Raw genomic sequence first — 230686 nt, forward strand, 5'->3', positions numbered from 1 at the left:
GGTGGCGTGCCCCTTCCGCGGAATCGATTCCGACCCGCAGGGAGACGATGCGGGCGATGGATATCAGTCGGCCGGCCATGGCGGGGGTCACCCACAGGGGATAGGCGATGAAGATCTCACGCACCTCGTCGACGGCGGCGAAGACCTCGGCCTCACCGACGGTGGCGACGGTCAATCCTGCTGCGCCGTGCGCGATCTGGCGTCGGGCGATCTCCACACACTTGTGGGTCTTGGCATGGGGGCGGACCAGGACCCCGGCGTCACGGGCACGGTCGGCGACCCGCGCCAGGTTGGCCTCGAGACGCTCATCGTCGACGACGAGGAAGGGCGTGCCGGTCACTCCGGTCACTCGTCGCCTCCTATCGTGGCTCGACCGGTTTCCCCATCGCAGCCGCCGACTCGCCGAACATCAGATACTCCTGATGCAGGATACGGGTCGTCAATCGTGGTGTGATCCGGTGCCCGATCTCGGCGAGGGTACCCAGTGGTGAATTGATCCGCCGTGGCCGGCGGAGGATTCCGTCGAGCACGCGACTGGCGGCCTTGTCGACATTCCATGTGCCCGGCTGATTGTCGTAGGCCTCGGTGGGCGCGATCATCCGGGTCTGTACCAGGGGCAGCCGCACATTGGTGAATGTCACGTGATCGGACAGGGTTTCGGTGCCCGTCACATCGCTGAACGCCTCCAGCGCCGCCTTGGACGCGGCGTACGCGCCAAAGCGTGGCCCGTGTGACTGCACCGCGATCGAGGTCACGTTCACCACGTGCCCGGTCTGGCGCTCCACCATGTGCGGCAGCAACCCCAGGATCAGGTTGACCGCGGCGAAGTAGTTCACGGCCATCACGCGGTGATAGTCGTGGCTGCGGTCGACCGAGTTGAGGGTGGCCCGGCGGATCGACCGGCCGGCGTTGTTCACCAGGATGTCCACGTGATCATGTTCGGCGAGAACGGATTTGATGAGGGTACTCACCGCCTCCTCGTCGGTGATGTCGCACTGGTAGGCGAACACGCGGCCGGGCGGGATGCCCTTCTTGCTGGCCGTCGCATTGAGCTCGGCAGCCGTGGCGGTGAGGTCGTCGGCGTTGCGGGCCACGATGAAGACGTTGGCGCCACGTGCCACACACATGCGGGCGGTCGCCTTGCCGATGCCGGTGGAGCCGCCGGTGATGAGGATGTTCTTGCCCACCAGCGGACCACGGCGATCAGGCCGTCGATTGCGACTGCGATCGAGGTGGCGGGCCCAGTACTCCCACAGTCGGGGGCCGTACTCCTCGAGGTCGGGCAGGGTGATGCCGTGATCGGCCAGGACGGCCACGGTGTGATCGGCGCGGAAGTCGACGGGCAGCGACATGGTGTCGAGGACGGCGGGCGGTACACCCTGCTGGGCGGCGATCAGGTTCCGGCCCACCCGCAGCGGCCCGATCGCCGACAGGGTGAGTGCAGGCTCCATCAGGCGATGGGGGAGAGCGTCGAATCCCTTGGGGGCGTTGAAGCCAGGCGCGATGGCGTTGTACATGTCGGTGATCGTGCGGCGTCGGGGATCGCTGAGATGGAAGACGAGTCCGCTCCGGTCCGGATCGACGTCGAGCAGCGCGACGATGGCGTGCGCGACGTAGTCGACCGGCACCATGTTGATCGTCCCGAGGTCGGGCATCGGAATACGCAGCGCCGAAGGCAGTTTCCCGAGCGCGGCGAGTTGTCCGAAGAAGTAGTATGGACCGTCGATCTTGTCCATCTCGCCGGTGCGGGAGTCACCGACCACCACCGATGGCCGATACACCCGCCACCGCAACCCCTCTCGTTCGCGGATGACGCGTTCGGCCTCGAACTTGGTGCGGTGATAGGGCGACGGAAAACCCTGCCCGGTGTCGAAATCGTCCTCGGTGTAGACGCCGCGGTGATCGCCCGCGACCGCGATCGACGACACGTGATGGCACAACGCATCTCGGGCGACGGCGAAGTCGGCGACGTGCGCGGTGCCCGCCACATTGGCGGTCTGCTGGGCATCGGCGTCGGCGGCCATGTCGTAGATGGCGGCGAGGTGGACGACGTGATGGATGTCGGGCAGATCGGCGGTGTCGAGCCCCAGTCCGGGGACAGTGATGTCGCCGACGACGGGGGTGACCCGATCGGCGTCCGGCAGACATGCCAGCATCTCGGTGAACCGCGACAACGAACCTTCGCGGACCAGAGCATGGACGGTGGCGGAGCGGTCCACGGTCAGCAGACGCTCGATGACCCGGCGGCCGATGAAGCCGTTGCCGCCGGTGATGAAGTAGTTCCGCATGTGCTGTGTGTCCTGGTTGATTCGGGAACAAGATTTCTGCAACTCAGAGTGACACTTACATTGCCGGACGGCAACGTCTACACGCTAATCGGCTGCGCGCGAATCCGCTGTCACCACGACCCACGCTAAACACTCCGCCGACGATGGCCGTGGCTCGACCGCAGTCCGTCACGTCACGGAATGTCCGTCCGCGGACTATCGGCGGGGGTGGCCACTGATGGCTGTCTGGATCTGTTCGCGCAGGATGTCACCGTGACCGGCGTGTCGGGCGTACTCGGCGATCATCGCCAGGAGGGTCCATCGCATACTGACCAGGCCCTCGCGGGGTTGGCGTTTAGTGTCGTCGAGGCCGAAGCGGGCTGCGATCTCCCGTGAGCGGGCGCTGGCGCCTTCGAACTCGGCGATGACGTCATTCAGGGTCTCGTCGTCGGCCACGGTGAAAGTGCCTTCGTCGCGACGCGAGTAGCCATCGCACTCCACCTCGTCGAGTCCTGCCCAGAAACGCTGAAACCAGATCCTTTCAGCGGCCGCGGCATGCTTGATCAACGAGATGGGGGTGGTCAGCGAGGGCACAAGATGGAGGCGGACGGTCGCGTCCGGTAGCCCTCGTGCGGACTCGATGAGTTCACGGCGGTTGTGGTCGAGCATGGCGTCCAACATGGATCGCTCGGACGGGTGGGGTCTCAATGGTGGTGCGACGGCCGACGATCGCGGGCAGGGCGCTGTCTGCGGAATCGTGACCCGACAGACGAGTGTCGTATCGAAATCATGTTCGATAGACTGGTCGGCGTGGGATGGGATCAGGGACCACCGACGTGGTCGGAGCTGGAGCGGGTGCTCTCGGGCCGGGCGCCGGGTGCGGGGCGTCCCGGCGAGGCCTTCGGTCCCGGTGACAACACCGGCGACGGCAGCGACAGTCCGGCCTGGTCGCGCAAGCGTGGGGCCTTCCGGCCCGATCCGGTCCGGCCCGAACCGTCGTCAGTACCCTACGCCGAACTGCATGCGCACAGCGCCTACAGCTTCCTCGACGGCGCGTCGATGCCGGAGGAGATGGTCACCGAGGCCCAGCGGCTGGATCTGCGGGCATTGTCCATCACCGACCACGACGGCTTCTACGGCATCGTCCGATTTGCCGAGGCGGCAAGGGAATTCGGGATGCCGACGGTGTTCGGATCGGAGTTGTCGCTGGCTCATGACGTGGCGCGCACCGGCCACAACGATCCGCCGGGGGAGCATCTGCTGGTCCTCGCCCGCGACAGCGAGGGCTATCGGCGATTGTCGCGAACCATCGCCGACGCGCACATGGTGGCCGGGGAGAAGGGGCTGCTGCGCTACGAACGGGAGTCGCTGTCGTCGGCGGCCGGCGGTCATTGGCTGATCCTCACCGGCTGCCGTAAGGGGGCGGTGCGCCGGGCGTTGGACCGCGGGGGAGCCTCGGCGGCCGAGGTGGCGCTGCGCGACCTGGTGGATCGGTTCGGTCGTGACGACGTGGCGGTCGAGCTGACCGCCTCGGGGCTGCCCGATGACGACGACCGCAACGCGGCACTGGCCGGGGTGGCGCGGCTCGTCGGGGTTGCGACGGTGGCCACCACCGGCGCGCATTTCGCCGGGCCCCGACGGCGCCGGCTCGCGATGGCGATGGCAGCCGTACGGGCACGCACCGACATCGATACCATCGCCGGCTGGATGCCGGGCGTTGCCGGGGCGCATCTGTGCAGCGGCGACGAGATGGCCCGTCTGCTGCCCGCACATCGCGACGCCATCGACAATGCGGTACAGCTGGCCGCCGACTGCGCCTTCGAACTGGGACTGATCGCCCCGCAGCTCCCGCCGTTCGACGTGCCCGACGGGCACACCGAGATCACCTGGCTGCGGGAGCTGACGATGACCCGGGCCCGACGCCGCTACGGCACTCCCGCGCAGCATCCGCAGGCCTACCGGCAGATCGAGCACGAGCTGGCGATCGTCGAGACGCTCAATTTCCCCGGTTACTTCCTGGTGGTCGCCGACATCGTCGACTTCTGCAAGGCCAACGACATCCTGTGTCAGGGCCGGGGGAGTGCGGCCAATTCGGCGGTTTGCTACGCGCTGGGGATCACCAACGTCGACCCGGTGGCCAACAAGTTGCTTTTCGAGCGGTTCCTCTCCCCGGAACGCGACGGCCCACCCGACATCGACGTGGACATCGAATCCGATCGACGTGAGGAGGCCATCCAGTACGTGTACCGGCGTTACGGGCGTGACTACAGCGCCCAGGTGGCCAACGTCATCACCTATCGAGGCCGCTCGGCGGTCCGCGACATGGCCCGGGCACTCGGCTACGGCACCGGTCAACAGGACGCCTGGAGCCGTCTGCCCGACGAGGCGCCACCGGAGGTCGCCGACCTGGCCGGTGAGATCCTCGGCATGCCAAGACATCTGGGCATCCATTCCGGTGGCATGGTGATCTGCGACCGTCCCATCGCCGACGTGTGTCCCACCGAATGGGCGCGGATGGAGAATCGGAGCGTTCTGCAGTGGGACAAAGACGACTGTGCCGCAATCGGTCTGGTGAAGTTCGACCTGCTCGGGCTGGGAATGCTCTCGGCGCTGCACTATGCGATCGACCTGGTCGCCGAACACAAGGGCCTGCATGTCGACCTTGCCGAGCTTGATCTGAGTGAGCCGGCAGTCTACGAAATGCTGTGCCGCGCAGACTCTGTGGGGGTGTTCCAGGTGGAGTCCCGGGCGCAGATGGCCACCCTGCCGCGGTTGCGGCCGCGGAAATTCTACGACCTGGTGGTGGAGGTGGCCCTGATCCGCCCCGGCCCCATCCAGGGTGGGTCGGTGCATCCCTACATCCGGCGGCGCCACGGTCAGGAGAAGCCGACCGTCGAACACCCGTCGATGCACAAGGCGCTCGAACGCACCCTCGGCGTGCCGCTGTTCCAGGAGCAGCTCATGCAGCTGGCCGTCGACGTCGCCGGCTTCGATGCCGCCGGTGCCGATCAGCTGCGTCGGGCGATGGGGTCCAAGCGATCACCGGAGCGGATGGAGCGGCTCCGTCAACGCTTCTACGACGGCATGCGGGATCTGCACGGCATCACCGGCGAGGTCGCCGACCGCATCTTCGAGAAGATGTCGGCCTTCGCGAATTTCGGTTTCCCGGAAAGTCATTCGCAGAGCTTCGCCTCGCTCGTCTTCTACTCGTCATGGTTCAAGCTGCATCACCCGGCGGCGTTCTGTGCGGCACTGCTGCGCGCTCAGCCGATGGGGTTCTACTCACCGCAGTCGCTGGTGGCCGATGCCCGCCGGCACGGGGTGCGGGTACACCGGCCCGACATCAACGTCTCGTTGCCGCATGCCACGCTGGAAAATGAGGGACTCGAGGTCCGGTTGGGTCTGGACGGGGTGCGCGGCGTGGGAACCGAGGTGGCCGAACGCATCGTGGAGCGCCGCGACGCCGACGGTCCCTACCGCGACATCACCGATGTGTCGCGCCGGGCCGGCCTGACCACCCGGGAGTTGGAAGGTCTGGCCGGGGCCGGTGCCTTCGATGTCTTCGGGGTGAGCAGACGACAGGCGTTGTGGGAGGCGGGGGCCGCGGCGACGGTACGCGACGATCAACTGCCGTTGGCCTCGGCGGCCACCACGCCGACGCTGCCTGGTCTCTCCGACGTCGAACTGGCCGCCACCGACGCGTGGGCGACGGGCATCACCCCGACGTCGTATCCGACCCAATTCCTGCGTCCGCGGCTGCGCGCGATGGGAGTGCTTGCGGCCGAGACGCTATTGTCGGTACCAGACGGTTCCCGGGTCGTCGTCGGTGGTGCGGTGACGCACCGGCAGCGACCGGCGACGGCGTCGGGAGTCACGTTCATCAACCTCGAAGACGAGACCGGGATGGTCAACGTGGTGTGTTCGGTGGGTCTGTGGTCGAAGTATCGGGCGCTGGCGCATTCGGCGTCGGCGCTGATCGTCCGCGGCCGGGTGCAAAATGCCGAGGGGGCGGTGACCGTGGTGGCAGATCGTTTGCAGCGCATGGATCTTCGGGTGGGGACGCGATCAAGGGACTGGCACTGAACTCGGCAGGAGAGGCGAACATGCCACAACAGGTGGTGGTGACGGTGAAACCGAACAGCCGCAAGGGACCGCTCGTGGAGACCGGGCCGGACGGCACCGTCACGATCTACGTCCGCGAACCGGCCACCGAGGGCCGGGCCAACAAGGCTGTCGCCGAACTGCTCGCCAAACATCTCGGTGTCCCCAAGAGCAAAGTCGCTCTCGTCGGCGGGGCCACCGCGCGCACCAAACGTTTCCGCGTCGGGTGAACGGGCACAGAGCGCCGATCTAGACAGCCCCGCCGAATCCCTGCTGCCGCCACGCCTCGTAGACGGCGATACTCGCCGCGTTGGCGAGATTGTGCGAGCGGCGCCCGGCCAGCATGGGAATGCGCACGCGATCGGTGATCTCGGGTTCGGCGAGTACGTCGTCGGGCAATCCGGTCGGTTCGGGCCCGAACAGAAGGACGTCACCCGGCGCATAGTCGACGTCGGTGTGGAAACGTTCGGCATGAGCGGTGAACGCGAAGACCCGCTCGGGTTTGAGGGTGGTCCACGCGGTCACCAGGTTGGGATGCACCGTCACCGTGGCCATCTCGTGGTAGTCGAGACCCGCGCGTTTGACCTGGGCGTCGGACATGGAGAACCCCAGCGGCTCGATGAGATGGAGTTCACAGCCGGTGTTGGCGGCCAACCTGATCGCGTTGCCGGTGTTCGGCGGGATGCACGGCTGATAGAACATGATGCGGAACATGATGCGCTCAGGGTAGCGCGCAACGCGCAGTGGCCCCGCCGACATATCGGCGGGGCCACAGAGCGGGAACCGGCTGGGACGGCTACGTCAGGCTCACTGCCAGACCCAGGTCCAGCGGCGGCTGCGCGGATCGTAGCGGCGCACCCGGCGCCGACGACGGGTCGGCTGGCCGTGGCCCTGGCCCGGGCGGTTGTTGTTGTTCTGGCGCTGCTGCGGAATCGGCATCGATGCCCCTTCTCGTTGGTGAGTTCCGTGTTCGGATCTCGCTGACATCAACAACTTTGCGCTGCGCGGCTGCGAGGGACTTCGATGTCAACTGGGAGGTCGCTGGACGTGTCGAGAACTGTTGCGGCTCAGAGGTCCAGGGCTGTGTTGGCCCCGCAGAGCACGATGCACAGCGTCGAATCAGGCTGGGGCCGAACCTGTCCCGTTGTGACCGCGGCCACTGCCGCGGCGGTGCCGTGTTCGGTGATAATGCGCTGATCACGCCAGAGATCGGCACGTGCCGCGAGGATGTCGTCGTCGCCGACGACCACGCTGCGCACCTCGGATCGTCCGGCGACGAGTCCCCAGCAGATCTCGCCGAGCTGGGTGGCGCCGAGCGAATCCGACGCCACGCTGTCGAGGGCCACCGGTACCGGCCGGCCGGCATCGATGGCCTGACGCAGACAGGAGGCGCCGACGGGTTCGGCACCGACCAACCGGTCACCCGGCCGCAACGCGGCGGTGAGACCGCCTAGCAGACCGCCCCCGCCGACACAGACGACGGTGGTGAGCGGACCGTCGACGTCCTCGGCGAGTTCGAGGCCGATGGTGCCGGCGCCGGCCACGACGTCAGGCAGGTCGTAGGCGTGCAGGGCGAGCGCACCGCGCTCCTGTGCCAGCCCGAGCGCCGCCTGCGCGGCGTGTGCGTACCGGTCGCCGACGAGGTGCACCTGGGCGCCGAGTGAGCGCAGTACGTTCACCTTCACCTCTGGCGCGGTCGTCGGGACGACGACGGTGCACGCGGTACCCACCAGTTGCGCCGCCCACGCCGCGCCGATGGCCGCGTTGCCGCCGGAGGCGACGAGCACACCTGCCTCGGTCAACCGGCCGTCGCGCTGCGCATGCACGATGGCATTCAGGCTGCCACGTACCTTGAAACAGCCGCCGAACTGCAGGTACTCCAACTTGAACACCACGTCGACCGGCCCGTTGACGGTGCTCAGTTGCGATCGCAGGATCGGGGTCCGACGCAGCCGACCGTCGATCCGGGCACGAGCCGCCGACACCGCCGCACCATCCACCCTCACCCGACCCAGACTAGTTCTGCCCCCGGAGTGGAAGAATGGCCCGCGTGACAGCGATACGACTCGATGGCAAGACCACCCGCGACGAGATCTTTGCCGATCTGTCCGAACGTGTCGACAAGCTCCGCGCTGCCGGCGTGGTCCCCGGGCTGGGGACGGTCCTCGTCGGCGACGACCCGGGCTCGCGCTCCTATGTGAAGGGCAAACACGCCGACTGCGCGCGGATCGGTGTGGAATCCATCCGCAAGGACCTCCCCGCAGATGCGAGCACCGACGACCTCAACGCGGCGATCGACGAGCTGAACGCCGACCCCGCGTGTACGGGCTACATCGTCCAGCTCCCGCTGCCGCGCCACCTCGACGAGAACGCCGCCCTCGAGCGCATCCACCCGGACAAGGACGCCGACGGACTGCACCCGATCAATCTCGGCCGGCTGGTCCTCGGCAAGGAGTCGACGCTGCCATGTACCCCCCGCGGCGTCCTCCACCTGTTGCGCCGCTATGACATCCCGATCGCCGGGGCACGGGTGACCGTGGTCGGACGCGGCGTCACCATCGGCCGCCCGATCGGCCTACTGCTCACCCGCCGCAGCGAGAACGCGACGGTCACCCTGTGCCATACCGGCACCCGCGACCTGCCCGCCGAGGTGAGCCGGGCCGACATCGTCGTCGCGGCCGCCGGCGTGGGACATCTCATCACCGGCGACATGGTGAAGCCGGGGGCGGCGGTCGTCGACGTCGGGGTCAGCCGCGACGAAAACGGCAAACTCATGGGCGACGTTCACCCCGACGTCTGGGAGGTCGCCGGGCATGTGTCACCCAATCCCGGCGGCGTAGGACCGCTGACCCGTGCCTTCCTGCTGGTCAACGTGGTGGAGCGAGCCGAGGCGATGCTGGCGGCGCAGGGCTCGGACGTGGGCGCCGGAGAAGGGGGACGGTGAGCGCGCGGACCGACCCCCGTGTCGAGCAGCTTCGGCACGCTCGGCGCATCCGGTCCTACCTCGTGCAGATCCCGTACCTGCTGGTGATGGCCGGAGTGGTTGCTGCGGCACTGCTCGTCCTCTTCGACCGATGGCGACGCGGGTCCTTCGTGTTCGGGACCGCGCTGCTGGTGGGTGCGGTACTGCGGGCCTGCATCCCGTCATCACGTGCCGGATTGCTGCAAGTCCGGGGCAAATTCTTCGATGTCGTGGCGATGGCAAGTGTGGGCGTTCTCATGCTCTGGCTGGCCACGTCGATCGACTCTTTGGGCACAGATTGATTACAATAGAGACCTGAGCGTGACCTAGGGGTGAAGTTCATCGCCCCGACCAGGCATTTCCGCGCGTGTCGCCATGAGCGCACGAACCATCAGGGGAGCAGTATCACTTCGACAGAGAGCCGAGACCCGAGCACGGTCGGCCAATCGACGTCGATGGGGGTGTCCGCGGGCGGTGGCATGATCCACTTCGTCCTGCTCACCCGCGACGACGTGGGTCGCAACGTGGTCGATTCACGGGTGATCGACGTCGACGAGAGTGATGGCCTCGACACCGCCGGGCGCGTCAACGCCGGCATCGACCTGATGCTGACCGCGGCCCGCGAGGAGGGCCTGCGAGTGGGGCCCATCGGGGTGACCGCACGCACCGGCGGTCAGCGTCGTCGACTGCGGTCGCGCGGCAGCGGACCCAAACGGCAGATCCGGTTGGTCTCTGAGGAGGAGGCCACCGTCGCGTATCTGCGCGAGACCGGGCAGATCGATCGGTTCGGCTCGGTCGTGGTGGTCGACGCGGGCGACACCGGCATGTCGTTCTACACCGTCGAACCTGCGAGTGGCCGCATCAGCGACATGGAGCGGTCCGACGCCATGAGCGGTCGGCAACTCGACAAGGAACTCGCCGAGGCGATGGTGGTCAACGACCTGGGGGCCGACGCTCCACGAGGCCGACTGCGCCGCAGCGCGTTGCTCGGAGCGTGCCGCACTGCGAAGGAGGAGATCGACTACACCGCAGCGGATCCCGGGGCATCGGCGGTCACGCTGGCAGCCGGGTCTGGTCGATTGGCGCTGACCGCGGCGGCGGTGGAGGCGGCAGCCGCGCCGATGGTGTCGCGCGCCCGGAAGGCCTTGCACCACTACGTTTCCGATGTGTCGACTCGCGGTGACGCCCCCGAGGCGGTGGTCCTCGTCGGCGGGCTGGCCAACATCCCGGTGACCCGGGGGATCGTCGGCGATCTGACACTGGAGGTCGTGGGACCGCAATCGCCCGAGTTGGTACCGGCGACCGGTGCGGCTCTCCTCGCTCATCAGAGTCGGGTCGGCGCAACACGATTGGCATTCATCGGCGGCAAGCGAGACCGGGAGTGGCTGTCCACGACGCCGTTGGCGGTCGCGGCCGCGATCATCGCGGCCACGTTGATGACCATCTACGCCGTGAGTTCCTCACTCACGGGACGGCAAGTGCCCGAACCTGTTCCGCCGCCGTCGCCGACCGTGGTGCACACGACATCGGCTGCGACGTCGATGATCGCCACCACCACGACCGAACGGACGCTGTCGGCGGTCCCGCTGCCGACGACAGATCTTCCCGATCCGCCGGCAACCACTCCGGATCAGAACTGGAATCAGACGCCCGGGTGGGCCACCACGGAACTTCCGCAGACCACGTCGCAGTCGACGACGACGCGGACGCTTTCGCCATTCCCGTTGCCTTCGTTGCCCTTTGGCGACGGCAGCACTCCGAGCCTGCCACCGAATCTGGTGCCGCCGGGCCTCTTGCCGTCGACCACCCAGGTACCTCCGCCGCCCCCGGTGACGCCACAGCGACAGACGCCGAACACAACTCGGACACCGTCCGTCGCGCCGGAGTCCCCCGGTACACGGACACCGAGGACCACCCCGGCGCGCTGAACCGGAGCCGCACCGCTCACGGGCTCAGGCCCGTGCGAGCGCCACCGTCTGCTTCAGCAGGTCGCTGATGGCGTCGAACTCGGTGAGGAACCCGTCATGGCCCTTGTCCGACCGCAGTACCTTGAGGCCGCCCACGCAGTTGCCCAGTTCTTCGGCGATCTCGACCTGTAACCGCAACGGGTACAACCGATCCGAGTCGATACCACCGACAATGGTGGGTACCCGGCACGAGTTGAGGGCGGCCTTGACACCACCGCGCCCGCGTCCGACGTCGTGGTGGTTGAGTACTTCGCTGAGCACCACGTAGCTGCCGGGATCAAAGCGTTCCTTGAGCTTCTCGGCCTGATGCTCGAGGTAGCTCTGCATCGCATAGCGGCCGCCGGCGAGCGGATTCTCCTCGCCCTGTGGGGCGTTGGCGAACCGCTCGTCGAGCTCGATTTCGCTGCGATAGGTCAGATGCGCGATACGCCGGGCGATTCCCATGCCGGTCAACGGGATTCGGCCGGTGCCGTGATAGTCGCCGCCACACCAGTCGGGGTCGGCCTTGATGGCCGCGATCTGGGTTGTCTGCGTGCCGATCTGATCGGCGGTGGCCCGCGCTCCGACGGCCAGCACGAGTGCGCTGCGCACCCGATCCGGATATTCGATCGCCCACTCCAGTGCGCGTGCACCGCCCATCGAGCCGCCGAGTACCGCACCGACGCTGCGGATGCCCAGTCGGTCCATCAGCGCGACTTCGGCGCGCACCTGGTCGAGGACGGAGATCTGCGGGAAGCGCGAACCCCACGGACGGCCGTCGGCGTCCAGAGACGTCGGACCGGTGGAACCGCCACATCCGCCGAGGACGTTGGCCGAGATCACGCACCACTCGTCGGTGTCGATGGCGCAGCCCGGCCCGATCAGTCCATCCCACCAGCCGGGCGCCGCGTTGTGCTCGTCGGCGGGTCCGGTGACGTGGGAGTTACCGGTGAGAGCGTGCAGGGTGAGGATGACGTTGTCGCGGGACGGCGACAACGTCCCCCAGCGCTGGAACGCCAGGGTGACGTTGTCGATCCGCTCACCGTTGTCCAGCGGTATCGAACCGATCGGCATGCTCATCAGCTGCCCGTCCGGGGTGTGTTCCCAGTCGGGCTGATCAGCCTGTTCCGTTGGCCGGTCGATACTCACCGACACCGCTGCCTCACTCCTCTCGTCGAGCTGCGCCTACTTGGCGGCAGCGAATCCTGTTTCGAGATCGGCGAGGATGTCGTCGATGCCTTCGATGCCCACTGCCAGCCGGACCAGACCCGGGGTGACACCCGCGGCGAGCTGCTCTTCGGGGACGAGCTGGCTGTGGGTGGTGGAGGCCGGGTGGATGACCAGCGACCGGACGTCACCGATGTTGGCGACGTGGCTGTGCAGGGTCAGCGCGTCCACGAACCGCTTGCCCGCGTCGACGCCACCGGCGATCTCGAACGAGACGATCGCACCCTGGCCCTTCGGCAGCAATTTCTGGCCACGGTCGTACCATTGCGAGCTGGTCAGACCGGCGTACGCCACCGACTCCACCTGGGCGTGGTCGTTGAGGAATTGCGCGACGCGCTGGGCGTTGGCGACATGCCGCTCGACACGCAGACTCAGAGTCTCGAGCCCCTGGGCGAGCAGGAATGCGTTGAACGGCGAGATCGCCGCGCCGGTGTCACGCAGCCACTGCACGCGCGCCTTGAGCGCGTAGGCCGGTGCGCCGAGATCGGCGAACACCGCGCCGTGGTAGCTGGGGTCGGGGGTGGTGAAGCCGGGGAAGAGGTCCTTGCCGTCCCGCTGCCCGCGCCAGTCGAAGGTGCCGCCGTCGACGATGACACCGCCGATCGCGGTGCCGTGGCCGCCGATGTACTTGGTGGCCGAGTGCACCACGATGTCGGCGCCGTGCTTCAGCGGGTTGAGTAGGTACGGCGTCGCAACCGTGTTGTCCACGATGAGCGGCAGACCGTTGCGGTGCGCCACCTCGGCGATGCCGGGCACGTCGAGGATCTCGTTGTTCGGGTTGGAGATCGTCTCGCCGTAGAGCGCGCGCGTGTTGTCCTTGATCGCGGCCTGCCAGGAGTCGAGATCCTCCGGATCGTCGACGAAGCTGACCTCGACGCCAAGCTTGGGCAGTGTGTAGTGGAAGAGGTTGAAGGTGCCGCCGTACAGGCGGGGGCTGGAGACCACATGTCCGCCCGCCTCGACGATGTTGAGGATCGCGTAGGTCTCGGCCGCCTGACCCGACGCCAGCAGCAGCGCCGCGACGCCACCCTCGAGTGCGGCGATCCGCTGCTCGACGGCGTCCTGCGTGGGGTTCATGATGCGCGTGTAGATGTTGCCCGGCTCGGCCAGCCCGAACAGATTGGCGGCATGCTGCGTGTCATTGAAGGTGTACGACGTGGTCTGATAGATCGGCAGTGCACGTGCATTGGTCGCCGCGTCGGCGGACTGTCCTACGTGAATCTGCTTGGTTTCGAAGCTCCACGAGTCGGCTGGATTCTGGCCTTCGGTGGCTGCGTCAGACATGGCAGAGTGATCTCTTTCTACGGTCGGCAGGACTCTGGGCCCTGTTTGGGGTCCGACCTTCGGACCCGCGCTTGCCGGGGTTCTGCACGAACCCACAACCCGGTCATCACCCGGAGCACCCCACCGCGGTTGGAGGGTTGCCGATCAGCGAGCCGGGGCTTGACGCTGATGCTCATGACCTGGCGTCAAGGATATAACACGCCTCGCTGCGCCCGTGAACCCTCTCGATCGGACTGGATGCAAAGGCCATCCGGCTTGCGAGTCGTGTAGTCCGACCGGGTGAAATCTGACGCAGGGATCGACGAAAACCCAGGTCATGCGACACGTTCCGGTGAATGTGCTGTGAGGTTCGTGATCGTGCACTTAGGATTCTCTCAGCCCCGCGTGATCAGAGCTTCCTCCCCTTCGGTTCTGAGGCCTCGGGTTGGACGAAAGACTGAAACAAATGTCCTATCGGCTCGCCATGCCATCCGATTCTTCCGAGTCATCTTTCTCCGGGTCGCACCGCTTCGCGGTTGCGCTGATCGCGATCCTGTCGTCCTTCGCGGTGGTCATCGCCTATTGCTTGCCCGGGGTGATCGGGGAGGCGCGGGCGGATGCAAACTGTGCTGCTGGCGGTGCAGTGGTCATCGTTGCGGGCACCAATGATCCCGATGCCAGCGACATGATCGGCGTCAAACAGCGATATGAGGGGACTGGTCCAGCGCATAACAACGGAAACGCCAAGGGCGACTACGACATCATCTATGTCGACTACCCGACGACTCTCTGGCCTATGGGGGCAGTCGGATACGACGACGATGTCGCGAGGGGTACGGCGGCGACGAAGTCGGCGATCGCTGGTTATCAGTCGTCGTGCCCGGGAAGTCCGGTCAAGGTGGTGGGCTATTCGCAGGGTGCGCGAGTGGCGGGCGACGTATTGTCGGACATCGGGAACGATCGTGACGACAAGGACATTGTTGCCACTGATAAGAATGGTGATCCACTCCTGGACGAAAACGGTGATCCAGTCATCGTCGACGACGTCAGCAGTGACGGCCTCTCTGGCGAGCTCTACTCCGATCCCCGCCAGAACGGCGACAAGACCGGCCGCGGGATCGAGCAGTCACTGATCGGGGTGATTCCCGGACTGACCATGACCGGCCCTCGTGAAGGCGGATTCGGCGACATCCCGGTGACCTCGGTGTGTGCCGAGGGTGATCCGATCTGCGATCTTCCCGACCCCCTGTATGACCCGATCGGAGCGCTCGACGGCCTCGTCGGATACTTCACCAAACACGGCTACTACCCGTTCCACATGTATCAGGATCCCGCGAGCTGGACGAATAAGACTTGCACGACGAGCGGTTCGACCACGACGTGTGAGATCAAGCAGTCCTCGGCCATCGTCGGTTTGCTTCGTCAGGGTGCAACAGCCATCGGCCTCGACGGCGCACTGATCCCGGACTTCATCGCCAACCGCCCCACGATTGGCCTGCCGTTCGGCATCGAACTCGCCAAACTCCAGCCCGCGATCCGACTCGTGTCAGATCTGCTGCCCCCGCTGCCCAAGCTCGGCTACGGCGGCTATCTGCCGGACGTGTTCGTCTTCCAGAAGATCATCGAGGGCATCGTGAAGTTGGCCCCCGACCAGTTCAAGACCGGTGTCAAAGAGCTCGCGGCGAGTGTGAAGAGCATTGTCCTGATGCCGGTGAACTTCGTGAAGTACTGGGCGGGTCAGATCGTCACCGCGGGCCCGACGATCACCTCGGGTGTCACCCCGTTCTCGACCACCGAGGTGGCCGGTGACGATCCCGACCCGGCCGAGACGGCGAGCTTGCGGAAGGCGGTCACAGTCCTTTCCGCCGATCAGGGGACCGCCGACGAATCGGCCTCGTCGAGCAACGATGCGGTCGTCGTGAGCAGCACCGTCGACGATGTCGCCGACAACAATGCTGACAACGGACAGGGCGACAACGGACAGGGCAGCACTATCCAGGACGTCCCCAAGATGAAGCAGCCCGAGAAGCAAGTGGTCAAACCGATCCCCGGCAGCGATGAGTCCGGCGACGGCAACGGTGGCGACGGCTCCGGAACCGGCCAGCAGGACCAGAACGGTGGCGGCAGCACCGGCGACACCGAGAACACCGAGGACAGCACGACGACCACGGACAACGGCGCCGACGACTCGACATCGAATTCCGAAACCTCGAAGTCCGGCACCTCGAAGTCCGGCACCTCGAAGTCCGGCACCTCGAATTCCACCAGCGACAGTTCGAACTCGTCCGACAACGGCTCCGGCAACAGCGGCTCCGGCAACGGCGACAGCGACGACTGAGTGCCATGCCATCACTGCCGGGGAATCGGAGGCGGGTCGCGGTAACGGTCGTTGCCGCGTTCGTCGTCGCTGCAGTGGCCTCGTTCCTGATGACGGCTGAAGCGCAGGCGCGACCCGGTAACGCCTGTGCGGGACGCGGACTCGTCGTGGTGGTGAACGGCACCAACGACGATCCGCCGCCGGACACCACACCGGCCATGCAGCGATACCTTCGGCAGGGCTACCGAGCGTTCACGCTGCAGTACCCGGCCACGGTGTGGCCGCTGGGTTCATCCACGTACGACGACAACGTGCGACTGGCAGAGCCACGTCTGGCGCAGCTCATCGACTGGCACACGTGGGCATGCCCACAACAGCCTCTCGCGCTGGTCGGCTTCTCGCAGGGAGCACGGATCATCGGTGATGTGGTATCCGCCATCGGCAACGGACGCGAACTCCAGACCGCCCGAGGCATGCGTCGAGTCTCGGTGCCCGCCAACAAGATCCGGGTGGAGCTCTACGCCGACCCCCGTCGTGACCGGGTTGCCGGGCAGCGTGGTGCCGGCATCGAGACACTGTTTCCCGACTACCGCGTGTATCCCGGTCTCACGATGACCGGTTCGCGGGTTGGCGGCTTCGGGTCACTCGCACACCGGGTGGTGGAGGTCTGCATCATCGGCGACCCGATCTGCGACTCCGTGCGCCCCGACGACGCCGGACTCATTCCCGCGCTCATCGACGGAGTGTTCCGCTTCAGCATGCGCCACACCCACTACGGACCGGAGGTCGGCCAGCCGATGGCTGACGATCCGTGGCGACACGCGACCAACGGCACCTGGATGGTGGAACCGCCGCCGTTCTGAGCAGGTGTGAACGAACTCACCCGGCGGCGCGGGAATCGTGCTCGGGGAGTGCTCGTTGGCTCCTGTCATGTCGTCGATCGCCTCCGCACAGGACCTGACCGCCCCGCCCGCGGAGGCCGGTGCCCCGTCGTCGGTGCGGCGCTGGGCGATTCTGGCGCTTGCGCTCGGCGGATTCGGGATCGGGACCACCGAGTTCGTGGCGATGGGTCTGTTGCCCAACATCGCGTCGTCGCTCGCGGTCAGTGAGCCGACAGCCGGGCACGTCATCTCCGCCTACGCGCTCGGTGTGGTGGTGGGGGCACCACTGATCGCGGCCCTGACCGCGCGGATGTCACGCCGCACCCTGCTGATCGGTCTCATGGTCGCGTTCACCGTCGGCAACCTGGCGACCGTGCTCGCACCCAACTACGGGCTGCTCATCGCTGCCCGGTTCATCGCCGGACTGCCGCACGGCGCCTACTTCGGTGTCGCCGCTCTGGTGGCAGCCCACCTCGCCGGACCCCGACATCGCGCCAAGGCGGTCGGCCAGGTGATGCTCGGTCTGTCGGTCGCCAACGTCTTCGGCGTACCCGCCGCCACGTGGCTGGGGGAGAGCTTCGGCTGGCGCAGTGCCTTCGCGATCGTCGTCGTCATCGGGCTGGCGACACTGGTCGCCCTGGTGCGCAGTCTGCCCTCGCTCGCCGACATGACGGTGACCAACCCGATGACCGAACTGGGCGCCCTGCGACGCGGGCAGGTGTGGTTCACCCTGCTGATCGGCATCGTCGGATTCGGTGGGATGTTTGCGTTCTACACCTACCTGAACTCGACGCTCACCTCGCTGAGCGGACTGTCGGTGTCGGTGGTGCCGTTTGCGCTGATGCTCTTCGGCACCGGCATGATCGTGGGCAACATCATCGGGGGCGCGGCCGCCGACCGCAACGTGACCCTGAGCATCCTCGGTGGGCTGGTGATGACCGCGGTCGCACTCGGTCTGTTCGCAGCATTCGCGCAGAACCCTTGGGCCGCACTGGTGTTGACGTTTGTCGTCGGCGTCTCGGCGACGGCGATGATCCCGGCCCTGCAGACACGCCTGATGGATGTGGCCGACGATGCGCAGACCCTGGCGGCGGCACTCAACCACTCCGCACTCAACATCGCCAACGCGGCGGGCGCTTATCTCGGCGGGGTCGTGGTAGGCGCCGGGCTCGGGTACCGCTCACCGTCGGCGCTGGGTGTCATCCTGGCCGGTGCCGGCATGGTGGTGCTCGGACTGGCGGTCCTCACCGCCCGCCGCGCCAAGAACGCTCAGCCCACATCCGGCGGCGTCGAGACCGACTTGGAGAGGTAGAGCGGTTCGCCGAGCCGCTCGAGCAGTTCGAGTTGCGTCTCGAGGTAGTCGATGTGGTGTTCCTCGTCCTTGAGGATCTCCTCGAAGAGCTTGGCGCTGGTGACGTCACCCTTGTCGCGGCACATCGCGATACCGGGCTTGAGGCGGTTGACCACCTCCACCTCGATCGCCAGATCCGACTCGAACTGTTCCTTGAGTGTCTGCCCGATCCGCAGCGGCAGCAGCTTCTGGTAGTTGGGGAGTCCTTCGAGGAAAAGGATTCGGTCGGTGAGGATCTCGGCGTGCGTCATCTCCTCGATGGATTCGGCACGGGTTTTGGACGCCAGTTCCGTCAGGCCCCAGTTGGCCTGCATCTTGGCGTGCAGAAAGTACTGGTTGATCGCGGTCAGTTCGCTGGTGAGCTGCTCGTTGAGCAGTGCAATGACCTCATCGTCTCCACGCATGACAGCCTCCGTTCGCCCAAGGGTGTAGCGAACGTAACACGACGAAAGCCTTCACGCCGAGTAACGCGTGAAGGGACGAAAACCGTTGTGCCGTATTGAGGTTAGGCTGCGCTAGTGGTGGACATCCTTTCGCCGAGGATCGCGTTCAGCTTGTCGATGCACGTCCCGCATCCCTCGCCCGCACCGCACCGCTCGCCGATGGCGTCGGCGGTGAAAGCGCCGTCATCGACGTGCTGATGGACCTCGTCAACGGTGACGGCGCGGCAAATGCAGACGAACATGAAACTCACCTCTGTGCTGGATTAGGACAGGATTACATAAACCCACCCGTTCGCACAAGGCTTGCCTTACCTACTCATGCCCGCCAAGTGGTCCCGTCGGTGGGCATCCGTAGTGTGAACTCCCGTGTCGCTCACGATTTCCACCATCAACGTCAACGGCATCCGCGCAGCGATGAAGCAGCGGTCGGAGGCCAACCGGGGATTGTCCGCCTGGCTGGACGACGTCAGACCCGACGTCGTGCTGCTCCAGGAGATCCGCGCCGGGCGAGAGCAGGCACAGGAGGCGCTCGCGCCAGTCCTCGACGACGGGTGGCACCTGGTGATGAGCGAGTCGGTGATCAAAGGTCACGCCGGCGTCGGGGTCCTGAGCCGGGTGGAACCCAGCGCGGTGCGCGTCGGCTTCGGCAGCGACGAGTTCGACGCGACCGGTCGCTATCTCGAAGCCGACTTCGACACCCCGCTCGGCGCGCTCACCGCGGCCAGCCTGTACCTGCCCAAGGGTGCCGCGCAGACCGACGAACCCAAGGACATCGCCAAGCACGATGAGAAGATCCGGTTCATGACCGCCTTCGCCGAGCATCTGCGCGGACTGGTGCGCCGACGCCGCCATGTGGTGGTGGGTGGCGACTGGAACATCGCCCATGCCGAGGCCGACATCAAGAACTGGAAGGGCAACCGTAAGAGTCCGGGTTTCCTTCCGCACGAACGGGATTGGGTAGGTGAGCAGCTCGCGGGCGGTTGGCGTGATGTGGTCCGCGAACAGTATCCCGACGACGACGGTCCGTACTCGTGGTGGTCATGGCGAGGCAAGGCCTTCGACAACGACGCCGGATGGCGCATCGACTATCAGCTGACCAACCGGTCGCTGGCGCAGCGCGCCGTCAAGGCCACCGTCGACCGGGCTCCCGCCTACGATCTGCGTTGGTCGGATCATGCACCGGTCACCGTGAAATTCCAGTGACATCGTTTGAGAGACTGGACGCATGACCAGCGATTCCCCGTCCGCGACCGCGGAGACCACCCCGCGGCGGGTGCTCTCCGGCATCCAGCCGACCAGTGATTCCTTCCACCTCGGCAACTATCTGGGCGCCGTGCGGCAATGGGTCGAGTTGCAGGAGGATTTCGACACCTTCTACTTCATCCCCGACATGCACGCGATCACCGTGCCGCACGACCCGGCGCAACTGCGTGAGCGCACCCGCGTCAGTGTCGCCCAGTTGCTCGCGGTCGGCGTCGATCCGTCCCGCGCAACCATCTACGTGCAGTCACATGTTCCCGAGATCGCGCAGCTGACGTGGGTCCTGTCGTGTATCACCGGCTTCGGTGAGGCCGGCCGGATGACGCAGTTCAAGGACAAATCCGCCAAGCAGGGTGTCGACGCGGCCGGTGTCGGTCTGTTCACGTACCCGATCCTGATGGCCGCCGACATTCTCGCGTTTCAGGTCGACCGGGTGCCGGTGGGTGAGGATCAGCGGCAGCATCTCGAGCTGACCCGTGACCTGGCGCAGCGCTTCAACAAGCGATTCGGCAAGGCGTTCCGCGTACCGGAGGCGTTCATCGTCAAAGAGTTCGCCAAGATCTACGACCTGCAGAACCCGACTGCCAAGATGAGCAAATCCGCCGACACCGACAAGGGTCTGATCAATCTGCTCGACGATCCCAAGCGGTCGGCCAAGAAGATCCGCTCGGCGGTCACCGACACCGGCACGGAGATCCTGTTCGACCGAGAGACCAAACCCGGCGTCAGCAACCTGCTCACCATCCAGTCGGCGCTGTCGGGGGTCGGCATCGACGATCTGGTCGCCAAGTACGCGGGCAAGGGGTACGGCGAGCTCAAGGTGGAGACCGCCGAGGTCCTCACCGAGTTCGTCACGCCGTTGCGCGGTCGCGTGGCGGCCTACCTCGACGATCCCGCCCACCTCGACGAGATCCTTGCCCAGGGCGCGGCCCGCGCCCGGGAGGTCGCTTCCGCGACGCTTGCCGACGTCTATGACAAAGTGGGGTTCTTGGCACCGGCTGCGCGGTGATCGTGCCAGGGTGAAGGCGTGCCACGGCGACCGTGGGGAGTCGGGTGGACCCGCGCAGTCGACGGCAGCACCGACGAGGAAGGCAGCACCGATGACGTCCGCGAACTCGGCCCCGCAGTCCGAGGCCTCCCCGGCATCCGAGAAATACCTGCAGGCCGGCCACGCCGTTCCCGACCCGTCCGAGGAGTCCAAGCCGTCGCTGGTCGACAAGGGCAAGGCGGCGTTCGCGCAGGCGCGTGAGCGCTGGCCGTGGATCAACCATCTCGTGGCCACCGTCGAGCGATACAACGATCGGCGCGGCAATGTCTACGCCGCCGGCATCAGCTTCAACGGCATCCTCGCGATCGTGCCGATCATCATGGTCGGTTTCGCGATAGCGGCATTTGTCCTCGCGAGCCGGCCCGAACTACTCGACGAGCTCAAGAACGCCATCGTCGACGCCATGCCGGGCCAAGCCGGAGACCAACTCGGTGATGTGATCGACTCGGCCATCGACTCGCGAGCCACCGTCGGCCTCATCGGGCTCTTCGGTGCGGCTTTCACCGGTATCGGCTGGATCTCCGGGGTTCGCGTGGCATTCACCGAGATGTATGGCGGCAGGGTGGATCGCAACCCGGTCATGTCCAAGGTGTGGGACCTGGTGACATTCGTTCTGCTGGGCGTGGCCTTCGCCGCCACGATGGCGCTGACTGCGCTGGGCAACAGCGGTCTGACCACCAAGCTGCTCTCGTGGGTGAGCCTCGACGACGCGTCGTGGGCGCCCGTGGTCGTGCGCGTCGTGTCCATCCTGATCTCGGTCTTCGCCTCCTGGCTGCTGTTCACCTTCGTGCTCGCGCGACTTCCGTTGGTGCCGTTGCCGTTTGTCAATGCGATGAAGGCGGGCCTGGCCACCGCCATCGCCTTCGAAATCGTGAAATCCCTCGGCGGGCTCTACCTCAAGTCGGTTCTCAGCAGTCCGGCGGGCATCGCCTTCGGACCGATCCTGGGCCTCATGGTCTTCGCCTACCTCGCTTCGCGCATCGTGCTCTACGCATCGGCGTGGTGTGCCACCGACCCGATCAACGCCGCGTATCAGGTCGAGGAGGAGGACGAGCGGCTCCGACCCGTGGTCCTCGCGCCGACCACTCAGGTCAGTCCCGTCCCCCGGCCGGGCGTGGTCGTCGGGGCGATCGGGGTGGGTGCGGCGGCCAGCGCCGTCCTCGGATGGATGATGCGCCGCAGGTGAATCCGGCGGCCGTCGGCGCCGGCGGCTACCGCTTCTTGGCGCCGAGGAACCGCAGGCCCAATAGAAGCAGACACACCGCGACGAGAGAGGCGACGAGGCCGATCAGAATCTGCAGCGACGTCGAACTCGCCGAATCCGACGACGGCCCGGCGCGCTGGGTGACGTCCGGGTGCGCCGGCGTCGTCGTCGCTGCGGCGGACGGTGTCGGGTCCACGAGTGAACCGACCGAGACGGTGCGTGCGGACCGGAATCCGTAGTCGAACATGGATTTCGCCTGATCCCAGTACATGTCGCCGGCCACCGACAGCCCGTACATCTGCACGACCATGATGGTGCGCCCGTCGCGATGTACCGCGCCGACAAAGGTCTTCAGTGCGTCGTCGGTGTAACCGGTCTTGCCGCCGATCATGCCCGGATAGTCTTCTAGCAGAAGGTGATTGGACGTATACATGTCGTAGGCCGGATGGGGTTTGTCGCCGGGGACGTCGGCGCGGGGCGGATAGTCGGGGAAACGGAAGGTGCGCAAGCCGATCAGCTCGCGGAAGGTGTTGTCCCGCAAAGCGGCACGGAAGAACAGCGCCATGTCGTAGGGGGACGTCGACATCCCGGCTGCGTCGAGGCCGGACGGGCTGGCCGCCCGGGTGTCGTGCGCGCCGAGAGAGGCCGCCAACTCGTTCATCTTCGCCAGCGTGGCCTCGGTGCCACCGAGCGACCGGGACAGCGCATTCGCACAGTCGTTACCCGAGACCATGAGCAGGCCGGTGAGCAGATCGCGGGTCGTGTAGTGCCCGCCCGGCCCCATCCCGCAGGAGTCGCCTTCGGTACTCCAGTCCTCGACGGTCGGTTCCACGACGTCGTCGAGGTGAAGGTCCCGCAGCGCCACGAGGGCGAGCAGAACCTTGATGGTGGACGCCGGACGATACCGGCCGTGCGGGTCCTTGGCAGCGATGACGTGGCCGCTGTCGACGTCGGCGATCAGCCACGCCGCCGAGGTCAGTCGCTGCGGAATCGGGCCCGCGGACGGGTCGGCGATCACTCCGCAGCCGCTGAGCGCAGCGCCACCGACCGGCGGCGTGGGCACCGGTAGCGGGGTGGGCGTGGTGGAACCGGGGGAGACAACCTCGGACGCGTCGACAGCAGGCGGAGTGTGGACCCGGTGCGGGCAGTGATCGGTGACTGGCGTCGGGGGAGCGGCGGCTGCCGGCGCGGCCCCCGTCACCACCAGCGCGGCCAGACCGCATGCGGTCAGCACGCGCAGCATCTGATGCCGCCACCCCGGTTTCACGACTCCGCACGTTACCAGCGCCCGGCGCGCAGATGCGGTCGACGACAGCGGCGGTCGGAGGCCGGGGTTTTGTGCCCACAGGATGGTGCGTGGGGCGGTCAGAGCAGAGCGTGAGCCTCGCCGAGAACCTGCCGGAGGATCTGCTCGATCTCGTCGAACTCGGCCTGCCCGGCGATCAGGGGCGGAGCCAGCTGGACGACGGGGTCGCCCCGGTCGTCCGCGCGACAGTACAGTCCGGCGTCGAACAGCGCCCCGGACAGGAATCCGCGCAGAATCCGTTCCGACTCGGCGTCGGAGAAGCACTCCTTGGTGGTCTTGTCCTTGACGAGCTCGATGGCGTGGAAGAAGCCCTCGCCGCGGACGTCGCCGACGATGGGCAGGTCATGGAGTTTCTGCAGGGTCGCGCGGAACGCGGGTGCGGTGGCCTTGACGTGGTCGTTGAGGCCCTCACGTTCGAAGATGTCGAGATTGGCCAGGGCGACGGCTGCGGATACCGGGTGACCGCCGAAGGTGTAACCGTGCGGGAACGACGTCGTCCCGTCGTTGAACGGTTCGAAGAGTCTGTCCGAAGCGATCATCGCGCCGATCGGTGAGTAGCCCGACGTCATGCCTTTCGCGCAGGTGATGATGTCGGGCACGTATCCGAAGTCGTCGCAGGCGAGCATGGAACCGATGCGGCCGAAGGCGCAGATCACCTCGTCAGAGACCAACAGGACGTCGTACTCGTCGCAAATCTCGCGCACCCGGTCGAAGTAGCCCGGCGGGGGCGGAAAGCAGCCGCCGGCGTTCTGCACCGGTTCCAGGAAGACCGCGGCGACGGTGTCGGGTCCCTCGAACTCGATGGCTTCCGCTATACGGTCGGCGGCCCACCTGCCGAACTTCTTCGGGTCTGTCGACATGTCGTCGGGCGCGCGATACAGGTTGGTGTTGGGCACCCGGAACGCACCCGGGGTGAGCGGCTCGAAGGGTTGTTTGAGGGCCGGTACGCCGGTGATCGCCAATGCGCCCTGCGGCGTGCCGTGGTAGGCGACCGCCCGGGAGATCACCTTGTGTTTCCCGGGTTTCCCGGTCAGCTTGAAGTACTGCTTGGCCAGTTTCCACGCCGACTCCACCGCTTCGCCGCCGCCGGTGGTGAAGAAGACGCGGTTGAGGTCACCGGGTGCGTAGGCCGCGAGCCGCTCGGCGAGTTCGATCGCCGGTGGGGTGGCATAGGACCAGAGCGGAAAGAATGCCAGTTCTTTGGCCTGTCGTGCGGCGGCCTGCGCCAGCTCGTCACGGCCGTGTCCGACCTGCACGACGAAGAGCCCCGACAGGCCGTCGAGGTAGCTGCGCCCGGTGTCGTCGAAGATGCGGACACCGTCGCCGCGGGTGATGACCGGCGGGCGAATCCCGTTGCCGTGGCGGGCGAAATGGCCCCACAGGTGCGCTGCACTGCGCGCGCCGAGGGTGGGCTGGTCGGTTGGGGTCATCGTGCACCTCACTCGTGTCGTCCTTGACAGTAGTGTGTCCGGGCCGATCGTCACCGGCGGTTGCGCGCCACCAGATCGAGCCAGCGGCGCATCACCGCATGTGCCATCGGCACGGTGGTCACCTCGGCCTGCGCGGCGTCGTGGGGGAACCGGTCGGTGGCGTCGCGTCCGATGGTCGCGGTCACCGCGGCGTGGGACTCCGCATGGGAGAGCCACGTGCGCACCATCGCCTCGCCGGCCTCGGCGTGGAACTGTACGCCGTAGCTGCGGCCGAACCGGAACACCTGATGACGACACTGAACGGAGGAGGCCAGCAACTCCGCGCCGTCGGGGAGTGCGAAGGTGTCGAAATGTCATTGCACCGTGACGAATTCGGGATTCGGCAGGCCACCCCAGACCGGGTCGGCCCGGCCGGGCTCGTTCAGTGCGACCCGTCGGACCCCGAGTTCGGGTGAGGGCGCCCGGATCACGTCGGCTCCCAGCGCGGCGGCCAGCAGTTGTGAGCCGAGGCAGACACCCCAGACCGGGATGTCGAGCCTGATTGCCGCGGTGAGGAAGTCGATCTCCTCGGCGAGCCACGGCAACCGATCAGCATCACCGACTCCCATGGCGCCGCCCATCGCGACAATCGCGTCGATACCGGCGATCTCGTCGGGGAGTGGGTCCCGCCAGACGCGGACGGTGTGCACCTCGGCGAGTTCATCGAGAACGGCCGAATATGCGCCGGGCGGCTCGGTTTCGGCATGGCGCAGCTCGAGCACACGCAGGCGGGCCGTCGAGGAGTCGGAGAAGGCAGCGGGCACAGCATGACGTTAGCGGTGGCGGGGCGTCGGCGCAGTGTGTGTGGGTGGCTCGGTGGAGCCGTCGCAGTACACGGTCGCGAACTTCCCGCGGGTTGTCTTCTCCACGATCCGGTGCTCGTTCACCCAGATCTCGCAGCGCGCGTAGTTGCCCGTCGACTGGAACATCACGTCGAGGTGCGGATCACGAATCGCGTTGGTGTACACCATCGTTCCCGTCCACAGTCGCGACTTCTGGTCTTGCCGTGGCAGTGGTAGGTCGGTTTGGGTCTGCATCCGGTTGTGTGCGTCGAACCAGGTGGCCGCGCTGTTGTACTGACGGTCGGAGGTCAACGCGATCGTGATGCGGTCGCCGGGCTTCGGCTCGGCGGGTGCGGCATGCGCGGGTGTGGTGTGCATGGCGGCCGGCACGAGCAGTGTGCCGACGAGGACGGACACGATCGAGGTGATGATGCGAGACATCGGAGCTCCCTGGGTCGGATGCGGGACGCAAACTTGGACGCAGTGCGGCCCGATCCGGTTCCCTCGAATTCACCCGGCATCGAGTTATCCACAGCAGCAATATCATTCGGTTGTCGACGGCGTCGGTGGTCCACACTGGGTGGGCGTGACAAAGGAGGAGTCGTACCATGACAACGGTGACGACCGAGACGTGGACCCTGCCGAGTGGCCGCGGTCTGACGTGCGCCGACCTGGACTCGGTACCCGATGACGGCTGGCGTTACGAACTCATCGACGGCGTCCTCATCGTGAGCCCGGCACCGCGACTCGTCCATCAGCGCGTGGTGGCTGGGATGTACCGTGCGCTACACGCCGCGTGTCCGCCTGGCCTCGAGGTCTTGTTCGCGCCTCTCGACGTCGTCCTGGCCGAGGACACCAAGCTCCAGCCCGATCTCCTCGTCGCGCCACCGACCTCGTTCACCGACGCCAACCTGCCCGGCGCGCCGGTCCTGGCCGTCGAAGTCCTGTCGAAGTCCACCCGGGGCGTCGACCTGCTGTTGAAGAAGGACCGTCTGCAGCGCGCCGGATGCGCCCACTACTGGGTCATCGACCCGGACGAGCCGTCGATCCTCGCGTGGGCACTCGTCGACGGGATGTACCGGGAGGTGGCGCGCGCCACCGCCGAGCAGACCTTCGGGGTCACCGAGCCGTTCGCCGTCACGCTCGTCCCGGCGTCGCTGACAGCCTGACGGCACAGTCCGCTACGACGAAGGCCCGCACCAGGTTCGGTGCGGGCCTTCGGCGGGCTGCAGAGAGAAGATCGTGGATCAGCGGGAGAACATGAGCGCCCGCTTGACCTCCTGGATGGCCTGCGTGACCTGGATGCCACGCGGGCAGGCGTCGGTGCAGTTGAAGGTGGTGCGGCACCGCCACACGCCGTCGACGTCGTTGAGGATGTCGAGACGTTCCACCGCACCCTCGTCGCGGCTGTCGAAGATGAAGCGATGTGCGTTGACGATCGCGGCCGGACCGAAGTAGCTGCCCTCGTTCCAGAACACCGGGCAGCTCGTGGTGCAGCAGGCACAGAGGATGCACTTGGTGGTGTCGTCGAAACGCGCACGGTCGGTAGCGGATTGGATGCGCTCACGCGTCGGCTCGTTGCCGCTTGTGATGAGGAACGGCTTGATCGCCCGGTAGGCGTCGAAGAACGGCTCCATGTTGACCACGAGATCCTTCTCCACCGGCAGACCCTTGATGGGTTCGATGGTGATGGTGATCTCTTTGCTCTTGTCCTTGGGGAGCATGTCCTTCATCAGCAGCTTGCATGCCAGCCGGTTGACGCCGTTGACCCGCATCGCATCCGAACCGCACACTCCGTGCGCGCAGCTGCGCCGGAAGGTGAGGGTGCCGTCGAGGTAGCCCTTCACGTACAGGAGCAGGTTGAGCAGGCGGTCGGTCGGCAGGGCCGGCACGCGGAAGCTCTCGTAGCCCTGGGCATCGGGATCCTCCGGGTTGAAGCGGAAGATCTTCAGGGTCACCATGGTGGCCTCGTCGGGCACCTCTGGCAGTGGCGGCTCGTCGGAGATGGGAGCCGGCTTGTCCATGATCGAGGTCATCAGTACTTACGCTCCATCGGCTCGTATCGGGTCTGCACCACGGGCTTGTAGTCCAGCTCGATGTCGGAGAGCAGGTCGGTTCCCTTCTTGTAGGCCATCGTGTGGCGCATGTAGTTCACGTCGTCGCGGTTGGGGTAGTCCTCGCGCGCGTGCCCGCCGCGGGATTCCTTGCGGTTGAGTGCGCCGACGACGGTGACCTCGGCCATCTCCAGCAAGAAGCCCAGCTCGATGGCTTCGAGCAGGTCGGAGTTGAACCGCTTGCCCTTGTCGTGCACCCGCACGTGCGCGTAACGCTCCTTGAATCCGTGGATGTCCTTGAGCGCCTGCTTGAGGGTCTCCTCGGTACGGAACACCGATGCGTTGGCGTCCATCGACGCCTGCAGTTCGGTGCGGATGTCGGCGACGCGCTCGTGGCCGTGTTCGGAGAGCATGTCGCCGATCCAGCCGTCGACCATCTCGGTCGGATTCTCCGGCAGCTCCACGAACTCGGCGCTGTTGGCGTACTCGGCGGCGGCGATCCCCGCGCGGCGTCCGAACACGTTGATGTCCAGCAGCGAGTTGGTGCCCAGCCGGTTGGCGCCATGCACCGACACGCACGCGCACTCGCCCGCGGCGAACAGGCCGTGGACCACCTCGTCGTTGTTGCGCAGCACCTGGCCCTCGATGTTGGTCGGGATGCCGCCCATCACGTAGTGGCAGGTCGGGAAGACCGGCACGTACTCGGTCACCGGGTCCACGCCGAGGTAGGTGCGGGAGAACTCGGTGATGTCGGGGAGTTTCTCGTTGAGCACGTCCTCACCGAGGTGGGTGACGTCGATGTAGACGTAGTCCTTGTTGGGGCCGGCGCCACGTCCCTCGAGCACCTCGAGCACCATCGACCGGGCGACGATGTCGCGCGGCGCGAGGTCCTTGATGGTGGGCGCATAGCGTTCCATGAAGCGTTCGCCGTCGACGTTGCGCAGGATGCCGCCCTCACCGCGGACCGCCTCGGAGATGAGGATGCCCAGGCCGGCCAGGCCGGTCGGATGGAACTGGTGGAACTCCATGTCCTCCAAGGGAAGTCCCTTGCGGAAGATGATGCCCATGCCGTCACCGGTGAGGGTGTGCGCGTTGGACGTCGTCTTGTACATGCGTCCCGATCCGCCGGTGGCGAACACGATCGACTTGGCATGGAAGACGTGGATCTCGCCGGTCGCCAACTCGTAGGCGACAACACCGGTGGCCACCAGCTCGCCCTCGGCGTTCTCACCCAGGCAGATGTCGAGGGCGTAGAACTCGTTGAAGAACTCGACGTCGTGCTTGACGCAGTTCTGATACAGCGTCTGCAGGATCATGTGGCCGGTGCGGTCGGCGGCGTAGCAGGCGCGTCGGACGGGAGCCTTGCCGTGGTCACGGGTGTGCCCACCGAATCGGCGCTGGTCGATCTTGCCCTCGGGGGTGCGGTTGAACGGCAAACCCATCTTCTCGAGGTCGAGAACCGCGTCGATGGCCTCCTTGGCCATGATCTCGGCGGCGTCCTGGTCGACGATGTAGTCGCCTCCCTTGACCGTGTCGAAGGTGTGCCACTCCCAGTTGTCCTCCTCGACGTTGGCCAGCGCGGCACACATGCCGCCCTGCGCCGCGCCGGTGTGGCTGCGCGTGGGGTAGAGCTTGGTGAGAACGGCGGTGCGGGCGCGGGGCGCGGCCTCGATGGCAGCGCGCATGCCGGCGCCGCCTGCACCGACGATGACGACGTCGTAGCGGTGTTCCTGCATGTGTTCTTCAGTCTCCTTAGTCGGCGTCGACCGCGCCGATGGTGAGGATCGCGTAGGTGCCGAGAACGAGGATGAGGATCATCGACACCCCGAGCAGGACGTTGAGCCAGAAGCGGGTCGAGTCCTTGCGGGAATAGTCGGCGATCACCGTCCGCACTCCGTTACCGCCGTGCAACTGGGCCAGCCAGAGCATCGAGAGGTCCCAGATCTGCCAGAACGGCGAGCTCCAGCGTTCGAGCACGAATGCCGCGTCGATGCGGTGCACCCCCTGGCTGTCCCACGCCAACATGATGAACATGTGGCCGATGGTGAGGATGATGAGGGCGAGGCCGGAGAAGCGCATGAACATCCATGCGTTCTTCTCGAAGTTGCCGCCCTTGGACTTGCGCGGCGAACGCGGATTGTCGAGGCTGGCCGGCCGATCGTAATCGGTGCCCAGCGTCTTGGCGAGGTGCTGCGTGGCTTCCGGGGCGCTCATCAGTGGTCTCCGAACGAGTGGGTGATCAGGATCTGCAACAGGCGGACCGTGGCAGCTCCGAAGACGATGACGAAGAGCGTGAGGATCGCCCACAGCATCTGACGCTGGTACTTGGGTCCCTTCGACCAGAAGTCGATCAGGATGATGCGCAGTCCGTTGAATGCGTGGAAGAGCACGCAGGCGACCAGGCCGATCTCCATGAGCCCGACGATGGGCGTCTTGTAGGTGGCGATGATCTCGTCGTACTGATTGGGATCAACGCGGATGACCGCGGTGTCCAGCACGTGGACGAAGAGGAAGAAGAATATGGTGACACCGGTGATCCGGTGCAATACCCAGGACCACATACCGGGGTTGCCGCGGTAGAGAGATCGTCTGCGCACCGGTTCCGGTGCGACTTCGGTGGCGGGGGTGCTCATCGGGAAAGTGGCCTCCAACATCGTCGATGGACGCGCCGAATCGGCATGCTCCGATTCGACGAAGGACCCATGTCAAAAGACTCTAAACCCATGGTGTCACCGGTGGTAAATTGCCCGAACCGATTTGGGCGACAAGAGATTCCGACTTAGGTTTGCCTTACCAAGGGTGTTCTCGTAGCGAAAGTCACACCCACCGAGCAGTCTCTGATCAACCAGGAGGAACGCGTGCGCACCGAAATTGACTGGAATGTACTGCGGCACAACGCAAATAAGATGATCGAGCGGGCCTACGCGCCCTACTCGCGGTTTCCGGTCGGTGCGGCCGCTATCACCGACGACGGTCGGTACGTAGTTGGTTGCAATGTGGAAAATGTCTCATACGGCCTGGGTATCTGCGCCGAGGTCGCGCTGGTCGCGCAGCTGGTCACGGGCGGGTCGTCGCGGCTGGTGGCGGTCAGTGTCTGCGACAGCCGCGGCTCGGTCCTGATGCCCTGCGGGCGATGCCGGCAGGTCCTCTACGAGCACGGTGGTGGCGAGTTGCTGGTGGATCACCGCGACGGCCCGAGGACACTGGCGGCACTGCTGCCCGACGCCTTCGGGCCCGACGACCTCGAGTCGGTCCGATGATCCGTGACGACGAGGTCATCCACGCCGTCTCGGTCATCGCAGCCAAACGCGACGCACACGAGCTCAGCGATGCCCAGATCTCCTGGGTGATCGATGCGTACACCCGCGGTGAGGTGGCCGCCGAGCAGATGTCGTCGTTGCTGATGGCCATCGTGCTGCGCGGGATGGGTCGGCGCGAGATCGCGTCCTGGACGCGGGCGATGATCGACAGTGGCCGCCGGGTCGACCTGTCCGGCCTGCGTCGCGACGGCCGGCCCCTGGTGACCGTCGACAAGCACTCGACGGGCGGGGTGGGTGACAAGATCACCCTTCCGCTCACCCCGCTGGTTGCGTCCTTCGGGGTCGCGGTGCCGCAGCTGTCCGGCCGGGGACTCGGCCACACCGGCGGCACACTGGACAAACTCGAGGCCATCCCCGGGTGGCGGTCCGATCTGTCCGGCGACGAGATGGTCGCCCAGCTCGAAGGCGTGGGGGCCGTGGTGTGCGCGGCCGGCGCCGATCTGGCTCCCGCCGACCGCATGCTCTACGCGCTGCGCGATGTGACCGGCACCGTCGAATCCATCCCGCTCATCGCCAGTTCGATCATGAGCAAGAAGATCGCCGAGGGAACCGGCGCGCTGGTGCTGGACGTGAAGTTCGGGGCGGGGGCCTTTCTGCCCGACGTCGAGGACGCGCGCAGCCTCGCCGAGACGATGGTGGAGCTCGGTACGGATGCCGGAGTGCGGACAAGTGCCTTGCTCACCGACATGAACACGCCGTTGGGCCGAGCCGTCGGGAACGCGGTCGAGGTCGCCGAATCGCTGAAGGTGCTCGACGGTGGTGGCCCGGCCGACGTGGTGGAGCTGACGCTGGCGCTGGCCCGCGAGATGCTCGACGCGGCCGGTCTGTCTGCGGCCGATCCGGCCGAGCATCTGGCCAACGGGCGAGCCATGGATTCCTGGCGCGCCATGATCGCCGCGCAGGGCGGTGACCCGGACGGGTCACTCCCGATTGCGCGGCACCAGGAGGTCGTTACCGCACCGGCCGAGGGCGTCATCGTGTCGATGGACGCGCGGGCCGTCGGCGATGCGGCCTGGCGGCTCGGTGCCGGCCGGTCCCGGCCAGGTGAGTCGGTCCAGGCGGAGGCGGGTGTGATCATCCACGCCAAACCGGGCGATCGGGTGCGGACGGGCGACGCGCTGTTCACCCTGCACACCCAGACGCCGGAACGGGTGGCCGGTGCCCGGTCGGCGCTCGTCGATGCCGTCGTGGTCGGCACGGACCGCGAGGTCACCCCCGGGCCGCGCGTGCTCGATAGGGTGACGGCATGAGGACGCTGGATCTCGCGAACATCTCCCTGGCCCCCAAGGTCCTGCTCCACGACCACCTCGACGGCGGGCTGCGCCCGGCAACCGTGCTCGAACTCGCCGAGCAGAGCGGCTACGAGGGCCTGCCCGCACACGACGTCGACAGTCTGGCCCGCTGGTTCCGCGAAGCGGCTGATTCCGGTTCGCTGGAGCGTTATCTGGAAACCTTCGCGCACACCGTCGGCGTGATGCAGACCGTCGACGCACTCGAACGGGTCGCCCGGGAATGCGTCGCCGACCTCGCGGCCGACGGCGTCGTCTACGCCGAGATCCGCTACGCACCCGAGCAGCACCTGCAGCAGGGGCTGACCCTCGCCGAGGTGGTCGAGGCGGTACTGCGCGGTTTTGCCGACGGGGAGGCCGAGGCCGCCGCGGCGGGCAAGCCCATCACGGTCCGCTGCCTGGTCACCGCGATGCGCCACGCCGCACGGTCCCGCGAGATCGCCGAACTCGCCGTGCGCTACCGCCGCCGCGGGGTGGTGGGCTTCGACATCGCCGGTGCCGAGGCGGGCCACCCGCCGACCCGCCACCTCGACGCCTTCGAGTACATGCGGGCCAACAACGCGCCCTTCACCATTCACGCCGGCGAGGCCTTCGGGTTGCCGTCCATCCACGAGGCGATCGGCTTCTGCGGCACCGACCGCCTCGGCCACGGCGTGCGGGTCATCGACGACATCGAACTCCCCGACGGGACCGACCTGGCCGCCGACTCCTTCGCGGGCGCAACGCTCGGTGACATCGCGAACATCGTGCGGGACAAGCGGATTCCGCTAGAGCTGTGTCCGAGCTCCAACGTGCAGACCGGTGCTGTCGCCTCCATCGCCGAGCATCCGTTCAACATTCTTGCGCGCCTTCGATTCCGGGTCACCGTCAACACCGACAACCGACTGATGAGCGACACCACGATGAGCAACGAGTTCCTGCAACTGTCCCGCCAATTCGGTTACGGCTGGGCCGATTTCGAACGATTCACGGTGAATGCGATGAAGTCGGCGTTCATCCACTTCGACGAACGGCTCGCGTTCATCGACGACGTGATCAAACCCGGGTACGCGGTACTGATCGGCTGACCGCCGGTCAGCCCTTCTTCTCCAGCCGGTCCTCGAAGTCGTGCTCGAGTGCCCGCCAGGCCTCGGCCTCGTTGTCGAAGGGTGCGCTCGGAGCCATCCGCTTGGGGTCGGGGTTGACGGCGTAGTCGACGAACCAGCCCAGCGGCGTGGTGGAGGCGAGGGCTTCGCCGACCGAGTCGTCGCCAGCGTAATCGGCTGCGTCGGTGAACAATTCGACGGCGAGGTCGAGCTGGGTGCGGTCCATGCGGCGGGGGCCGTCGGCGATGTCGTCGGCCAGACCCGGTAGCACGTAGGTGTTGTCGGCGATGACGTCGTACTCGAGCGAACCGTCGGTGGCGCCGCTGCGGACGTCTTCAAAGGTCGACAGATCGGCGAGGTCATGCGAATTGTTGGTGGCCAGGAAACGGGTCAGTGACCGGGGCGAGCTGAACACGAAGATCTTGCCCTTGGCGCCGAGGAACACCGGCTCGTCGCCGAGGTAGCACCGCAGAGTCAGGTATTCGCCTGCGCCGGTGGTGATCCGGATGGGATCGATGCCCACGGATGCCCAGAAGTCGTCTTCGTCGTCGACGTCCTCATCGTCCTCGTCGTCGAGGTCATCCTCGTCAGCGTCCTCTTCGTCGGAGTCATCGTCCTCGGATTCGTCATCGGACGTGCCGGCGGCGACGTCGACGATCTCGATGTCGTCGTCGGCAGGTTCGTCCTCGTCCTCGGCAGACGCTGCGGCCTCGAGTTCGGCCTCGGCCGCGGCGACAGCGTCCTTGTCGACATCGGGAGTCGTGATGACCTCGTCGATCGCGTCGAGGACGTCATCCCAGTGCTTGGCGATGAGCCGGCCGATGCGGACCCACAGGTCGGTGCCCTCGCGGCCGTCGAAGTTGCGGGTGCCGGTGGTGACCGCGCCGAGGATCGGGTTGCCGTTGAAGAACTTCGTGACCGGGGTCAGTTCGCAGACCTCGCCGAGGATGCGCACGATTTCCAGCGCGTCCTCGAGTTCGGCGATGACCTCCGGGGTGGGGTCCTCGGCGGCGAGCTCGGGCACACCGACGAGGTCATAGGAATGGCGTTCGTCGGGCACCAGTTCGTCGGCCTGCAGCCCGACGACCGTGGACCAGGCCGGATGGTCGGCGAGATCGTTCTCGTCGTCGTTGCGGATGAAGGCGGCGAGCTCGGCGACGCCGGGAAGCACGTAGAGATCCTCGTCCAGACCGAGGAAGGCCTCCCACTCGTCGTCGCCGTCGCGCCAGCGCGGTGCCCACAGTGTGAAGCTGTTTCCGTCGGTGAGTCCCAGCTCAATCGGGACGATGTCTCCGGCCATGAGGACACAGCCTAGCGATTGGATCTGTGAACTCGGGGAGTGGGTTCACAAGAACCCGACGAATGACGGCTCCTCGTCGCCTCCCGGTCACCTCGTGCTCACCGCGGTCGATAGAACCCCTCGAACGCCTGGTCCAGATTGGAGGTCCGCACCGAGGACACCTGGACCGGATTCCCGGCTTCCACCATCTGATTATTACCGATGTACATCGCAACGTGACCGGACCACACCGCGAGGTCGCCGGGTTGCAGATCGGCCTGGGACACACGAAATCCGGCGGTGTCCTGATCCTGGGCCAGACGCGGCAATTCGAGTCCGGCCTGCCGGTAGGCCCACTGGGTCAGGCCGCTGCAGTCGAAGCCGTTGGGTGTGGTGCCACCCCAGACGTAGGGGACGCCGCGCTGCGACAGTGCCGCCCGGACCGCCTTGGCCGCGCGTTCGTTGGGCGCATAGGCGGTCGAACCGTCGGGCAGGGTGATCGGGATCCGGCCGTCGGCGGTTCTGGGTGCGCCATCCGGGCGGTGACCGGCCGTGGTCACCGCAGCGGGCGCGCCCCGTTTGGACAGGGCCATCATCTTGGCGGTGTCGCCCTGCAGTTCGTGCTGGGTTCGGCCGACCACCTGCAGGCCACGGCTCACATGATCGATGGCCACCGGCACGATCATGCCCAGCCCGGCCGGCGTGAACAGCTGTGGTCCGAGTGCGGTGGCGGCCCGCTCGAACGAATCGAGCAGCGAATTCAGTTGGGTGGCCGCCACCTTGACGCGCGTACTGGCATGCTCGACGAGCTGCGCGAATTCGGTCCCGTCGTCGGCGAGCACGGTGGTGCTCCGGTGGGTGGCGTCCGCGGCCTCGCGTGCGCCGTCGACCCCTCGGCCGTGCCAGCCGGCGGTGACGTCACGGACGGAGGTCTCTGACCTTTCGCGGGTGTGCTGCAGATTGGTGGCGCTCGTGCGGACCTGCTCGGCCGGATTGCCGGGTGGGAGGTCACCGGTTCCCAGCGCGGTGATGAGCAGGCGCAGTGGTGCGATGAGCAGTTCGACGGTGAGCATCAGGCCATCCGCTCCTCGGTGGTGTTGGTGGTGCGCTCGTCACGTGCGGTCAGATCGCGGGCGCAGTCGCAGTCACGGGTGGTGTAGGTGGCATCGGCACGGTCGGTGTCGGTCGCCAACGCGTGGTGGCGCTGCGCGGTGGTCTCGAGATTCTGTGTGTACAACTCGAGGACGTGCAGGACGGCGCTGAGGAACTCGGCGCCGATCATGCCGAAGGTGATCGCGAGATCGATGGCGGCGCTGCGTTGCCGGGCCGCGTCGGCGTCGGTGTCGGTCGCGGCCGCGCGCTGGGCGGTGGCGAAGGATCGCAGGGTGGGTGAGTCGGTTGTCAGCTGGGTCATGGGATTTTGACGCAGCGGAGCCCTGGTCGGTTCCCAGCGGCCCGGAGCCGGGCGATTTATGGTGTTCGCCATGGAATGTCTCATCGTCGACCATCCGCTTGCCGCGGCGCGGCTGACCACCATGCGCGACGAGACGACCGGCAATGCCGGGTTCCGGGCCGCGCTGTCGGATCTGACCCAGATGCTCGTCTACGAGGCACTTGCCGGGGCACCCGCCGCCGAGGTCGCCATCCGCACACCGCTCACCGAGTTCACCGGTTCGCGGCTCGCCGCACCGCCACTGCTGGTGCCGGTGCTGCGGGCCGGGCTCGGCATGGTCGAGCAGGCGCATGCGATGGTGCCCGAGGCGCACGTCGGATTCGTCGGTGTGGCCCGCGACGAGGCGACCGCGCAGCCGGTGCCGTATCTGGAATCGCTGCCCGACGATCTGTCGGCGACCCCGGTGTTCGTCCTCGATCCGATGCTCGCGACCGGCGGGTCGATGCTGCACACCATCGAGCTGCTGGTTGCCCGCGGCGCCACCGACATCACCGCGGTGTGTGTCGTCGCAGCTCCCGAAGGAGTTGCCGCGCTGGAGAAGTCGGGTCACCCGGTGCGGCTGGTGGTGGCTGCCGTCGACCAGGGACTCGACGAGGTCTCCTATATCGTGCCCGGCCTCGGTGACGCCGGAGACCGTCAGTTCGGGCCGCGCTGAGCGGGCTCGGAGACCGCCGACCAGCGGCCCGCCCGTCGTCGGACACTCACCGGATGGTCGAACGACGTGCTGATCGTCGCCGAGGTCAGCGCGTCGTCGACCGGTCCCGCGGCGACCACCCGCCCGTCGCGTAGCAGCATTGCGTGGGTGGTGCTCGCGGGCAGGTCCTCGAGGTGGTGGGTCACCAGTACCGTCGCCAGATCGGTGACGTCGGAACGCAACTGGTCGATGCCGCCGAGGAGCTTCTCCCGCGCCGCGAGGTCGAGTCCGGTCGCCGGCTCGTCGAGCAGCAGCAGTGCCGGGGCCGGCATCAGGGCTCGCGCGATCAGCGTTCGGCCGCGTTCGCCCTGACTCATCACCGGCCACACCGAATCACGCCGGTCGGTCATGCCGAGCAGGGCCAGCAGGTCGTCGGCGCGCGCGTGCTCGTCGGCGTCGTAGGTGTGGCGCCGGTCGAGTTCGGGGGTGTTGGTCAGCCCGGTCAGGACCACCTGATGCGCCGTCAACGGCACGTCGATGCGCCAGCGGGGGTCGACATGTCCGATGTGCGTGCGCAATTCACGCATATCGACGCGACCGAGGCGACGGCCGAGGACGTCGACGGTGCCGCGGGTCGGGTGCTCGCGGGCACCGAGCATCGCCATCAGCGTCGTTTTGCCGGCGCCGTTGGGCCCGAGCAGCGCCCAGTGCTCACCGGGATGGACCTCCAGGGACACGTCGTCGAGGATGAGCCGGCCCGCGCGCACCACATCGATGTGTTCGGCACGCAGGACCGGGGCGGGCGTATCGGTCACGAAGCACTCCAGTAGGCGATCATCGCCTCGTCGGCGATCACCGAGCCGCCGTCGGTGATGACCAGCCGGCTCGATGAGATGGTGTAGACGATCGATCCGTTCCGGGCGACGAAGGTATCGCCCGAGCGCGTCGGATAGCCGATCTCGATTCCGCCCTCGGGGGCGAGTCCTTTGTAGTACCACCGCCCGGTCTGGGTGCCCACCTGGCAGATGACCATGCGGGACCGGTCGGTCTGACCGGCCATGACGACTGGATCCTCGGGTGCGTTGCACCGCGGGCCGGCGACGAAACCGGATGCGTCCGTACCGGGGATCGTCGGAGCCTGCCGGTCCGGGGTGCTGGTCGTGGTGGTCTGCGTGGTGGTCGGCACGGTCACGGTGGACGTGCCGTCGTCGGAGCGGCCGGTGACGGTGCTGGTGATCGTCGACTGCGAGGATGTGGTGGTTGCCGAGTCGCTGTCGTCGTCGCCGGGAATGAACAGCAGTGCGGCGGCGACCCCGGCGACGAGGATCAGCACGCCCGCGACGATGGCCACCAGCACCGGGGGCGACGACCACGGCGAACGTTCCGGCGGTGGCGGGTACGGGCTGGGCGGCGGGTACCCTCCTGGCGGATACGACATGTGCTCGGCGCCTTCCTGTTCGGCCCGGCGTGGCCGGCGGCGGTGGTCTTGATTATCTCTTCGCGGCGGGTGGCGTCGGCGTCACAGCGCACCCGTCGGTCGATCGGACGATCACAGCTCGCCGATGATCTCGGCGAGCAGCTCACCCATCCGCGTCGCCGACGCGCGGCCCACGTCGAGAACCTCGGCGTGACTGAGAGGTTCACCGGTCATCCCCGCGGCCAGGTTGGTCACCAGACTCACGCCGAGCACGTCGAGGCCCGCGGCGCGGGCGGCGATGGTCTCGTGGACGGTCGACATGCCGACGAGGTCGGCGCCGAGCGTGCGCAGCATCCGGATCTCGGCGGGTGTCTCGTAGTGCGGGCCGGGCAGACCCGCGTACACACCGTCGGCGAGGCCGGGGTCGATACGGCGCGCGATGTCGCGCAATCGCGGCGAGTAGGCGTCCACGAGGTCGACGAACTGCGCGCCGACCAGCGGTGACCGCGCCGTCAGGTTGAGGTGATCGGCGATCAGCACGGGTTGCCCGACGGTCATGTCGTCGCGCAGGCCGCCGGCGGCGTTGGTCAGCACGATCGTGCCGACGCCGGTGGCGGCGGCGGTCCGCACCGGGTGAACGACACGCGCAAGATGATGGCCCTCGTAGGCGTGGATGCGCCCGAGCAGGATCAGAACCCGACGATCGCCGATCCGTACCGAATGGATCATCCCACCGTGGCCGGCGGCCCGCGGCGGTGTGAAACCGGGGATCGAGGACATCGGGATGGACCGCACGGGGCGGCCGAAGGCCTCGGCCGCCGGTGCCCACCCGGAACCGAGGACGACGGCGACGTCATGGGCGGCCGCATCGGTTTCGGCAGCGATGGTGGCGGCCGCTGCCAGAGCTGCGGCATCGGCGTCGGCAGTGGGATCCATGAGGCAACAGTAAGTCGTCCCGACGGCCTGGCCGCGACCGGATCGGTCCAGGCGATATGGTTTCACGCATGCCATATCTGAACGCGAACGGTGACGTCATCGAGCTGCACCTCGGCGCGCAAGGGGCAGAACTCGACGAGTCCAATCCGGAGAATCGGTTCCGGCTGACCTGGCTTGATGCCCTCGAGAAGTTGCTCTCCGAGGTCTCCGACGCCGGCAAACCGGTGGTCATCACCGCCACCGGAAAGTATTTCAGCAACGGCCTCGACACCGATCACGTCTTCGCCAACCCGGCGCAGTTGCCCGCCTACCTCGACCGCGTTCATGCCCTGTACACGACGGTGTTGACGCTGCCGGTGCCCACCGTCGCCGCGATCAACGGGCACGCCTTCGGCGCAGGGGCGATGCTGGCGTTGTGCGCCGACCATCGCGTCATGCGCACCGAACGCGGTTTCTGGTCGCTGCCCGAGGCGGCGCTGACCATGCCGTTCACGCGCGGCATGGCCAGCCTGGTGCGTACCCGCATCCCGGACGCGGCAGCGACCGAGGCGATGCTCACCAGCCGTCGCTATGGTGCTGACGACGCGGTGGCCGCGGGCATCGTCGATGAGTCCGCGGACGTGGACGGACTGCTCGCCCGGGCCGGCGAGATCGCAAGCGCGCGTGCGGCAGTGGCCGGCCCGAACCTCGCACTCATCAAGCGCGGTCTGCGGGCGCCGCTGCTCGAGGATCTCGCTGTCCCGACCCCGAAATCGCTGCTGTGAACGCCGATCCGATTGACGCCTGGCTCGACGCGCACACCGCCGATCTCGTCGGATGGCGGCGAGCGATCCACGCCCATCCGGAACTGTCGCGGCAAGAGGTCCGGACCACCGAACTGGTGATGACCGAGCTGCAGGCGGCCGGGCTCGACCCGCGTCGGCTACCGCTCGGCACCGGCGTCGTGTGCGATATCGGCCCGGACACCGAACCGCGCATCGGCCTGCGCGCCGACATGGATGCGTTACCGATCACCGAACACACCGGACTGCCGTTCACCTCGACCGTGGACGGGGTATCGCACTCGTGCGGGCATGACGCGCACACCGCGATTCTCATCGGTGTCGGCAGACTGCTCGCCGAGGCCGGGCCGCTGCCGGTGGGTGTGCGACTGATCTTCCAGGCGGCCGAGGAGGTCATGCCCGGTGGTGCGCTCGACGCCATCGACGCCGGCGTCACCCATGGGCTGAGCCGGATCTTCGCACTGCACTGCGATCCGCGGCTGCCGGTCGGCACCGTTGGGCTGCGCGAGGGTGCGCTGACCTCCGCCGCCGACCACATCGACGTGCAGTTGCGTTCACCCGGCGGCCACACCTCGCGACCGCATCTGACCGGTGACCTGGTCTATGCGATGGGCACCATCATCACCGGGTTGCCGGGAATTCTGTCGCGTCGGGTCGATCCACGGTCGGGGACGGTCATGGTGTGGGGTGCGGCCAATGCGGGCAGCGCCCCCAACGCGATTCCGCAGGAGGGTCGTCTGCGCGGAACCGTGCGCACCGGCGAGCACGGCACCTGGGCGCAACTCGAACCGCTGGTGCGCAGCATCGTCGGCGAGCTCGTCGCGCCGCTCGGCGTGCAGTACGACCTCGCGTACTTCCGGGGCGTGCCGCCGGTGGTCAACGACGAAGCCGCGGTGGCGATGCTGGAGAGTTCGGTGTCGGCGATCGGGCCGAGCGCGGTGGCCGACACCCCGCAGTCGGCGGGCGGGGAAGATTTCTCGTGGTATCTCGAACACGTGCCGGGCGCGATGGGCCGGCTGGGTGTGTGGTCGGGGATGGGCCGGCACGCCGACCTGCATTCACCCGACTTCGACATCGACGAGCGCGCGCTGGTCGTCGGGGTTCGTGCGCTCGCCGGCCTGATCGTCGGGCCGGCGACTGCCCTGACCGCCGGCTGAGGCTGTTCTCAGGGTTCGATGGGGCCGGGACCGGGTCCCACGTTGCGGGATTCGCGCAGCCGGAGATCCTGTACGTATTCCGCGGGGGCACCGGCGATCTCTGCGGCTTCGGCCATCACGCCGAGGTAGCGGGCCGACGGCAGACCGCCTTCGAAGGCGTCGAGCACGTACAACCAGGCCAGGACGGGTCCGTCGGCGGTGTCCACGCGGGCGCGCACCTTGCGGTGGATGCCCAGTTCGGAACCCTCCCAGCGGTCGAGATTGTCGGCATCCTCCATCGGCACGTCGTAGAGCACGACGAAGACGCGCGCGTCCGGGTTGTCGCGGTCCTCGGTCACCGTGGCCAGTGACCCCTCCCAACCGATGTCCCCGCCGCCGAAGGTGAGGCGCCAGCCTTTCAGCCATCCCGTCCCCGCCATCGGCGAATGCGGCGCGCGTTCTGCCATCTGTTCGGGGTGCATATTGCTGCCGTAGGCTGCGTATATAGGCATTGTCGCCTCTGACCTGCGCTTTCTCGACGGGGTGGCGTGGGTGCTGATCTCAAACCCGCCACGTTGACCCGGGCCACGACGATCGTATTACGCCGCCGCGTCACGCACCGCAGTCGCATCGTCTCGCTTCCTCCCGGATCCTGCCTGTGCCGGGTCGGGGGCATACCCTGGTTACCGCGCACCCCCGGTAATCGAGTGCGAGCGACAGCCCGTCACGTGCTCGGACCGACCGCGGGACCTCGACGGCTCGGAACAGGAGTGACAGTGACCAAGATCGTCATCATCGGCGGTGGACCAGCGGGTTACGAGGCGGCCCTCGCGGCCGCCGCTTACGGAGCGGATACCACGGTGATCGATTCGGACGGTATCGGCGGCGCATGTGTGTTGTGGGATTGCGTGCCGTCGAAGACCTTCATCGCGTCCACCGGCATTCGCACCGAGGTGCGACGGGCCGTCGACCTCGGGATCAACCTGAGCACCGACGACGCGCTGGTCACCCTGCCGCAGATCCACCAGCGGGTGCGCGATCTGGCCTTCGCGCAGTCCGCCGACATCCGCTCCCGCCTCATCAGCGAAGGGGTGACGCTGGTGTCGGGCAGCGCACAGCTCGAACCGACCCAGGTGGGCGTGTCGACGCACCGCGTGCTGGCGACCCTGTCCGACGGGACCACCCAGAGCTTCGACGGTGACGTCGTACTCATCGCCACCGGTGCGTCGCCGCGCATTCTGCCGGGTGCGCAGCCCGACGGGGAGCGCATCCTGACCTGGCGTCAGCTCTACGACCTCGAGGATCTGCCCGAGCATCTCATCGTGATCGGGTCGGGCGTGACCGGCGCCGAATTCGTGCATGCCTACACCGAACTCGGCGTGAAGGTCACGCTGATCTCCAGCCGTGACCGCGTGCTGCCGCACGAAGACGAGGACGCCGCGCTGGTTCTTGAGGAGGCACTCGCCGAGCGCGGCGTGGAACTCGTGAAGCACGCCCGCGCGGACAAGGTTGAGCGACAGGGGGATTCGGTGACCGCCCATCTCGCCGACGGCAGCACCGTGACCGGCTCACACGTCCTGATGACGGTGGGTTCGGTCCCCAACACGACGGATCTCGGGCTTGATCGTGCCGGGGTGGAGACCGACAAGGGCGGCTACATCCGCGTCGATCGGGTGTCGCGAACGTCGGTGACCGGCATCTACGCCGCCGGCGACTGCACCGGCCTGTTCCCGCTCGCCTCGGTGGCCGCCATGCAGGGCCGCATCGCGATGTACCACGCACTCGGTGAGGGCGTCAGCCCCATCAAGCTGAAAACCGTTGCGTCGGCGATCTTCACGCGTCCCGAGATCGCGACCGTCGGCGTGTCGCAGAAGGCCATCGACGCCGGTGAATACCCCGCACGCACAGTGATGCTGCCGTTGGCGACCAATCCGCGCGCCAAGATGAGCGGTCTGCGACGAGGCTTCGTCAAGATCTTCTGCCGGCCCGCGACGGGCGTCGTCATCGGCGGGGTCGTGGTGGCGCCCAACGCCTCCGAACTCATCTTGCCCATTGCGCTTGCGGTGCAGAACAAGCTCACCGTCGGCGATCTCGCGCAGACCTTCTCGGTGTACCCGTCGCTGTCGGGGTCGGTGACCGAGGCGGCGCGGCAGTTGGTGCGGCACGACGATCTGGACTGAGCGGAGACTCGTCGACGGGCAGTGAGCACCCGCGACGCCCAGGTTGTGCACAGGGCTCAGGTCTCCTGCCGAATTCGTCTCCGCCGCGGTAATCTCCTCCAGAGCCGCGCCGGGCGTGAGCGGTCCAGGGGAATGGGGGTGTGGTGGACGAGTCACATGGCGGTGCCAAGGCTGCGGGCGCGCCGAGCGACGCGCCTGGTGAACGGACTGAGTGGGGCTCGATGAGCATCGCAGAGGTCCTCAACAAGCTCGGGACGATGGGCGGCGGACGTGCTAGCGGCGACGCTGAGGCGCTACGCAGTGCTCCTATTGTGGCCGGTGAGGTCGCAGGATCGCTGAAGACTGCCTTCGGTTCAGATCCGATGAGAGGGCTGGCGGCCAGCGAGAGCGAACTGACTGGACAGACCCTGGCGGCCGGCATCGAGGCTGAGGCACTACGCGGAGCGAAAGTCATACAGGCACTCTCGCAAGCAGACGAGGTGGTTCTTCAAACAAAGGCGCTCGATCCCGAGTTCCGCCGGCTGCAGGCGGATGTCCAAGACAATCCTGAGAATGCGGCGACCGCGAGGGCAGCGGTGTCCTCGGCAATGGTCAGCACCTACACCACTCCGATGATTGCGGCTCAGTCCGAGCTTCCCGAGCAGGAGAGCGACCTGACGTCGAGCCAACTACTGACCACGCCATTGGGAGGGGGACCCACCGGAACCGCTGGATCGAGTACTGACAATTCCGCATCACGCCAATCCGCGAACACCACAGACGCCGGCGACCTGGGCCCGAACGGCCCCAACGGCGGGCCCCCACCGTCGGGTACCACAACATCGAACAAGAACGCGGCCAATCGAACGACGCCCACTTCCACTAACTCTCCGAACACGACAACGCCCACGCGCAACGCCGCCAACACCACAGATGATCCGAACGGGCTACGACGCGGAGGACTGGGAGCGCCCGTCAACCGCACGACGAATACGCCCAATCCCGGCCGACCGAACGGAACTCCGGAGGGCCCCGGAAAACTTGGGGCACGGCCCGGCGGAGACCCGCACGCAACACCAGGAGTGCCTGGCGTGCCCGGTCCCCAGGGAACGGTGGTACCGCCGGGACTTGCATCGCCGGCGACGTCCACGTCGACCGGAAACGCCTCGACGCCCTCCGGCAACGGCACTCCCGCCGGTGCGCCGCGTTCGGGCACGCCGGGCGTTCCGCCGGCTGGGGGTGGTGGTCGACACCGCGCGGATGACAAGAAGCACACCCCGGCCATCTACATGCACAGTGAGCAGAACGGCCGCGACATCGTCGGGGACATGCCGTTGGTCGGGCCGCCGGTGCTGGGTGATTGGGTGCCGCGTGCCGCGCCGGTCCCGGAGGCCGACCCCGTACCGGCCACTACGCCGGACCGCTCGGATGCGGATACGACGGTGGAGGTGCCCGACCAGGTTCCGGCGCCCGGCTCCGGGAAAGTCGCTGAGCCGCGCGATGCCTGAGCGTAGGTGAGGTCGGGATGCATCGAGTGGACCGGTTGCCCGGCGGAGTTGCTGGACTGATCAACTCCATTCCCGACGGTGATATCCCGCGCTGCCTGGGATTGCTGACAGCCTCGGTCATCGACGTCGCCGACGTGTACTCGGCCGAGATCGCGGAGGCGATGACGCAGTGGCGTGAGCGGGGCACCGCGTCGGAACGCTCGCGCGCACATCTGCGGTCCGTCGTGGCCCGATACGACTTGGAGGCCTTCGTCAAACAGCGCCAAGGCGACCTGGACAAGCAGCGTGAGAGCTTCCGTCGGGCCCGTGCCGTGGAGTGTCTCGCGACGGTTGTCGAAGGCTCAGGTCAGGAACCGCGGACGGTGTTGCGTGAGTCGGTCTATGACGCGGTGGCCGCGATGGGTGGCACGGGTGGTGTTGTGGGGATTCTGGCGGACTTCGTGGTGTGAGTCTGGTTCGTCCACAGATCGGCCGGTGACCGATGAAATGCAGCCCGTGCCGAGGTAGTGTCTCAGCATTCCGACATATCGGCTGCCGGCCGAGCCTGGACAGGGGGTGATCGCGTTGAGCGACGGCGTGGATCTCGGCGACTACGGGTTACGTCTTCCCGGCTACAAGGCACCTGACTCAACGGTTCCGTTCGGAGCGAGGGTTCCGCTCGACTCGAAAGACCCGGGTGCCGTGGTCCGGTCTTCGACGGTCGACTGGGAAGCGCGGGCACGGGTGGCGGAAGCGGGGGCGGAGCGTTTGCAGGGGGCATAGCTATGCTCGCCCAAGCGATCCCGAACAACTACTTTGGTGACTGTGTCGAAGGTCAGCAGATGTATCTTCGGGCCAAATCAGCGGTGGAGGCGTGGCAGAGAACGCTTGTCGCGCATAGAAACGCGCTTGTGGTGCTGGCTACGAGTTACTCCCGGGCCGCGGAAGATATAGTTGCAGCCGACAATACGGCGAGCTCGGACATTCTTACGTGACTATTCGGGGTTCTGCAGGAACTGTTTGTGCGAAAGCATTCCTGATTGCTGCCTTTGTCTCAATAGTGGTCTCTGGATGTGAAACTTCAGGGTCAGCGGTCAGTGAGAGCAGGGAAAGCACTGCAGAGAAGGCTGCAAGCCCTGACTTAGCTCATTTTCGTCTGTTTCGCGGTTTGCGGGGCTGTGACCTGGGGTGTTGGGTTCGGAGGTGGACACTAACCGGCGGTGCTTAGGCTGGTCATGTGGCGTTCGTGCGGACGGTGAAGACGAAGTCGGGGGCAACGGCTGTCCAGATTGTGTACTCGAATCGTGGTGGGGCGCGCAGGATCGAGCACATCGGATCTGGTCATGACGAACAGGAGGTCGCCGCGTTGAAAGCGGCGGCTGCTGCGCGGCTGTCGCAGGGGCAGCAGCAACTGGACCTGGGGATCGCCGCCGTCGATGGGGCTGGGCCACTACCGATCACCAGTTCGCGGATGGCGGTGCTGGTCGATGCGTTGCTGAGAATCTATGACGAACTCGGATTCACCGAGAAGACGTACGGCGACAACGTGTTTCGTGATCTCGTACTGGCCAGGATCATCGAGCCGACGAGCAAACTCGATTCGCTGCGGGTCCTGGATGAAGCGGGAGTGAATGCACCGTCGTATGCGACGGTCACCCGCCACCTGCGCATGTTTGCCGAGCCGCGGTGGCAGCGTGAGCTGTCGCGGGCGTGCGCCGAGCACGCCCGCCTCGGGCCGGCGACGCTGTGTTTGTATGACGTGACGACCCTGTACTTCGAGACCGACAAGGCCGACGGGTTTCGCGAACCGGGGTTCTCCAAGGAACGGCGCCTGGAACCGCAGATCACGGTCGGGTTGTTGACCGACGTGTCGGGGTTTCCGTTGATGATGGAAGCGTTCGAAGGAAACCGGGCCGAGACATTGACGATGATGCCGACGCTGACCGCCTTCATGACCGCCCACAAGCTCACCGATGTGACCGTGGTGGCCGATGCCGGCATGATCTCGACGGACAATATGAAAGCCATCGAGGATGCCGATCTGACGTTCATTCTGGGGGAGAAGATCCCGACGGTCCCCTATCTGATCAGCAAGTGGCACAAAGACAATCCCGGATCGACACCGCCGGACGGGTTGACCTTGACCCAACGCAAACCGGCGAACTCGAAGACCAGCTACCGCAGGGACCGGGTGGTGTACTACCGCTACAGTGCTGATCGTGCCCGACGCAGCCTGCGGGGCATCACCGAGCAGTTGGAGAGGGCGGAAAAGGCTGTGGCAGGCAAGATCCCGGTCAAACGTAACCGGTTCGTCACCCTGACCGGCGCGGACAAGAGTGTCAACACTGCGTTGGCTAAGAAGGCCAAGACCCTCGCGGGATGGAAGGCGTATGCGACGAACATCGACTCTCCAACACCGGATTTCGTGATCGGCTCGTACCACCAGCTGTGGCGCATCGAGAAGAGCTTCCGCATGTCGAAATCTGATCTGGCCGCCCGCCCGATCTTCCACCACCTCGAGGGATCGATCCGGGCGCACCTGACGATCGTGTTCGCCGCACTCGCGATCACCCGGATCGTCGAAGCCCGCACCGGATGGTCGATCAAGAAGTTCGTCACCACCGCACGCCGCTACCGCACCATCGAGATCCAAGCCGCCGGTCAGACCGTCACCGCCGCAGATCCGCTCCCCGACGACCTGGCTCAGGCTCTGCGCGACCTCGCCCCAGACGTGGACACTAATTTGAGCTAAGTCAGGTCTCAATAGTGGTCTCTGGATGTGAAACTTCAGGGTCAGCGGTCAGTGAGAGCAGGGAAAGCACTGCAGAGAAGGCTGCAAGCCAGTCGTATTCAGAGGTGCGGCAAGTCGATGACGCTGGTCGACGGTTGCCGTTCAAGACATATTTTCCAGATCGATGGAGCACTAATAATGACGGTACTGATTATGAACCGTGCACAGCCATCCAGAATGAACTACTCGAAAGGCTGAATCTCGATCCGGGTTCCGTAAAAGATGTTGCGGTGGCCAACCATCAGACGGCGAGGGGTTGTCAGTGGGGTTACCGGAATCAGGCTTTTGCCCAAGTCTCCCAACATGTGGGCAACATGAACGGCGGAGTAACCGGAATCGCCCAATACAAGACGCGCAACCGCGATTTTCGTTGGTTTCCGGATCAAGGAATTGGGGGTCGGACTGTGGGAGTATTCACTTCAAGTGTTGATACTTGTGACACGATCCTCGAATCCGGGACGGCTTTTGTCTTTACCGACGTCATACTTGGAACTACGGGTGACGACGTCTCCGAAAACTGCCGTCGTGCCCTGGCTTTCACCCGCGCGACCATCGATTTGATTCCGCGGTAGGACCGATCGAGTCCAGTTGGAGAATGTGGGTGCTGCAGCACACACATTCTCCAACTGGACTCGATGTCTCCGTGGCGCGAATGCTCGTGCTGGGCTTGGCCTTCGCTAATAACGTCCCTCGCGCGTCAGGGACCGAAGGGGCCGGGAGCCGCCCGTCAGGCCAAGTCGAAACTGTGCTCGACTGCGCGGTTCCATTCGCTATACAACCGGTCGCGTTCCGCGGAATCGATGGTGGGTTCCCAGCGTTTGTCCTCGGCCCAGTTGGCGCGGATCTCGTCCTCGCTGTCCCAGTAGCCGACGGCCAGGCCGGCAGCGTAGGCGGCGCCGAGTGCGGTGGTCTCGTTGACGACCGGGCGGACGACGGGGACGTCGAGGATGTCGGCCTGGAACTGCATGAGGAGGTCGTTGACGACCATCCCGCCGTCGACCTTGAGGGTCGACAGTTCCACACCGGAATCCGCTTGCATGGCCTCGATGACCTCGCGGGTCTGAAAAGCGCTGGCCTCCAGGGCGGCTCGGGCGATATGTCCCTTGTTGACAAAGCGGGTCAGGCCGACGATGACGCCGCGGGCGTCGGAACGCCACCGGGGGGCGAACAGTCCGGAGAACGCCGGCACGAAGTAGGCGCCGCCGTTGTCGTGGACCTGTGCGGCCAACTCCTCGATGTCGCTGGCGTGCGGAAAGAGTCCCAGGTTGTCGCGGAGCCATTGCACCAGGGAGCCGGTGACGGCGATGGATCCTTCGAGGGCGTAGCGCGCCGGTTGGTCGCCGATTCGGTAACAGACCGTGGTGAGCAGGCCGTGATCGCTGAACACCGGCTCTGTTCCGGTGTTGAGCAACAAGAAGTTTCCGGTGCCGTAGGTGTTCTTGGCCTCGCCGGGTTCCAGGCAGGCCTGCCCGAAGGTCGCCGCCTGCTGGTCGCCCAGAATCCCGGCGAGTGGTACCCCGGGTAGCGATCCGTGCTCGCGCAGCGGTCCGTAAACCTCTGCGGAACTGTGGATTTCGGGCAGCATGGCCACCGGGACGCCGAAGGCGTCGCACAGTGCCTCGTCCCACGACAGGGTGCGCAGATCCATCAGCATGGTGCGCGAGGCATTGGTGACATCGGTGATGTGCAGACCGCCGTCGCGACCACCGGTCATGTTCCAGGCGATCCAGGAATCCATTGTGCCGAAGCATAATTCGCCGTTCTCGGCACGCTCGCGCGATCCGTCGACGTGGTCGAGGATCCACCGTGCCTTGGGGCCGGCGAAGTACGTCGACAGCGGCAGACCGGTCTGGTCGCGGTAGCGGCCGGGCCCGTCGTCGCCGGCGAGCTCGCGGCACAGGTCCCCGGTGCGGGTGTCCTGCCAGACGATGGCATTGTGGATCGGCTCACCGGTTTCGCGGTCCCAGATCACCGTCGTCTCGCGCTGATTGGTCAGGCCGCATGCCGCGATGTCGCCGTATTTGAGATCGGCCGATGCCAGCGCGGCAGCCGCGACGCGGCGCGTATTGCGCCAGATCTCCATCGCATCGTGCTCCACCCAGCCGGCCCGGGGGAAGATCTGCTCGTGTTCGATCTGCTCGGAACTGACGACGCGCCCGCCACGGTCGAAAACCATCGCCCTGGTCGACGTGGTGCCCTGATCGATCGCGGCCACATAGGTCTCTGAGCTGCTCACGCGGCCAGTGTCGCACGCGCGGCTGCGCCACCACTGCAATCCACGCGAGATCCACTACGCTCGATGATCATGACCCCCGAGTTCAACCCGGATCGACCCGCGGATATGGGCCCGTTGTACCGGCAGGAGGCGTGGCGGCGGCTTGGCGCGGAGCAGTTCGACATCGTCGTCATCGGCGGTGGCGTGGTCGGCGTCGGCGCTGCTCTGGACGCCGCGACCCGCGGATTGCGGGTGGCGCTCGTCGAGGCCCGCGACATCGCGTCGGGCACATCGAGCCGGTCGTCGAAGATGTTCCACGGCGGCCTGCGTTACCTCGAGCAGCTCGAGTTCGGCCTGGTGCGGGAGGCGCTGCGCGAGCGGGAACTGTCGCTGCGACTCCTCGCGCCGCACCTGGTCAAGCCGCTGCCGTTCCTCTATCCGCTGACCCAGCGTGTCTGGGAGCGGCCCTACGTCGCGGCCGGCATCTTCCTCTACGACCGGATGGGCGGCGCCAAGTCGGTGCCCGGACAGCAACATGTCACCCGGTCGGGCGCGCTGCGCGTCGCACCCGCGCTCAAGCGGGATTCCCTCATCGGCGGTATCCGCTACTACGACACCGTCGTCGACGACGCGCGCCACAGCCTGACCGTCGCACGTACGGCCGCGAACTACGGTGCCGTGATCCGCACCTCCACCCAGGTCGTCGGCTTCCTGCGGGAATCCGATCGAGTGCTCGGGGTGCGGGTGCGCGACACCGAGAACGGCGAGATCACCGAGGTGCGCGGTCATTGCGTCATCAATGCTGCCGGCGTGTGGACCGACGAGGTGCAGGCGCTGTCCAAGCAGCGCGGCCATTTCAAGGTCCGCGCCTCCAAGGGTGTGCACATCGTGGTCCCACGCGACCGGATCGTCAGCGAGACCGCGATCATCCTGCGTACCGAGAAGTCGGTGCTGTTCGTGATCCCGTGGGAGACCCACTGGATCATCGGCACCACCGACACCGACTGGAACCTCGACCTCGCCCACCCGGCGGCCACCCGCGCCGACATCGACTACATCCTCGAACGCGTCAACGAGGTGCTGGTCACCCAACTCACCCACGACGACATCGAAGGCGTCTACGCGGGGCTGCGCCCCTTGCTCGCCGGGGAGGACGACCAGACCTCCAAGCTGTCGCGTGAGCATGCGGTGGCCACCGTCGCGCCTGGCCTGGTGTCGATCGCCGGCGGCAAGTACACCACCTACCGGGTGATGGCCTCCGACGCCGTCGACGCCTGTAACGACTTCATCCCCACTCGCGTCGCACCGTCGATCACCGAGCGGGTGCCGCTCCTCGGCGCCGACGGCTACTTTGCACTGATCAACCAGTGTGAGCACCTCGGACAACGGTATGGCCTGCACCCGTACCGAATCCGGCGTCTGCTCAACCGCTACGGGTCGCTCATCGACGACGTTCTCTACTATGCGCAGGACGATCCGTCGCTGCTGCAGCCGATTGCCGCGGCACCGCAATACCTGCGTGTGGAGGTGGTGTATGCGGCGGTCGACGAAGCCGCCCTGCACCTCGAAGACGTGCTGGCCCGACGCACCCGCATCGCCATCGAGTACTCCCATCGTGGGGTCGACTGCGCCGACGAGGTTGCCGGACTACTGGCACCCATCCTCGGCTGGGGGCCCGAGGAGATCGCGTTCGAGATCGACACGTACCGCGCGCGGGTCGAGGCGGAGATCGCCTCGCAGCGTCAGCCCGACGACGAGTCCGCGGACGCGTTGCGGGTGGCCGCACCCGAGGCGCGGCCGGAGATCCTGGAGCCGGTTCCCGTCCCCGACTGAGGGTTCAGTCCTCGCCGGTGTATCGCTCGGGTTCGGGGCCGAAGGTGAACTCACGTCCGGTGATCTCGTCGGCGGAGATCTCGACGTAGTTGTACTTGAGCGTGGGCAGCCAGGTGCGCAACGGGAGCGTGTCGGCGGCCTCGATCTCACGGTGGGATTCGAGAACTCGGGCGGTACCCTTCACGACGACGCTCCAACCACCGTCGGCGTCGTGGTCGTCGGTCTCGAATGCCACATGCGAATTCGCGGTCAGCTCATAGAGTTTGGTTCCCTGAGCGGTCCGGAAGATGATTCGGCGATCGCTGCACAGGTAGTTCACCGGATAGATGTCGGGCTGACCGTCGTAGCTCAGGGCGATGCGGCCGAGTTCGGCCTGTCCCAGTCGATTCCAGGCTTCGTCGGCGCTCAGTTCCTTGATCGGGTTGTCCACCATGGTCCTCGTCCTTCGTCAGCCCCGTCGGTCCTCCCGTCACTCACCAGTGTCGTCGCCCGCCGCCGGCTATGCCAGGGTATTTGGTCATCTCTGGTGCCCGATGAACGTGTTCACCTGCACGATCGACGGATTTGCCCGCACGGTCAACGCTGGCAGGTGGGGCAGAAGTAGATGACGCGTTCGGTACCCTCGTCGCCCAAAAAGCCCCGCTCGATCAGGGTGGCGCAGCGGCGACAGAGCTGACCGCGCCGACCATAGACCCAGGTGCGCGCGTTCGGGGCGGTCTGCCCGGTGGTGGAGCGGGCGGTGCGGGTTCGGTTGTTCCACAGCAGTTTACGGCTTGTCTCGACCATCCCTGGTACGTCGACGTCGGCGACGGGGGTGGTGGGCAGCACCCCGCGCAGGTAGCAGATCTCGCACCGGAAGACGTTGCCGACGCCGGCCATCAGCCGCTGATCGAGCAGTGCAAGCCCGATCGCCTCCGCCGGTCTGGCCCGGATACGCCGGATGGCCTCCTCGGCATCCCAGTCGTCCCCGAGAAGGTCGGGGCCCAAATAGGACAGCGCGGCGTCGGGATCGTCGAGCAGGTCGAGTATTCCCAGTTCGAAGCCGACAGCCTCGTAGGTGCTGGTGCGCAATACGATCCGGGCATGGTGGCCGGGTCGTCGCCACCGTGCGCCGACGCGGTGGACATGCCAGGCGCCCTCCATCTTGAGATGCGAGTGGATGCTGGGCGCCCGATTGCCCTGCGGATCGGCGAGGTCGATCAGTAGGTGCTTGCCCCGGGAGCGCACGCCGGTGACCGTGTGCCCGGCGAAGTCGACGGTCGCGTAGCGGGGCACTCGGAACTGGCAGTACGTCAGGACCTGACCGGCCAGGGCGCGCCGGAGCCGGTCGGCCGCCGCGTAGACGGTGTCGCCCTCAGGCATGGAGGCCGTACCGCAGGCGCACACCGCGCGGGGTGGTGGCGAACCCCGCGTCGACGAGCACCGGTGCCATCTCGGAGCCGAGCACCGGCCGCGAATCCACCTGATCGATCGTCAGCCGGGACAGCCGCCCGGCGCGCACGGCGTCGGCGAGAGCGCCTGCGGCGGTGCGTAACCGATCGGCGTCCGAGCTGAAGGTGAGAACCGTCTTACCCCCACGTTCGACGAACAGCACCGGCTCGCCGGCGAGCAACACGACGAGGGCACCCGCTTTGCGGCCCGGGCGGTGCCCGGAGTCCTCAGCGCTTGTCTCGGGCCAATCGAGAACTGCGCCATAGGGATTGGCCGGGTCGGTGGCCGCCAGCACAACAGCCGGGGCAGCGCTGTCCGCGTCGACGGCATGGCGGCGTAACTCGTCGACGGTGGTCGGCCGGGCGAACTGGGCGCCCCCGAGCCCGTCGACGTAGTAGCCACGACGGACCACGCCGCTGTCCTCGAAGACGCTGAGCGCCTTGTAGACCCGCGCGAACCCACCGGGTACACCCTCGGTGGCCACCGAACCCCGCGTCACCACTCCGTAGCGGACCAGAAGTTGTTCGCACAGCGCCTGGGTGGCGGCGGTCGGATCGAGATCATCGCGGGCCAGCAGGAACCAGCGACCGGTCGTCGTCGGTGACGACGGCCGGCCGGTCGCGTGCTCGCTGAGAAAACGTGTCGAAAGACGTTGCGGCCGAATGCGAGGGGCGCGTGCGCGACCGCGGTGGGCAGGCGTCGGACGGGAACCGGCGCCGCGTCCCACCGATCGACGATCGGGCCGCAGCAGCGCACGTACCGCGGCGAAGGAGTCGTTGGCGACCTGCCCGGCCCACACCAGATCCCACAGGGCCGACTCGATGTCGGCTGTCGATGGCACCGCTGCGCCGGCCGCCGACAGGGTTTCCGAGGCCGCATCGGTGAGCTGGGCGAAACGCAACGCGCCACCCGGGGTGAGCACCGCCAGCAGCGCGGCGTGGATGGCGGTCAGGTCGATCTCGTCGGGCGGTTCGAGAGTGACCGGGAGCAGATCGGCAGGATGGAACGCGATCTGACCGTCGGCACCGCCGATCCGGCCGTGACCCGACCACACCACCTCGCCCGAGGAGAGCAGTTCATCGAGCATGGCGGGGGAGTAGTCGGCGACGCGGGCCGGCAGGATCAGTGACTCCCACGCCGACGCCGGCAGCGGATAGCCGGCGAGCTGGTCGAGCACCGTGGCGACCCCGTCGACGCCGCTCAGTCGCTCGGCGGGTGTGACGTGATGCCAGCCGCCGAGGAAACGGCCCAGGGTGGCGGCGTCGACGGGCGCGACGTCGGCGCGACTGGCCGCCAGCGAACCGCGCCGGATCTGTCCCAGGACATCGGCATGGCACCACTGCGTGGTCGGGTGTGCGTCGTCGGCGGCCGCGGGCAGGAAATCGCCTTCGACCACCTTGCGCTGGGCGGCCAGGCGCACCAGTGTGTCGCGGACGACGGCCACCGCCATCCCCAGCGACTCGGCGGCCTCGGTCAGGGTGAAGGGACCGTGAGTGCGCGCGTACCGGTGCACCAGATCGGTCACGGGATCGGGCACCGGGTCGGTGTAGGCGGCCGGGACACCCAGCGGAGCCGGGACACCGAGCGCGTCACGTAGTCGTGCGGTGTCCTCGACGGCGGCCCACAGGGGACGGCCCTGATGAGTGACCGAGATGATCGGACCGGCGCGATGCAGATCGGCCAGCACGGCGGCGGCATCGTCGCCCTGGTACCGGGCGGCCACCTCCTCGGTGGTGAGCGGACCGAGCCAGCGCAGCAGGTCGACGATGTCCTCGGCGTCGCGGGCCTGGCGAGATGGATCGAGTCGCTGCAACCGCGCGATGACCGCAGCGATTACCCCGGGATCGAGGAGCTCGCGCAGATCGACGCGACCGAGCAGCTGGGCCAGCAGGCTGGTGTCGAGAGACAGTGCGGCGGCCCGACGTTCGGCCAGTGGCGCGTCGTCGGAGTACATGAACGCGCCGACATACCCGAACAGCAACGACGCCGCGAACGGCGACGGTTCGGGGGTCTCCGTCTCGACCAGACGCACCCGGCGGGTGGAGATCCGGCGCAGCAGGTCGGTCAGCGCGGGCAGATCGTAGACATCCTGCAGGCATTCGCGGACGGCTTCGAGCACGATCGGGAAGTCGGGGAATTGTGATGCGACGGAGAGGAGTTGGGCACTGCGCTGCCGTTGTTGCCACAGCGGGGCGCGGCGGCCCGGGTCGCGTCGCGGCAGCAGCAGGGCGCGAGCCGCGCATTCCCGAAAACGGGACGCGAACATCGACGACTCGGCTAGCGCGTCGGTCACCATCTGCTCGATGTCGTCGGGGTCGATCACGAACACCGCGGCACCGGGCGGCTCATCTTCGGTGTCGGGCAGGCGCACGATGATGCCGTCGTCGGATGCGGTGGTGGCGCCCGCCAGCCCGAGAGTCTCCTGCAGGCGCGCCGAGATCGCACTCGCCCACGGGGCGTGCACGCGTAAACCGTAGGGGGAGTGCAGGATCACCCGCCAGTCGCCGAGCTCGTCGCGGAAGCGTTCGATCACCAGGGTCCGGTCGGTGGGGAGATGACCGGTGGCCTCGCGCTGCTCGGCGATCAGCGCGGCGAGGTTGTCGCGGGCGTACTCGGTGAGGCCGAGTTCGGTTGCCTGCCGGTCCAGTTCCTGCGGATCGGCGATCGCGCCGGTGAACTTGCCGATGGCGGCACCCAACTCGGCCGGACGCCCGACGGCGTCGCCCACCCAGAACGGAAGCCGGCCCGGCTGCCCGAAGGCGGGGGTCACCAGCACTCGGTCGTGGGTGATGTCCTCGATGCGCCAACTCGTGGCGCCGAGCGCGAAGACGTCGCCGACGCGGGACTCGTAGACCATCTCCTCGTCGAGCTCACCGACCCGAGCGGACTTCTCGCCCACCATGAACACGCCGAACAGCCCGCGATCCGGGATGGTTCCACCGGAGGTGACGGCCAGACGCTGGGCCCCGCGGCGCCCGACGAGTGTGTTGGCGTCGCGATCCCAGGTCACCCGGGGACGGAGTTCGGCGAACTCATCGGACGGAAATCGCCCGGAGATCAGGTCCAGGGTCGATACGTACACCTCGCGGGCCAGCTCCCGGTACGGCGCGGCGCGGCGGATCACGTCGAACCACTGGTCGACGTCGAGGTCGTCCATGGCCGCGGCGGCAATCGTGTGCTGCGCCAACACATCCAACGGATTCTTGGGGATGCGGAGCTCCTCGATGGCGCCGGCGCGCATCCGTTCGACCGCGACCGTGCAGTGCACCAGATCGGTGCGGTGTTTGGGGTAGAGCACACCCTGGCTGATCTCACCCACCTGATGCCCGGCGCGGCCGATGCGCTGCAATCCACTGGCCACCGACGGCGGTGCCTCCACCTGGATCACGAGATCCACTGCGCCCATGTCGATTCCGAGTTCCAGTGAGCTGGTGGCGACTACGCAGCGCAATCGGCCGGATTTGAGGTCGTCCTCGATCTCGGCGCGCTGCTCCTTGCTCACCGAGCCGTGATGGGCGCGTGCGAGGGTCGTCGGCGCGCCACCCGCGGCGCCGCTGGCCATGATGTGCGCGGGTGCGCCCCCGGGGACCCCCGGATTGGCCGCTGCCTGCACCGGCACACCGGAGCGCTGCGCGTAGATCTCGTTCAGCCGGGCGGTCAGCCGCTCGGCGAGGCGACGGGAATTGGCGAAGACGATGGTCGCGCGGTTGGCCTCGATCGCGTCGACGATGGAGGCCTCGACGTGCGGCCACAGCGAGCCGGCGGTCGGCGAGAACGCGTCATCGAGGTCGTCGGCCGTGTCCTCGGCCGGTGGCGGGATATTGGCCATGTCCGGTACGGGAACATCGACCCGCAGGTCAAAGGTCTTGGCTGCGGGCGGGCGGACGACGCGGCACGGACGGGAGCCGGCGAGGAAGTCGGCCACCACCTCCGGGGGCCGCACGGTCGCCGAGAGTCCGATGCGCTGCGCCGGGGTCTCCAGCAGGTCGTCGAGGCGTTCCAGCGACAGCGCCAGGTGAGTGCCGCGTTTGGTGCCGGCCACCGCGTGCACCTCGTCGACGATGACCGCGTCGACGGTGCGCAGGGTTTCACGGACCGACGAGGTGAGCATCAGGTAGAGCGACTCGGGGGTGGTGATCAGGATGTCCGGTGGTGCCTTGGCGAGGAGTCGGCGTGCTGCCGCCGCGGTATCCCCGGAGCGCAGGCCGACGGTGATGTTCGGTTCGGGCTCGCCGAGTTCCTGCGCGGCCCGGGTGATGCCGGTCAGCGGCGCGCGGAGGTTGCGCTCGACATCGACCGCCAGCGCCTTCAGCGGGGAGATGTAGAGGACGCGGGTGCCGGCCGCCCGGTCCGGGGTGGCCGCCAGCCGGTCGAGCGCCCACAGGAACGCCGACAACGTCTTTCCCGAGCCGGTGGGCGCAATGACCAGCGTGTTCTCCCCATCGGCGATGGAGTTCCACGCGCCGACCTGGGCAGGGGTGGGCGCCGTGAACGCACCGGTGAACCACCGCCGGGTGGGAGCGGTGAATCGTTGGAGTACCGGCGCGGTTCGGGCCATCTCGACATCATCCCTCACGCCTACGACAGGCCACGGTATAGAGTCATCACACGCCAGTGCGGGGAATCCGGTGGGAGTCCGGAACGGTCGCGCCACTGTGAGCGGCGATCCCCGATCGACGTGAGTCAGAGTGCCGCACGGGTGACCGGTTCGATCGAGAACTGCCGACGCGAGATCGGCGAAAGGAAGGTCATCGTGACCGCTTCTACCCATACCACTCCTAGCTCATCGAGCAGGGCCCGCGCGCTCGCGGTGCCCGACCTCTCGGTCGCCGGCGCGGCCCTGTGGCTGACGCTGACCGTGGTGCTCGCGGGGCTGGCCTACTACTTCCTCGGGTACGACCAGGGCGCGGTGTCGGTGTTCGGCTCCGACACCCACGTGCACGAGTTCGTGCACGACGCCCGTCACTTCCTCGGCTTCCCCTGCCACTGACGCAGCCGGGAGACAACAACACAATGGAAAAGAAGTTCATCGGCGCAGGCCTGTTCTCGGGTCTGATCGCCGGAATTCTGTCGTTCCTGTTCGCGCGGCTGTTCATCGAACCGGTGGTGGCCAAGGCCATTGACTACGAGGGCCTGCGCTCGGCTGCCGAGGAGCAACTCGAGATCGAGGCCGGGGGACACGTGCACGGCGAGGGCGGGGAGGTGTTCACCCGCGCGATGCAGGAGAACCTCGGCGCCGGCGTCGGCACCATCGTGTTCGCGGTGTGTATGGGCGCGTTCTTCGCCGTCGCGTTCACGCTGCTGTGGACCTACATCGGTCGTCGGTATCCGGACGTGGACCCGCGTGCCGTCGCCGGCGCGCTGGGGGCCATCGGTTTTGTCGCGGTGTTCGGTGTGCCGTTCTTCGCCTACCCGGCCAATCCGCCGGCCGTCGGCGACGACGACACCATCGGCGCGCGGTCGGGGGCGTTCTTGACCATCACGCTGGTCTCGGTCGGTGTGGCGATCGCCGCGGTGGTCCTCGCACTCTGGTTGCGCCCCAAACTCGGTGGGCTCGTCTCGGCCGTCGCGGCCACCGTCGGCTACCTGGTGATCGTGACGATCACCATCGCACTGCTGCCGGAGTTCCACGAGGTCCCGACGGAACTGCGCAACGAGCAGGGTGTCATCGTGGCACCGGGCTTCCCGGCCGACGTGGTCGGCGACTTCCGGGTTTACGTGATCGCCAACCAGGTGATCCTGTGGACGGTGCTGACCGTGGTGTTCGCACTGATCCTGGGCTATCTGGCCCGTCCGCGGTCGCGTTCGTTCCCGGAGTCGACAGCTGCCGCGGTGAAGTGACACAGCCGATGTCGCGGGCAGATGCCGTTCACTGAAGCATGCTGATCATCACCGCCGGCCGCACCGGCCCCAACCGGGCTCTGCGGTTCGGCGGTGATGCATCTCTGGACGACGCCGGCCGCCGGTCGGTGATGGCACTCGCGCTGCCCGACCACTTCGGGATGGTGGCCGTCGGACCGGAGCGGGCGGCCACCGAGACGGCCGCACTCGTCGGGTCCGGGCGGGTGGCCGGTCGGGTGGTGGACGACCTGCGCACCCTGGACGTCGGGGCGTGGACGGGACGGCTGCCCGAGGAGATCCCGCCACCTGAACTCGGCGCCTGGTTCGCCGACCCGGCGTCGCATCCGCATGGCGGCGAATCCATCAGCGACTTCGTTGCCCGCATCCAGGCGTGGCGAACCACCACCTCGGTATCGGCCTGCGTCGTGTCGATGCCGGTGGCGCAGGCGCTTCTCGTCGACGACCCCGCACGATATTTCGCCGTCGAGGTCCGGCCGGCGACGATCTACCAGCGATGAAACAGTTGTGCTCATGTGTGTCTTTACATCCCGGGTGACACCTGACACAGTGAAACTGAAACGTGTTTTACTTCCCTGGATGCGAGGTAGCGATGTTCGAGTGGTCGGAAGAGGATCTGATGGTGCGGGACGCCCTGCGGGCGTTCATCGACAAGGAGATCCGCCCGCATATCGATGAACTCGAGACCGGTGTGCTCCCGCCCTACGACATCACCCGCAAGCTGCTGTCCACGTTCGGCGTCGACGCGATGGCCAAAGACGCCCTGGAAAAGGAGTTGGCGGCCGAGGCCGAGGGCAAGAAGTCGTCCGGCGGCGGTGGCGGCAACATGTCGAGTTCGATGTTCATGATGGTCAACATCGAGCTGGCCGGTGTCTGTCTAGGACTCGTCGGGTCGATGGGTGTCAGCATGGGCCTGACGCCCGGAACGATCCGCGGCAAGGGAACTCTCGCGCAGAAGAAGCGGTGGCTGCCCGAGTTGGTCACCATGGAGAAGGTGGGCGCCTGGGCGATCACCGAGCCCGACTCCGGCTCGGATGCGCTGGGCGGCATGAAGACCACGGTCAAACGCGACGGTGACGACTACATCCTGAAGGGCCAGAAAACCTTCATCACCAACGGTCCCTACGCCGACACGATCGTCGTGTTCGCCAAGCTCGACGACGGCAGCGATACCCCCATGCGTGACCGCAAGGTGCTGTCCTTCGTCCTCGACAAGGGCATGCCGGGTCTCACCCAGGGCAAGGCGTTCAAGAAGATGGGCATGATGAGCTCGCCGACCGGGGAGCTGTTCTTCGACAATGTCCGCCTCGGCCGGGATCGCCTGCTCGGCGAGACCGAGGACACCGGATCGGATGCGCGCGGTTCCGAGGGTGCCAAGGCCGGTTTCACCGCCGAACGCGTCGGTATCGCGGCGCTGTCGCTCGGCATCATCAACGAGTGCCTACGGCTGTCCCTCGACTACGCGAAGAACCGCAAGCTCTGGGGGCAGGAGATCGCGCAATTCCAGCTCATCCAGCTCAAACTGGCCGAGATGGAGGTCGCTCGGATCAACGTACAGAACATGCTCTTCAGTGCGATCGAGCGGGCGCAGGCGGGCAAACCGCTGAGTCTGTCGGAGGCGTCGGCGATGAAGCTGTACTCGTCCAAGGCGGCCACCGACGTGGCGATGGAGGCGGTGCAGCTCTTCGGCGGCAACGGCTACATGGCCGAGTACCGCGTGGAACAGCTTGCGCGCGATGCGAAGTCGCTGATGATCTACGCGGGAAGCAACGAGATCCAGGTCACGCACGTGGCCAAGGGGTTGCTGCGCGCCTGAGCCGATTACTCGGCCCCGGTCACCATCAGCACGACGAGTGCAATGTTGAGCAGCACGATCACTGCCGACGCCGCGCCCGCGACCAGACGCAGCGGGCGCGAGTCGGCGAACTCGCCCATCAGATCCCGGTTGGCGGTGAGCCGCCCGAGCGGGATGATGGCGAACGGGATACCGAAACTCAGGACCACCTGGCTCAGGACGAGGGCCCAGGTCGGTTCGACCCCGACCGACAGCACGATCAGCGACGGGATGAGCACGAGGATGCGGCGCGCGACGATCGGGATGCGAATGCGGAGCAGGCCATCCATGATCGACGCACCGGCGTAGGACCCCACCGAGGTGGCGGCCAGTCCCGAGGCGAGCAGGCCGATCGCGAAGACGGTGGCGACCGCCGGCCCCAGCGCATCCTGGACGGCGCTGTAGGCGCCCTCGATGGTGTCGGTGCCCTCTTTGCCGCGTAGGTTCTGCGCGGCGAGCAGCAGCAGCGAGATGTTGACCGCGCCCGCGATGAGCAATGCCACCACCACGTCCCACCGGGTGACGCGCACCAGCCTGCGTTTCTCCTCGTCGGAGTGGCCGGTGCCGTGTCGATCGATGACGAGCGACGAGTGCAGATAGATCGCGTGCGGCATCACCGTCGCACCGAGCATGCTCGCCGCCAGCAGCACGGTTTCGGGGCCGTCGAGACGCGGGATCAGACCGCCGAGTACATCGCCGGCCGGCGGGGGTTGCAGGACGAGTCCGGTGAGGAAGCCGACCACGATGACCGCGAGCATGGTCACGATCACCCGCTCGAAGATCTTCTGCTGCCGCGGGTTCTGCAGGATCAGGATGATCATGGACACCACGCCGACGATCAATCCGCCGATCACCAGCGGCAGGTCGAACAGCAGTTGCAGAGCGATAGCCCCGCCCACGATCTCGGCCAGATCGGTTGCCGCGGCGACGATCTCGGCCTGCACCCAGTATGCGCGGCGGGAACGCGGGGACAGGCGCCTGCCGAGCAGCGCGGGCAGGCTGGTTCCGGTGACGATGCCGAGTTTGGCCGACTGGTACTGGATGACCATGGCGATCAGATTGGCCATCACCAGAACCCACACGAGCAAGAATCCGTAGCGGGCGCCCGCGGTGATATTGGCGGCCACATTGCCCGGGTCCACGTAGGCGATCGCGGCGACGAAGGCGGGTCCGAGTAGTGCGGCATTGCGCATCTTGGCACCGCTCGGGGTGAACTGTGCTGCTCGAAGCGATGCCATGGCGACCAATCTCGCACGAAACCGAGACGCTTTCAAGTTGTGCGAACTAAAAATTTCGGGTTACCGAAACTTAGTAGTGCCGGTATCGGCGGCGGTCGCGTTGACCAGTCGCCAGACCCGGTCCCGCGAAATCGGGATCTCGACCGGCCGAACCCCGATCGCGCGCCGGATCGCGTTGGCGATCGCCGGCGCCACCGGGTTGTACGGGGACTCGCTCATCGACTTCGCGCCGTAGGGTCCGAGGTCGTCGCTGGTCTCGGCGAAGTAGACCTCGGCGACGGGAATGTCGGCCATCTGCGGCACTCGGTAGGTGCGGAACACAGTGGTCACCGGGACACCTTTGCCGTCGAGGATGATCTCCTCGTACAACGACGACCCGATCGCCTGGGCGACTCCGCCCTCGATCTGACCGAGGCACTGCTGCGGGTTCATCACGGTGCCCGCGTCGGCGGCGTGCACCGATTGCAGGATCACCACCGCGCCGGTGCCGGTGTTGACCGCCACGCGCACGGCATGCACGTTGAAGGCGATCGAGCGCAGGTCGCCGTTCTCGGTGCCGGTGGCGACGAGGCGGTCGCCGACGCGGTGCTCGTCGTCGGCCGCCGCGATGAGTTCCGCGAAATCGAACAGTCGCTCGCCGACGAGAACGCCGTCCGGGGTCAGGCGCGCCTCGTCGGGGGTGGCGCCGGCGAGTTGTGTTGCCGTCTCGATCAGCGTGGTGCGCAGGCTCAGGCAGGCGATGTGGAGTGCCTTGCCCGCGACGGTGATACCGGCCGAGGCGAAGGCTCCGGTGTCGTAGTCGGCCGCGTCGGTGTCCCCGTGGGTGAGGCGGATGCGACCGGGTGCGGTCTGTAGTGCGGTGGCCGCGATCTGTACGTGGACAGTGGTGGTCCCGTTCCCGAATTCGCTTGTGCCGACGCCGAGATGGTAGATCCCGTCGGCGTCGACGCCGACCCGGACGCTCGAGTGGTGTCCGCGCGGGGCCATCGTGGCGATCGCGGCCAGCGCCATCCCCTCCCCGACGCGCCACTGTTCGCCGGTCGGGGCCGGGACACCGTTTCCGCGGGCGAGGGCCCGCTGGGCCAGGTCGAGGCACTGATCGAGGCCGTAGCTGCCGTAGACGAGATCCTGTTCGGGTACTCCGTGGGCGATCAGCAACGGATCCCACTCGGCGACCGCGTTGATGCGGCGCATCGCGAACGGATCGATCCCGAGCTCGATCGCCAGCTCGTCCATGGCACTCTCGATCGCAAAGATCACCTGGCCCAGGCCGTACCCGCGGAAGGCGCCCGACGGCGGATTGTTGGTGTAGACCACCTCGGCGTCGATCCACTTCACCGGACAGTTGTAGACCGACACCGACTCTGCACAGGCGTGGAACATCACACCGATCGCGTGGTTGCCGTAGGCGCCGGTGTCCGACAGGACGTCGACCCGCAGTGCGGTGAGGCGACCGTCGGTGTCGGCGCCGGCCTCGACGCCGATGCGGAACGGATGACGATAGGTGGTGCGGGCCATCTCGTCGGTGCGGCTCATTTCATAGCCGCATGGCCGGCCGGTCCGCAGCACGGCGAGCGCGACCAGATCCTCGGTCAGCAACTCCTGTTTGCCGCCGAAGCCGCCGCCGACGCGGGCGGAGAACACCCGAATCCGGTCCGCGGGCAGATCGAGGATCAGTGCGAGCTCATCGCGCACCAGGAACGGCACCTGGGTGCTGGTGCGGATGACCAGCCGGCCGTCGTCGTCGAGCCAGCCGATACTGCCGTGGGTCTCCAACTGCGCGTGCGATACCCGGGCGGTGCTCCAGGTACCGGAGACGGTGGCGGCCGACCGTGCGAGTGCCTCGTCGACGTCACCGCCGAATCCTTGGTGGAAATCCGCGATCACGTTGCGGTCGGCGTGATTGACCCGGTCCAGCGGCGTGCGGTCGGGATGGATGGCCGGTGCACCCGGGCGGCGTGCTTCCTCCGGATCGAAGACCGCGGGGAGCACCTCATAGCTCACCTCGATCAGCCGACAGGCCGCTTCGGCGACGGCGGCGGTGGTGGCGACCACCGCCGCGACTCGTTGCCCGACGAAGCGGACCACCGGATCCAGGATCAGGGTGTCGTCGGGATCGTCCTCGCGGTGTTCGTGTCGGGCCGTGGAAAACCTTCGCGTGGAGGCATTCTCATGGGTCACGATGAGTTCGACGCCGGGCAGTGCGGCCGCGGCTGTGGTGTCGATCGCGACGATGCGGGCATGCGGGTGTGGCGAGGACAGGACCCGGATGATGAGCATCCCGGGCACGTCGACGTCGAAGGTGTACGGCTCGGTGCCGGTGACCACCCGCCGGGCCGCCACCGGATGCACCGAGGTGCCGACAGTGCCGGCGGTGCTGTCCTCGACCGCGTCAGCCGGTTGGGTGACAGCGGCGGTGATGGAGTCTCGAATCGCCCGATATCCCGTGCAGCGGCACAGATTTCCCTTCATCCGGCGCGGCAGGTCGTCGAGGTCGTCGGGTCCGAGGCTCGCCGCGGTGACGATCATGCCCGCGGTGCAGAATCCGCACTGGAAGCCGAAGTTGTCCACAAAGGACCGCGCGACAGGATGGAGCCGGTCAGTGGTGCCCAGTCCCGAAACGGTGGTGACCGACCGGTCGGCGGCACGTTGTGCGGGAAAGATGCACGAGTGCACCGGGTTTCCGTCGACCAGCACCGTACAGGCACCGCAATCGCCTGCGTCGCAACCCTTCTTGACCTCGAAGTGGGCGTGCTCACGCAACAGGGTGCGCAGACACTGTCCCGGCGCGGGGTGGGCATCGAGCGAGTCGCCGTTGACCTGGAATCTCATCGGATCGCTCCGGACAGTTCGGTGCGGATCTCCTCGGCGAGCGTCGCGGTCGTCGCCCGTCGCCAATCGGCCGCCCCGAGCGGATCCGAGTAGTAGCCGGGCGCGGCCACGACGTCGTCGTGCAGTCGATCGCGGTGCGGGAGGGTAGGATAGCGCAGCACGGTGGGTGTCGCGGTGGCGGCGGTGATCCCCAGCGTGACGCTGCCGTCCTCGTCGACCCGGCCGGTGACCACGGTCCCCGAGCGGCCCAGCTCGGCCAGGGCCAGTTTCCGGAAAGCTGTCCTCGAACGCAGTGGGCCCCCGGGGAAGTCGATGGCGCGCAGTACTTCTCCCGGTCGCAATGCGTTGCTGCCGTTGCCGGTGATCAGATCGGCGACGAGGACGTCGCGGTCGGTGCCGTCAGCTCGCCAGAGGTGCGCGGTGGCGTCGAGTCCGACGGCGAGCGACACCATCGCGGCCGCCGCATAGGATCGGCACACGTTGCCGCCCACGGTGGCCATGGTCGCGACCTTGAACGACGCGAGCAGCGCGTCGGCGCACTGGGCGAACAGTGGGTGAGCGCGTAATCCGGGTCGGGGTGGCATCGCGGCCAGCTCGGCGATGGTGCATGTCGCTGCCACACGTAGACCGTCGTCGTCGAGGTCTTCGATTGCCGGCCAACCCATCTCACTGATGTCCACCAGACCGGTGACGTCGGGCTGCGGTTCGGAGAACAGCCACGTCCCACCCGCCACGATCCGTTCACCCGGGACGAGTGCGAGCTCGGCCCGGCTGCGGGCGAAGCGGTAGGTCTGTACGGTGTGCAGATCCATCAGCGCATCACCCTGCCCGCGCGATCAGCCGGTCATGCTCGCGCGCAACGTCTCTCGTGACCTGGTCCAGGTCGACGGTGCGCACCTCACCGTCGTCGATGATCGATCGGCCGTGAACCCAGGATGCCCGGATCGGCGGGATCGCACCGAGGACGAGCGCCGCGACCGGGTCGTCGATGTCCCGGTGCGCGGCGGTGGACAGATCCCAGAGCACCAGGTCGGCGAATTTGCCCACCTCGACCGAACCGATCTCCTCGGCCCGGCCGAGCACCCGGGCGCCGCCCAGGGTGGCCAGTTCGATGGCGGTGCGAGTCGACAACGCCGTCGGACCGCCGCGCGCCCGAGCCATCAGCACGGCCTGATGTGCCTCCTCGAGCAGTCGGGCGGACTCGTTGGAGGCGGCGCCGTCGACGCCCAGACCGACGGGTACGCTGGCGTCCACGAGGTCGCGGGTGCGGCAGATCCGGTTGCCCAGACGGGCGTTGGAGGTGGGGCAGTGTGCCACCCCGGTGGCGGTGGCGGCCAGCCGCGCGATCTCGTCGTCGTCGAACTCGATGCCGTGGGCGAACCAGACGTCGTCGCCGAGCCAGCCGACAGACTCCATGTACTGCAGCGGGGTAGCGCCGAATTGCTGGGCGCAATAGGTGTTCTCATCCGGCGACTCGGCCAGATGGGTATGCAGCTGGACGCCGAGGTCCCGTGCGAGCAGCGCAGATTCGCGCAGCAGATCGGTGGTGACGGAGAACGGGGAGCACGGTGCGATCCCGATGCGGACCATCGCGCCGGGTCCGGGATCATGCCACCGGTCGACGGCCTGGGCACTGGCGGTGAGGATCTCGTCGATGGACTCGACGACCGTGTCCGGCGGCAGCCCGCCGTCCTTCTCGGAGAGATCCATGGACCCGCGGGTGGGGTGGAAACGCAAGCCCATGGCCTCGGCGGCAGCGATCTCGGCGCCCAGCAGATCACCGCCGTCGCGGGGGAAGACGTAGTGATGATCGGTGGTGGTGGTGCACCCGGACAACGCCAGCTGGGCGAGACCGCCGAGGGCAGCCGCGTGCACCGCGGCCTCGTCGATGCCGGCCCACACCGGGTAGAGCGTGGTCAGCCATTCGAAGAGTGTCTGGTCGGCGGCCATACCCCGGGTGATCCACTGATACAGGTGATGGTGGGTGTTGATCAGCCCGGGGGTCAGGACACAGCCCGATCCGTCCACCCGGATCACGGTGTCGCACAACCGATCGTCACCGTCGTCGATGCGTCCGGCCTCGACGGCGGCGATCCGCTCCCCATCCACGAGAACCGACCCGCCGTCGATCTCGCGCCGCCGGGCGTCGACGGTCACGATGTGGCAGTTCTCGATCAGGATCTGCTCGCTCACCTGCGTCACGCTACGACCATCGGGCCCGCTCGGCATGTCGGAGCCCATGTCGACCGCTGCGGATCACACCTTCTCTTCGACGAGCGGGCGGGCCGGGGGGATGGCCAAGGCGATGAGACTCGCGACCACACAGGCACCCAGCGAGATCCCGGCCGCCCACAGGTAGCCGGATTCGCTCGGCACCGCGGTCACCTGCCCGTCGGATGCTTCGACCGCGACCATCGACCACGTCAGCAGCATGCCGACGAGCGCCGCCGACGTGGAGGTGCCGACCACCCGCATCAGCGCATTGACCCCGTTGGCCTCGCCGGTCTGCTCCACCCGGACCGACCGCATGATCAGGGCCGGCATCGCCGAGTACGCGATGCCCAGTCCGGCACCGACCAGACAGGCGATGACCAGCATCAGCACCCAGTTCATCTCCCACGGTCCGGTGAGCGCGACCAGGAAGACCACGTAGCCACTGCCGATCACGAGCCCGCCGACGGCGAGGGAGATCCGCGGGCCGAACGCGGTGGTGAGCCGCCCGCTGATATGGGAGAAGACGAACATGAGCAGACCGCTCGGCGCCAGGATGAGGCTTGCGGTCACCATGTCGAAACCGAGACCGTCCCGGCTGGTGGACGGGGCCATCAACAGCTGGATCGGGATGAGTTGCATCGAATAGAACGCGAAGCCGGTTGCGATGGACGCGACGTTGGTCAGCAGCACCGGCCGCTCGATGGCCACGGTGAGGTCGATGAGAGCGTTGCCGCGGCCGCGCTCGTAGAGGCACCACATCACCCCGACCACGACGAACCCGACGAGCAGCCCCAGCGTCATCGGACTCGCCCAGCCCCACGTCGACCCTTTGGACAACGGCAGCAGCAGACACACGAGCATGGCCGCGAGGCCGAGCGCGCCGACCGCATCGAATCGGCCGCCGGTGCGGGTGGGGCTCTCCGGCACCGTCAGTGCGATACCCACTGCCCCCAGCAAAGCCGCCCCGGCACACGCCCAGAACAGGGCATGCCAGCTGACGTGCTGTGCGATGAGTGCGGCAAAGGGCAGTCCCAGCGCGCCGCCGATGCCCAGTGAGGCGCTCATGGTGCCCACCGACGAGCCCAGGTGGCGAGGCGGGACGATGTCGCGCATCACGCTGATGCCGAGTGCAATGGTGCCGAAGCCGAGTCCCTGCAGTCCGCGACCGATCAGGAACGGCAGCAATGCACCGGAGAGTGCGCACACCACCGAACCGACGCCGACGCAGCCCATGCTGCCGAGCAGTGCCATGCGTTTGCCGTACATGTCGCCGAGACGTCCGCCGATAGGGGTGACCACCGCCCCGACGAGGAGGGTGATGGTCAGCGCCCACGAGGTGTTGCCGGGGTCGGCGTGCAGCAGCGTCGGCAACTGCGGGATGAGCGGGACGATGATCGTCTGCATGAGCGCGACGACGATGCCCGCCGCGCACAGCACGGTGACGGCCGCCCGCGGATGATGTTCGGAGGGTTGGGGTGTGGCCTGCGGACCGTCATGGTCCGTCCGGCACGTCGCGCTCACTACTTCTGACACCTCCGGGCGTCATCGTATCCCGGGGTGTGTTTCGTCCGATTCTGGGTTCAGGGTCATCCGACTCAGGTCAGGGGATAGCGCAGTCCGGCGAGCGCCTGACCGTTCCAGATCGGGTGATCGATCTCGTCGGCCCGCACCGCGAGCACGTCCCCGCCGCGATCGAGCACGGTGACGACGATCTTGGACAGCAGGTCATAGCCGTCGTCGGCGTAGGTGAGCTCGCCGGTGGCGTTGTCGAGGTGACCGAGAATGTCGACGGTGAAGTCGTAGACGAGCGTGGCCACGGCGCCGTTCGCCGCGGCCCGGGCGATGTCGACGAGGTCGGTCGCCACCAGTCCCTTGCCGGCGCCGTCGGCGATGCGCGCGACCCGGGCGTTGTGTTGTTCGGCGTTCAGGGCCGGGAGCAGCCGACGGATGGCCGAGTCGATCTGATCGGCGCGCAGTTCGTCGGGATTGCCCGCCACCACCATCACGCGCCGACGCTTCTCGGCGTTGCGGTAGAGCTCGAGCAGCGGATCGGCCGCGAACAGGAACAGCGGACGCGCCGCGTTCGGGTCGACGTGGTCGAGTTCGGTGGCGACGGCCTCGGCGACACGATGCGCGTACTGCTCGAGCAGCAGCTTCTTGCCCTCGTCGCCGACGAGCCGCCGGACGTGTCCGCGGTCGCGGATGGTGGCGCGGTTTGTGGCGTCGGCGGCGTCGGTACCGTACTCGCCGCGCAGGTCCATCTCACTCGCGACCGTCGTCGGGGTGGCCTCCCACAGATTCCAGCCGTTGGCCGACAACGTGAGCGCGTACGCCGACTGCGGCGTCACGACCGCGCGTACCAACTGGCCGAGATCGAAGTAGGTACCCACCTGCATCTGGTTCTCCAGCCGATTGGGCAGGACGTAGACGTCGGCGCGGTCGGGGGAGACGAAGACCGCAAGCGACCGCGACAACCGCATCCACGCCTCATCGCCCAGCACCTTGTCCCATTGCTCGCGAAGCGCGGATTCGCCTGCGTGCCGAATCCCGTTGTCGCGCAATGACCGGATGGCGCGGTCAAAGGCGCTCTTGACGTTGAGGACACTGCCGTCACGCTCATCGGGGGCGGGGGAGGTCTCCGCGTAGATCGTGATCGCGTTCTCCCGGGGTTCACCGAGTTCACGCAATGCGTCCAGCGTGGGGAGTTCGAATCGAGCCATGGGTCATGCCCCTTTCAACGGCGTCGTTGTTCCCTCACCCCACTGTAGATACGAATCTCGATACGTCGAGCCCGAACTACGAGAATGCTGATCGCGGCCGATGTATCGAACTGCGGGACAGCGCTATTGGATCAATCATCGCCATCGCTGTGCCGGTAGGGCACCGAATCGCTAACAGCGGCGTCGACGTGGATCGGGTGACCCAGTTGCGGGAAGGCGCGCTGGGGGCATTCGGGCCGGCTGCACACCTTGCAGCCGGCGCCGATGGGCACCACGGTCGAGTCATCGGACAGGTCGACGCCGCTGGCGTAGATTAGGCGCTGTGCGTGTGCGACGTCGCATCCGAGGCCGATGGCGAAACTCTTTCGGGGAGAAAGGAAGCCGTGGTGATCGTCGGTGGTGCGGGCCAGCCAGAAGTAGGAGCGGCCGTCGGGCATCTGCGACACCTGGGTGACGATGCGGCCGGGGGTGGCGAAGGCGTCGTGGACCACCCAGAGTGGACAGCTCCCGCCGACACGGGAGAAGTGAAATGCGGTGGCCGACTGCCGTTTCGAGATGTTTCCGGCCCGGTCGGTGCGGACCAGGATGAACGGGATGCCACGATTGCGCGGACGCTGCAGCGTGGAGAGCCGATGGCAGACGGTCTCGAAGCCGACGCCGAATGTCAGGCCGAGCAACTCGACGTCGTAGCGGACCGTCTCGGCGGCCCGCAGGAATCTCTCGTACGGCAGGAGCAGTGCGCCGGCAAAGTAGTTCGCCAACCCGATCCGGGCGAGCGGAACCGACGACGGATGAAGGTTGTCGGCCTCGGTCACCAGCGCGTCGATGATGGCGGCCTGGGTCAGCAGTGCCAGTTGGGTGGCGAGCTGAAACGCCCGTTGCCCCGAGGTGAGGCGCCCCGCCAGATGGATCACGCCGTGTTCCTCGTCGAACCGGCGCTTGGGGGAGCGGGCCGCATCGCGCGGGTCGGCGTGGTGATCGATCGACACCGAGATCCCGAACTCCTCGGCCAGCAGATCGGCCAGCTGGAGATCGAGGCCGCCGATCCGCAGTCGATGCCTGTCGAAGAGCGTTTCGGCGGCCTCGTCGAGGCTGTCGATGTAATTCTTGCGGTCGTAGAAGAAGTCGCGGACCTCCTCGAACGGCATCGGTGTCGTGGCCGGCACCCCGCCAGAGGAGATCCGCGCCCGATGACTCTCGAGTTCGGTGTCGGCCGCGATCAGCCGCCGGTGCATCCCGACCAGGGTGCGGCCGACCGCGGGCATCCGCGCCACCAATTCGGTGATCTCGGCGCGGGTCACCTCGCCGGAGTCGGGTTGTGCGGTGAGGACATCGGCGAGGTCGGCCACCAGGCGCGCGTCGCCGTCGGGTGCGAAGTAATCGGCGTCGAGATCGAACTCCCGGGTCAGGGTGAGCAGGACCGGGACGGTGATGGGGCGCTGGTCGTTCTCGAGCTGGTTGACATAGCTGGTGGACAGTTCGACGCGACGGGCGAGTCCGGCCTGGGAGAGGCCCCGCTCGTCCCGGAGACGTCGCAGGCGTGCGCCGATGAACATCCGGCCCGAGGAACGTGGCGAGAGCTCTGGCATGTCGCGAGCATAGTCGTCCCGACGTCCGCAACATTCGCAAAATGGCCGCTGATCGTTCGCTGAAATACGCACTATCCAGGGCTTTCGCTGGTCGCGCCGAGCTGCGTACGGTGCGGACATGATCACTCATCACGTTCGCACCCGTCGTAGTTCCGAGGATTTCCCGCAGTCCGAGCATCTCGCCCAGAAGATCGCGGAGGTCGCTGCCGATCCGGTGGCCGTTCCCGACGAGACCACGGAGATGGTGATCAACCGGATCATCGACAACGCTGCGGTGAGTGCGGCGTCGGTGATCCGTCGGCCGGTCACCACTGCGCGGCAGCAAGCGCTGGCGCATCCGTCCACGCCGGGAGCGAGCGTTTTCGGCGTCGGCGGCACCTACTCGCCGGAGTGGGCGGCCTGGGCCAACGGTGTCGCCGTGCGCGAACTCGACTTCCACGACACCTTCCTCGCCGCCGAGTACTCCCATCCGGGGGACAACATCCCGCCGCTCGTCGCGGTCGCCCAGCATCTGGGAATCGGCGGTGCCGATCTGATCCGCGGGCTGGCCACCGCCTACGAGATCCAGATCGACCTCGTGCGCGGTATCTGTCTGCACGAACACAAGATCGATCACGTGGCACACCTCGGGCCGTCGGTGGCCGCGGGTCTCGGCACCATGCTCGGTCTGGATGGGGAGACCATCTACCCGGCCGTCGGGCAGGCCCTGCACCTGACCACCGCCACCCGGCAGTCGCGCAAGGGCCTCATCTCCAGTTGGAAGGCCTACGCGCCGGCCCACGCCGGCAAGATCGGCATCGAGGCGGTCGACCGGGCCATGCGCGGTGAGGGCGCGCCCGCCCCGATCTGGGAGGGTGAGGACGGTGTGATCGCCTGGCTGCTCGGCGGGCCGGGGGCAACCTACGACGTCGCGTTGCCGGCGCCGGGTGAACCCAAGCGCGCGATCCTCGACAGCTACACCAAAGAGCACTCCGCGGAGTACCAGAGCCAGGCGCCGATCGACCTCGCCCGTCGGATGCGCGAGAGGATTTCCGACGTCGACGACATCGAGTCGATCGTGCTGCACACCAGCCACCACACGCATGTGGTCATCGGAACGGGATCGGGAGACCCGCAGAAGTTCGATCCGACGGCCAGCCGAGAAACCCTGGACCACTCGGTGATGTATATCTTCGCGGTTGCCCTGCAGGACGGTACCTGGCATCACGAAGCCTCGTATGCGCCCGAACGCGCGAACCGCCCCGACACCATCGAGTTGTGGCGCAAGATCTCCACGGTCGAGGACCCGGAGTGGACCCGCCGGTATCACTCCACCGACCCCGCCGAGAAGGCATTCGGGCGCCCGGGCGGTCATCACCTTGGGCAACGGTGAGGTCATCACCGACGAGCTCGCCGTCGCCGACGCACACCCGTTGGGCGCCCGGCCATTCGCGCGCAAACAGTACGAGGCCAAGTTCGCCACAATGGCCGACGGCGTGGTGGAACCCGAAGAGCAGCAACGGTTCCTGGACATCGCCACCAGTCTGGCCGAACTCGGTGCCGGTGAGTTGGGTGCGCTCAACGTCGCCGTGCGCCCGACGGTTCTGGACAAGGCGCCGACGACGGGTAAGGGGATCTTCTGATGTCACTGTTCTCCAGTGGTGTCACCGACACCGACAAGCGCAAGGCGTTGCGCGCCGGTCTGAGATCCGGTGAGCTGCAACGGTGGCCGGGGGCCTTCTCGCCGCTGGTGGCCAAGCTCGTCGCCGACATCGGTTTCGAGGGGGTGTACGTCTCCGGCGCCGTACTCTCGGCGGACCTGGGTCTGCCCGACATCGGATTGACCACACTGACCGAGGTCGCCACCCGTGCTGGGGCGATCGCACGGGCGACCGATCTGCCCGCGCTCGTCGACGGCGACACCGGATTCGGCGAGCCGATGAGTGCGGCCCGGACCGTCGCGATGCTGGAGGACGCCGGCCTGGCCGGTTGTCATCTCGAGGATCAGGTGAACCCCAAGCGGTGCGGGCACCTCGACGGCAAGGACGTGGTCCCCGTCGGCGACATGCTCAAGCGACTGGCCGCAGCCGTGAACGGCCGGCGCGACGAGAACTTCGTCATCTGTGCGCGCACCGATGCCCGCGCGATCGAGGGTCTCGACGCGGCCATCGATCGGCTCCCGACCATCGTCGCCGCCGACATGCGACGCAGCCGCGGGCTGGACCCCGTTGCACCACACCACGGTTTGGGTTACGCGGAGAACTTCCTGAATATGTGTTTCGGGGAGGTGCCCGACCCGGCAATTGTCCGGGCATTCGCGAAGTCGATGGTGCTCTACGCCGAACACAGTTTCAATGCATCCACCTTCGCCGCGCGCGTCGTGACCTCGACCCAGTCGGATATCTACAGTGCCGTGACCGCGGCGATCGGCGCGCTGAAGGGGTCGCTGCACGGCGGCGCCAACGAGGCGGTCATGTACGACATGATCGAGATCGACCGTCCCGAACTGGCCCGGGCATGGCTCGACGCCAAGTTCGAGCGGAAGGAGAAGATCATGGGCTTCGGTCACCGCGTGTACAAGAACGGCGATTCCCGGGTGCCGACGATGAAGGCCGCATTCGCCGAGGTCGCAGCACATGTGGGGGACAGCAGGTGGCTCGGGATCTACACCGAACTCGAGGCGGCGATGGCGCAGCGCACCGGCATCAAACCGAACCTCGATTTCCCCACCGGTCCCGCCTATCACCTCATGGGTTTCGATATCGCATCATTCACGCCGATCTTCGTGATGAGCCGCATCACGGGGTGGACCGCCCACATCATGGAACAGGTTGCCACCAACGCACTGATCCGACCACTGAGCCAGTACTCTGGTGTACCGCAGCGGGTACTGGGCGGCTGATGGCCGACGAGTACGTCGAGCCGTGAAAACCGCACAGCGACAAGTCGATCTGTGTGAAGCGGCACGACCGGTGCGGGTGAAGAGTGCAAGGACGGCCCCGGTGCGCATGCGCACGCGACGAGAGAGAGTCAAGTGTTCGACAAGGTTCTGGTTGCCAACCGCGGCGAGATCGCGATCCGTGCATTCCGCGCGGCGTACGAATTGGGGGCACGTACGGTAGCGATCTTCCCGTATGAGGATCGCAATTCGGTGCATCGGCTCAAGGCCGACGAGTCGTATCAGATCGGGCGGCCGGGCCATCCGGTACGCGCCTACCTGTCCGTCGATGAGGTGGTGGCCGCCGCGGTGCGCTGCGGCGCCGACGCCATCTATCCGGGGTACGGATTTCTCTCCGAGAACCAGGGACTTGCGGCGGCGTGTGCGCAGGCGGGCATCACGTTCGTCGGCCCGTCGGCCGATGTCCTGGAGCTGACCGGAAACAAGGCGACCGCGGTGGCCGCGGCCAAGGCGGCCGGCCTGCCGGTGCTGGCATCCTCAGAGCCATCGTCGGACATCGACGAGCTGCTCGCGGCTGCCGAGGACATGCGGTTCCCCGTCTTCGTGAAAGCGGTGGCCGGTGGCGGTGGGCGCGGGATGCGTCAGGTGCCGCGTATCGAGGACCTCGCCGAGGCCATCGGGGCGGCGTCCCGGGAAGCCGAGGCGGCCTTCGGCGATCCGACGGTGTTCCTGGAGCAGGCGGTGGTCAATCCCCGCCACATCGAGGTGCAGATCCTCGCCGACACCCACGGCGATGTCATCCATCTCTACGAGCGTGACTGCAGTGTGCAGCGTCGGCATCAGAAGGTCATCGAGCTGGCGCCCGCGCCGAATCTGTCGCCGGAGCTGCGTGAGCGGATCTGTGCCGATGCGGTGGCCTTCGCCCGCCACATCGGCTACTCGTGCGCGGGCACGGTGGAGTTCCTGCTCGACGAACAGGGCAACCATGTGTTCATCGAGATGAATCCGCGGATTCAGGTCGAGCACACGGTCACCGAAGAGATCACCGACGTCGACCTGGTCGGTTCGCAGCTACGCATCGCCGCCGGCGAATCGCTGGCCGATCTGGGATTGACCCAGGACCGCATCGCGATTCGTGGGGCGGCGCTGCAGTGCCGGATCACCACCGAGGACCCGGCCAACGAGTTCCGGCCCGACGTCGGCCGGATCACCGCTTACCGCTCACCGGGTGGTGCGGGTGTGCGGCTCGACGGCGGTGCCGTCCTCGGAGCCGAGGTCAGTGGCCACTTCGACTCGATGCTCGTCAAATTGACCTGCCGTGGAAGAGATTTCGCCACTGCTGTGCGACGTGCCCGCCGTGCGGTGGCCGAGTTCCGCATTCGTGGCGTGGCCACCAACATCCCGTTCCTGCAGGCTGTGCTCGACGACCCCGATTTTCGGGCGGGGCGGGTGACGACATCGTTCATCGCCGACCGGCCGTGGCTGTTGACCTCGCGTTCCTCGGCCGACCGCGGGACCAAGATCCTGACCTACCTCGCCGACGTGACGGTCAACAAACCGCACGGTGAGCGCCCGACGACGGTGTACCCGCGCGACAAACTCCCCACCCTCGACAAAGACGTGCTGGCCCACCCGCCGGCCGGCTCCAAACAGCGACTCACCGAGCTGGGGCCGGAGGGATTCGCCGCGGACCTGCGCGCCCGAAAGGCGTTGGGTATCACCGACACCACCTTCCGCGACGCTCACCAGTCGCTGCTGGCGACCCGGGTGCGCACCAGCGGACTGATGATGGTCGCGCCGTATGTGGCGGCGACGACACCGCAGTTGCTCTCCATCGAATGTTGGGGCGGGGCAACCTATGACGTCGCACTGCGATTCCTCAAGGAGGATCCGTGGGATCGACTGGCACAGATGCGTGAGGCGATTCCCAACATCTGCCTGCAGATGCTGTTGCGTGGTGCCAACACCGTCGGCTACACCCCGTATCCGACGAAGGTGACCACCGCTTTCGTCGCCGAGGCGACCGAGGTGGGTATCGACATTTTCCGGATCTTCGACGCGCTCAACAACATCGAGCAGATGCGTCCGGCCATCGACGCGGTCCGCGAGACCGGAACGGCGGTCGCCGAGGTCGCGATGAGCTACACCGGCGACCTGGCGAATCCGACCGAGGATCTCTACACCCTCGACTACTACCTGCGACTCGCCGAGCAGATCGTCGACGCGGGTGCTCATGTGCTGGCCATCAAGGACATGGCCGGTCTGCTGCGCGCCCCGGCGGCCACCAAGCTGGTCTCCGCGCTGGTCAAGGAGTTCGAACTGCCGGTGCACGTGCACACCCATGACACGCCGGGTGGTCAGTTGGCCACGTACCTGGCGGCGTGGGAGGCCGGGGCGTCGGCCGTCGACGGGGCGAGCGCCGCCCTGGCGGGTACCACGAGTCAGCCGGCACTGTCGGCGATCGTCGCCGCCACCGCGCACACCGAGCGCGACAGCGGACTCGATCTGGCCGCGGTATGCGACCTGGAGCCGTACTGGGAAGCGCTGCGCAAGGTCTATCACCCGTTCGAATCGGGTCTGCCGGCGCCCACGGGACGCGTGTACACCCACGAGATCCCGGGCGGCCAGTTGTCGAATCTGCGGCAACAGGCCATTGCGCTCGGTCTGGGCAACCGGTTCGAGGCCGTCGAGCAGGCCTACGCCGCGGCCGACCGGCTGCTGGGCAGGCTGATCAAGGTGACCCCGTCGTCGAAGGTGGTCGGCGATCTCGCCCTTGCGATGGTCGGCCGCGGTATCACGGCCGACGAATTCGCCTCTGACCCGTCCTCATTCGACATTCCGGACTCGGTGATCGGATTCCTGCGTGGCGAACTCGGCGACCCCGCCGGCGGCTGGCCGGAACCGCTGCGCACCCTGGCTCTCGAAGGGCGCGCGGAACCGCGTGCGACGGTGGAACTCTCGGCCGCAGACTCCGCGGCTCTCGACAAACCCGGCCGCGACCGGCAGGTCACCCTCAATCGTCTGCTCTTCCCCGGCCCCACCAAGGACTTCGAGGATCACTTCGAAACCTACGGTGACACCTCACGATTGAGTGCCAACCAGTTCTTCTACGGACTGCGCTACGGCGAAGAACACCGGGTGGAACTCGAACCCGGCGTCGATCTCATCATCGGTCTCGAGGCCATCAGCGAACCCGACGAGAAGGGTATGCGCACGGTCATGTGCGTGCTCAACGGGCAACTCCGCCCGGTGTCGGTACGCGATCGCTCCATCGACTCGACGGTGGAGGCAGCCGAAAAGGCCGATCGCTCCAACCCCCACCACATCGGCGCACCCTTCGCGGGGGTCGTGTCACTCGCGGTGGATGTGGGTGACGAGATCGTCGCCGGCGCGGCGATCGGCACCATCGAAGCGATGAAGATGGAAGCCACCATCACCGCCCCGATCGGCGGCAAGGTCGCGCGCGTCGCGATCGGACCGGTCAGTTCCGTGGCACCGGGGGATCTGCTCATCGAGATCGGGTAGGTGCCCTCGCCGGCCACTCGGCCCGGCAGGATTGAGGGGCCGGCCGGGGTGCTGTCCTGTCTGCTGGTGTGCCGCGATCGGCGCGCTCTCGCTGCGCTCGTGCGTGCCGGTTCAACCGGCGGGTGGGGTGCCGGTCTCGGTTGACGCGTCGATCACGGCGTCTGCGACTTCCCGGGTGGACGCGACGCGCGCGGCGTTCGGCTCGTCGACGGTGTCGATCCACCGCGCCGCCTGCTCGGGAGTCTTGCCGGCGGCGATGTGGCGGGTGAGCAGTCGCCGACGGCGGACCCCGGTCTCGGCGTCGACGTAATAGAGGCGGGTCAGCAACGGGCGCACCATGTTCCACTCCGGTTCATCGAGTCCGAGGTAGTTTCCTTCGGCCACGACGAGCCGCGCGGATGCGGGGATGACCAGTCGCGCGGCAATGGGTTCACCCATCGTGTGATCGAAATCCGGTGCGTAGACGTCGGATTCGGCGGCGACGACTCTGTGCAACAGCGCAACGAAGCCCGCTGCGTCGAAGGTGTCGGGTGCACCCTTGCGGTCCCGGCGACCGAGTGCGTCGAGGACGTCGTCGGAGAGGTGGAAGCCGTCCATCGGCAGGTAGCCGACCGCATCCGGTCCCAGAGTCTCGGCGGCGTGGGCGAGCACCCGTCGGGCGAGGGTGGTCTTGCCTGCCCCGGGCGGACCGGCGAAGCCGATCACCACGCGCTCCCGGGATGCGGAGGCGAGCGCAGCGATGTCCGATTCGACCGTCACGACTCGACCCTACGCATCGCGGGGTCGTGGCGTGTGTCCGCGAGGAACGAGCCGCGCCCTCCATTTGCTGGTTGAGCCGTGTCCGCGAGGAACGAGCGGCCACGTGTCGAAACCATCCGCAACCCGAAAACGTCAGCGCCCCAACACAATTCACCACCCCAGAGTCGACGACCCACAATTGTCGAACCCCCGACGGAAATGAGAACTCGCACCGGCAGATCTGCGACCGCGGGAGGGCGCAGATCCGTCGATGCGAGTTCGTGCATCCGGCGGCGAGGCGGGGCAACTCACCCGCCGCCGGAGCCGTCTCGGTCGGCTACTTGTTCCCGAAGTAGCTGACGTCGTCGTTGCCGATGAGGTCGGGAACGGTCCAGCCGTCGAGGTCGTACTCGGACAGGCACTGCTCGGCGAGACCCTTCATCTGATCTACGCCACCGCGGTTCTGGGCGGCGAAGAGCAACTCGGCCTTCACGTTCTCGTGGTTGCCGGAGTAGTTGCGCTCGTAGAGCTCGTGGCGGCCACCGAACTCGGAGCCGATTGAATCCCACAGTGCCTTCATGACCTTCACGCGGTCGACGGCGGTGATGCCGTTGGAGCCACGAACGTACTTGTCGAGGTACGGCCGGACGTCGGGGCTCTTGAAATCGGCCGCACTCGACGGGAGATAGATCAGACCCGATGCGACGTCCTGCTCGATGATCTCCTTGATCCGCGGGTAGCCCTGCATCATGAACATGCGGTAGGTGAGCCCGTATTCGAGTCGGGGGATCACGGTGTCGCCGATCCATGGCTCCGGGTTGTGGGCCATGGCGTCGGTGAGCGTCCAGAACAGATTGCGCCAGCCGATGACCTCACCGACGCGGGTCTGCACGCCGCGGAACCCGCCGGAGCCGGTGCAGTCGAGGGCCTTCATCAACAGGCCGGCGATGAAGTCGAGTTTGACCGCGAGCCGCGTGCAGCCCTGGAAGGTGAAGCGGGGCAGGAAGCCGGACTGCGGGAAGAACGCGTTGATGCGCTCGACGTCGCCGTACATGAAGACGTTCTCCCACGGCACGAGCACCTTGTCGAAGACGAAGATGGTGTCGTTCTCGTCCATCCGGCTCGACAGTGGGTAGTCGAAGGGGCTGCCCATCACGGCGGCCTGCTCGGTGTAGGACGACCGGCAGATCAGTTTGATGCCCGGTGCGTCCATCGGGACCGTGCAGATGAGGGCGAATTCCTTCTTCTTGATCGGCAGGCCGTAGTGGGCGATGAAGTTGTAGTTGGTGATGGCCGATCCGGTGGCGACCACCTTGGCGCCGGAAACCACCAGGCCGGCGTCGGTCTCCTTCTCCACCTTCATGAAGACGTCACCCACCTCGTCGGGCGGCAGCTGGCGGTCGACGGGCGGATTGATGATGGCGTGATTCCAGTAGAGGACCTTCTCCTGGGATTCGCGGTACCATCGTTCGGCGTTGGCCTCGAAAGGTGCGTAGAGGTCCTTGTTGGCGTGCAGGGTGCCCAGGAAGCTGGCCTTGTAGTCGGGGGAGCGGCCCATCCAGCCGTAGGTCATCCGCGCCCACTCGGCGATCGCGTCGCGTTCCTTGATGAGATCGTCGGAGCTGGTCGGAGCCTTGAAGAAGGGCATGGTGACGCCCCCGTTGCCGGTGTCGGTCGCGGTGGTGACCTTGTCCTTGGTCGCCGGGTCGTGCATGGAGTCGTAGAGCCGGGCGGTCATCCGGATCGGGTTGCGGAAGGCCGGATGGGTGGTGACGTCCTTGACGCGCTCACCGTGCAGCCAGATCTCGCGGCCGTCGCGCAGCGACTCGATGTACTCGTCGCCGGTCATCGGCCGTGATGCGAAGTTCTCGGTCTTGTTCGCCGGCGAGTCGGCGGCCGGATTCACCTGCGGCGCGCCGGTGTCGGGACGTTCGATGGTGGTCATGATTGATACCTCTTTCTGATCGATTGATCGCGAGTGTCGATGAATGATGCTTGGCTGGACGGGACTTGCGGTCAGGCGGACTGTTCGGCGCCGGTGAGGTGAAACGGTGTGAACGTGGTCGTCGAGTCGAACCAGCCCGAATGCGGGTCGTCGGCACTCAGGGTCCACAGGGAATTGACGGTGGGCTCGCCCAGATCGTGGAAAGTGCTGCGGTAGTAGAGAAGTGGTGACTTTCCGCTGGACTCGGCATCAACGATCTCACCGATGAAGATGATGTGGTCGCCACCGTCGTAGCTGCGCCACGGCACGCAGCTGATGGTTGCCGCTGATCCGCACAGGACCGGTGCGGTGGCGCCGTCGGCCCAGACCGGGCCAGGGTTCGCCGGGCGTCCGGCGAAATGCATTGCGATGTCGAGCTGATCGGCCGCGAGGATGTTCACCGCGAACGGCGCGTCGGACAAGAAGTTGCACGCCTTGGACTTTCGGGTCAGCGTCACCTGGCAGAGGCGGGGTTCCAGCGATACGGCGGTGAAGGCTGTCACCGTTGCGCCGTGCGGTTCTCCGTCATTGTTTGCGCAGGTGATGACAGTGACGCCGCTGGCGAACTGGCCGAAGACGTTCTGTAGGGCCCGACGTTCTGTGTCACCGTGTCCCATATGACCTCTCCTTTCGATGAGGCAGAATGTGATGTAGAACATAGGTTGACACCGGCCCGACTTCGATCCGCTGAACGCGATGGCGATCCGGAATGCGCGGTGGAGTCGTGAGGAGTTGTGATGGGCCAGGTCGAGCGGCTTTCCATTCCGGGGGATCCGGAGTGGGAAGCGGCGTCGGCAGCGGTTTCCGACGCCTACTTTCCGCATACGCTGGATCCGCGGGAGGCGGGTAGTACGGCGTTCGACGCCGATGTGGCGGTTACCATGCTCGGGCCGCTGCGCATCGCGCGGATCGGCTGGGGGGCGGAGGTGGCTATCCACACCGAGCATCCGGGCGCCTACGGCATCAACGTCCCGCTCGGGGGTGTGCTGGAAACCCGGGTCGGCGGTAATGCGGTGGTCTCCACCAACGGGCTGGCCACGGTGAACCCGCCGGACACCCCGGCCGAGATCACACGGTGGTCGAGTACGTGCACGATTGTGGGCGTCAAGATCGACCGGGATTTTCTGCAGCACGAACTCTGCCGCGTCACGGGGCGACCCGACGCCACCATCCCGGATCAGCTGGATCTGCACTCACCGGAGGGGGCGAGCTGGTTCCGCCTCGTTCAGTCCATCGCGGGTCAGCCGACCGACGACCCGCTCCTGGCCAATCCGCTCATCGCCCAGCAACTCGCCGGGTCGCTGACCGATGCCTTCCTGCTCGCCGCCGTGCCCGACGATCCGGCCGATCTGAGCCGGCTGCAGCCGCGCATCGTGACGCGGGTACTCGACGCGCTACGGGCCGATCCGGCCCGGCCGTGGTCGGCCGCCGACATGGCCGATGTCGCCGGCGTGAGTGTCCGTCGCCTCCAGGAGGGCTTCCGTGAGTACGTCGGACGGACCCCGCGGGAGTGCCTCACCGAGATCCGGCTCGCCGCCGTCCACGCCGACCTGACCTCGGGTGCGGTGGCCTCGGTGACCGATGCGGCGATGAAATGGGGGTTCACCCACACCGGTCGGTTCGCCGCCGCATTCCGCACCAAGTACGGGGTGGCTCCGTCGCAGGTGTTGCGCGAAGCGTGAGGCGCGATCACCGCCGCCCGAACCCCGGGCGGCGGTGATCGTGTCGTGCTACCTACTCCGGATCAGACGAGCTGTTCGCGCATGGTCTGCGCGGCGGCGACCATGTTCCGCAGCGACTCGACCACCTCGCCGGTGTCGCGGGTTTTGAGGCCGCAGTCCGGATTCACCCAGAGACGCTGCGCATCAACGGCTTTGAGTGCCGATGCGAGGGAGTTCTCGATCTCGGCGGTACCTGGAACGCGCGGAGAGTGGATGTCGTAGACACCCGGGCCCACCGCATTGGCGAAGCCGATCGCATTGAGATCGTCGAGTACCTCCATGTGTGAGCGGGCGGCCTCGATCGAGGTGACGTCCGCGTCGAGGGCGGCGATCGCACCGATCACCTCACCGAACTCCGAATAGCACAGGTGTATACCGCGCCGGCCAATTCGGGTAGACCGCCGACGGCATCGGTCACCAGTGACGGTTCGTCGAACTGGACCCATTCCACGCCGGCGTCGACGAGATGATCGAGTAACTCGAAGTAGGCCGGTACGACGTCGTCGATACGCGTGATCGGATGGGGCGCACCGTCAACCGCCTTGCACAGGGTGAGGAAGGTGACCGGGCCGAGTACGACCGGCCGGGCGGGGATCCCGAGCGCGTGGGCCGCGGCGATCTCGGCGAGAATCTTCTCCGGCCGCAGGCGGAACGTGGTCGCCGCCGAGATCTCCGGCACCAGATAGTGATAGTTGGTGTCGAACCACTTGGTCATCTCGAGCGGCGCGATCTCCGTGGTCCCGCGGGCCGCGGCGAAGTACCGGTCGAGCGGATCGGTGACCCCGGCGACCCGAGGCGGAAGCGCGTCGAGCATGACCGCGGTGTCGAGGACGTGGTCGTAGAACGAGAAGGTGTTGACCGGGACCGAATCAAGCCCGGCCGCAACGAGTTCGGTCCAGGTCTGGCGCCGCAGATCGGCGGCGACGGTGTGGAGGTCGGCGGCCGGCACGCGGCCCGCCCAGTATCCTTCGACGGCACGTTTGAGTTCGCGGCCGGGTCCGATGCGGGCGGTACCGAGAACGGTCGCGGTGAACGGTCGTGGTGACATGTGTGTACTCCTGCAGGACAGACGGATGGTCTCCCCGCCCTGCATGGGTACGTCGAGCAAGCCCCTCCGGCGCCGAAAAGGTGGTACAGACACCGTGATTCGCCAGTTCGACCTGCGCCCATTCCACGAGGCGGCGAGCCACCGGACGCAGCGCGTCCGGTACACCTGGCAGGTCTTCGGGCTCACCGGCGTGCGACGTCGATGGACGTGGCTCCTACTGGCCGTCGCTTCCCGGACCCGCAGGTCCAGTGCTCGTTGACGGCGGTCGTTCCGGCATACCGCTGCGGGACAGCTCCGGATTCACACCGGATTCCCTCTCACCCGACCGTTCACCGAACGGGCGGGCTCGACGCCGGCCGGTGTCGTAGGGGCTCCATGATCGACACGGTCGGCGAACCAACTGCACCACCGACCATAGTGGATGCCGCGCGTCCGGCAGGACCGGGTACCCCGGAGGGCGACGCGGCGATCAGGCCGGCACGGGGTGGGCGGCGCGCTGTTGTGCGGCGGCCCGATGCAGGATGCGGTGCGCGCCGCGATACAGATGACTGTGCTCCGAGGTCGACGACCAGAGGCGTCCGCCCGCCTGGCGCAGCAACTCGGCGGCCAGCGTCGACGCCGTGCGCGGCGGGATCACCAGAACGGTCACGTCGGCGCGCTCGGCGGTGATGCACATCAGCGGCAGCGTCTCCGGTCCCTGCGCGGAGTCCAGACCGGGATAGCGGCCCAGGTTGCGCCAGTTGACCTCGATACCGGTGATGGTGCCCAGACGCTCACGGGCAGCCGACTGCAGTCCGCCGAGTTCGGTGGAGATGTGGTCGGTGTAGGGCAGCCACGCACCGCCGATGACGTCGGATAGGTCGGCGGCGAGGCTCAGGCGCGTCGGGCCCAGGGTGGGCGCCGGCGCGCTCCCGGCGGTCATTGCTGTCCGGTGGAGGAGGAGTCGACGTCGGAGTCGGAGAACTCGAGGTCGACGGTCGCCGTTGTCGCGGCATCGGTATGCGGTGCGGCATCGGGATGAGAGAAGAGGGGATCGGCGTTCACCGGAGGTCCAATCAGTTCGTGCGGTCGTCAGATTCGTCGCCGCCATCTCGACTCTACGCGTGGGGGGCCCGGCCACCCGCCAGCGGGTGCGGCGAGTCGCTCAACTGCCCCGGTACGTCGAGTAGGCGAACGGGCTCAGGAGCAGCGGGACGTGATGGTGGCGGTCGGGGTCGTCGATCTCGAAACAGATGTCGACCTCGGGGTAGAAACCGGTGATGTCGTTGTCGGCGAACCAGTTCCCGGTGTCGAAGACGAGGTGATAGATCCCGGGGACCAGTGCCTCGGTGGTGACCTGCCCGATCCGGCCATCGGAATCGGTGACGCCCGAAGACAATTCGGTGCCACTGGCATCCTGCAGGACCACGGCGACGCCGGCCGCCGGAGCGCCCGTCACCGCGTCGAGCACATGGGTGGACAGCCCGCTCATACGTCGGCGACCTCGCCGGCGAAACGTCCCGCCGGTGCCAGCATGCGCTGCAGGCGGCTCCGGTTGATCTTGGCCAGTTCCATGCGCAGCACCCTACGCTCGGTGGCCGGGTCATTGCGCAGACGCTGCTCGAGGATGGCGAGGAGTTCATCGGCGGGCCGGCCGTTGGCGAATACGAGGTAGACGTGCCCGAACTTCTCGTCGTAGGCCTCGTTGAGTTCGCGCAGCCGCGCCAGTACCGCCGGATCGGCCCCCGCCACACCCGACTGCTCCCGCTTCGACGACGGGTTGTCGGGTCGTTCACCGATGCGGGGATGGCCGGCCAACGCCTCGTCGAGGTCGGCGTCGGTGAGTTCGGCCAGGATCAGGTCCGCGTACTCCAGCAGCGCCTCCTCGTCGGGAAACGGTCTGGCCCGGGCCACCCGCAGCGCCCAGATCGATGAACTGCAGCATTCGTAGAGCGCGCTGATCGCCTGTCTCTCCGTCAGTCCGTTGAAACTGTCGATACCGCGCCAATCGACTCGTCGCATGCCGCTCAGCCTAGGAGAGTTCGGGCTGACGACTGAAACGCGCGGAGGTGATGGGGTTGGCGTCGGCCACGAGGTCGTCGAAGCGGTAGTTGGCGATCTTCGCGATCTCGATGAGCGCGAACGACTTCTCGGACGTCTCCGCGTTGTCCATCCGCGACCAGCCGTGCCGCAGGACGCGGTCGTAGCGTTCGGTCTCGCGGGCGCAGATCACCAGCGGGAACCCGAAGTGCTCGCGGTAGGCCGAGGCGAGGTTGACGACGTTCTCGTGCTCGGTCTCCTCGAGATGGGACAGTCCCTTGTGGTCGACGGCGATCAGTTCGCCGGTCTCGGCGTCCTCGGCACCGAGATCGGGGAAGGCGCGGATCAGTTCGAGGTGCTGCGCGTCGCTGCCGGTGAGCATGGCCTCCTGGAAGGCGCTGCGCAGGTCGTGCACGTCTTCGAAGGGCCGCTGCTCGAAGGCGCGGTCGAGGACCCAGTCGACGTGCTGGACGACGCCGCCGAAGGTGTCGCGGAACTGTTCCTTGGTCATCGTGTTGACCTCGTCGAGGGTGATCGACCCACCGCCGGCAACCGCGGGTCCGCGCTTGGCGATGTGGAAGAACAGAAGGTTCAACAGGATCGCCGAGATCGCACCCATCGTGATGCCGGTCGAGAAGGGTATCTGCAAGAAGATGTTGGGCATCGCCTGATCGACGCCGGGCAGGGCCGGAACGTCCACCATGGTGCCGTCCTTGGCGATCACCGTGCTCGGTGGTGACGACTGCGAGTGCTCGACGTAGAGCGCGATCGCCAGGGAGGTGGCAGAGATGATGAGGTTGCGGTGGTCGGTGAAGTCGACGGTGGTCAGCGTCTGGATGCCGACGATCGCGACGGTGGCGAACATGATCAGCGCGGCGCCGCCGAGCACCGGTGCCGGGATCGATTCGACGATCTTGGCCAGCTTGGGCAGTACGCCGAGGATGATCATGATGACACCGGCGCAGGCGACCACCCAGCGGCTCTTGACCCCGGTCAGCCGAACCAGACCCACGTTCTCGGAGAACGCGGTGTACGGGAAGGAGTTGAACGAGCCGCCGATCACCGTCGCCAACCCGTCCGCGCGGACGGTGGCGGCGATGTCGCTCTTCTTGATGCGTTTGCCGACGATCTCACCGGTCGCGAAGACCGAACCGGTCGATTCGACGATCACGACGAGCAACACCACGATCAGCGAGACGATCGCCACCAGGTCGAAGCGCGGCCAGCCGAAGGCGAACGGAGGGGTGAAACCCACCCAACTCGCCTCGCCGACGCTGCTGAAATTCGCGTCGCCGAGCAGCCAGGCGACGAAGGTCCCGACCGCGAGTCCCATCAGCACCGCGATGGTCGCCATGAACCCGCGGAAGAAGCGCTGCATCAACACGATCAGCAGGATCGTGCCGAGGGCATAGAGGTTCCACCGGGGGTTGGCGGGGTCGTGGTCGTGGGTCGCCGGGTCACTGATCGCGTCGCCGGCACCGATCGGCAGCAGACAGATGCCGATGATGGTGATCAGGGTGCCGGTCACCACGGCCGGCAGGAACCGGATGAGTTTGGCGAAGAACGGCGCGATGAGGAACGTGAAGACGCCCGCGGCGATGACCGCGCCGTACACGGTCTGCAGGCCGACACGGGCCGCGTGTTCGCCGGTGCCCGCGTTGTCGTTGGCGATCTTGATCACCGGCGCGAGGGTGGCGAAGGTGATGCCCTGCAGGAGCGGCAGACGCACGCCGATCTTCCAGAATCCGACCGCCTGGAGCAGCGACGCGATGCCGCACGTGAAGAGGTCTGCGGTGATGAGCATCGTCAGCGCTTCGTCGTCGAGGTTGATCGCGCGGGCGATCAGCAACGGCACCAGGACCGCGCCCGCGTAGAACGCGACGACGTGCTGGGCACCGAGCGCGACCATCTTGCCGACCGGGGGAACCTGGTCGACGGGGTGGACGCGCTTGTTCCTCGGGGTGGCTGCCGGGACGGCTTCGGTCGTCATTGGTCTCCTACCGTGATCGCTACGGGGGGAATCATGGACCCACGGACGCGACCTCGCCAGACGGCGGATCGTATATTGCGTCAGGGTTAATCCGACGGACCGACGATGTCCTCGGATGGTGATCGGAGGTGCGATGTCGTCGCGTGAACCGCATGCGGGCCGGGGTGCCGAAGCGTCCGGACGGGTACTGGGAGTGGTGCTCGCCGCCGGTGCCGGAAGCCGCTTCGGGATGCCGAAAATCCTTGCACATCAAGGAGACTGGCTGCGCTCGGCAGTGGCGGCACTGCACGACGGCGGGTGTGACGAGGTCGTCGTGGCGATGGGGGCCGCCGCGGTCGCCGTTCCGCGTGGCGCGAGTGCGCTGGTGGTCGAGAACTGGGCGGACGGATTGAGTGCCTCGGTGTCGGCAGCCATCGGAGCGGCACGTCAGCGGGCGGTGAGCGCCAATGTTCTTTTACAGGTTGTTGACATGCCCGATGTGGGAGCCGATGTGGTCGCACGTGTCCTGGCCGCCGCGCAGGGTCGTCCCGATGCGCTGGTGCGTGCGCAATTCGACGGCGCGCCATCCCATCCGGTCTACCTCGGTGCCGACCATCTACCGGGGGTTCTCGCGGTGCTACGCGGCGACGTGGGCGCGCAGACGTACCTGCGCCGACGCAACGACGTAATCGGCGTCGAGTGCGGGGATCTGGCGAGTGGGCGTGATCGCGACGTGGAGTGAACGCGGTGTGCGGGCTGGGCGCGTCTAGGACTGGGCATCGGCCCGGGCGCCCAGGGCGTACATGACGGTGTCGACGACGGCCTCGTTGTCGACGCGGCCCTTCTCGTGGCCGGTCAGCCGGGGCTGGGTGCAGCGGAGGAACACCGATCCGATCAGCAGGTAGGCGAGTGCGTCGGCGTCCGCCCCGTGATCGACGAGACCCGAGTCCTGGGCCGCACGGATGAAGTTGGCGATCGTCGTGATGCTGTGATGGGGGCCGTGATCGTTCTCGGCCATGACGGCGAAGAGGTCGTCGCGTAGTTCGGCGTCGGCCTGGCTGGCGAGCAGGACATCGAGGCCCGCGTCGAGGAAGGCGCCGACGTTGTCGGTGATGGCGAGCAGGCCGTTGCGCAGTTCGGCAACGGTCGGCGGTGCCTGCAGGGGTGCTGTCTTGAACTCCAGCACGGGGTGGAGCGTGGCCGAGAAGACCGCCTCCAGCAGGCCCTGGCGATCGCCGAAGTGATAGAAGATGCTGCCTTCGGAAATGCCCATCCGCGAAGCGATCTCGCGGGTGGTGAGGCGAGCGAGGCCGCGTTCGCGCAGCACGTCGAGGGTTGCGGCGATGATCTCCTCGCGGCTGGTCTTGGGGGGTCGTCCGCGACGCGTCACAAGTGTGACGATACCGAAGGTGAATTCTTCTTGAAGAATTGCTCAGAATATGGCTTATTGAGCTGCCACTCAGAATATGCGACACTTGCTGAGCTTCTACTCAGAAAAGGAGGTCGCATGTCCCGGAAGTGGTTGACCCTGACCGCCGTCTGTACCGGCGTGTTCATGCTGTTGCTCGACATCACCATCGTCAACGTGGCCCTGCCCGACATCCAGGCCGATCTGGGTGCGTCGCTGTCCGGCCTGCAATGGGTGATCGACGTCTACGCACTGACCCTGGCCGCATTGCTGCTCACCTCGGGCACCATCGCCGACATCGTGGGCCGCAAGGTGGTCTTCGCCACCGGCATCGTGGTCTTCACCGCGGGCTCGCTTGCCTGTGGCCTCGCACCCACCATCGAGTTCCTGGTGACGGCCCGCGCTGTGCAGGGGGTGGGCGGGGCGATCATGTTCGCCACCTCGCTCGCCCTTCTGGCACAGGCCTTCCCGCCGCGTGAACGGGGCGTCGCGTTCGGCGTCTTCGGGGCGGTGACCGGGGTATCGGTTGCCGTCGGCCCGGTGCTCGGTGGACTGCTGACCAGTGGCATCTCCTGGCACTGGATCTTCTACGTCAACATCCCGGTGGGGATCGCGGCGCTCGCCGTGACCATCTGGGGTGTCGACGAGTCCAAGGCTCCGGGCGTCCACCGCATCGACTGGCTCGGCTGCGTGAGTTTCAGTGCCGCACTGGCTTTTCTGGTGTTCGGTCTCATCCGCAGCCACGCCGACGGGTGGGATTCGCTCACGGTTGCCGGTTCGCTGGTGTTGGCCGCAGTACTGATCGTGGCCTTCGTCATCGTGGAACGTGTTGTCGCACAACCGATGATCGATGCGTCGTTGCTGCGGGTACCGACCTTCAACGGCGGACTGGTCGCGGCGTGGGCGATCTCGGCGTCGATGTTCTCCGTGCTGACCTACCTGGTCATCTATCTGCAGTCGATCATGGGCTACTCGGCGCTGGAGGCCGGCCTGCGGTTCCTGCCGTTCTCCGGCGTCGTCTTCGTCGCGGCCGGTGTGGCCGGGCGGCTCTCGGACATCGTGCCAATCCGGTGGCTGATCGCACCCGGTTTCGTCCTCGTCGCGGTGGGCCTGTGGCTGCTGCGCGGCACCGACCCGACCGGGGGATGGACGCAACTCATCCCCGGATTCGTCATCGCCGGCGTCGGGACCGGCATGATAAATCCGCCGCTCGCGTCGACCGCGGTGGGCGTCGTGGAACAGGCGCGTGCCGGGATGGCATCGGGCATCAACTCGACCTTCCGGCAGATCGGCATCGCGACCGGCGTCGCCCTGCTGGGCAGCCTGCTCGCGGCGCGGTACTCCGATGTCGTCACCGACGCCCTGGCCGGTGGCCCGCTCGGGGGCCGGGCCCGGGAGATCGGTGATTCGCTGGCGGCCGGTGATGTCGCCGGGGTCCTTCAGTCGGTGCCGGGTCCGATGCGCGCTCAGGTGCTGGCCGAGGCGGCGCAGGGATACGTGGCCGGACTCGATCAGATCCTCGCGATCGCCGCCTGCGTGGCGCTGGTGGCCGCCGTGATCACCGCGGTCCTCATCCGGCAGCGCGACTTCCACGACGGTGACTTCCACGAGGGGGGTGCCGACGAGGGGCTCCGCGTGATCCGGCCGGAACACACCGAAGTGGGTTAGGCCCGCACTCCGTCGTTCCCGTTTCGTTTCCTTCTCGTCGCCGTTCCGGTGCACGTCGCCGGAGCGGCGCACCCACGCCGGTGCTTAGGGTGCAGGTGGGAGGCGAGAAGTCCGGGGGCCGGGCCGCGAGGTGAAGGCCGTGACGCAGACACAGCGTGGTGGTGTCGCCGCCCTGATCGCTGCCGGTCTCGCGGTTCTGCTGCTCGCCGCGTGCTCCGCACGGACCGATGCCGGCGCACCCGTCACCGCGTCGTCGACGGCGAACGCCCGCATCCCGGCCGAGTTCGACACCACCTTCCGGTGGGTCCCCGGTCAGGTCTTCGACCTCGGCGGGTCCGAGGGAACCTTCGTCCGGGCCTTCGTGGAGTCCTTCGAACTCGCCAACGCCGGCCGGTCGGTCACGTGGGGTTATCCGGGATTCGCCGACGCCGCGCCGTCGAACATCGATCAGATGGTCACCGCATACCCGTCCGCCGTCTCGGCGCAGCGACCCGGGGTGGGTACCGTCTTCTTCACCGGGCTGCGCCGCGTCGACGACGGTGAACGTACCCGAATCGTGTTGTGCCGCTACGGTTATCGATCCATCCGGGAGAACGATGCCACGTGGTCGTCGACGCTCGACGAGGTGCGCCCGGTGGAGATCGACATCCGACGCGTCGGGGCCACCCCGCCGGCCGGGATGAGCGGGACCCAGCGGACCCCCGACGGTGACGTCTTCGGCGGCTGGTACGTCCCACGATTCGACTTCGCGGCCATCTATCCGACCCCCACCGCTGATGAGAATGCGTGCGCGGCTTCGACTCCCGAGGGGCTTGTGCGCCGGACGCCGACCCACGGCCACGCCCCGTGGCCGGTGATGGCACCGAGTCCGGGATGGTCCGGCGTCAAGGCGGTGTGAAACAGCGGATCGCCCGTCAGGAGATCGGCAAGACGGTCAAGCCCAGCGCGCCTTCGGCGAACCGGGTGACCGGGCCGACGGCGACCTCGAGTGCGTCGTCGTAGCCGGCGCGTGCCCGGCCCCACAGCCGACCCGCGTCCCCGGCACGTTCGACACCGTCAGGTTCGACACCGTCACGCTCCACACCGATGAGCGCGATCAGCTCGCCTGTCGTCGGGACGCAGACGGCCCAGACGAAAGCTCGCTCGTCGGCCCAGTCGCGATCGGTCGTCGTGACGTAGGCGACCGGGTCGTGGACGCCGAGATCGAGCAACGCCGGGACGTCGGTGATCCGGTCGTCCGCACGAAGCGCACGCAGATACCAACTCCCGGCGTTGATCTCGACAGGTTGCAGGGCGAGCTACTTCAACTCGAGGAGAACCGTGCCCTGGGTGACCGCGGCACCGGCCTCGACGGCGAGTCCGGTGACCACGCCGTCCTTGTGCGCGGTGACCGGGTTCTCCATCTTCATGGCCTCGAGGACCACGACGAGCTCGCCCGCGGCGACCTCCTGGCCCTCCTCGACGGCGACCTTGACGACGGTGCCCTGCATCGGGGCCGCCACGGCGTCGCCGGATACGGCCGCGCCGCCACCCTTCTTGCGCGAGCGGGCCTTGGGCTTGCGGCGGACCACGCCGTTGGAAGCGCCGCCACCGCCGCCCAGCGCGAGATCACCGGGCAGCGACACCTCGACGCGACGGCCGCCGACCTCCACCACGACCTTCTGGCGCGGTGCGGCGTCGTCCTCCTCGATCGGCTCGCCACCGGTGTACGGCTCGATCGGGTTCTCCCAGTCGGTCTCGATCCACTTGGTGTAGATGTCGAAGCGCTCCACGCCGTTCTCGTCGACATGGCCGTGGAAGGCCGGGTTCTCGACGATGTGGCGATGGAACGGGATGACCGTGGCCAGACCCTCGACCTGGAACTCTGCCAATGCGCGACGCGACCGCTCGAGCGCCTGCTCGCGGGTCTCGCCGGTGACGATCAGCTTGGCCAGCATCGAGTCGAACTGTCCGCCGATGACATCGCCCTGCACGACACCGGAGTCCACGCGCACGCCCGGGCCGCTCGGCTCCTTGTACACGGTGATGGGGCCGGGGGCCGGCAGGAAGTTGCGGCCGGCGTCCTCGCCGTTGATGCGGAACTCGAAGGAGTGCCCGCGCGGTGCCGGGTCCTCGGAGAACTCCAGCTTCTCGCCGTTGGCGATGCGGAACTGCTGACGCACCAGGTCGATGCCCGCGGTCTCCTCGGTGACCGGGTGTTCGACCTGCAGGCGGGTGTTGACCTCGAGGAACGACACCAGACCGTCGCTGCCGACGAGGAACTCGACGGTGCCGGCGCCGTAGTAGCCCGCTTCGCGGCAGATGGCCTTGGCCGAGGAGTGGATCTTGGCGCGCTGCTCATCGGTGAGGAAGGGGGCGGGAGCCTCTTCCACGAGCTTCTGGAAACGACGCTGCAACGAGCAGTCGCGGGTCCCGGCGACCACCACGTTGCCGTGCTGGTCGGCGATGACCTGCGCCTCGACGTGTCGGGCCTTGTCGAGGTAGCGCTCGACGAAGCACTCGCCGCGACCGAAGGCAGCGATGGCCTCGCGGGTGGCCGACTCGAACAGGTGCGGGATCTCCTCGATGGTGTAGGCGACCTTCATGCCGCGTCCACCGCCACCGAAGGCGGCCTTGATGGCGACCGGGACGCCGTGCTCCTCGGCGAAGGCGACCACCTCGTCGGCGTTCTTGACGGGGTCCTTGGTGCCCGGCGCCATCGGCGCGTCGGCCTTGAGCGCGATGTGGCGCGCGGTCACCTTGTCGCCGAGGTCGCGAATGGACTGCGGCGACGGGCCGATCCAGATGAGCCCGGCGTCGATGACGGCCTGGGCGAAGTCGGCGTTCTCCGACAGGAAGCCGTACCCCGGGTGGATCGCGTTCGCGCCGGAGCGTGCCGCCGCGTCGAGGATCTTGTCGAACACGAGGTAGGACTCCGCCGAGGTCTGCCCGCCCAGCGCGAACGCCTCATCGGCGAGCTTCACGAACTGCGCGTCCGCATCCGGCTCGGCATACACGGCGACGCTGGGCAGGCCGGCATCGCGGGCCGCGCGGATGACGCGGACGGCGATCTCGCCACGGTTGGCGATGAGGACCTTGGTGATGACGGAATTCGTGGCTGGCACTTGTTCTCCTGGGCCTTACTCGTGCTGGGTGCTGCGCCGTGACGGCACGACACCGGCGTGGCGGACATCGGTGAGTCTGTGGGTGCACCCGGCCCGATGAGAGGCATCGGCCAGGTGACATACGCCACCTGGAGTGTAGGCGGCGCACGTTCCGGCAATCACCCTAGCCCACCGAGCAATCGTTCGGTGGAGGCCCACATCACTTCGGTGAGCCGAAGGTGCTCGAGTCACCGAGGCGTCGGACCAACTCGGTGAAAGCGCGCAGGTAGGCGTGTACCGGGCCGACCTCCGGATCGATGTGATCGCCGTCTTCGGCATGCGCGCCCGGCGGTCTCTCCCCGCCGGCCGGGGTCACCTCCGCGGATTCGCGGGGGAAGCGGGCCGAGTAGCGCATCCCCGACGGGGTGCGGTTGATCCACACGTACACCTCGTCGGGCGCGTAGCTGTGCGAGCGGATGACCTTGGCGCGTCCGGCGTCGGCGGCTCCCGCGCCCGGCGCATACCGGGTGTCGATGAACGAGATCACGAACTGCGGCCCCCCGCGGTGCCCGATCAGCTCGGCGACCCGCAGAAACGGCAGCGACGCCCCTTCCCGGCCCTGTTTGAGGGCGGCGGTGGTGCGGGCGACCGCCCGATCGAAGGTCGGCGAATCCGACATGTCCACACACAGCGGCGCGACGGCGACGAACCAGCCCAGCGCGGTCAGCCAGCGGGCCTCGTCGCGGGTGTGGCGGGGGAGCACGCAGCGGAATTCCGGGTCGCCGGTCAGCTGGTGATGCACCACCGCAAAGGCCGCGAGTACACCGGCGGTGAGGGTGCCACCGGCCTCCGAGCACACCGCGGTGAACCGGTTGGCGGCGGCGTCGTCGAGGATGGTGCCCCACAACGATTCCTGCGGGGCGTCGGTGACCGGGTCGGGGTCGCGCACCGGCGGCGCGGCGGGAGTGAGTTCCGAACGCAGTGACGGCATGCCACCGGCGCCCGAACGCAGGAAACGTTCCCAGGCGCCGACCGCCGGGTGATCGGCACCGGACTGGTCGGCGAGTCGTCGCTCCTGGGCACTGAAATCGACGTAGCTGCCGACCTCGGGCAGGTTGGCGCTGCGGTGTTCGCGCACCGCGCGGTACAGGGTCACCAGCTCCTGCTGGGCCATGATCAGCGAATACCCGTCCACCAGAGAGTGGTCGGCCGCGAAGAGCAGGGTGAAGGACCGTTCCCGCCCGACGGTGGCGAACATGTACGCCGGCCACTGCAGCGGCGCCGTCGCCCGGTCGAAGGCACCGGCGAGCTGCTCCATGAGGGGACCGGCGTCGCTGTACCAGCCGATCCGGCCCATCTTGAGCTTCACCGTGCCCGGCGCGGTGGTCAGCCGCTGCAGGCCGCGGCCTTTGATGACGACGTGGCTGCGCAGCACCTCGTGCCGGTCGATCCACTGCGTCAGCACCGACCGGATCGCCGGGATCGACAACGGTTCGTCGAACTCGATCGTCAGACCCAGCCACGACTCACGCCCACCCTCGCGCCGGGTGCGCACGCGGTACTCGAAGGCCGAACGAAGGTGCTGCTCATGATTGTGGGAGGTCAGCCGGGAATCGGCGTCCCAGGCGCCCAGACCGCCCGGTACGAAGGGCGTCCACTCGACGAGACCACCGGGTTCGAGTGCCTCGTCACGGATCTGGACGAACTTCATGCCCCGGTGTCGGGGTTCGGGTCACCGGCGGTCTGGATACGTACCTGGTTCTTGATGCGGCCGAGCATGCCGGCCATCCCGCGTAGCCGCAGCGGGCTGACCACCGACCCCAGTCCGAGGTCGTAGTAGAAGTCGGCGGGCACGTCGAGGATCGCCGCCGCGGGGGCGCCGTCGAGTCCCTGGTGCAGGATCGACGCGAACCCGCGGGTCGTCGGGGCCTCCCGGGGCGCACTGAAGTAGAGGCGTACCTCGGCGGCATCGGCGGCGTCGACCGACAGGAACACCGGCGACTGGCACTCGGGGACCGGTTCCATCGCGTCTTCGCGAAGATGATCCGGGAGGTCCGGCAACTCGCCGGCGAACTCGAGCAGCAGCGTCACCCGGTCCGATTCGCCGAGAGCGCCGAAGTCGTCGACGATCTCGGCGAGAGCGGGCGGCAGGCTCATCGCTGTGCTGAACCGGAGTTCGAGCCGGGCGGCGAGCCCGGTTCGGTGCCGACGGCGATCGGGACGCGTACCGCGTTGCCCCACTCGGTCCACGAACCGTCGTAGTTGCGCACGTCGGTGAACCCGAGCAGATGGGTCAGCACGAACCAGGTGTGGCTCGAGCGCTCGCCGATGCGGCAGTACGCGATCGTCGGGGTGTCCGCGTCGAGGTCGCCGTACACCTCGTCGAGTTCGGCGCGCGACCGGAACCGGCTGTCGGGGGCGGCGGCCTTGGCCCACGGGATCGAGATCGCAGTCGGGATGTGACCGCCGCGCAGCGCGCCTTCCTCGGGATAGTCGGGCATGTGGGTGCGTTCGCCGGTGTACTCCTGCGGCGAGCGGACATCGACCAGCGGCTCGGTACCGAGCGCGGCGAGGACATCCGCGGCGAACACCCGGATGCGGGAGTCGTCGCGCTCCACTACCGGGTAATCCGAGCGCGGATACTCGGGGACGTCGAAGGAGGTGTCGCGGTCCTCGGCCATCCAGGCGTCGCGTCCGCCGTCGAGCAGGCGGACGTCTTCGTGGCCGAAGAGGGTGAACACCCAAAGCGCGTACGCGGCCCACCAGTTGCTCTTGTCGCCATAGATGACGATGGTGTCGTCGCGCTCGATTCCCTTGCTGCGCATCAACTCCGCGAACTGCTCGCCGTTGATGTAGTCACGCGTCACCGGATCGTTGAGATGCAGATGCCAGTCGATCTTCTGCGCGGTGGGGATGTGGCCGATGTCGTAGAGCAGGACGTCCTCGTCGGATTCGACGATCTTGAGGCCCTTGGCGCCGAGGTGGGCCGAGAGCCACTGGGTGCTCACCAGGCGCTCGGGATGGGCGTACTCGGCAAAGGCCGGGTTCGGGTCGGTTTCAACACTCACGTCTGGTTCTCCAGCTCCCGTCGAACTGTTCGGTACGACTGTCTCGTCTCGGGGACCGCACCGCGACCTGTCACCGTCGTGGACCGTGTCCCGCGTCAACACTAGTGCTCCGAACCGGGCCGGGGCATGTCCGAGGGCACAACGGCCTGTCATTCGCGTCGTCGACACACCGGTCGCCACACCAGTCCACGCCATTACATTGCTTCACATGATCCATCGGGGTGAGCGGACCGTGACGCGACGGGCGGGGGGACGCCGGGCGGAAACACGCTGGGTGGTCGTATTGATCGCGGTGACCGCGATGGTGCTCGCGGGTTGTGGCAGCAACGACGACGACACGACCGACTCCACCGGCTCGTCGGCCACTCGATCCTCGACCCCCATGGCGTCGACGACCTCGACCTCCCCGAGGACGACCACGAGTGCCCCGCCCGGCGCTCCGGTCCCCGGTGCGTGCACCTCATCCGGGTGTCCCGACCTCGACGGCTCGTCGGGCAATCTCATGCGCGGACAGGTGACCCCGGAGAACGCCGACGCGGTCAGGGTGACGCGGTTTCTCGACGAGGCGATCACCGATCTCGACGAGTTGTGGGGTCGATGGTTCGCCGAATTGCAGTGGGGCGACGCAACACCCGGGCGGGTCCTGATCCAACCGGGAACCGCCTTCACCTCCCGATGTGTCGACGACGACGGGAATCCGCACGTCGTTCCCTCGGACGAGCCCAATGCGTACTTCTGCACGCGCGATTCGGCCCCCAACGGTGCCGGGGTGACCCGCATCGGGTCGGTGGTCCTGCCCGTGCAGACCTTCGTCAACTTCTGGCACGGCGAGATCGTCGGCCGGCCTGCCCAGCTCGGTTCCGGGGAATTCGCTGCCGCGATGGTCGCCGCGCATGAGTACGGCCACAACGTGATGTTCCGGATCGTGCAGCGCGGAAACCTCTCGGAGAGCCGAGAGACGCACGGCGACAACACCGAACTGCTCGCGGACTGCTTCGCCGGCAATTGGGCGGCCACTGCACTGCGTGCGCACCTGTTGCGGCCCGACGATCTGCGCCAGGCCGTGTCACTCATCGAGGCGATCGGTGATCCGATGCCGGGCCAGGGACACGGCACCTCGACGCAGCGGGGGCTGGCGATCCAGCGGGGCTTCGGCCTGCCCGGCCGGCCGGGCCAGCCCATCGATTGCCTCACCCAGTACTGGCCGGAGGTTTTCGGCAGTTGATCCGCCGGGACTCTTGGTAAGTTCTTGCCATGAATCCTGCGGGGCGAACGCCCATCACGCGCTGGTTGGTGGTTGTGGTCGCGGTCGTGTCGATGGCCCTGATGGCCGGATGTTCCGGGTCGACCTCCGACGACAACGCGGACCGGTCGTCGACCGGCACGGCGTCCTCGACGCGAAGCGGCCAACCGTCGGGATCGAGTACCACCTCCACTCCCACCGATCCGGGCACGTGCACAGTGACCGCGTGCCCCAAACTCCCCACACCGTCGGCGGAGGTGATGAAGAGCGGCGTCACCGACAGCAACGCCGACACCGCCGTCCCCGCCTATCTCACCGGTCTGTTCAACGATCTCGACCAGACGTGGGGTGGGTGGTTCGGCGAACTCGATTGGGGCAGCCCGGATCCGGGCCGCAAGCTGATCGAGCCGGGCACCACCTTCCGCACCGAGTGCATCGACGACGAGAGCGAGGCGCAGATCCCGTCGAACCTGGCGAATGCCTTCTTCTGCCCGGTGGACGTGGCGCCCAACGGATCCGGCCAACCCGCCAAGGGCACCGTCGTGCTGCCGGTGCAGACCTTCCAGAAGATCTGGCAGGGCAACGTCTTCGGCGTCCCGTCACCCTTCGTCGGTGACTTCACCGCGGCGATCGTGGTGGCCCACGAATACGGACACAACATCGTCTACCGGATCGCCGACGTACTCGACATCCCGGAGAGCCAGGAACCACGCGGCAACAACAGCGAGCTGATCGCCGACTGTCTCGCCGGAAACTGGGCGGCCACCGTGTTTCAGCGAGATGCATTGTCGCCCAAGGATATTCTGCAGGTCGCGGCGTTGTTGCCGATCATCGGTGATCCGGGACCCAATCAGGGCCACGGCACCATCACCGAGCGGGCGAGGGCGCTGACCGTCGGATTGACGGGGCCGCAACTCAACCGGCAGGGTCAGCCAGTGGATTGTCTGTCCCGATACTGGCCGGAGAAGTTCGGGTCCTGAACCGGGCACGGGATCGGTGCCGAGCACCGGCGGAGACGCCCGCGGCGGCGACCTCAGTGCCAGAAATCGGTGACGCTCAGACCGACTCGCTCGATCAGCCCACGGACCAGCGGAAGCCCGATCCCGATCACCGACGACGGATCGCCGTCGATCCCGGCCACCAGCCAACCACCGAGCCCGTCGAGGGTGAACGCCCCGGCCACACCCAGCGGTTCACCGCTGGCCACATACTGCCGGATCACCTCGTCGGTGGCGTCGGCGAAACGCACCGTCGTCGACGATGTGCCCGTGGCGTGGGCGCCGGAGCCGCCGTCGAGTCGCATCAAGTGATGGCCGGTCAGCAGATCCGCTTGCGCACCACGCATCTCGCGCCACTGTTCCAGCGCGCGCTCGGGGGTATGCGGTTTGCCCAGGAGCCGATCCCCGAGGTGCAGCATCGAATCGCAACCGATCAGCACCACCGGCGCGGACCGGTCGGCGAGCGCAGCGATCTCCGGGGTTGCCGCGACGGATTCGGCCTTGGCCCGTGCCAGCGCCGACACCACCTCGGTCGCCGGGGTGGCGGCGGGCAGGGCGTCGAGGATCGCATCCTCGTCGACGTCGGAAACCTGCACCACGGGGTCGACGCCGGCAGCCCGCAACACCCGCAGCCGTGCGGGGGAGGCCGACGCCAGCACGAACACCGGTCCGTCCGGGGACACCGTGGTCAGTAGCGCAGGTTGGTGAAACTCGACGGCGAACCCCACTGCGGACGGAGCCGATCGATCGCGCGGCCCCATTCGTTGCGCGGCTCCGGTGAGGTGTTGCCCGAGCCGGCCGCCGCCCCGGCGATGAGGGCCGTCAGCACGGCGATCTCCTCGTCGGACGGGTTACCCCGGATGATCTGCAGGAACGGCCGCTTCTCGTCGCTCACGGCCGCATTCTCGTCGCCGGCGCTCACAGCGGGATGTTCCCGTGCTTCTTGGGCGGCAGGGTGACCATCTTGCGTTCGAGGAGCTTGAGCGCGGTCGCCACCTGACCCCGGGTGTGGCTGGGTGGGATGACGGCGTCGACATAGCCGCGTTCGGCCGCCACATACGGGTTCACCAGAGTGTCCTCGTACTCCTGCTGCAGTTCGAGGCGCAAGCTGTCGACGTCTTCGCCGTTTGCCGCCGCGTCCTTGAGCCGGCCGCGGTAGACGAAGCCGACGGCGCCGGAGGCACCCATGACCGCGATCTGGGCGGTCGGCCAGGCCAGGTTCACATCGGCACCCATGTGCTTGGAACCCATGACGTCATAGGCGCCGCCGTAGGCCTTGCGGGTGATGATGGTGATCTTGCCGACCGTGGCCTCGCCGTAGGCGTAGAGCAGCTTCGCACCGCGGCGGATGATGCCGTTGTATTCCTGGTCGGTGCCCGGCAGGAAGCCGGGTACGTCCACCAGGGTGACGATCGGGATGTTGAAGGCGTCGCAGGTCCGGACGAAGCGGGCCGCCTTCTCCGAGGCGTTGATGTCGAGACAGCCGGCGAACTGGGTCGGCTGATTGGCGACGATCCCGACGCTGCGGCCGTCCACCCGGCCGAAACCGACGATGATGTTGGTCGCGTACTCCGCCTGCACCTCGAGGAACTCGTCGTCGTCGAGAATCCGGCGGATGACCTCGTGCATGTCGTACGGCTGGTTCGGCGAATCCGGGATCAGCGTGTCGAGTTCGAGGTCCTCCTCGGTGAGGGTGTCCTCGATCGAGCCGGCCGCCGGCTGCGCCACCGGCAGCCGCGGCGCATCGGCCCGGTTGTTGCTCGGCAGGTAACCGAGCAGCTCCTTGACGTACTCGAGGGCGTCCTCCTCGTCAGAGGCCACATAGCTCGCGGTGCCCGACTTGGACATGTGCGTGTGCGCACCGCCGAGCTCCTCCATGGTGACCTCTTCACCGGTCACCGTCTTGATCACGTCCGGGCCGGTGATGAACATCTGGCTGGTCTGATCGACCATCACCACGAAGTCGGTCAGCGCGGGGGAGTAGACGTGACCACCGGCGGCGGCACCCATGATCAGTGAGATCTGCGGGATCACGCCCGACGCCCGCACGTTGCGGTGGAAGATCTCGCCGTACAGGCCGAGCGAGACGACGCCCTCCTGGATGCGCGCACCCGCGCCGTCGTTGATACCGATGAGCGGCCGGCCGGTCTTGACCGCGAGGTCCATGACCTTGACGATCTTCTCGCCGTAGACCTCGCCGAGGCTGCCGCCGAACACCGTCGAATCCTGGCTGAAGATGCAGACCTCGCGACCGTCGATGGTGCCGTAACCGGACACCACGCCGTCGCCGGTCGGGCGGCGTTCGGCGAGCCCGAAGTTGGTGCTGCGATGCTTGGCGAGTGCGTCGAGTTCGACGAACGAACCCTCGTCGAGCAGGTGGGTGATCCGCTCGCGGGCCGTGAGCTTGCCACGCGCGTGCGTCTTCTCCACGGCCGCCTCACCCACCGGGTGCTTGGCTTCTTCGATGCGGTTGCGCAGATCAGCGAGCTTGCCGGCCGTGGTGTGGATGTCGGGAGCGGCGCCGTCGTCGCGCGAAGCTGTGGTCATGACTGTCGATGCTAACGACCCGGGTGTGAGCTACGTCAACCGGATCAACGTGAGATTCACCTCAGGTTCCCGAGCGATCGGTCGGTGGTCGACGTGATGGTCGCGGAGGATGGGAGAACGTAGGCTCGACGACCATGGACGATCAGCAGAATGCGGACAGTCGCGGCGCCGGGACAGAACCTCTACGGACTGCGCTGCAGACCGAACTGGCGGACACCAGGTGGCACCGCATCGAGGTCGTCGACGCGACCGGGTCGACCAATGCCGACCTGATGGCCCGCGCCGATGAGCCCGGAATCGTCGGGACCGTGCGCATCACCACCGATCAGACCGCGGGCCGGGGCCGGCACGCCCGCGTCTGGGAAGCACCGCGCGGCACCCAGGTCGCCATCTCGGCGGTCCTGCCCGCCGGTGACGCACCCGACCGGCTCGGCTGGCTGTCGCTCGCGACCGGGACCGCAGCCGCCCACGCCATCGACCGGGCAACCGGTCTGAGTGCGGTGCTCAAGTGGCCCAACGACGTCCTCGTCGACGGCAAGAAGGTCGCGGGCATCCTGGCCGAATACGCGAGCGCCCCCGGCGGCGGGATCGTCGTGGTGGGGATCGGGATCAACACCGAGATGAGTGCCGAGGAATTGCCGGTGCCGACCGCGACGAGCCTGCGGATCGCGACCGGCCGTGCGGTCGACGTCGCGGCGGTCGCCACCGAGTACCTCCGGGCGCTGGCCGATCAGCGCTGGCCCGACGACATCGATGCCGTCGCCGCGGACTACCGCGACCGCTGCGACACCCTGGGCCGCCGCGTACGCCTGGCACTACCCGGCGACAAGACCATCGTGGGGACCGCGGTGGACATCGACGCGGACGGTCGCATCGTCGTCGAAGACGACCACGGGCACCGCACCACCGCCGCTGCCGGCGATGTCACCCATCTGCGCACCGAGAACTGACTGAGCTCAGCGCCGGTTGATGGATTTTCGGCCCATCGCGGGTATCAGCGAGAGCAACGGCAGACCGATGATCAGATGCATCACCGCGGTGCCGATCTTCACCGAGATCTGATCGGACAGCACCACCGGGATGATCACCGCCGCGGCGACCAGCAATCCGACGATCCACACGTAGAACTGGTCCGGTGAGGGCGTGATGATCTGCAGGACGTACCACAGGGCGCCGGCCGCGAGAGCGCACAGGAACCCGACGAGGGCGAACCAGTACTCGTCCCGGGCCACGGGATTCCACACCCCGTACTTGCCGGACTCGTTGACCTGATCGACGATCGCGCGGATGACCCAGGCGGCCAGCCACGCGGCCAGCCCGGTGACCACGCCGGTCATCACCACACCGCCCACGAACATCCCGACGTTGATGTCGGGCCCCACGCGTCGTCGCGGCGGCCCCGGCGGTTGCGGACCGGCGGCGTAGTAGGTCCCGCCCGGCGCGTACGTGTCGTCGCGGCGGCTGTAGGCGCGGGACTCGGGGGGATAACCCTGCTCATACCGGGCGGTGCCCGGATCCCGCGGATCCCGTGGGTCGCGATAGCTCATGATGCTCCTCACTGCCCTTGGTTCTGCGCTTGATGCTTCGGTGCAGTCTACCGAGCGCCGCGACCTGCGCGGGAGGTCGTGTCGTGGCAGGCACCGACGTCCTAAGCTGAACGCCATGGCCTACCCGCAGGAGAACCTGGCGCCCGGCGAGCGCATCGTCTTGCATCGTCACCCGCACTGGAAATGCCTGTTGGCGCCGTTCCTCATCTTCGTGGTGACCACTGCGGTGGCGGGGGTGCTGGCCGGGGTGATCACCGGGTCCGACCTCGGATCGACCCCGACGACCGTCCTGCTGATCATCGTCGGCGTCATCTGGGTGGCCGTCTTCGGCTGGTACTTCGTGCGCCCGCTGGTGTCCTGGAAGACAACACATTTCGTCCTCACCGACCGCCGCGTGATCTTCCGCAACGGGATCATCACCCGCTCGGGTATCGACATCCCGATCCGCCGGATCAACACGGTCGAGTTCCGCCACGGTCTCATCGACCGGATGCTGCGGACCGGCACACTGGTCATCGAATCGGCCTCCGACGACCCGCTGTCCTTCGACGACATCCCGCAGGTCGAGAAGGTGCATGCGCTGCTGTATCACGAGGTGCTCGACCTCGCCGACGACGAGGACCCGCGTGAAGGCGGGTTCCGTGCGTCCGACTCGGGGGTCGTCGACCGGTGACCGACGTCCTGCTCGCCGAAGACGATGCCGCCATCGCCGAACCTCTCGCTCGCGCGCTGAGCCGCGAGGGATACGGGTGCGAGGTCGTCACCACCGGCACCGCCGCTCTCGAACAGGCCATGGACAACCGGTTCGAGCTACTGATCCTCGACCTCGGACTCCCGGAGGTCGACGGCCTCGAGGCGTGCCGTCGAATCCGGACCCAGCGACCCGCGCTGGCCGTCCTCATGCTGACCGCGCGCACCGACGAGGTCGACTTCGTGGTAGGACTCGACGCCGGCGCCGACGACTATGTGGGCAAACCGTTCCGGCTCGCCGAACTGCTGGCGCGGGTGCGGGCGCTGCTGCGACGCCGTCAGCCCGGCGACATCGTGCTCGAAGGCGGCGACATCCGCCTCGACGCCCGTGGCCGGCGGGTGCTGGTGGCCGGACGTGACCTGGTGCTGGCCAACCGCGAGTTCGATCTGCTGCGATTCCTGATGGAGCGCTCCGGCGAGGTGGTCAGCCGCGACGAGATCCTCACCGAGGTGTGGGGCTCGGCCGATCTGCGCTCGTCGAAGACGCTGGACATGCACATCTCCTGGCTGCGCCGCAAGATCGGCGACGACCGCCGGGACCGTCCGCGGCACATCGTCACCGTGCGTGGCGTCGGATTCCGATTCGATCCCTGATCGCATCGGAGGAGTCCGCCCATGCGCCGCCGGATACTGAACACGATGATCGCCATGCTGCTGGCGGTCGGCGGGCTGCTCGGCATCCCGCTGTCGGTGGTGGCGTGGTGGTGGGTCGCCGACAACGCACATCAGAGTCTCGATTCCCGCCTCAAGGTGGTCGCCGATCAGCTGATCCGGCTCGAGCAACCGGACGGACGGTTACCGCCCGACGTTCTCACCGGCGACACCATCCGGCTGTTGCTCCCGTCGGACGCCCGGCTGACGCTGGAGCATCCCGACTCCTGGGGCGGTGTCGAGTCCCTCGTGGTCGGCGCCGAGATCGAGGGCGACGCCATGGCCGACTCGATCGGACTCGGCGAGGTTGGCACCCTCACCCTGGAGATCCCGATGCGCGAGGTACGCGACGACCAACTGGCCGCCGTCGGCATCGTCGCGATCGCCGTCGCCGGTTCCATCGCGGCCGGCACCGTGGTCGCGGCGGTGACCGCGGGACGGATCGCCGACCCGCTGACCGACCTGGCCGCCCGCGCCGCGGCGATGGCGCGCGGCGACTTCCGGACCGAATGGAAGATGTACGGCATCTCCGAACTCGACCGGGTCTCGCGCGCCCTCGGCGACGCCAACGCGGAGATCGCGTTGCGTCTGGAACGTGAGGGCGAGATCGTCGGCGACGTCTCACACCAGCTGCGCAGCCGGCTGACCGCGATCCAGCTGCGTCTCGACGAGTTGTCCATGCATCCCGACCCGGAGGTGGTGACCGAGGCCGAGGCGGCCCTCGCTCAGGTGGAGCGGCTCTCCACCGAACTCGACGAGATGGTGGCGGCATCGCGCGACGACCCGGCCGAGCCGCACATCGTCGACGTACGCGAGATGCTCGGCACACTCGTCGGCGATTTCCGCGCCGCTTTCGGCGCTGCGAACCGCACCATCTCGACGGCCTTCGACGGTTCGGCGCAGGCGCTCAGCGCGCGGCCCGGACGGCTGCGGGAGGCGGTCTCCGTGCTCGTCGACAACGCCTTGCAACACGGTCGTGGCGAGTGCCGCATCGAGGTCGGTGATCTGCCGACGGCCGACATGGTGCGGATCACCGTCGCCGACGACGGCGAGGGCATCCCCGATCCCGCGGTCGAGCACATCTTCCGGCGCGGGTATTCGGCGGGCCGCGCCGACGGTGTGGGCGGCAACGGCGTCGGGCTCTCGCTGGCCCGGGCGCTGGTGGAGGCCGACGGCGGACGACTCGAACTCACCGTCCGGCGGCCACCGGTGTTCGCGATCGTGGTGCCGTCGGGCACCTCGTCGGCCGGCGACGGCGGACCGGCGAATGCGACGGGTCCCGACGCCTCACCCCGGCCTAGGCGTGACCGAGTTCCTCATCGTTGAGTTCGGCGGGAGTGGGGTGCAGATCGGTGGAACCGGCGTCGCCGCCGCGCAGGTTCTCCTCCGGGAACGCGAATTTGCGCAGCGCCCAGAACCGGAACGTCATCTGCAGGATGTTGCCGATCAGGAAGCCGAGGATGAAGTCCACGACCACGAGGCGCGCGGGACTCAGGCTGCTTCGCAGGTCGAAGATGTTGTTCGCCACGTACAGCGGTGCGGCCTGCAGGACGACACCGATGCCGCTGATCACGAAGAACAGCATGGCCTCGTGGTGACGTTCGCGGCCGCCGCGATTCTTGAACGCCCACTCGCGGTTGAGGATGTAACTCAAGATGGTGGCCAGCACGCCCGAGATGATCTTGGCGATCACCGGCTTCGGCTCGAGGATCGTCAGGCTCAGCGCGAAGTAGATGGCCAGGTCGAACACGAACGTGGTGCCCCCGACAAGGGCGAATTTGATGAGTTCGTGGTGCCGCATGGCCAGTCGACGAATCGGCCCGGGGAGTCGAGCGACGAGCTCGTCGATGAATGGCACAAGATCCGAGTGTACGAAACAAAAGCGCGGGGGATCTCGACCGGTCGGTCATGCGCCCGACTTGCCCGGCATGCCACGATGGTTCGCGTGAACGCGAACGAGCAGGTGGGATCACCGGGCCCGGCGGTGAATCGGGCGCCGGCCCACGGTGCCGGCCGGTCGGTGGAGAACCCGGTCGGCCTGCCGGTGGTGACGATGATCGGCGGCGGCCAGCTCGCCCGGATGACACACCAGGCGGCGATCGCGCTCGGCCAGTGCCTGCGGGTGCTGGCCGCCGACCCCGCCGACCCGGCCGCGCAGGTCAGCGCCGATGTGGTCCTCGGTTCGCATGACGCGCTCGACGATCTGCGTCGCGCCGCGGCCGGCGCCGTCGCCCTCACCTTCGACCATGAAGGCGTCCCTCTCGAACACCTGCGGCAACTCGAGGCCGACGGGGTGGCGGTCCGCCCGCCGTCGGCGGCGTTGCATTTCGCGCAGGACAAACTCGCCATGCGCCGGCGGCTGGCCGATCTGGGTCTGCCGGTTCCCGACTTCGCCGATCTGTCCGGCGATCGTGAGCAGGCGCGTGCGCGACTCGTCGAGTTCGGCGAGGCGCACGACTGGGAGATCGTCCTGAAGACCGTTCGCGGCGGCTACGACGGTCGGGGCGTATGGCTGCTCGACCGGCGCGACGCCGCGCTCGACGTGTTCGACACCCACCCCGTGGACCGGCCGGCGCTGATCGCGGAGAGCCGGGTCGCCATGCGTCGTGAGCTGTCGGCCATGATCGCGCGCTCACCCTTCGGGCAGGGCGGTGCCTGGCCGGTGGTGGAAACCGTTCAGCGGCACGGACAGTGCGCGGTTGTGCTCGCTCCCGCGCCGGGACTCGACGACGCCGTCGCCGCGCAGGCCCAGCAGATGGCGCTGCGGCTGGCCGACGAGCTCGGCGTCGTCGGGGTGATGGCGATGGAGCTGTTCGAGACCACCGACGGCGCACTCGTGGTCAACGAGCTCGCCATGCGCCCGCACAACAGCGGTCACTGGACGATGGACGGTGCCCTCACCTCGCAGTTCGAGCAGCACCTGCGCGCGGTGCTCGACTACCCGCTCGGTGACACCTCGCCGCGAGCCCCGATCACCGTGATGGCCAACGTACTCGGCGCTCGGCAGACGCCGACGATGTCGATGGACGAGCGGGTCCATCACCTGATGGCGCGCATGCCGGACGCCAAGGTGCACCTCTACGGCAAGGGCGAACGACCCGACCGTAAGATCGGGCACGTCAATATTGTTGGCCGGACTGATGATTCACCCGAAGCCGTCCGCGAGCGCGCCGAGCGTGCCGCCCACTGGATGTCGCACGCGGAGTGGACCGACGGATGGGATGTGCACAGTGAATGAGGGTTCGACCCAAGAGAATTCGGCCCAGAAGAACCCGGCGCCACGGGTTGGGCTGATCATGGGCAGCGATTCGGATTGGCCGACGATGAAGGCGGCCGCCGAGGCCCTCGCCGAGTTCGACATCCCGTTCCAGGTGGGGGTGGTCTCGGCGCATCGCACGCCGCAACGCATGCTCGACTACGCCGCCGGCGCCGCGGACAACGGCATCGAGGTCATCATCGCCGGAGCCGGTGGCGCAGCCCATCTTCCGGGCATGGTGGCGTCGGCGACGCCGCTCCCGGTGATCGGGGTGCCGGTCGCACTGCGCTACCTCGACGGGATGGATTCGTTGCTGTCGATCGTCCAGATGCCCGCCGGTGTGCCGGTGGCCACCGTGTCGGTCGGTGGCGCCCGCAACGCGGGTCTGCTCGCCGTGCGGATTCTCGCCTCCGGCGATCCCGAACTGCGCCAACGGATGGTGTCCTTCCAGCAGGACCTCGAGCAGATGGTGCTCGACAAGGACGCCGCACTGCAACAGGAACTGCTGGGGGACTAGTGTTCTGAGTCATTAATTCGTGTGCAGTAGTGGGCGATGTAGTCGAGGATCTGGTCAGCGGTCTTGACCCACACGTAGGGGCGGGGGTTGTCGTTCCAGGTCTCGATCCATGCTTTGATGTCGGCGTTGAGCGCTCTCACGGTGCGGTGGGTGGAGCGTTGGAGCTTCTTGGTGGTCAGTTCGGCGAACCAGCGTTCGACGAGGTTCATCCAGGATGAGCTCGTCGGGGTGAAGTGGACAACGAATCGTGGGTGCGAGGTCAGCCATCGTTTGACCGCGGGCGTCTTGTGGGTAGAGGCGTTGTCCATGACCAGGTGGACGTCGAGCTCGTCGGGCACCTCGGCGTCGATCTTGCGGAGGAATCCGATGAATTCCGTTGCGCGATGCCGTGAGTGAAGCGAACCGATGACTTTGCCCGACGCGATGTCCAACGCCGCGTACAGGCTGGAGGTGCCGTTGCGCACGTAGTCGTGGCTGGCCCGTTGCGGGGTGCCCGGGAGCATGGGAAAGATCGGCTGGGTGCGATCGAGCGCTTGGATCTGGGTCTTCTCGTCAACGCAGAGCACCAGGGCACGTTCGGGTGGGTTCATGTAGAGCCCGACGACGTCGCGGACCTTCTCGGTGAACATGGGATCTTTCGACAGCTTCCACGAATCCTGTTTGTGTGGAGCCAATCCGAACGCTCTCCATACACGCGAAACAGTTGACTGCGACATGTCGAGATGCTCAGCCATCGACCGAGTCGACCAGTGTGTCGCATTCTTCGGAGTGGTCTCGAGAGTTGCGGTGATCAGGTCTTTGATCTGCTCGTCGCCGACGGTGCGAGGTCGCCCGGGCCGGGGTTCGTCGAGCAACCCCTCGCAGCGGTGCTCGACGAACCGGCCTCGCCATCGCCGCACGGTACTGCGATTGAGGCCGAGTCGTTGTGCCACTTCAGTATTCGACCCGCCATCAGCGGCGGCGAGAACGATTCGTGATCGCATCGCCAAACCCGAGGCCGTCGTTCGCCGACGCGCCCACCCTTCGAGCTCACGGCGCTCGTCATCAGTCAGAACAATATCCACTGCTCGCGGACCCCGGGTTGCCATTCCCCAGTCTATCAACCGAATGACAATTAATGACTCAGGACACTAGGGCGGACCAGCCGCGTATCCCCGCGTCCCGTGGTGGCGTCAGTCCTCGTGCAGGGTACCGAGGAGGACCGAGTCGAAGAACCGGCCCGGGATACGGGCGCCACGCGGGATGTCAGGCGAGTCCGACGGTACGACGCGGGGGCCGGTCACGGTGTAGTGCTTGGATTTTCGGACCAGGCCGAAGGAGCCGGCGGCCTGCACGTTGCGAACCCAGTCGGTATGGCGGCCATAGGTGAGGACGATCGCGAGGCGGTCGCCCTGCACCCACGCGAGAACAGGATTGGAGTATTTTCGCCCCGACTTGCGGCCGACGTGCTCGACCATCGCGTAGGGCGCCAGGCGGGGCGCCCACATCCGCTGGATGGGATTGGTGACCTTCTTGTTGATGCGTGCCACGACGGCAGGAATCTTCATGGCCCCACTGTGCCGGATGGGCGACTGATACGAAAGGTCCGCTCCGTTCGCGTACGGGGTCAACTCAGAATGATTGTCGCCTTTTCCGTCTCGGCACGCCCCGGCAGGGAACTCGCGTCGGCCCCGGCGACGTGCACGAGTCCGGCGCCGGCCAGCCAGGGGGCCAGCAGGTTCGCGATCACACCGTCGCGGGTGCGCCACTCGCGGGTCGACAGCACGCGCGCGGCGGCGCCGATCCCGGCAGCGGATGCGACCGCGGCGGCCTGCTGCGCGATCGTCGGGGCGTCGGTGTCCTCGAGGACCGCTCCGGCATAGGGTCGCGACGTGAAGCCATCGCCGTGGATCCGCACCGCCGACCCGAAGTCGGCGACGCCCGGCGGGAGGTCACGCAGGGGGAGTGCGAACGCATCGAGGGAGGCGACGACCAGTTCGTCGGCATCGGGATGATCGTCGATTCCCCCAACCGATGCGAAGACCACTCGATCGTCGGGGCCGTCGCCGGTACCGAGACGGACATGAGCGCCAGACCACCAGGCGCCCAACAGGATTCCGGCCGTCTGCCAGTGCTCGGGGAGATCGACGCGGACCGTGTCGCCGGGGCCGACACCCATCTCGTCGGCGAGGAAATTGGCCGTCTTGGCGGCCCAGTTGCCCAGTGTCGCGCCGGACAGCTCGGTCCGTTCCCCGGTGCGGTCGTCGTAGTAGGTCAGCAGGGGCCGGCTCGGATCGGCGACGGCGCCGAAGATGCTGTCGGTCAACGTGGCTGGGTTCATCAGTTCACGCACGTCGGTCCGTCGGTGCCCGCGGTGATCGGCGGCCGGTTGTTGCCGACACGTTCACTGGCGGGACGGTTGTCCTCCTGCGAACCCGTGTCCGAGATGGATCCGGGACCGGAGTAGGTGTTGGTCAGGACCACCTTGAGCCGGTGTTCGTCGAGCGACGGATCGACCTGGACGCGAGCTCCGCCGAGATCACGGGCGAGCAGACGGGCACCGTCGTTGTCGTCATGGGCGAGCACCACCGAGTCGCGGGTGTCCGCGGGCTGCGTGGAGGTGCTGCCTTCCTGAAAACCCTTGTTGGTCAAGATATTCGCCACATTGGACGCCAGCCCGTCCACGGTTCCGGCGTTCACCACGTCGACGGTGTAGTCACTGCGCTGGGCATTGGTGCGGTCGGGATTGAGCAGTCCGTCGGTGAACTTCGCGACCGCGGCCGGATCCACCCGCACCACGCTCTGTTGTCCGTCGTCGCTCCAGCCCTGCTCGGTGACCACCGGGATGGTGGCGAATTTGACGCGCCCGCCGCTGAGGTCCTTGAGTTGTTCGGCGAAGGACACGACGTCCCAGTCATCGTCGATGACCACCGACCGTGACACCGCCTCCTCGAGGTCGGACAGCTTGCCCGGGTCGGTCAGGGTGTTGGCGGACAGGATCTTCTGCGTCAGCGACGCCATGTAGGCCTGCTGGCGGGTGATCCGGTCGAGGTCGCCGCGCGGCAGACCGTGTCGTTGCCGGACGAAGCTCAGGGCGCGTGGTCCGCTGAGGGTCTGGCGGCCGGCGCGGAACCTGGCCCCGGTGACCGGGTCGACACTGGCCGCCTTGAGGCAGACGTCGACACCACCGACGGCCTTGGTCAACAGGACGAAGCCGAGCAACCCGACCTCGGCGTAGTGATCCACATGCACCCCGGTGAGTCCGGCCACGGTGTCGATGAGCGCCTTGCGGCCGGCGAACGTCCCGTCGGCGTCGGCCTTCTTCTCCGAAGTCCCGGCACTCACCTCGCGGGCCCGCACACCTTCGCGGGTCGCTCCGTAGGCGGCGTTGATCTTGCTCATCCCGATCCCCGGCACCTGCACGTAGGAGTCGCGAGGGATGGAGATCGCCGTCGCCGACGACCCGTCGTTGGGGATACGGATCAGCAGGATCGTGTCGGTGTTGGTCGCGACCTCGTCGCCCGCCCGCAGCATGCGTTGTTCATCGGCGGACAGCGGATTGCCCTTGGCATCGGTGCGGGAGTCGGTACCGACGAGCAGGATGTCCACCGCACCGTCTTCGGCGCCGCCGAGACCGAGACCGCTGATCTGGTTGATCTTGTTCTGCAGGCTGTTCAGGCTGTTCCAGGCATAACCCGTGCACATCAGCACCGCGACCGAGACCAGGGCGACCAGCCCGCGGCCCCAGGCCGAACGGCCTCCGCGACCACCTCGGCCGGTCGTGCCGCCGCCGGGCGGCGGGCCGTCGACCGGCGCGTCGTTGGTGTCGGGCGCCGGTGCGCCGTCGGCGCGGACCGCATCCGGCGCGGAGGGCTTGCGCCGGCGGCGGGTGGGCGGCGGGCCGGTGCGTGACCCCTCGGCGGCCGGCCTCGTGCGGGTGTGGATCTCCCCGGAGGTGCGTCGTTTCTCCGCGTCGGTCCGCGTCGGTTTCGCGGGTCGTCGCGGCCGCGAGGGATCGGCGGGATCGGCCCGACGGGGGCGGCGCTCGGGGTCGCGCTGCTCGGTGCGCGGCGCGGCATCCCGGGGTGCCGCCCCACCCTGTGGTGCCGTGCCGCGGGCCGGTCGTCGGCGCGGGGTCTGCTGCTCGCGGGCGCGATCCGACGGGTCGCGGGGCGCCCGTCGCGGCTGGGTGCGTCGTTCGGGTTCGGTGGCATCGGCCCGCCGGGGTCCGCGCTCCGGGTGGTCGGTTCCCGCGCCGCGTGGCTGACCCGTGCGGGCACCGCCGGGCGCCGGTCGGCGCCGGCGCGGTTCCGGCGGTGCGTCGCGGTGCGGCCGCGGGCGTCCTCGGGTGCCGTCGGGTGGGAGATCCACGGGTGGGCGATACCTTTCGACTGAACCACCCACGCGGTGGACAGCTGAGGCACCTGGTGTGCAACCGCCGTGGTGGGAGTGGTTGGCGTTTCTGATGTTGTTGGTCTGACGCCAGGCTACTGAAGTGATTCCGGAATTCGACAACGCAACGCCGAGAGGACCGACACCGAGACCGACACCGCACGATGAGTCCGTGTGCGTGCGGCACGATGGTGCGCATGTCACCTTCAGCTTCGGCGACCGTGTACATCGTCGGCGCCGCCGGTCAGCTCGGTACCGCCCTGCGCGCACGGCGGCCGGCCGACTTCCCCGGTCACGATATCCGCGCGCTCACCTCGGCCGACCTGGACATCGGCGACGAGGCCTCCGTGCGCGCCGCGCTGGGCGATCTGGCGGCGGGTGACGTGGTGATCAACTGCGCCGCCTACACCGATGTCGACGGCGCACAGAGCGACGAGGCCGGTGCCTATCGCGTCAACGCGGATGGCCCGGCCCATCTCGCGCGGGCAACGGTGGCGGCCGGGGCGTGGCTCATCCACGTATCCACCGACTATGTCTTCAGCGGTCAGGTCGGTGGCAGCGAGACCGGCCCGCGGTCTCCCGCGCTACCCTACGAACCGGACGACGTGGGGGAGGTGATACCGGCCACTGTCTACGGAGCCAGCAAACTCGCGGGCGAACGATCCGCGCTGGACACCGACCCCCGGACCACCGTGGTGCGCACCGCCTGGGTCTACACCGGCGGCCCCGACAGTCGCGACTTCGTGGGCACCATGCGGCGGCTCGAGCAGACCCGCGAGACGGTGTCGGTGGTCGACGATCAGGTCGGTTCACCGACGTACGCCCGCGATCTGGCCGACGGTCTGTGGGAACTCGCCGCGACCGGACCCACCGAGGCGGTGGCGGGCGCCGTCCTGCATGGCACCAACGCCGGGCGCGCCAGCTGGTATGAGGTGGCGCGCGCCGTGTTCGCCCAGGTCGGGGCCTCGCCGGACCGCGTGCACCCCTGTACCACCGCCGAATTCCCCCGTCCGGCACCGCGGCCGGCGTTCTCCGTCCTGTCCGGTGCCTCGTGGGCGGCCGCGGGGTTACGTCCCCTACGTGAATGGCGGGCGGCGCTCGACGAGGCGATCGGTGCGTCAGAGCCCGCGTCCGGTTCGTTACCCTGAGCCGGTGTCTGCCCCAACACCGGCGTCCCCGGAGTTCGCCGTCGTCACCGTCACCTACTGGTCGGGTGACTACCTGACGACCTTTCTGCGCAGTCTGGACGTCGCGTCCGAGCAGCGGCCGTCGGTGATCATCGCCGACAACGGTTCCGGTGACGGAGCGCCGGAGGCCGCCGAACGTGACCACGAGCGGGTGAGGTTGGTGCGCACCGGCGGAAACATCGGCTACGGCGGCGCCATCAACCGCGCCGTGGCCGACCTGGACCCCGACGTCGAATACGTGGTGATCGCCAATCCCGACATCGAGTGGCTGCCCGGAGCCATCGACGAGCTCCTCGACGCCGCGCGCCGATGGCCGGATGCGGGCGCGTTGGGGCCGCTGATCCGCGAACCCGACGGCACCGTTTACCCGTCGGCCCGCCGGGTCCCCGATCTGATCTCGGGCACCGGTCACGCGATCCTCGGCACGGTGTGGAAATCCAATCCGTGGACGGCGGCCTACCGCGACGACGACGCCGAGCCATCCGAACGAACCACCGGTTGGTTGTCGGGATCGTGTCTATTGGTGCGGCGCAAGGCATTCGACGCCATCAGTGGTTTCGACCCGCGGTATTTCATGTACATGGAGGACGTCGATCTCGGTGACCGGCTGGGTCGTGCCGGCTGGTCCAACGTCTACGTCCCGTCGGCCGAGGTGATCCACACCAAGGGGCACACCGCCGGACGCAACCCGGAGAAGATGCTGCCCGCGCATCATCGCAGCGCCTACCGATTCCAGGCGGACCGCAATCCGGGGGTCCTGCGGGCGCCGCTGCGCCTGGTCCTACATGCCGGGCTGGCAGTGCGGTCACGGCTCGCCGTCCGTGCAGCCCGCCGGGGACTGCGCGATGATGCCCAGACCGGCACCGACGGACAGGCACAGAACTCATGACGGCGGCCGGCGTTGCGGTCACCACCGAGGAAGGACAGACACGTGGACGAGAACACCGTGGGGGGCTCGGTGTCCGACGCCGGTTCCGGCGAGGTCCAGGCAGTGGTGCTGGTCGGCGGAAAAGGCACCCGGCTGCGGCCGCTCACCCTGTCCGCGCCCAAGCCGATGTTGCCGACCGCCGGGCTGCCGTTCCTGACCCACCTGTTGTCGCGCATCCGGGCGGCAGGCATCCGGGACGTCGTGCTGAGCACCTCGTTCAAGGCGAATGTGTTCAGTGAGTACTACGGCGATGGCTCCAAACTGGGTCTACGGCTCACCTACGTCACCGAGGAGTCACCGTTGGGCACCGGCGGTGGTATCCGCAACGTGCTCGACGTGATCACCGCCGACACCGTCGTCGTGTTCAACGGTGACGTCCTCGGCGGTACCGACGTCCGCGAGGTCATCGACGGCCATCGGCAGTCGGGTGCCGACGTGACCCTGCACCTCGTCCGGGTCAGTGACCCCCGCGCGTTCGGCTGCGTGCCCACCGACGACGAGGGCCGGGTGACGGCATTCCTGGAGAAGACACAGGACCCGCCGACCGACCAGATCAACGCCGGCACCTACGTGTTCCGCCGCGAGATCATCGAATCGATCCCGGCCGGTATCCCGGTGTCGGTCGAACGCGAGGTCTTCCCCCGACTGTTGCTCGAGGGCAAACACATTCACGGCCACGTCGACCACGCCTACTGGCGCGACATGGGCACCCCCGAGGACTTCGTCCGCGGATCGGCCGACCTCGTGCGCGGCATCGCACCCTCGCCCGCGCTCGGTGACCGGCACGGCGAGTCGCTGGTGCACGAGGGCGCCGGGGTGGGGCCGGGCGCCCTGCTCATCGGGGGGACGGTCGTGGGGCGCGGTGCCGAGGTCGGCCCACGCGCCCGGCTCGACGGCGCGGTCATCTTCGACGGCGCCGTGATCGAGGCCGGGGCCGTGGTGGAACGCAGCATCGTCGGGTTCGGTGCGCGCGTGGGACCGCGGGCGCTGATCCGGGACACGGTGATCGGCGACGGCGCCGACATCGGGGCCCGCTGCGAACTGTTGCGCGGTGCGCGGGTGTGGCCCGGCATCCAGATCCCCGACAACGGGGTTCGGTTCTCGACCGACGTGTGAGCGGACCGCTCAGCGTGCCTTGGCGGCGGCGAGGACACCGGCACCGAGCGGGATGACCACCGGCAGGAGCTGCTCGTCGTCGGCGATGATCATGGCCGCCTCCCGGGCGGCGGCGGTCACCGGGTCGTTGCGGCCGGGATCGCCGACCGCACCGTCGGCGGTGGCGTTGTGCACCACCACCACACCGCCGGGCCGCAGCATCCGGATGGCCTCGCGCACGTAACGCGGGTGATCGATCAGCGGGCCGTCGACGAACACCAGGTCATAGGACGCGTCGGTGAGGCGGGGGAGCACCTCGGTGGGGGTGCCGTTGATCAGACGCGTCCGCCCGGCCGGGATGTCGCCGCCGGCAAAGGAGCGCCGCGCGGCGCGGTGATGCTCGGGTTCGGGGTCGATCGTCGTCAGCACACCATCGGGCGCCATCCCGTTGAGCAGCCACAATCCGCTCACGCCGGTCCCGGTGCCGATCTCGACGACGGCACGTGCGTCGGTCGCGCGGGCCAAGAGCGCCAGCAGCGCGCCCACCGAGGGACTCACCGGGTTCGTGCCCAGCTCCGCCGCGCGGGTACGGGCGGCCAGCAGGGCGTCGTCCTCGACGATGGCCGACTCCGCATAGGAGATGAGGGCCGGCGATGATGAGTCGGTCACACATCGAGGTTAATCCGCAGCCCGGACGAACGCGCGGACGGCACGCCAACCCGGCGGCCGCACTTCCTCAGCGAAACCTCAGCCGACTCACACTGCGACCACACCACGGTGGGAGAGGGTGATTCTCGAGGCCGGGCGACCGGTGCCGGAATACCCGCCATGGTGTCCGATGTTCACCCAAGTGAACGCATGGGACACTGGAATCGAATCGCCACGATGTCAGGTTGACCGAGCAGCGAGAAAGGAACACACCACCCACGATGACTGATCCCCTGGAGTCCGCCGACACCGTCCCTGCCGGGACTGCCGGGTTCGACGCCACCGGCAACGATCTGTTGATGCCGTCCTGGGACGAACTGGTGCGTGAGCACGCCGATCGTGTGTACCGCCTCGCCTATCGCCTCTCGGGAAATCAGCACGACGCCGAGGACCTGACCCAGGAGACGTTCATCCGCGTGTTCCGGTCGCTGTCGAATTATCGGCCCGGAACCTTCGAGGGCTGGTTGCACCGCATCACCACCAACCTGTTCCTGGACATGGTGCGTCGCCGCAACAAGATCCGCATGGAGGCGCTGCCCGAGGAGTACGACCGCGTACCGGCCGACACCCCGGACCCGCAGCAGGTCTTCGATGCCACCAACCTCGATCCCGACCTGCAACGCGCGCTCGACTCGCTGGCCCCGGAATTCCGCGCCGCAGTGGTGTTGTGCGACATCGAGGGTCTGTCCTACGAGGAGATCGCCACGACGCTCGGCGTCAAGCTCGGCACCGTGCGCAGCCGTATCCACCGAGGTCGGCAGACCATCCGCGATGCTCTCGCCGCCCAGGGGCACACCAGCAGCCGGTCGGTTGCCGTGGGCCGCTGACCTGTCCCGGCGTCGGACACCCGACATGAACTCGGCCGGCCGGGAACCTTGCCACCGTCGGCGACGTTGTCACTTTCGGATAAGCTGGGACGCCGCACGCCCACCCACACCAATGTGATCGCGTGCGACCAGGCCACGGTGCTACGGCGACGAACGTCGCGGAAAGGGGTGAACGACGATGATGGATGGTCATCGAGGTCGGCCAACCCGAGGTGCGCAGGTCGGGGAGCCGGGTTCGTCACCCTCTTTCCGTCGTCGCCGCTCCGCGTGGGACCCGTCCCGGTGGACACCCGCGCCGTCGTCGATCGAACCCAACCGCGGCTACCGTGCTCCCGGCAGGCCCGGTGGTCGCCGATTCGCGCCGACCGAGCATCTCGCTCCGGAGGCCGTCGCGGCCTTCGTCGACGGCGAACTCGGCATGACCGCCCACATGCGCGCCACCCATCACCTCGCCCTCTGCCCGGAGTGCGTGGCCGCCGTCGACGCCCAGACCTCGGCGCGGGCCCGCCTACGCGAATCGGGTCGGGTCTCGATCCCCGATTCACTGCTCAGTCAGCTGACCCAGATCCCGACGCGCGAGATCGACATGACCTCGGGGGACGCCGCCACCGACCGGATGCCGGGTGCTTTCCCGGCGTCGTCCATCCCCGCGCCGATGACACGCGGCCGGATGACGCGTCGGTGGGGCCGCTGATTTGGACCGCAACAACGAAGTGAACGGTGGCGGGGACGTGAACGACGGCGGTGCGAACGACAGCGACGGTGCCGACACCAGGGGCGCTGACAACAAGGGCGCTGACAACAGGGACGCTGACAACAGGGACCCGAACAGCGGTAACGCTCGGGAGGCGATTTTCTCCCCATTCGCGCGCCCGGAGAACCCGGGCGCCGGGGCAACGGTCGTCGGCGATCCCGCCGCCACGTCGCGTCGCAGCCTGCATGTGCCGGTCTCGCCGGGAACCGCTCAGGTCTTCGGTCGGCCCGACGGTGCGCACGGATCGTTCGCGACCTCGCCGTCGACGCAAACTCCCCAACCGCACATCGCTCCGCCCGACCCGGTGCTCGCGGAGGCGTTCGGCCGGCCCGCGGGTTCCGACGAGACCCTGCAGCGCGACCCGCTCGCGACCTATGGCGAAGCCGACGACGAGCCGGCGCCGGCCGACCCGTGGCGCGACCCGGAGAGCCCGGCGCATCTCGACACCCCCGCGGTCGCCGTCGCCACGCCCGCCCCACCGAGCGCTCCCGGTCCCAAACTGGGAGTGCGCGACATCCTCTTCGGCAACCGCGTCAGTTGGGTGGCCCTCGTGGTGCTCGCGGTCATCGCGCTGCTCATCGGCATTCTCGGCGGGCTGATGGGCCGGATGACCGCCGGCACTTCGGCGCCCCTGCACAGCAACACCGTCGAACTGTCCACCGACGACTCCACCGGTAACGGCGACCCGCGTTCGCCCGTCGCCCGCGTGGTGCAGGCGGTGGAACGCTCAGTGGTGGAGATCGACGTCCGTACCGCGAGCGCGTCGGGGACGGGGTCGGGTTTCGTGATCAGTCCCCAGGGCTACATCCTCACGAACAATCACGTGATCTCGATGGCCGCGACCGAACGCAGCGCCAGGCTGGAGGTCGTCTTCTTCGATCGCCAGCGTGTGCCCGCACGGGTCGTCGGGCGCGACCCCAAGACCGACCTCGCGGTGATCAAGGTCGACAACGTCGCCAACCTGGTGGTCGCGAAGCTGGGTAACTCCGGTGACCTGCAGATCGGTGAAGAGGTCGTCGCCTTCGGTTCGCCACTCGGCCTCAACCGAACCGTGACCAGCGGAATCGTCAGCGCGCTCAACCGTGCCGTGGCGTTGGCGCCGGATGCGGAATCCGACACCGACGCGGTCATCGACGCCATCCAGACCGACGCGGCGATCAACCCCGGCAACTCGGGCGGCCCGCTGGTGAACGATCGCGCGCAGGTCGTCGGCATCAACACCGCCATCCGCAGCGGTGGTGGCGGCTCGATCGGACTGGGCTTCGCGATCCCGATCAGCCAGGCCGAACCAATCGCGCAGACCCTCATCCGTGACGGTGCGGTCAAGCACCCACAGATCGGGGTCAACGTCAGCTCGGTCCGCAACGAACGCGTTCTCGGGGCCCAGGTCCGCAACGTGGTCAGCGGTGGTCCCGCCGATCGTGCCGGACTGCGCGAGAACGACGTGATCGTGCAGTTCAACGGCCGGCCGGTGGAAAGCGCCGACGAGTTGAATGTCGCGGTGCGTACCGCGAAGATCGGCGAGTCAGTACCATTCAAGTACTCCCGGGACAATCGGGTGTTCACCGGCACCATCACGCCCGTCAGTGACTGAGGCATCCCATGTTCAGCAGCATCGGTTGGGGAGAGATCGCGATCCTGGTGATCGCGGGTCTCATCATCCTCGGTCCGGAACGCCTGCCCGGAGCCATCTCCTGGACGTTCAAATCCCTGCGTCAGGTCCGTGACTATGCGACGGGTGCGACCAGCCAGCTCAAGGACGAACTGGGCACCGACTTCGAGGACCTGCGCAAACCGCTGGCCGAACTGAACGAATTGCGTGGCATGACCCCGCGGTCGATTGTCACCAAACACCTGCTCGACGGGGACGACTCCGTCTTCCGGATGGTCTCCGACGCAACGACTTTCGACCGGACGGCGGATACGCCGGCGGTCAAGCCGGTATCTGCGCCGATGCCCGAGACGCCGACGCCCGAGTCAACGGATCGCCAGGGGTCGAACACGAGCGGGACGAAGCGTCCGGGCGTCGAGATGCGCAAGCACAGCAACCGTAAACCGGCGGTGGAGGACTGGGACGCCACCTGAGTGGTTCGCGCCGGGGAGACCTCGCTTCGAGATCAGTCGTGGCGTACCGTGTCGAGTCCGAGACTCATCCCGGCCAGGCCGCGTTTGCGAACCGCCAGCCGCTCCGCGATCGTCCGCAACGCCGACCCGGACGCCGACTCGGGCGCCGACAACACCACCGGCACGCCGGCGTCACCGCCCTCACGCAGAGTCGTCTCCAGCGGAACCTGCCCGAGCAACTCCACCGGCGCGCCCACGGCGCGGGTGAGTCGTTGCGCCACCTGCTCGCCGCCGCCGGCGCCGAACGGCTCCATCCGCGTGCCGTCGGGCAGTTCGAGCCAGGACATGTTCTCCACGACCCCGAGAATCTTCTGGCGGGTCTGCAGGGCGATCGCGCCGGCCCGCTCGGCCACCTCGGCAGCCGCCTGCTGCGGGGTGGTGATCACCAGGATCTCGGCACCGGGGATCAGCTGGGCGATCGAGATGGCGACATCACCGGTGCCGGGCGGCAGATCGAGCAGCAGGACGTCGAGATCGCCCCAGTACACATCGGCGAGGAACTGCTGAAGAGCGCGGTGCAGCATCGGTCCACGCCAGGTCACCGGGGTGTTGCCGTCGGTGAACTGGCCGATCGAGATGAACTTCACGCCATGGCTGATCGGCGGCATGATCATCTTCTCGACCTGTGTCGGCTTCGCATCGCTGCCCAGCATCCGCGGAACCGAATGGCCGTAGATGTCCGCGTCGAGGACGCCCACGCTGAGTCCGCGTGCGGCCAGCGCGGTCGCGAGATTGACCGTCACACTCGACTTGCCGACGCCGCCCTTGCCGGAAGCCACCGCATACACCCGGGTCAATGAGCCGGGCTGGGCAAACGGGATCACCGGCTCCGCCTTGTCGCCACGCAACTTCTTGCGCAGCTCGGTGCGTTGCTCGTCGTTCATCACGTCGAGATCCACGCGGACGGTGCCGGCGCCGGGGACGTCCGCGACGGCACTCCGGACGCGGTCGGCGATCTCGTTGCGCATCGGGCAGCCCGACGTCGTCAGGTAGACCGACACGTCGATACTCGCGTCGTCGTTGATCGACACCGATTTGACCATGCCGATCTCGGTGATGGGCTTACCGATCTCGGGGTCGCGAACCTTGCTCAACGCAGCGCGAACCGAGGATTCCGTGGGGGAGACTCCGATTGTCATCCCCACCAGCCTACCGTCGGGGCACCGGGGTGGAATCCGCGGTCGGCGGAGTGGTCTGGGCACGACCGGAGCGGGGCGCCTCCTGGCGCGGAGCGTTCTGTTTGGGTGTCGCCCGGGGCTGGCCCGGCAGCGGCGGCAGGGTGATCGTCGGAAGGCAGATCACCAGGCAGGGCGGCGGGGTGGACGTCGTGCTCGACGAGGTCGAGGATTCGGACTCGCTGCCGCTGGGCCGCGACGGTGTGGACGGCTTGGACGACGAGGAGCGCGATGAGGACTTCGCGTGCTTGGGTTCGGGGATCGGATTGGTCGGCATCACGCCGGTCGCGTAGGCGCCCGCCCAGCTCAGCACGTTTGCGACGTATTCCATCGAGTGGTTGTAACGCAGGACCGCGGCGACCTTGTTGCGGTCGTTCATGATGTCGGTGACCCCGGCGCAGAGGTAGCGCCCGGCCGAGTAGGTCGCGTCGAAGACGTTGTTGGGGTCGGCTTTCCCGTCACCGTTGCCGTCCGAGCCCCAGGCCGCCCAGGTGCTCGGGATGAACTGCATGGGGCCCATCGCCCGGTCGTGGCCGGAGTCGCCGTCGATGCGTCCGCCGTCGGTGTCGCGGATGACGGCGTTGCCGGCGAGCGAACCGTCGAGAACGGGTCCCGCGATGGGATTGATCGTGGTGCCGTATTGATCCACCGAACCGTTGCTCGCGTGGTTCGACTCGATGCGCCCGATCCCGGCCAGCAGGAACCACGGCAGTTTGCATTGCGGGGATTCGGCCCCGATGCGGTTCGCGGCGAGCTTGTAGGCCTGCAGGACGATGCCGGGGATGCCGAGCGGCCCGGAGGGCAGATCGGCGGCGATGCGGAACTGTGGAGCGATCGCGGCGACCGCCTTCGGAGGCGGCGGGGCGAACCCGAGCGGTGCGGTCGGCGTCGACGCGACGATCTCGGCGACGATCACCGGGAGATCGTCGGTCACCGTGGCCGTCGGTGCGATTCCGCCGTGGGCGCTCGAGGTGGCGGTGGCCAGCACCAGGGCCCCCACCACCGCGCTGCCGGTGGCGACGCTCAGGACGCGCCGCGGATACCGGTGCGGCCGGCGAGGTCCCCGGGCACGCCGGAACAGGCCGCCGCGACCCGACAGAGAACTCATCGGGTCCGACACCCGACGGTCATCGAACCCGGTACAACGCCACACGCGTCGGTCGCGCGCGGACACACCCGTTCGCTCACGTTCGCTCCGTTGCTCTCACGCATAACTCATCTGCCCCCGACAGCACGGTGAATCAGTTCACGGGCGGCACCCGGCCGACCCGAATCTGTGACCCACCATACATATGGGTCGGGTGACCCAATGCAGGAACCGTCGCATTGTGCGCTCACCTACAGAAGATCGAACCGATCGCCACAGAAGTTACCCCGCCACATCCGCAGGTGGCCGCCCCGGACCGATCAGTGGTTACCGATCAGGGAACCCGCGGGACATCTCATTCGGCCGGTCGTCGACGATGCCCGTCCGGGCGTTGGGGCTGACCGTCGTCGGGGCCACGGGTGAGTCGCTCGGTGAGCTCGTCGAGCAGATCGTCGAGTTCCTTGCGCAGGTAGTCGCGCGAGACGGTGTCGCCGACGGCGAGCCGGACGGCGGCGAGTTCGCGGGCGAGGAACTCGGTGTCGGCCTTGGTCTGGGCCGCACGGGCGCGGTCCTCGTCGAGGGCCACGCGGTCGCGGTTCTCCTGCCGATTCTGCGCCAGCAGGATCAGCGGCGCCGCGTACGCCGCCTGCGTGGAGAAGGCCAGATTGAGCAGGATGAACGGATAGGGGTCGAAGCGCAGCGACACGGCGAGCAGATTGAACGCGATCCACAGGATCACGATGACCGTCTGGATCGCGAGGTAGCGGCCGGTGCCCAGGAAGCGCGCGATGCGCTCGCTGTGCATCCCGATGACGTCGGAATCGAGGTTGAACGAGATGCCCCGGCGCGTGCTCGGGGTGTCGAGTTTGCGGCCGTGGTCGCTCATCGGCCACCCACCCGGTGAGTGTGGACGACCGTGTCCGCGGTGTCCTCGTCGGGTTCGTTCTCACGCCAGTCACGCGGCAGGATCTCGTCGAGCAGGTCGTCGACGCTGACCGCGCCGAGCAGATGCCCCTGCTCGTCGACCACGGGACCGCACACCAGGTTGTAGGTCGCGAAGTAGCGCGTCATCGACTCCAGTGAATCCTCGGGCCGCATGTGCGGGAGATCGGTGTCGAGGATGCCGCCGACGATGTTCGCCGGCGGCTCGCGCAGCATCGCCTGCAGATGGACGCAGCCCAGGTACTTGCCGGTCGGCGTGGCCGTGGGTGGCCGGACCACGAAGACGAGGCTCGCCGCGGCGGGGGTGAGATCCGGATTGCGGACCCGCGCCAGTGCCTCGGCGATCGTGGTGGACGCGGTGACCACGATCGGCTCCGAGGTCATCAGACCACCCGCGGTGTCCGGGGAGTGCAGGAGCAGGCGGCGCACCGGCTCGGACTCCTGCGGGTCCATCTCCTCGAGCAGTGCCTGTGCCTCGGTGTCGGGGAGTTCGCCGAGCAGGTCGGCGGCGTCGTCGGGGTCCATCGCCTCGAGCACGTCGACGGCGCGATCCCGTTCGAGGTGGGCGAGTACGTCGGTCTGGTCGTCGGGCGGGAGTTCCTGCAGGACGTCGGCGAGCCGCTCGTCGTCGAGGGCGGCCACGATCTCGTCGCGCCGCTTGGTCGGCAGCTCCCGCAGGGCATTGGCCACGTCGGCGGCGCGCATGCCCTCGAACTGCAGCAGTACCTGCGCGACGCCCTGACCAGGGAGATTGAGTGCGCTCTGGGTCAGGCCCCGCACGGTTGTCCACTCGACGACGTGCGTCTCGCCACGTCGCCGCAGACCGCGGCGACCGCCCCGGACCGCGACGCGGGACACCACCCAGTCGCGCGTGCGGGTCTGCTCGATGCCCAGATCGATCACCGTCACGTCGGTGCCGCCGAGTTCGGGTAGGTCGGGATCCTCGATACGCACCCGGGTGTCGAGGATCTGCCCGATCGCGAGGGCCTCGCCCGGACGCAGGTGCAGCCGGCGCAGACTGACCGTGCCGGTATTGAGGGTCACCGCGCCCGGATCGATGGTGGTGACACGCAGCATCGGGACGAAAATCCTTCGGCGCGTGGTCAATTCGACGGCGAGGCCCAGCGCACGTGGCTGTTGCCCGGGCAGACGGACGCTGATCACCACGTCGCGGACCCGGCCGATGGATTCGCCGTCCGGACCAAGGACGGCCAATCCGACTAATCTGGCCACGAACACCTTGTTCACCGACGACATGGGAGTAAGGGTAGTGGCAGAGGTCGGATCCGACCGAGCCGAGCCCGCCGTAGTCCAGAGGAGCCGAGATGACCAACCCGATGCGACCCGGCCAGCAGACCCCGGGCCTCCCGACCCCGCCGAAGGGATGGCCGATCGGCTCCTACAGCACCTATGAACAGGCTCAGCGGGCCGTCGACTACCTGTCCGATCAGGACTTCACGGTCCAGGACGTGACGATCGTCGGCGTCGATCTCATGCAGGTCGAGCGCGTGATCGGCAAACTCACCTGGGGCAAGGTGATCGGCGGCGGGGTGGTTTCCGGGGCGTGGCTCGGATTCTTCTTCGGCCTGCTGGTCTCGTTGGTGTTCACCGGCAATCCGCTCGCGCCAATCCTCATCGGCACCATCGGCGGCATCATCTTCGGCGTCATCTCGACGACGATCCCGTACGCCGCCACGCGCGGACAGCGTGATTTTGCCTCGACCATGCAGCTCGTCGCGGGGCGCTACGACGTCCTGTGCGATCCGAAGAGTGCGGAGAAGGCCCGCGACATGCTGGCTCGGCTGTCGGGCTGACCGGTCGGCACTGGGGCGTTTGACCCGCTCACCTCGTCAGGACACGGCCCGATCACAATCGGCGACGATCTGGCACGCTCATGCCGAATGTGTTGCGTGTCACGATTCTTGCCGTATAGCGTAGCCCTCCAGACGCTCACGGTGCGGTCACGTCGTGCTGCACCGCGTACGAATCGAGGAGGCTCCGTGCGGAGTTCGGTCAGCGCAGGTCCTACGAGCGGTCGGGCAGTGATACCCAGACGATCCCGAAAGCCTCTGGGGTCCAGGCGAATAGGCCGCAAATCCATCGTCGCGGCCGCCGCGCTGGCGGTGGCACTCCCGCTGCTGTCCGCATGCGGCAGTGACTATTCGCCGGGGGTGATCAACTTCTACACACCCGCCGACGGCGCGGCCACCTTCGCCAAGATCGGCGATCGGTGCTCGGCCGAGTCCAACGGCGAGTACAAGGTGGTGACCACCACACTCCCCAAGAACGCCGACGACCAGCGCGTTCAGCTGGCCCGACGCCTCGCGGGCAACGACAAGGGCCTGGACCTGATGGCGATGGACGTGGTGTGGACCGCGGAATTCGCAGACGCCGGCTGGGCGGTGGCCGTACCCGACGCGCTGGCCGCCAAGGTGAAGGCCCAGACGCTGGGTGGCCCACTGGACACCGCGACCTGGCGCAAGAAGGGTGAGGACACCGAGCGGCTGTTCGCCATCCCGATGTCGACCAACACCCAATTGCTCTGGTACCGCAAGGATGTGCTGCGCCGGATCGGTCAGGGCGGCCGCCCGGCGACCAACTGGGAGGGCATGCTCGCCAACGCACAGGAGAGCGGGGCACTGCGGCCGCCGGGACCGACCTACATCATGGTGCAGGGCAAGCAGTACGAGGGCCTGATGGTGTGGTTCAACTCGGTGCTCGCGTCCGCGGGCGGCGAGGTCGTCTCACCCGACGATCCGTCCAAGGTGACGCTCACCGACACCCCCGAGCACCGGGCGGCAACCGTACGCGCGCTGGAGATCCTGAAGGCGGTGGCCACCGCACCCGGGGCCGATCCGAGCCTCACCAACTCCGACGAGGGCGCCAGCCGCACCGGCATGGAGAAGGGTCAGGCCATCTATCAGGTCAACTGGCCGTTCGTCTTTGCCGGAATGCAGGGGAACGCGGCGCTCGGCGCGGTGCCCTTCCTCAAGAAGGAACTGACACCGTTTGCCAATCTCTTCGATGCGGAGGGCAGTGCCAAGGACTCCACCACCCCCGAGCAACTGGCGCCCCTGAACGCGAAGATGCGCCAGATCTTCGACTTCGCCCAGTATCCGGGAGTCGGTGACCGCCCGTCCAAGACGACGCTGGGCGGCTTCAACATCGCGGTTGCCGGGACATCGGCGCAGAAAGACCTGGCGTTCAAGGCGGCCGAGTGCATCACGACGCTGCGTTCGCAGCGGCAGTTCGCACTCGAGGCCGGACCGCCACCGGTCATCGGCGCCATCTACGATGACCCGGAGTTCCGTGCCGCGTACCCGATGGCCGACGACGTGAAGGTCCAGTTGCAGTCCGACCGCGCCGCCACCCGACCGAAATCACCTGTCTATCAGGCGATCTCGACGCTGATCACGGCGCGGCTGAGTCCGGTGGGCAAATGGGATCCGCAGACCATGGCCGACGAGCTCGCCGATGTAGTCCAGAAGGCCATCAACGGGGAGGGGCTGATCCCGTGACCACCGGAGACAACGAACACGACGGTCACGAGCCGCGCCGGGGTGACGAACCGGACCGGGACGCCACCGGTTCCGACGACACCCGGCCGCGCTCCGGCCGCCACGCCCTACCCGACGACTCGGTGTCCAACACCGGCTCGATCCCGGTGGCCGACAAGGTCTCCGCCACCCCGCCGGTGCACTCCGACATCTGGAAGCCGCCACCGGCGGCCGCGCCGGAGCCGGGGCAGCCGCATGAGCCCGCCCACACGGCGGCGACCACGGTCCCCGGGCCGTCGCTGACCAAATCGGAAGGCGCCGCCCCGACAGTTGGTGCCCCGACGGCTGCCGCCACCGCCGGCATCGCCACCGTCGTCGCCGAGCGGCGGGCCGCACCCGAGGACTCGGGAACTGCCAAGGGCGGCAGGGTCAGTGACGGGAAGTCGGCCGAACGGCGCCTGGCCTTCTGGCTGGTGGCCCCCGCCGCGATCATGATGCTGCTGGTGACCGGCTACCCGATCCTCTACGCCGTGTGGCTCTCGCTCAACAAGGCCAGCCTTTCGGCACCGGGCGAGCGCGAGTTCGTCTGGTTCGGCAACTACATCACCGTCCTCACCGACAGTTACTGGTGGACGGCCTTCTCGGTCACGCTGGGCATCACCATCGTCTCGGTGATCATCGAGCTGGTCCTGGGTATGGCGATCGCACTGGTGATGCACCGCACCATCTTCGGCAAGGGCACCATCCGTACCGTCGTGCTCATCCCGTACGGCATCGTGACCGTGGCGGCCGCGTTCTCCTGGTATTACGCGTGGACCCCGGACACCGGCTACCTGGCGAATCTGCTGCCCGACGGGTCGGCGCCACTGACCGAGCAGTGGCCGTCGCTGGCGATCATCGTGCTCGCCGAGGTCTGGAAGACGACGCCGTTCATGGCGCTGCTGTTGCTCGCCGGATTGGCCCTGGTGCCCGACGATCTGCTCAAGGCCGCCCAGGTGGACGGTGCCGGAGCTTGGACCCGGTTGTGGCGCATCATCATTCCGCTGATGAAGCCGGCCATCCTGGTGGCGTTGCTCTTCCGCACACTCGATGCGTTCCGCATCTTCGACAACATCTACGTGCTGACGAGCGGTAACAACAACACCTTCTCGGTCTCCATCCTCGGTTACGACAACCTGTTCGGGGCATTCAATCTCGGTGTGGGATCGGCGATCTCGATCCTCATCTTCCTGTGTGTCGCGATCATCGCGTTCATCTTCATCAAGGGCTTCGGCACCGCCGCACCCGGCACCGACGACGAGGGGAGGTAGACCATGCAGCACAGTGCGAAATCCAAGGCCTGGTGGTCGATCGCGAACATTCTGGTGATCCTGTACGCGGTCATCCCACTGCTGTGGATCATCAGCCTCTCCTTCAAGTCCCAGGCAACGGTGCTGGACGGCAACTTCATTCCGCAGGAATGGACGCTGGAGAACTACAAGGGCATCTTCAAGACGAGCGCCTTCACCTCCGCGCTCATCAACTCGATCGGCATCGGCCTGATCACCACACTGATCGCGGTGGTCCTGGGCACGATGGCCGCCTACGCCGTGGCCCGCCTCGACTTCCCGGGTAAGAAGGTGCTCATCGGTGCGGCGTTGCTCATCGCGATGTTCCCCCAGATCTCGTTGGTGACACCGCTGTTCAACATCGAGCGCCGCCTGGGGCTGTTCGACACCTGGCCCGGTCTGATCCTGCCGTACATCACCTTCGCCCTGCCGCTGGCGATCTACACCCTGTCGGCGTTCTTCCGCGAGATCCCGTGGGAGCTGGAGAAGGCGGCCAAGATGGACGGCGCCACACCGTGGCAGGCGTTCTCGAAGGTGATCACCCCGCTGGCCGCACCCGGTGTGGTGACCGCGGCGATCCTGGTGTTCATCTTCGCCTGGAACGACCTGCTCCTCGCCCTGTCGTTGACGTCCACCGAACGCGCGATCACCGCGCCGGTGGCGATCGCGAACTTCACCGGTTCCAGTCAGTTCCAGGAACCGACGGGATCGATCGCCGCCGCAGCCGTGGTCATCACCATCCCGATCATCATTTTCGTGCTCTTCTTCCAACGTCGAATCGTGGCCGGCCTGACCTCCGGCGCCGTGAAGGGATAACCATGGCAGACATCGTTCTGGACAACGTCACCAAGAAGTATCCCGACGGTTCCACCGCGGTCCACGAGGTGAACATCGAGATCGCCGACGGCGAGTTCGTGATCCTCGTCGGACCGTCCGGCTGCGGGAAATCGACCACGCTCAACATGATCGCGGGTCTCGAGGACATCACCTCCGGCGAGCTGCGGATCGGTGGTGAGCGAGTGAACGAGCGTGCGCCCAAGGACCGCGACATCGCGATGGTGTTCCAGAGTTACGCGCTCTACCCGCACATGTCGGTGCGTGACAACATCGCGTTCCCGCTGACCCTGGCCAAGATGCCCAAGGACCAGGTGGCCGCCAAGGTGGAGGAGGCCGCGCGCATCCTCGACCTCGGGCAGTACCTCGACCGCAAGCCGGCCAACCTGTCCGGTGGTCAACGTCAGCGCGTTGCGATGGGCCGCGCGATCGTCCGCTCGCCCAAGGCATTCCTGATGGACGAGCCGCTGAGCAACCTCGACGCCAAGCTGCGTGTGCAGATGCGCGCCGAGATCGCACAACTGCAGACTCGGCTGAACACGACGACGGTCTATGTCACCCACGATCAGACCGAGGCGATGACCCTCGGTGACCGGGTCGTCGTCCTGCGTGGTGGGTATGTCCAGCAGATCGGCACTCCGCAGGAGCTCTACAACCACCCGGCCAACATCTTCGTCGCCGGCTTCATCGGGTCGCCGTCGATGAACTTCCTGCCCGGTCGGCTCGGCTCGGGCGGCATCGAGACACCGCAGGGCACCATCTCTCTCGACGATCATCAGCAGGTGGTCTCGCGTGCCGGCGATGTGGGCAGCAACGGCGAGGTGCTGATCGGCATCCGGCCCGAGCATCTCGAGGACGTCGCCCTGCTCGATGCCGACACGCGGTCGCGTGGCGGGACTTTCACGGCGACGATCGATGTGCTCGAGTCGATGGGGTCGGACATCTACGCCTACTTCACCGTCGGATCCGAGCGGGCGGCGAGCGATGCGCTGGCCGAGTTGTCGGCGGATTCGGGTGCCGACATCGGTGGGGGACAGCTGATCGCCCGGCTGTCGCCGGAGTCGAGGGTCACCCGTGGGTCGACCGCGGAACTCTACTTCGACCAGTCGAAAGTGGCCGTGTTCGACCAGAGTTCGGGTGCGTCGCTGCGCTGAGTGTCTCCGGTGCGGGCGGCCTCAGCGGCGTCGTCGGCGTGACTGCGTGCGCAGTTCATCGAAGATGGCCTCATCCCAGATGTGCTTGCGCACCAGTCGATATCGCTCGCAGGCGACCCACAGGTACAGTTCGGCGTCGCTCTCGACGTCGGGCAGGATGCCGGCGCGGCGTGCCATCCGGACGACCGGAAGGAACTCCTCGCCGAACCATCGGCGCGCGACCTCGCCGCGCGGCAGGAAGGTGCCGACCTCCTGCGACAACCGGAAGCCCCAGGCCTCGACGTTCTCGGCGAGTTCGGCGTAATCGAAGGGATCGGCGAGCCGGATGGCGTCGGCCTGCGCGCCGACGAGCGGCACCCGCGACAGGAACAGGCGCCGGTGATCCTTGAGGATGAGATCCGACGGCGCATGAATACCCTCGGGGGAGATGCGCGTGTGGATCTCCGTCACATAGGCGTCAATGGAGGTGATCCGCCGGGCGATCGCGATCGACACGCGGTGGTGTCCGTCGATCACGAAATGCATCGAGCCGATGCGGTAGAGCTGGATCGGCGGCACCGACTCGCCACGGCGCTGCGCGGCCGCGAGCCGTTGCCAGCGTTCCCGGATCCGGGACGACGTGGGCCGAAAGTAGCGATCGAAGTCCTTTGTGCGGTCGACACTTCCGACGATCGACGACACCTCGACCACCTGTAATCCCAGCGTGGTCTCACCGGTGCGTCCCAGCGCCGCGACCACCTCGTCGAAAGGCAGGATGGTGTTCACGTCGGCCGGCGCGCGCGTGAACCACGCTGCCAGACGCGACATCTCGGCCTGTCGGCGCAGCCGGGCGAAGTCGTTCTCGGCGTCGGCGTCGGGAAATCCGGTGTCACGCACCATATCGCCGCCTCACCACGCCGAACTCCCGGGACCCGGGAGTGATGTCGAACTCGCAGTAGCCGACCACGTTCATCGAGATCGTCGCGTCGCCGATCATCAGATCACGGGGCCGGGCGCCGAACGGATGCACGTGCCCGTGGATGAGCAGGGTGGGATCGAGCGACCGCACCAGCGGATGCAGGCACTCGAAGCCCCGGTGACACGGATCGTCGGCGTCGCCGACGCCCCGCGCCGGACTGTGCGTCAGCAGGATGTCCGGTCGCTTCGACGCCGGCATCGCCGCGCCACAACGCAGCCGCCAGCCACGCAGGCGCTGCTGGAAGTCGGTGTACTGGTTGGGGCCGACGTTGTGGCGCCGGCTGCCGCCGAGCCCGCTGATGCGCAGCCCCGCGACCGTCACCGTGCGGCCGTCGACGTTGAGCGCCCCGCCCGGCCCGGGATCGGTGGTGGGCAGTCCGGCACGCGTCCAGCCCGTGCGGCCCTGCCGGAACCCGTGCAGGTCGCGGTCATGATTGCCCGGCACGAAGACACACGGCGCGTCACACAGCGTGGACAGCGTCTCGAGATAGTCGAACGGCAGGTCACCGGCCCCGAGGATCACGTCCGGCCGGGCGTCGAGGCCGACGCCGAAGGTGAGCGACTCCACCACCTCGTCGGCCACCGCGAGCACTCGCACCATCAGTCCAGGCTAAGTGGTCGGTACCGGTTCTGGGACACTGGACCGGTGAGCGACTCCGTCACCGACACCCTGGGCAGCTTCCTCGTCGAGACGATCGGCGTCGAGCCACAGCGCGCATCGGTGACCTTTCTGGGCGTCGAACCCATCGACGTCCTGCGCTTCGCCACCGACGAGGCGGTGATCTACGTGACGTCGGGGTGTGCGCGTCACCCGATGGCCGATCCCACCGACCTGCATGCCGATCCGGTGCGCGGTCCGCGCGCCGAGCTGGTGGTACGGATGGCCGCGGGCTCTGCGTTGCCCGGTCTGCACAAACGGATGGCCACCCTGGCAGCCGCCCCCGCCGTCGAGGGACTGATCCTCGACGCGGACGCCCTCGTCGACCTGGGTGAGCCGCTCTGGGACGGGGCGGCGTGCACCGCGGTCCTTTTGGAGGCCGACTCGCTCGGCGCGGTGGATCTAGCGGCGCCGATGGACCCGATCACGCTGCTGCGCGCCGTGCCGATCACCGCGAACGAGGCCGCCTGGGTGCGGCTCAAAGGGGCCCGCGCCCTGCGTGACGCGTGGGCCGAGGCGGGGATCGACGTGACCGCGCCGCGGCGGTCGGCGGCGGCCCCCTAGTGTTCTGAGTCATTAATTCGTGTGCAGTAGTGGGCGATGGAGTCGAGGATCTGGTCAGCGGTCTTGACCCACACGTAGGGGCGGGGGTTGTCGTTTCCAGGTCTCGATCCATGCTCTGATGTCGGCGTTGAGCGCTCTCACGGTGCGGTGGGTCGAGCGTTGGAGCTTCTTGGTGGTCAGTTCGGCGAACCAGCGTTCGACGAGGTTCATCCAGGATGAGCTCGTCGGGGTGAAGTGGACAACGAATCGTGGGTGCGAGGTCAGCCATCGTTTGACCGCGGGCGTCTTGTGGGTAGAGGCGTTGTCCATGACCAGGTGGACGTCGAGCTCGTCGGGCACCTCGGCGTCGATCTTGCGGAGGAATCCGATGAATTCCGTTGCACGATGCCGTGAGTGAAGCGAACCGATGACTTTGCCCGACGCGATGTCCAACGCCGCGTACAGGCTGGAGGTGCCGTTGCGCACGTAGTCGTGGCTGGCCCGTTGCGGGGTGCCCGGGAGCATGGGAAAGATCGGCTGGGTGCGATCGAGCGCTTGGATCTGGGTCTTCTCGTCAACGCAGAGCACCAGGGCACGTTCGGGTGGGTTCATGTAGAGCCCGACGACGTCGCGGACCTTCTCGGTGAACATGGGATCTTTCGACAGCTTCCACGAATCCTGTTTGTGTGGAGCCAATCCGAACGCTCTCCATACACGCGAAACAGTTGACTGCGACATGTCGAGATGCTCAGCCATCGCCCGCGTCGACCAGTGTGTCGCATTCTTCGGAGTGGTCTCGAGAGTTGCGGTGATCAGGTCTTTGATCTGCTCGTCGCCGACGGTGCGAGGTCGCCCGGGCCGGGGTTCGTCGAGCAACCCCTCGCAGCGGTGCTCGACGAACCGGCCTCGCCATCGCCGCACGGTACTGCGGTTGAGGCCGAGTCGTTGTGCCACTTCGGTATTCGAACCGCCATCAGCGGCAGCGAGAACGATTCGTGAGCGCATCGCCAAACCCGAGGCCGTCGTTCGCCGACGCGCCCACCCTTCGAGCTCACGGCGCTCGTCATCAGTCAGAACAATATCCACTGCTAGCGGACCCCCGGGTTGCCATTCCCTAGCCTAACAACCGAACGGAAATTAATGACTCAGGACACTAGTGGTCGGTCGCCGGTGTCTGGTGTCGCGGGTGTCGGTGTCGTAGGGTATGTCGGTTCGAGCGCGAGCATCGTCGGCTCCGGCGGCGCTCACGACATACCGGGGGTGAAGTGGTGGCTGGACCGATCGACCAACTCAGTGTCAAGCAGGTCAGTGCAATCGGGGAGAACACGCTGAAAAAGGTGCCCGAGTGGATCACCTGGCCGCAGCGGGCCCGTCCGCAGAACCTGGTGTGGTGGTGGACGAGCACCGTCATCGTGATCGCCGGGCTGGGTTGGCTCGCCTGGTGGGCGATGCGCCCCGGTACGCCGTCGTGTGATGGCAAGGACATGTCCCCCGGGGACGTCTGCATCTTCAGCAACTCCAGCAGCAAGACCTACGATGAGATGCTCGGTCCCAAGGTCTGGCTCGCGGTTCTCGCCGGCGCAGCCGCGCTCGCCCTGCTCATCTGGGTGAGTGTGGTCTCGGCGCGGGGCGCGTAAACCGACCCCGGCCGAGGCCGCGGACTTCTACCGGAATGCCGTGCAGTATCGGGCGTCGGTCGTCGCCTCGGTAGCGGCGAACCCGGGTGACCCGGTACTGGCGTATCACCTCGAAAGGCTCGACCTGCTTGTCGGAAAGGCGATGGAACGCAACGGGATCGTGGTGCGTGGTCAGCACGTCGCGGTCGAGTGATCGGGTCGCGACTCAGAGCCAGTGATGCCGGCGGAACACGAAGAACAGCGTTGTACACGTGGCGATCATGAACAGCAGGACCGCCGGATATCCCCACACCTGATGAAGTTCGGGCATGTGGTCGAAATTCATGCCGTACACCCCGGCAAGCATGGTCGGGACCGCGGCGATGGCGACCCACGCCGAGATCTTGCGCATGTCGGTGTTCTGCTGGATGCCGACCTTCGCGGCGGCGGCGTCGAGCAGTGAGGTGAGTACCTCGTCGTACTCGACGACCCGCTCGATGACTGTGGCGAGGTGGTCGGCGACGTCGCGGAGGTGACGACGAATCTCCTTGGGAATCAACGGATTCTCGTGGTCGGTGAGCCGGGCCAGCGGTGCCGAGAGGGGTTGTACCGCGCGCCGCAGTTCGAGGACCTCGCGCTTGAGGAGGTAGACCGGATCGATGTTGAGCCACCGATTCTGTTTGCCGAAGACGGTCTCCTCGATGGCCACCACGTCGACCTCCATCCGATCGGTGACCGCGAGATAACTGTCGACCACCTTGTCGGCTATGGCATGCATGACCGCCGTCGGACCCAACGTGAGGAGTTCTGGCCGGGCTTCGAGTTTGCGTCGGACCCCGGACAGGTGGGTGTGATCGCCGTGCCGGACGGTGACCACGAAGTCGGCACCGGCGAAGATCATGATCTCGCCGGTCTCGACCACCTCACTGGCCTGCTCCATCGACTCGTGTTCGACGTACTTCACCGTGCGCAGCACCAGGAACTGGGTGTCGTCGTACACCTCGAGTTTCGGGCGCTGATGAGCGTGGACGGCATCCTCGACAACCAGTTCGTGCAAACCGAAGGCCTCGCCGACGCCGGTCATCTGTTCGTCGTCGGGGGAGTGCAACCCCAGCCAGACGAAGCCGCGGCCGGATTCGCGGACGGTGGCCAGCGCGTCGGTGTAGGAGATCCGTCCGGGCTGCCGCACACCGTCGATGTAGATCGCACAGTCCACGACGGCCCGGGCGACCGGCACCGGGATCCGCGGCAGCGGCCGACGGTCCCGGCGGGCGGGCACCAGGCCACGTCCGCCCGGCCGGAGGTTGGGCATCGAGGGCACGGATTGGATGCTACTCGCCGCGCACCGGGGTGACGGTCGTCCTCGGCCGGTGACCCGCGGTCGTAAGATCACCGGTGTGTCCTTCGACGTCACCGTGTACACGACGACGTTCATCACGTTGCTCGTGATCATGGATCCGCCCGGACAGATTCCGTTGTTCCTGAGCCTCGTCGGGCATCGCCCGGCCGAGTATCGGCGCCGTGCCGCGTGGCAGGCTCCCTTGGTCAGTCTGCTGGTCATCAGTGTGTTCGCGGTGGGCGGCAAAGCGATACTGAACTATCTCCACATCGGCATCCCGGCGCTGCAAGGTGCCGGCGGACTGCTGTTGTTGCTGGTGGCGCTGCAGTTGCTCACCGGTCTGGGCAACGCCGGGTCGCCGCAGGCCGCCGACGACGTGAACGTCGCCCTCGTACCGCTCGGGACACCGCTGCTGGCCGGGCCGGGCGCCATCGCCGCGGTGATCGTCGGGGTCAGCGGTGTCTCCGGGGATGCCGGTGGTTATCTGGCCATCGCCGCGGCCATCGTGAGCGTGCATCTGGTGGTGATGCTGGTGCTGCGCTACGCCACCTATCTCATCCGGATTCTCGGGGCCGGCGGAATCACCCTGCTCGCGAAGATCGCCGGTCTGCTGCTGGCCGCGATCGCGGTGCAGCTGATCGCCGATTCCATCGCCGGCTTCGTGGCCCAGGGCACCTGACACGCCCGGGCGGGGGCCGGTCGCCACCCGCTACGGTGATGGGCGTGAGGCAACGCGCGCCGAGGACACGGGGATCGCTGACACGGGGATCGCTGACACGGGCGAAGACGACACGGGTGACGGTGATCGTGGCGGCTGTCATCGCGACGGTCGCAGTGTTCGCCGGGTGTGCCCAGCCCACGGACAGTTCCGACGATCCGCTGCGGATCGGCTCGTCGGGTACTCCCGCGATGCGGGTGATGGCCGAGATCTACGCGGGAGCGCTGCGCAACTCCGGTGCCGACGTCGCGAGCCGTATCGAGACGGGGGATGATGCGGCCCTGCTGAACACGATGGCCCACACCGACGTCGATCTGTTCCCAGCGCTGACCGGGCGGCTGCTCGGTGTACTCACCCCGCGGGTCACCGCAGTCACCGCCGACGCCGTGTACACCGAGCTCAATCGTGCTCTGCCGCAAGGGGTGTCGGTGGGCGACCCGACTCCGGTGTCGGTTGCGCCGCAGGTCTTCGTGGCCACCCGGGTCGCCGAGACCGCCGGCGCCACCGAACTCACCGATTGCCCCCGGCTGCCCGCCGGGCTGGCCGTGGTCACCGTCGGCGAACCCGACGAGGGGGTGCTGGCCGCATTGAGGGCGTCGGGTTGTCGCTTCGGACCGGCGCAGAGCGTGCCGTCGGCCGACGCCGCCCTGCGCCGGGTGGCCGACGGTTCCGCCGTCGGGGTCCTGACCCCGCTCGAGGTGGCCGCCGACCGTGGGGCAGAGGCGAACACCGTTCAGGCGCTGCGGGTTCCGGCCGCACGCGAAGACAATTCCGCCCCAGAAGGATCCGCCCCAGAAGGATCCGCGCCAGACGGGTCCGTGGCGGTCGGGCCGCGGGCCAAGGTCCTGGTGCCCGTCTACCGCTCCGCGGCGCTCTCGCGCGACGACGTGAAGACGATCAACAAGGTGGCGGGCGAGATCACCACCGGTGACCTCGCCACGATGGCGGCGCGGGTGCAGCGAGGCGATGATCCGCGGGAGCTCGCGGTGACCTGGCTGGGCGAGCACGGGCTGTGAACCCGGCACCGCGCCCGAAGATCTGACACCAGGTCTGATACCGAGGAGGACTGATGCCGAAAGACGCTGAGCTGCAGCGGAAGTTGGGTCTCGCCGATGCGGTGGTCATCGGCCTGGGGGCGATGATCGGCGCAGGCATCTTCGCCGCCCTGTCGCCGGCGGCGGCCGCTGCAGGCTCGGGCTTGCTCGTCGGATTGGCGGTTGCCGCGGTGATCGCCTACTGCAATGCGACGTCGTCGGCGCGCCTCGCGGCGCGCTACCCGGAGTCGGGCGGGACGTACGTGTACGGGCGGGAGCGGCTGGGGGTGTTCTGGGGCTACCTGGCGGGTTGGGGTTTCGTCGTCGGCAAGACCGCTTCGTGTGCGGCGATGGCACTCACCATCGGGGCGTACGTGTGGCCCGGACAGGCCCGCGCGGTTGCGGTGGCGGCGGTGGTGGCGGTGATTGCCGTCGACTACCGGGGGATTCAGAAGTCGGCCGCGCTGACCCGCGTGATCGTCGCCGTGGTGGTGGGGATTCTCGGCGCGGTGGTCGTCGCAGCTGTCGGTTCCGGTGCTGTCGGTTCCGGTGCGGGAGGCGCGGAAGCGGGGGTACCGTCCGCCGTCTCGGTCCACGGCGTGCTGCAGGCCGCGGGGCTGTTGTTCTTCGCGTTCGCCGGCTACGCGCGGATCGCCACTCTCGGTGCGGAGGTCCGAGATCCGCGGCGCACCATTCCGCGGGCGATCCCGATCGCCCTCGGGCTGACGCTGCTGATCTACGCGGTCGTGGCCTGCACCGCTCTCGCTGTCCTCGGCCCGGATCGGATGGCGACGTCGGCGGCGCCGTTGACCGACGTCGCCGAGGCCGGTGGCGGGCCGGCGATGGTCACGATCGTCGCCATCGGTGGTGCGGTGGCCGCGCTCGGGTCGCTGGTGTCGGTGCTGCTGGGGGTGTCGCGCACCACGATGGCCATGGCGCGCGACGGTCATCTGCCGCGGTCACTCGGGATGGTACATCCGCGGTTCGCCGTTCCGCACCGCGCCGAGATCGCGGTGGGGGTGATCGTCGTCGGACTCGTCGTCGCCGTCGACATCCGCGGTGCCATCGGGTTCTCGTCCTTTGGAGTACTGGTGTACTACCTCATCGCGAACGTCTGCGCCGCGACGCTGACCGCGGCCCAGGGGCGGCCCGCGCGGTGGATTCCCCTGCTCGGGGCGGTGGGTTGCGTGGTCCTGATGTTCAGCTTGCCGGCGGCGTCGGCGATGACCGGGGCGGCGGTGCTGGCGTGCGGGGCACTGGTCTATCTGGTCCGTGTGCGCGTGGCCCGACGCCCCCGGTGACGACCCGCTGCGCGGACCGGCCGCCCATGTCGGACATGGGCGGCCGGGGCGGAGACGGTTCGCAGGCCTGCGTCAGTCGACCTTGGACAGCGCCCAACCGGTCACCTTAGCGGTCACCCACTGGTACTTGGAGGCGACGATGCGCACCCAGATGTCGAGCAGCTTGGCGTCGGTGCCGACGAGGACGCGCGCCTTGTTCTTGCGCACCCCCTCGATGATGACGTCGGCAGCCTTGGCCGAGGTCATCCGGGCCAGGTACTTGTCGAAGAAGGCCGCGCTGGATTCCTGATCGTGATCGCCGGAGACGGTCGCGTTGCGCGCGATGGCGGTCTTGATCCCGCCGGGATGCACGCAGGTGACCTTCACCGGGTGCTTGGCGATGATCATCTCCTGACGCAGCGCCTCGGTGAAGCCGCGCACCGCGAACTTCGCCGAGTTGTAGGCGGCCTGGCCGGGCTCGGCCAGCAGGCCGAACAGTGACGACGTGTTCACGATGTGTCCGTCGCCGGAGGCGATCAGGTGCGGCAGAAATGCCTTGGTGCCGTTGACGACTCCCCAGTAGTCGACGTCCATGACCCGCTCGATGTCCTTGAACTCGGTCCGCTCCACCTCGCCGTGGTGGGCGATGCCCGCGTTGTTGAACACCACGTTGACCACGCCATAGTGCGCCATCACCGCATCCGCGTAGGTCAGCACCGCCTCACGTTCGGCGACGTTGAGGATCTGGGAATGCACCTGCGCCCCGGTTTCCCGGACGAGGTCCTCGGTGGTCTTCAGTCCGGCCGGATCGACGTCGGAGATCGCCAGCCGCGCACCCTGCCCGGCGAGCTTCACCGCGAGATCGCGGCCCATTCCCGAGCCGGCACCGGTGATGACGACGACCTTGTCGCGAAAGTCCTTCATGATTCTCCTCTGGGTGAAACGGGGTCAGGCGGTGACCGACGCGGGGGCTGCGGTCTCGGTGGACGGGGTGGCGGTCACCGAGGGCTGAGCACCTCGCGACACATCGTAGGCGGCGATGTCGAAACGTCGTGTGGCGCGGCGGAAGTTGAAGGTGAACCCCGGCCACAGGGTGGTGATGTTGCCGTTGGCGTCTTTGTACCAGGACGCGCATCCGCCGTTGACCCAGACACTGTTGCGCAGGGCGTGCTGGATGTCACGATTGAACGAGCGTTGCGCGGACTCGGTGACCTCGGTGCGTGTGATGCCCTGCGCCCGAACGGTTTTGAGATAGTTCACCAGGTAGTTCAGCTGCGATTCGATCATGTAGACCATCGAGGTGTGGCCCAAACCGGTCGACGGTCCGACCATCAGCATCATGTTCGGGAAACCGTGCACGAACGATCCCTTGTAGCCCTGCATGCCGATCTCGTCCCACACCTGCGCGAGGCTGCGACCGTCCTTGCCGACGATCCTGCCGAAGACGGGCGAGTCGGTGACGTGGAAGCCTGTCGCCACCACGATGACGTCGACGTCGCGGGCCGTGCCGTCCTTGGTGACGACGCCGGTCGCGGTGATGCGGTCGATGCCGTCGGTGACGAGGTCGACGTTGGGCCGGTTGATGGCCGGATACCAGTCGTTGGAGCGGAGAATGCGCTTGCAACCGACCTGGAAGGTGGGGGTGGCCTTCTTGCGGAGCGCGCGGTCGGAGATGCCGCGGGCGATGTTGGCGCGGCACACGAGTTCCACGGGCTTGAGCGCCTTGGGGGAGTAGGTCAGGCCGAAGGCCGTTGCCTCGTTGGCCGCATAGATCGTGCCGCGGACCGCCGACTGGAAGCCCGGGACGTGCTCATAGGCCCAGTGCTCGACCCCGGTGTAGGCGCGTTCGGTGCGCGGGACGATCCACGGTGCGGTGCGCTGATAGACGTCCATGTGCGCGACGATCTTCGCGAGTTCGGGTACCACCTGGATCGCCGAGGCGCCGGTGCCGATGACCGCGACGCGCTTGCCCGCGTAGTCGTAGTCGCTGTCCCAGCGGGCCGTGTGCATGATCTTGCCGTCGAATCCGTCGATGCCCTCGATATCGGGCAGGTTGGGTTCACAGAGCGGCCCGACCGCCCCGACCATCACCTTCGCGCGGACCTGGGCGCTTACGCCGTCCTGCTCGGTGTCGAGGACCCACACCTGCTGGTCCTCATGCCACTGCGCGTGGGTCATCTCGGTGCGGAAGCGGGTGTGCGCGGCGACGTCGTACGCGTCGGCGACACCGTTGATGTAGCGGTGGATCTCGGGCTGATGCGAGTACGAGCGGGACCACGTCGGGTTCTTGGCAAACGAGTAGGAGTACAGCTGCGACGGGACATCGCAGGCCGCGCCCGGATAGGTGTTGTCCCGCCAGGTACCGCCGAAGTCCTGTCCGCGGTCGAGGATGACGAAGTCGTCGAAGCCGGCCTGCTTGAGTTTGATCGCGGCACCCAGCCCGGAGAAGCCGGCACCGATGATGGCGATCTCTACATCGTTCGTTGTCATGGTGTCACCATAGGTAGCTATTGAACCGCTGTCAATAGCTTATTGAATCAGATTCAATAGCGCGTTAGGGTGGGAGTCGATCAATCGCGAGAGGACTGGACGACGTGGCGGTGACGCAGGGAAAACGCACGCGGATGAGCCCGGAGGCGCGCCGTGACCAGCTCATCGAATACGGCCTGGAGATGGTCGCGCAACGGCCGCTCGAACAGGTCTCGATCGAGGCGATCGCCGAGGCGGCCGGGGTGTCGCGCGCTCTGCTGTTCCACTACTTCGAGTCCAAACAGGACTTCCATGTGGCGATCGCGCAGACCCAGTCGGAACGCATGCTCGCCTGCACCGCGCCCGATGAGTCGCTCGGTGATCCGCTGGCGATCCTGCAGTCGTCGATGAGCGCCTTCGTCGACTACGTGAGCGTCAACCGCAGTGCCTATATGACGCTGATCCGTGGGGCGTCGAGCGTCGATCCGGCCATGCGGGCGGTCTTCGACTCCACCCGCTCGGTGATGGCGCAGCGCGTCCTCGATCACCTGCCCGCCCTGGGGATCGCCGTGACCCCGACCATCGAGATCACGGTCCGGGGGTGGATGTCCTTCGTCGAGGAGACCACCATCGGCTGGCTCGAGGATCCCCGCATCTCCCGCGACGAATTACTCGCGCTGATCACCGCCGCACTACCGGCACTGGCCACCGCGGCGGGTGTCGCGGTACCCGGCAGCTGACCCTACTTCTGAAACGAAAACGGCCGGGCCGCACCGCAGTTCGCGGTACGGCCCGGCCGTTTCGAGTGGGTGGGACTATTCGGCGAAGGCCTCGTCGATGATCTCCTGCTGCTCGACGGCGTGCACCTTGCTCGAACCCGACGACGGCGCCGACATCGCGCGGCGCGAGATCCGTCGCAGGCCGCCGAGCGCATCGGGCAGTACCTCGGGCAGCCACAGGCCGAGGAACGGCCACGGGCCCTGGTTGGCCGGCTCCTCCTGGACCCAGGCGAAGTCGGTGGCATTGCCGTACTGCTCCAACGTGTTCCGAAGACGACGATGCGGCACCGGATAGAGCTGCTCGACGCGCACGACCGCCACGTCCTCACGCTCCTCCTTGTCGCGACGGGCGGCGAGCTCGTAGTAGAGCTTGCCGCTCACCAGCAGTACGCGCTTCACCTTGTCGCGATCGGCGCCGTTCACGAAGTGCGGATCGTCGATCACCGAGCGGAACTTGTCGTCGGTGAAGTCCTCGACGGGGGAGACCACCGCCTTGTTGCGCAGCATCGACTTCGGCGTGAAGACGATCAGCGGCCGGCTGATCCCGTCGAGCACGTGACGACGCAGCAGGTGGAAATAGCTCGCCGGTGTGGACGGCAGGGCGACGGTCATCGACCCCTCCGCGCACAGCTGCAGGAAGCGCTCGATACGACCCGACGTGTGGTCGGGGCCCTGACCCTCGTGGCCGTGTGGCAGCAGCAGCACCACGTCGGAGAGCTGACCCCACTTGGCCTCACCCGAGCTGATGAACTCGTCGATGATCGACTGCGCGCCGTTGACGAAGTCGCCGAACTGACCTTCCCAGAGCACCAGGGCGTCGGGATTGCCCACAGAGTAGCCGTATTCGAAACCGACGACGGCGAATTCGCTCAGCGGGGAGTCGTAGACCATGAACCGGCCGCCGCCGTGTTCACCGTCGATCGGCTTGAGGTGATTCAGCGGGGTGTATTCGGCGCCGTTCTCGCGGTCGATCAACACCGAATGGCGCTGTGAGAACGTCCCGCGGCGGGAGTCCTGACCGGACAGGCGCACAGTGCGTCCCTCGAGCACCAGCGACCCGAAGGCGAGCAACTCGGCGAATGCCCAGTCGATCCCGCCGTTGCGCGATGCCTCGTGCCTGCGGTCGAGAACCGGTTTGACGCGCGGATGCGGCACGAAGCCGTCGGGCACGTTCACGAACGCGTCGCCGATGGTCTGCAGCGTGGTCTTGTCCACCGCGGTGACCAGCTTGGTCGGCAACGTCTGGTCCGACTCCACCGACGGGCTCGGTTCCGGCCGGTACTTCTCGAGTTCCTTGACCTCGTTGAAGACCCGTTCGAGTTGTCCCTGGTAGTCACGCAGGGCGTCCTCGGCCTCCTTGGTGGAGATGTCACCGCGGCCGATCAGGGCCTCGGTGTAGCTCTTGCGGACGCCACGCTTGGTGTCGATCACGTCGTACATCGCCGGCTGGGTCATCGACGGATCGTCGCCCTCGTTGTGTCCGCGACGGCGGAAGCAGACGAGGTCGATCACGACGTCCTTGTGATAGGTCTGCCGGTAGTCGACGGCCAGTTTGGCCACCCACACGCAGGCCTCGGGGTCGTCACCGTTGACGTGGAAGATCGGCGCGCCGATCATCTTGGCCACGTCGGTGCAGTACTCCGAGGAGCGGGAATGTTCCGGCGCGGTGGTGAATCCGACCTGGTTGTTGACCACGATGTGAACGGTGCCGCCGGTGCGGTAGCCGGGGAGCATCGCCAGGTTCAGGGTCTCGGGAACCACGCCCTGCCCGGCGAAGGCCGCGTCGCCGTGCAGCATCAGCGGCAGGATCGAGAACTCGCCGTCCTCGTCGAGCTGGTCCTGCTTGGCGCGGACGAGTCCCTCGAGTACCGGGTCGACGGCTTCGAGGTGACTCGGGTTGGCAGTGAGCGACACGGCGATCTCGTTGTCGCCGAACATCTGGTAGTACTTGCCCTCGGCGCCGAGGTGGTACTTCACGTCGCCCGACCCGTGGGCCTGCGACGGATTCAGATTGCCCTCGAACTCGGAGAAGATCTTCGAGTACGGCTTGCCGACGATGTTGGCGAGCACGTTCAGCCGGCCACGGTGTGGCATGCCGATGACGACCTCGTTGAGGCTGTGCTCGGCGCTCTGGTCGATGACTGCGTCCATCATCGGGATGACCGACTCGGCACCCTCCAGCGAGAACCGCTTCTGCCCGACGTACTTGGTCTGCAGGAAGGTCTCGAAGGCCTCGGCGGCGTTCAGCTTGGACAGGATGTACTTCTGCTCGGCGACCGGCGGCTTGGAGTGCTTGATCTCGACGCGCTCCTGCAGCCATTTCTGCTGGTCGGGTTCGAGGATGTGGGTGTACTCCACGCCCACGTGGCGGCAGTAGGCGTCACGAAGAATGGACAGGACGTCGCGTAGCTTCATCCGCTCCTGGCCGTGGAATCCGCCGACCCGGAAGGTGCGGTCGAGGTCCCACAGGGTCAGGCCGTAGGTCAGCACATCAAGGTCCGGGTGGCTGGCGCGCGCGTCGCTGTCCATCTTCAGGGGATCGATGTCGGCCATCAGGTGGCCGCGGCTGCGGTAGGCGGCGATCAGTTCGAGGACGCGGGTGCTCTTGTCGACCAGTCCGGCGGGGATGTCGCGACGCCAGCGGACCGGCTCGTAGGGGATGTGGAACGCGGTGAAGATCTCGTCGTAGAACGCATCGTCGAGGAGCAGTTCGTGGATGGTCCGCAAGAAATCGCCGGATTCGGCGCCCTGGATGATGCGGTGATCGTAGGTCGAGGTCAACGTCATCAGCTTGCCGACGCCGAGTTCGGCGATCTGCTCGTCGCTGGCTCCCTGGAACTCGGCCGGGTACTCCATCGCGCCGGCGCCGACGATGGCGCCCTGCCCCTTCATCAGGCGCGGCACCGAGTGCACGGTGCCGATGGTGCCCGGGTTGGTCAGCGAGATCGTCACGCCGGCGAAATCCTCGGCGGTCAGCTTGCCGTCGCGGGCGCGTCGCACGATGTCCTGATAGGCGGAGTAGAACTCGGCGAAACCCATTGTCTCGCAGTTCTTGATCGCGGCGACCACCAGCGTACGGTTGCCGTCCTTGCCGACGAGGTCGATCGCCAGACCGAGGTTGGTGTGCGCCGGCGTGACCACATTGGGTTTGCCGTCCACCTCGGCGAAGTGGTTGTTCATGTTCGGGTACGCCTTGATCGCCTGCACGATGGCGTAGCCGAGGATGTGGGTGAAGCTGATCTTGCCACCGCGGGTGCGGGCGAGGTGGTTGTTGACGACGATGCGGTTGTCGATCATCAGTTTCGCGGGGATCGCACGCACGCTCGTGGCGGTCGGGATCTGCAGCGAGAGGTTCATGTTCTTGGCGATCGCCGCGGCCGGACCGCGCAGGACACGGCTCTCGTCCGACGACCCGGAATCCTTGGACCCGGAATCCTTGGCGGCCGGCTTCTTGGGCGCCGGGCGGTTCTGCGAGCGCGACGATCCGTCGCGGCTGGCGACGCTCTGACCCGAAGCCGCCTTGGTCGCAGTCGATTCCTTGGTCGCGGTGCTCTTGCGGGCCGCGGGCCGGGCCGGCGTCTGGTCGAGGGTGACCTGTTTGGACGGCGTAGATTCGGACGCGCCCGGCCCGGTGCGGGCCGGGCCGGTCTCGGCGCCCGCCTGCGCCTTGGTTGCCGACTTCTGCGGCGCCGGGGTGGACTTCTTCGCGGGCGACTGTTCGGTGGGCGACTTCTCGGTGGGCGACTTCTGTGCGGCAGGCTTCTTCTCCGGGGCCGAACCATTGCTGCCGTTCGACTGCGTTTCCGGCGCGCTGTCCGAGCCCGATCCGTTGTCGCCGGGCTCGTAATTCTTCAGAAGGTCATGCCAACTCGGGTCCACCGAGTTCGGGTCTTCCTTGAACTGCTGGTACATTTCCTCGACCAGCCATGTGTTCTGTCCGAAATCGGATATCGACCTGCTCACAGCGGTTTCTCGCCTCAATTCCCTCAAACGGTGCCGGGGTTCTCTGTCACAACCAAGTCTCTCGTGAAGACTATCGGTGAACCACCTGACGATGGTACGCGCGCATAACGTGCTTGCACGTACCGACCTGCTACTTCTCAGTCAGTTCGACACGTGTGCGTCGTCGACCTCGTTGGGGAGGAGTTCAGATCGGCTCGTCGCCAGTCCCGGGCACCGTTGCCCGGGGGGGTCGCCGGCACCGCCGGTTCGGCGGGATCGACACCTGCATCCCAGAACGCGCGATACCTACCGTCCAACGTGAGCAACTCGTCGTGTGTTCCCGATTCGACGATCCGACCGTGATCGACCACCGCGATGACATCGGCGCGTGCCGCGGTCGCGAGGCGATGCGCGACGATGACCGAGGTGCGTCGTCGGGTGACTGCCGCGCCGGCGGCCAGCACGAGCGCTTCGGTGGCCTGATCCAGCGTGGCGGTGGCCTCGTCGAGCAGCAGCAGATCGGGTTCGACGAGTTCGGCTCGGGCGAGTGCGATGAGCTGACGCTGTCCCGAGGACAGCCCCTGCCCGCGCTCACCGATGGGATGGTTCATCCGGCCGGGCAGTGCCGCGATCATGTCGGTCGCGCCGACCGCGGCGGCCGCCGCCACGATCGCCCGGTGATCGGCGCCCGGCCGCCCGTAGGCGATGTTCTGGGCGACGGTGCCGGTGAACAGGTGCGGTTCCTGGGGCACCAGCCCGAGACGCTGGCGGTAGCCGGAGAGTGTGTAGTCGCGGATGTCGACGCCGTCCATCCGCACCGAGCCGGCGACCGGGTCGTAGAAGCGGGCGAGGAGTTTGACGATCGTCGACTTTCCCGCCCCGGTCCGGCCCACGAGTGCCAGCGAGGAGCCGGCGGGGATGTTCAGGTCGACGGCGGTCAGGGCGTCGTCGGCGGCACCCGAGTACCGGAAGGACACCTTCTCGAGTGAGGCGTCACCGTTGAATCCGGCCGGGCCCGGGTCGCGTTCGGCGGGTGAACGTGACAACGAACTCGGCGTGGCGAGCAGGTCTCCGATCCGGCGTAGACCCACGACTGCCTGCTGGTATCCGTCGAAGACCTGGGTCAGCTGCTGCACCGGCCCGAACAGCATCGCGAGGTAGAGGACGAAGGCGATCAGGGTGCCCGCCGACATCGCGCCCACCGACACCTGATGGGCACCCACCGCGACCGCGACCGCGGTGGCCAGGTCCGAACACAGGGTGATGAAGGGGAAGTAGGTGGAGATGGCGCGCTGGGACACCATCCGCGCCTGCACCCACTCGAGGGTGCGCGCGGTGAACCGGGCGTCGGCGACGTCGACGTGCCGGTAGGCCTGCGTGGTCCTGATGCCGGCGATGTTCTCCTGGAAGTCGGCGTTGACGATGCTGACGAGCTCACGGGAGCGGGTGTAGGCGCGGGCGGCGACGCGCCGGAACACGACGGTCGCGATCACCAGCACCGGGAAGACCGGCAGGATCAGCGCGCCCAGGGCGGGGTCGGTGACGACGAGGGCCACGGTGACACCGACGAGCGTGAGCGCGGCGACGATCGCCGAGGACAACCCGGTCTGCAGGAAGGTCGACAGGGCATCGACGTCGGTCGTCATGCGGGTCATGATGCGGCCGGACAGTTCTCGTTCGTAGTAGTCGAGTCCCAGCCGCTGCAGGTGCGCGTAGGAACGGATGCGCAGCGCGTAGAGCACCCGTTCACCGGCGCGGCTCGAGGTGATGGTGGTGGCCGCGGTGGCCACCCAGTCGGCGGCCACCAGGGCGACACCGATGCCGGTGGCCCACCAGAGTTTCGTCTCGTCCGCGTGACTCGCGGCGTCGATGACGGTGCGCGCCAGCGTCGGGAACATGAGACCGATAAGCGTGTCGGCGGCGATCGCCACGATCGCCGCGATCATCAACCACCGCACCGGGCGCAGGATGCCGCGCAGTGTGAAGCGCGGATTCTCGCGCCGGGCGGCCTCGGTGTCGACCCGGGGGTCCTCGTTCGCGGGTGGTAGCGCGTCCACGGCGGCGAGGATCTCGGGGGTGGCGGGCATCGACCCGAGGGCCGTGCCGATACCGCCGCCGCGGCTGGTACCCCGCGGTACGGCTGCCGGTGCGGGGTCCCGTCGACGACCGCCGTTCCCGGTCTGCCCGGATGCGGGTGTCGCCGGCCAGAGGTCGTCGACTGCAGACTCATCGAACATCGATTCGATTGGTGCAGAAGGTATTTCGATGTCATCGACGCTGGGTGACATCAATGCGCGGAAGGCGGCCGAGGTCGCGTCGAGTTCGGCGACGGTACCGACGTCGGTGATGACGCCGTGGTCGAGCACCGCGACGCGGTCGGCCAGCGTCAGGGTGGAGCGGCGATGCGCCAGGACCAGCATGGTGCGGCGTTCGGCGCGCAGGCGACGCAGGATGCGTGCCTCGGTGGCGGCGTCGACCGCCGAGGTTGCGTCGTCGAGCACCAGGATGCGTGGATCGGCGAACAGGGCGCGCGCCAGGGCGATGCGTTGTCGTTGCCCGCCCGACAGGGTCAGCCCGCGTTCGCCGACCACGGTGTCGTAACCATCGGGCAGCGCGTCGACGAACTCGGCCGCGTCGGCGCGCTCCGCGGCGTCGACGATGCGCGTGCGGACAGGACTGTCCGGGTCGGACACCTCACCCGGGTCGACACCGAGCGCGATGTTCGCGGCGATGGTGTCGGAGTAGAGGAATGGTTCGTCGAAGACCACCGCGAGTGCCTCGTGCAGGGAATCGGGCGCCAGCTGAGGGGTCGGATGATCACCGTCGTCGGCGGTGATGACGACGCTGCCGGTGTCGGGCCGGCGCACCGAACCGACGAGGTCGGCCAGCGTCGACTTGCCCGAACCCGGCGGCCCGACGACGGCCACGCATTCGCCGGGCGCCACGTGCAGGTCGACGCCCTCGAGAACGCGCCGGTCCGCGTCGGGGTCGTCGGCTCGGTGATGGCCGAATCCGACGTCGTCGAGGCGGAGTCCGAGTGGGCCGGCGGGCAGGGTCGCGGTGTTCGTCCCGGCCGGATCGCGGGGATGTTCGGTGACGTCGTAGACGCGTTCGACGGCGGCGCGCGCGAGCTGCGCGCTGACGATCAGGTTGGTGAGCAGACGTGCCATGGCGGTCATGCTCGCCACGTAGGTGGTGAACGCGAGGAAGGTGCCCGCGGTGATGTGTCCGTGCATCGTGAGATACCCGCCGACCGCGATCACCGCGACCATCCCGAGTTGCGGGATGGCCGACATGGTGGGAGTGAACCGTGCGTTGATCGACGCCGCGCGCAGCCGGCGGGAGAACAGCCGACGCCCGAGCGTCACCAGTTCGTCGACGGCGCGTTCCTCCTGGCCGAATCCCTTGACCACGCGTACCCCGGTCACCGTCTCCTCGACATGCTGCGCGACGTCGGCGGCGGCCTGCTGGGCCGACCAGGTGGCCGCGAACAGGCGACGGCGTGTTCTCCAGACCACCACGGCCACAACGGGAATGATGAGCAGGGTGACGGCGGTGAGCAGCGGCGAGAGGTAGGCCATGATGGCGATGGCGATGATCAGCTGCACGCCGGCTCCGGCCGACAGCGGGGCCATTGCCAACAATCCCTGCACGATCTGCAGGTCGGAGATGGAGCGGGACACGATCTGACCGGTCCGGATCTCCTGCTGAGATCGCCCGTCGAGATGGAGCAGGCTGTCGAGCAGGCGCAGGCGAAGTCCGTTCTGGACATTGATCGACAACCGGCCTGCGGTGATCCGGCGACCGTACTGGCACGCGTAACGCACCAGCGCCAACACGACGAGAAGCACGATGATCGTGGTCATCGACAGCCCGTCGTCGACGACACCGGTGGCGTGATCGACGGCTGCCTTGGCCAGGAGAGGCGCGCTGAGATCGACGGCGACCGCGATGGCGGTGGCCGTCGCGGTGATCAGGACCAGGCGGCGATGTGTCCAGCACTCGCGGGCCAGGCGTCGGATCCACCCGGGGCCGGGGTGGGTGTCGGGCGGGGACGGGGAGTCGGAGTGCGTGGGTGCCGGTTCCTGGTGGAGTGCGGTATTCACCCGGGGCCGGGGCTCATCGGAACCGGGGGCTTCTCGGCATCGGGAGCCCATCGGAATCGGGGGTCATGAGTATCGGGCGGGTCACCGGTACCCCGGCGGTAAAGCCGCGTCGGATACCACGGTGGCGTCGATGATCCAGGCCGATGGCGGCGGACCGAATGCCTCCCGGGCATTGTGGACGACGCGGCGGCCCAGCGCGCGGCCGCCCACCCCGCCGATCACCGCGCCGATGCCGGCGGGCATGAGTTTGCCGAGCATCAGTGGCGCCTTGCGGAAGAAATACTTGCGCGACAGTTTGCTGACCAGGGATTTGTTCAGTTTCGTCAGGGCGCTGCGAGGTACCGACGAACCGCCGAGGCTGCGCAGCGCCCCGCCGCGGGTCCCGACCACCCGGCCGAGGGCGATGACGCCCTCTTCGCCGAGGGCCACGGCGAAAACGAGTGCTTTGCGCCGCTCGATGTCGTGCAGCGGGATCCCGTGCACCTCGGCGATGGCCAGCGCGAGCAGAGCGGATGCCTCCAGGAAGAAGGCTGTCTCCCCGGTCATCGCGCCCATCGCGGTCATGGTGCCCACGCCCGGCACCGCGGCGGTGGCACCCACTGCGCCGCCGGAACCGGTGACCGCCGTCAGGTACCGCTTCTCGAGTCGGCGGATGATCTGTGCGGGGGAGTCGTCGGGGTACTTCTCGCGCAGCGATGCGACATATTTCTGCACTGCCGGCGCCTGCAGGCGCTGGGCACGGTCGAGGAGCCCGCCGGCCACCTCGACGCTCCGTCGGGATGGCTGTCCGGATTGCTTGGTGGTGTCGGTCATGATGTGGGCACCCAATTCTGTGCGGGGACGACCTCGGCGGCGATCGGCGGTCCCGGTGGCGTTCCGTCACCGAACGGCCGGCCGCCGAGTTCCTCCCGATGGTGAGGGGTCAGCCAGTTGCGCAGGTCGGGGCCCTTCGGGACGATCTGCGTCGGGTTGATGTCGCTGTGCACGATGTAATAGTGCTGTTTGATCTGGGTGAAGTCGGTGGTGTCACCGAAGCCCGGCGTCTGGAACAGGTCGCGAGCGTATGCCCACAGCACCGGCATCTCGCTGAGTTTGCTTCGATTGCACTTGAAGTGGCCGTGGTAGACGGCGTCGAATCGCGCCAGGGTGGTGAACAACCGCACATCGGCTTCGGTGATGGTGTCGCCGACGAGGTAGCGCTGCTGCGCGAGCCGCTCGGAGAGTTCGTCGAGTTTGGTGAAGAGCCGGTCGTAGGCGGCGTCGTAGGCGTCCTGACTTCCGGCGAATCCGCAGCGGTAGACACCGTTGTTGACCTCGGTGTAGATGCCTTTGCTCACCTCGTCGATCTCGGCGCGCAGATGCTCGGGGTAGAGCTGGGGGGCGCCGTCGCGGTGATAGGCCGTCCACTCGAGCGAGAAGTCGATGGTGATCTGCGGGAAGTCGTTGGTGACGACCTCGCCGGTGGCGATCTCGACGACAGCGGGCACCGTGATGCCCTTCGGGTATCCCGGGAAGCGTTTCTCGTAGGCGTCCTTGAGGCGTGGGATGCCCAGCACCGGGTCGACCCCGCCGGGGTCGAGGTCGAAGGTCCAGGAGTTCTTGTCGTGGGTGGGACCGCAGAGACCGAGTGAGAGGACGTTCTCCAGTCCCAGGAGCCGGCGGACGATCAGCGTGCGATTCGCCCACGGGCAGGCGCGCGCGGCGATCAGGCGGTAGCGACCGGGCTCCACCGGGTATCCGTCGCGCCCGTCGGCGGTGATGCGGGTCTCGATGTACTTGGTGTCTCGGACGAACTCCTGTCCGGTCGTCACGTACGAACCCTGCTCGCTGTCGCTGGAATGGGTGTCGGGGGCCATGAGTTCACAGTAGTGATCGCAACCGACTCTTGGCAGTGGATGGTCGGCGCGGTATATTCCACGTGGAATATTCGGATCAAAACACTTCGACGTCGGACATGGAGGTTTTTGTGGGGGAGGGCAAACAGCAACCGCTGGCCCCGATCGCGATTCTGATCCTCGGATTGCTGGCCGAGCGTCCGATGCATCCGTACGAGATGTTCCAGACCACTGTCGAGCGCCGGGAGGACCGACTGGCCAAGATCAGGCCGGGCACGATGTACCACACCGTCGACCGGCTGAGCGACCGTGGACTGATCGACGTCCACGAGATCGCCCGGGAGGGCAACCGTCCCGAGCGGACGGTCTATGCGATCACCCCCGCCGGGCGTGCGCTGCTGACTCAGAGTCTCGAGGAGATCCTGGCGCGTCACCCCCAGGAGTATCCGGAGCTCTACCTCGCACTCTCGGAGGCCCACGGCCTGCCGCGGGCGCGGGTGATCGACCTACTCGACGTGCGTATCCAGCGCATGCGGGCCGAACTGGATATGTACACCGCGGCGGTCGACGTGGCCCGCCGCCACGGCAAACCCGAGATGTTCTTCCTCGACGCGGGCTGCAAGATCGCCACGCTGAACACCCAGATCGATTGGCTCTCCGATCTCGTCGACCGGCTGCGTACCTCGCGCATCGTCTGGCTCGACGACCCGGATTTCACTGCGGGGCCAGGCCGGCATGTGATGCCGCCCGCCGGCGACGACATATCTGAGGACGACACATCCACGGACCACACATCTACCGACCACACATCTAAGGAGACCGCTCGATGAGCACACCAACCACGAGCCCGGGCCAGATCACCGCCCGGCCCTGGGTCGCTCTGCTGGCGCTGTGCGTCGGCTTCTTCATGATCCTCGTCGACATGACGATCGTCGCGGTGGCCCAGCCGCAGATCCAGGCGGCGCTGGACACCGACGTCAACGGCATCGTCTGGGTGACCAGTGCCTACCTGCTCACCTACGCGGTACCTCTGCTGATCACCGGCCGCCTCGGCGACAAGTTCGGACCCAAGAACGTCTACCAGCTGGGTCTGCTCGTGTTCACCCTGGCGAGTCTGTGGTGCGGGTTGTCGTCCTCGATCGGTGAGCTCATCGCGGCGCGTGCGCTGCAGGGTGTGGGCGCAGCGCTGATCACCCCGCAGACGATGGCACTCATCACCCGCATCTTCCCGCCGGAGAAGCGCGGTGCGGCAATGGGCGTGTGGGGCACCGTCGCCGGTGTCGCCACCCTCGTCGGCCCGCTGCTCGGTGGCATCCTCACCGACAGCTTCGGCTGGGAGTGGATCTTCTTCGTGAACATCCCGGTCGGCATCGTCGGTCTGATCCTCGCGGCGATGCTCGTCCCGAGCGTCGAAACCCACGATCACCAGTTCGACTGGATCGGTGTGGTGCTCTCGGCCATCGGTTTGTCCGCGCTGGTCTTCGGCATCCAGGAGGGCGAGACCTACGACTGGGCAGCCTGGATCTGGGTTCTCATCGTCGGCGGCGTGCTGACGATGGCGCTGTTCGTCTACTGGCAGTCGCGGATCCAGACCGAGCCGCTGGTGCCGCTTTCCCTGTTCCGAGACCGCAACTTCTCGCTGTCGAACATCGGCATCGCTTCGATGGGCTTCGCGATTTCCGGGTTGATGATCCCGATGATGTTCTTCCTGCAGCTCGTCGGTGGCATGTCGCCGACGCAGTCCGCGGTGATGATGGTGCCGATGGCGGTTCTGACCGGCGTTCTCGCGCCGATCGTCGGACGCATCCTCGACCGGGTGCATCCGCGCGCGATCATCTCCTCCGCATTGCTGCTCAACGCGATCGCCGTCTTCCTGCTGGGAATCCTTGCCAAGCCGGCGACTCCGGTGTGGCAGTTCGTCATCCCGCTGTGCCTCATGGGTGTCGCGTCGGCCGGTATCTGGGCGCCGCTGGCGGCGACCGCGACGCGCAATCTGCCCTGGCGGCAGGCCGGTGCGGGAGCGGGCGTCTACAACACGACGCGGATGATCGGCTCGGTCCTGGGTGCGGCGATGGTGGGTGCGCTGATGCAGACCCGCCTGGCCGCCGAGCTGCCCGGTGTGGACACCAACGAGCACCGCGACACGGTCGCGCAGTTGCCGGCGTTCATCCGCGAGGGATTCGCCGACGCGATGGGGCAGTCGCTGTTCTTGCCGGCAGCTGCGCTGCTGGTGGGTGTGGCGGCCACCGTCTTCCTGGTGCGCCCCAAGCATCAGGCATCCGCCACCGACGATGTTGCGGCCTTCGCCGAGGGTGAGGTCGAGGGCGCGGGCGCGTCGGGCTGATTCGCCCTGAGCTGCGGAGGCCGGTGACGCAACGCGCCATCGGCCTCCGCAGCTCTGTCGGTGGCCGACCGTACGGTGTAGTCCATGCGGATCGTGCACACCTCGGATTGGCACCTGGGCCGGACCTTTCACGGTGTCGAGCTGCTCGATGACCAGCGTCGCGCGCTGGCCGAGCTCGCCGCCATCGTCGGCGAGGAGCAGGCCGATGCGGTGGTCGTCGCCGGTGACGTGTACGACAGGTCGGTCCCGTCCGCGGATGCTGTTGCGGCATACGACGAGGGACTGGCCGCCATCGCGGCCACCGGCGCCGCGATCGTCGTGACATCGGGCAATCACGACTCGGCCACGCGGCTGGGTTCCGGCTCGGCGTTCGCGGCCGCCGGGGGATTGCATCTGCGGACCACCATCGGTGCCATCGACCAGCCGGTCATGTTCGACGCCGACGACGGCCCGGTCGCGATCTACGGCATCCCCTACCTCGAACCCGATACGGCGCGAACAACACTCGGCGTCGGCACCGCCCGCGGACATGCTGCCGTCCTGAGTGCGGCGATGGATCGGATCCGGGCCGATGCGGCGCGTCGCTCGGCGCGCACCGTGGTGGCCGCCCATGCCTTCGTGGTGGGTGCGGCGGCCACCGGATCGGAGCGATCGATCAGCGTGGGTGGGGTGGAAACCGTTCCGGCGCATATCTTTTCCGGTGTCGACTACGTGGCGCTCGGGCATCTTCACTCGCCGCAACAGCTCACCGACACGGTCCGGTACAGCGGGTCACTACTGCCGTATTCATTCGGCGAACGCTCCCACCGCAAGTCGGTATGGGTCGTCGACCTCGATGCCGACGGGGTGCGGGAGGTGCGTGCCCGCGAGCTCCGCGGTGTGCGTGGATTGTCCTGTCTGAAGGGAACTCTCGACGAGCTGCTCACCGCGTCGGAGCACGCCTATGCCGAGCAGTGTTACGTCGAGGCGACGCTGACCGACACCGTCCGCCCGGTCGATGCGATGCGCCGCCTGCGGGAGCGGTTCCCGTACGCCGTGCACGTGCAGTGGGACCGGCCCCGCGATGGGGACGGGGTGGATTACCGCTCCCGGGTGCACGGCCGTACCGATGCCGAGATCGTCGCCTCGTTCATCTCCGACGTGCGTGACGAACCGACGCCGGGGGAGTGCGCGCTGGTGGAGCGGGCGCTGCGGCAGGTGGTCTGTGAGCCGGAATCCGATGGCGCACAGGCCGAAGCACAGGCGGACGACGCATGGACGTTGTTCGACTGTGCCGGCGGCGCGGGTGACGTGGCGGCCTCGGCATGAGATTGCACCGCCTGCGCATGTGCGCGTTCGGCCCGTTCGCCGGTGACACGACCGTCGACTTCGACGAACTCTCCGCCGACGGCCTGTTCCTGTTGCACGGCCGGACCGGGGCGGGCAAGACGACGGTCCTCGACGCGGTCGCCTTCGCGCTGTTCGGCCGGGTGCCGGGGGCGCGCGACACCAATCGACGACTCCACTCGGATCATGCTCTGCCCGAACATGTTCCGGAGGTCGAACTCGAAGCCACCGTCGGTGGACGGCGTCTGCGCATCATCCGCTCGCCGGATCATCACCGCCCCAAGCGACGGGGGACCGGGACCACCAAGGTCAACGCTCGCGCAAGCCTGACCTGGCTGGACGGTTCGGGTCCCGACCTCACCCGGCTGCCCGAGATCGGCGACGCGGTCACCCGACTGCTCGGCATGAGTGCCGACCAGTTCTTTCAGGTGGTCCTGCTGCCGCAGGGCGAGTTCGCCCGATTCCTACGGGCCACCTCCGAGGACCGGGAACGATTGCTGGAGCGGCTGTTCGACACCGAGCGGTTCGGCGATCTCGAGGAATGGCTGCGCACCGAGGCCAGGGAGAGCTCGGCGGCGCTGACGAGGCGGACCGCAGTAATCGACCGGGTCGCCGGACAGATCGTCGCGCTCGGTGGTGCCGAGGCCCCGGCCGAGCCCGATCTGGCCTGGGCGCAGGGCTGTCTGGAGTCGGCCCGGTCAGAGGCCGAGCAGGCGCGAGCCGCCCTCGAAGCCGCCCGCCGCGAGGTGACCGAGGCGCAGCGTGCCCACGACGACGGTCGGCGCCGTGCGGAGTTGCACAGGCGCGGTGTCCAAGCCGCCGAACGCCTCTCGCGACTCGACGACGGACAGGACGACCTCGCGGCGGTGACGGCGACGCTGGCGCAGGCGCGTCGAGCCGCACCACTCGCCCCGCTGCTCGACGAGCACGAATTGGCGGCGGCAGATGCCGTGACCGCGGAGCGGACGTGGTCCCGCGCGCGGGATGCGCTGGTCACCCTACCGGGTGGGGCCGCGTTGAGCGACGCGGACGACGCCACGCTGCGCGATTCGATCGATTCCTGGACCCAGGAGTCCGGCCGCTGGGAGCCGCTGGCCGCACGGCTCGCCGGCCGCCCCGCCATCGTGTCTGAGATCGACACCCTCACAGCGCAATTCGATGACACCGCGCGACGCCTTGCCGAGCTGTCCGAGGTGCTGGCGGCGCTGCCGGACCGTCGGGACCGCGCCCAGGCCGAGCTGACCCGCGCCGTCGAGCTCCGTTCCCGAGTTCCAGGCCTCGAGGCGCAGCGGGAACGTGCCGAGAAGGTGACCACTGCGCTGTTGGCCCGCGCCCGGGTCGACCAGGCTCTCGAGCGGATTACCACGCAGGTACTCGTGGCCCGGGAAGCTCATCTCGAAACACGGGAGCAGTTGGTGGAGTTGCGATCCCGCCGGGTGGCCGGGATGGCCGCAGAGCTGGCCGGTGGGCTCGTCGACGGTGAGCCGTGCGTCGTGTGCGGTGCCACCGTCCACCCGGAACCGGCACGCCCGGACGAGCGCGGGCACGTCGGGGAAGCGGATGAAGCGGCCGCGGCCGCCGCCGAACAGGCCGCCGCGGTCGCCCGGGGACGTGTCGAGTCCGAGCAGGCTGCGCTGGAAGAACGCCGCAAGAGCCTCGACGAGGTGATCGGTGCGGCAACACGGGAGGACACCGAGGAACTCCTCCAGCGACTGTCCACGGAGCTCGCCGACGCCCGACGCGCTGCCGAACGTGTCCCGGCTCTGCAGCGGGCTGTCGAGGCCGCCGCCGCCGAGATCGACACTGTCCGGGCAGATGTGGCCACCTTGGACTCGGCGCAGTCACGCCGCCAGGAACGGCTGGCGTCGCTCCGTGAGGACCTTGGAGAGCTCGACGTGGCGGTTGCCGAGGCGACCGGTGGGCGTCTCAGCGTGACCGAGCGCCGACAGGAACTCGCCGATCTGTGTGAGGCCGCCGGACGCCTGCGCGACGCGGTGCGGGCGCGGGATGCGGCACGTTCACGACGGGACGAGGCGGGCAAGCGACTGACCGCACGATGTGTCGCCGCCGGTTTCGACGACGCTGACGCCCTGCGCTCCGCGCTCGCGTCACCGGAGTCCATTCAGGAGTGGGAAGCCCGTGTGCAGCAGGCGATCGGGCTTCGTGCGGCCGCGCAGGAAACCCTCGCCGACGCCGACATCCAGGACGCGCTGGCCGCCGAACATGTCGATGTCGCGTTGCTCGCGACCGCGCTCGACACCGTTCGACAGGCGCACGACCGCGCCGCCGGCAGGCATACCATCGCGGCACGACGCGTCGCCGATCTGGAACGCTTCGTAGCCGACTTCTGGGCGGCGGCGGACGCATTGGCGCCGCTGCGAGATCGACACGCGGAGTTGGCCGGCCTGGCCGAACTGGTCAGTGGTCACGGACAGAACTCGCGGCGTATGAGCCTGCGCTCATATGTGCTCGCCGCCCGGCTCGAAGAGGTCCTCGTCGCGGCGTCGGCCCGACTGCACCAAATGTCCTCGGGACGTTATGAATTCGTCCACAGCGACGCCGTCGGGCCGCGCGGTCGACGCGGTGGGCTGGGCATCGAGGTCCGTGACGAGTACACCGGCACGGTCCGCGCCACCACCACGTTGTCCGGCGGGGAGACGTTCTTCGCGTCCTTGGCGCTGGCGCTCGGCCTTGCCGACGTGGTGTCCGCCGAATTGGGCGGACGGGTGTTGGACACCATCTTCATCGACGAGGGTTTCGGCACGCTCGACCCCGAGGCACTGGACCTGGTGATGGGTGTCCTTGACGAACTCCGCTCCGGCGGGCGCGTCGTCGGGGTGGTCAGTCACGTCGGCGAGCTCCGTGAACGGATTCCGGCGCAACTGGAGGTGGTCCGCCGCGACAACGGTTCGTCCGTCCATACGAATCAGCCGGCCGCAATCGGTTGACGGTGTGTCGTGAGCAGCCCGATTGGGGTTCGCGCGATCGGGTGCGCTAATGTGTGTTTCGCCCGTTGAGCCCCCGTAGCTCAGGGGATAGAGCGTCTGCCTCCGGAGCAGAAGGCCGCAGGTTCGAATCCTGCCGGGGGCACCGAGAGTTCCTTGCGATTGCTGATGTCGGCGCGCACATTCTGGTCGCTGGTTGAGCGCGGTCACCCAACGCCGATTACCACCGCCAGCGCAGGCCGTCGGCGGTCTCGCGGCATACTGCGTAGCCATCGGTGTGAGAAACGCGGGCGCGTTCTCCCAACTTCGAGCAACGTGCGTTCAGCTGAACCGGGGGTCGCCGGACGAGGTCGCGGCTTTGCCAGTGATTGCCGAGTCCCACAGCCGAGCAGAACAGCTGCCCGTCGGCCTAGGTCATGCCGCGCTCATGGTCATAACAGGGCTCACCTTCCCGCTGGACCGACGCGGGGGCTGCGTGGGCTAAGCCGGCCGTGCTCAGCACTCCCAGTGTCTGTGCCGCCACGATAAGCCTGGCGATTGTCCTTCTCATCGAATGTTCCTCCAGCGCAGGCCATGTCCGGTCCTTTGGCACTCGACAATGCCATGATTCCCCTTGGTGTCGACGGTCACGTAATTCCCCAGGTGTGTCCGTCACGGATTTCCCCATGTTCGGGTGTGCTGGGTTGAGGGTAGCTGGGGTTGTGGGTTAGGTGGTTTTCGGTGTTCGTCCGGGGCGTTTGCGTGGTCGGTAGGACGGGCCGTCCATGAGGATCTGGTGGCTGGTGTTGATGAGTCGGTCGAGTAGTGATTCGGCGACGACGGGGTTGGGGAACAGGGGGTACCAGTCTTTGGGTGCGCGGTTGCTGGTGAGGATGACGGGTTTGGCTGCGATGGCGCGGTCGGAGACGAGGTCGTAGAGGTCGTCGGAGCCGGTGGTGGTGTGTTCGCGCATGGCGAAGTCGTCGATGATCAGGACGGCGGGGCGGGTGTATTCGCGCATGCGTTGCCCGATGGTGCGATCGGCGTGGCCGCCGGCGAGGTCGGCGAGCATGCGGGCGCATTTGACGAATCGGATGTCGTGTCCGCGTAACGCGACTTGGTGGCCGAGTGCTTGTGCCACATGGGTTTTGCCGACTCCGACGGGTCCGTAGAGGATGACTGATTCGCCGGCGTCGAGCCAGCGCAGGGCGGCGAGGTCACGCAGCATCGCGGCGGGCAGTTTCGGGTTGGCGGTGAAGTCGAAGTCGTCGAAGGTTGCTGATTGTTCGAAGCGGGCCCGGCGCACGCGCCGCGCCAGGGCGGCGGACTCACGGCGGGCGATCTCGTCTTCGCACAACACCTGCAGGAACTCCAGGTGACCCAGTTCGCCGGCGCGGGTTTGGGCCAGCCGGGCGTCGAGGGTGTCGAGCATGCCGGTCAACTTCAACGTTTTCAACGCGGCTCGCAGGCTGGGATCATGAATGGTCATCAGAACGTCCTTAGTGGAATAAGCTGGTAGTTAATGGGATTGGGTGTGAGGTCTACTGGCCGGCTGCCGTGTCGAGGTCGTCGGCGAAGGCGTGCGGGCCACGCAGAAATGCCGGTGGTGTCGGCGCTACCGGCGATGTGGTGATGGTGTCGTCGTATTCGGTACCGGCGATCAGGATGCCTTTGATGGTGCGTGGCCCGACATCGCCGACGGCGATCGCGCGGGCGCAGGCGGCGTTGATGCGGTCATCGGGATACTTGGTGCGCAAGCCGACGATGGACTGGATCGCGCGCAGGCGGTGGATCGCATTGACCTCGGAGAGTTCAGCGACGACTGCGACCGCGTGCTCGCCGATCTCTTCGGCCTGCTTGCGGCACCACGCCACCGGGCGGGAGTGGTAGGCGACCTTGTGCGGCGGATAGTGCTCGAGGTTGGTTGCTCGTCCGCTCAGGTGCAGTACGTGGGTTGCCACGACCTGGTCGTCGGCGAAGACCTGGACCATATCCCCGCACGTGCGGACCCGCACGTGTGAGCCGATCAGCCGCCACGGCACCGAGTACAACGCTGTGCCCGCCTTGACATGACAGTCGGGGGCGACCTTGCCCACGTGGTAGGTGACACGTTCAAATCGTCTGGGCGGCAACGGAGTCAACACATCCCGTTCGATCTGCGCGAACAGTTCGGCGGGCGGCACCCCATCGATCCCGCGGTGGGCGTGGCGGCCGTACACGTTCAGACACCAGTCGAGGGCGGCCTGTTGCATCTGCGGCAGGCTGGTGAACTCGCGGCCCGTGAAGAACGAGTCCCGAATGTAGGGCATCGGGCGCTCGATGCGCGGTTTGTCTTTCGGAGTGAACGCGCGCGCCGGATCGATCAGCACCTCGTAGAACGAGGCGAGTTCGGCGTAGGCCCGGTTGATCTGCGGATCGTAGAGATCAGGCTTGCTGACCCCGGTCTTGAGGTTGTCACAAACGATTCGCTCGGGCACGCCGCCGAAAAACTCGAACGCATCCACATGCGAAGCGCACCAAGATGTTTGGTCCATCTTGAGGACCGGCTGCACAAACAACCACCGCGAGCACGACAGGATGATCGCGAACGCCCACACCGACACCCGCTTCCCGGTCTCAGGGTTGGTCCACATCCCGAGCTTGCCGTAATCGACTTGGGCTTCCTCGCCTGCAGGTACCGGGGGTCGTGGTGGGGTTGCGCGTTTCTCGTTGATCTTGTCAGCGAAATGTGCTGTCACATAACGGCGTACCGACGATTCCGACACATCAACCCCGTGGTCGTCGCGCAGACGTTGCGCGATCGTGGCCACCGTCACCGTGGCATCGAGCTGGCCGCTGATCCACTTATGATGCTTGGCGATCGGCGGCCACGTCACCGCCCGCGTCGAGGGATCGACAACTTCGGGGAACCAGCCGCCGATCAACTCCCGCCACACCGACTCGTCGAACTTGTCCCCGGTGCCCGGGCTCATTCCCGCCGCCAGCGCCGGCGCGAGATACTTGCGGATGGTCTTGCGATCCAGGCCCAACGCCTGGGAAATCTGTACCTGCGAGCGTCCGGCATACCAATGCCGAAACAACTCCAACAGCTGGGTCATCGTCAACGTCCTCCGTGCCACCTCAGGCCCCTTCCAGGGGCCCGGGAAGGGGCCCTGCAAGGAGCGAACCTGTAGCAGCACCCCAACCCCGCCCGACACGCCCCAGGGTGGGGAATTACGTGACGGACAGGTGAGGAATTACGTGACTGATCCGTCCCGGTGTTTCCGGAGGGTTCGTCTCAAGGGAGAATGAAACCTATGGCAGTGGCAGGATCGAAGCGATACTCGGATGAGTTGAAGCGCGACGCGGTGGACATGGTCGAGCAGTTGGTGGCTCAGGGGTCCACCGAGTGGGCGGCGATGGGCAAGACTGCGGATTTGCTCGGAGTCGGCTCGGCGGAGACGGTTCGCCAGTGGGTGCGCAAGGCGCCGTCGGGCGCCGCCAGCGCGCCAGCCAAGGCCGATAGCGAGGAGATTCGACGACTCAAGCGCGAGGTGGCCGAGCTCAAACGAGCGAACGGGATCCTGAAGGCGGCGTCGGCTTTCTTCGCGGCCGAGATCGACCGGCCACACCGCTAATTGTGGAGTTCATCCGCACTCACCAGGGACACCAGGTGGGTGCGGATGGCCTTGTCTGGGGCGTCGATTCGATGTGCGCCGTGCTCTGCGAGCATGGTATCCACATCGCCCCGTCCACTTACTATGATCACATCAACCGCGGGCCGAGCGCCCGCATGTTCGCCGATGCGCAGGTCATCGATGCGATCTTCGCTTTGCGCCGGAAGCGACCGCTGATGCGGGTTCTGGGTTCACGCAAGACATGGATAGTATTGCGCAGCAGTGGTATTGATGTTGCTCGATGCACTGTTGAACGAGTGATGCGGGAGATGGGATGGCATGGCGCGAGTAAGAAGAAGCGAGTGCGTACGACCATCCCTGATGCGGCAGCGTCGCGGCCGGCGGATCTGGTCGACAGACAGTTCTATGCTGCGGCACCAAATCGGTTGTGGGTAGCCGATTTTACCTACTGCCGCACCAAGTCGGGGTGGGCGTACACGGCGTTCGTCATCGATGTGTTCGCCCGCAAGATTGTCGGCTGGAAAGTGGCCTCGGAAATGACAGTGAACCTGGTTACCGATGCCATCAACAACGCGATAGACAACCGAAAGCGTTGCGGTGTAGTTGATTTAACGAGACTCATACACCATTCAGACGCGGGATCGCAGTACACAGCGATTGTGTTCGGGCAGCGGTTGGCCGAGGAAGGCATCGCGGCTTCTATTGGCAGCGTTGGGGATAGCTACGACAACGCGCTCGCGGAGTCGGTGAACTCTGACTACAAGAACGAACTCGTCGACAACCAGCCGCGATTTCACGGCGCGACCGAACTGTCACTGGGCACGGCCGAATGGGTGGCGTTCTACAACCGTGAACGCCCACACAGTTACTGCGACGACCTCACCCCCGACCACGCTGAGCGACTCCATTACGATCACATGCGCACCCTCAATCCGGAGGGGGCACTCACAACCTGAGCTCTCCGGAAAAGCCGGGGTGGATCAGACGGACAACCCCACCAACCTGGGGAATTACATGACCGCTGACACCCTTGGCCTTCGCGCGAGCGCCCAGCTTCGGACATGGAGTACCTGGTGTGACCCTGGGGGCGGTCGACAGTGCTTTGCTGGTCCATACCCCGTTCTCGCCAGAACAGTACAGCTGGCCGTCGGCGGAGTCGTGTTCATACTGGGGGTAACACGGTCCGTCTTCGCGTTGGACTGACGAAGGGGCAGCGTGGACTGAACCAGCCGTCAGGATAGTGGCGGCGGCTGTCGCCATGACCAGTCCAGCAATCGACTTTCTCATTGACTTCCTCAGCGGTCATGTCGGGGCGGCGGTGGTGTCGTGGAAGCACGCTGTCGCGCTTTACGGCGGTAGACACACTAGCGCTCAGTCCCTTCTCTGGGTGTCGGTTCGTTCCGCTGCGGTCGCGATCGGCTGTCTGCGGCCTTCGTTCCGAGAGCTTAAGTGGAGACGGCGGCGAATCTCAGGTGTGAGATGGCTTGGCAGCTCGCTGTGATTGATGGGGCTTCTGTTCACCACGGTTCACTGCAGTCACCGCTGAGGTTCATGGGGTCTGACCAGCAAAAACAGCCCTTGACACGAACACATGTGCGAGTAATCTAGAACACATGAAGCAGATCGAACACCTGGTCGAGCAGCTGGCCAACTACACCTGGGACGACACCACCGGACCCGAGGCCCACACCACACTCACCTCGATCCTGCGGCTACGCAATCTCGTCGAACACCACGCCGCAGTCCTGGTCGCCCGGCTGACCGCACTCGGCGTCGCCAAGAAACAGGGCCGCACCATGCGGGAGTTGCTGATCGTCATGGGCTGCGCCCCCGCCGTCGCATCACGGTTGGTCCGTGTCGCCGGGAACCTGGCGCCCCTGCCGCGCCTGGCCGGACATACCGCGGACGGAACAGTGTCCGGCGAGCATGCCGACGCGGTGGTGCGCGGGATGACGCATATCGCCACCCGGAATGGGGAACCGCTCTCCGACTCCCAGCGTCACAGTATGGTGACCGATCTGCTCGCCCACACCTTCTCCGGTGCCACGCCATCGGAGATCACCAACCGCGCCCGCGCATTAGGCAATCAACTCGCCGACCAGTCCGACACCGGGTTGCCTGCGACCGAAGACCGTGCCATCAACGACTTCACCGTCACCGTCAACGAACCGAAAACCGGTGGGGATGGGCGCACCATCGTGCGCGGAGACCTCGACGCCGTCATCGGAGAAAAACTCCACACATTGATCGACGCGTTCGCCGCGCCACGCCCCGAACCCGACGGCGCCGAAGACACCCGCGCACCCGGACGCCGCCGCTCCGATGCTTTGGAACGCGTCCTCGACGCCGCCATGACCGCCGCCGACCACGGCCTCCTACCCGGCGCACCCCGACAAACCGTGCTGCTCACCATGCCCGCCGACGCCGACGGCCGCGGCGTCCTCTCGTTCACCGGGCCGGTCTCCGGGGCCACCACCACCCTGCTCGCCTGTGACTCCACCATCACCGACATCATCATCAACGGCGACAACATCCCCATCGCCATTGGCCAAGACGATCGCCTGTTCGGCCCGAAACTCAGAAAGGCCCTGATTGTGCGGGATCAGTGCTGCATCAAGTGCGGTGCCCCCGCCGGCTGGACCCACGCCCACCACATCACCTTCTACTCCCACGGCGGTAAAACCGTGTTGGACAACGGATGTCTGCTCTGTCCGTCGTGTCACACCGACGTGCACCACGACGGCTGGGACATCGTCATGGGAGATGACCGACACCCCTGGCTCATCCCACCCGCCAGCGTCGACCCGAGACGCCGACCCCTACCTGCCTACAACCGGCGCACCATGCGACTCGACGACATTGCGGCGTGAGGAATGACTGTTATCGCCAATGTGGTTGTGTCGCCGCGGGCTTCGAGGCGCTCGGCTGGCGCCTCGCGCACCTCAGCCGGCGTGAGGGGAGACACCCAGCCTCCGGAAGGGGACACGCGCGGAGGGCGCAGCGAGCAAACACCAACACCACTAACCACGATGCCTGAGGTGCGAGCTTGCGATCCTCAAACGCCATAGCACGCCGAAACTGTCAGTACCACGGCGCATCATGAACTAGACCAACCGAAACCAGCACCCGGCCCAGCCGGGACCGCATCAGTCCTTTGAGAACTCCATAGCGTGGAACGGCGTGGCGGAAGCTGTTGCCGCGCAACCGGATCACCAATCCGGTTGCGCGGCGGCGGCGATCGTCGGCGTCAGTTCATCGGCAAGGGCTGCGCATTGCGCGAGGCCAGCATGGTCTTGAGGGTCTCGATCTCGTTGGCCTGGGTGTTGAGCATGGCGGTGGCGAGGTCGCGGACGTAGTCCTGACTCACGTTCGCCGGGTCGGCCGCGTACTGCATCATGTGCACGCCGCCCTCGTGGTGCCGCAGCATCAGCTGGAGGAAGTAGGTGTCCGCGGCTGGGCCAGACAGGCTCCGAAGCCGCGCCATCTCGCTGTCGGTGGCCATCCCCGGCATCGGTGGCTGTTCGGCATTCGGACCGGGCGCCGGTGAGGAGGGGGTGTCCATCGGCATCCCGCTCATGTCGCTGTGGCCGCTGTGGTCGTCAGCATGATCCTGATCGGTCGACATGCCGGCCATGTCGTGGCCCATCCAGGCCATCGGTGCACCCGGGTTGATGAAGGGTTGATGCCACCGGGACAGCCACGACTGCATCTGCCCGATCTCGTTGGTCTGCGTCAGCATGATGTCGGTGGCCAGGGATGTGACCTGGACGTCGCCAGAGCCGTGCTTGAGGACCTCCTGGGCCATCGCGACGCCCTGCTCGTGGTGCCGGGTCATGTCCTGGGCGAAGCCCACGGCCGCCGAGTTCGCGGCCGGCTGGTCCTCGTCGGCCGAGGTGTCGTCGGCGAAGCTGGCCTGGATCACCAGTCCCAGCCCGACGCCGACCAGCAGGATCGCGATACCGGCCAGGGCGAGCAGCAGGCGCGAATGCGATCGGGGAGCAGCAGGTGAGTCGGCGGATTCGACTGTGGTGGAATCGCCTTCGTCGGCGTTCTCGGCCATGTGCAACCTTTCTTGGGACGATGCCGTGCGTCTGCTAGCCGGTGGGCATCGGCGCGGTCACCTCGGACGCCGGCTTGCCGTTCATCGGGAAGGCGTCGGGTCCGGGGGGTCCCTGATCGGCGGGAGGCGGGTTCGACGGATCGAAACCGGGGATCGGACCGCAGGTGGCCTGGACCTCCGGATAGGAGGCCTGCTCCGGGTTCTCGGGGTAGACGTTGGTCATCGCGTTGCGGCGCAGCGCGGTGATGAACTGGTTGACGCGCGGGTCGTGTGCGGATTCCAGTTTGAGCTGATGTCCCCAACTCTGCAGCGACAGAGGAGAACTCAGACCCGGGTAGGGCGACATGAACAGGTACTGTTCACCGCGAACCAGGTTCTTCAGGTAGTCCAGATCACCGGAGGAGATGGTGTCCGGGTTGTAGGTGATCCACACCGCGCCGTGCTCGAGGGCATGCACCGCATTCTCCGACCGGATCGGATTGGGGTAGACGATGCCGGTGCAGGTGGCCCAGATCGCGTCATGCGGCCCGCCGAACGGCGGCGACTGGTCGTAGGCGACCCGCTTCTCGGTGTGCGTTGCGGCCGGGTAGTACTTCTTCACGATGCCCGGGATCCTGGATGCCGGATCGGGATTCTGCGGCGTCGGGACGAACTCCTGGACCGTTTCCGGGGCGATCTTGGCTGCCTCTTCCTCGGCGCGCTTGTCGAGGAACCGGGGAACGAGATACCAGGCGAGACCGCCGATCAGCGCGACCACCACCACGACGGCCGCCACGACCATCCAGTCGATGCCACCGGTGGGCGTCGACGACTTGCCGCGCTTGCTGGTCTTGGGGACGTTCGCCCCGGGTTTGCCCGCCATGGATCTCTTTCTCTGTTCGCCTGCTCAGTGGTCCCCGCCGGAAATCACCTGCCCGCTCCGGTTCGCGGCGTGCACAGTCTACTGGTGGCCGGATGAGAGCCTGCTGAGGTCATGGTGACCGCCGCCCGCTCACCCCTCGGCGACGGTGTGGATGGAAACCCGACGGGCGATTGTCTCTCCGAGGTCAGCGGCCAATAGGATGGTGTCCTGTGACTCCCGCCGACCTCGCCGCGCTACTCGCGGCCGTGACCTCGACCGTGGTTCGTGACCACGGACTCGACGAGACGCTGGTGCCCGATTCCGTCGGAGTCGAGCGCCCGCGGCACGCCGATCACGGTGATTACTCCACGAATATCGCGCTGCAACTCGGCAAACGTCTCGGCGTCTCGCCGCGCGAACTCGCCGGTTGGCTGGCCGAGGCGTACGCCGGAGCCGACGGCATCGCGAAAGCGGAGGTCGCCGGTCCCGGTTTCGTCAATCTCTGGCTGGCCGCAGCCGCGCAGAACACTGTCATCGCCACCGTCGTGGAGCAGGGCGCCGAGTACGGCCGCGGTGACGAACTCGGCGGATCGGTGATCAACCTCGAGTTCGTCTCGGCCAATCCGACCGGCCCGATCCACCTGGGCGGCACCCGGTGGGCGGCGGTGGGCGACGCGCTCGGGCGTGTCCTCGGAGCCCGCGGCGCCGCAGTGACCCGTGAGTACTACTTCAACGATCACGGCACCCAGATCGACCGGTTCGCGCGGTCGCTCGAAGCCGCCGCCCAGGGCGGCCCGACTCCCGAGGACGGGTACGCGGGTGCCTACATCGGTGACATCGCCGCCGCAGTCGTGCAGCAGGTACCGGGCGTCCTCGAGCAGCCCGACGACGAGCGGGTGGAGACCTTCCGCTCGGTGGGGGTCGAGCTGATGTTCGCCCACATCAAGGAGAGCCTGCACGAGTTCGGCACCGACTTCGACGTGTTCACCCACGAGGACAGCATGTTCACCTCGGGGCTGGTCGACGAGTGCATCGCAGAGCTCAAGGCCAACGACAAGCTGTACGAGAAGGACGGGGCCTGGTGGCTGCGGTCCACCGAGTTCGGTGACGACAAGGATCGGGTCGTCATCAAGAGTGACGGCAACGCGGCCTACATCGCCGGCGACATCGCCTACATCCGGGACAAACGCAACCGCGGGTTCAGCCTCTGCATCTACATGCTCGGCGCCGACCACCACGGCTACATCAGCCGGCTCAAGGCCGCGGCCGCAGCGCTCGGCGACGACCCGGACGTGGTGGAGGTCCTCATCGGTCAGATGGTCAATCTCGTCCGCGACGGCAAGCCGGTCCGGATGAGCAAGCGCGCCGGAACGGTGATCACCCTCGACGACCTCGTCGAGGCCGTCGGTGTCGACGGCGCGCGCTACTCGCTGATCCGGTCGTCGGTCGACGTCAACATCGACATCGACCTCGATCTGCTCACGAAGCAGTCCAACGAGAACCCGGTGTACTACGTGCAATACGCCCACGCCCGGCTGAGTGCGTTGTCGCGCAATGCCGCCGACCTGGGCCTGCAACCGGACCTGGCGAACATCGACCTGCTCGTCGATCCCGCCGAGGGGGAATTGATCCGGACCATCGGTGACTTCGACGAGGTGGTGGCGACGGCGGCGTCGTTGCGTGAACCGCATCGCGTCTGCCGCTACCTGGAGAGCCTGGCCGGCGCGTACCACCGCTTTTACGCGCGCTGCCGCGTGCTGCCTCAGGGAGATGAGGAGCCCGCCGACATCCACCGGGCCCGGCTCGCGCTGTGCGCGGCAACCCGTCAGGTGCTGGCCAACGGTCTCGACCTGGTCGGCGTGAGCGCACCGGAGCGGATGTGAACGCGCATCCCGCCGGGCCCCGGCACGCCGAACTCCTGGCTGCGCCGCATCTGGCGCAGCGGCCCAATGACCCGTCGGTGCTCGCCGAGATCCCGGCGAATGTCTTCCCGCGCAACGCAGCTCGCAACGCTGACGGTGAACTGGAGATCGCCGGTGTCGGGGTGTCCGAGCTCGCCGACAAGTACGGCACGCCGGTGTTCCTGGTCGACGAGGCCGATTTCCGGTCACGCTGCGCGGACATGATGTCGGCCTTCGGTCCGTACGGACGAGTTCACTACGCGTCCAAGGCCTTCCTGTGCACCGAGGTCGCGCGCTGGGTGAACGAGGAGGGACTGTCGCTCGACGTGTGCTCCGGCGGTGAACTCGCGATCGCGCTACGTGCCGGCTTCCCGCCCGAGCGGATCGCGTTGCACGGCAACAACAAGAGCGTCGCCGAACTCACCGCGGCCCTGGACGCCGGGGTCGGTCACGTGGTGCTGGACTCCTTTGTGGAGATCGAACGACTCGATGCGCTGGCCGGCGAACGCGGTGTGGTCGCCGACGTGCTGGTCCGGGTCACCGTGGGAGTCGAGGCACACACACACGAATTCATCTCGACGGCGCACGAGGATCAGAAGTTCGGTTTCGCCCTGGCCGGCGGGGTCGCCATGGATGCGGTGCGCCGGGTGTTCGCCACCGACAACCTGCGGTTGGTCGGGTTGCACAGTCACATCGGCTCGCAGATCTTCGACATGGACGGCTTCGAACTCGCCGCCCACCGGGTGCTCGGTCTGCTACACGACGTGGTTGCCGAGTTCGGTGTCGACAAGACCGCACAGATGTCGATCGTGGATCTCGGTGGGGGACTGGGCATCTCGTACCTGCCCGAGGAGCGTCCGCTGCCGGTCGGCACCGTCGCGGAAAAGCTGGCGGAGATCGTTCGCCGCGAATCATCGGCCGTCGGACTGCCGATGCCCACCATCGCGGTGGAACCGGGCCGCGCCATAGCCGGTCCCGGGACCGTGACGCTGTATCGCGTCGGCACCATCAAGGACGTCGCCCTCGGCGGCGGCTCTGTCCGTCGCTACGTGTCGGTCGACGGCGGCATGAGCGACAACATCCGCACCGTCCTCTATCAGGCCGAATACGACGTGCGCCTGGTGTCGCGGGTGTCCACCGCGCGTGCCGTGGTCAGTCGCGTCGTCGGAAAGCACTGCGAGAGCGGCGACATCGTGATCAAGGACTGCTGGCTGCCCGAGGATCTGGAGCCCGGCGATCTGATCGCGGTGGCGGCGACCGGCGCGTACTGCTATTCGATGTCGAGTCGCTACAACATGGCGATGCGCCCGCCGGTGGTCGCGATCGCCGACGGAGCAGACCGAATGCTGTTGCGCCGCGAGAACATCGACGATTTCTTCAGCCTGGAGGTGACCCAGTGACGGCCGGTGGCAACACTGTCGAGCGTAGTGACGATCAGGACGCCGGTGCCCGCAGTATCGGCGTCGCGGTACTCGGGATGGGAAATGTGGGCGCCGAGGTGGTGCGCATCATCTCCGACAACGCCGCCGACCTGCAGGCCCGCGTCGGCGCGCCCGTGCAGCTGCGGGGCGTCGCCGTCCGCGACCTCGCGCGACCGCGCGCCATCGACCCCGAACTGCTGACCGACGATCCCGGCGCCCTCGTCGCCCGCGACGACGTGGACATCGTCGTCGAGCTGATGGGCGGTATCGATCCGGCCCGTGGGCTGATCCGGGCGGCGCTGGAGAACGGGAAATCGGTGGTGACCGCCAACAAGGCGCTGCTCGCCGAGTACACCGGTGAACTCGCGACGGCCGCCGCACGGGCCAAGGTGGACCTGTACTTCGAGGCGGCCGTGGCCGGTGCCATCCCGGTGGTACGGCCGCTGATGCAGTCGCTGGCCGGTGACACCGTGGAGCGGGTCGCCGGAATCGTCAACGGCACCACCAACTTCATCCTCTCCGCGATGGACGAGACCGGCGCCGACTACGAGGCGACACTCGCCGAGGCCGGACGCCTGGGGTACGCCGAGGCCGATCCGACCGCCGACGTGGAGGGCTACGACGCCGCGTCCAAGGCGGCGATCCTCGCCTCCATCGCCTTCCACACCCGGGTGACCGCCGCCGACGTCTACCGCGAGGGCATCTCCGCGGTCACCGCCGACGACCTGGTGGCGGCCAAGAAGTTCGACTGCACCGTCAAACTCCTCTCCATCTGCGAGCGTGTCCATGATGCCGACGGCTCCGAGCGTGTCTCGGCGCGCGTGTATCCGGCGCTCATCCCGCTGACCCACCCGCTGGCCTCGGTCAACGGCGCGTTCAACGCGGTCGTCGTCGAGGCGGAGAACGCCGGGCGACTGATGTTCTACGGGCAGGGTGCCGGCGGTGCGCCAACCGCGTCGGCCGTGCTCGGCGACATGGTCATGGCGGCGCGCAACCGGGTGCACGGCGGCCGCGGTCCGCTGGAGTCGACGTACGCCTCGCTACCCATCGCACCCGTGGACGACGTACCGACCCGGTACTACATCTCGATGCGGGTCGCCGACCGTCCGGGCGTGCTGGCGCAGGTCGCCGGCGAGTTCACCAAGCGGTCGGTGAGCATCGCCGCCGTTCGGCAGGAGGGTGCCGGTGACGATGCCCGCCTGATTGTCGTGACCCACCGCGCACCCGACCGTGCGCAGTCGGAATGTGTTGCGGCACTAGAGGACATGGATGCCGTCATCAAGGTGTCGAGCGTTCTGCGATTGGAAGGAACCGATGACTGAAGCGACTGGACCCGTGCACAGCGGCTGGCCCGGGCTGATCGAGGCATACCGTTCGCGGCTGCCCGTCGGAGACGACTGGAAGGTCGTGACCCTGCTGGAGGGCGGGACCCCGCTGATCAGCGCGCCCCATCTGTCCGAGATAACCGGCTGCGAGGTCTACCTCAAGGTCGAGGGCCTCAACCCGACCGGATCGTTCAAGGACCGCGGGATGACGATGGCGGTCAGCAATGCGGTCAACAACGGCAAGACCGCGGTGCTGTGCGCATCCACCGGCAACACGTCGGCATCGGCAGCGGCGTATGCCACCCGCGCCGGCATCACCTGCGCGGTGCTGATCCCCGAGGGCAAGATCGCGATGGGCAAACTGGCCCAGGCGGTCATGCACGGTGCCAAGATCATTCAGGTGCAGGGCAACTTCGACGACTGCCTGGAACTCGCCCGCAAGGCGACCGCGGAGTTCACCGAGATCGAATTGGTCAACTCGGTCAATCCGGCGCGCATCGAGGGACAGAAGACGGCCTCGTTCGAGATCGTCGACGTGCTGGGCCGCGCCCCCGACGTGCACGCGCTGCCGGTCGGGAACGCGGGCAACATCACCGCGTACTGGAAGGGCTACAAGGAGTACCACGCCGACGGTGTCGCCGACCGGCTGCCGCGCATGCTGGGCGTGCAGGCCGCCGGTGCGGCTCCGCTGGTCAACGGGGCGCCGGTGAAGGAGCCGGAGACCATTGCCACCGCGATCCGTATCGGGTCGCCGGCGAGCTGGAATCAGGCCGTGGCGGCCAAGGAAGAATCCGACGGACGGTTCCTGGCGGCGACCGACGAGAAACTCCTCGAGGCTTATCGGCTGATCGCGGGTCGGGAAGGCCTGTTCGTGGAGCCGGCGTCGGCGGCCAGTGTCGCCGGCCTGCTGGCGGCGCGCACCGAGGGCTGGGTGCGGGAGGGTCAGACCGTCGTCTGTACCGTCACCGGCAACGGTCTCAAGGACCCCGACACCGCGCTGTCGGGGATGCCCGAGGTGGAGGCGATCCCGGTGGACCCGGTGGCGGTGGCAGATGCACTCGGCGTGGCCTGAGACCACGGTGGACGACGACGCCGACCGCCCCGCCGTGACTTCGGGCAGCCCACTGCCCGAAGGGCTTTCGGCACGGGTCCGGGTGCCCGCGTCGAGTGCCAATCTGGGGCCCGGATTCGATTGTCTCGGAATCGCATTGGGCATCTACGACGAAGTCGAGGTGCACACCGTCGCCGGTGAGGGCGTCGAGGTCGAGGTGAGTGGCGAGGGGGCCGGCGACGTCCCGACCGACGGCAGCCACCTGGTGGCGCGCGCCCTGAGGCGTGGCCTGGAATACGCCGGCGTCGGTGTTCCGGGCCTGAAACTTCGCTGCAGCAACGAGATCCCGCACTCGCGTGGTCTCGGGTCCTCGGCGGCCGCGGCGGTCTCCGGGCTGGCCGCAGCGTCGGGTCTGATCGCGGCGGCCGGCGCCGGGCCCGGGCTGACGGCCGACGAACTGGTGCAACTGTCGAGCGAGTTCGAGGGACACCCGGACAACGCCGCTGCGAGTGTCCTGGGGTCCGCGGTGGTCACCTGGATCGCCGGGGTGGACCAGGTGCCCGTCTATCAGGCGCGGCGCCTTCCGGTGCATCCCGATATCTGCGCGACGGTGTTCGTGCCCGACACCGAATCGTCGACGGCGTTCACCCGTGGGCTGCTGCCGGATGTGGTGCCGAGAACCGACGCGATCTTCAATCTGAGCCGATCGGCGCTGGCCGTCGTCGCCCTCACCACCGATCCGGACTGCCTGACCGCGGCTTCCGAGGATCGGCTGCATCAGCCGTACCGGGCCGAGTCCATGGCACCGACCGCCGAACTGGTGGCCGACCTGCGCGCCCGTGGATACGCGGCGACCGTGTCCGGGGCAGGTCCCAGCGTCCTGGTGCTCAGCGTGCGGCCGGTTCCGGGTGAGGTACGCGAACGCGCGGTCGCCGCGGGATTCACCCCCCGGGCGGTCACCATCGCGGGTGGTGTCGAGGTGGTCGTCGGCTCCGGGCGGGGAGTCAGCTGACCAGGCCGTCAGGCGTGCGGTCGGTTGCGCCGCCGAACAGCGGTCTCGTCGTGACACACGGATTCGCGGGGGTGTTTGTCGAAACCGCAGGCGAGGCGTTAGCATATAGTTGTCTCGCGATGCAGGCATGTTTCGCCTTGCTCCTCACATTCAGATCAAGTAACCGGCCCGTGCTTGATACTTGGTCTCTTGCTGCGAGGATGGGTGATCTTTCGACACGCCGCAGCGAACCCATGATTTTCTGACCGTCCACTTGGACGACGATCCCGCCACCACGTGGCGGGTTGGAGAGCCCACCAGCTTCTGACCTGGGGGAACGAAAGGACATCCGTGACCGAAACGGACCTGATCACCGCACCTGCCGAAGAGGGTTCCGCCGATTCCGCAGCGTCCGGCGCCGCATCCAAGTCGCGCACCCGGACGCAGCGGACCGGACTCACCGGGATGGTGCTGACCGAGCTGCGCGCTGTTGCCGGTGAACTCGGCATCAAGGGGACCTCCGGCATGCGCAAAGGCGATCTGATCGCCGCCATCAAGGAGCGTCAGGCCGGCGCTGCGAGCGCCAACGGCATCGGTGAGGCCGAGAAGAAGGCGAGGCGCGCATCGGCGCCCAAGGATTCCGGTGCACCCGAGCAGATGACGCTCGCCGACTCCGCGGGCACTGGTTCTGCGGGCACGGGTTCTGCGGGCACTGAGTCCGGGGGCACCGCCGAAGGCCCGACGCGGCGTCGCCGCGGTGGCGCAGCCCAGGCGGAGACCGCCAGGTCTGAGTCGGCCGACCCGGCCGCCCCGACTGCCGACAAGGCCGTCGACAAGTCCACAGACAAGACTGCCGACCGGCCGAAGGCCGACGGCGACAATCGTGGCCAGGCTCGTTCGGGTGATGCCCAGTCCGATTCCCGGCAGGGCGACGGCGCGGATGGCAACGAGCAGCGCAATCGGAACCGCAACCGCAACCAAGGTGGCGGTAACCAGAACAGCGGTAACCAGAACAGCGGCAACCAGAACAGCAATCAGGGCGGTAACGGCCCGAACAACGGTCCCGGAAACCAGAACCGCGACGACGACGGTGACGGTTCCGGCCGCGGCCGCCGCGGTCGCCGGTTCCGTGAACGTCGCCGGGGACGTGACCGCGGTGACTCCGCCGGCGAGCCGCAGGTCTCCGAGGACGATGTGTTGCAGCCGGTCGCGGGCATCCTCGACGTGCTGGACAACTACGCGTTCGTCCGGACCTCCGGATATCTGGCCGGCCCCAACGACGTCTACGTGTCGATGAACCTGGTGCGCAAGAACGGATTGCGTCGCGGCGACGCGATCACCGGCGCCGTCAAGGTGCCGCGCGAGGGTGAGCAGCAGAATCAGCGCCAGAAGTTCAACCCGCTCGTCCGGTTGGACACCGTCAACGGTGGCGATGTCGAGGCCGCGCGCAAGCGCCCGGAGTTCGGCAAGCTCACCCCGCTCTACCCGAATCAGCGTCTGCGCCTGGAGACGACGCCGGAACGTCTCGACACCCGCGTCATCGACCTGATCATGCCGATCGGTAAGGGGCAGCGCGCGCTGATCGTGTCGCCGCCCAAGGCCGGTAAGACCACGATCCTGCAGGACATCGCCAACGCGATCACCATCAACAACCCGGAATGCCATCTGATGGTGGTCCTCGTCGACGAACGGCCCGAAGAGGTCACCGACATGCAGCGTTCGGTCAAGGGTGAGGTCATCGCCTCCACCTTCGATCGTCCGCCGTCAGATCACACCTCGGTCGCCGAGCTCGCCATCGAGCGGGCCAAGCGTCTCGTGGAGAGCGGGAAGGACGTCGTGGTCCTGCTCGATTCGATCACCCGCCTCGGGCGTGCCTACAACAATGCCTCGCCGGCGTCGGGCCGAATCCTGTCCGGCGGTGTCGATTCGACGGCTCTGTACCCGCCGAAGCGGTTCCTCGGTGCGGCCCGCAACATCGAGAACGGCGGTTCGCTGACGATCATCGCCTCCGCCCTCGTGGAGACCGGGTCCACCGGTGACACGGTCATCTTCGAGGAGTTCAAGGGCACCGGCAACGCCGAGCTCAAGCTCGACCGCAAGATCGCCGACCGCCGGGTCTTCCCGGCCGTCGACGTCAATCAGTCGAGCACTCGCAAGGACGAGCTGATGATGTCACCCGAGGAGTTCTCGATCATGCACAAGCTGCGTCGGGTGCTGTCGGGTCTCGACTCGCAGCAGGCGATCGACCTGCTGCTCAGCCAGCTCAAGAAGACCAAGACCAACGTCGAATTCCTGATGCAGGTGCAGTCCAACGCGCCGGGAGCGATGAAGGACGACTGATCCACGGGCAAACCCGGACGCGGCCGCACTGATCGTCATGACAGTGCGGCCGTGCTGTCTGTCCGGGTGGCCGCGCGGATGATCGGTCCGCGGCGGCTCAGCTGCTCAGATCGGTGAGCAGATGATCCCAGGCCTCGAAGATCGCCGCCGAGACCGAGCCGGTCTGGGTGGCGACCATCGCGCACTGCGCGTGGCGGTCGTAGATCTCGATCGAGCCGGTCCGGCCCCAGACGCCCTGTGACCAGGTGATCCAGCATTCGGCGGCGAGATTGAAGTTGATCATGGCGCGGCAGCTGCCGGAAGCGATCACCATCTGACCGCGGTGTTCGCGCGCGCCGTCGAGCTGGTCGTGACGCATCTGGATGCAGCCGGGAGCCGCCGTCGCCATCGTCATGGGCATGCCGAGTAGGGCGGCGTGCTCGAGGGCGGCGATGACGCGGCGCGATGGCGCCCTCGCATAGCCGTGCTCGGCGTAGCCGGGCAACGACCGCATCCGGGTGACGCCCCCGTCGCCCAGGATCGAATCGAACTGGGCGATCTGATCTGCCTGCGGTGCAGGGACATCCGCATGATCGGTGTCGGTGTCGGTGTCGGTGTCGGTGTAAGTGGCCGGGCCGGGTTCGGCACTGTCAGGTGCCGACAGCGACAGCGCCTCGAAGGCCAGACGGTCGGAGTGCTCGGTGAGATAGGTGGCGTGCGCGGTGTTCCCGGTGGCGTCGAACAGCCGCAGCGTCGGGGGGACGTTGGCTGCCGGATCGGTGACCAGCGCCGAGCCCAGACGATCCGGGTTGAGCCTCAACGTGATCCGGGACGGATCGGTCCGGATCGGTCCGCCCGAGGTGACCGGGATGTCGTGGACGCCGACGTCGTTCATGATGACCGGCCCGGCGACGGTGACCCCCACCACCTTGTCGAGCAGGGGCAGGCGTCCGGTCACCGACGTCACCTCGGAGTTGAGCAGCGAACCGGCGAAACCCGGTGTGGCGAGCAGCGTGTCGAGGTCGCTCGTGACACGTTGCGCGCGCGGACAACAGCACCCGCGGTCGCGCCGGCACGCCGGGTTGGCCTCGTCATGGGCGTCGGGGTTCTCGGGCATCGTTGCCATTCCTCACTGCCGTTCCATCGTCACTGGCGTTCCATCGTCACTGCCGTTCGATCGGGCTAGTACACGTCGCGCAGGTAGCGCTTGTCCTTCTTGAGACGGTTGATGTAGTCCTGGGCCGCCTCGTCGTCGAGTGATCCGTGCTCGGCCACGATCTGGTGCAGCGCGTCGTCGACGTCGCGGGCCATCCGGGTGGCATCGCCGCACACGTACACATGTGCGCCGTCCTGCAGCCAGGCGAACAGGTCCGCGCCCTTCTCCCGCATGCGGTCCTGCACGTAGATCTTGTGGTCCTGGTCGCGGGAGAAGGCGAGGTCGAGGCGGTTCAGGATTCCGTCGGCGGCGAACCCGGTGATCTCGTCGGCGTAGATGAAGTCCGCGTCGCGGTGCTGGTCGCCGAAGAACAGCCAGTTCTCGCCCTGCGCGCCGCGTGCCTGCCGCTCGTGCAGGAAGGACCGGAACGGCGCGATACCGGTGCCGGGGCCGATCATGATGGCTGCGACGTCGTCGGCGGGCGGGCGGAACGACTTGTTCGGCTGGATGAACACCGGCACGGTGTCGCCCTCGGTGCGGCGGTCGGCCAGATAGGTGGAGCACACGCCGCCGCGCATCCGGTCTCCCGAGCGATACCGGACGGTGGCCATGGTGATGTGTACCGTACCGGCGTGCGCGAGCGGACTCGACGAGATGGAATAGACGCGGTGGGCCAGTGGACGTAGTTCGGCGATCAACTCCTCGGGTGTGATCGTCACCGCGGGATCGACGTTGAGCAGATCGAGCACGTCACGACCCCACAGCCAGGCGTCGAGCGCTTCGTGATCGCCGGTCGCCGACAGGTGCGTCAGCTCTGGGTCCTCGGTGCGTGAGGCGATGTAGTCGACGAGATACTTTGACGGCGTGGCGATCTCGAAACGATGCGTCAGGGCATCGCGCAGGGTGTATTGCGATTTGCGATCGCTGATCATCTCGTCGCCGGTGGCGCCGAGCCGGGTGAGGATCTTCTCCACGAGGGCGGGATCGTTGACCGGGGTGATGCTGATACCGTCGCCGGGCTGGTAGTCGATCCCGCTGTCGCCCAACGAGATCACCAGGTGGCGGACCTCCTTGTCCGACGTCGGGCCGGACAGCACGGTGTTGGCGACGATCTTGGCCGGGTACGGATTCTTGCGGCCCCACGGTGATTTGGCGCCCTTCGCACGTACCGGTGCCGGCGCCGCCGCTGCCTCGGGGGCGGGCGGGGTGTCCGGGGTGTCGACGACGACCTGCGCGGCCGGGGGCTCGACGGTCTCGGTGCCGGATTCATCATCGGTGGCCCTCGCGCCGCCGGTCTCGATCGCGGTCAGTGCCGCCAGCGCGCCGGCCAGCCATTCGTCGGCGGACTTCTGGAAGTCCACATCGCAGTCGACGCGGTCGATCACGCGGGTGGCGCCCAGTTCGGCGAGCCGGGCGTCGATGTTCTTGCCGGACTGACAGAAGCCGTCGTAGATGGAATCACCCAGTGCCAGCACGCCGTAGTAGAGACCGTCGAGACGCGGGGCGTCGGGTGCGGCGAGCGCCTGCCAGAAGTCCTCCGCGTCGTCGGGCATGTCGCCCTCGCCGTAGGTCGAGACGATCACGAGTAGTCGGCGTACCGCGGCGAGGGTGGTCACGTCCATGTCGGCCATGTCCGAGACCTGCGGGTCGAAACCGTGTGCGCCGGCCTGGGTCTTGGCGGTGTCGGCCACCCACTCGGCGTTGCCGGTCTGGGTGCCGTAGAGGATCTGCAGACCGACTGGACCGCCCGCCTCGGCGTCGGCCGACGGTGCCGCGCCCACCTGCGCGGGTGCCGCGGAACCGGCCGGAATGACCGAGCGCGTCCCGAGTCCGGCGAGAAATCCGGCGAGCCAGGCCTTCTGCTCACCGGTGAAGGGGACGTCGGTGGGAATGTAGGGGAGTTGCATCATCATCACCCGGCCTTGGGTTGGGTTGTGTCGATCTGGCGAATGTCGATCTGGGACGCGGTGATCCGGGCAGAGGAGGCGCGCAGCGCATCGGCGATGTCGGGTGTCGCCCGTGCGGCGAACAACTCGTCGAAGCTGGGCAGACCGCCGAGTCGTTCACGATTCTTCGGGTCCTGCAACAGAATCCATCCGTAGGTTGCCGGTGCGTCCATCGACAGGACGTTGCGTCGGGCGAGGGCCTGCTTGTAGTCGTCGACGCGTTTGGCGGCGATCAGCGCGGAGATCTGCTCGGTGTCGTGGTCGGACAGGATGGACCGCGCGTACCCGGCGACCCGGCCGACGAGATCGAAGTCCTCGGTGAGGACCAGGTTGCGGGCGGCGCGGGCGATCGCGTGCTCGGTCCATGCCGACGCGGTGGCCGCCGTGCTGCGTGAGCGGGTGAGCCGGGTGGTCGCGAGCTCCCGGGCGAGCTCGAAGACGGTGAATGCGCCGAGAAGCCGGTACATGTCGTCGGTGTCGGTCTGCCCGTAGTCGGGGACCGCGCCGCCGGCCACGGGTGTCCCGGTGCGCATGGCGATCTTCAGCTTGCGCACCTGATCGACCGCGATGGCCGACGACAGTTCGTCGAGGAGGTCGCGAGGGGAGACGGTGGCCATCAGCACGTCGCTGTCCTGATACGAGAGCAGTGCCCGTGGCATCGCGTAGCAGATGTAGTGCCGCTCGGTCTCCCAGTTCTCCAGCAGTCGGGTGGCCAGCGCGGATCCCGTTGCCTCGGCGTGCATCTGGAGCATGGTGAACACCGCGAGGTGATGGATCGGGGCGAGCGGGTCGTCGACTCCGGTGATGGCACCCACGATCACCGAGTCCGAACTGATCCGGTCGTCGAGGGTGCAGGCCGGATCGTACTGGTAGAGGAATCCGCCACTCATGCCGTTGGTGAGACCCTTGCCGTAACCGCCGAGGTTGAGGACGGCGCCGTTGGTCATGTATTCGCAACCGAATTCGCCGAGTCCCTCGACCACGGCGGTGGCCCCGGAGTTGCGGACCGCAAAGCGGTCACCGGCCTCACCTTCGACGAACAACCGCCCGCCGGTGGCACCGAACAGGGCGAAGTTGCCGATCAGCACGTTGCCGCCGACGGCCGGTGACCCGCCACCGGGCGAGGCGACGACAACGGTGCCACCGGACATCGACTTACCGACCCCGTCGTTGCAGGTTCCGGTGTGCCGCAGGTACATACCGTCATTGCAGAACGCCGCATAGGAAAGCCCGGCCGATCCGGTGGTGGACACGGTGACCGTGTCCGCGGCCAGATGCCGGCGCCCGCGGTCGTCGGTGTGCACCGACGGCAGTGCCGCCGCGGTCTGCTCGTCGAGTTCGTGGTTCAGGATGCGTTCGATGTCGACGGCGAGTTGGGCGCCGACGCTCTTGTTGCGGTTGCCCAGACAGACCTCGGTGGTGGCCACCGCGGTGGCACCCTCGTCGATCAGCGCGGCGCGCACCTGGTTGAGCAGAACGTCGTCGATGGCGTAATCGCGTTCGAGATAGACCGGGTCGGCGATCACGGGCGCGGTGACCCGGGCGAGCAGGGCATCGAGTCGCAGGATGCCGACGATGGTGTCGGCTCGCGCGTCGAGGCGCAGCAGGTCGGTGCGCCCACGGGCCGCGGCGAGGTCGGGCAGTCCGAGGGACGCGAGGATCTCCCGGACCTCGTGGGCGATGTTCAGCAGATACTGCGCCATCGACCGCGCATCACCTTCGAAGACCTCGGGATTGGTGGTCAGGCCTGCCGGGCACTTGATGTTGCAGTTCTTGGCCATCACGCAGCCCACCATCATCAGTGCGGCGGTGCCGAACTCGAAGCTGTCGGCGCCGAGCAGGGCCGAGGTGACCACGTCGGAACCCTTCTGGTGTGCGCCCGAGGTGCGCAGCACCACCTTCTGGCGAAGGCCGTTGGCGCACAACGCCTGATGGACTTCGGCCAGTCCGATCTCAGCGGCCCGGCCCGCGTAGCGCAGGCTCGACACCGACGCCGCACCCGTTCCGCCGGTATTACCCGCGACGTTGATGACGTCGCCGCCGGCCTTGGCGACGCCGACCGCGATGGTGCCGATGCCTTCCGACGACACCAGCTTGACGATGACCCGCACGCGCGCGGCCTTGCAGTCATGGATGAGTTGGGCGAGGTCCTCGATGGAGTACGTGTCGTGGTGCGGCGGTGGGGAGACGAGTTCGACGCCGGGTGTCCCGCCGCGCGCGGCGGCGATCTCGACGGTCACCTTGGGCGCCGGAAGCTGGCCGCCCTCACCGGGTTTCGCGCCCTGCCCGATCTTTATCTCCAGTTCGGTGAGCATCGGGTCGGCGAGGTAGCCGGCCCAGATGCCGAACCGGCCGGACGCGAACTGTTTGATGCGCGACGCGCGGATCGTGCCGTAGCGGGACAGGTGCTCGCCACCCTCGCCGCTGTTGGAGAGTCCGCCGACCATGTTGGTGCCATGGGCGACGGCCTCGTGTGCCGGAGCGACGAGCGCCGTGGCTCATCGCACCCGACGCGAAGGTGGCCGTGATCTCGTGTGCGGGTTGCACATCGGTGAGGGCGATCGGCGACGTCGGGCCGGCGTCGGCCACCAGGACATCGCGCAGGGCGCTGGGCCGGGTCGTGCGGGTGGTGGCGAGTTCGGCGCTGAATGAGCGGTACGCGGCGGTGATCTCGAAGGTGTCGATGTCGCGGTCGCTCAGCCGATCGAAGCTGCTGTCGGCGTAGGCGGCTGCGTCGAGCCCGAAGGCGTCGTCGAGTCCGCTGACGGTCAACAGCCGCAACGCATCTCCGGCTCCGGCTGCCGATGCTATAGCCGAGTCGCGGCCGGCGGTCGCGAAGCTGATCTTCTCGGCCGTCATCTCCTCGTACTTGCCGACCGCGGTGATGCCGAACGAATGGCCGGCCCCGCCGGAGCGTTCCTTGAACAGGCCGAGCAGTGGCAGGTCCTTGTCGGTGCGTGGGGCGGTTTCGTGCATCGCCGCGCGGTGGGCGCGCCCGAGGGCCTCGACGATGGGACGCAATCCGACACCGCCGACGGGGGAGGGGAGGTTGGGGAACCACCGCCGCAGGTCGTCGTCGGCGGTGTCGAGGAAGTTGGGTTCGAAGAACTCGCCGCCGATGTAGCTCTCGGCGGTACAGAGTCCGACCCGGCCCATCGTCTTCATCAGCGACTTCTCGGCCGCTTTCGCCCAGCGCGCGAACGCTGCGGGCTGATCGTCGGGTGCCGACTCGGCGGCGCGGCGGGCGACCGAGTGCGGATGTGCCGCTGCCGCACCGAAACCCAGCACGGCGGCGAGATGATGTGAGGACTCGATCTGGCCGCTGTCGACGACCAGTGAGACCCGCAGCCGCAGTCCCTCGGTGATGAGTCGCTGGTTGATCGCCGAGGTGAGGAAGATCGCCGGCAGCGCTGCGCGGTCGGTGGTGATGTCGCGGTCGCTGAGGACTGCGATACCGCCGCGGGTGCGCGCGAAGGTGGCGACCGCGTCGGCGAGGCCGTCGATCGCACTGACCAGCGACGCATGGTCGTCCTCGACGGCGCCGATCACCGCGAAGGTGGCATCGAATCGCTCGACGGGTGCTTCGTCCTGCTGGTAGAGGCAGTCGAGCTGATCGGCGGTGAGAATCGGTGTGTCCACAACGATCTGTCGGGATCGTCCGGCCGGGCGACCCAATTGCGGCCGGGTGCCGAGTGCGATGCGCAGCGACATCCCGTCGGCCTCACGAATGCTGTCCAGCGGTGGGTTGGTCACCTGCGCGAAGCGTTGCGAGAAGAATCGGGCGACATTGGCCTCGATGTTGGTGAGGGCGTTGATCGCATTACCGAATCCCATCGCCGAGACCCGCTCGGCACCGGTCTTCAGCATCGGATCCATGAAGTAGCGAAAGCTCTCCTGGTCGAGGTGATAGGCGGCGTAGCGCTGGTGATCGGTGAGTTCGGTGTTCCCGTTCCCTGAGGTGCGAGCGTGCGAGGCCTTCCCGTTCCCTGAGGTGCGAGCGTGCGAGCCGTTCCCGTTCCCTGAGGTGCGAGCGTGCGAGCCGTTCCCGTTCCCTGAGGTGCGAGCGTGCGAGCCACGAAGGGTCAGCTGCGCCAGATACACCTTCGCCGCGGTCAGCAGGGCTGGGTAATCCCTTGCCGCGGCGAGCTTTTCGTAGGCATCCTCGGTGGTGTAGGTGCGATGATCGCGGTGGTCGTAGTAGATCATCCCGCCGGCTGACACGCGACCGCGGGCGAGCACCGACTCCGGGGGTACCGAGATCTGGCCGGCCTCGGAGAACACGCACAGGTACTCCGCGGTTTCCAGGGTGCGCAGCGGCCGCAGCCCGAGCCGGTCGAGGCGGGCACCGATGACCGAACCGTCGCCGAAGACGACGGCCGCCGGGCCGTCGTTCTTCTCCTCGTAGAGGGAGAAGTACTCGAACATCGCGCGGACCCGCGGGGAGAGGGAATTGTCGTTCTCCCAGGCCGGGGGCATCATCGACACGATCGCGGTGACCAGGTCGACGCGGTCTTCGGTGACCCGGGCCGCGACGGTCTGATCGAGCCGCGAACTGTCGGACTGACCGGGCGGGCGGACGATGCTGCGCCGCGCCGCGGCAGCCGCCGTGACCTGCGCGATGCGGTTCTTCTTGTCCGTGTTGAGCTCGCCGTTGTGGGCGAGATACCGGAATGGCTGGGCCATCGTCGGGTGCGGATCGGTGTTGGTGGAGAACCGCGTGTGGAAGTAGAGGGTGTGAACGGCGTGGTCGGTGTCGAGCAGATCGGTGAAGTAGGCGATCACCTCCGGGGACGACAGCCGTCCCTTGAGGACCTGGGTACGTGCCGAGAGCGACAGCGGGTACAGCCCGGCCAGCGCGGGATCGGTGTACCCGATGGACTCGATGTGCAACAGGGATTGCTCGACGAGCAGATCGAGTTCGGTGGGCTCCGGGCACGGATCGGGGGCGGCGAACACCCACTGGCGGATCGGTAGCTGCAGCGCGACCGCGGCGGGCCGCAGCACCGCGTCGTCGACGGGTACGTCGCGAACGGTGAGCACGGTGAATCCGCGGTCGGTCATGGTCCGTTCGATCAGCGCGGTGACCCGGGCCGCGCCGGCGGAGTCGGCCGGGAGGAAGAAGTTCCCGACGCAGAACTGTCCGAGTGCGAGATCCCGGCGGCCGGTCACCTTGCGGAAGAAGCGCAGCGACAGATCCATCGACACCCCGCCGCCGTCGCCGACGCCCGCCGAGGACATGCCGCCGCGATGGGGGACCGAGCACAGGGCCTCGGCGGCCTTCTCGATGACCTCGTGCCGCTGTACGCCGTCTTTGCGGGTGATGAAGCCGACACCACAGCTGCTCTTCTCGTCGCTCGGGTCCCACAGCAAGGGCTGTGGGCGGGATTCAGGCCGCATTCGTCCTCTGTTCTCGGCAGTTGAGGTGATCGGAGGTGGCGTCGCTGCGACGATGAAGCAACGCCGGAGCTAATACTAACTTAGCTAAGCCTTACCAAGTTAAGGGCTGCCTGAGTTGCTGTCGGTGACGCGGGAATGAATCGGGCCGATGCAGGTGTTGAGGCTGGTGACCGAGGAGGAGATGCACGGTCCGCACGATTTCTGTTCGTGAGATCGGGCGTGGCATACTGATCGGTCGAGTCCGGTTCCGGTTCACACCGTCGAGACACGACGGTGACCCGGCGACCACAGAAAGGGACAACCACCATGAAGCAGGGCATTCACCCCGAGTACGCGACGACCACCGTCGTCTGCGGCTGCGGCAACACCTTCGAGACCCGCAGCACCGCTGCCAACGGACGTATCAACGTCGAGGTCTGCTCGCAGTGCCACCCGTTCTACACGGGCAAGCAGAAGATCCTCGACACCGGCGGCCGGGTGGCGAAGTTCGAGAAGCGCTACGGCAAGCGCACCAAGAACGCAGACGCCAAGTAGATCTCGTGACGACGCCCACCCGGTATTGCTCCGGGTCGGGCGTCGTTTGCGTTGTATCAGGCGGTTTGGTGACGTTCGGGGTTCGGTGACCTCCGGGGTTCGGTGACAACAGAGGCGAGGTAGACACGTGAGTGCACAGGATGTATCGGGCACATCGAGTCCGTCGGCGATCGACGACATCCTCGCTGAGCACGCCGGCCTCGAACAGCAGCTCTCGGATCCGGCGTTGCACGACGATCCGGCCGCCGCACGCCGGGTGGGCAAACGTTTCGCCGAGCTGGCCCCGGTGATGGCCACCCACGCCCGGCTCGTCGCCGCTCGGGATGATCTCGCCGCGGCTCGTGAACTCGCGGCCGATGATCCCGCGTTCGCCGAGGAGATCCCGGCTCTCGAGTCCACCGTCGCCGAGCTCGACGCCACTCTGACCGACCTCCTCGCCCCGCGCGATCCGCATGATGGCGACGACGTCGTGCTGGAGATCAAATCCGGTGCGGGCGGCGAGGAATCGGCGTTGTTTGCCGCTGATCTCGCCCGGATGTATCTCAAATACTGTGAGCGGCACGGGTGGAAGGCGCAGGTTTTGGGCGTCACCGAGTCCGATCTCGGCGGCTACAAAGAGGCGACGCTGTCGATCAAGGCGAAAGAGGCTGTGCGCGAAGGGGTCTGGTCGCGGTTGAAGTTCGAGGGCGGGGTCCATCGGGTACAGCGGGTGCCGGTCACCGAATCGCAGGGACGTATCCACACCTCGGCGGCGGGGGTGCTGATCTACCCGGAACCCGAAGAACTCGAACAGGTCGCGATCGACGAATCCGATCTGCGCATCGACGTTTACCGGTCGTCTGGTAAGGGCGGGCAGGGAGTGAACACCACCGACTCGGCGGTGCGGATCACCCACCTGCCCACCGGGATCGTGGTGACCTGCCAGAACGAGCGGTCCCAGTTGCAGAACAAGGCCCGCGCGATGCAGGTACTCGCGGCCCGGCTACAGGCCGCCGCCGAAGAGGAGGCACAGGCCGCGGCCGCGCAGGGGCGCGCCGCCCAGATCCGCACGGTGGATCGTTCCGAGCGCATCCGTACGTACAACTTCCCGGAGAACCGGATCGCCGATCATCGCATCGGGTACAAGGCCAACAATCTCGACGCGGTTCTGGGCGGCGAGATGGACGGCCTGCTCGACGCCCTGGTCGCCGCCGATCGGCAGGCGCGCCTCGAGGCGCAGTGAGCGGCCAGCCGGCTCCCGACGCCCCGGACACCCCCGACACCCCGGTCCGACTGATGCGGTGGGCCGCTCGGGATCTGGCGCGCCACGGTATCGATTCGGCCGACACCGAGGCCCGGCGGCTGATGGCGCACGTGCTCGGCGTCGACGTCGGACGGTTGTTGCTCGTCGATCATGTCGAACCCGCCCGCCGGGCCGAGTTCGAGGCCGCCGTCGATCGGCGCGCGGCAGGGGTCCCGTTACAGCACATCACCGGGCGGGTGGGATTCGGCACGGTGGAACTCGCGGTCGGGCCCGGGGTGTTCATCCCGCGGCCGGAGACCGAACTCATCGTCGAATGGGCGTTACGACGGCTGCCCTCGCCCCAGCGTCGCGCGCCGCTGCGCATCGTCGATTTGTGCAGTGGCAGTGGTGCTCTCGCGTTGGCCATCGCACATCGGCTACCCGCCGCGGAGGTCGTTGCGGTCGAGGTGGACGACGCCGCGCTGACCTGGTTGCGGCGCAACGTCGAACGACTCGGACCCGCCGGCCGCGTGCATGTGCACCGCGCCGATGTCACCGATCACGACGCGATGAGCGCCCTGTTCGACGACGCGTCGGTCGATCTCGTGGTCAGTAATCCGCCGTATGTGCCGACGACCGCGACCGTGGGTGCCGAGGTGGCCCATGACCCCGACCTCGCCGTCTACGGCGGGCCCGACGGGATGCAGGTGATCACGCCGATGATCGCCGGGATCGCCCGGGTCCTTGCCCCCGGGGGGTCGGTGGCCATCGAACACGACGACACCACAGCCGGTCTGGTGGTCCAAGAGCTCAGGGACGCAGGAGTTTTCGCCGATATCGAGTCACACCGGGACCTGGCCGGCCGGCCTCGGTTCGTCACGGCCGTTCGGTCCACCGGGGTGTCGGGGCGCTCGGTGGCGAACCCGGACATGCGAGGATGAACGGGTGAGCATCGTCTTCGACTGCAACGATCCGGAGAGTCGCAGCGCGGGTATCCGTGCCGCCGTCGGCGCGATCAAGGCCGGGCGCCTGGTCGTGATGCCGACCGACACGCTCTACGGTCTGGGCTGCGACGCCTTCGATTCCGATGCCGTGTCCGCGTTGCTCGCCGCCAAGAACCGCGGTCGCGACATGCCGGTCCCGGTTCTCGTCGGCTCCTGGCACACCATCGACGGTCTCGTGCTGACGGTCTCACAGGCCGCCCGCGACCTGGTGGAGGCGTTCTGGCCCGGTGGGCTGAGTCTCGTTGTGGAACAGGCACCCTCGCTGGCGTGGGATCTCGGCGACACCGACGGCACCGTGATGCTGCGGATGCCGCTGCATCCGGTGGCGATCGAGGTGTTGCGGGAGGTCGGCCCGATGGCGGTGTCGAGTGCCAACGTCTCGGGGCAGCGGCCCGCGACCACCGCCGACGACGCCCGGGCGCAACTCGGTGAGGACGTCGCCGTCTACCTCGACGGGGGACCGGCCCCGGCCGCCCAGGCCTCCACCATCGTCGACGTGACCGGTCCGGTGCCCCGCATCCTGCGGGTGGGCGCCGTCACCACCGAGCAGGTGGCCGAGGTCCTCGACGTCGACCCGGCCAGTCTGCTGGAGACACGATGAGGCCGGGCCGGCGATGACCGATCGCACCGGCGACGCCGAGGTCGACGCCCTCATCGGACGTGAGCAGCTGCGTCGGACCCGATCGCTGCAGCTGATCGCCAGTGAGACCGAGCCGAGCGCCGGAGTGCGCACCGCGATGGCATCGGTCTTCGACACCAAGTACGCCGAGGGTTACCCCGGTGCCCGGTATCACGGCGGCTGCGAGGTGGTCGACGACGTCGAGCGGCTCGCGATCGATCGCGCCCGCGAGCTCTTCGACGCCCCGTACGCCAATGTCCAACCCAACTCGGGCAGCGCGGCCGGAGTCGCCGTGTACGCGGCGTTCGCGCAGCCGGGTGACCCGGTCCTGGCCCTGCGCCTCGATCAGGGCGGCCATCAGACCCACGGTTCGCGGGCCAACTTCTCCGGCCGATGGTTCAGCCCGCTGCACTACGGGGTGCGCACGAGTGACGAACGCATCGACTACGACCAGGTCCGCGACCTCGCGCTCGTGCATCGCCCGCGCATCCTGGTAGCCGGCGGCGCGGCCTATTCGCGGTTCTACGATTTTGCGGTCCTGCGCGAGATCGCCGACGAGGCCGAATGCGTCCTGTGGGTCGACGCGGCTCATCTGGCCGGTCTGGTGGCCGCAGGTGTGGCCGCATCGCCGATGCCCTACGCCGACGTCGTCACCGTCTCGACCAACAAGGTGCTCCGCGGTCCCCGCGGCGGTCTGATCCTCGCGCCCGGGCGCCACCGGGTGGTGCTCGACAAGGCGGTTTTCCCATTCGTGCAGGGCGGCACCGCGATGAACGCGATCGCGGGCAAGGCCGTGGCCTTCGCCGAGGCCGCCACCCCGGAGTTCGCCGCGTACGTGCGAACGGCGGTGGCCAATGCGGCCGCGCTGTCGGCGGCCCTGACCGAGCGGGGATTGCGCATCGTGTCCGGCGGCACCGATACCCATCTCGCGGTGGTGGACGTGACGAGTCTGGACCTGACCGGGGTCGAGGCCCAGCGGCGTCTCGACGCGGCGGGCATCGTCGTCGACAAGGCGGTGCTGCCCTTCGACACCCGGCCGGTCAGCCAGGGCTCCGCGGTGCGGATCGGCACACCGTCGGTGACGCTCGCCGGACTCGGGACCCAGGACATGCCGTTGCTCGCCGACTGGATCGTCGAGGCCCTGCGTTCGCCCGTCGGGTCAAGGGACGACGGCGGACCGCACGCCCGGATCCGTGGGCAGATCACCGATCTGCCGGCCGGGTAGCCTGTGGCAGTGCCCGAGCCCGCAACCACCCCCGATCACGTGCTGATCTGGGCGGCCAGTGGTGGTGCGGGCGTGCCGTTGCGGGAGTTGTTGCTGGTGGGCCTGACCGCGGCCGCCATCACCTATCTGCTCACCTCCGCCGTCCGGGTGATCGCGATCCGTACCGGCGCCGTGGCGGTGCCGCGCGTGCGCGACGTCCATGTCATCCCCACCCCGCGACTCGGTGGGCTCGGCATGTTCGCCGGGGTGGTGGCGGCGATCGCGTTGGCCGCCAACCTGCCGGCGCTCAATCGGGGCTTCGCCTACACCACCGACATGGGTGCGGTGATCGCGGCGGGAGCGGTGATCGTGCTCGTCGGAGCCGTCGACGACCGGTGGGGCCTCGATGCGCTGACCAAGTTCGTCGGCCAGGTGACCGCCGCCGGCGTCATGGTGTTGATGAAGATCAGCTGGCTGCAGGTCCCGGTGCCGTTCGGCGAAATCGGCACCCTCGTGCTGGATCCGTTGCAGTCGGGGCTGCTGACCGTCATCATCACGGTTGCCACCATCAACGCGGTCAACTTCATCGACGGACTCGACGGGCTGGCCGCGGGTCTCGGTCTCATCGCGGCGTCGGCGATCTGCATGTTCTCGCTTGGACTGCTGCGCGACCAGGGTGGCGATGTCAGCTACTACCCGCCGGCCCTGATCTCGGTGGTCCTGGCCGGTGCCTGTCTCGGGTTCCTGCCGCACAACTTCTCCCCGGCGCGGATCTTCATGGGCGATTCGGGGGCCATGCTCATCGGCCTGATGCTGGCCGCGGCGTCGACCAGTGCGTCGGGACGTATCGCGGTGAACGCCTACGGGCCCGCCGACGTCTTCACGCTGCTGTCGCCGTTGCTGCTGGTGGCCGCGGTGGTGTTCGTGCCGATGCTCGACATGCTCCTCGCCGTCATCCGCCGGACGCGGGCCGGAGTCGGGTTCTACACCCCGGACAAGATGCATCTGCATCACCGTCTCCTGGAGCTGGGGCATTCGCAGCGGCGGGTGGCGCTGATCATCTATCTCTGGGTGGGGGTCCTTGCCTTCTCGGTGGCGGCGAGCACGATCTTCCCGCTCTCGGTGGTCGCGCCCGCCTTCGGCGGGGGCCTGGTGATCGCCATGCTGGTCACGATGGCGCCCCGGCTGCATCGCCGGTTCGCAGAGTTCCGGACGGCGACCCGGGCGTTTCGATGAGCGCGTCTGGACTCGCCGACCGAGCGTTCGGCCCCGGGTAAGGAGATGGTAAAAACTCGTGTACTATCCCGTGTAGTAGTCATCGGGCCGGTCATGCCACGCAACGGCCCGACGACACAGCGGGCCAACCGTCGCCCGGGACATACCCCCCGGTGAGGCGAGACACCCGCTGTTGGTAGGGTCACAGTCGAAACGCGAGCTTACGCCCAGCGGCCATGGCCGCTGCACGCACGCGCAGTGCTTCGTGCCCAATCATGGTGCGGGGCCGGACGAGTTGAGGAGAGGCGAATGACGACATCTGCCCCTGACTCGGCCCCCGTCTATCCCGAGGCGCCGACCGGGCTGCGCCGTCCGGCCGTGATGGCGGTGATCGTTACTGCCGTCGTCGCGGGATTCTCGATCTATCTCGGTGCTCCGCTGTTCGCGGTCTTCTTCCTCGTCGGTGTCGGTGGCGTGTTCGTGAACGCGGCGATGGTCCGGCAGGTCGTGGACACCGTGGCGGCCGCACCCAACCCGCACAAGAAGTCGTTGGCACTCAACTCTGCCGCCCGACTCGGCGCCATCACGCTGGTGGCCCTCGCGGCGGCGTTCCTGGTTCAGCCCGAGGGGCTGGGCGTCATGTTCGGGCTCGCGATCGGCCAGGTGATCCTGGTGCTGAACGTGGTGATTCCGGTGATGAAAGGACTGCGCAAGCAGCTATGACGGATACGACCTATTTGGCCGAGGCCCAGATCCACGTCGGCGTCCACGAGACCGTCGAACTCTGGGGGATGACGTTCAACACCGACACGATCCTGTCCTCGGCCATCGCCGCGGCAATCGTGATCGCGATGGCGTTCTTCGTCAAGGCAAAGATGACGTCCAAGCGGCCCAACACGGTGCAGCTGTACTTCGAGGTCCTGACGGTCCAGATGCGCCAGCAGATCGAGAGCGCGATCGGGATGCGGATCGCCGGCTTCGTCCTGCCGCTGGCGGTGACGCTGTTCACCTTCATCCTGGTCGCCAACTGGCTCTCGGTCCTGCCGGTGCAGTACGCCGATTCCTCCGGCGGCGTGCACGAGCTGCTCAAGCCGGCGGCCAGTGACGTCAACTTCGTCTACGCGATGGCCCTGTTCGTCTTCGTCTGGTACCACGCAGCCGGCGTCAAGCGCCGCGGCGTCATCGGCCACCCGGTGAAGCTGCTCAAGGGCCACGTCGCGTTCCTCGCGCCGATCAACCTGATCGAGGAGATCGCCAAGCCGGTCTCGCTGTCTCTCCGTCTTTTCGGCAACATCTTCGCCGGCGGCATCATGGTCGCGCTGATCGCGATCTTCCCGGCCTACATCATGTGGTTCCCGAACGCGATCTGGAAGTCCTTCGACCTGTTCGTCGGTCTCATCCAGGCCTTCATCTTCTCGCTGCTGACGATCCTGTACTTCAGCCAGGCGATGGAACTCGACGAGGACCACCACTGACCACCTGACCGCACGACCCCCGGACGGCGCCGCCGGACGGGACCCAAAGACCTGACAATCCCATTGTCAGTTTCACCCGAAAGGAAAACTCTCCATGGATCCCAATCTGATTGGTCTGGGCGCGTTGATCGGCGGCGGCCTCATCATGGGTGGCGGCGCAATCGGTGCCGGCATCGGTGACGGTCTCGCCGGTGCCCAGTTGATCGCCGGCATCGCGCGTCAGCCGGAGGCCCAGGGACGACTCTTCACCCCGTTCTTCATCACCGTCGGTCTGGTCGAGGCGGCCTACTTCATCAACCTGGCGTTCATGGCGCTGTTCGTCTTCGCCACCCCGATCTCGGGTCAGGGCGGCGCACAGTAATTCCGTCCGCCGCCAACCTGACGCAGTTCCGATAGGGGAAACGCAAACATGATGCAGTATCTCGCCGCGGCCGCCGAAGAGGGGGAGAAGCCGCCGAACTTCCTCATCCCCAATGGCACGTTCTTCGTGTGTCTGCTCATCTTCGTCATCGTCCTGGTCGTCATCCGCACGATGGTCGTTCCGCCCATCGTCAAGGTGCTCGACGAGCGCGACGCGATGGTGGCGAAGACCATCGAGGACAACAAGAGCGCCGCGGCGATCTACGAAGATGCCGACACCCAGTACCGGGCTGCGCTGAAGGAGGCACGGGGCGACGCCACTCGCATCCGGGACGAGGCCCGAGCCGAGGCCAACGAGGAACTCGCGGCGGCGAAACGACGCGCGACCCAGGAGGCCGACGCCGCTCTCGCCGCGACCTCGGAGTCACTGGCCGCCGAGGGTGAACGGGCCGCGAGCACCGCGCGAGCCGATGTGGAACGGTTGTCGGCGACGCTGGCCGGCCGGGTCCTCGGCACCGACATCTCGGCCGAGAAGGAAAAGGTGAACTAGGTGGACATCTTCATCGGCAACCTCATCGGGTTCGCCCTCATCGTCTTCTTGTTCTGGAAGTTCGTGCGGCCGCCGCTGTCCCGTGCGGTCGGCAACCAGAAGGACACCATCGAGCGCCATGTGGCGGAGAGCGAAGAGGCCAAGGCCCGTCTCGCCGACGCCCAGGCCGCGCACGACCGCGCGCTGGCCGAGGCCAAGGCGGAGGCGGCCGAACTGCACGCCTTGGCTCTCGAGGACGCCAAGGCGATCCGCGAGGACATCAAGGCACAGGCCGACGCCGAGGTCCGCCGCATCACCGAGCATGGCAAGTCGCAGGTGGAGCTCACCCGGGCCAATCTGGTCCGCCGACTGCGGACCGACCTGGGTCTCACCGCCATCGACGGTGCGGGCAAGCTGGTGCGTTCACATCTGTCGGACGAACAGAACCAGTCGGCCAGCATCGACCGCGTGATCGGTGAGCTCGAATCGATGGCGTCGAGCACGCCGTCGAGCGATGTGCCGCACAGCGCCGAACTCATCGGCCTGCACCACATGCGCGCGAGCAGCCGTGACGCGGCACGGACGGTGGCGCGCGAGTTCGATTCCGCGGCTTCCGATCTGGACGGATCGGCGTTGACGACGGCGGCGTCCGAGCTGACCGAGGTCATCACGTTCCTGACCAAGAACCCGGTGTTGCGCAAGAAGCTCACCGAGGACGAGGACAACCCGGCGGGCAAGCAGCAGCTGGTGTCGACGCTGTTCGGTGGCAAGGTCGCGCCGATCGTCGTCGACGTGGTCGCTTCGGCGGCCAAGCAGCGCTGGTCGTCGTCGGCGGACTTCCTCACCGGCCTGCGCAGGCAGAACGCACTCATCGTGCTGACCGCCGCCGAGCGTGAGGGCGTCATCGAGCAGGTCGAGGACGAGCTGTTCCGGGTGAGCCGTCTGCTGGAGGCCAACCCGCAACTGGCCTCGCTGCTGTCGGACTTCACCCATCCCGCGGACAAGCGCAATGCGTTGCTGGAGAAGCTCATCGGCGGTCAGGTCAATGAGCACACCTGGAATCTGCTCTCGCACACCATCACCCTGCTGCACGGTCAGCCCGCCGAGCTGGCGGTCGATCACCTCGCCGAGCTCGCGGCCGCGCGCCGTGGCGAGTCGGTGGCGCATGTCGTCTCGGCGGCCCCGCTGTCCGATGAGCAGACGCAGCGGCTGTCGTCGGTGCTGGGCAACATCTATGGCCGGACGATCTCGGTGCAGACCGAGGTGCGTCCCGAAATCCTGGGCGGCCTGCGGATCGGGGTCGGCGACGAGATCATCGACGCCGACATCGCGACGCGGCTGGCCAAGGCGACCGAGACGCTGCCGCGCTGAGCCACAGCCGTAGCCGACCTGCCGTCTGACCGACATACCCACGCTGACACCACCCACGACCACCACCACACCCGGGCTCGCAAGCCGGATGAGAACAAGGAAGAACGAGAACCCATGGCGGAGTTGACGATCTCACCAGACGAGATTAAGAGAGCGATCGAGCAGTACGTCTCGTCGTTCGAGGCCGAGGCGTCGCGCGACGAGGTCGGCACCATCACCGATACCGCGGACGGCATCGCTCACGTCAGCGGCCTGCCCGGCGCGATGGCCAACGAGCTGCTGCAGTTCCCCGGCGGCGTGCTCGGTGTGGCACTGAACCTCGACGAGGACAAGATCGGTGCGGTCATCCTCGGCGAGTACGCCGACCTCGAAGAAGGCCAGGAAGTCAGCCGGACCGGCGAGGTGCTCTCGGTTCCGGTCGGCGACAAGTTCCTCGGCCGCGTGGTCGACCCGCTGGGCGCCCCCATCGACGGTCTCGGCGACATCGAGGCCGAGGAGCAGCGCGTCCTCGAACTGCAGGCCGCGTCCGTGCTCGAGCGTCAGCCGGTCGAGGAGTCGCTGGCCACCGGCATCAAGGCCATCGACGCCATGACCGCCATCGGTCGTGGACAGCGTCAGCTCGTCATCGGCGACCGCAAGACCGGCAAGACCGCGGTCTGCATCGACGCAATCCTCAACCAGAAGGCCAACTGGGAGTCCGGCGACCCCGACAAGCAGGTGCGCTGCATCTACGTCGCGATCGGCCAGAAGGGCTCCACCATCGCCGGCGTCAAGACCGCCCTCGAAGAAGCCGGCGCGCTCGAGTACACCACCATCGTCGCCGCCCCGGCGTCGGACTCGGCCGGCTTCAAGTGGCTCGCGCCCTACACCGGTTCGGCCATCGGCCAGCACTGGATGTACCAGGGCAAGCACGTCCTGATCGTCTTCGACGACCTGACCAAGCAGGCCGAGGCCTACCGCGCCATCTCGCTGCTGCTGCGTCGCCCGCCGGGCCGAGAGGCATACCCCGGCGACGTCTTCTACCTGCACTCGCGTCTGCTGGAGCGTTGCGCAAAGCTCTCCGACGACATGGGCGGCGGTTCGATGACGGGTCTGCCGATCATCGAGACCAAGGCCAACGACGTCTCCGCGTTCATCCCGACCAACGTCATCTCGATCACCGACGGTCAGGTCTTCCTGGAGTCGGACCTGTTCAACAAGGGCGTCCGCCCGGCCATCAACGTGGGTACCTCGGTGTCCCGCGTCGGTGGTGCCGCGCAGACCAAGGGCCTCAAGAAGGTCTCCGGTTCGCTGCGTCTGGAGCTTGCCCAGTTCCGTGAGCTCGAGGCCTTCTCGGCGTTCGCCTCCGACCTCGACGACGCCTCCAAGGCTCAGCTCGAGCGTGGTGCCCGCTGGGTCGAGATGCTCAAGCAGGACCAGTACAGCCCGTACTCCGTCGAGGACGAGATCGTCTCGATCTACCTCTGCGGTGAGGGTCACTACGACTCGGTCCCGGTCGACGACATCCGCAACTTCGAGACGCAGCTGCTCAGCCACCTGCATCACAACGCGAAGGGTGTTTACGACTCCATCGCCGGCGGCCAGGTGCTCACCGACGATCAGGCCGAGGCGCTGGTCGACGAGACCAACAAGTTCAAGAACAGCTATCTCACCCATGACGGCCAGCGCGTCGTCAACGAGGCCGAGACCGCTGCGATGGACTCCGAGGACGTCGAACACGAAGAGATCAAGATCCGCAAGTGACCTTCGAGGGCAGTCGACGTCCGGGCTCGCAGCCCAGAGAACAGAAAGGGGTGAGGGAGCATGGCCAGCATTCGTGAGCTGCGCTCGCGCATCCGGTCGGTGCAGTCGACCAAGAAGATCACCAAGGCGCAGGAACTGATCGCGACCTCACGGATCACCAAGGCGCAGGCGCGGGTGGCGGCGGCCAAGCCGTACGCCCACGAGATGACCGAGGTGCTCTCCGAGCTCGCCAGCAACTCCGGTTCGCTCGACCACCCGTTGCTCGTCGAACGCGAGAAGCCCAAGCGCGCCGGCGTTCTGGTGGTGACCAGTGACCGCGGTATGTGCGGTGGCTACAACGCCAACGTGCTGCGCTCGGCCCGCGAACTCATCGCGCTGCTGCGCGAAGAGGGCAAAGAGCCGGTCATCTTCGTGATGGGCACCAAGGGTGTCGGGTTCTTCAGCTTCCGGGGCACCGAGGTGGCCGGCTCCTGGACCGGGTTCTCCCAGGCTCCCGAGTACTCCGACGCGGCACAGGCGACCAACTTCCTGGTCGACTTGTTCCTCGCCGGATCGCGCGAACAGGTCGACCGCCCGGATGGTGACGGTTCGCTGGAAGGCATCGACGAGCTGCACCTGGTCTACACCAGGTTCGTCTCGATGCTCACCCAGTCACCGGAGGTTCGTCGCATCGCACCGCTGGTGGTGTCCGAGTACGACGACGAGAGTGAGGCCGAGATCGACAGCAGCTCGCGCAACTACTCCTTCGAGCCGGGCGCCGAGACACTGCTGGACGCGTTGCTGCCGAAGTACGTGGCCACCCGCGTCTACGCCGCACTGCTGGATTCCTCGGCGTCGGAATCGGCGGCCCGCCGCACCGCCATGAAGGCCGCGACCGACAACGCCGAAGAGCTCTCGACGTCGCTGTCGCGTGAGGCCAACCAGCTTCGGCAGGCACAGATCACCCAGGAAATCAGCGAGATCGTCGGTGGTTCGAGCGCGCTGGCCAACTAGCCGGACGCGCCGCTCCGCCGGCTCGAGACCCCATACTTCGATCGAAGAGGAAGTGACCCAAGCACCATGACCGCAGCAGTAGAAACTCCCTCCGCGTCCTCGGCGGGTTCCGCCGACGGACGCGTGGTCCGCATCATCGGCCCCGTGGTTGACATCGAGTTCCCGCGGGGCTCGATCCCAGTCCTGTTCAGCGCGCTGCACGCGGAGGTGAAGCTCGAGGCGGTGGCCAAGACGCTGACCCTCGAGGTGGCGCAGCACCTCGGTGACAACCTGGTGCGCACCATCTCCATGCAGCCGACCGACGGCCTGGTCCGTGGTGCCCCGGTCACCGACACCGGCCATCCCATCCGGGTGCCCGTCGGCGACGTCGTCAAGGGCCACGTGTTCAACGCGCTCGGTGACTGCCTCGACGCCCCCGGCACCGGTCGTGACGGCGAGCAGTGGAGCATCCACCGCAAGCCGCCGCCCTTCGACGAGCTCGAGGGCAAGACCGAGATCCTCGAGACCGGCATCAAGGTCATCGACCTGCTGACCCCGTACGTGAAGGGCGGCAAGATCGGCCTGTTTGGCGGCGCCGGCGTGGGCAAGACCGTGCTCATCCAGGAGATGATCACCCGTATCGCGCGTGAGTTCTCCGGTACCTCGGTGTTCGCCGGCGTGGGGGAGCGCACCCGTGAGGGCACCGATCTCCACCTCGAGATGGAGGAGATGGGCGTTCTGCAGGACACCGCACTCGTCTTCGGCCAGATGGACGAGCCGCCGGGCACGCGTATGCGCGTGGCCCTGTCCGCGCTGACCATGGCGGAGTACTTCCGCGATGAGAAGCATCAGGACGTTCTGCTGTTCATCGACAACATCTTCCGGTTCACCCAGGCCGGTTCGGAGGTCTCCACGCTGCTCGGCCGCATGCCGTCCGCGGTGGGATACCAGCCGACCCTGGCCGACGAGATGGGCGAGCTGCAGGAGCGGATCACCTCGACCAAGGGTCGTTCGATCACCTCGCTGCAGGCCATCTACGTGCCCGCCGACGACTACACCGACCCGGCGCCGGCGACCACCTTCGCCCACCTCGATGCGACCACCGAGCTCTCGCGTCCGATCTCGCAGCTGGGTATCTACCCCGCTGTGGACCCGCTGACCTCGACCTCGCGCATCCTGGAGGCCTCGATCGTCGGCGACGAGCACTTCCGCGTCGCCAACGAGGTCAAGCGCATCCTGCAGAAGTACAAGGAACTGCAGGACATCATCGCGATCCTCGGTATGGACGAGCTGTCCGAAGAGGACAAGGTGACCGTGCAGCGCGCGCGTCGTATCCAGAAGTTCCTCGGCCAGAACTTCCTCGTGGCCGAGAAGTTCACCGGTCAGCCGGGTTCGGTGGTTCCGCTCAACGACACCATCGAGGCCTTCGACCGCGTCTGCAAGGGCGAGTTCGATCACCTTCCCGAGCAGGCGTTCAACAGCTGCGGTGGACTCGACGACGTGGAGGCCGCCGCCGCCAAGATCGCCGGAAAGTAGCGCATCGACATGGCAGACAAGTCCTTCCACGTGGAGGTGGTCTCCGCCGACCGTGAGCTGTACTCCGGTGAGGCGACCTTCGTGATCGCCCAGACGACCGTCGGTGAACTCGGTGTCCTGGCAAATCACGAACCGTTGCTCGGACAGTTGGTGCCGGGTGGCTTCGTGGTGATCGTCGAGGAGTCGGGTGACCGGCGTGCGGCAGCCGTCGAAGGCGGCTTCCTGTCCGTCACCGGCGAATCGGTCACGATTCTCGCCGAGGCGGCCGACTGGGCCGACGACGCCGACGTCGCCTCCGAGCGGCAGACGTTGGACTCCGCCGAGCCGGGCACCGACGAGTACAACCGCGCGCACGCGCGTTTGGCTGCGGCAGAGCACCTTTCGAAAAAGTGACGGTGAGCGGCCACGGCCGCTGAGCCAGATGTGATCGGCAGTCACCCGGATCAGACCCGGGTGACTGGCCGATTCGTTTGTTCGGATGGCATGCTGGTGGTCAACAGCCCATCACGCGTGATCATCTCGGAGCGTTCGCTTCGATTCCCGCTCCCGGCACTCGTGCAGCCCACGATTCACCGGTGAGGCCGGTGCCCACGCGTCAGTCGCAAGGAGGTGCCGGCGTTGCCGCTTCTCACCGTGCTGCTGACCGTGTTGCTCGTGGTCGCGGTCGCGTTGTGCGCACTCCTTGCGTACCGCCTCGGTCAGCTGCGCAGTGCCGGCACGCCCGTGCTACTCCGTGAGGTCCCCGCGGGCGCCGACGAGGGATGGCGGCACGGGACTGTCCACTACAGCGACGAGGCACTCCGGTACTTCCGGCTGAGCTCCCTGCGTCCCGGCCCGTCGGCGACCTTTTGCCGGCAGGGCATCGAGATCACCGGCCGCCGGGACCCGGTGGGTACCGAGACCGACATCATGGACGGCCTGGTGGTCCTCCAGATGCGGGAGGCCGTCACCGCTGGGCGTCCGGACCACCAGGCCGGACCGGGCACCTACGAACTCGCGATGACTCCGGGCGCCGTGACGGCGTTCCAGTCCTGGCTCGAATCCCGCCAATCCGATCGGTCCCAGCGACGCCGCAGCGCCTGAGACGGGAACCGAGCCGATCAGTCTCTGCTGCGGTCTCCGCCGGGCACCCACGTCACGTCGCCGGGCGGGGAGGCGTCCGGTGATCCGGGAAGTCGGTTGGCCACCCGGGACAGGATGAACAGCAGGTCGGACAGGCGGTTGAGATACTTGGCCGGCAGCACCGACGTGTCGTCGGGGTACGCCGTTACCGCCGCCCACGCCGATCGTTCCGCTCGCCGGGTCACCGTCCGCGCCTGATGCAGCAACGCGGCGAACGGTGTGCCGCCGGGCAGGACAAAGGAATTCAGGGCGGGCAGGTCGGTACCGAAGCGATCACACCAGCTCTCGAGAGCGTCGATGTAGGACTGTTCGATCCGCAATGGCGGGTACTTCGGATCGTCGATGACCGGCGTGGACAGGTCGGCGCCGGCGTCGAAGAGATCGTTCTGCACGGTGGTGAGCACGGTGGCGATGTCGTCGGGGACCCCACCGCCGAGCGCGAGGGCCACGCCGATGCAGGCGTTGGCCTCGTCACAGTCGGCATAGGCGATGACCCGGGGATCGGTCTTGGGGACGCGGGAGAAGTCGCTCAGGCCGGTGGAGCCATCGTCGCCGGTCCGCGTATAGATCCGCGTCAGGTGTACTGCCATTGGTCGAATGTAGCGCCCGGCGGTGACATGGACGCGGGTGGCAGGCGGTCCCCGCCGCGGCGACCGATAAGGTGGCAGGCGTGAGTGATCGGTTTCTGGTCACCGGCGGTGTCCGGCTGGCGGGTGAGGTCTCGGTGGGTGGCGCCAAGAACAGCGTGCTCAAGCTGATGGCGGCCGCCCTGCTGGCCGAGGGCACAACGGTGCTGACGAATGCCCCGGAGATCGCCGACGTCCCACTGATGGCCGACGTGTTGCGGGGTCTCGGTGCCGTGGTGGCCACCGAGGGTGACACGGTGACGATCACCGCGCCGGCCGAACCCAAATTTCACGCCGACTTCGACGCCGTGCGCCAGTTTCGGGCATCGGTGTGTGTGCTCGGCCCGCTGATGGCCCGCTGCCGACGGGCGGTGGTCGCTCTGCCCGGTGGCGACGCGATCGGCTCACGGCCGCTGGACATGCACCAGTCCGGCCTGCGTGCGCTCGGCGCGCACAGTTCCATCGAGCACGGCTGCGTGGTCGCCGAGGCCGATGCCCTCATCGGCGCGCCCATCGCACTCGAGTTCCCGTCGGTGGGTGCCACCGAGAACATCCTGATGGCCGCGGTGCTCGCCGAAGGTGAGACCACCATCGACAACGCCGCCCGCGAACCGGAGATCGTCGATCTGTGCGAGATGCTGCAGCAGATGGGCGCCCAGATCGATGGTGCGGGCACCTCGACGCTCACCGTGCGCGGGGTCGAGCGGCTGCACCCGACGACCCATCGCGTGGTCGGGGACCGCATCGTGGGGGCCACCTGGGGGATTGCGGCCGCGATGACCCGTGGTGATGTCACAGTGCACGGGGTGCGCCCGGAACATCTGCAGTTGGTGCTGAACAAACTCGTCGATACCGGCGCCCGCGTCGACACTTTCTCCGACGGGTTCCGCGTCCGGCACGACTCCCGGCCGACCGCGGTCAACGTGTCGACCTTGCCGTTCCCCGGGTTCCCGACCGATTTGCAGCCGATGGCGATCGGGCTGGCCGCGATCGCCGAGGGCATGTCGGTGATCACCGAGAACGTCTTCGAGGCCCGGTTCCGGTTCGTCGAGGAGATGGTGCGACTGGGTGCGGACGCCCGTACCGACGGCCACCACGCGGTGATCCGCGGGGTCGAGCGACTCTCGAGTGCACCCGTGTGGTGTTCCGACATCAGGGCGGGAGCGGGGCTGGTGCTGGCCGGCCTGGTCGCCGACGGTGTCACCGAGGTCCACGACGTCGAGCACATCGACCGCGGCTACCCGCATTTCGTGGAGATCCTGCGTGACCTGGGGGCGCAGATCGAACGGGTCGGGGGCTGAGGAACCCGATGGACGGCGAGCACACGCACGCACCCTCCGTCGACATCGCCGCGTGGTCGCGCCGCTTCGATCTGCTCTCCGATCCGCATCGGCTCGAGATCCTGATTGTCCTGCACCGTAGGCCCGGCATCATCGTCGGGGACATCGCCGCCACCGTCGGGCGCACCGAAACCGCGGTGTCACAAGCGCTTCGGGTGCTGCGCCATCAGGGCTGGGTGACCTCCACCCGCGTGGGCCGGTCGGTGAGCTATCGCCTCGACGACGAGACCGTGCACGAACTGCTGCACTGGATGGGCGCCGGCCACTAGGCGTGTGGAAGACACGCCCAGCCAGGGCGACCGAGCCGAGACCGTCGCACCGTCACTGGCCACCGGGTGTGCCCGCGCCCTGTCCACTCGGACAGTATGTTCACGTAAACATCTGAATAAGTGGACAGGTGTCGGGGGCGGTCCTACCGTCTTCTCATGTCCTCGATCTCACCGACCACCACGTCCGTCGCGATGCACATGAGTGACGGCATCATCAATGCGCCGACATCGGCGTTGTTCGGCGTGGTGGCGCTCGCCGGTCTGGCCATCTGCGCCTGGCGCGCCCGCTCCGACCTCGATGAGAAGGCCGTCCCGATGGCCGGTCTGGTGGCGGCATTCATCTTCGCCGTGCAGATGATCAACTTCCCCATCCTGCCCGGGGTGAGCGGTCATCTCCTCGGCGGCGCGCTGGCCGCGATCCTGGTGGGCCCCTACACCGGAGCGCTGTGTATCGCGATCGTTCTCGTCGTCCAGGCGCTTCTGTTCGCCGACGGCGGGGTCACCGCGCTCGGCGCCAACATCACCAACATGGCACTCATCTCCACGTTCGCCGGTTACCTCGTCGCCGTCGTGCTCGTCCGGCTGATCCGGGCCCGTCCGCTGCCGACCGGTGGCCTGGCAGCGATTGCCTTTGTCTCGGCCCTGTGCGGAACAGTCTGTGCGGCCACGGGATTCGTGGTGGAGTACGCACTCGGTGGTGCCGCCACCACGTCGCTGGGAACCGTCGCGGTGTACATGTGGGGCACCCACGTCCTCATCGGCGTGGGGGAGGGCCTGATCACCGCCGTCACCGTCGTTGCGGTCGCGCGGGCCCGTCCCGACCTGGTCTACCTGTTGCGGTTCGCCTCCCGCAGATCCACCACGCCGACGGGAGTCCCGGTATGAGCCACACACGATCGGACGAGGATCAGGCTGCCGCTTCGGCGCCGCGAATCAGGCTGCGCCACTTCCTCATCGGCTTCGCCGTGGTGGCCCTGCTGGTCGCCGGCGTGATCTCCTACTTCGCGAGTTCGGCACCCGACGGGCTGGATTCGGCAACTCAGCGCGGGTGCAAGACGGTGGTGGTGAACGGTGCCGAACAGCTGCGGGGCGACTGCATCGCGCAGCACGCCACCGACCACGCGATGGCGTCGTCTCCGCTGGCCGAGTATTCGGTGCGCGGCCTCGGGGACTCCAACGGTCTCGCGGGGGTGATCGGGGTGCTCGTCACTCTGGCACTGGCGGGTGGCGTGTTCTGGCTCATCGCCCGCAGTCGGCGGTCGCGGGCGCCGGGGATCGACGCCTGACATGGGAGCGGGCCACGCACATCCGCTCTACCTCGAGCACGGCTCGCGCGTGCATCGTGCCCCTGCCGAGGTGAAGCTGGTCTGCCTGGTGGTCTTCGTTTTCGCCGTGGTGGCCACCGGGCGTGAGATGTTCTGGCCCTACCTGTGTTTCGCCCTCATTCTCGTCGTCGTGTGGCGGCTGGGGAACGTACCGCTGCGCTGGATCGCGCCGCGGATGCTCATCGAGGCCCCGTTCGTGGTGCTCGCCGTCCTGCTGCCTTTCACCGAGGGCGGCGAGCGGTTGTCGGTGGCCGGCCTCTCGCTGTCGGTGGCCGGGCTCTATGCCGCTTGGGGCATCGTGATCAAAGGAACGCTGGGAGTGGCGGCTTCGCTGACCTTCGCGGCCACCACACCGGCCCGCGAACTGCCCCGGGCGCTCGGACGGCTCGGTGTCCCGGCGACGATCACCCCGGTGATCGTGATGATGCTGCGCTACATCGATGTCCTCTCCGCCGAGATCCGCCGCCAGCACATCGCACGGCTCGCGCGGGGCGACTCACCACGGATGGCCCATCAGGCGGGTGCGATCGCCAAGGGCGTCGGCTCGCTGTTCCTGCGTTCCTACGAGCGGGGCGAGCGGGTGCACCTGGCGATGATGTCGCGTGGTTTCACCGGCACCATCCCGGAGATGGCTCCGGTGACGACGTCGGTGCGTGCGACGCGGCGACAGTGGGTCATCGTGCTGACGCCCGCGGCGACCGCGGTGGCCGTCGCCGTGACGGCCTGGGGTGTGCGGTGAGGGGAGCGACGAGGAGTGCGATGACCGGATACGCGATCGAGATCGCCGGGCTGGGACACACCTACCCGGATGGTCATGTGGCACTCGACGGGGTGGATCTTGCCGTCCGTCCCGGTGAGCGGGTGGCGCTGCTGGGACCCAACGGCGCGGGGAAGACGACGCTGATGCTGCATCTCAACGGCGTGCTGACGCCGAGTGCGGGGACCGTCGCGATCAACGGGATACGGTTGTCGCGCAAAACGATCCGTGACGTCCGCCAGCAGGTGGGGCTGGTCTTCCAGGATCCCGACGACCAGTTGTTCATGCCGACGCTCATCGAGGACGTCGCCTTCGGGCCGGCCAACTTCGGGGTTCGCGGGGAGCAGCTCGCCGAGCGGGTGGACGCGGCCCTCGACGTCGTGGCGATGACCGAACACGCCCGGCGCAGCCCGCATCACCTGTCCGGCGGGCAGCGTCGCCGGGGCGCGCTTGCGACGGTGTTGGCCTGCCGCCCAGACATTCTCGTGCTGGACGAACCGTCGGCCAATCTCGACCCCGTCGCCCGCCGGGAACTCGCGCAGACCCTGGCCGATCTGCCGCAGACGATGCTGGTGGTCACCCACGACCTGCCCTATGCGGCCCAGCTCTGTGACCGCGCGGTCATCGTCGACGACGGTCACATCGTGGCCGACGGGCCGATCGCCGAGATCCTCTGTGACGCAGAACTGCTCGCTGCGCACCGGCTCGAACTGCCGTGGGGTTTCGACGCCGATGTCCTGCTGGCCGCGCGCACCGGCGCCGACCGCGCTCACACCTGACCGCACGGACGGGTCCGAACCTCTCCGATCGGTCAGGTGCCCACCCGTCCTCCGGCCGGCCCGGCGGGCGGAAGGGACGGTTCGGCGCTCGATCACTTCTGGTCGGCCTGTGACCTGCGTAACGTCGCCAGTGCTTCACCGAAGCCGCCACCATGCTCCATCGAAGACCGCGACACGCAAGCGCCAGCTCGCAGGAGGATAGTCATCATGCAGGTAGACGAACTACTGAAACCGTTCCCCATCAAGGAGTTCCACCCGTTTCCGCGGGCGATGATGGGGCCCGGCGCACACGAGATGATCGGACCCGAGGCACTCAAACTCGGCTTCAAGAAGACACTCATCATGACCACCGGGCTGCGCGGCAGTGACACCGTCCACAAGATCGTCGAGTCGTGCAAGTACCACGGCCTCGACGTGGTGTTGTTCGACCAGGTCGAGTCGAACCCCAAGGACTACAACGTCATGGACGCGGTGTCGATGTACAACGCGGAGAAGTGCGACTCGTTCATCTCGATCGGCGGCGGCTCGGCGCACGACGCCTGTAAGGGCGCGCGCATCTCCGTGGCCCACGACGGCCGGAACATCAACGAGTTCGAGGGATTCAACAAGAGTGAGAACCCCAAGAACCCCCCACACATCGCGGTGTCCACCACCGCGGGTACCGGTTCGGAGACCTCGTGGGCCTACGTCATCACCGACACCACCACCGACCCCGACAAGCCGCACAAGTACGTGGCCTTCGACGACGCGTCGGTCACCACCCTGGCCATCGATGATCCGGTGCTCTACTACGACTGCCCGGTGGCGTTCACCGCACAGTGCGGCTTCGACGTCCTCGCCCACGCCTCCGAGCCGTATGTCTCCCGCCTGAACTTCCCGCCGTCGATGGGCAACGCGCTGCATGCGGTTCGTCTGACCGCACGCCACCTGCGCGAAGCCACCTGGAACCCCACCGAACTTGCCGGCCGCGAAGGCATGATGTACGCGCAATACATTGCCGCGCAAGCCTTCAACTCCGGCGGACTGGGCATCATCCACTCCATCAGCCACGCGGTCTCGGCGTTCTACGACACCCATCACGGTCTGAACAACGCCATCGCCCTGCCACGTGTGTGGGCGTTCAACATGCCGGTGCTCTACGAGCGCTTCGCCGACCTCGCCGAGGCGATGGGTGTCGATACCCACGGCATGACCAAGGTACAGGCCGCTGATCAGGCCCTCAACGCCGCCATCCGTCTGCTGCGCGATGTCGGCATCCCGGAGAAGTTCACCGACGTGACGCAGGATTCGCACATCAAGAACCGGCTGGGAACGGGCCCGACCAAGTTCTACGAGAACCGCAAGGAGATCTCCGGGGCGCCCGAATCCATCGACGCGATCACCAATCACGTCCTCGGCGACGCGTGCACACCGGGCAACCCCAAGGAGTGCACCTTCGAAACCGTCCGTCCGGTCGTCGATCACGCGTTCAACGGTGACCTCGACGACCTGCTGACCTAGTCGTGTGGTGTGGCCGGCGCCGTGCCCCCAAGGCGCCGGCCACACCACGCCCCCCGAGCAGATACGCCCCCGACCAGGAGACACGATGAGCGTGCAGATCATTTCCGATTCGTCCGCAGGATCCGACGAAGAACCGGATTCCACCGCACCGCCCGGTGATTTCGCGGATGTTGCCGATGTGATCGAGAAGTTCGCCGCCGCAGGCTATCTCGCCGATCAGCGATTGGCGACCACGGTCTTCCTTCAGCACCGGTTGGGAAAGCCCATCCTCCTCGAGGGCCCCGCCGGCGTCGGCAAGACCCAACTCGCCAAGACCCTGGCGCAGGTCACCGGACGCGAACTCCTGCGGTTGCAGTGCTACGAGGGCCAGGACGAGACAACGGCACTATACGAGTGGGACTACGGCAAACAGCTGCTCTACACACAGGTGCTGCGGGAGAAGATCAGCCAGGTGGTTGCCGACGCGTCGACGCTGGCCGAGGCCGTGGACCGGATCGGCGCCGAGGAGAGCGTCTTCTTCTCCGAACGTTTCCTCGCCCCGCGCCCACTGCTGGAGGCGGTGCGCTCCGAGCAGCCCGTGGTCCTGCTCGTCGACGAGGTGGACCGTGCCGATGAGGCACTCGAGGCGGTGCTGCTGGAACTGCTGGCCGAATACCAGGTCTCGGTGCCCGAGATCGGGACCTTTGTGGCGACCCATCAGCCGATGATCGTGTTGACCTCCAACAACACTCGCGATCTGTCCGCCGCGCTCAAACGCCGGTGTCTACACCTGTCGCTGGATTATCCCGACTCGCAGCGCGAACTGGAGATCATCAAATCCAAGAACACCGGACTCTCGGAGACGTTGTCGGCCCAGCTCGTCGAGATCGTGCGCGGTCTGCGCGATCTGGATCTGCGCAAGGCGCCGAGCATCTCCGAGGCCATCGACTGGGCGCGCACGCTGGCGGTGCTCGGTGCCGAGGAGTTGACCGCCGAGGTGCTCGCCCAGACGGCCAACGTCGTGGTGAAGTACGACCGCGATCTCGCGCGCGCGGTCGACGCGTTGCCGAAGCTGGTCGATCCGAACGCCGAGGTACCCGAACACCGCCATTCCCATGGACATTCGCATTCGCACGGTCATTCCCACGGCGATCATTCCCACGGCGATCATGATCACGGTCATTCCCACGGCGATCACGACAACAGCGGCCAGGCCAAGCGTGCCGAGAAGGACACTCCGGGGCGCCACGGCGCGGACTACTACGGGTCCCCGGGTGCCAACAGCGACGCCGGCACCCGCACGGTGAGTCCGGGGCAGGGCAGCCGATCGTTCAAGTCTCGTGGTGGCGGCGCCGGCCGACGCCCCTTCTGACGGTCGCAGGAGTCGACGCATGGAAGCCGCCATTCATCGGTTCGTCCGGCTATTGCGGTTGCACGGCATCCGGATCGGTGTCTCCGAGGCGATGGACGCGATGTCTGCCACCGCCACCGCGGAAATCCTCGGCGATCGTGAACTGCTGCGCTCGGCGCTCGAGGTGTGCCTGGTGAAGGACCGCCGCGACGAGGGCACCTTCCACGAGGTATTCGATCGGTTCTTCGCCCTTGCGCCGGTGCTGGACGGCGCCGACGCGCACGGGCATTCGCATACCCACGATGATCTGTCGGACACCGGTGAGCTCACCGAGTACTCGTTGTCCGACGAGATCAGTCAGACACCGCAGCAGGGTCACAGTCACGGCCCGCCGTCGAACCTCAAGGAGTACTTCGATCCCGAGGACCTCGCCGAGCAGTACAACCTCCACCAGGAGGCCAACCGCCTGGACATGGCGTCGCTGACCGACGAGATAGTGCTGTCGGCCGACGAGGTGCCCAATGCCGAGGCCGCCGCACGTGTGCAGTTGACGGTGTCGCGGCTGGCCAATCCCGGCCGTCCCGGGGAACTGGTCACCGACAATCGCACCCAGCTCGACGTGGAACTGTCTGTCGCGCAGGAGATGGCGCTGCTGAACTGGCTCGAGGACCCCGAGTCGGATTCCGGTCCGCAACCCGATGCCGAGGAACTCGCGGCGCTGCGCAGCGCGCTGGCCGGACTGCTCGACGGTCTGCCGGAGAAGTTGCGCGATCACCTCGAGGCGCTGATGGCCACCGACCATCAGATCGAGGAGCGCGAGGTGAAGGCCGAGGTCCGCGACATCATCCACGAGCATGAGCGGGCCGGCCTGGAGGACTCGATCCGTCGGCTCATCCGCAGCCTGCACGGTGCCCCGCGCGCCCGGCGCAAGACGGCGGCGCGTGGCACCGTCGATGCCGCGCGCACCATGCGGGCCAACCTCCGCTACGACGGCGTGCCCTTCCGGCCCGTCACCGTCGCCAAGGTCGAGGACCGGCCGAGCCTGCTCATCCTGGCCGACGTCTCGCTGTCGGTGCGTGCCGCGGCGCGGTTCACGCTGCAGCTGGTGCACGGCCTGCAGTCGATGGTCGCCCACGTGCGGTCGTTCGCCTTCGTCGCCGACCTTGTCGAGATCACCGACCTGTTCGCCGAACATCCGCCGGAGGACGCGTTGTCACTGGTGGTCTCCGGACTGCAGAACGGTGGAGTCCTCGACACCGACGCGGACTCCGATTACGGCGCGGCGCTGGGGAAATTCTTGGAGGAGTTCGGTGGTGCGGTGACGCGCCGCACCACCGTCATCATGCTCGGCGATGGCCGCAACAACGGTCGCGACGCCAACCTGGAGGCGTTCGCCGAGATCACCCGCCGGGCGCGCGAGACCATCTGGATCACACCGGAGGCGAGCTACTCATGGGGTCTGGGCGCCTGCGACCTGCCCGCGTATGCGACCTACTGCGACCGGGTGCACGTGGTGCACAACCTCAGTGAACTCGAGCAGGTCTCGGTCGACGCTTACGGCTCATGAGACGCCGCCGGCGCGCGTAGGATCGGCGAAGACGACGGAACGGGAGAGATGAAGGTCGGTGACACGTGACGCGTGCTGACCTGCGGGTCGCGAAGTTCCACACGCCCGAGATCATCGTCGGCTCCGGCGCACTCGCCGAGATCCCCGGCGCTGCACGCGGTCTGGGGATGAACCGACTGATGATCGTCTCCGACCGGGGCATCGTCGCGACCCCCTGGTACCCCGAACTCGCCGAATCGCTGCGGGCCGAGGGGCTCGGCGTGTCGTCGTTCAGCGGCATCTCGCCCAACCCGCGCGCACCGGAGATCACCGCGGCGTTCGACCACTACGAGTCCCGTCGCTGCGACGGTATCGTCGCGCTGGGCGGCGGGTCGGTCATCGACGCCGCCAAGGGCGTCGCGATCCTGGCCGCCAACGGCGGACACATCCTGCAGTACGAGGGCATCGACAAGGCCGTGATGCCGCTGCCGCCGATGGTCGCCGCGCCGACGACGGCGGGCAGCGGATCGGATGTCTCGCAGTTCTGCATCGTCAACGACGTCGACCGGATGACCAAGGTGACGATCATCGGTCGCGCGTTGGTGCCCGACGTCGCGGTCATCGATCCGCGCACCTTGCGGACGCTGCCGGCCGAGGTCGCCGCACAGTCGGGAATGGATGCGATCACCCACTGCATCGAGGCATATGCATCGGTGGCCCACAGCCGGCTGACCGATGCCGCGGCGTTGTCGGCGATCGCCACCGCCTGGCGGTGTATCGAGCGCTTCGTCGACGATCCCGCCGACCCGGACGCCGGGACCAACATGGCCTACGCGGCGCTGGAGGCCGGGATGGCCTTCACCAACGCGATCCTCGGTGCCACGCACGCGATGAGCCACCCGGTGGGTGGGATGTGCGACGCACCGCACGGCGCGATCAACGCGGTACTGCTGCCGCATGTGATCCGGTTCAACGCCGAGGCCGATCCCACACCGTATGTGCGGTTGGCCGACGCGGTCGGCATCCGGGCGGGTGGTTCTCCGCACGCCGTTGCCGAGCGATTCGCTGATGATGTTGCGCGGCTGGCTGTTTCGGTTGGGCTACCGTCCACGCTGCGGGCGCACGGGGTGTCTGCCGAACACCTCGCGGTGCTCACCGACCATGCGATGGTCGATGCGTGCATGACCACCAATCCGCGCCGGCCGTCGCGCGCGGATGTCACGCGGATGTACCGCGAGGCACTCTGACATGGCCACCCCGACATGACGATCCGCTCCGGGCACACCGCGGGCAACAACCCCGCACAAGACGACCCCGACGGGGCCGGTGGCGGACAGCGCCTCGAATCGCTGCTCGGCCTGCATTCGGTCAAGGGATCGCACTACGCGCAGTTCCGGGGTGTCGAACAGCGACTCACCCGGGTCGTGGAAGCCCTCGACCGCATCTCGCGGGCCCTCGTGCAGACCGCGGAGGGGCCCGAGACCCTGGTCCTGTCGGTGGTGCGGGCCGTCCAGGAGCACCTCGACGCCGAGTGGGTGGTCTTCGCCCTGTGCGACGGCGAACTCGACCGGACCGGCCCGCGTCACCTGATGATCGGCGCCGACGGTACGACCTACGCCTTCGAGGGTGTGCACGTCGCACGCACGCCCAGTCATCTGCCCGACGAGGTGCTCAACCGGCTCAACGACATCCTGCGCAATCAGATGTCGCAGCTGATGCGCCCGGTGGTCGACGATCATCACGTCCATGTCCCGGTCCACCTCGACGGTCGGGTCGTGGGCGGGTTGTCGGCGTGGACCCCCGAGCACAAGGTGGTGGATTCGGCCGATCCGGTGGTCCTGCGCATCCTCGCCCGGCAGGCGGCCGTGGCCCTGCTCAACGCAGCGCTGCTCGAAGAGAGCCGCCACCAGCTGGCCCGGGCCGAGGCAGCCTATGCGAAGGCGACCGAACAGGCCGCCGACCTCGCCGTGCGCAACGCCGAACTCGAGCGGACCCAGCGGGAACTGTCCGCAGTGATGCGGCAGCGGCTGGTGACCGAGGAACGCGAGCGGATCGCGCGCGAACTGCACGACTCGGTCACCCAGTCGGTGCTCTCGGCGGGCGTCCACATCGAGGTGTGCCGCATGGAGTCCGATCCGCGGACCGCCGACCGTCTGGAGGTGGCGGGCCGGCTGACGCGCAACGCGGTCGAGCAGCTGCGTTCGGTGATCTACGCGCTGAATCAGGCACCGTCGGTCGAGGGGCTCAGCCTCGCCGAGGTTCTCGACGAACTGTGCTCCATGCATCTGCCGGACGATCTCGCCACCCGGGTGCGGGTGACCGGACGGATCCGCGATCTTCCCGACGATGTCCAGCACGCGGTGCTGCGCATTGCGGGAGAGGCCCTGTTCAACACGGCCGTCCACGCCGACGCGACCCGCGCACGGGTGAACCTCGCCTATCTCGACGACGCGATCTCGTTGTCCGTCGACGACGACGGTGCCGGCGACCCGGTTCACCTGCGGCGGGTGCTGCGGGCGGCCATGCCGGGCGATCTGGCAGGTCGGCACCGGGGCCTGGCCAACATGTCCGCGCGGGCCGCCGAGCTCGGTGGCGATTTCCGGATTCGTCGATCCCGGCTCGGCGGAGTCCGCATCGTGGTCACCATCCCCACCGGTCCGGAGCGAACCGTGCCGACTCAACGCGGCCCGACCGGCCGCAGAGGAGAGGTCAGCCCATGAACGCGCCTGATGCCGCGACGGCCATCCGCACCATGCTGGTGGACGACCATGCACTGTTACGCGAGGGGATCCGTTCCCTGCTCGACCGAGAGGCCGCGATCTCCGTGGTCGGGGAGGCGGGGTCCTACGACGCCGCGCTGGCCGAGGTGCAACGGTGCCGGCCCGATGTGGTGGTGGTGGATCTGAAGCTCACCGCGGGCACCGAGTACGAGGGGCTGCGGCTGATCACCGAGATCTCCGGACGCCATCCCGGCGTCGCCACCCTGGTGCTCACCACCTTTCTCGATGACGACCTCGTGGTCCGCGCCGTACGGGCGGGCGCGCGCGGCTACGTCGTCAAAGACGTCGACACCACCGAACTCGTCCGGGCGATCCAGGCGGTGTTCGGTGGTGGCAGCGCCTTTGATCCGCGCAGTGCCGCGATCGTCTTGCGCAGTGTCTCCGGCGACGTGGACAAACCGGAGGCGCTGACCGACCGCGAGCGAGAGGTGCTGCGCCTGCTGGCCGACGGGCTGTCCAACAAACGGATCGGGCAGACCCTGTTCATCTCGGAGTCGACCGTGAAGTTTCACATCCGCAACATCATCCGCAAGCTGGGGGTCTCCAAGCGGACCGACGCCGTCTACATCGCGAGCAAACGCGGGCTGATCTGACGCCGGGCCTCACGGCCGCTCAGGGTGGCGTGAGGACGAGCCATCCGCCGTGATCGGTGAAGGTCTCTGCGCCGCCATGGCGAACCTGGGCGGCCCAGCCCGCGAGGTCGTCGACCCGCAACCGGGCCAGATGACCGAAGTGTTCGCTGGGGTGTTCCTCGAAGGGCACCGCCACCACTACTCTTCTGCGCGCGACGCGCAGGGCTTCGCCGAGCGCGTCGAGGACGCCCTGCGGATCCAGATGCTCGAGAAGATGGATGAGGGTCACGGTGTCCGACGAGTCGGTGGCGAACGGTAGGTCGGTGGCATCGCCCACGACGGCATCGACCGGGGTCCCGCGACGGCGGGCGGCGCTACGTAGATGACCGATAGCGCCGGGCGAGATGTCGCAGGCGCTGACCGCGTAGCCGTCTTCGGCGCACTGCAGTGCGAAGAAGCCGAAGCACGACCCGACCTCCAGGACGCTGCGACCGGAGAGCAGAGAGCGTGCCCGACGGTGTATCGGACCGAACGGCGACGTCCCGGCGCGCAACTCGGCGATCGAGTTGTCGTAGAAGGCGGCCCACGACGACGCCTCGGTGCTCGCCGCCGACCGGATCATCCCGACCGCCGCATCCTCGAAGGCGGGTTGTCCGACGATGACGCCGGACTCGATGAGGCCGACGAGACCGGCCACCATCGCCGAATCCGAGATGGACGACCGGTCGAAGGGATGCACGATCTCCACGTCGGTCGCACGCCGGCGCCAGGAGAGCGAGCCGCACCGCTGGAACCCCGCTGGAGGCGAGTCCATGCGCCGCACTGCCACGGTCGTGGACGGGGGACAGATCGCGCCGGTCGTCATCCTTTGACCGTAAAAGCGCTCTGACCAGCGCATAACTGGCCAAGCAGGCAGGAGAACTGTCCAAAAGGACGGTTTGCGGCGCAGATCACACTCATGGGATTTGGCGGTTTCCGGGGAATGCCACGCGCTCGGCGGTGATTGGAACTCTCGTGACCTGCACAAACACTGCCGGCCATGCTCAGTGACCAGGCGATTTGACCCTGACCACCCCACCGCGTAACTTTCTTCAAGTCAGAGCGCCACGGCGCCGCCCCGGACAGTCTCCCGAGAGGGAGCGGACGGGGAGAGGAAACCGGGTTCTGCACTGACCGCCCCCGAGAAATCGATCAGGGAAGCTTCATGCTCACCGATCGCTCTCGGGACTGCCAGACACTCCCGATCGGACCAAGACCGAGAGTTGCGGACTGAGAAGAGAGTCTGGTAACCTGGAAGAGTTGCGCCGGAGACGGAGCAACAACCCCTAAACGAACAAAGCTCGCAGGTGAGCGCCCGAGCAACGGGTAGTGCCGGTGGGTGTGTGTTCTTTGAGAACTCGATAGTGTGACGATGAATTGTTTGATGCCATTTGTTTGGCATTGTGTGTCCAAGTGTTTTTGGATGGATGATGATTTATTTTGTGGCATCTGCTCCGATGGGGTGGGTGTTGCTAGTTTTTGGATTGGTCAGGTTTTTCTTTCCTGATTGTGTTGAAACTTCTGCTGGCTTTTGTGGTTGGTGGGTTTGTTTCGATGTTTTTTCATGGAGAGTTTGATCCTGGCTCAGGACGAACGCTGGCGGCGTGCTTAACACATGCAAGTCGAACGGAAAGGCCCAGCTTGCTGGGTACTCGAGTGGCGAACGGGTGAGTAACACGTGGGTGATCTGCCCCTGACTTTGGGATAAGCCTGGGAAACTGGGTCTAATACCGGATATGACCTTACATCGCATGGTGTTTGGTGGAAAGCTTTTGCGGTTGGGGATGGGCCCGCGGCCTATCAGCTTGTTGGTGGGGTAATGGCCTACCAAGGCGACGACGGGTAGCCGACCTGAGAGGGTGATCGGCCACACTGGGACTGAGACACGGCCCAGACTCCTACGGGAGGCAGCAGTGGGGAATATTGCACAATGGGCGCAAGCCTGATGCAGCGACGCCGCGTGAGGGATGACGGCCTTCGGGTTGTAAACCTCTTTCACCAGGGACGAAGCGTGAGTGACGGTACCTGGAGAAGAAGCACCGGCCAACTACGTGCCAGCAGCCGCGGTAATACGTAGGGTGCGAGCGTTGTCCGGAATTACTGGGCGTAAAGAGCTCGTAGGCGGTTTGTCGCGTCGTCTGTGAAATTCTGCAGCTTAACTGTAGGCGTGCAGGCGATACGGGCAGACTTGAGTACTACAGGGGAGACTGGAATTCCTGGTGTAGCGGTGAAATGCGCAGATATCAGGAGGAACACCGGTGGCGAAGGCGGGTCTCTGGGTAGTAACTGACGCTGAGGAGCGAAAGCGTGGGTAGCGAACAGGATTAGATACCCTGGTAGTCCACGCCGTAAACGGTGGGTACTAGGTGTGGGGCTCATTTCACGAGTTCCGTGCCGTAGCTAACGCATTAAGTACCCCGCCTGGGGAGTACGGCCGCAAGGCTAAAACTCAAAGGAATTGACGGGGGCCCGCACAAGCGGCGGAGCATGTGGATTAATTCGATGCAACGCGAAGAACCTTACCTGGGTTTGACATACACCAGACGCGGCTAGAGATAGTCGTTCCCTTGTGGTTGGTGTACAGGTGGTGCATGGCTGTCGTCAGCTCGTGTCGTGAGATGTTGGGTTAAGTCCCGCAACGAGCGCAACCCTTGTCCTGTATTGCCAGCGGGTTATGCCGGGGACTTGCAGGAGACTGCCGGGGTCAACTCGGAGGAAGGTGGGGATGACGTCAAGTCATCATGCCCCTTATGTCCAGGGCTTCACACATGCTACAATGGCCGGTACAGAGGGCTGCGATACCGTGAGGTGGAGCGAATCCCTTAAAGCCGGTCTCAGTTCGGATCGGGGTCTGCAACTCGACCCCGTGAAGTCGGAGTCGCTAGTAATCGCAGATCAGCAACGCTGCGGTGAATACGTTCCCGGGCCTTGTACACACCGCCCGTCACGTCATGAAAGTCGGTAACACCCGAAGCCGGTGGCCTAACCCCTTGTGGGAGGGAGCTGTCGAAGGTGGGATCGGCGATTGGGACGAAGTCGTAACAAGGTAGCCGTACCGGAAGGTGCGGCTGGATCACCTCCTTTCTAAGGAGCATTATGCATGGGGGTTTCGGCCTTCATGGAGTCCTGTTTGTGGCCGAGTGTGCTGCACGGGGAGCTCAAGGGTGAAACATCAGACGGGTCGTGTTCGGTGGGGTGTTATGCCTGCCGGTATCGATCATTGTTGGCTGTGAGGCCGGCGTGTTCATCGCACACTATCGGGGTTCTGAGGGAACACGCGGTGTTTCTTCTGGGCTGGTCATTGCGCTGCTCTGTTGATGCGTCCTGTGGTGGGGTGTGGAGGGGTGTGTGGGTGGCTGGTGTGTGTTGTTTGAGAAGTGCATAGTGGATGCGAGCATCTTTATTTCTCGTGATTTCGAGAGATAGCAAAATGTTTTGATTTTTTGGTGATGTCTACATTTGGTCCTCAGCTGTGTGTTGGGGGTTTTGTGTAGGTGTTGTTGTAAGTGTTTTAGGGCGTTCGGTGGATGCCTTGGTACCAGGAGCCGATGAAGGACGTGGTAGGCCGCGATAGTCCTCGGGGAGTTGTCAAACGAGCTGTGATCCGAGGGTGTCCGAATGGGGAAACCCAGCACGAGTGATGTCGTGTTACCACCCAGTGAATGTATAGCTGGTGTGGGGGGAACGTGGGGAAGTGAAACATCTCAGTACCCATAGGAAGAGAAAACAATTGTGATTCCGTGAGTAGTGGCGAGCGAAAGCGGAGGAGGCTAAACCATGCGCATGTGAGACCGGGTAGGGGTTGTGTGTGTGGGGTTGTGGGGTTCATCTTCTTCCATCTGCCTGTGGAAGCGTGAGTGAGAAAATCGTGTGTTAGGTGAAGTGGCCTGGAATGGTCTGCCGTAGACGGTGAGAGTCCGGTAGCTGAAAGCATGCGGTCTTGCGTGATGTTCTCCCAAGTAGCAGCGGGCTCGTGGAATCTGCTGTGAATCTGCCGGGACCACCCGGTAAGCCTGAATACTTCCTGGTGACCGATAGCGGACTAGTACCGTGAGGGAAAGGTGAAAAGTACCCCGGGAGGGGAGTGAAATAGTACCTGAAACCGGACGCTTACAATCCGTCAGAGCCTGTGCAGTCTTTGGTGGCTGGTGGGTGATGGCGTGCCTTTTGAAGAATGAGCCTGCGAGTTAGTGCTCGGTGGCGAGGTTAACCCGTGTGGGGTAGCCGTAGCGAAAGCGAGTCTGAATAGGGCGTTGAGTCGCTGGGTCTAGACCCGAAGCGGAGTGATCTACCCATGGCCAGGGTGAAGCGTCGGTAAGACGTCGTGGAGGCCCGAACCCACTTCAGTTGAAAATGGAGGGGATGAGTTGTGGGTAGGGGTGAAAGGCCAATCAAACTCCGTGATAGCTGGTTCTCCCCGAAATGCATTTAGGTGCAGCGTTGCGTGTTTCTTGCCGGAGGTAGAGCTACTGGATGGCCGATGGGCCCTACTAGGTTACTGACGTCAGCCAAACTCCGAATGCCGGTAAGTGAGAGCGTGGCAGTGAGACTGCGGGCGATAAGGTTCGTAGTCGAGAGGGAAACAGCCCAGATCGCCGGCTAAGGCCCCTAAGCGTGTACTAAGTGGAAAAGGATGTGGGGTCGCGAAGACAACCAGGAGGTTGGCTTAGAAGCAGCCACCCTTGAAAGAGTGCGTAATAGCTCACTGGTCAAGTGATCCTGCGCCGACAATGTAGCGGGGCTCAAGTACACCGCCGAAGCCGCGGCACTCACATAAGCCCGCCCATGATCTACGGGTTGTGGGCTAGGTGTGTGGGTGGGTAGGGGAGCGTCCTGCATCCGTGGAAGCGCCCGTGTGAACGAGGTGTGGAGGGTGTGGGAGTGAGAATGCAGGCATGAGTAGCGAAAGCAGAGTGAGAAACTCTGCCGCCGAATGACCAAGGGTTCCTGGGCCAGGCTAATCCGCCCAGGGTGAGTCGGGACCTAAGGCGAGGCCGACAGGCGTAGTCGATGGACAACGGGTTGATATTCCCGTACCCGTGTATCCGCGCCCATGCTGAATCAGTTGTACTAACCACCCAAAACCGGATGGATCACCTTCGGGTGACCGGATGGGGCTGCGTGGGACCTCGGCTGGTAGTAGGCAAGCGATGGGGTGACGCAGGAAGGTAGTGGGGCCAGTGAGTGGTTGTACTGGTGTAAGCCTGTAGGGCGTTGTGTAGGTAAATCCGCACAGCATGAAGCCTGAGAGGTGATGCGTAGCCGTTGCGGCGAATTCCATGATCCTATGCTGCCGAGAAAAGCCTCTAGTGAGTTGGTACACGGCCCGTACCCCAAACCAACACAGGTGGTCAGGTAGAGAATACTAAGGCGATCGAGAGAACTGTGGTTAAGGAACTCGGCAAAATGCCCCCGTAACTTCGGGAGAAGGGGGACCCATTCTGGTGACGGCCCTTGCGGTCTGAGCTGGTGTGGGTCGCAGAGACCAGAGAGAAGCGACTGTTTACTAAAAACACAGGTCCGTGCGAAGTCGTAAGACGATGTATACGGACTGACGCCTGCCCGGTGCTGGAAGGTTAAGAGGACCGGTTAGTGCCCTTCGGGGTGCGAAGCTGAGAATTTAAGCCCCAGTAAACGGCGGTGGTAACTATAACCATCCTAAGGTAGCGAAATTCCTTGTCGGGTAAGTTCCGACCTGCACGAATGGCGTAACGACTTCTCTGCTGTCTCAACCACAGACTCGGCGAAATTGCAGTACGAGTAAAGATGCTCGTTACGCGCGGCAGGACGAAAAGACCCCGGGACCTTCACTATAGCTTGGTATTGGTGTTCGGTTCGGTTTGTGTAGGATAGGTGGGAGACTGTGAAGTGGGCACGCCAGTGTTCATGGAGTCGTTGTTGAAATACCACTCTGATCGTATTGGACTTCTAACCTCGGACCCTGATCGGGTTCAGGGACAGTGCCTGGTGGGTAGTTTAACTGGGGCGGTTGCCTCCTAAAATGTAACGGAGGCGCCCAAAGGTTCCCTCAGCCTGGTTGGCAATCAGGTGTTGAGTGTAAGTGCACAAGGGAGCTTGACTGTGAGACGTACATGTCGAGCAGGGACGAAAGTCGGGACTAGTGATCCGGCACCGGCAAGTGGAAGCGGTGTCGCTCAACGGATAAAAGGTACCCCGGGGATAACAGGCTGATCTTCCCCAAGAGTCCATATCGACGGGATGGTTTGGCACCTCGATGTCGGCTCGTCGCATCCTGGGGCTGGAGTAGGTCCCAAGGGTTGGGCTGTTCGCCCATTAAAGCGGCACGCGAGCTGGGTTTAGAACGTCGTGAGACAGTTCGGTCTCTATCCGCCGCGCGCGTTAGAAACTTGAGGAAACCTGTCCCTAGTACGAGAGGACCGGGACGGACGAACCTCTGGTGTGCCAGTTGTCCCGCCAGGGGCACTGCTGGTTAGCTACGTTCGGAAGGGATAACCGCTGAAAGCATCTAAGCGGGAAGCCTGTTCCAAGATGAGGTTTCTCACCACCTTGAGTGGTTAAGGCCCCCTACAGACCATGGGGTTGATAGGCCAGAACTGTACGCCTAGTAATAGGTTCAGGTGACTGGTACTAATCGGCCGAGGACTTACCACAACACTTTTTACACCAAGTGTTCGCATCCACTATGTACTTCTGAAATTGCACGCACCCCCACCCCCTAAGCGATGTGCTGGTGGGTGGGAGCGGGATAATTTCACAGAGTTACGGCGGCCATAGCGGAGGGGAAACGCCCGGTCCCATTCCGAACCCGGAAGCTAAGCCCTCCAGCGCCAATGGTACTGCACCCTAATCAGTGTGGGAGAGTAGGACACCGCCGAACACAACTTGAGAACTGTGGCCCCCGAAGGCAATTCGGGGGCCACAGTCGTTTCTGGAGCTTCTTGCTTCGCGCATTCCTCGAGCCGCGTCTCTACTGCGGGGAGGACGGTACAACGATCATCGGAATGGCGAGGACGCGCAGCATCTTCGCGGCCGTCGTGCCGAGGAAGATGCGTCGCGGCGCGGCCAGCCGGCTCGACCCGACCACGATCACGTCGTCGTCGTTCCATTCCAGTTCGACGATCGCGTTCTCGATGCTGTCTCCCTGGATGACCGCGGATGTGACGGTCGACGCGGTGCCGGCGAGACGTTCGGAGATCTCTGCCGTCTTGCGTTCGATGTGCCCGCGTGCGTGTTGGATCGCGGCGTCGACACTGGTGCCACGATGGTGGTCCATGTCGTCGAGTGCCACCAGTGAGACCAGGCGCAGGGGCACCGCACCGGCCCGGGCGAACCCGATGACCGTGTCGACGAGATGCTCGGCTCCCGGCCGCATCCCCAGTGCAGCGCTGATGCGTGCGATGTGGCTCGGCCCGGTGTGACTGAAGCCCAAGGGTGCCAAGGCAACCGGAACCGGCGAGGAGTGCAGGACATCGTTGACGACGGTGCCCAGGGTGTGGCGGCCGACGATGCCGCCGCCCGAGCCGCCGGTGACCAGCACATCAGCACCGACCTCTTCGGCCCGCTCGATGAGACCGCCCGCCGGATTCGGGTGGACGACGATGGTCGTCGTCGGCGAGAGGTCAGCGGGCACCGCCGCGGCGGCGTCGTCGAGCCAACCGCGCGCCGCGGTCTCCAGCGTGTCGGCCAGACGTTCCACCTGGGCGCTCGGATCGGGCGGCTCCGGGGGCAATACCACGCAGATCTCGAGTTCGGCGTCGTCGAAGGTGCGCGCCAGTGTGGTACCGAGTGCGACCGCATCCCGTCCACCCGCGGTGGCGATGTATGCGACGACGATCTTCATCGGTGTCTCCGTCCTTCTCGGTGGGCCCGGTGTCCACCCCGACGTTAGTCCACACCGCTTCATGGCCACTGCCGTTGGTGATCCTCCCCAGACGGCAGTTCACGCCGAGCTGACCCGGGCGAGGACATCGAACTCCAGTCCATCGGCGGCGGCGAGGTAGATGTCCTGGCGCAGGTGACGGTCGGCGAAGGACACCTCGCCACGCGGACTGACATAGGTGAACGGATCGGCAGCTGTCCGATTGAGGTCGCCGGCTGTCGGTGAGCCGGACCGGCGCACCAGCTCGGCCAGCAGATGCAGTCCCTCGTAACAGGATTCGCCCGGGGATGTCAGTGGTGGCGCGCACGGACCGAACCGTCTGACGTAGCGCCCCTCGAATTCGAGGCTGCAGGCAGTGGCGAGCGATTCGAAGTAGCCCGAAACCGAATAGAGGCCACCTGATGCTGCGGCCCCGGTCGCGAGCAACATGTTCTCGTCCATCAGCGGGCTCAGCCGCACGCACTGCCCGGCGAGACCGCGACGGGCGAACGAACGGTTGAATCGGACGGCGTCGTCGCCGAGCAGCAGCAGCAGCACCCCCGTCGCGTCGGCGTTCTCGAGCGCGTCGAGGGCTGCACCGAAGTCGGTGGTGCCCAGGGGATAAAAGGTCGTCGCCGTCACCCGGGCGGGATGCTCGTCGGCCAGTGCTGCGATGACACCGGCGGCCGTCGCGCGTGGCCACACGTAGTCGCTGCCCACGATCATCCAGCGATGTACACCGAGTTCGGCGGCCATCCAGTCCATGGCGGGTAACAGCTGCGAGTCGGGTACCTCGCCGGTCATGAAGGTACCGTCGGACGCCTCGCCACCCTCGTACACCGCTGTGTACACATACGGGCACCGGCCGTCGAGCGTGGTCACCAGTCGCCTGCGGACCGCCGAGGTGTGCCATCCGACCACGGCCTCGGGCCGCGCGGCACCGACGTCGCCGGCCACCGCTTCGGGGGACCGGCCGCCGTCGACGGTGACCACGGCCAGTTCGCGCCCGAGAATGCCGCCGCCGTCGTTGATCTCCTCTACGGCCAGCTGCGCACTCGCCGCGCACGACGGTCCGAAGATGCCCGACGGGCCGCTCTGCGGGATGACGAGTGCGAGTTTCATTGTCTGCGAGTGTGCCCGTGCCCGGTTACCCCGAGGTTGCCGACAGGTCAGTTGCCGACAGGTCAGTTGCAGAACGGTCAGCAGCGTCGTCGCCCGTCGCCGTCTGCGCTCGGATCAGGTGGTCGAGGCCGTCGGTGATCCCCAGATATCGACGGGAGCCGATGGCGCCGGCGAGTTCCCGCTCGATCGCGCGTCGTCGCTCACCGACCGTGGCCGTCGTCTGGGCGCCGTGAGGGCTGAGGAAGACCATCACTCGGCGACGATCCAGCGGATCGGCCCGGCGATACACCAGGGCCAGTGAGATCAGTCGGTCCACGGCCCGGGTGGCACTTGCCGGTGGCAGCACCGCCAGACGTGAGAGGTCCGTCATCGGCAGGCCTTCGCCGGCGGCCAGAACCTCCAGGACCCGCCATTGCTCGCCGGTCACGCCGCAGTCGTCGAGTACGGGTGCCAGTCGATCGGAGATCAGCTGTGCCGCTCGGAGCAATTGCAGCAGCAGCGGGTCCTCGTGCCGCTCAGGCATCGGACTCTCCTGTCGGTGAGTGGACTTGATCGGTGACCGCGATCCCGGACGGGGTGACGTCGACGCGCACCGTACGTCGTCCTTGTGCGGTGCCCGGCGTGCGAAGGAGTTGTTCGGCGATGGGTGCATACACCTCGTTGCGCAGTGCCCGATGCAGGTGGCGGGCACCGTAACGATCGTCGAATCCGCGGGTGGCGAGACGGACACGAACCGCTTCGGTGACCTCGCAAAACACCGCTCGGTCTGCCAAATCGTTTGTGAGACGGTCGATCTCGAGATCAACGATGCGGCGGGCCACGCTGCGGTCGATGGAGCGGAACGTGATGATCTCGTCGAAACGGTTGAACAGTTCCGGATCCAAAAATTCCCGGACCGCGTCGACCACGATCTCGGTCTCGTCACGGTGACGGCCGGCGAGCCGTCCGGCCGCGGCGGTCATCCGCCGTCGGTACCCGCGCTTCGAGCGCAGGTCGTGTACCTCGCGGGAGCCCAGATTGGAGGTCAGCAGGACGATCGCATTGCGGAAGTCGATCGAGGTGGTCCCCGACGCGAGCCGCAGAGTGCCGGCGTCGAGGATCTGCAGGAGCGCACGCAGCACGCTCGGATGTGCCTTCTCGATCTCGTCGAAGAGCACGACGCCCGGCCGGGACAGGGAACCTTCGATCTTGTCGCGCTCGAAGAGGGTGAACTGCTCCTTGGAACCCGCGTATCCGGGCGGTGCGCCGGACAGGGATGCGGCATAGTGCTCCTGCGCGAGCGAGTTCATGTCGATGCGACACAGGTTGTCGGCGTCGCCGCGGACGAGGGCGGCGACCCGGCGGGCAAGCTCCGTCTTGCCGACGCCGGTGGGGCCCACCAGGAGCAACGAGGCGATCGGGCGACGACGATCGCCCAAACCCGCGGCTGCGATCGTCAACGCACGCACCACCGCGTCGACGGCGTGGTCCTGCCCGACGATCGCATCCGACAGGCCGTGGCGCAGGTCGTCGATCGACCGGACGTCGCCCAGGCGAAAACCGGTGGTGGAGTCGAGGTCGTGGAACCTTGTCGCCAGGTGTCCGGACATGACCGCCTTCCGTTCGCTACCGATTGAAAGTAGATCACGCGAGCCACTGTCGTGTCGTCTGAGTGCCCGTCACGTGATCAATACCCCTAGGAAACCTCGCCGCAATCGCCTGTGCGTTACCGTCGAAGCGCCTATCCTTCCGTTTGGAAGTAAATCAGAAGCAAGGGAGTCGACATGCGTCACGGTGACATCTCGTCCAGCCCCGATACCGTCGGGGTGGCCGTCGTCAACTACAAGATGCCGCGCCTGCACACGCGAGCGGAGGTCATCGACAACGCGAAGGCGATCGCCGAGATGGTGGTCGGGATGAAAAGCGGTCTGCCCGGGATGGATCTCGTGGTGTTCCCGGAATACTCGACGCAGGGCATCATGTACGACGACGACGAGATGTATGCCACGGCGTCGACGATCCCCGGCGACGAGACCGACATCTTCTCGGCTGCCTGCCGGGAGGCCAAGACCTGGGGAGTTTTCTCGATCACCGGCGAACGGCACGAGGATCACCCGAACAAGCCCCCGTACAACACGCTCGTCCTGATCAACGACGCCGGCGAGATCGTGCAGCGCTATCGAAAGATCCTGCCGTGGACGCCCATCGAGGGCTGGTATCCGGGTGGCCAGACCTATGTGACCGACGGCCCCAAGGGTCTCAAGATCTCGCTGATCATCTGCGACGACGGCAACTACCCGGAGATCTGGCGTGACTGCGCGATGAAGGGTGCCGAGCTGATCGTGCGCCCGCAGGGCTACATGTACCCCGCCAAGGACCAGCAGGTGCTGATGGCCAAGGCGATGGCCTGGGCCAACAACTGCTACGTGGCGGTGGCCAATGCCACCGGCTGGGACGGCGTGTACTCCTACTTCGGGCACAGCTCGATCATCGGGTTCGACGGTCGCACGCTCGGCGAGTGCGGCGAGGAGGAGTACGGCGTGCAGTACGCGCAACTGTCGCTGTCCACCATCCGGGACGCACGGCGCAACGATCAGTCGCAGAACCACCTGTTCAAACTCCTGCACCGCGGGTACACCGGGGTGCTCGCCGGCGGCGACGGTGACAAGGGGATCGCCGAGTGCCCCTTCGACTTCTATCGCAACTGGGTGACCGACGCAGAGGCCACCCGCAAACAGGTGGAGGCGATCACCCGCGAGACGATCGGCGTGGCCGACTGCCCGGTGTATGACCTGCCGACCGAGAAGGTGATGGAGGCCTGACCGCGACGACGAGCGGTGCTCCCCGGAATCCACTTCCGGGGAGCACCTTGCTCTGGGGTTCGTCAGCTCAGGGTCAGCTCAGGTGATGGACCTCCTGCAGTCCGTAGACCGGCGTGGGGATGCCTTCGTAGCGTGCCTTGAGTTGCAGGGCGAGATAGAGCGAGTAGTGCCGCGACTGATGCAGGTTGCCGCCGTGGAACCACAACCCGGGCTGCTGGGTGGGCTTCCACATGTTGCGCTGTTCGCCCTCCCACGGACCAGGGTCCTTGGTGGTGTCCGAGCCCAGGCCCCACACCTTGCCGACGCGGTCGGCGACCTCCTGGCCCATCAGATCGGCCGCCCAACCGTTCATCGACCCGTAGCCGGTGGCGTATACCACCACATCGGCCGGGAGTTCGGTGCCGTCGGCGAGGACCACGCTGGTCTCGGTGAGGTGATCCACCTCGCCGTGGGCCAGCTTGATGGTGCCGTCGGCGACGAGGTCGCAGGCGCCGACGTCGATGTAGTAGCCCGAGCCGCGTCGGAGGTACTTCATGAACAGACCCGAGTCGTCGTCGCCGAAGTCGAGGTCGAAACCGGCGGCTTCGAGACGATCGTAGAAGTCCTTGTCGCGCCGGCGGATCTCGTCGTAGATGGGGATCTGGAACTCGTGCATGATGCGGTACGGCAGCGAGGCGAAGGTCAGGTCGGCCTTCTTGGTGGTCATCCCGGACTCCACCGCCTGCTCGCTGTAGAGCGAGCCGAGGCCGACCTCCATCAGCGAGTCGGACCGGACGATGTGGGTCGACGACCGTTGCACCATCGTGGTGTCGATCCCGTTCTCCACCAGAGCTTTACAGATGTCATGCGCCGAGTTGTTGGCCCCGATCACCACCACCTTCTTGCCGCGGTAACCGTCGGGTCCGGGGTGGGCGCTCGAGTGATGCTGCTCGCCTGCGAAGACATCCTGGCCGGGGAAGGAGGGCACGTTGGCCTTGCCGGACATACCGGTGGCCAGGACGAGTTGCGTGGGATGCAGTGTCATCTTCTCGCCGTCGCGGTTCACCTCGACCGTCCACTGGCCGGCGGCCTCGTCGTAGGTTGCGCTCAGGCACTCGGTGCGGCTCCAGTAGGGGACCTCCATCACCTTGGTGTAGAACTCGAGCCAGTCGCCGATCTTGTCCTTGGGCGCGAAGACCGGCCAGTTCGCGGGGAAGGGCAGATACGGCAGATGGTCGTACCAGACGGGGTCGTGCAGGCACAGTGACTTGTAGCGTTTGCGCCACTGGTCGCCGGGCCGGTCGTGCTTGTCGACCACGATCGAGGGCACGCCGAGCTGACGCAGCCGGGCACCGAGCGCTATGCCGCCCTGGCCGCCGCCGATGACCAGCACATAGGGCTGCACCGTGCGGCCGAGTTCGGCGTCCTCGGCCTCCTTCTTCTCCGCCCACGAGCGGGGGTCGGGATCGGAGCCGTGGACCGCGCCGCGGCGACGGGTGTACCCGGCGGGCTCCTCGTGACCCTTGAGCTCCTGCAGTGTTGTCAGCAGTGTCCACGCGAGGTCCTCGCCCGTCTCGGTATCCGGGCGCAGTCGCAGGTGGCCTTCGCAGCGTCCGACGGCGGTCTCGAAAGCGATGAAGGCCGACGCGACGCCGTCCTCGTCGGTAGCGGGTTCGACGGTGCGAAAGCCCGCCGGATCGGTGCCGGCCAGCCGCTCGCCGAGCATGTCGGCGATCTGTTCGCGACCCTCGACGGTCCTGATGTTCCAGGTGAAGGCGACCAGGTCACGCCAGTAGCTGTCGACGGCGAAGAGCGAGATCACCCGCTCGATGTCCCGGGTGGCCAGGGCGGATTCGAACTTCTGTAACCAGAGCTCCACCCGCTGCTGGGCGGTCCCTGGTTCGTCGGCTGCCCGGGTGTCGGGCTCGAGGATCTGGGTCATGTCGGGCACCTCCTGATCGTGGTCATGCGCCGTCGGTCGGCGATGTGTGATCCACAGCACATACCGTCGGACGATGTGCGGCAAGGGTTGCAATGGGTTGCGGAAGCGGCGGGCTTTGCCCCCGGGTGTGATCGAGAGCACAATCGAAGGCGATGTCGAATACGAGATCTGTTCCTGAACCGGCCGTCGCCGCCGGCGACGACCCGCGTCAGTTCGCCGAGGTGCTGAGCGCCGTCTACGACGCCGCGATGGCCGGCGAGCGGTTACCGGCCCGGCCCCGCGAGGTGATCAGCGATTCCTGGGACCGGGTGGCCAGCGCCGGGGTCGACCCGGACCGCGGCGGCCCCGACGACGCCCTGGGCGTCGGTGATCTCGAGGCGCGCCGCCAGGACTCCGATCTGCGGCTGGTCCTCGACGTGCTGACCAACGGTCTCGAGACGGTCACCGCCGACGGTGACAACATCCTGGTCGTCGCCGATCCGCTGGGACGTGTGCTGTGGCGCAGCGGCGCCACCCGCGTGCTCGGCAAGGCCGATCGGCTCGGTTTCGTGGAGGGTGCGAGCTGGGCGGAGAACACCGTCGGCACCAATGCGATCGGGACCGCGCTGATGTCGGGCCGCGCGGTACAGGTGTTCTCCGCCGAGCACTTCGTCCGCAGTCACCACGCCTGGACCTGCACGGGCGCGCCCGTCACCGATCCCCGCACCGGTGCGGTGCTCGGCGTCGTCGACGTCAGCGGACCGGCCGCGACCATCCATCCGACGACCCTGGCGCTCGTGGACGCGGTCGCGAAACTCGCCGAGGCCGCGTTGCGCGATCACCACCGCGAGAGTCTCGACCTCCTGCGGTCGGTCGCGGCGCCGATCCTCGCGCGCTCGGGCGGGCCGGCGCTGGCGGTCGACAACCACGGGTGGGTGGCGGCGGTGGGCGCGACACCGCCGCAACGGCGCGTGATGCTGCCGCGGGGGGTGAGTCCCGGACGCGCCCGGGTGGCCGGCCTCGGGGAATGCGAGCTCGATCCGCTGCCCGGCGGGTGGCTCGTCCGGGTCATCGAGGGCGGCGCGTCCAGTGCGTCGACGACGGTCGAACTCGAGTTACGCGGACCGCGTCCGGTGGTGCGGGTCGCCGGCGGGGCCGGATGCTGGACCCACGAGCCGTCACCGCGGCATGCGCAGATCCTGGAGATCCTTGCGGGCGGGCGCTGCACGGCGGCGCAGATGTCGCGTCACGTGTTCGGCACCGACGATCGCACGATTACTGTGCGGGCCGAGATCTCCCGACTGCGCAAGAGTCTCGGCGGACTGATCGTCGGGAATCCGTACCGGTTCGCCGACGGCGTCGACGTCGTCGTGCGACACGCGACACCTGCTGAGACGGACCACTAGATTCAACGCCATGGCCTCTCACGTCGGCGGGTATCTCCGTCACATCATGGACACCTGTGCCCAGAACCGGTCGGGACAGGTTGCCGATTACATCCCGGAACTGGCGGCCGTCGACCCGGACGGTTACGGGCTCTCGCTGTGCGTGCACGACGGGCACACCTACTCGTGCGGCGACAGCGACCACGAGTTCACCATCCAGTCGGTCTCGAAACCGCTGACCTATGCGATGGTGCTCAGTCGTCTCGGCGCGGTGGCCGCGGACCCCAAGATCGGTGTGGAACCGTCCGGGGAGGCGTTCAACGAGATCAGCGTCGACGCCCGGCGCCGCCCACGTAACCCGATGATCAACGCCGGCGCCATCATGTCGGCGTCGTTGTTGCTGCCGCCGGTCCGCGACGTCGCCGAGAGCGTGATCGTTTCCACCTTTGCCGAGATCGTGGATTTCTACTCGGCCTGCGCCGGCCGGCGGCTCACGATGGACGAGGCCGTCTATACCTCCGAGTCGCGGACGGGGTCCCGCAATCGCGCGATCGCCTACATGCTGGACAGCTTCGGAACCCTCGACACCAGCCCGGATGCCGCCCTCGACCTGTACTACCGGCAGTGCTCGATCCGGGTGACCACCGACGATCTCGCGGTCATCGCCGCCACCATCGCCAACGGCGGACTCAACCCGCGCACCGGTCGGCACGTCTTCAATCAGGAAGTGGCCCAGCGGGTGCTGTCGGTGATGACCACCTGCGGCATGTATGACGGTGCCGGTGACTGGGTGACCAGTGTCGGGTTGCCGGCCAAGAGCGGTGTCGGCGGGGCGATCATGGCGGTCCTGCCGGGACAGCTCGGGATCGGGGTGTACTCACCGCGGCTCGACGAGCACGGGAACAGTGTGCGCGGTGGCGAGACATGCCGGCATCTGTCGACCGACCTGGGGCTGCACATGTTCAACGTCACCCGGGAGAGCCGGGTGACCATCCGGGCGGTCTACGACATCAGCGACGTCCCGGTCGGCACGGAGTGGTCCGAGCAGGAGCGGGGGTTCCTGCGCACGTGCCGCGATCGGGTGCGCGTCTACGAACTCCAGGGTGATCTGACCTTCGGCGGCGCGGAGAGCGCACTGCGTCGGCTCGAGACCGACATGGACGACTTTGTGGTGGCCATCGTCGAGATCTCGCGGATCGGGGTGATCGACCCGGTGGCCCGCACAATGATCCTCAGCATGAAGCGCACCCTCGAGGAGCGGGGGCGCCAGGCGATGCTCGTCGATCCAGACGGCGTGATGCGCGACAGCGTCGACCGTCATCGCCACGACGCAATCGCGCCGGATCTCAATGTGCCAGAGGACCTTCGCGGGCTCGACCCCACTCTGCCGCACGTGCACGCGACGATGGACGCCGCGGTGGCCGACGCGGAAGAATTTCTGCTCAAGCGCGCCCGGGACGAAACGGTTCGCGACTCGGGCTAGTGTTCGGTGCAGACCACTAGTATGTGAGTGACGTCATACCCAGGGAGTAGTTGATGCCGCACGTGATGACCGACATGGAGATTCTGACCGAGCTGGAACCGGTCGTCGACGACAACCTCAACCGGCACCTGTCCATCGCGAAGGACTGGTACCCGCACGACTACATCCCGTGGAGTCAGGGCCGCGACTACGCGGCGATGGGCGGTGAGGACTGGGACATCGAACAATCGCAGCTCTCCGAGGTCGCCCGCGTCGCGATGATCACCAACCTCCTGACCGAGGACAACCTGCCGTCCTATCACCGCACGATCGCCGAGAACTTCACCCTCGACGGCGCCTGGGGCACCTGGATCGGCCGGTGGACGGCCGAGGAGAACCGTCACGGGGTGGCGATGCGTGACTACCTGGTGGTGACCCGCGGCGTCGACCCGGTGCAGCTGGAGAACGACCGGATGGTTCACATGACCCGCGGCGTCCACGCCCCGGACGAGTTCCAGGGTCCGCTCGACCAGGTCGCCTACGTCAGTTTTCAGGAGCTGGCCACCCGAGTGAGCCACCGCCAGACGGGCCTGGTCTGCAACGATCCGGTGGCCGACGCGATGCTCAAGCGCATCGCTCTCGACGAGAACCTGCACATGATCTTCTACCGGAATCTGGCCGGTGCGGCCTTCGATCTCACGCCGGATCAGGCCATCACCTCGGTCACCAAGATCATCAAGGGTTTCGGGATGCCCGGCACCGGCATGCCGAACTGGCGGCGCAACGGCGCGATGATGGTCAAACACGGCATCTACGACCTCCGTCAGCATCTCGACGAGGTGGTTCGGCCGATCCTGAAGATCTGGCGGGTGTTCGACCGGGGCGATTACGGGCCCGAGGGGCAGAAATCGCTCGAGGAACTGGGCCTGTTCCTCGAGCAACTCGAACGTGACGTGCTCAAGTTCGAGGAGAGTCGTGCTCGCCTCGTTGCGCGGTTGCGCGCCAAGGCCGAACGCGAGGAGGACGTCGCGACACTCGTCGGCGACTAGGGCATGTTCTCGTAGCCGGACCACTAGGCTCGGACGAGTGCGTTTGGTCATTGCTGAGTGTCAGGTCGACTACGTGGGTCGGCTCACCGCCCATCTCCCCATGGCACGGCGGTTGCTGCTGATCAAGGCCGATGGGTCGGTGAGCGTGCATGCCGACGACCGCGCCTACAAGCCGCTGAACTGGATGAGCCCGCCGTGCTGGCTCACCGAGACACCGGTTCCCGACGGGGTGCAGGCGCGGGCGCACTGGGTGGTCACCAACAAGGCCGGCGAGGAGTTGCGCATCACTCTTGCCGCGATCGAGCATGACTCGACCCATGAACTCGGCATCGATCCGGGACTCGTCAAGGACGGGGTGGAGGCCCATCTGCAGGAGTTGCTCGCCGAACACGTGGAGACCCTCGGTGCCGGCCACACGCTGATCCGGCGTGAGTACATGACCGCGATCGGCCCGGTGGATCTGCTGTGCCGGGACGCGTCCGGTGCGACGGTCGCGGTGGAGATCAAACGCCGCGGTGAGATCGACGGCGTCGAGCAGCTCACCCGCTACCTCGAACTGCTCAACCGGGATCCCACGCTGGCGCCGGTGGTCGGCGTGTTCGCCGCCCAGCAGATCAAACCGCAGGCGCGCACACTCGCCGAAGATCGCGGAATTCGTTGCCTCGTACTGGATTACGACGCGCTTCGCGGCGCCGAGAGTACCGAGTTCCGACTCTTCTGACTAGCGCGCCGGCTGGGACAGTCGCTCGTCGAGCAGGGCGCGGTCGTCGGCGTCGGTGCGCGCGTTGTAGTCAACGTCGTCGGGACGGACCAGCAGTTCGGGTAGATCCGCGATCCGGTTGCGTAACCGCTCGAGATTGGTCGCGACGTCCTGCCGGGACCGATCGGCCTGCGCGGCCAGTTCCCGCGAACGGGCCAGCCGTGCCGTGGCGATGTCGAGGGCGGCCTGCTTGATGCGGGCCGCCTCGTTCTCGGCGCGTTCGCGTTCGGCCGCGAGTTCGGCCTCATGCCGTTCGCGTGCGGCCCGCCGCTCGGCCGATCCGGTGGCCTCGAGTTCGTCGGCATGGGCTCGGGCCGATTCGACGATGCGCTTGGCCTCGGCGTGTGCAGCCTCCATGGTCTTGGCGTGCTCGGCTTCCATGGCGGCGGTGCGTTCGGCGATCAGCCGAGCCGACTCCGACTCGTGCGCCGCCGCGGACTCCTTGACCTCGCGAGCCCGACGATCGGCATCATCCACCAGCGACTTGGCCGCGGCGGCCGCCTCGGCCCGGATCCGGTCGGCCTCCTGCCGGGCCACCGAGAGCGTCTCGGCGGCTTCCGCACTGGCCTCCGCGCGCATCTCCGACGCCTCGTCGGAGGCCAGTTGCAGCATGCGCGAGAGACGTTCGCTCATGCCCTGTGCGGTGGTCGGGGGGACCGA

At 67.0% G+C, this 230686-nt stretch carries 196 protein-coding genes, 1 tRNA gene, 3 rRNA genes, 4 pseudogenes and 3 riboswitches (2 of these 207 running past the window's edge); of the genes and pseudogenes, 111 read left to right on the forward strand and 93 right to left on the reverse strand.

Annotated features, from left to right (window positions below; all coding sequences use genetic code 11):
* The 3 genes from GBRO_RS08615 to GBRO_RS08625 form a co-directional block, all read right to left on the reverse strand.
* Positions 1-340, reverse strand: partial view of an alanine racemase gene (locus GBRO_RS08615; RefSeq protein WP_041920351.1) — the 5' portion only. Its footprint begins 734 nt before the window's first position; the window shows 340 of its 1074 coding nt (coding positions 1-340); it begins with the start codon at positions 338-340; its stop codon lies off the left edge, out of view.
* Positions 341-359: 19 nt separating this feature from the next.
* Complete coding sequence (locus tag GBRO_RS08620; protein ID WP_012833572.1) at positions 360-2288, reverse strand: SDR family oxidoreductase; 1929 nt, start codon at positions 2286-2288, stop codon at positions 360-362.
* Between the two features lie 195 nt (positions 2289-2483).
* Positions 2484-2936 carry a DinB family protein gene (locus tag GBRO_RS08625; RefSeq protein WP_196775865.1) on the reverse strand — a complete coding sequence of 151 codons (453 nt, stop codon included), beginning with the start codon at positions 2934-2936 and terminating at the stop codon, positions 2484-2486.
* A 141-nt stretch (positions 2937-3077) separates the two neighbouring features.
* Here GBRO_RS08625 and GBRO_RS08630 point away from each other — a divergent pair, with 141 nt between their 5' ends.
* Together GBRO_RS08630 and GBRO_RS08635 are read left to right on the forward strand one after the other, a co-directional pair.
* On the forward strand, positions 3078-6350 hold the full coding sequence (locus tag GBRO_RS08630) for an error-prone DNA polymerase (protein ID WP_012833574.1): 3273 nt from the start codon (positions 3078-3080) through the stop codon (positions 6348-6350).
* Between the two features lie 20 nt (positions 6351-6370).
* The gene (locus GBRO_RS08635) at positions 6371-6598 is read left to right on the forward strand and encodes a DUF167 domain-containing protein (protein WP_012833575.1); all 228 of its coding nucleotides are present in this window, start codon (positions 6371-6373) and stop codon (positions 6596-6598) included.
* A 19-nt stretch (positions 6599-6617) separates the two neighbouring features.
* Here the strand turns inward: GBRO_RS08635 and GBRO_RS08640 are convergent, their stop codons facing one another.
* The 3 genes from GBRO_RS08640 to GBRO_RS08645 form a co-directional block, all read right to left on the reverse strand.
* Positions 6618-7082: a tRNA (cytidine(34)-2'-O)-methyltransferase gene (locus tag GBRO_RS08640; RefSeq protein ID WP_012833576.1), complete on the reverse strand. Its 465-nt coding sequence runs from the start codon at positions 7080-7082 to the stop codon at positions 6618-6620.
* A gap of 93 nt (positions 7083-7175) precedes the next feature.
* Positions 7176-7307, reverse strand: coding sequence for a hypothetical protein (locus GBRO_RS27370; protein WP_012833577.1), 132 nt, complete (start codon positions 7305-7307; stop codon positions 7176-7178).
* A 128-nt stretch (positions 7308-7435) separates the two neighbouring features.
* Positions 7436-8374 carry a serine/threonine dehydratase gene (locus GBRO_RS08645; RefSeq protein ID WP_052298246.1) on the reverse strand — a complete coding sequence of 313 codons (939 nt, stop codon included), beginning with the start codon at positions 8372-8374 and terminating at the stop codon, positions 7436-7438.
* A gap of 44 nt (positions 8375-8418) precedes the next feature.
* On the opposite strand from GBRO_RS08645, the gene GBRO_RS08650 reads away from it, so the two are divergent.
* From GBRO_RS08650 to GBRO_RS08660, 3 genes are all read left to right on the forward strand, one after another.
* Positions 8419-9312 (forward strand): bifunctional methylenetetrahydrofolate dehydrogenase/methenyltetrahydrofolate cyclohydrolase, encoded by an 894-nt coding sequence (locus tag GBRO_RS08650; RefSeq protein ID WP_179944478.1) that lies wholly within the window; start codon positions 8419-8421, stop codon positions 9310-9312.
* A complete protein-coding gene (locus GBRO_RS08655) occupies positions 9309-9632 on the forward strand; it encodes a DUF3017 domain-containing protein (RefSeq protein WP_012833580.1) in 324 nt (107 codons plus the stop codon). The genes GBRO_RS08650 and GBRO_RS08655 overlap by 4 nt, the downstream gene beginning before the upstream one ends.
* Before the next feature lie 153 nt (positions 9633-9785).
* Positions 9786-11258 (forward strand): acetate and sugar kinases/Hsc70/actin family protein, encoded by a 1473-nt coding sequence (locus GBRO_RS08660; RefSeq protein WP_012833581.1) that lies wholly within the window; start codon positions 9786-9788, stop codon positions 11256-11258.
* 24 nt (positions 11259-11282) lie between these two features.
* On the opposite strand, the gene metX is transcribed toward GBRO_RS08660, so the two are convergent.
* Together metX and GBRO_RS08670 are read right to left on the reverse strand one after the other, a co-directional pair.
* Complete coding sequence (gene metX, locus GBRO_RS08665; protein WP_012833582.1) at positions 11283-12431, reverse strand: homoserine O-acetyltransferase MetX; 1149 nt, start codon at positions 12429-12431, stop codon at positions 11283-11285.
* A gap of 30 nt (positions 12432-12461) precedes the next feature.
* The gene (locus tag GBRO_RS08670) at positions 12462-13787 is read right to left on the reverse strand and encodes a bifunctional o-acetylhomoserine/o-acetylserine sulfhydrylase (RefSeq protein ID WP_012833583.1); all 1326 of its coding nucleotides are present in this window, start codon (positions 13785-13787) and stop codon (positions 12462-12464) included.
* A gap of 62 nt (positions 13788-13849) precedes the next feature.
* Positions 13850-13967: riboswitch (SAM riboswitch) on the reverse strand.
* 283 nt (positions 13968-14250) lie between these two features.
* Here GBRO_RS08670 and GBRO_RS08675 point away from each other — a divergent pair.
* The 3 genes from GBRO_RS08675 to GBRO_RS08685 all read left to right on the forward strand — a co-directional run bounded on the left by GBRO_RS08675 (position 14251) and on the right by GBRO_RS08685 (position 18276).
* Positions 14251-16104 (forward strand): cutinase family protein, encoded by a 1854-nt coding sequence (locus tag GBRO_RS08675; protein WP_052298378.1) that lies wholly within the window; start codon positions 14251-14253, stop codon positions 16102-16104.
* A gap of 89 nt (positions 16105-16193) precedes the next feature.
* A complete protein-coding gene (locus tag GBRO_RS24680) occupies positions 16194-16946 on the forward strand; it encodes a cutinase family protein (RefSeq protein WP_169309869.1) in 753 nt (250 codons plus the stop codon).
* 67 nt (positions 16947-17013) lie between these two features.
* Complete coding sequence (locus GBRO_RS08685; RefSeq protein ID WP_012833586.1) at positions 17014-18276, forward strand: MFS transporter; 1263 nt, start codon at positions 17014-17016, stop codon at positions 18274-18276.
* Here the strand turns inward: GBRO_RS08685 and bfr are convergent.
* Positions 18234-18719, reverse strand: coding sequence for a bacterioferritin (bfr, locus tag GBRO_RS08690; protein ID WP_012833587.1), 486 nt, complete (start codon positions 18717-18719; stop codon positions 18234-18236). The two genes, GBRO_RS08685 and bfr, sit on opposite strands and share 43 nt — an antisense overlap.
* A gap of 101 nt (positions 18720-18820) precedes the next feature.
* Positions 18821-19000, reverse strand: a complete 180-nt coding sequence (locus GBRO_RS08695) for a (2Fe-2S)-binding protein (protein WP_012833588.1) — start codon at positions 18998-19000, stop codon at positions 18821-18823.
* 124 nt (positions 19001-19124) lie between these two features.
* Between GBRO_RS08695 and GBRO_RS08700 the strand changes: the two genes are divergently transcribed.
* The 3 genes from GBRO_RS08700 (at position 19125) to GBRO_RS08710 (ending at position 22252) form a co-directional block, all read left to right on the forward strand.
* On the forward strand, positions 19125-19961 hold the full coding sequence (locus GBRO_RS08700; RefSeq protein WP_012833589.1) for an exodeoxyribonuclease III: 837 nt from the start codon (positions 19125-19127) through the stop codon (positions 19959-19961).
* A gap of 22 nt (positions 19962-19983) precedes the next feature.
* Positions 19984-21027, forward strand: coding sequence for a tryptophan--tRNA ligase (gene trpS, locus GBRO_RS08705; protein ID WP_012833590.1), 1044 nt, complete (start codon positions 19984-19986; stop codon positions 21025-21027).
* Between the two features lie 91 nt (positions 21028-21118).
* The gene (locus GBRO_RS08710) at positions 21119-22252 is read left to right on the forward strand and encodes a YhjD/YihY/BrkB family envelope integrity protein (protein ID WP_012833591.1); all 1134 of its coding nucleotides are present in this window, start codon (positions 21119-21121) and stop codon (positions 22250-22252) included.
* Between the two features lie 25 nt (positions 22253-22277).
* Here GBRO_RS08710 and GBRO_RS08715 read toward each other — a convergent pair whose 3' ends face one another.
* The 5 genes from GBRO_RS08715 to GBRO_RS08730 all read right to left on the reverse strand — a co-directional run bounded on the left by GBRO_RS08715 (position 22278) and on the right by GBRO_RS08730 (position 26268).
* Positions 22278-23513, reverse strand: coding sequence for a D-alanyl-D-alanine carboxypeptidase family protein (locus GBRO_RS08715; RefSeq protein WP_012833592.1), 1236 nt, complete (start codon positions 23511-23513; stop codon positions 22278-22280).
* 122 nt (positions 23514-23635) lie between these two features.
* Positions 23636-25006 carry an aspartate aminotransferase family protein gene (locus GBRO_RS08720; protein WP_012833593.1) on the reverse strand — a complete coding sequence of 457 codons (1371 nt, stop codon included), beginning with the start codon at positions 25004-25006 and terminating at the stop codon, positions 23636-23638.
* A gap of 50 nt (positions 25007-25056) precedes the next feature.
* A complete protein-coding gene (locus GBRO_RS26930; protein WP_223373699.1) occupies positions 25057-25290 on the reverse strand; it encodes a type 1 glutamine amidotransferase family protein in 234 nt (77 codons plus the stop codon).
* A 69-nt stretch (positions 25291-25359) separates the two neighbouring features.
* Positions 25360-25809: a type 1 glutamine amidotransferase gene (locus tag GBRO_RS26935; RefSeq protein WP_223373700.1), complete on the reverse strand. Its 450-nt coding sequence runs from the start codon at positions 25807-25809 to the stop codon at positions 25360-25362.
* A gap of 9 nt (positions 25810-25818) precedes the next feature.
* Positions 25819-26268, reverse strand: coding sequence for a hypothetical protein (locus GBRO_RS08730; RefSeq protein WP_012833594.1), 450 nt, complete (start codon positions 26266-26268; stop codon positions 25819-25821).
* A 167-nt stretch (positions 26269-26435) separates the two neighbouring features.
* On the opposite strand from GBRO_RS08730, the gene GBRO_RS08735 reads away from it, so the two are divergent.
* Positions 26436-26996, forward strand: coding sequence for a Uma2 family endonuclease (locus tag GBRO_RS08735; RefSeq protein ID WP_012833595.1), 561 nt, complete (start codon positions 26436-26438; stop codon positions 26994-26996).
* A 78-nt stretch (positions 26997-27074) separates the two neighbouring features.
* On the opposite strand, the gene GBRO_RS08740 is transcribed toward GBRO_RS08735, so the two are convergent.
* The 4 genes from GBRO_RS08740 to sdhC are packed head-to-tail and all read right to left on the reverse strand — an operon-like array spanning position 27075 to position 30514.
* Entirely contained in the window at positions 27075-27863 is a 789-nt protein-coding gene (locus tag GBRO_RS08740) for a succinate dehydrogenase iron-sulfur subunit (protein WP_012833596.1), read from the reverse strand.
* Positions 27863-29617 carry a succinate dehydrogenase flavoprotein subunit gene (sdhA, locus tag GBRO_RS08745; protein ID WP_012833597.1) on the reverse strand — a complete coding sequence of 585 codons (1755 nt, stop codon included), beginning with the start codon at positions 29615-29617 and terminating at the stop codon, positions 27863-27865. The genes GBRO_RS08740 and sdhA overlap by 1 nt, the downstream gene beginning before the upstream one ends.
* Positions 29618-29633: 16 nt before the next feature.
* Positions 29634-30095, reverse strand: a complete 462-nt coding sequence (locus tag GBRO_RS08750) for a succinate dehydrogenase hydrophobic membrane anchor subunit (RefSeq protein WP_012833598.1) — start codon at positions 30093-30095, stop codon at positions 29634-29636.
* Positions 30095-30514 (reverse strand): succinate dehydrogenase, cytochrome b556 subunit, encoded by a 420-nt coding sequence (sdhC, locus tag GBRO_RS08755; RefSeq protein WP_012833599.1) that lies wholly within the window; start codon positions 30512-30514, stop codon positions 30095-30097. Before sdhC ends, GBRO_RS08750 begins: the two co-directional genes overlap by 1 nt.
* A gap of 207 nt (positions 30515-30721) precedes the next feature.
* Between sdhC and GBRO_RS08760 the strand changes: the two genes are divergently transcribed.
* The 3 genes from GBRO_RS08760 to GBRO_RS08770 are packed head-to-tail and all read left to right on the forward strand — an operon-like array spanning position 30722 to position 33557.
* Positions 30722-31141, forward strand: a complete 420-nt coding sequence (locus GBRO_RS08760) for a cytidine deaminase (protein ID WP_169309897.1) — start codon at positions 30722-30724, stop codon at positions 31139-31141.
* The gene (locus tag GBRO_RS08765; RefSeq protein ID WP_012833601.1) at positions 31138-32451 is read left to right on the forward strand and encodes a thymidine phosphorylase; all 1314 of its coding nucleotides are present in this window, start codon (positions 31138-31140) and stop codon (positions 32449-32451) included. The genes GBRO_RS08760 and GBRO_RS08765 overlap by 4 nt, the downstream gene beginning before the upstream one ends.
* On the forward strand, positions 32448-33557 hold the full coding sequence (locus GBRO_RS08770) for an adenosine deaminase (RefSeq protein WP_012833602.1): 1110 nt from the start codon (positions 32448-32450) through the stop codon (positions 33555-33557). The genes GBRO_RS08765 and GBRO_RS08770 overlap by 4 nt, the downstream gene beginning before the upstream one ends.
* Before the next feature lie 7 nt (positions 33558-33564).
* Here GBRO_RS08770 and GBRO_RS08775 read toward each other — a convergent pair whose 3' ends face one another.
* The 3 genes from GBRO_RS08775 to GBRO_RS08785 form a co-directional block, all read right to left on the reverse strand.
* A complete protein-coding gene (locus GBRO_RS08775; protein WP_012833603.1) occupies positions 33565-34875 on the reverse strand; it encodes a hypothetical protein in 1311 nt (436 codons plus the stop codon).
* Positions 34876-34973: 98 nt separating this feature from the next.
* A complete protein-coding gene (locus GBRO_RS08780; RefSeq protein ID WP_012833604.1) occupies positions 34974-35927 on the reverse strand; it encodes a C40 family peptidase in 954 nt (317 codons plus the stop codon).
* Positions 35927-36268, reverse strand: a complete 342-nt coding sequence (locus GBRO_RS08785; RefSeq protein ID WP_012833605.1) for a type VII secretion target — start codon at positions 36266-36268, stop codon at positions 35927-35929. Before GBRO_RS08785 ends, GBRO_RS08780 begins: the two co-directional genes overlap by 1 nt.
* Before the next feature lie 70 nt (positions 36269-36338).
* Between GBRO_RS08785 and upp the strand changes: the two genes are divergently transcribed.
* Entirely contained in the window at positions 36339-36962 is a 624-nt protein-coding gene (gene upp, locus GBRO_RS08790; protein WP_041920359.1) for a uracil phosphoribosyltransferase, read from the forward strand.
* On the opposite strand, the gene GBRO_RS08795 is transcribed toward upp, so the two are convergent.
* The 3 genes from GBRO_RS08795 to GBRO_RS08805 form a co-directional block, all read right to left on the reverse strand.
* The gene (locus tag GBRO_RS08795) at positions 36944-37756 is read right to left on the reverse strand and encodes an ABC transporter ATP-binding protein (RefSeq protein WP_012833607.1); all 813 of its coding nucleotides are present in this window, start codon (positions 37754-37756) and stop codon (positions 36944-36946) included. The genes upp and GBRO_RS08795 overlap by 19 nt on opposite strands.
* A complete protein-coding gene (locus GBRO_RS08800; protein ID WP_012833608.1) occupies positions 37753-38379 on the reverse strand; it encodes a hypothetical protein in 627 nt (208 codons plus the stop codon). Before GBRO_RS08800 ends, GBRO_RS08795 begins: the two co-directional genes overlap by 4 nt.
* Positions 38380-38490: 111 nt before the next feature.
* The gene (locus GBRO_RS08805; RefSeq protein WP_012833609.1) at positions 38491-39294 is read right to left on the reverse strand and encodes a purine-nucleoside phosphorylase; all 804 of its coding nucleotides are present in this window, start codon (positions 39292-39294) and stop codon (positions 38491-38493) included.
* A 68-nt stretch (positions 39295-39362) separates the two neighbouring features.
* Here GBRO_RS08805 and GBRO_RS08810 point away from each other — a divergent pair, with 68 nt between their 5' ends.
* Positions 39363-40058, forward strand: a complete 696-nt coding sequence (locus tag GBRO_RS08810; protein WP_041920360.1) for an enoyl-CoA hydratase/isomerase family protein — start codon at positions 39363-39365, stop codon at positions 40056-40058.
* Complete coding sequence (locus tag GBRO_RS08815; RefSeq protein WP_012833611.1) at positions 40055-41233, forward strand: amidohydrolase; 1179 nt, start codon at positions 40055-40057, stop codon at positions 41231-41233. The genes GBRO_RS08810 and GBRO_RS08815 overlap by 4 nt, the downstream gene beginning before the upstream one ends.
* 8 nt (positions 41234-41241) lie before the next feature.
* Here the strand turns inward: GBRO_RS08815 and GBRO_RS08820 are convergent, their stop codons facing one another.
* The gene (locus tag GBRO_RS08820) at positions 41242-41724 is read right to left on the reverse strand and encodes a gamma-glutamylcyclotransferase (RefSeq protein ID WP_012833612.1); all 483 of its coding nucleotides are present in this window, start codon (positions 41722-41724) and stop codon (positions 41242-41244) included.
* 264 nt (positions 41725-41988) lie between these two features.
* On the opposite strand from GBRO_RS08820, the gene GBRO_RS08825 reads away from it, so the two are divergent.
* The 5 genes from GBRO_RS08825 (at position 41989) to GBRO_RS25240 (ending at position 48221) form a co-directional block, all read left to right on the forward strand.
* The gene (locus GBRO_RS08825; protein WP_012833613.1) at positions 41989-43392 is read left to right on the forward strand and encodes an NAD(P)H-quinone dehydrogenase; all 1404 of its coding nucleotides are present in this window, start codon (positions 41989-41991) and stop codon (positions 43390-43392) included.
* 1070 nt (positions 43393-44462) lie between these two features.
* A complete protein-coding gene (locus GBRO_RS08830; protein WP_041919815.1) occupies positions 44463-44879 on the forward strand; it encodes a hypothetical protein in 417 nt (138 codons plus the stop codon).
* A 17-nt stretch (positions 44880-44896) separates the two neighbouring features.
* Positions 44897-45328 carry a hypothetical protein gene (locus GBRO_RS08835; RefSeq protein ID WP_012833615.1) on the forward strand — a complete coding sequence of 144 codons (432 nt, stop codon included), beginning with the start codon at positions 44897-44899 and terminating at the stop codon, positions 45326-45328.
* A 767-nt stretch (positions 45329-46095) separates the two neighbouring features.
* Entirely contained in the window at positions 46096-47610 is a 1515-nt protein-coding gene (locus GBRO_RS08840; RefSeq protein WP_012833060.1) for an IS1634 family transposase, read from the forward strand.
* Between the two features lie 14 nt (positions 47611-47624).
* Complete coding sequence (locus GBRO_RS25240; RefSeq protein ID WP_169309870.1) at positions 47625-48221, forward strand: DUF3558 family protein; 597 nt, start codon at positions 47625-47627, stop codon at positions 48219-48221.
* Positions 48222-48376: 155 nt separating this feature from the next.
* On the opposite strand, the gene glpK is transcribed toward GBRO_RS25240, so the two are convergent.
* Positions 48377-49864: a glycerol kinase GlpK gene (gene glpK, locus GBRO_RS08845; protein WP_041919816.1), complete on the reverse strand. Its 1488-nt coding sequence runs from the start codon at positions 49862-49864 to the stop codon at positions 48377-48379.
* 90 nt (positions 49865-49954) lie between these two features.
* Between glpK and glpD the strand changes: the two genes are divergently transcribed.
* Positions 49955-51697, forward strand: a complete 1743-nt coding sequence (glpD, locus tag GBRO_RS08850; RefSeq protein ID WP_041919817.1) for a glycerol-3-phosphate dehydrogenase — start codon at positions 49955-49957, stop codon at positions 51695-51697.
* 4 nt (positions 51698-51701) lie between these two features.
* Here glpD and GBRO_RS08855 read toward each other — a convergent pair whose 3' ends face one another.
* The 3 genes from GBRO_RS08855 to GBRO_RS08865 form a co-directional block, all read right to left on the reverse strand.
* On the reverse strand, positions 51702-52130 hold the full coding sequence (locus GBRO_RS08855; RefSeq protein WP_012833620.1) for a pyridoxamine 5'-phosphate oxidase family protein: 429 nt from the start codon (positions 52128-52130) through the stop codon (positions 51702-51704).
* Between the two features lie 143 nt (positions 52131-52273).
* The gene (locus GBRO_RS08860; RefSeq protein ID WP_012833621.1) at positions 52274-53059 is read right to left on the reverse strand and encodes a DNA-formamidopyrimidine glycosylase family protein; all 786 of its coding nucleotides are present in this window, start codon (positions 53057-53059) and stop codon (positions 52274-52276) included.
* Complete coding sequence (locus tag GBRO_RS08865; RefSeq protein WP_012833622.1) at positions 53052-57686, reverse strand: ATP-dependent helicase; 4635 nt, start codon at positions 57684-57686, stop codon at positions 53052-53054. Before GBRO_RS08865 ends, GBRO_RS08860 begins: the two co-directional genes overlap by 8 nt.
* 61 nt (positions 57687-57747) lie before the next feature.
* A riboswitch (cobalamin riboswitch) is annotated at positions 57748-57833 on the forward strand.
* A 48-nt stretch (positions 57834-57881) separates the two neighbouring features.
* Here GBRO_RS08865 and GBRO_RS08870 point away from each other — a divergent pair.
* From GBRO_RS08870 to GBRO_RS08885, 4 genes are all read left to right on the forward strand, one after another.
* Positions 57882-58118, forward strand: a complete 237-nt coding sequence (locus tag GBRO_RS08870) for a CbtB domain-containing protein (protein ID WP_041920361.1) — start codon at positions 57882-57884, stop codon at positions 58116-58118.
* A gap of 23 nt (positions 58119-58141) precedes the next feature.
* Positions 58142-58969 carry a CbtA family protein gene (locus GBRO_RS08875; protein WP_012833624.1) on the forward strand — a complete coding sequence of 276 codons (828 nt, stop codon included), beginning with the start codon at positions 58142-58144 and terminating at the stop codon, positions 58967-58969.
* A gap of 38 nt (positions 58970-59007) precedes the next feature.
* The gene (locus GBRO_RS08880) at positions 59008-59487 is read left to right on the forward strand and encodes a histidine phosphatase family protein (RefSeq protein WP_012833625.1); all 480 of its coding nucleotides are present in this window, start codon (positions 59008-59010) and stop codon (positions 59485-59487) included.
* Positions 59488-59579: 92 nt separating this feature from the next.
* Positions 59580-60803, forward strand: coding sequence for an acyl-CoA dehydrogenase family protein (locus tag GBRO_RS08885; protein ID WP_012833626.1), 1224 nt, complete (start codon positions 59580-59582; stop codon positions 60801-60803).
* A gap of 5 nt (positions 60804-60808) precedes the next feature.
* Here GBRO_RS08885 and GBRO_RS08890 read toward each other — a convergent pair whose 3' ends face one another.
* From GBRO_RS08890 to GBRO_RS08920, 7 genes are all read right to left on the reverse strand, one after another.
* On the reverse strand, positions 60809-62059 hold the full coding sequence (locus GBRO_RS08890) for an Nramp family divalent metal transporter (RefSeq protein WP_052298248.1): 1251 nt from the start codon (positions 62057-62059) through the stop codon (positions 60809-60811).
* 60 nt (positions 62060-62119) lie between these two features.
* Positions 62120-64891, reverse strand: coding sequence for a molybdopterin-dependent oxidoreductase (locus tag GBRO_RS08895; RefSeq protein WP_012833628.1), 2772 nt, complete (start codon positions 64889-64891; stop codon positions 62120-62122).
* The gene (locus GBRO_RS08900; protein ID WP_012833629.1) at positions 64888-65703 is read right to left on the reverse strand and encodes an FAD binding domain-containing protein; all 816 of its coding nucleotides are present in this window, start codon (positions 65701-65703) and stop codon (positions 64888-64890) included. The genes GBRO_RS08895 and GBRO_RS08900 overlap by 4 nt, the downstream gene beginning before the upstream one ends.
* Before the next feature lie 7 nt (positions 65704-65710).
* On the reverse strand, positions 65711-67120 hold the full coding sequence (locus tag GBRO_RS08905; RefSeq protein WP_052298381.1) for an 8-oxoguanine deaminase: 1410 nt from the start codon (positions 67118-67120) through the stop codon (positions 65711-65713).
* A gap of 27 nt (positions 67121-67147) precedes the next feature.
* The gene (locus GBRO_RS08910) at positions 67148-68626 is read right to left on the reverse strand and encodes an MFS transporter (RefSeq protein WP_012833631.1); all 1479 of its coding nucleotides are present in this window, start codon (positions 68624-68626) and stop codon (positions 67148-67150) included.
* A 74-nt stretch (positions 68627-68700) separates the two neighbouring features.
* The gene (locus GBRO_RS08915; protein ID WP_012833632.1) at positions 68701-69825 is read right to left on the reverse strand and encodes a baeRF11 domain-containing protein; all 1125 of its coding nucleotides are present in this window, start codon (positions 69823-69825) and stop codon (positions 68701-68703) included.
* Positions 69826-69956: 131 nt separating this feature from the next.
* The gene (locus tag GBRO_RS08920) at positions 69957-71381 is read right to left on the reverse strand and encodes a short-chain fatty acyl-CoA regulator family protein (protein WP_012833633.1); all 1425 of its coding nucleotides are present in this window, start codon (positions 71379-71381) and stop codon (positions 69957-69959) included.
* Positions 71382-71532: 151 nt separating this feature from the next.
* Between GBRO_RS08920 and prpD the strand changes: the two are divergent.
* The 3 genes and pseudogenes from prpD (at position 71533) to GBRO_RS08935 (ending at position 77817) form a co-directional block, all read left to right on the forward strand.
* Positions 71533-73036 (forward strand): annotated as a pseudogene (gene prpD / locus GBRO_RS08925) (2-methylcitrate dehydratase PrpD).
* Positions 73036-74295: a citrate/2-methylcitrate synthase gene (locus GBRO_RS25245; protein ID WP_012833634.1), complete on the forward strand. Its 1260-nt coding sequence runs from the start codon at positions 73036-73038 to the stop codon at positions 74293-74295. Before prpD ends, GBRO_RS25245 begins: the two are co-directional and overlap by 1 nt.
* A gap of 132 nt (positions 74296-74427) precedes the next feature.
* Positions 74428-77817 (forward strand): pyruvate carboxylase, encoded by a 3390-nt coding sequence (locus GBRO_RS08935; protein WP_012833635.1) that lies wholly within the window; start codon positions 74428-74430, stop codon positions 77815-77817.
* A 111-nt stretch (positions 77818-77928) separates the two neighbouring features.
* Here GBRO_RS08935 and GBRO_RS08940 read toward each other — a convergent pair whose 3' ends face one another.
* The 3 genes from GBRO_RS08940 to GBRO_RS08950 all read right to left on the reverse strand — a co-directional run bounded on the left by GBRO_RS08940 (position 77929) and on the right by GBRO_RS08950 (position 81156).
* On the reverse strand, positions 77929-78576 hold the full coding sequence (locus GBRO_RS08940) for a nucleoside/nucleotide kinase family protein (RefSeq protein WP_012833636.1): 648 nt from the start codon (positions 78574-78576) through the stop codon (positions 77929-77931).
* A gap of 316 nt (positions 78577-78892) precedes the next feature.
* Positions 78893-80500 (reverse strand): 4-hydroxyphenylacetate 3-hydroxylase family protein, encoded by a 1608-nt coding sequence (locus GBRO_RS08945; RefSeq protein WP_012833637.1) that lies wholly within the window; start codon positions 80498-80500, stop codon positions 78893-78895.
* A 71-nt stretch (positions 80501-80571) separates the two neighbouring features.
* Positions 80572-81156, reverse strand: a complete 585-nt coding sequence (locus GBRO_RS08950; protein WP_012833638.1) for a flavin reductase family protein — start codon at positions 81154-81156, stop codon at positions 80572-80574.
* Positions 81157-81276: 120 nt separating this feature from the next.
* Here GBRO_RS08950 and GBRO_RS08955 point away from each other — a divergent pair, with 120 nt between their 5' ends.
* On the forward strand, positions 81277-82221 hold the full coding sequence (locus tag GBRO_RS08955) for an AraC family transcriptional regulator (protein WP_012833639.1): 945 nt from the start codon (positions 81277-81279) through the stop codon (positions 82219-82221).
* Between the two features lie 62 nt (positions 82222-82283).
* Here GBRO_RS08955 and GBRO_RS27695 read toward each other — a convergent pair whose 3' ends face one another.
* The 7 genes and pseudogenes from GBRO_RS27695 to uraD (GBRO_RS08985) form a co-directional block, all read right to left on the reverse strand.
* A complete protein-coding gene (locus tag GBRO_RS27695; RefSeq protein WP_041919819.1) occupies positions 82284-82604 on the reverse strand; it encodes a hypothetical protein in 321 nt (106 codons plus the stop codon).
* Positions 82605-82627: 23 nt separating this feature from the next.
* Positions 82628-83308, reverse strand: a pseudogene (locus GBRO_RS08965) (5-methyltetrahydropteroyltriglutamate--homocysteine S-methyltransferase); the annotation flags it as partial.
* A gap of 150 nt (positions 83309-83458) precedes the next feature.
* A riboswitch (cobalamin riboswitch) is annotated at positions 83459-83660 on the reverse strand.
* 117 nt (positions 83661-83777) lie between these two features.
* On the reverse strand, positions 83778-84230 hold the full coding sequence (locus tag GBRO_RS08970; RefSeq protein WP_012833640.1) for a DUF5994 family protein: 453 nt from the start codon (positions 84228-84230) through the stop codon (positions 83778-83780).
* Positions 84227-84352, reverse strand: a complete 126-nt coding sequence (locus GBRO_RS27375; protein ID WP_012833641.1) for a hypothetical protein — start codon at positions 84350-84352, stop codon at positions 84227-84229. Before GBRO_RS27375 ends, GBRO_RS08970 begins: the two co-directional genes overlap by 4 nt.
* Positions 84353-84452: 100 nt before the next feature.
* Entirely contained in the window at positions 84453-84779 is a 327-nt protein-coding gene (uraH, locus tag GBRO_RS08975) for a hydroxyisourate hydrolase (protein ID WP_012833642.1), read from the reverse strand.
* Positions 84776-85309, reverse strand: a complete 534-nt coding sequence (gene uraD, locus GBRO_RS08980; RefSeq protein ID WP_012833643.1) for a 2-oxo-4-hydroxy-4-carboxy-5-ureidoimidazoline decarboxylase — start codon at positions 85307-85309, stop codon at positions 84776-84778. Before uraD (GBRO_RS08980) ends, uraH begins: the two co-directional genes overlap by 4 nt.
* 10 nt (positions 85310-85319) lie before the next feature.
* Positions 85320-87317, reverse strand: a complete 1998-nt coding sequence (gene uraD / locus GBRO_RS08985; RefSeq protein WP_012833644.1) for a 2-oxo-4-hydroxy-4-carboxy-5-ureidoimidazoline decarboxylase — start codon at positions 87315-87317, stop codon at positions 85320-85322.
* 133 nt (positions 87318-87450) lie between these two features.
* Here uraD (GBRO_RS08985) and GBRO_RS08990 point away from each other — a divergent pair, with 133 nt between their 5' ends.
* Positions 87451-88038, forward strand: coding sequence for a nucleotidyltransferase family protein (locus GBRO_RS08990; protein WP_012833645.1), 588 nt, complete (start codon positions 87451-87453; stop codon positions 88036-88038).
* A gap of 24 nt (positions 88039-88062) precedes the next feature.
* Here the strand turns inward: GBRO_RS08990 and GBRO_RS24685 are convergent, their stop codons facing one another.
* On the reverse strand, positions 88063-88686 hold the full coding sequence (locus tag GBRO_RS24685; protein ID WP_012833646.1) for a TetR/AcrR family transcriptional regulator: 624 nt from the start codon (positions 88684-88686) through the stop codon (positions 88063-88065).
* Positions 88687-88803: 117 nt separating this feature from the next.
* Here GBRO_RS24685 and GBRO_RS09000 point away from each other — a divergent pair, with 117 nt between their 5' ends.
* The gene (locus tag GBRO_RS09000; RefSeq protein ID WP_012833647.1) at positions 88804-90372 is read left to right on the forward strand and encodes an MFS transporter; all 1569 of its coding nucleotides are present in this window, start codon (positions 88804-88806) and stop codon (positions 90370-90372) included.
* Positions 90373-90511: 139 nt separating this feature from the next.
* On the forward strand, positions 90512-91270 hold the full coding sequence (locus GBRO_RS09005; protein WP_012833648.1) for a hypothetical protein: 759 nt from the start codon (positions 90512-90514) through the stop codon (positions 91268-91270).
* Positions 91271-91286: 16 nt separating this feature from the next.
* Here the strand turns inward: GBRO_RS09005 and GBRO_RS09010 are convergent, their stop codons facing one another.
* The 6 genes from GBRO_RS09010 to GBRO_RS09035 form a co-directional block, all read right to left on the reverse strand.
* Positions 91287-91664: a hypothetical protein gene (locus GBRO_RS09010; protein WP_012833649.1), complete on the reverse strand. Its 378-nt coding sequence runs from the start codon at positions 91662-91664 to the stop codon at positions 91287-91289.
* A 6-nt stretch (positions 91665-91670) separates the two neighbouring features.
* Complete coding sequence (locus GBRO_RS09015; RefSeq protein ID WP_012833650.1) at positions 91671-93476, reverse strand: acetyl/propionyl/methylcrotonyl-CoA carboxylase subunit alpha; 1806 nt, start codon at positions 93474-93476, stop codon at positions 91671-91673.
* 199 nt (positions 93477-93675) lie between these two features.
* The gene (locus GBRO_RS09020; protein WP_012833651.1) at positions 93676-95166 is read right to left on the reverse strand and encodes a condensation domain-containing protein; all 1491 of its coding nucleotides are present in this window, start codon (positions 95164-95166) and stop codon (positions 93676-93678) included.
* Positions 95163-95612: a SufE family protein gene (locus GBRO_RS09025; protein ID WP_012833652.1), complete on the reverse strand. Its 450-nt coding sequence runs from the start codon at positions 95610-95612 to the stop codon at positions 95163-95165. The genes GBRO_RS09020 and GBRO_RS09025 overlap by 4 nt, the downstream gene beginning before the upstream one ends.
* The gene (locus GBRO_RS09030) at positions 95609-96523 is read right to left on the reverse strand and encodes a sulfurtransferase (RefSeq protein ID WP_012833653.1); all 915 of its coding nucleotides are present in this window, start codon (positions 96521-96523) and stop codon (positions 95609-95611) included. Before GBRO_RS09030 ends, GBRO_RS09025 begins: the two co-directional genes overlap by 4 nt.
* 204 nt (positions 96524-96727) lie before the next feature.
* Positions 96728-97027, reverse strand: a complete 300-nt coding sequence (locus GBRO_RS09035) for a hypothetical protein (RefSeq protein WP_147290643.1) — start codon at positions 97025-97027, stop codon at positions 96728-96730.
* On the opposite strand from GBRO_RS09035, the gene GBRO_RS09040 reads away from it, so the two are divergent.
* Positions 97026-97748, forward strand: coding sequence for a neutral zinc metallopeptidase (locus tag GBRO_RS09040; protein ID WP_041919822.1), 723 nt, complete (start codon positions 97026-97028; stop codon positions 97746-97748). The two genes, GBRO_RS09035 and GBRO_RS09040, sit on opposite strands and share 2 nt — an antisense overlap.
* Before the next feature lie 29 nt (positions 97749-97777).
* Complete coding sequence (locus tag GBRO_RS09045) at positions 97778-98746, forward strand: neutral zinc metallopeptidase (RefSeq protein ID WP_012833655.1); 969 nt, start codon at positions 97778-97780, stop codon at positions 98744-98746.
* A gap of 53 nt (positions 98747-98799) precedes the next feature.
* Here GBRO_RS09045 and GBRO_RS09050 read toward each other — a convergent pair whose 3' ends face one another.
* The 3 genes from GBRO_RS09050 to GBRO_RS09060 are packed head-to-tail and all read right to left on the reverse strand — an operon-like array spanning position 98800 to position 101311.
* Positions 98800-99447, reverse strand: coding sequence for a Maf family protein (locus GBRO_RS09050; RefSeq protein WP_223373853.1), 648 nt, complete (start codon positions 99445-99447; stop codon positions 98800-98802).
* A gap of 5 nt (positions 99448-99452) precedes the next feature.
* Positions 99453-99659 (reverse strand): acyl-CoA carboxylase subunit epsilon, encoded by a 207-nt coding sequence (locus tag GBRO_RS09055; protein WP_041920371.1) that lies wholly within the window; start codon positions 99657-99659, stop codon positions 99453-99455.
* A gap of 23 nt (positions 99660-99682) precedes the next feature.
* Positions 99683-101311, reverse strand: a complete 1629-nt coding sequence (locus GBRO_RS09060; RefSeq protein WP_012833658.1) for an acyl-CoA carboxylase subunit beta — start codon at positions 101309-101311, stop codon at positions 99683-99685.
* Positions 101312-101445: 134 nt separating this feature from the next.
* Here GBRO_RS09060 and GBRO_RS09065 point away from each other — a divergent pair, with 134 nt between their 5' ends.
* Entirely contained in the window at positions 101446-102261 is an 816-nt protein-coding gene (locus tag GBRO_RS09065) for a biotin--[acetyl-CoA-carboxylase] ligase (RefSeq protein WP_012833659.1), read from the forward strand.
* Between the two features lie 6 nt (positions 102262-102267).
* Here GBRO_RS09065 and GBRO_RS09070 read toward each other — a convergent pair whose 3' ends face one another.
* A complete protein-coding gene (locus tag GBRO_RS09070) occupies positions 102268-102858 on the reverse strand; it encodes a hypothetical protein (protein WP_012833660.1) in 591 nt (196 codons plus the stop codon).
* A gap of 115 nt (positions 102859-102973) precedes the next feature.
* On the opposite strand from GBRO_RS09070, the gene GBRO_RS09075 reads away from it, so the two are divergent.
* Genes GBRO_RS09075 through GBRO_RS09085 form a run of 3 tightly spaced genes read left to right on the forward strand, consistent with a single transcriptional unit; the run spans position 102974 to position 105585 of the window.
* Positions 102974-103531, forward strand: coding sequence for a PH domain-containing protein (locus GBRO_RS09075; RefSeq protein WP_012833661.1), 558 nt, complete (start codon positions 102974-102976; stop codon positions 103529-103531).
* Positions 103528-104202, forward strand: a complete 675-nt coding sequence (locus tag GBRO_RS09080) for a response regulator transcription factor (protein WP_012833662.1) — start codon at positions 103528-103530, stop codon at positions 104200-104202. The genes GBRO_RS09075 and GBRO_RS09080 overlap by 4 nt, the downstream gene beginning before the upstream one ends.
* A 21-nt stretch (positions 104203-104223) precedes the next feature.
* The gene (locus GBRO_RS09085) at positions 104224-105585 is read left to right on the forward strand and encodes a sensor histidine kinase (protein ID WP_012833663.1); all 1362 of its coding nucleotides are present in this window, start codon (positions 104224-104226) and stop codon (positions 105583-105585) included.
* Here the strand turns inward: GBRO_RS09085 and GBRO_RS09090 are convergent.
* Positions 105557-106117 (reverse strand): GtrA family protein, encoded by a 561-nt coding sequence (locus GBRO_RS09090; RefSeq protein WP_012833664.1) that lies wholly within the window; start codon positions 106115-106117, stop codon positions 105557-105559. The genes GBRO_RS09085 and GBRO_RS09090 overlap by 29 nt on opposite strands.
* Before the next feature lie 78 nt (positions 106118-106195).
* On the opposite strand from GBRO_RS09090, the gene GBRO_RS09095 reads away from it, so the two are divergent.
* Positions 106196-107497 (forward strand): 5-(carboxyamino)imidazole ribonucleotide synthase, encoded by a 1302-nt coding sequence (locus tag GBRO_RS09095; RefSeq protein WP_041919823.1) that lies wholly within the window; start codon positions 106196-106198, stop codon positions 107495-107497.
* Positions 107481-108032 (forward strand): 5-(carboxyamino)imidazole ribonucleotide mutase, encoded by a 552-nt coding sequence (purE, locus tag GBRO_RS09100; protein ID WP_052298251.1) that lies wholly within the window; start codon positions 107481-107483, stop codon positions 108030-108032. The genes GBRO_RS09095 and purE overlap by 17 nt, the downstream gene beginning before the upstream one ends.
* On the opposite strand, the gene GBRO_RS09105 is transcribed toward purE, so the two are convergent.
* The 4 genes from GBRO_RS09105 to GBRO_RS09120 form a co-directional block, all read right to left on the reverse strand.
* Positions 108029-109120 carry an IS630 family transposase gene (locus GBRO_RS09105; RefSeq protein WP_012833667.1) on the reverse strand — a complete coding sequence of 364 codons (1092 nt, stop codon included), beginning with the start codon at positions 109118-109120 and terminating at the stop codon, positions 108029-108031. The genes purE and GBRO_RS09105 overlap by 4 nt on opposite strands.
* An 84-nt stretch (positions 109121-109204) precedes the next feature.
* Positions 109205-109579, reverse strand: coding sequence for a nitroreductase family deazaflavin-dependent oxidoreductase (locus GBRO_RS09110; RefSeq protein WP_012833668.1), 375 nt, complete (start codon positions 109577-109579; stop codon positions 109205-109207).
* Between the two features lie 59 nt (positions 109580-109638).
* Positions 109639-110364 (reverse strand): TIGR03089 family protein, encoded by a 726-nt coding sequence (locus GBRO_RS09115; protein WP_041919824.1) that lies wholly within the window; start codon positions 110362-110364, stop codon positions 109639-109641.
* A complete protein-coding gene (locus tag GBRO_RS09120) occupies positions 110352-112382 on the reverse strand; it encodes an LCP family protein (protein ID WP_012833670.1) in 2031 nt (676 codons plus the stop codon). The genes GBRO_RS09115 and GBRO_RS09120 overlap by 13 nt, the downstream gene beginning before the upstream one ends.
* 209 nt (positions 112383-112591) lie before the next feature.
* Here GBRO_RS09120 and rfbD point away from each other — a divergent pair, with 209 nt between their 5' ends.
* From rfbD to manB, 3 genes are read left to right on the forward strand one after another with little or no spacing between them, the layout of a single operon-like run.
* Positions 112592-113551 (forward strand): dTDP-4-dehydrorhamnose reductase, encoded by a 960-nt coding sequence (gene rfbD, locus GBRO_RS09125; protein ID WP_012833671.1) that lies wholly within the window; start codon positions 112592-112594, stop codon positions 113549-113551.
* Positions 113552-113555: 4 nt separating this feature from the next.
* Entirely contained in the window at positions 113556-114479 is a 924-nt protein-coding gene (locus GBRO_RS09130) for a glycosyltransferase family 2 protein (RefSeq protein ID WP_012833672.1), read from the forward strand.
* A 42-nt stretch (positions 114480-114521) separates the two neighbouring features.
* Positions 114522-115634, forward strand: a complete 1113-nt coding sequence (gene manB / locus GBRO_RS09135; protein WP_012833673.1) for a mannose-1-phosphate guanylyltransferase — start codon at positions 114522-114524, stop codon at positions 115632-115634.
* A 9-nt stretch (positions 115635-115643) separates the two neighbouring features.
* Here the strand turns inward: manB and GBRO_RS09140 are convergent, their stop codons facing one another.
* Positions 115644-116282, reverse strand: coding sequence for an O-methyltransferase (locus GBRO_RS09140; protein WP_012833674.1), 639 nt, complete (start codon positions 116280-116282; stop codon positions 115644-115646).
* Positions 116283-116506: 224 nt separating this feature from the next.
* On the opposite strand from GBRO_RS09140, the gene sigE reads away from it, so the two are divergent.
* The 4 genes from sigE to tatB all read left to right on the forward strand — a co-directional run bounded on the left by sigE (position 116507) and on the right by tatB (position 119987).
* Positions 116507-117148 (forward strand): RNA polymerase sigma factor SigE, encoded by a 642-nt coding sequence (sigE, locus tag GBRO_RS09145; RefSeq protein ID WP_256596329.1) that lies wholly within the window; start codon positions 116507-116509, stop codon positions 117146-117148.
* A gap of 178 nt (positions 117149-117326) precedes the next feature.
* Complete coding sequence (locus tag GBRO_RS09150; RefSeq protein WP_041919825.1) at positions 117327-117842, forward strand: hypothetical protein; 516 nt, start codon at positions 117327-117329, stop codon at positions 117840-117842.
* Between the two features lie 37 nt (positions 117843-117879).
* The gene (locus GBRO_RS09155; protein ID WP_052298382.1) at positions 117880-119496 is read left to right on the forward strand and encodes a trypsin-like peptidase domain-containing protein; all 1617 of its coding nucleotides are present in this window, start codon (positions 117880-117882) and stop codon (positions 119494-119496) included.
* 8 nt (positions 119497-119504) lie between these two features.
* Positions 119505-119987 carry a Sec-independent protein translocase protein TatB gene (gene tatB, locus GBRO_RS09160; RefSeq protein ID WP_012833678.1) on the forward strand — a complete coding sequence of 161 codons (483 nt, stop codon included), beginning with the start codon at positions 119505-119507 and terminating at the stop codon, positions 119985-119987.
* A gap of 32 nt (positions 119988-120019) precedes the next feature.
* Here the strand turns inward: tatB and GBRO_RS09165 are convergent, their stop codons facing one another.
* The 4 genes from GBRO_RS09165 to GBRO_RS09180 form a co-directional block, all read right to left on the reverse strand.
* Positions 120020-121165, reverse strand: coding sequence for an Mrp/NBP35 family ATP-binding protein (locus tag GBRO_RS09165; protein WP_012833679.1), 1146 nt, complete (start codon positions 121163-121165; stop codon positions 120020-120022).
* A 10-nt stretch (positions 121166-121175) separates the two neighbouring features.
* On the reverse strand, positions 121176-122309 hold the full coding sequence (locus GBRO_RS09170; RefSeq protein ID WP_012833680.1) for a lytic transglycosylase domain-containing protein: 1134 nt from the start codon (positions 122307-122309) through the stop codon (positions 121176-121178).
* Positions 122310-122643: 334 nt separating this feature from the next.
* A complete protein-coding gene (locus GBRO_RS09175) occupies positions 122644-123174 on the reverse strand; it encodes a DUF1003 domain-containing protein (RefSeq protein WP_012833681.1) in 531 nt (176 codons plus the stop codon).
* A complete protein-coding gene (locus GBRO_RS09180; protein WP_012833682.1) occupies positions 123171-124487 on the reverse strand; it encodes a magnesium transporter MgtE N-terminal domain-containing protein in 1317 nt (438 codons plus the stop codon). Before GBRO_RS09180 ends, GBRO_RS09175 begins: the two co-directional genes overlap by 4 nt.
* Positions 124488-124555: 68 nt before the next feature.
* Here GBRO_RS09180 and GBRO_RS09185 point away from each other — a divergent pair, with 68 nt between their 5' ends.
* From GBRO_RS09185 to GBRO_RS09205, 5 genes are all read left to right on the forward strand, one after another.
* Complete coding sequence (locus GBRO_RS09185; protein ID WP_012833683.1) at positions 124556-125044, forward strand: general stress protein; 489 nt, start codon at positions 124556-124558, stop codon at positions 125042-125044.
* An 87-nt stretch (positions 125045-125131) separates the two neighbouring features.
* The gene (locus tag GBRO_RS09190) at positions 125132-126748 is read left to right on the forward strand and encodes an extracellular solute-binding protein (RefSeq protein WP_172491655.1); all 1617 of its coding nucleotides are present in this window, start codon (positions 125132-125134) and stop codon (positions 126746-126748) included.
* Positions 126745-128037: a carbohydrate ABC transporter permease gene (locus GBRO_RS26305; protein ID WP_370452892.1), complete on the forward strand. Its 1293-nt coding sequence runs from the start codon at positions 126745-126747 to the stop codon at positions 128035-128037. The genes GBRO_RS09190 and GBRO_RS26305 overlap by 4 nt, the downstream gene beginning before the upstream one ends.
* Before the next feature lie 3 nt (positions 128038-128040).
* Positions 128041-128871 carry a carbohydrate ABC transporter permease gene (locus GBRO_RS09200; protein ID WP_012833686.1) on the forward strand — a complete coding sequence of 277 codons (831 nt, stop codon included), beginning with the start codon at positions 128041-128043 and terminating at the stop codon, positions 128869-128871.
* A gap of 2 nt (positions 128872-128873) precedes the next feature.
* On the forward strand, positions 128874-130043 hold the full coding sequence (locus GBRO_RS09205) for an ABC transporter ATP-binding protein (RefSeq protein ID WP_012833687.1): 1170 nt from the start codon (positions 128874-128876) through the stop codon (positions 130041-130043).
* A 21-nt stretch (positions 130044-130064) separates the two neighbouring features.
* On the opposite strand, the gene GBRO_RS09210 is transcribed toward GBRO_RS09205, so the two are convergent.
* Positions 130065-130922 (reverse strand): hypothetical protein, encoded by an 858-nt coding sequence (locus GBRO_RS09210; protein ID WP_012833688.1) that lies wholly within the window; start codon positions 130920-130922, stop codon positions 130065-130067.
* Positions 130912-131601 carry a metallophosphoesterase family protein gene (locus GBRO_RS09215; protein WP_012833689.1) on the reverse strand — a complete coding sequence of 230 codons (690 nt, stop codon included), beginning with the start codon at positions 131599-131601 and terminating at the stop codon, positions 130912-130914. Before GBRO_RS09215 ends, GBRO_RS09210 begins: the two co-directional genes overlap by 11 nt.
* 45 nt (positions 131602-131646) lie before the next feature.
* On the opposite strand from GBRO_RS09215, the gene GBRO_RS09220 reads away from it, so the two are divergent.
* A complete protein-coding gene (locus tag GBRO_RS09220) occupies positions 131647-132222 on the forward strand; it encodes a suppressor of fused domain protein (protein WP_012833690.1) in 576 nt (191 codons plus the stop codon).
* Here the strand turns inward: GBRO_RS09220 and GBRO_RS09225 are convergent.
* A pseudogene (locus tag GBRO_RS09225) lies at positions 132219-133287 on the reverse strand (IS630 family transposase). The gene GBRO_RS09220 and the pseudogene GBRO_RS09225 overlap by 4 nt on opposite strands.
* Positions 133288-133469: 182 nt before the next feature.
* Between GBRO_RS09225 and GBRO_RS09230 the strand changes: the two are divergent.
* Both GBRO_RS09230 and GBRO_RS09235 read left to right on the forward strand, forming a co-directional pair.
* The gene (locus GBRO_RS09230) at positions 133470-133838 is read left to right on the forward strand and encodes a hypothetical protein (RefSeq protein ID WP_147290644.1); all 369 of its coding nucleotides are present in this window, start codon (positions 133470-133472) and stop codon (positions 133836-133838) included.
* Positions 133813-134031, forward strand: coding sequence for a hypothetical protein (locus GBRO_RS09235; protein WP_012833692.1), 219 nt, complete (start codon positions 133813-133815; stop codon positions 134029-134031). The genes GBRO_RS09230 and GBRO_RS09235 overlap by 26 nt, the downstream gene beginning before the upstream one ends.
* A 12-nt stretch (positions 134032-134043) precedes the next feature.
* On the opposite strand, the gene GBRO_RS09240 is transcribed toward GBRO_RS09235, so the two are convergent.
* Positions 134044-135129: a magnesium and cobalt transport protein CorA gene (locus GBRO_RS09240; protein WP_012833693.1), complete on the reverse strand. Its 1086-nt coding sequence runs from the start codon at positions 135127-135129 to the stop codon at positions 134044-134046.
* Between the two features lie 85 nt (positions 135130-135214).
* On the opposite strand from GBRO_RS09240, the gene GBRO_RS09245 reads away from it, so the two are divergent.
* The 3 genes from GBRO_RS09245 to GBRO_RS09255 are packed head-to-tail and all read left to right on the forward strand — an operon-like array spanning position 135215 to position 138209.
* Entirely contained in the window at positions 135215-135835 is a 621-nt protein-coding gene (locus GBRO_RS09245) for a MarC family protein (protein WP_012833694.1), read from the forward strand.
* A 38-nt stretch (positions 135836-135873) separates the two neighbouring features.
* Positions 135874-136890 (forward strand): glycine betaine ABC transporter substrate-binding protein, encoded by a 1017-nt coding sequence (locus GBRO_RS09250; protein WP_012833695.1) that lies wholly within the window; start codon positions 135874-135876, stop codon positions 136888-136890.
* Between the two features lie 53 nt (positions 136891-136943).
* Entirely contained in the window at positions 136944-138209 is a 1266-nt protein-coding gene (locus GBRO_RS09255; RefSeq protein ID WP_012833696.1) for an APC family permease, read from the forward strand.
* Between the two features lie 72 nt (positions 138210-138281).
* On the opposite strand, the gene GBRO_RS09260 is transcribed toward GBRO_RS09255, so the two are convergent.
* Both GBRO_RS09260 and GBRO_RS09265 read right to left on the reverse strand, forming a co-directional pair.
* Positions 138282-139112: an SDR family NAD(P)-dependent oxidoreductase gene (locus tag GBRO_RS09260; protein WP_012833697.1), complete on the reverse strand. Its 831-nt coding sequence runs from the start codon at positions 139110-139112 to the stop codon at positions 138282-138284.
* 24 nt (positions 139113-139136) lie between these two features.
* The gene (locus GBRO_RS09265; protein ID WP_012833698.1) at positions 139137-140678 is read right to left on the reverse strand and encodes a flavin-containing monooxygenase; all 1542 of its coding nucleotides are present in this window, start codon (positions 140676-140678) and stop codon (positions 139137-139139) included.
* A gap of 134 nt (positions 140679-140812) precedes the next feature.
* Between GBRO_RS09265 and GBRO_RS09270 the strand changes: the two genes are divergently transcribed.
* Positions 140813-141397 (forward strand): TetR/AcrR family transcriptional regulator, encoded by a 585-nt coding sequence (locus GBRO_RS09270; RefSeq protein ID WP_083775683.1) that lies wholly within the window; start codon positions 140813-140815, stop codon positions 141395-141397.
* A gap of 75 nt (positions 141398-141472) precedes the next feature.
* On the opposite strand, the gene GBRO_RS09275 is transcribed toward GBRO_RS09270, so the two are convergent.
* From GBRO_RS09275 to GBRO_RS09290, 4 genes are all read right to left on the reverse strand, one after another.
* Positions 141473-145348 (reverse strand): multifunctional oxoglutarate decarboxylase/oxoglutarate dehydrogenase thiamine pyrophosphate-binding subunit/dihydrolipoyllysine-residue succinyltransferase subunit, encoded by a 3876-nt coding sequence (locus GBRO_RS09275; protein ID WP_052298253.1) that lies wholly within the window; start codon positions 145346-145348, stop codon positions 141473-141475.
* A 188-nt stretch (positions 145349-145536) separates the two neighbouring features.
* Positions 145537-149484 (reverse strand): ABC transporter ATP-binding protein, encoded by a 3948-nt coding sequence (locus tag GBRO_RS09280; RefSeq protein WP_370452893.1) that lies wholly within the window; start codon positions 149482-149484, stop codon positions 145537-145539.
* An 81-nt stretch (positions 149485-149565) separates the two neighbouring features.
* Entirely contained in the window at positions 149566-150297 is a 732-nt protein-coding gene (locus GBRO_RS09285) for a hypothetical protein (protein ID WP_012833702.1), read from the reverse strand.
* A complete protein-coding gene (locus tag GBRO_RS09290) occupies positions 150294-151340 on the reverse strand; it encodes a glutathione S-transferase family protein (RefSeq protein WP_012833703.1) in 1047 nt (348 codons plus the stop codon). The genes GBRO_RS09285 and GBRO_RS09290 overlap by 4 nt, the downstream gene beginning before the upstream one ends.
* Before the next feature lie 98 nt (positions 151341-151438).
* Between GBRO_RS09290 and GBRO_RS09295 the strand changes: the two genes are divergently transcribed.
* The 5 genes from GBRO_RS09295 to GBRO_RS09315 all read left to right on the forward strand — a co-directional run bounded on the left by GBRO_RS09295 (position 151439) and on the right by GBRO_RS09315 (position 158079).
* Positions 151439-152149, forward strand: a complete 711-nt coding sequence (locus GBRO_RS09295; protein ID WP_041919829.1) for a PadR family transcriptional regulator — start codon at positions 151439-151441, stop codon at positions 152147-152149.
* Positions 152146-153663: an MFS transporter gene (locus tag GBRO_RS09300; RefSeq protein ID WP_012833705.1), complete on the forward strand. Its 1518-nt coding sequence runs from the start codon at positions 152146-152148 to the stop codon at positions 153661-153663. Before GBRO_RS09295 ends, GBRO_RS09300 begins: the two co-directional genes overlap by 4 nt.
* 84 nt (positions 153664-153747) lie before the next feature.
* A complete protein-coding gene (locus tag GBRO_RS09305; protein ID WP_012833706.1) occupies positions 153748-154971 on the forward strand; it encodes an exonuclease SbcCD subunit D in 1224 nt (407 codons plus the stop codon).
* The gene (locus tag GBRO_RS09310; protein ID WP_012833707.1) at positions 154968-157937 is read left to right on the forward strand and encodes an AAA family ATPase; all 2970 of its coding nucleotides are present in this window, start codon (positions 154968-154970) and stop codon (positions 157935-157937) included. Before GBRO_RS09305 ends, GBRO_RS09310 begins: the two co-directional genes overlap by 4 nt.
* A gap of 69 nt (positions 157938-158006) precedes the next feature.
* Positions 158007-158079: transfer RNA gene (locus tag GBRO_RS09315), tRNA-Arg, on the forward strand.
* A gap of 561 nt (positions 158080-158640) precedes the next feature.
* Here the strand turns inward: GBRO_RS09315 and istB are convergent.
* Both istB and istA read right to left on the reverse strand, forming a co-directional pair.
* A complete protein-coding gene (gene istB, locus GBRO_RS09320) occupies positions 158641-159402 on the reverse strand; it encodes an IS21-like element helper ATPase IstB (protein ID WP_012832286.1) in 762 nt (253 codons plus the stop codon).
* 52 nt (positions 159403-159454) lie between these two features.
* The gene (istA, locus tag GBRO_RS09325; protein WP_012832285.1) at positions 159455-161011 is read right to left on the reverse strand and encodes an IS21 family transposase; all 1557 of its coding nucleotides are present in this window, start codon (positions 161009-161011) and stop codon (positions 159455-159457) included.
* Positions 161012-161215: 204 nt separating this feature from the next.
* On the opposite strand from istA, the gene GBRO_RS09335 reads away from it, so the two are divergent.
* Positions 161216-162486, forward strand: a protein-coding gene (locus tag GBRO_RS09335; protein ID WP_085950389.1) for an IS3 family transposase whose coding sequence is annotated in 2 segments (ribosomal slippage) — positions 161216-161492 and positions 161492-162486 — 1272 coding nt in all. Because the reading frame shifts where the segments join, the coding sequence is not laid out codon by codon here.
* A gap of 657 nt (positions 162487-163143) precedes the next feature.
* Positions 163144-164400 carry an HNH endonuclease gene (locus tag GBRO_RS09340; protein WP_012833709.1) on the forward strand — a complete coding sequence of 419 codons (1257 nt, stop codon included), beginning with the start codon at positions 163144-163146 and terminating at the stop codon, positions 164398-164400.
* Between the two features lie 377 nt (positions 164401-164777).
* On the opposite strand, the gene GBRO_RS09345 is transcribed toward GBRO_RS09340, so the two are convergent.
* Both GBRO_RS09345 and GBRO_RS09350 read right to left on the reverse strand, forming a co-directional pair.
* The gene (locus GBRO_RS09345; RefSeq protein WP_012833710.1) at positions 164778-165590 is read right to left on the reverse strand and encodes a DUF305 domain-containing protein; all 813 of its coding nucleotides are present in this window, start codon (positions 165588-165590) and stop codon (positions 164778-164780) included.
* 34 nt (positions 165591-165624) lie between these two features.
* A complete protein-coding gene (locus GBRO_RS09350) occupies positions 165625-166452 on the reverse strand; it encodes a DUF3105 domain-containing protein (RefSeq protein WP_012833711.1) in 828 nt (275 codons plus the stop codon).
* Between the two features lie 209 nt (positions 166453-166661).
* Here GBRO_RS09350 and argS point away from each other — a divergent pair, with 209 nt between their 5' ends.
* From argS to rho, 6 genes are all read left to right on the forward strand, one after another.
* Positions 166662-168314 (forward strand): arginine--tRNA ligase, encoded by a 1653-nt coding sequence (argS, locus tag GBRO_RS09355; protein ID WP_012833712.1) that lies wholly within the window; start codon positions 166662-166664, stop codon positions 168312-168314.
* Complete coding sequence (lysA, locus tag GBRO_RS09360; protein ID WP_012833713.1) at positions 168311-169732, forward strand: diaminopimelate decarboxylase; 1422 nt, start codon at positions 168311-168313, stop codon at positions 169730-169732. The genes argS and lysA overlap by 4 nt, the downstream gene beginning before the upstream one ends.
* Positions 169729-171075, forward strand: coding sequence for a homoserine dehydrogenase (locus GBRO_RS09365; RefSeq protein ID WP_012833714.1), 1347 nt, complete (start codon positions 169729-169731; stop codon positions 171073-171075). The genes lysA and GBRO_RS09365 overlap by 4 nt, the downstream gene beginning before the upstream one ends.
* Positions 171068-172150: a threonine synthase gene (gene thrC / locus GBRO_RS09370; RefSeq protein ID WP_012833715.1), complete on the forward strand. Its 1083-nt coding sequence runs from the start codon at positions 171068-171070 to the stop codon at positions 172148-172150. Before GBRO_RS09365 ends, thrC begins: the two co-directional genes overlap by 8 nt.
* Positions 172131-173141, forward strand: a complete 1011-nt coding sequence (gene thrB / locus GBRO_RS09375) for a homoserine kinase (protein WP_012833716.1) — start codon at positions 172131-172133, stop codon at positions 173139-173141. The genes thrC and thrB overlap by 20 nt, the downstream gene beginning before the upstream one ends.
* A 330-nt stretch (positions 173142-173471) precedes the next feature.
* Positions 173472-175460, forward strand: coding sequence for a transcription termination factor Rho (gene rho / locus GBRO_RS09380; protein WP_012833717.1), 1989 nt, complete (start codon positions 173472-173474; stop codon positions 175458-175460).
* Between the two features lie 97 nt (positions 175461-175557).
* Here rho and GBRO_RS09385 read toward each other — a convergent pair whose 3' ends face one another.
* The 3 genes and pseudogenes from GBRO_RS09385 to GBRO_RS09395 all read right to left on the reverse strand — a co-directional run bounded on the left by GBRO_RS09385 (position 175558) and on the right by GBRO_RS09395 (position 183938).
* On the reverse strand, positions 175558-176565 hold the full coding sequence (locus tag GBRO_RS09385; protein ID WP_041919830.1) for a ChuX/HutX family heme-like substrate-binding protein: 1008 nt from the start codon (positions 176563-176565) through the stop codon (positions 175558-175560).
* 56 nt (positions 176566-176621) lie between these two features.
* Positions 176622-178502, reverse strand: coding sequence for a sulfite reductase subunit alpha (locus GBRO_RS09390; RefSeq protein WP_041920380.1), 1881 nt, complete (start codon positions 178500-178502; stop codon positions 176622-176624).
* 5 nt (positions 178503-178507) lie between these two features.
* Positions 178508-183938: pseudogene (locus tag GBRO_RS09395) on the reverse strand (glutamate synthase-related protein).
* Positions 183939-184244: 306 nt separating this feature from the next.
* Between GBRO_RS09395 and rpmE the strand changes: the two are divergent.
* The 16 genes from rpmE to GBRO_RS09475 all read left to right on the forward strand — a co-directional run bounded on the left by rpmE (position 184245) and on the right by GBRO_RS09475 (position 198805).
* Positions 184245-184472, forward strand: coding sequence for a 50S ribosomal protein L31 (rpmE, locus tag GBRO_RS09400; RefSeq protein ID WP_012833720.1), 228 nt, complete (start codon positions 184245-184247; stop codon positions 184470-184472).
* A 127-nt stretch (positions 184473-184599) separates the two neighbouring features.
* Positions 184600-185694: a peptide chain release factor 1 gene (prfA, locus tag GBRO_RS09405; RefSeq protein WP_012833721.1), complete on the forward strand. Its 1095-nt coding sequence runs from the start codon at positions 184600-184602 to the stop codon at positions 185692-185694.
* Positions 185691-186635 carry a peptide chain release factor N(5)-glutamine methyltransferase gene (prmC, locus tag GBRO_RS09410; RefSeq protein ID WP_012833722.1) on the forward strand — a complete coding sequence of 315 codons (945 nt, stop codon included), beginning with the start codon at positions 185691-185693 and terminating at the stop codon, positions 186633-186635. Before prfA ends, prmC begins: the two co-directional genes overlap by 4 nt.
* Before the next feature lie 4 nt (positions 186636-186639).
* Positions 186640-187299, forward strand: coding sequence for an L-threonylcarbamoyladenylate synthase (locus tag GBRO_RS09415; RefSeq protein ID WP_012833723.1), 660 nt, complete (start codon positions 186640-186642; stop codon positions 187297-187299).
* A gap of 13 nt (positions 187300-187312) precedes the next feature.
* Positions 187313-188542, forward strand: coding sequence for a serine hydroxymethyltransferase (locus GBRO_RS09420; protein WP_012833724.1), 1230 nt, complete (start codon positions 187313-187315; stop codon positions 188540-188542).
* 3 nt (positions 188543-188545) lie between these two features.
* The gene (locus GBRO_RS09425) at positions 188546-189757 is read left to right on the forward strand and encodes an MraY family glycosyltransferase (protein WP_012833725.1); all 1212 of its coding nucleotides are present in this window, start codon (positions 188546-188548) and stop codon (positions 189755-189757) included.
* Between the two features lie 288 nt (positions 189758-190045).
* Positions 190046-190459, forward strand: coding sequence for a hypothetical protein (locus GBRO_RS09430; RefSeq protein ID WP_012833726.1), 414 nt, complete (start codon positions 190046-190048; stop codon positions 190457-190459).
* Entirely contained in the window at positions 190456-191211 is a 756-nt protein-coding gene (gene atpB / locus GBRO_RS09435; RefSeq protein WP_012833727.1) for a F0F1 ATP synthase subunit A, read from the forward strand. The genes GBRO_RS09430 and atpB overlap by 4 nt, the downstream gene beginning before the upstream one ends.
* 94 nt (positions 191212-191305) lie before the next feature.
* Complete coding sequence (locus tag GBRO_RS09440) at positions 191306-191572, forward strand: F0F1 ATP synthase subunit C (RefSeq protein ID WP_012833728.1); 267 nt, start codon at positions 191306-191308, stop codon at positions 191570-191572.
* Between the two features lie 48 nt (positions 191573-191620).
* Complete coding sequence (locus tag GBRO_RS09445) at positions 191621-192121, forward strand: F0F1 ATP synthase subunit B (protein ID WP_012833729.1); 501 nt, start codon at positions 191621-191623, stop codon at positions 192119-192121.
* Complete coding sequence (locus tag GBRO_RS09450) at positions 192122-193471, forward strand: F0F1 ATP synthase subunit B/delta (RefSeq protein ID WP_012833730.1); 1350 nt, start codon at positions 192122-192124, stop codon at positions 193469-193471. It begins immediately after the preceding gene.
* 114 nt (positions 193472-193585) lie between these two features.
* Positions 193586-195214, forward strand: coding sequence for a F0F1 ATP synthase subunit alpha (gene atpA, locus GBRO_RS09455; protein WP_012833731.1), 1629 nt, complete (start codon positions 193586-193588; stop codon positions 195212-195214).
* Between the two features lie 60 nt (positions 195215-195274).
* Positions 195275-196207 carry a F0F1 ATP synthase subunit gamma gene (locus GBRO_RS09460; protein ID WP_012833732.1) on the forward strand — a complete coding sequence of 311 codons (933 nt, stop codon included), beginning with the start codon at positions 195275-195277 and terminating at the stop codon, positions 196205-196207.
* Between the two features lie 66 nt (positions 196208-196273).
* On the forward strand, positions 196274-197722 hold the full coding sequence (gene atpD / locus GBRO_RS09465) for a F0F1 ATP synthase subunit beta (RefSeq protein WP_012833733.1): 1449 nt from the start codon (positions 196274-196276) through the stop codon (positions 197720-197722).
* Between the two features lie 9 nt (positions 197723-197731).
* Positions 197732-198115 carry a F0F1 ATP synthase subunit epsilon gene (locus tag GBRO_RS09470; protein ID WP_012833734.1) on the forward strand — a complete coding sequence of 128 codons (384 nt, stop codon included), beginning with the start codon at positions 197732-197734 and terminating at the stop codon, positions 198113-198115.
* A 225-nt stretch (positions 198116-198340) separates the two neighbouring features.
* Positions 198341-198805, forward strand: a complete 465-nt coding sequence (locus tag GBRO_RS09475) for a DUF2550 domain-containing protein (protein ID WP_012833735.1) — start codon at positions 198341-198343, stop codon at positions 198803-198805.
* Positions 198806-198822: 17 nt separating this feature from the next.
* On the opposite strand, the gene GBRO_RS09480 is transcribed toward GBRO_RS09475, so the two are convergent.
* The gene (locus GBRO_RS09480) at positions 198823-199434 is read right to left on the reverse strand and encodes a cob(I)yrinic acid a,c-diamide adenosyltransferase (RefSeq protein ID WP_012833736.1); all 612 of its coding nucleotides are present in this window, start codon (positions 199432-199434) and stop codon (positions 198823-198825) included.
* 80 nt (positions 199435-199514) lie between these two features.
* Between GBRO_RS09480 and murA the strand changes: the two genes are divergently transcribed.
* The 12 genes from murA to GBRO_RS09540 all read left to right on the forward strand — a co-directional run bounded on the left by murA (position 199515) and on the right by GBRO_RS09540 (position 211689).
* The gene (murA, locus tag GBRO_RS09485) at positions 199515-200771 is read left to right on the forward strand and encodes a UDP-N-acetylglucosamine 1-carboxyvinyltransferase (RefSeq protein ID WP_012833737.1); all 1257 of its coding nucleotides are present in this window, start codon (positions 199515-199517) and stop codon (positions 200769-200771) included.
* 8 nt (positions 200772-200779) lie between these two features.
* Positions 200780-201079 carry an ArsR/SmtB family transcription factor gene (locus GBRO_RS09490; protein ID WP_012833738.1) on the forward strand — a complete coding sequence of 100 codons (300 nt, stop codon included), beginning with the start codon at positions 200780-200782 and terminating at the stop codon, positions 201077-201079.
* 156 nt (positions 201080-201235) lie between these two features.
* On the forward strand, positions 201236-201964 hold the full coding sequence (locus GBRO_RS09495; protein WP_012833739.1) for an energy-coupling factor ABC transporter permease: 729 nt from the start codon (positions 201236-201238) through the stop codon (positions 201962-201964).
* The gene (locus GBRO_RS09500; RefSeq protein WP_012833740.1) at positions 201961-202365 is read left to right on the forward strand and encodes a PDGLE domain-containing protein; all 405 of its coding nucleotides are present in this window, start codon (positions 201961-201963) and stop codon (positions 202363-202365) included. Before GBRO_RS09495 ends, GBRO_RS09500 begins: the two co-directional genes overlap by 4 nt.
* Before the next feature lies 1 nt (position 202366).
* A complete protein-coding gene (cbiQ, locus tag GBRO_RS09505; protein WP_012833741.1) occupies positions 202367-203143 on the forward strand; it encodes a cobalt ECF transporter T component CbiQ in 777 nt (258 codons plus the stop codon).
* A 20-nt stretch (positions 203144-203163) separates the two neighbouring features.
* The gene (locus GBRO_RS09510) at positions 203164-203940 is read left to right on the forward strand and encodes an energy-coupling factor ABC transporter ATP-binding protein (RefSeq protein WP_012833742.1); all 777 of its coding nucleotides are present in this window, start codon (positions 203164-203166) and stop codon (positions 203938-203940) included.
* Between the two features lie 207 nt (positions 203941-204147).
* A complete protein-coding gene (mdo, locus tag GBRO_RS09515; protein WP_012833743.1) occupies positions 204148-205440 on the forward strand; it encodes an NDMA-dependent methanol dehydrogenase in 1293 nt (430 codons plus the stop codon).
* An 85-nt stretch (positions 205441-205525) separates the two neighbouring features.
* Complete coding sequence (locus GBRO_RS09520) at positions 205526-206791, forward strand: AAA family ATPase (protein ID WP_012833744.1); 1266 nt, start codon at positions 205526-205528, stop codon at positions 206789-206791.
* Positions 206792-206810: 19 nt separating this feature from the next.
* Positions 206811-208337, forward strand: a complete 1527-nt coding sequence (locus tag GBRO_RS09525; RefSeq protein ID WP_012833745.1) for a VWA domain-containing protein — start codon at positions 206811-206813, stop codon at positions 208335-208337.
* A gap of 65 nt (positions 208338-208402) precedes the next feature.
* A complete protein-coding gene (locus GBRO_RS09530; protein WP_012833746.1) occupies positions 208403-209563 on the forward strand; it encodes an iron-containing alcohol dehydrogenase in 1161 nt (386 codons plus the stop codon).
* Between the two features lie 15 nt (positions 209564-209578).
* The gene (locus GBRO_RS09535) at positions 209579-211036 is read left to right on the forward strand and encodes a MadS family sensor histidine kinase (protein ID WP_012833747.1); all 1458 of its coding nucleotides are present in this window, start codon (positions 209579-209581) and stop codon (positions 211034-211036) included.
* On the forward strand, positions 211033-211689 hold the full coding sequence (locus GBRO_RS09540) for a MadR family response regulator transcription factor (protein WP_012833748.1): 657 nt from the start codon (positions 211033-211035) through the stop codon (positions 211687-211689). Before GBRO_RS09535 ends, GBRO_RS09540 begins: the two co-directional genes overlap by 4 nt.
* A 19-nt stretch (positions 211690-211708) precedes the next feature.
* On the opposite strand, the gene mftM is transcribed toward GBRO_RS09540, so the two are convergent.
* Positions 211709-212533 (reverse strand): mycofactocin oligosaccharide methyltransferase MftM, encoded by an 825-nt coding sequence (gene mftM / locus GBRO_RS09545; RefSeq protein WP_012833749.1) that lies wholly within the window; start codon positions 212531-212533, stop codon positions 211709-211711.
* A gap of 735 nt (positions 212534-213268) precedes the next feature.
* On the opposite strand from mftM, the gene GBRO_RS09550 reads away from it, so the two are divergent.
* The 3 genes from GBRO_RS09550 to rrf all read left to right on the forward strand — a co-directional run bounded on the left by GBRO_RS09550 (position 213269) and on the right by rrf (position 218566).
* Positions 213269-214791 (forward strand): 16S ribosomal RNA (locus GBRO_RS09550).
* Between the two features lie 416 nt (positions 214792-215207).
* Positions 215208-218340, forward strand: a 23S ribosomal RNA gene (locus tag GBRO_RS09555).
* A 109-nt stretch (positions 218341-218449) separates the two neighbouring features.
* Positions 218450-218566 (forward strand): 5S ribosomal RNA (gene rrf / locus GBRO_RS09560).
* Together the 16S, 23S and 5S rRNA genes form the textbook arrangement of a ribosomal RNA operon.
* 90 nt (positions 218567-218656) lie before the next feature.
* Here rrf and GBRO_RS09565 read toward each other — a convergent pair.
* The 4 genes from GBRO_RS09565 to GBRO_RS09580 all read right to left on the reverse strand — a co-directional run bounded on the left by GBRO_RS09565 (position 218657) and on the right by GBRO_RS09580 (position 222258).
* The gene (locus tag GBRO_RS09565; protein WP_012833750.1) at positions 218657-219529 is read right to left on the reverse strand and encodes a universal stress protein; all 873 of its coding nucleotides are present in this window, start codon (positions 219527-219529) and stop codon (positions 218657-218659) included.
* A 99-nt stretch (positions 219530-219628) separates the two neighbouring features.
* Positions 219629-220669: a substrate-binding domain-containing protein gene (locus tag GBRO_RS09570; RefSeq protein WP_012833751.1), complete on the reverse strand. Its 1041-nt coding sequence runs from the start codon at positions 220667-220669 to the stop codon at positions 219629-219631.
* A 25-nt stretch (positions 220670-220694) separates the two neighbouring features.
* The gene (locus GBRO_RS09575; RefSeq protein WP_012833752.1) at positions 220695-221192 is read right to left on the reverse strand and encodes a MarR family winged helix-turn-helix transcriptional regulator; all 498 of its coding nucleotides are present in this window, start codon (positions 221190-221192) and stop codon (positions 220695-220697) included.
* Positions 221185-222258: an AAA family ATPase gene (locus GBRO_RS09580; RefSeq protein WP_012833753.1), complete on the reverse strand. Its 1074-nt coding sequence runs from the start codon at positions 222256-222258 to the stop codon at positions 221185-221187. Before GBRO_RS09580 ends, GBRO_RS09575 begins: the two co-directional genes overlap by 8 nt.
* A gap of 174 nt (positions 222259-222432) precedes the next feature.
* Between GBRO_RS09580 and GBRO_RS09585 the strand changes: the two genes are divergently transcribed.
* Positions 222433-223470, forward strand: coding sequence for an aliphatic amidase (locus GBRO_RS09585; protein ID WP_012833754.1), 1038 nt, complete (start codon positions 222433-222435; stop codon positions 223468-223470).
* 73 nt (positions 223471-223543) lie between these two features.
* Here GBRO_RS09585 and GBRO_RS09590 read toward each other — a convergent pair whose 3' ends face one another.
* On the reverse strand, positions 223544-225391 hold the full coding sequence (locus tag GBRO_RS09590; RefSeq protein ID WP_012833755.1) for an NAD(P)/FAD-dependent oxidoreductase: 1848 nt from the start codon (positions 225389-225391) through the stop codon (positions 223544-223546).
* Positions 225392-225543: 152 nt separating this feature from the next.
* Between GBRO_RS09590 and GBRO_RS09595 the strand changes: the two genes are divergently transcribed.
* The 4 genes from GBRO_RS09595 to nucS are packed head-to-tail and all read left to right on the forward strand — an operon-like array spanning position 225544 to position 229987.
* Positions 225544-226776, forward strand: coding sequence for a helix-turn-helix domain-containing protein (locus GBRO_RS09595; RefSeq protein ID WP_012833756.1), 1233 nt, complete (start codon positions 225544-225546; stop codon positions 226774-226776).
* Positions 226777-226786: 10 nt separating this feature from the next.
* Positions 226787-228238 (forward strand): glutaminase A, encoded by a 1452-nt coding sequence (gene glsA, locus GBRO_RS09600; RefSeq protein WP_012833757.1) that lies wholly within the window; start codon positions 226787-226789, stop codon positions 228236-228238.
* A 53-nt stretch (positions 228239-228291) separates the two neighbouring features.
* Positions 228292-229266 carry an acyl-ACP desaturase gene (locus GBRO_RS09605; RefSeq protein ID WP_012833758.1) on the forward strand — a complete coding sequence of 325 codons (975 nt, stop codon included), beginning with the start codon at positions 228292-228294 and terminating at the stop codon, positions 229264-229266.
* 37 nt (positions 229267-229303) lie between these two features.
* Positions 229304-229987 carry an endonuclease NucS gene (gene nucS, locus GBRO_RS09610; RefSeq protein WP_012833759.1) on the forward strand — a complete coding sequence of 228 codons (684 nt, stop codon included), beginning with the start codon at positions 229304-229306 and terminating at the stop codon, positions 229985-229987.
* Here nucS and GBRO_RS09615 read toward each other — a convergent pair whose 3' ends face one another.
* Positions 229988-230686: the 3' portion of a coiled-coil domain-containing protein gene (locus tag GBRO_RS09615; RefSeq protein ID WP_041920386.1), read on the reverse strand. The gene runs 213 nt beyond the window's last position; 699 of the gene's 912 nt are visible here — the last part of the coding sequence; its start codon lies beyond the right edge, outside the window — the gene reads right to left on this strand; its stop codon occupies positions 229988-229990.

It is taken from the genome of Gordonia bronchialis DSM 43247, assembly GCF_000024785.1.
In the GTDB taxonomy this organism is placed as follows: Bacteria; Actinomycetota; Actinomycetes; order Mycobacteriales; family Mycobacteriaceae; genus Gordonia; species Gordonia bronchialis.

What these genes read in the sequence shown, in the direction of transcription:
- GBRO_RS09215 (WP_012833689.1), bottom strand. Translation starts at nt 131,601, where the DNA reads ATGGTGCGAGTGCTCGCGGTGGCCGACGAGGTGGTGGAGTCGCTCACC.
- GBRO_RS09110 (WP_012833668.1), bottom strand. Translation starts at nt 109,579, where the DNA reads ATGAAGATTCCTGCCGTCGTGGCACGCATCAACAAGAAGGTCACCAAT.
- GBRO_RS09075 (WP_012833661.1), top strand. Translation starts at nt 102,974, where the DNA reads ATGGCCTACCCGCAGGAGAACCTGGCGCCCGGCGAGCGCATCGTCTTG.
- GBRO_RS09255 (WP_012833696.1), top strand. Translation starts at nt 136,944, where the DNA reads ATGCCGAAAGACGCTGAGCTGCAGCGGAAGTTGGGTCTCGCCGATGCG.
- purE (WP_052298251.1), top strand. Translation starts at nt 107,481, where the DNA reads ATGTGCACAGTGAATGAGGGTTCGACCCAAGAGAATTCGGCCCAGAAG.
- sdhC (WP_012833599.1), bottom strand. Translation starts at nt 30,514, where the DNA reads ATGAGCACCCCCGCCACCGAAGTCGCACCGGAACCGGTGCGCAGACGA.
- GBRO_RS09480 (WP_012833736.1), bottom strand. Translation starts at nt 199,434, where the DNA reads ATGGCAGTACACCTGACGCGGATCTATACGCGGACCGGCGACGATGGC.
- GBRO_RS08905 (WP_052298381.1), bottom strand. Translation starts at nt 67,120, where the DNA reads ATGCCGAGCGGGCCCGATGGTCGTAGCGTGACGCAGGTGAGCGAGCAG.
- GBRO_RS09580 (WP_012833753.1), bottom strand. Translation starts at nt 222,258, where the DNA reads ATGTCCGGACACCTGGCGACAAGGTTCCACGACCTCGACTCCACCACC.
- GBRO_RS08810 (WP_041920360.1), top strand. Translation starts at nt 39,363, where the DNA reads ATGCCATATCTGAACGCGAACGGTGACGTCATCGAGCTGCACCTCGGC.
- GBRO_RS09595 (WP_012833756.1), top strand. Translation starts at nt 225,544, where the DNA reads ATGTCGAATACGAGATCTGTTCCTGAACCGGCCGTCGCCGCCGGCGAC.
- GBRO_RS09265 (WP_012833698.1), bottom strand. Translation starts at nt 140,678, where the DNA reads ATGACAACGAACGATGTAGAGATCGCCATCATCGGTGCCGGCTTCTCC.
- GBRO_RS09500 (WP_012833740.1), top strand. Translation starts at nt 201,961, where the DNA reads ATGAGCCACACACGATCGGACGAGGATCAGGCTGCCGCTTCGGCGCCG.
- GBRO_RS24680 (WP_169309869.1), top strand. Translation starts at nt 16,194, where the DNA reads ATGACGGCTGAAGCGCAGGCGCGACCCGGTAACGCCTGTGCGGGACGC.
- GBRO_RS08770 (WP_012833602.1), top strand. Translation starts at nt 32,448, where the DNA reads ATGAGGACGCTGGATCTCGCGAACATCTCCCTGGCCCCCAAGGTCCTG.
- mftM (WP_012833749.1), bottom strand. Translation starts at nt 212,533, where the DNA reads ATGACGACCGGCGCGATCTGTCCCCCGTCCACGACCGTGGCAGTGCGG.
- GBRO_RS09540 (WP_012833748.1), top strand. Translation starts at nt 211,033, where the DNA reads ATGAACGCGCCTGATGCCGCGACGGCCATCCGCACCATGCTGGTGGAC.
- GBRO_RS09240 (WP_012833693.1), bottom strand. Translation starts at nt 135,129, where the DNA reads ATGCCCAACCTCCGGCCGGGCGGACGTGGCCTGGTGCCCGCCCGCCGG.
- GBRO_RS09180 (WP_012833682.1), bottom strand. Translation starts at nt 124,487, where the DNA reads ATGTCGTCGGTGAACAAGGTGTTCGTGGCCAGATTAGTCGGATTGGCC.
- GBRO_RS09590 (WP_012833755.1), bottom strand. Translation starts at nt 225,391, where the DNA reads ATGACCCAGATCCTCGAGCCCGACACCCGGGCAGCCGACGAACCAGGG.
- GBRO_RS09270 (WP_083775683.1), top strand. Translation starts at nt 140,813, where the DNA reads ATGAGCCCGGAGGCGCGCCGTGACCAGCTCATCGAATACGGCCTGGAG.
- GBRO_RS09430 (WP_012833726.1), top strand. Translation starts at nt 190,046, where the DNA reads ATGACGACATCTGCCCCTGACTCGGCCCCCGTCTATCCCGAGGCGCCG.
- GBRO_RS09025 (WP_012833652.1), bottom strand. Translation starts at nt 95,612, where the DNA reads ATGAGCCTGCCGCCCGCTCTCGCCGAGATCGTCGACGACTTCGGCGCT.
- GBRO_RS09490 (WP_012833738.1), top strand. Translation starts at nt 200,780, where the DNA reads ATGGACGGCGAGCACACGCACGCACCCTCCGTCGACATCGCCGCGTGG.
- GBRO_RS08670 (WP_012833583.1), bottom strand. Translation starts at nt 13,787, where the DNA reads ATGTCTGACGCAGCCACCGAAGGCCAGAATCCAGCCGACTCGTGGAGC.
- GBRO_RS08750 (WP_012833598.1), bottom strand. Translation starts at nt 30,095, where the DNA reads ATGAGCGCCCCGGAAGCCACGCAGCACCTCGCCAAGACGCTGGGCACC.
- GBRO_RS09305 (WP_012833706.1), top strand. Translation starts at nt 153,748, where the DNA reads ATGCGGATCGTGCACACCTCGGATTGGCACCTGGGCCGGACCTTTCAC.
- glsA (WP_012833757.1), top strand. Translation starts at nt 226,787, where the DNA reads ATGGCCTCTCACGTCGGCGGGTATCTCCGTCACATCATGGACACCTGT.
- GBRO_RS08640 (WP_012833576.1), bottom strand. Translation starts at nt 7,082, where the DNA reads ATGTTCCGCATCATGTTCTATCAGCCGTGCATCCCGCCGAACACCGGC.
- GBRO_RS09385 (WP_041919830.1), bottom strand. Translation starts at nt 176,565, where the DNA reads ATGGCAACGATGCCCGAGAACCCCGACGCCCATGACGAGGCCAACCCG.
- GBRO_RS09060 (WP_012833658.1), bottom strand. Translation starts at nt 101,311, where the DNA reads ATGACCACAGCTTCGCGCGACGACGGCGCCGCTCCCGACATCCACACC.
- GBRO_RS09175 (WP_012833681.1), bottom strand. Translation starts at nt 123,174, where the DNA reads ATGAGCGACCACGGCCGCAAACTCGACACCCCGAGCACGCGCCGGGGC.
- GBRO_RS08920 (WP_012833633.1), bottom strand. Translation starts at nt 71,381, where the DNA reads ATGTTCATCGGCGCACGCCTGCGACGTCTCCGGGACGAGCGGGGCCTC.
- GBRO_RS09420 (WP_012833724.1), top strand. Translation starts at nt 187,313, where the DNA reads ATGACCGATCGCACCGGCGACGCCGAGGTCGACGCCCTCATCGGACGT.
- GBRO_RS08820 (WP_012833612.1), bottom strand. Translation starts at nt 41,724, where the DNA reads ATGCCTATATACGCAGCCTACGGCAGCAATATGCACCCCGAACAGATG.
- trpS (WP_012833590.1), top strand. Translation starts at nt 19,984, where the DNA reads ATGACCAGCGATTCCCCGTCCGCGACCGCGGAGACCACCCCGCGGCGG.
- GBRO_RS09200 (WP_012833686.1), top strand. Translation starts at nt 128,041, where the DNA reads ATGCAGCACAGTGCGAAATCCAAGGCCTGGTGGTCGATCGCGAACATT.
- GBRO_RS09570 (WP_012833751.1), bottom strand. Translation starts at nt 220,669, where the DNA reads ATGAAACTCGCACTCGTCATCCCGCAGAGCGGCCCGTCGGGCATCTTC.
- tatB (WP_012833678.1), top strand. Translation starts at nt 119,505, where the DNA reads ATGTTCAGCAGCATCGGTTGGGGAGAGATCGCGATCCTGGTGATCGCG.
- GBRO_RS08885 (WP_012833626.1), top strand. Translation starts at nt 59,580, where the DNA reads ATGTTCGAGTGGTCGGAAGAGGATCTGATGGTGCGGGACGCCCTGCGG.
- mdo (WP_012833743.1), top strand. Translation starts at nt 204,148, where the DNA reads ATGCAGGTAGACGAACTACTGAAACCGTTCCCCATCAAGGAGTTCCAC.
- GBRO_RS09440 (WP_012833728.1), top strand. Translation starts at nt 191,306, where the DNA reads ATGGATCCCAATCTGATTGGTCTGGGCGCGTTGATCGGCGGCGGCCTC.
- GBRO_RS08775 (WP_012833603.1), bottom strand. Translation starts at nt 34,875, where the DNA reads ATGGCCGGAGACATCGTCCCGATTGAGCTGGGACTCACCGACGGAAAC.
- uraD (WP_012833643.1), bottom strand. Translation starts at nt 85,309, where the DNA reads ATGCGACGAGTCGATTGGCGCGGTATCGACAGTTTCAACGGACTGACG.
- bfr (WP_012833587.1), bottom strand. Translation starts at nt 18,719, where the DNA reads ATGCGTGGAGACGATGAGGTCATTGCACTGCTCAACGAGCAGCTCACC.
- GBRO_RS08695 (WP_012833588.1), bottom strand. Translation starts at nt 19,000, where the DNA reads ATGTTCGTCTGCATTTGCCGCGCCGTCACCGTTGACGAGGTCCATCAG.
- GBRO_RS09495 (WP_012833739.1), top strand. Translation starts at nt 201,236, where the DNA reads ATGTCCTCGATCTCACCGACCACCACGTCCGTCGCGATGCACATGAGT.
- sdhA (WP_012833597.1), bottom strand. Translation starts at nt 29,617, where the DNA reads ATGCAGGAACACCGCTACGACGTCGTCATCGTCGGTGCAGGCGGCGCC.
- istB (WP_012832286.1), bottom strand. Translation starts at nt 159,402, where the DNA reads ATGACCATTCATGATCCCAGCCTGCGAGCCGCGTTGAAAACGTTGAAG.
- GBRO_RS08715 (WP_012833592.1), bottom strand. Translation starts at nt 23,513, where the DNA reads ATGCTGCGCGTGCTGACCGCATGCGGTCTGGCCGCGCTGGTGGTGACG.
- GBRO_RS27370 (WP_012833577.1), bottom strand. Translation starts at nt 7,307, where the DNA reads ATGCCGATTCCGCAGCAGCGCCAGAACAACAACAACCGCCCGGGCCAG.
- GBRO_RS08915 (WP_012833632.1), bottom strand. Translation starts at nt 69,825, where the DNA reads ATGGCTCGATTCGAACTCCCCACGCTGGACGCATTGCGTGAACTCGGT.
- GBRO_RS09150 (WP_041919825.1), top strand. Translation starts at nt 117,327, where the DNA reads ATGATGGATGGTCATCGAGGTCGGCCAACCCGAGGTGCGCAGGTCGGG.
- GBRO_RS09275 (WP_052298253.1), bottom strand. Translation starts at nt 145,348, where the DNA reads ATGTACCAGCAGTTCAAGGAAGACCCGAACTCGGTGGACCCGAGTTGG.
- atpB (WP_012833727.1), top strand. Translation starts at nt 190,456, where the DNA reads ATGACGGATACGACCTATTTGGCCGAGGCCCAGATCCACGTCGGCGTC.
- GBRO_RS09565 (WP_012833750.1), bottom strand. Translation starts at nt 219,529, where the DNA reads ATGAAGATCGTCGTCGCATACATCGCCACCGCGGGTGGACGGGATGCG.
- thrC (WP_012833715.1), top strand. Translation starts at nt 171,068, where the DNA reads ATGACTGAAGCGACTGGACCCGTGCACAGCGGCTGGCCCGGGCTGATC.
- rfbD (WP_012833671.1), top strand. Translation starts at nt 112,592, where the DNA reads ATGGTGCGCATGTCACCTTCAGCTTCGGCGACCGTGTACATCGTCGGC.
- GBRO_RS08805 (WP_012833609.1), bottom strand. Translation starts at nt 39,294, where the DNA reads ATGGATCCCACTGCCGACGCCGATGCCGCAGCTCTGGCAGCGGCCGCC.
- GBRO_RS08740 (WP_012833596.1), bottom strand. Translation starts at nt 27,863, where the DNA reads ATGACCTCGATCATGGACAAGCCGGCTCCCATCTCCGACGAGCCGCCA.
- GBRO_RS09345 (WP_012833710.1), bottom strand. Translation starts at nt 165,590, where the DNA reads ATGGCCGAGAACGCCGACGAAGGCGATTCCACCACAGTCGAATCCGCC.
- GBRO_RS08890 (WP_052298248.1), bottom strand. Translation starts at nt 62,059, where the DNA reads ATGGCATCGCTTCGAGCAGCACAGTTCACCCCGAGCGGTGCCAAGATG.
- GBRO_RS09520 (WP_012833744.1), top strand. Translation starts at nt 205,526, where the DNA reads ATGAGCGTGCAGATCATTTCCGATTCGTCCGCAGGATCCGACGAAGAA.
- GBRO_RS09095 (WP_041919823.1), top strand. Translation starts at nt 106,196, where the DNA reads ATGGTTCGCGTGAACGCGAACGAGCAGGTGGGATCACCGGGCCCGGCG.
- GBRO_RS09290 (WP_012833703.1), bottom strand. Translation starts at nt 151,340, where the DNA reads ATGGCCCCCGACACCCATTCCAGCGACAGCGAGCAGGGTTCGTACGTG.
- GBRO_RS08990 (WP_012833645.1), top strand. Translation starts at nt 87,451, where the DNA reads ATGTCGTCGCGTGAACCGCATGCGGGCCGGGGTGCCGAAGCGTCCGGA.
- GBRO_RS09350 (WP_012833711.1), bottom strand. Translation starts at nt 166,452, where the DNA reads ATGGCGGGCAAACCCGGGGCGAACGTCCCCAAGACCAGCAAGCGCGGC.
- GBRO_RS09285 (WP_012833702.1), bottom strand. Translation starts at nt 150,297, where the DNA reads ATGACCGACACCACCAAGCAATCCGGACAGCCATCCCGACGGAGCGTC.
- GBRO_RS08710 (WP_012833591.1), top strand. Translation starts at nt 21,119, where the DNA reads ATGACGTCCGCGAACTCGGCCCCGCAGTCCGAGGCCTCCCCGGCATCC.
- GBRO_RS08860 (WP_012833621.1), bottom strand. Translation starts at nt 53,059, where the DNA reads ATGCCTGAGGGCGACACCGTCTACGCGGCGGCCGACCGGCTCCGGCGC.
- GBRO_RS08620 (WP_012833572.1), bottom strand. Translation starts at nt 2,288, where the DNA reads ATGCGGAACTACTTCATCACCGGCGGCAACGGCTTCATCGGCCGCCGG.
- GBRO_RS25245 (WP_012833634.1), top strand. Translation starts at nt 73,036, where the DNA reads ATGTCACTGTTCTCCAGTGGTGTCACCGACACCGACAAGCGCAAGGCG.
- GBRO_RS09035 (WP_147290643.1), bottom strand. Translation starts at nt 97,027, where the DNA reads ATGAGATTGCCCGACGAGCCGTCGAGGTCGGGACACCCGGATGAGGTG.
- GBRO_RS09535 (WP_012833747.1), top strand. Translation starts at nt 209,579, where the DNA reads ATGACGATCCGCTCCGGGCACACCGCGGGCAACAACCCCGCACAAGAC.
- GBRO_RS09185 (WP_012833683.1), top strand. Translation starts at nt 124,556, where the DNA reads ATGACCAACCCGATGCGACCCGGCCAGCAGACCCCGGGCCTCCCGACC.
- GBRO_RS09250 (WP_012833695.1), top strand. Translation starts at nt 135,874, where the DNA reads ATGGGCGTGAGGCAACGCGCGCCGAGGACACGGGGATCGCTGACACGG.
- GBRO_RS09390 (WP_041920380.1), bottom strand. Translation starts at nt 178,502, where the DNA reads ATGCAACTCCCCTACATTCCCACCGACGTCCCCTTCACCGGTGAGCAG.
- uraD (WP_012833644.1), bottom strand. Translation starts at nt 87,317, where the DNA reads ATGACGACCGAAGCCGTCCCGGCAGCCACCCCGAGGAACAAGCGCGTC.
- GBRO_RS08970 (WP_012833640.1), bottom strand. Translation starts at nt 84,230, where the DNA reads ATGACCGCCGGGAGCGCGCCGGCGCCCACCCTGGGCCCGACGCGCCTG.
- GBRO_RS08675 (WP_052298378.1), top strand. Translation starts at nt 14,251, where the DNA reads ATGCCATCCGATTCTTCCGAGTCATCTTTCTCCGGGTCGCACCGCTTC.
- GBRO_RS09340 (WP_012833709.1), top strand. Translation starts at nt 163,144, where the DNA reads ATGAAGCAGATCGAACACCTGGTCGAGCAGCTGGCCAACTACACCTGG.
- GBRO_RS08735 (WP_012833595.1), top strand. Translation starts at nt 26,436, where the DNA reads ATGACAACGGTGACGACCGAGACGTGGACCCTGCCGAGTGGCCGCGGT.
- thrB (WP_012833716.1), top strand. Translation starts at nt 172,131, where the DNA reads ATGCACTCGGCGTGGCCTGAGACCACGGTGGACGACGACGCCGACCGC.
- GBRO_RS08855 (WP_012833620.1), bottom strand. Translation starts at nt 52,130, where the DNA reads ATGGTGGACAACCCGATCAAGGAACTGAGCGCCGACGAAGCCTGGAAT.
- GBRO_RS09295 (WP_041919829.1), top strand. Translation starts at nt 151,439, where the DNA reads ATGGAGGTTTTTGTGGGGGAGGGCAAACAGCAACCGCTGGCCCCGATC.
- cbiQ (WP_012833741.1), top strand. Translation starts at nt 202,367, where the DNA reads ATGGGAGCGGGCCACGCACATCCGCTCTACCTCGAGCACGGCTCGCGC.
- GBRO_RS09085 (WP_012833663.1), top strand. Translation starts at nt 104,224, where the DNA reads ATGCGCCGCCGGATACTGAACACGATGATCGCCATGCTGCTGGCGGTC.
- GBRO_RS08945 (WP_012833637.1), bottom strand. Translation starts at nt 80,500, where the DNA reads ATGACCACCATCGAACGTCCCGACACCGGCGCGCCGCAGGTGAATCCG.
- GBRO_RS08685 (WP_012833586.1), top strand. Translation starts at nt 17,014, where the DNA reads ATGTCGTCGATCGCCTCCGCACAGGACCTGACCGCCCCGCCCGCGGAG.
- GBRO_RS08950 (WP_012833638.1), bottom strand. Translation starts at nt 81,156, where the DNA reads ATGGGACACGGTGACACAGAACGTCGGGCCCTACAGAACGTCTTCGGC.
- GBRO_RS08765 (WP_012833601.1), top strand. Translation starts at nt 31,138, where the DNA reads ATGATCCGTGACGACGAGGTCATCCACGCCGTCTCGGTCATCGCAGCC.
- GBRO_RS09470 (WP_012833734.1), top strand. Translation starts at nt 197,732, where the DNA reads ATGGCAGACAAGTCCTTCCACGTGGAGGTGGTCTCCGCCGACCGTGAG.
- GBRO_RS09210 (WP_012833688.1), bottom strand. Translation starts at nt 130,922, where the DNA reads ATGGTGCGTGACACCGGATTTCCCGACGCCGACGCCGAGAACGACTTC.
- atpA (WP_012833731.1), top strand. Translation starts at nt 193,586, where the DNA reads ATGGCGGAGTTGACGATCTCACCAGACGAGATTAAGAGAGCGATCGAG.
- GBRO_RS09510 (WP_012833742.1), top strand. Translation starts at nt 203,164, where the DNA reads ATGACCGGATACGCGATCGAGATCGCCGGGCTGGGACACACCTACCCG.
- GBRO_RS09585 (WP_012833754.1), top strand. Translation starts at nt 222,433, where the DNA reads ATGCGTCACGGTGACATCTCGTCCAGCCCCGATACCGTCGGGGTGGCC.
- GBRO_RS08660 (WP_012833581.1), top strand. Translation starts at nt 9,786, where the DNA reads ATGGGGGTGTCCGCGGGCGGTGGCATGATCCACTTCGTCCTGCTCACC.
- GBRO_RS08800 (WP_012833608.1), bottom strand. Translation starts at nt 38,379, where the DNA reads ATGTCGTATCCGCCAGGAGGGTACCCGCCGCCCAGCCCGTACCCGCCA.
- GBRO_RS09525 (WP_012833745.1), top strand. Translation starts at nt 206,811, where the DNA reads ATGGAAGCCGCCATTCATCGGTTCGTCCGGCTATTGCGGTTGCACGGC.
- glpD (WP_041919817.1), top strand. Translation starts at nt 49,955, where the DNA reads ATGACCCCCGAGTTCAACCCGGATCGACCCGCGGATATGGGCCCGTTG.
- GBRO_RS09205 (WP_012833687.1), top strand. Translation starts at nt 128,874, where the DNA reads ATGGCAGACATCGTTCTGGACAACGTCACCAAGAAGTATCCCGACGGT.
- GBRO_RS09575 (WP_012833752.1), bottom strand. Translation starts at nt 221,192, where the DNA reads ATGCCTGAGCGGCACGAGGACCCGCTGCTGCTGCAATTGCTCCGAGCG.
- GBRO_RS08900 (WP_012833629.1), bottom strand. Translation starts at nt 65,703, where the DNA reads ATGGATCTGCACACCGTACAGACCTACCGCTTCGCCCGCAGCCGGGCC.
- GBRO_RS08785 (WP_012833605.1), bottom strand. Translation starts at nt 36,268, where the DNA reads ATGACCCAGCTGACAACCGACTCACCCACCCTGCGATCCTTCGCCACC.
- GBRO_RS09165 (WP_012833679.1), bottom strand. Translation starts at nt 121,165, where the DNA reads ATGACAATCGGAGTCTCCCCCACGGAATCCTCGGTTCGCGCTGCGTTG.
- GBRO_RS09170 (WP_012833680.1), bottom strand. Translation starts at nt 122,309, where the DNA reads ATGAGTTCTCTGTCGGGTCGCGGCGGCCTGTTCCGGCGTGCCCGGGGA.
- GBRO_RS08780 (WP_012833604.1), bottom strand. Translation starts at nt 35,927, where the DNA reads ATGCTCACCGTCGAACTGCTCATCGCACCACTGCGCCTGCTCATCACC.
- GBRO_RS08875 (WP_012833624.1), top strand. Translation starts at nt 58,142, where the DNA reads ATGGAAAAGAAGTTCATCGGCGCAGGCCTGTTCTCGGGTCTGATCGCC.
- rpmE (WP_012833720.1), top strand. Translation starts at nt 184,245, where the DNA reads ATGAAGCAGGGCATTCACCCCGAGTACGCGACGACCACCGTCGTCTGC.
- GBRO_RS09020 (WP_012833651.1), bottom strand. Translation starts at nt 95,166, where the DNA reads ATGAAGTTCGTCCAGATCCGTGACGAGGCACTCGAACCCGGTGGTCTC.
- GBRO_RS09070 (WP_012833660.1), bottom strand. Translation starts at nt 102,858, where the DNA reads ATGAGCTATCGCGACCCACGGGATCCGCGGGATCCGGGCACCGCCCGG.
- GBRO_RS09045 (WP_012833655.1), top strand. Translation starts at nt 97,778, where the DNA reads ATGAATCCTGCGGGGCGAACGCCCATCACGCGCTGGTTGGTGGTTGTG.
- GBRO_RS08865 (WP_012833622.1), bottom strand. Translation starts at nt 57,686, where the DNA reads ATGGCCCGAACCGCGCCGGTACTCCAACGATTCACCGCTCCCACCCGG.
- GBRO_RS09260 (WP_012833697.1), bottom strand. Translation starts at nt 139,112, where the DNA reads ATGAAGGACTTTCGCGACAAGGTCGTCGTCATCACCGGTGCCGGCTCG.
- GBRO_RS08895 (WP_012833628.1), bottom strand. Translation starts at nt 64,891, where the DNA reads ATGAGATTCCAGGTCAACGGCGACTCGCTCGATGCCCACCCCGCGCCG.
- GBRO_RS09310 (WP_012833707.1), top strand. Translation starts at nt 154,968, where the DNA reads ATGAGATTGCACCGCCTGCGCATGTGCGCGTTCGGCCCGTTCGCCGGT.
- GBRO_RS08730 (WP_012833594.1), bottom strand. Translation starts at nt 26,268, where the DNA reads ATGTCTCGCATCATCACCTCGATCGTGTCCGTCCTCGTCGGCACACTG.
- GBRO_RS09300 (WP_012833705.1), top strand. Translation starts at nt 152,146, where the DNA reads ATGAGCACACCAACCACGAGCCCGGGCCAGATCACCGCCCGGCCCTGG.
- GBRO_RS09000 (WP_012833647.1), top strand. Translation starts at nt 88,804, where the DNA reads ATGTCCCGGAAGTGGTTGACCCTGACCGCCGTCTGTACCGGCGTGTTC.
- GBRO_RS08955 (WP_012833639.1), top strand. Translation starts at nt 81,277, where the DNA reads ATGGGCCAGGTCGAGCGGCTTTCCATTCCGGGGGATCCGGAGTGGGAA.
- GBRO_RS08635 (WP_012833575.1), top strand. Translation starts at nt 6,371, where the DNA reads ATGCCACAACAGGTGGTGGTGACGGTGAAACCGAACAGCCGCAAGGGA.
- GBRO_RS08720 (WP_012833593.1), bottom strand. Translation starts at nt 25,006, where the DNA reads ATGACCCCAACCGACCAGCCCACCCTCGGCGCGCGCAGTGCAGCGCAC.
- GBRO_RS09040 (WP_041919822.1), top strand. Translation starts at nt 97,026, where the DNA reads ATGCGCGGACAGGTGACCCCGGAGAACGCCGACGCGGTCAGGGTGACG.
- GBRO_RS09065 (WP_012833659.1), top strand. Translation starts at nt 101,446, where the DNA reads ATGGACGATCAGCAGAATGCGGACAGTCGCGGCGCCGGGACAGAACCT.
- GBRO_RS09605 (WP_012833758.1), top strand. Translation starts at nt 228,292, where the DNA reads ATGCCGCACGTGATGACCGACATGGAGATTCTGACCGAGCTGGAACCG.
- GBRO_RS09445 (WP_012833729.1), top strand. Translation starts at nt 191,621, where the DNA reads ATGATGCAGTATCTCGCCGCGGCCGCCGAAGAGGGGGAGAAGCCGCCG.
- GBRO_RS08625 (WP_196775865.1), bottom strand. Translation starts at nt 2,936, where the DNA reads ATGCTCGACCACAACCGCCGTGAACTCATCGAGTCCGCACGAGGGCTA.
- GBRO_RS08835 (WP_012833615.1), top strand. Translation starts at nt 44,897, where the DNA reads ATGCATCGAGTGGACCGGTTGCCCGGCGGAGTTGCTGGACTGATCAAC.
- GBRO_RS09460 (WP_012833732.1), top strand. Translation starts at nt 195,275, where the DNA reads ATGGCCAGCATTCGTGAGCTGCGCTCGCGCATCCGGTCGGTGCAGTCG.
- uraH (WP_012833642.1), bottom strand. Translation starts at nt 84,779, where the DNA reads ATGAGCGGGCTGTCCACCCATGTGCTCGACGCGGTGACGGGCGCTCCG.
- istA (WP_012832285.1), bottom strand. Translation starts at nt 161,011, where the DNA reads ATGACCCAGCTGTTGGAGTTGTTTCGGCATTGGTATGCCGGACGCTCG.
- upp (WP_041920359.1), top strand. Translation starts at nt 36,339, where the DNA reads ATGGAATGTCTCATCGTCGACCATCCGCTTGCCGCGGCGCGGCTGACC.
- GBRO_RS08880 (WP_012833625.1), top strand. Translation starts at nt 59,008, where the DNA reads ATGCTGATCATCACCGCCGGCCGCACCGGCCCCAACCGGGCTCTGCGG.
- GBRO_RS09190 (WP_172491655.1), top strand. Translation starts at nt 125,132, where the DNA reads ATGTGTTGCGTGTCACGATTCTTGCCGTATAGCGTAGCCCTCCAGACG.
- atpD (WP_012833733.1), top strand. Translation starts at nt 196,274, where the DNA reads ATGACCGCAGCAGTAGAAACTCCCTCCGCGTCCTCGGCGGGTTCCGCC.
- GBRO_RS09105 (WP_012833667.1), bottom strand. Translation starts at nt 109,120, where the DNA reads ATGGCAACCCGGGGTCCGCGAGCAGTGGATATTGTTCTGACTGATGAC.